The organism is Paenibacillus sp. S33, assembly GCF_053615415.1.
In genome coordinates this window covers 1,145,001-1,375,686 of the sequence record NZ_JBSIEZ010000001.1, presented here as the reverse complement: position 1 = coordinate 1,375,686, position 230,686 = coordinate 1,145,001, and the positions used below count along the sequence as shown (strand labels likewise).

General features: G+C 47.7%; 191 protein-coding genes, 14 tRNA genes, 2 rRNA genes, 4 pseudogenes, 2 riboswitches and 1 other annotated feature (2 of these 214 only partly in view). Of the genes and pseudogenes, 45 read left to right on the top strand and 166 right to left on the bottom strand.

The features are described 5' to 3' along the window. The 12 genes from ACWGXJ_RS06385 to ACWGXJ_RS06330 all read right to left on the bottom strand — a co-directional run. A protein-coding gene (locus tag ACWGXJ_RS06385; protein ID WP_452566419.1) for an LCP family glycopolymer transferase crosses the window boundary here: on the bottom strand, window positions 1–224 show its start. Its footprint begins 754 nt before the window's first position; 224 of the gene's 978 nt are visible here — the first part of the coding sequence; its start codon is at window positions 222–224; the stop codon falls past the left edge of the window. 14 nt (window positions 225–238) lie between these two features. Beyond that, window positions 239–1,579 (bottom strand): UDP-glucose dehydrogenase family protein, encoded by a 1,341-nt coding sequence (locus ACWGXJ_RS06380; protein ID WP_452566418.1) that lies wholly within the window; start codon window positions 1,577–1,579, stop codon window positions 239–241. 51 nt (window positions 1,580–1,630) lie between these two features. Beyond that, the gene (locus tag ACWGXJ_RS06375; RefSeq protein ID WP_452566417.1) at window positions 1,631–2,440 is read right to left on the bottom strand and encodes a WecB/TagA/CpsF family glycosyltransferase; all 810 of its coding nucleotides are present in this window, start codon (window positions 2,438–2,440) and stop codon (window positions 1,631–1,633) included. Then, window positions 2,418–3,659, bottom strand: a complete 1,242-nt coding sequence (locus ACWGXJ_RS06370) for a glycosyltransferase family 4 protein (RefSeq protein ID WP_452566416.1) — start codon at window positions 3,657–3,659, stop codon at window positions 2,418–2,420. The genes ACWGXJ_RS06375 and ACWGXJ_RS06370 overlap by 23 nt, the downstream gene beginning before the upstream one ends. Beyond that, a complete protein-coding gene (locus ACWGXJ_RS06365) occupies window positions 3,656–4,888 on the bottom strand; it encodes a glycosyltransferase family 4 protein (RefSeq protein ID WP_452567874.1) in 1,233 nt (410 codons plus the stop codon). The genes ACWGXJ_RS06370 and ACWGXJ_RS06365 overlap by 4 nt, the downstream gene beginning before the upstream one ends. Before the next feature lie 750 nt (window positions 4,889–5,638). After that, complete coding sequence (locus ACWGXJ_RS06360) at window positions 5,639–6,901, bottom strand: hypothetical protein (protein WP_061830266.1); 1,263 nt, start codon at window positions 6,899–6,901, stop codon at window positions 5,639–5,641. Continuing rightward, a complete protein-coding gene (locus ACWGXJ_RS06355) occupies window positions 6,888–8,231 on the bottom strand; it encodes a flippase (protein ID WP_254326541.1) in 1,344 nt (447 codons plus the stop codon). The genes ACWGXJ_RS06360 and ACWGXJ_RS06355 overlap by 14 nt, the downstream gene beginning before the upstream one ends. A 122-nt stretch (window positions 8,232–8,353) precedes the next feature. Then, on the bottom strand, window positions 8,354–9,343 hold the full coding sequence (gene gmd / locus ACWGXJ_RS06350) for a GDP-mannose 4,6-dehydratase (protein ID WP_452566415.1): 990 nt from the start codon (window positions 9,341–9,343) through the stop codon (window positions 8,354–8,356). 21 nt (window positions 9,344–9,364) lie between these two features. Further along, window positions 9,365–10,303, bottom strand: a complete 939-nt coding sequence (gene fcl, locus ACWGXJ_RS06345) for a GDP-L-fucose synthase (protein ID WP_061830269.1) — start codon at window positions 10,301–10,303, stop codon at window positions 9,365–9,367. Window positions 10,304–10,339: 36 nt separating this feature from the next. After that, window positions 10,340–11,038 carry a sugar transferase gene (locus ACWGXJ_RS06340; protein WP_039269544.1) on the bottom strand — a complete coding sequence of 233 codons (699 nt, stop codon included), beginning with the start codon at window positions 11,036–11,038 and terminating at the stop codon, window positions 10,340–10,342. An 85-nt stretch (window positions 11,039–11,123) separates the two neighbouring features. After that, window positions 11,124–11,810 (bottom strand): CpsD/CapB family tyrosine-protein kinase, encoded by a 687-nt coding sequence (locus ACWGXJ_RS06335; protein ID WP_061830270.1) that lies wholly within the window; start codon window positions 11,808–11,810, stop codon window positions 11,124–11,126. Beyond that, complete coding sequence (locus ACWGXJ_RS06330; protein ID WP_039269541.1) at window positions 11,791–12,540, bottom strand: YveK family protein; 750 nt, start codon at window positions 12,538–12,540, stop codon at window positions 11,791–11,793. Before ACWGXJ_RS06330 ends, ACWGXJ_RS06335 begins: the two co-directional genes overlap by 20 nt. 327 nt (window positions 12,541–12,867) lie before the next feature. Here ACWGXJ_RS06330 and ACWGXJ_RS06325 point away from each other — a divergent pair, with 327 nt between their 5' ends. Beyond that, window positions 12,868–13,236 (top strand): helix-turn-helix domain-containing protein, encoded by a 369-nt coding sequence (locus tag ACWGXJ_RS06325; RefSeq protein ID WP_025720479.1) that lies wholly within the window; start codon window positions 12,868–12,870, stop codon window positions 13,234–13,236. A 53-nt stretch (window positions 13,237–13,289) separates the two neighbouring features. Here ACWGXJ_RS06325 and ACWGXJ_RS06320 read toward each other — a convergent pair whose 3' ends face one another. The 24 genes from ACWGXJ_RS06320 to thpR all read right to left on the bottom strand — a co-directional run bounded on the left by ACWGXJ_RS06320 (window position 13,290) and on the right by thpR (window position 44,899). Then, the gene (locus tag ACWGXJ_RS06320) at window positions 13,290–13,472 is read right to left on the bottom strand and encodes a hypothetical protein (RefSeq protein ID WP_061830271.1); all 183 of its coding nucleotides are present in this window, start codon (window positions 13,470–13,472) and stop codon (window positions 13,290–13,292) included. 312 nt (window positions 13,473–13,784) lie between these two features. Further along, the gene (locus tag ACWGXJ_RS06315; RefSeq protein ID WP_061830272.1) at window positions 13,785–16,082 is read right to left on the bottom strand and encodes a PD-(D/E)XK nuclease family protein; all 2,298 of its coding nucleotides are present in this window, start codon (window positions 16,080–16,082) and stop codon (window positions 13,785–13,787) included. A gap of 48 nt (window positions 16,083–16,130) precedes the next feature. Then, window positions 16,131–17,705 (bottom strand): glycosyl hydrolase, encoded by a 1,575-nt coding sequence (locus ACWGXJ_RS06310; protein WP_452566414.1) that lies wholly within the window; start codon window positions 17,703–17,705, stop codon window positions 16,131–16,133. Window positions 17,706–17,718: 13 nt separating this feature from the next. Continuing rightward, window positions 17,719–17,799: riboswitch (cyclic di-GMP riboswitch) on the bottom strand. A 156-nt stretch (window positions 17,800–17,955) separates the two neighbouring features. Further along, window positions 17,956–19,332 (bottom strand): sugar phosphate nucleotidyltransferase, encoded by a 1,377-nt coding sequence (locus ACWGXJ_RS06305; protein WP_061830274.1) that lies wholly within the window; start codon window positions 19,330–19,332, stop codon window positions 17,956–17,958. Window positions 19,333–19,985: 653 nt separating this feature from the next. After that, the gene (locus ACWGXJ_RS06300) at window positions 19,986–21,314 is read right to left on the bottom strand and encodes a UDP-glucose dehydrogenase family protein (protein ID WP_061830275.1); all 1,329 of its coding nucleotides are present in this window, start codon (window positions 21,312–21,314) and stop codon (window positions 19,986–19,988) included. A gap of 5 nt (window positions 21,315–21,319) precedes the next feature. Beyond that, window positions 21,320–22,420, bottom strand: a complete 1,101-nt coding sequence (locus ACWGXJ_RS06295) for a glycosyltransferase (protein WP_023987424.1) — start codon at window positions 22,418–22,420, stop codon at window positions 21,320–21,322. 28 nt (window positions 22,421–22,448) lie between these two features. Next, window positions 22,449–23,597, bottom strand: a complete 1,149-nt coding sequence (locus tag ACWGXJ_RS06290) for a glycosyltransferase family 4 protein (RefSeq protein WP_023987423.1) — start codon at window positions 23,595–23,597, stop codon at window positions 22,449–22,451. Next, window positions 23,594–24,781 (bottom strand): glycosyltransferase family 4 protein, encoded by a 1,188-nt coding sequence (locus tag ACWGXJ_RS06285; protein ID WP_452566413.1) that lies wholly within the window; start codon window positions 24,779–24,781, stop codon window positions 23,594–23,596. Before ACWGXJ_RS06285 ends, ACWGXJ_RS06290 begins: the two co-directional genes overlap by 4 nt. Then, window positions 24,768–25,607, bottom strand: coding sequence for a glycosyltransferase family 2 protein (locus ACWGXJ_RS06280; protein ID WP_023987421.1), 840 nt, complete (start codon window positions 25,605–25,607; stop codon window positions 24,768–24,770). Before ACWGXJ_RS06280 ends, ACWGXJ_RS06285 begins: the two co-directional genes overlap by 14 nt. A gap of 22 nt (window positions 25,608–25,629) precedes the next feature. Next, window positions 25,630–27,009, bottom strand: coding sequence for a lipopolysaccharide biosynthesis protein (locus ACWGXJ_RS06275; RefSeq protein ID WP_069291326.1), 1,380 nt, complete (start codon window positions 27,007–27,009; stop codon window positions 25,630–25,632). A gap of 5 nt (window positions 27,010–27,014) precedes the next feature. Next, on the bottom strand, window positions 27,015–28,457 hold the full coding sequence (locus tag ACWGXJ_RS06270; protein WP_061830308.1) for an O-antigen ligase family protein: 1,443 nt from the start codon (window positions 28,455–28,457) through the stop codon (window positions 27,015–27,017). 5 nt (window positions 28,458–28,462) lie between these two features. Further along, window positions 28,463–29,233, bottom strand: a complete 771-nt coding sequence (locus ACWGXJ_RS06265; protein WP_028543109.1) for a WecB/TagA/CpsF family glycosyltransferase — start codon at window positions 29,231–29,233, stop codon at window positions 28,463–28,465. Between the two features lie 4 nt (window positions 29,234–29,237). Beyond that, window positions 29,238–30,575 carry an O-antigen ligase family protein gene (locus ACWGXJ_RS06260; RefSeq protein WP_452566412.1) on the bottom strand — a complete coding sequence of 446 codons (1,338 nt, stop codon included), beginning with the start codon at window positions 30,573–30,575 and terminating at the stop codon, window positions 29,238–29,240. A 10-nt stretch (window positions 30,576–30,585) separates the two neighbouring features. Then, on the bottom strand, window positions 30,586–31,521 hold the full coding sequence (locus ACWGXJ_RS06255; protein WP_061830280.1) for a glycosyltransferase: 936 nt from the start codon (window positions 31,519–31,521) through the stop codon (window positions 30,586–30,588). Continuing rightward, window positions 31,521–32,219 (bottom strand): sugar transferase, encoded by a 699-nt coding sequence (locus ACWGXJ_RS06250; RefSeq protein WP_013309152.1) that lies wholly within the window; start codon window positions 32,217–32,219, stop codon window positions 31,521–31,523. The genes ACWGXJ_RS06255 and ACWGXJ_RS06250 overlap by 1 nt, the downstream gene beginning before the upstream one ends. Before the next feature lie 16 nt (window positions 32,220–32,235). Beyond that, window positions 32,236–33,129, bottom strand: coding sequence for a UTP--glucose-1-phosphate uridylyltransferase GalU (gene galU / locus ACWGXJ_RS06245; protein WP_013309151.1), 894 nt, complete (start codon window positions 33,127–33,129; stop codon window positions 32,236–32,238). Between the two features lie 39 nt (window positions 33,130–33,168). Further along, window positions 33,169–33,807, bottom strand: coding sequence for a CpsD/CapB family tyrosine-protein kinase (locus ACWGXJ_RS06240; protein ID WP_013309150.1), 639 nt, complete (start codon window positions 33,805–33,807; stop codon window positions 33,169–33,171). After that, on the bottom strand, window positions 33,791–34,534 hold the full coding sequence (locus ACWGXJ_RS06235; RefSeq protein WP_023987416.1) for a YveK family protein: 744 nt from the start codon (window positions 34,532–34,534) through the stop codon (window positions 33,791–33,793). Before ACWGXJ_RS06235 ends, ACWGXJ_RS06240 begins: the two co-directional genes overlap by 17 nt. A gap of 274 nt (window positions 34,535–34,808) precedes the next feature. After that, complete coding sequence (locus tag ACWGXJ_RS06230; protein WP_069291324.1) at window positions 34,809–35,447, bottom strand: response regulator; 639 nt, start codon at window positions 35,445–35,447, stop codon at window positions 34,809–34,811. Window positions 35,448–35,563: 116 nt separating this feature from the next. After that, entirely contained in the window at window positions 35,564–37,201 is a 1,638-nt protein-coding gene (locus ACWGXJ_RS06225; protein WP_061830283.1) for a sensor histidine kinase, read from the bottom strand. A gap of 326 nt (window positions 37,202–37,527) precedes the next feature. Continuing rightward, window positions 37,528–42,126 carry a glutamate synthase large subunit gene (gene gltB, locus ACWGXJ_RS06220; RefSeq protein WP_452566411.1) on the bottom strand — a complete coding sequence of 1,533 codons (4,599 nt, stop codon included), beginning with the start codon at window positions 42,124–42,126 and terminating at the stop codon, window positions 37,528–37,530. Window positions 42,127–42,589: 463 nt separating this feature from the next. Further along, a complete protein-coding gene (locus ACWGXJ_RS06215) occupies window positions 42,590–43,273 on the bottom strand; it encodes a metal-dependent hydrolase (protein WP_029516186.1) in 684 nt (227 codons plus the stop codon). 135 nt (window positions 43,274–43,408) lie between these two features. Then, window positions 43,409–44,221 carry a cell wall hydrolase gene (locus ACWGXJ_RS06210; protein WP_209941246.1) on the bottom strand — a complete coding sequence of 271 codons (813 nt, stop codon included), beginning with the start codon at window positions 44,219–44,221 and terminating at the stop codon, window positions 43,409–43,411. A gap of 111 nt (window positions 44,222–44,332) precedes the next feature. After that, a complete protein-coding gene (thpR, locus tag ACWGXJ_RS06205) occupies window positions 44,333–44,899 on the bottom strand; it encodes an RNA 2',3'-cyclic phosphodiesterase (protein WP_250259106.1) in 567 nt (188 codons plus the stop codon). 227 nt (window positions 44,900–45,126) lie between these two features. Between thpR and ACWGXJ_RS06200 the strand changes: the two genes are divergently transcribed. Next, window positions 45,127–46,083: a D-2-hydroxyacid dehydrogenase gene (locus ACWGXJ_RS06200; RefSeq protein ID WP_452566410.1), complete on the top strand. Its 957-nt coding sequence runs from the start codon at window positions 45,127–45,129 to the stop codon at window positions 46,081–46,083. 4 nt (window positions 46,084–46,087) lie between these two features. On the opposite strand, the gene ACWGXJ_RS06195 is transcribed toward ACWGXJ_RS06200, so the two are convergent. The 27 genes from ACWGXJ_RS06195 to ACWGXJ_RS06065 all read right to left on the bottom strand — a co-directional run bounded on the left by ACWGXJ_RS06195 (window position 46,088) and on the right by ACWGXJ_RS06065 (window position 72,862). Next, on the bottom strand, window positions 46,088–47,074 hold the full coding sequence (locus ACWGXJ_RS06195; protein WP_452566409.1) for an RNA methyltransferase: 987 nt from the start codon (window positions 47,072–47,074) through the stop codon (window positions 46,088–46,090). Between the two features lie 13 nt (window positions 47,075–47,087). After that, entirely contained in the window at window positions 47,088–48,032 is a 945-nt protein-coding gene (locus tag ACWGXJ_RS06190) for an MsnO8 family LLM class oxidoreductase (protein ID WP_452567873.1), read from the bottom strand. Between the two features lie 69 nt (window positions 48,033–48,101). After that, entirely contained in the window at window positions 48,102–49,517 is a 1,416-nt protein-coding gene (locus ACWGXJ_RS06185; protein ID WP_061830290.1) for a deoxyguanosinetriphosphate triphosphohydrolase family protein, read from the bottom strand. 229 nt (window positions 49,518–49,746) lie between these two features. After that, window positions 49,747–50,658, bottom strand: coding sequence for a nickel transporter permease (nikC, locus tag ACWGXJ_RS06180; RefSeq protein ID WP_103048940.1), 912 nt, complete (start codon window positions 50,656–50,658; stop codon window positions 49,747–49,749). Between the two features lie 35 nt (window positions 50,659–50,693). Continuing rightward, window positions 50,694–51,698, bottom strand: coding sequence for an ABC transporter permease (locus ACWGXJ_RS06175; RefSeq protein ID WP_069291317.1), 1,005 nt, complete (start codon window positions 51,696–51,698; stop codon window positions 50,694–50,696). Window positions 51,699–51,727: 29 nt separating this feature from the next. Next, entirely contained in the window at window positions 51,728–53,383 is a 1,656-nt protein-coding gene (locus tag ACWGXJ_RS06170; protein ID WP_452566408.1) for an ABC transporter substrate-binding protein, read from the bottom strand. Window positions 53,384–54,209: 826 nt separating this feature from the next. After that, a complete protein-coding gene (locus tag ACWGXJ_RS06165) occupies window positions 54,210–55,175 on the bottom strand; it encodes a glycoside hydrolase family 25 protein (protein WP_452566407.1) in 966 nt (321 codons plus the stop codon). 157 nt (window positions 55,176–55,332) lie between these two features. Then, window positions 55,333–55,779 (bottom strand): phage holin family protein, encoded by a 447-nt coding sequence (locus ACWGXJ_RS06160; RefSeq protein WP_023987387.1) that lies wholly within the window; start codon window positions 55,777–55,779, stop codon window positions 55,333–55,335. Window positions 55,780–56,056: 277 nt separating this feature from the next. Then, the gene (locus ACWGXJ_RS06155) at window positions 56,057–57,601 is read right to left on the bottom strand and encodes a pyocin knob domain-containing protein (protein ID WP_452566406.1); all 1,545 of its coding nucleotides are present in this window, start codon (window positions 57,599–57,601) and stop codon (window positions 56,057–56,059) included. Further along, window positions 57,602–58,219, bottom strand: coding sequence for a putative phage tail protein (locus ACWGXJ_RS06150; protein WP_452566405.1), 618 nt, complete (start codon window positions 58,217–58,219; stop codon window positions 57,602–57,604). A 164-nt stretch (window positions 58,220–58,383) separates the two neighbouring features. Next, window positions 58,384–58,650, bottom strand: a complete 267-nt coding sequence (locus ACWGXJ_RS06145; RefSeq protein WP_452566404.1) for a hypothetical protein — start codon at window positions 58,648–58,650, stop codon at window positions 58,384–58,386. A gap of 69 nt (window positions 58,651–58,719) precedes the next feature. Further along, entirely contained in the window at window positions 58,720–59,328 is a 609-nt protein-coding gene (locus ACWGXJ_RS06140) for a hypothetical protein (RefSeq protein WP_452566403.1), read from the bottom strand. Between the two features lie 13 nt (window positions 59,329–59,341). Further along, window positions 59,342–61,951, bottom strand: a complete 2,610-nt coding sequence (locus tag ACWGXJ_RS06135; protein ID WP_452566402.1) for a hypothetical protein — start codon at window positions 61,949–61,951, stop codon at window positions 59,342–59,344. A gap of 1 nt (window position 61,952) precedes the next feature. Beyond that, window positions 61,953–62,627, bottom strand: coding sequence for a YmfQ family protein (locus ACWGXJ_RS06130; RefSeq protein WP_452566401.1), 675 nt, complete (start codon window positions 62,625–62,627; stop codon window positions 61,953–61,955). Next, window positions 62,620–63,771 (bottom strand): baseplate J/gp47 family protein, encoded by a 1,152-nt coding sequence (locus tag ACWGXJ_RS06125; RefSeq protein WP_452566400.1) that lies wholly within the window; start codon window positions 63,769–63,771, stop codon window positions 62,620–62,622. The genes ACWGXJ_RS06130 and ACWGXJ_RS06125 overlap by 8 nt, the downstream gene beginning before the upstream one ends. Beyond that, window positions 63,771–64,235 carry a DUF2634 domain-containing protein gene (locus ACWGXJ_RS06120; RefSeq protein ID WP_336077307.1) on the bottom strand — a complete coding sequence of 155 codons (465 nt, stop codon included), beginning with the start codon at window positions 64,233–64,235 and terminating at the stop codon, window positions 63,771–63,773. Before ACWGXJ_RS06120 ends, ACWGXJ_RS06125 begins: the two co-directional genes overlap by 1 nt. Next, window positions 64,228–64,635, bottom strand: coding sequence for a hypothetical protein (locus tag ACWGXJ_RS06115; RefSeq protein ID WP_254350949.1), 408 nt, complete (start codon window positions 64,633–64,635; stop codon window positions 64,228–64,230). The genes ACWGXJ_RS06120 and ACWGXJ_RS06115 overlap by 8 nt, the downstream gene beginning before the upstream one ends. Then, entirely contained in the window at window positions 64,628–65,605 is a 978-nt protein-coding gene (locus tag ACWGXJ_RS06110) for an XkdQ/YqbQ family protein (protein WP_322173334.1), read from the bottom strand. The genes ACWGXJ_RS06115 and ACWGXJ_RS06110 overlap by 8 nt, the downstream gene beginning before the upstream one ends. Continuing rightward, window positions 65,602–66,246, bottom strand: a complete 645-nt coding sequence (locus ACWGXJ_RS06105; protein ID WP_023987378.1) for a LysM peptidoglycan-binding domain-containing protein — start codon at window positions 66,244–66,246, stop codon at window positions 65,602–65,604. Before ACWGXJ_RS06105 ends, ACWGXJ_RS06110 begins: the two co-directional genes overlap by 4 nt. A gap of 16 nt (window positions 66,247–66,262) precedes the next feature. Beyond that, window positions 66,263–68,143: a transcriptional regulator gene (locus ACWGXJ_RS06100; protein WP_452566399.1), complete on the bottom strand. Its 1,881-nt coding sequence runs from the start codon at window positions 68,141–68,143 to the stop codon at window positions 66,263–66,265. 20 nt (window positions 68,144–68,163) lie between these two features. Further along, a complete protein-coding gene (locus tag ACWGXJ_RS06095) occupies window positions 68,164–68,292 on the bottom strand; it encodes a hypothetical protein (protein WP_322159446.1) in 129 nt (42 codons plus the stop codon). Window positions 68,293–68,315: 23 nt separating this feature from the next. Continuing rightward, complete coding sequence (locus tag ACWGXJ_RS06090; protein ID WP_007429164.1) at window positions 68,316–68,750, bottom strand: phage tail assembly chaperone; 435 nt, start codon at window positions 68,748–68,750, stop codon at window positions 68,316–68,318. Between the two features lie 76 nt (window positions 68,751–68,826). After that, window positions 68,827–69,234 carry a phage tail tube protein gene (locus ACWGXJ_RS06085; protein WP_007429163.1) on the bottom strand — a complete coding sequence of 136 codons (408 nt, stop codon included), beginning with the start codon at window positions 69,232–69,234 and terminating at the stop codon, window positions 68,827–68,829. A gap of 121 nt (window positions 69,235–69,355) precedes the next feature. Then, a complete protein-coding gene (locus tag ACWGXJ_RS06080; RefSeq protein WP_134903949.1) occupies window positions 69,356–70,822 on the bottom strand; it encodes a phage tail sheath family protein in 1,467 nt (488 codons plus the stop codon). 2 nt (window positions 70,823–70,824) lie between these two features. Next, a complete protein-coding gene (locus tag ACWGXJ_RS06075) occupies window positions 70,825–71,043 on the bottom strand; it encodes a hypothetical protein (protein ID WP_235307572.1) in 219 nt (72 codons plus the stop codon). A 10-nt stretch (window positions 71,044–71,053) separates the two neighbouring features. Then, the gene (locus ACWGXJ_RS06070) at window positions 71,054–72,022 is read right to left on the bottom strand and encodes a hypothetical protein (RefSeq protein WP_452566398.1); all 969 of its coding nucleotides are present in this window, start codon (window positions 72,020–72,022) and stop codon (window positions 71,054–71,056) included. 363 nt (window positions 72,023–72,385) lie between these two features. Then, entirely contained in the window at window positions 72,386–72,862 is a 477-nt protein-coding gene (locus ACWGXJ_RS06065) for an ArpU family phage packaging/lysis transcriptional regulator (RefSeq protein WP_013309118.1), read from the bottom strand. A gap of 333 nt (window positions 72,863–73,195) precedes the next feature. Here ACWGXJ_RS06065 and ACWGXJ_RS06060 point away from each other — a divergent pair, with 333 nt between their 5' ends. From ACWGXJ_RS06060 to ACWGXJ_RS06045, 4 genes are all read left to right on the top strand, one after another. Next, on the top strand, window positions 73,196–73,669 hold the full coding sequence (locus ACWGXJ_RS06060; protein WP_250267634.1) for a helix-turn-helix domain-containing protein: 474 nt from the start codon (window positions 73,196–73,198) through the stop codon (window positions 73,667–73,669). Window positions 73,670–73,680: 11 nt separating this feature from the next. After that, window positions 73,681–74,106, top strand: coding sequence for an ImmA/IrrE family metallo-endopeptidase (locus ACWGXJ_RS06055; RefSeq protein WP_250259133.1), 426 nt, complete (start codon window positions 73,681–73,683; stop codon window positions 74,104–74,106). A gap of 194 nt (window positions 74,107–74,300) precedes the next feature. Beyond that, a complete protein-coding gene (locus ACWGXJ_RS06050) occupies window positions 74,301–76,202 on the top strand; it encodes a 5'-nucleotidase C-terminal domain-containing protein (protein ID WP_452566397.1) in 1,902 nt (633 codons plus the stop codon). A 243-nt stretch (window positions 76,203–76,445) separates the two neighbouring features. Next, window positions 76,446–77,117 carry a 3'-5' exonuclease gene (locus ACWGXJ_RS06045; protein ID WP_061831175.1) on the top strand — a complete coding sequence of 224 codons (672 nt, stop codon included), beginning with the start codon at window positions 76,446–76,448 and terminating at the stop codon, window positions 77,115–77,117. A gap of 40 nt (window positions 77,118–77,157) precedes the next feature. On the opposite strand, the gene ACWGXJ_RS06040 is transcribed toward ACWGXJ_RS06045, so the two are convergent. The 3 genes from ACWGXJ_RS06040 to ACWGXJ_RS06030 all read right to left on the bottom strand — a co-directional run bounded on the left by ACWGXJ_RS06040 (window position 77,158) and on the right by ACWGXJ_RS06030 (window position 79,358). Beyond that, window positions 77,158–78,141, bottom strand: a complete 984-nt coding sequence (locus ACWGXJ_RS06040; protein WP_061831176.1) for a helix-turn-helix transcriptional regulator — start codon at window positions 78,139–78,141, stop codon at window positions 77,158–77,160. Window positions 78,142–78,212: 71 nt separating this feature from the next. Then, window positions 78,213–78,980: a hypothetical protein gene (locus ACWGXJ_RS06035; RefSeq protein ID WP_452566396.1), complete on the bottom strand. Its 768-nt coding sequence runs from the start codon at window positions 78,978–78,980 to the stop codon at window positions 78,213–78,215. A 222-nt stretch (window positions 78,981–79,202) separates the two neighbouring features. Further along, the gene (locus ACWGXJ_RS06030) at window positions 79,203–79,358 is read right to left on the bottom strand and encodes a hypothetical protein (RefSeq protein WP_322173349.1); all 156 of its coding nucleotides are present in this window, start codon (window positions 79,356–79,358) and stop codon (window positions 79,203–79,205) included. Window positions 79,359–79,672: 314 nt separating this feature from the next. On the opposite strand from ACWGXJ_RS06030, the gene ACWGXJ_RS06025 reads away from it, so the two are divergent. From ACWGXJ_RS06025 to queF, 6 genes are all read left to right on the top strand, one after another. Next, entirely contained in the window at window positions 79,673–80,113 is a 441-nt protein-coding gene (locus ACWGXJ_RS06025; RefSeq protein WP_023987365.1) for a hypothetical protein, read from the top strand. Window positions 80,114–80,138: 25 nt separating this feature from the next. Continuing rightward, window positions 80,139–80,843, top strand: coding sequence for an AIM24 family protein (locus ACWGXJ_RS06020; protein WP_013309110.1), 705 nt, complete (start codon window positions 80,139–80,141; stop codon window positions 80,841–80,843). Window positions 80,844–80,922: 79 nt separating this feature from the next. Then, a riboswitch (PreQ1 riboswitch) is annotated at window positions 80,923–80,966 on the top strand. A 134-nt stretch (window positions 80,967–81,100) separates the two neighbouring features. Further along, a complete protein-coding gene (gene queC / locus ACWGXJ_RS06015) occupies window positions 81,101–81,784 on the top strand; it encodes a 7-cyano-7-deazaguanine synthase QueC (protein WP_254326568.1) in 684 nt (227 codons plus the stop codon). Continuing rightward, window positions 81,777–82,268: a 6-carboxytetrahydropterin synthase QueD gene (gene queD / locus ACWGXJ_RS06010; protein WP_452566395.1), complete on the top strand. Its 492-nt coding sequence runs from the start codon at window positions 81,777–81,779 to the stop codon at window positions 82,266–82,268. The genes queC and queD overlap by 8 nt, the downstream gene beginning before the upstream one ends. Continuing rightward, entirely contained in the window at window positions 82,261–83,124 is an 864-nt protein-coding gene (gene queE, locus ACWGXJ_RS06005) for a 7-carboxy-7-deazaguanine synthase QueE (RefSeq protein ID WP_452566394.1), read from the top strand. The genes queD and queE overlap by 8 nt, the downstream gene beginning before the upstream one ends. 420 nt (window positions 83,125–83,544) lie before the next feature. Continuing rightward, window positions 83,545–84,042 carry a preQ(1) synthase gene (gene queF, locus ACWGXJ_RS06000; RefSeq protein WP_013309106.1) on the top strand — a complete coding sequence of 166 codons (498 nt, stop codon included), beginning with the start codon at window positions 83,545–83,547 and terminating at the stop codon, window positions 84,040–84,042. A 125-nt stretch (window positions 84,043–84,167) separates the two neighbouring features. Here the strand turns inward: queF and ACWGXJ_RS05995 are convergent, their stop codons facing one another. Together ACWGXJ_RS05995 and ACWGXJ_RS05990 are read right to left on the bottom strand one after the other, a co-directional pair. Beyond that, the gene (locus ACWGXJ_RS05995; protein ID WP_452567872.1) at window positions 84,168–85,937 is read right to left on the bottom strand and encodes a phosphatase PAP2 family protein; all 1,770 of its coding nucleotides are present in this window, start codon (window positions 85,935–85,937) and stop codon (window positions 84,168–84,170) included. Between the two features lie 210 nt (window positions 85,938–86,147). Further along, a complete protein-coding gene (locus ACWGXJ_RS05990; RefSeq protein ID WP_452566393.1) occupies window positions 86,148–88,139 on the bottom strand; it encodes a stalk domain-containing protein in 1,992 nt (663 codons plus the stop codon). Window positions 88,140–88,496: 357 nt separating this feature from the next. Between ACWGXJ_RS05990 and ACWGXJ_RS05985 the strand changes: the two genes are divergently transcribed. Continuing rightward, window positions 88,497–89,765 carry an MFS transporter gene (locus tag ACWGXJ_RS05985; protein WP_452566392.1) on the top strand — a complete coding sequence of 423 codons (1,269 nt, stop codon included), beginning with the start codon at window positions 88,497–88,499 and terminating at the stop codon, window positions 89,763–89,765. A gap of 50 nt (window positions 89,766–89,815) precedes the next feature. Here ACWGXJ_RS05985 and ACWGXJ_RS05980 read toward each other — a convergent pair whose 3' ends face one another. Next, entirely contained in the window at window positions 89,816–90,742 is a 927-nt protein-coding gene (locus ACWGXJ_RS05980) for an EcsC family protein (protein ID WP_452566391.1), read from the bottom strand. Between the two features lie 133 nt (window positions 90,743–90,875). On the opposite strand from ACWGXJ_RS05980, the gene ACWGXJ_RS05975 reads away from it, so the two are divergent. Next, window positions 90,876–91,388, top strand: coding sequence for a GNAT family N-acetyltransferase (locus tag ACWGXJ_RS05975; RefSeq protein WP_452567871.1), 513 nt, complete (start codon window positions 90,876–90,878; stop codon window positions 91,386–91,388). Between the two features lie 65 nt (window positions 91,389–91,453). Here the strand turns inward: ACWGXJ_RS05975 and ACWGXJ_RS05970 are convergent, their stop codons facing one another. Continuing rightward, window positions 91,454–91,879, bottom strand: a complete 426-nt coding sequence (locus ACWGXJ_RS05970; protein ID WP_025720601.1) for an Lrp/AsnC family transcriptional regulator — start codon at window positions 91,877–91,879, stop codon at window positions 91,454–91,456. 158 nt (window positions 91,880–92,037) lie between these two features. Here ACWGXJ_RS05970 and ACWGXJ_RS05965 point away from each other — a divergent pair, with 158 nt between their 5' ends. Both ACWGXJ_RS05965 and ACWGXJ_RS05960 read left to right on the top strand, forming a co-directional pair. After that, complete coding sequence (locus ACWGXJ_RS05965) at window positions 92,038–92,790, top strand: MBL fold metallo-hydrolase (protein ID WP_452566390.1); 753 nt, start codon at window positions 92,038–92,040, stop codon at window positions 92,788–92,790. Between the two features lie 76 nt (window positions 92,791–92,866). After that, a complete protein-coding gene (locus ACWGXJ_RS05960; RefSeq protein WP_452566389.1) occupies window positions 92,867–93,766 on the top strand; it encodes an SDR family oxidoreductase in 900 nt (299 codons plus the stop codon). A 97-nt stretch (window positions 93,767–93,863) separates the two neighbouring features. Here the strand turns inward: ACWGXJ_RS05960 and mmsB are convergent, their stop codons facing one another. The 5 genes from mmsB to ACWGXJ_RS05935 all read right to left on the bottom strand — a co-directional run bounded on the left by mmsB (window position 93,864) and on the right by ACWGXJ_RS05935 (window position 99,013). After that, window positions 93,864–95,027, bottom strand: coding sequence for a multiple monosaccharide ABC transporter permease (gene mmsB, locus ACWGXJ_RS05955; RefSeq protein WP_023987351.1), 1,164 nt, complete (start codon window positions 95,025–95,027; stop codon window positions 93,864–93,866). Continuing rightward, window positions 95,011–96,561, bottom strand: coding sequence for a multiple monosaccharide ABC transporter ATP-binding protein (mmsA, locus tag ACWGXJ_RS05950; protein WP_322173364.1), 1,551 nt, complete (start codon window positions 96,559–96,561; stop codon window positions 95,011–95,013). Before mmsA ends, mmsB begins: the two co-directional genes overlap by 17 nt. 32 nt (window positions 96,562–96,593) lie before the next feature. Next, window positions 96,594–97,679, bottom strand: a complete 1,086-nt coding sequence (chvE, locus tag ACWGXJ_RS05945; protein WP_452566388.1) for a multiple monosaccharide ABC transporter substrate-binding protein — start codon at window positions 97,677–97,679, stop codon at window positions 96,594–96,596. A 384-nt stretch (window positions 97,680–98,063) separates the two neighbouring features. Next, entirely contained in the window at window positions 98,064–98,396 is a 333-nt protein-coding gene (locus ACWGXJ_RS05940) for a nucleoside triphosphate pyrophosphohydrolase (RefSeq protein WP_452566387.1), read from the bottom strand. A gap of 74 nt (window positions 98,397–98,470) precedes the next feature. Beyond that, on the bottom strand, window positions 98,471–99,013 hold the full coding sequence (locus ACWGXJ_RS05935) for a hypothetical protein (protein WP_452566386.1): 543 nt from the start codon (window positions 99,011–99,013) through the stop codon (window positions 98,471–98,473). Between the two features lie 451 nt (window positions 99,014–99,464). Between ACWGXJ_RS05935 and ACWGXJ_RS05930 the strand changes: the two genes are divergently transcribed. Continuing rightward, window positions 99,465–99,812, top strand: coding sequence for a helix-turn-helix domain-containing protein (locus ACWGXJ_RS05930; RefSeq protein WP_023987345.1), 348 nt, complete (start codon window positions 99,465–99,467; stop codon window positions 99,810–99,812). Window positions 99,813–99,853: 41 nt separating this feature from the next. Here the strand turns inward: ACWGXJ_RS05930 and hcp are convergent, their stop codons facing one another. The 4 genes from hcp to ACWGXJ_RS05910 all read right to left on the bottom strand — a co-directional run bounded on the left by hcp (window position 99,854) and on the right by ACWGXJ_RS05910 (window position 105,553). Beyond that, window positions 99,854–101,146, bottom strand: coding sequence for a hydroxylamine reductase (gene hcp / locus ACWGXJ_RS05925; RefSeq protein ID WP_061831199.1), 1,293 nt, complete (start codon window positions 101,144–101,146; stop codon window positions 99,854–99,856). 145 nt (window positions 101,147–101,291) lie between these two features. Next, window positions 101,292–102,593: a response regulator gene (locus ACWGXJ_RS05920; protein ID WP_254350929.1), complete on the bottom strand. Its 1,302-nt coding sequence runs from the start codon at window positions 102,591–102,593 to the stop codon at window positions 101,292–101,294. Next, complete coding sequence (locus ACWGXJ_RS05915) at window positions 102,544–104,565, bottom strand: cache domain-containing sensor histidine kinase (RefSeq protein WP_254326581.1); 2,022 nt, start codon at window positions 104,563–104,565, stop codon at window positions 102,544–102,546. The genes ACWGXJ_RS05920 and ACWGXJ_RS05915 overlap by 50 nt, the downstream gene beginning before the upstream one ends. Beyond that, a complete protein-coding gene (locus tag ACWGXJ_RS05910; RefSeq protein WP_254350928.1) occupies window positions 104,546–105,553 on the bottom strand; it encodes a substrate-binding domain-containing protein in 1,008 nt (335 codons plus the stop codon). Before ACWGXJ_RS05910 ends, ACWGXJ_RS05915 begins: the two co-directional genes overlap by 20 nt. A gap of 218 nt (window positions 105,554–105,771) precedes the next feature. Here ACWGXJ_RS05910 and ACWGXJ_RS05905 point away from each other — a divergent pair, with 218 nt between their 5' ends. Further along, window positions 105,772–106,998, top strand: coding sequence for an acyltransferase (locus ACWGXJ_RS05905; protein ID WP_452566385.1), 1,227 nt, complete (start codon window positions 105,772–105,774; stop codon window positions 106,996–106,998). A 263-nt stretch (window positions 106,999–107,261) separates the two neighbouring features. Here ACWGXJ_RS05905 and ACWGXJ_RS05900 read toward each other — a convergent pair whose 3' ends face one another. Further along, the gene (locus ACWGXJ_RS05900; RefSeq protein ID WP_025723187.1) at window positions 107,262–107,447 is read right to left on the bottom strand and encodes an aspartyl-phosphate phosphatase Spo0E family protein; all 186 of its coding nucleotides are present in this window, start codon (window positions 107,445–107,447) and stop codon (window positions 107,262–107,264) included. A gap of 224 nt (window positions 107,448–107,671) precedes the next feature. Beyond that, window positions 107,672–109,054, bottom strand: coding sequence for a helix-turn-helix domain-containing protein (locus tag ACWGXJ_RS05895; protein ID WP_452566384.1), 1,383 nt, complete (start codon window positions 109,052–109,054; stop codon window positions 107,672–107,674). 198 nt (window positions 109,055–109,252) lie between these two features. Here ACWGXJ_RS05895 and ACWGXJ_RS05890 point away from each other — a divergent pair. The 3 genes and pseudogenes from ACWGXJ_RS05890 (at window position 109,253) to ACWGXJ_RS05880 (ending at window position 110,968) form a co-directional block, all read left to right on the top strand. Continuing rightward, window positions 109,253–109,702: pseudogene (locus ACWGXJ_RS05890) on the top strand (AbrB/MazE/SpoVT family DNA-binding domain-containing protein). Between the two features lie 171 nt (window positions 109,703–109,873). Continuing rightward, window positions 109,874–110,380: a DJ-1/PfpI family protein gene (locus ACWGXJ_RS05885; protein WP_061831206.1), complete on the top strand. Its 507-nt coding sequence runs from the start codon at window positions 109,874–109,876 to the stop codon at window positions 110,378–110,380. A gap of 93 nt (window positions 110,381–110,473) precedes the next feature. Further along, window positions 110,474–110,968 (top strand): hypothetical protein, encoded by a 495-nt coding sequence (locus ACWGXJ_RS05880; protein WP_250259171.1) that lies wholly within the window; start codon window positions 110,474–110,476, stop codon window positions 110,966–110,968. Between the two features lie 85 nt (window positions 110,969–111,053). On the opposite strand, the gene ACWGXJ_RS05875 is transcribed toward ACWGXJ_RS05880, so the two are convergent. Then, window positions 111,054–111,512, bottom strand: coding sequence for a hypothetical protein (locus ACWGXJ_RS05875; RefSeq protein ID WP_250259173.1), 459 nt, complete (start codon window positions 111,510–111,512; stop codon window positions 111,054–111,056). A 358-nt stretch (window positions 111,513–111,870) separates the two neighbouring features. Here ACWGXJ_RS05875 and ACWGXJ_RS05870 point away from each other — a divergent pair, with 358 nt between their 5' ends. The 4 genes from ACWGXJ_RS05870 to ACWGXJ_RS05855 all read left to right on the top strand — a co-directional run bounded on the left by ACWGXJ_RS05870 (window position 111,871) and on the right by ACWGXJ_RS05855 (window position 114,723). Beyond that, window positions 111,871–112,002, top strand: a complete 132-nt coding sequence (locus ACWGXJ_RS05870; RefSeq protein WP_323873378.1) for a hypothetical protein — start codon at window positions 111,871–111,873, stop codon at window positions 112,000–112,002. A 222-nt stretch (window positions 112,003–112,224) separates the two neighbouring features. After that, complete coding sequence (locus ACWGXJ_RS05865) at window positions 112,225–113,298, top strand: polysaccharide deacetylase family protein (protein WP_336077277.1); 1,074 nt, start codon at window positions 112,225–112,227, stop codon at window positions 113,296–113,298. Window positions 113,299–113,475: 177 nt separating this feature from the next. Continuing rightward, window positions 113,476–114,411, top strand: coding sequence for a hypothetical protein (locus ACWGXJ_RS05860; protein ID WP_322173509.1), 936 nt, complete (start codon window positions 113,476–113,478; stop codon window positions 114,409–114,411). Window positions 114,412–114,486: 75 nt separating this feature from the next. Continuing rightward, window positions 114,487–114,723: an NHLP leader peptide family RiPP precursor gene (locus ACWGXJ_RS05855; RefSeq protein ID WP_013309068.1), complete on the top strand. Its 237-nt coding sequence runs from the start codon at window positions 114,487–114,489 to the stop codon at window positions 114,721–114,723. A gap of 99 nt (window positions 114,724–114,822) precedes the next feature. Here ACWGXJ_RS05855 and ACWGXJ_RS05850 read toward each other — a convergent pair whose 3' ends face one another. Both ACWGXJ_RS05850 and ACWGXJ_RS05845 read right to left on the bottom strand, forming a co-directional pair. Then, entirely contained in the window at window positions 114,823–116,712 is a 1,890-nt protein-coding gene (locus ACWGXJ_RS05850; protein WP_250267613.1) for a sensor histidine kinase, read from the bottom strand. A gap of 132 nt (window positions 116,713–116,844) precedes the next feature. Further along, window positions 116,845–117,132 (bottom strand): hypothetical protein, encoded by a 288-nt coding sequence (locus ACWGXJ_RS05845; RefSeq protein WP_023987328.1) that lies wholly within the window; start codon window positions 117,130–117,132, stop codon window positions 116,845–116,847. A gap of 183 nt (window positions 117,133–117,315) precedes the next feature. On the opposite strand from ACWGXJ_RS05845, the gene ACWGXJ_RS05840 reads away from it, so the two are divergent. Continuing rightward, the gene (locus ACWGXJ_RS05840) at window positions 117,316–117,576 is read left to right on the top strand and encodes a hypothetical protein (protein ID WP_061831212.1); all 261 of its coding nucleotides are present in this window, start codon (window positions 117,316–117,318) and stop codon (window positions 117,574–117,576) included. Window positions 117,577–117,936: 360 nt separating this feature from the next. Here the strand turns inward: ACWGXJ_RS05840 and ACWGXJ_RS05835 are convergent. The 3 genes and pseudogenes from ACWGXJ_RS05835 to ACWGXJ_RS05825 all read right to left on the bottom strand — a co-directional run bounded on the left by ACWGXJ_RS05835 (window position 117,937) and on the right by ACWGXJ_RS05825 (window position 120,181). Further along, window positions 117,937–118,608, bottom strand: a pseudogene (locus ACWGXJ_RS05835) (GNAT family N-acetyltransferase). 24 nt (window positions 118,609–118,632) lie between these two features. Beyond that, window positions 118,633–119,304 (bottom strand): GNAT family N-acetyltransferase, encoded by a 672-nt coding sequence (locus ACWGXJ_RS05830; RefSeq protein ID WP_061831215.1) that lies wholly within the window; start codon window positions 119,302–119,304, stop codon window positions 118,633–118,635. Between the two features lie 16 nt (window positions 119,305–119,320). Continuing rightward, a complete protein-coding gene (locus tag ACWGXJ_RS05825) occupies window positions 119,321–120,181 on the bottom strand; it encodes a carbon-nitrogen hydrolase family protein (RefSeq protein ID WP_061831216.1) in 861 nt (286 codons plus the stop codon). A 162-nt stretch (window positions 120,182–120,343) separates the two neighbouring features. Beyond that, window positions 120,344–120,615 (top strand) — a binding site (T-box leader). Between the two features lie 88 nt (window positions 120,616–120,703). On the opposite strand from ACWGXJ_RS05825, the gene ACWGXJ_RS05820 reads away from it, so the two are divergent. Next, entirely contained in the window at window positions 120,704–121,786 is a 1,083-nt protein-coding gene (locus ACWGXJ_RS05820) for a bifunctional 3-deoxy-7-phosphoheptulonate synthase/chorismate mutase (RefSeq protein ID WP_013309063.1), read from the top strand. A 236-nt stretch (window positions 121,787–122,022) separates the two neighbouring features. Then, complete coding sequence (locus ACWGXJ_RS05815) at window positions 122,023–123,645, top strand: nucleoside hydrolase-like domain-containing protein (RefSeq protein WP_452566383.1); 1,623 nt, start codon at window positions 122,023–122,025, stop codon at window positions 123,643–123,645. An 85-nt stretch (window positions 123,646–123,730) separates the two neighbouring features. Here the strand turns inward: ACWGXJ_RS05815 and ACWGXJ_RS05810 are convergent, their stop codons facing one another. Then, window positions 123,731–124,591 carry a TrmB family transcriptional regulator gene (locus tag ACWGXJ_RS05810; protein ID WP_452566382.1) on the bottom strand — a complete coding sequence of 287 codons (861 nt, stop codon included), beginning with the start codon at window positions 124,589–124,591 and terminating at the stop codon, window positions 123,731–123,733. Window positions 124,592–124,745: 154 nt separating this feature from the next. Between ACWGXJ_RS05810 and ACWGXJ_RS05805 the strand changes: the two genes are divergently transcribed. After that, the gene (locus ACWGXJ_RS05805) at window positions 124,746–125,648 is read left to right on the top strand and encodes a DMT family transporter (protein ID WP_165176562.1); all 903 of its coding nucleotides are present in this window, start codon (window positions 124,746–124,748) and stop codon (window positions 125,646–125,648) included. Window positions 125,649–125,764: 116 nt separating this feature from the next. Here ACWGXJ_RS05805 and ACWGXJ_RS05800 read toward each other — a convergent pair whose 3' ends face one another. Next, complete coding sequence (locus ACWGXJ_RS05800) at window positions 125,765–125,944, bottom strand: aspartyl-phosphate phosphatase Spo0E family protein (protein ID WP_061831220.1); 180 nt, start codon at window positions 125,942–125,944, stop codon at window positions 125,765–125,767. A 150-nt stretch (window positions 125,945–126,094) separates the two neighbouring features. Then, window positions 126,095–127,327: an MFS transporter gene (locus ACWGXJ_RS05795; protein WP_061831221.1), complete on the bottom strand. Its 1,233-nt coding sequence runs from the start codon at window positions 127,325–127,327 to the stop codon at window positions 126,095–126,097. Window positions 127,328–127,457: 130 nt separating this feature from the next. Between ACWGXJ_RS05795 and ACWGXJ_RS05790 the strand changes: the two genes are divergently transcribed. Both ACWGXJ_RS05790 and ACWGXJ_RS05785 read left to right on the top strand, forming a co-directional pair. Then, window positions 127,458–127,715 (top strand): YqkE family protein, encoded by a 258-nt coding sequence (locus ACWGXJ_RS05790; RefSeq protein ID WP_023987317.1) that lies wholly within the window; start codon window positions 127,458–127,460, stop codon window positions 127,713–127,715. Window positions 127,716–128,046: 331 nt separating this feature from the next. Continuing rightward, complete coding sequence (locus tag ACWGXJ_RS05785; protein WP_069291265.1) at window positions 128,047–128,724, top strand: peptidylprolyl isomerase; 678 nt, start codon at window positions 128,047–128,049, stop codon at window positions 128,722–128,724. A 184-nt stretch (window positions 128,725–128,908) separates the two neighbouring features. Here the strand turns inward: ACWGXJ_RS05785 and ACWGXJ_RS05780 are convergent, their stop codons facing one another. Further along, on the bottom strand, window positions 128,909–129,580 hold the full coding sequence (locus tag ACWGXJ_RS05780) for an MgtC/SapB family protein (protein WP_452566381.1): 672 nt from the start codon (window positions 129,578–129,580) through the stop codon (window positions 128,909–128,911). Between the two features lie 118 nt (window positions 129,581–129,698). Then, the gene (locus ACWGXJ_RS05775) at window positions 129,699–131,072 is read right to left on the bottom strand and encodes an N-acyl-D-glucosamine 2-epimerase (protein ID WP_452567870.1); all 1,374 of its coding nucleotides are present in this window, start codon (window positions 131,070–131,072) and stop codon (window positions 129,699–129,701) included. 259 nt (window positions 131,073–131,331) lie between these two features. Here ACWGXJ_RS05775 and ACWGXJ_RS05770 point away from each other — a divergent pair, with 259 nt between their 5' ends. After that, complete coding sequence (locus ACWGXJ_RS05770) at window positions 131,332–132,123, top strand: SDR family oxidoreductase (RefSeq protein WP_452566380.1); 792 nt, start codon at window positions 131,332–131,334, stop codon at window positions 132,121–132,123. Window positions 132,124–132,260: 137 nt separating this feature from the next. Here the strand turns inward: ACWGXJ_RS05770 and ACWGXJ_RS05765 are convergent, their stop codons facing one another. Next, window positions 132,261–133,043 carry a YwaF family protein gene (locus tag ACWGXJ_RS05765; RefSeq protein ID WP_235307511.1) on the bottom strand — a complete coding sequence of 261 codons (783 nt, stop codon included), beginning with the start codon at window positions 133,041–133,043 and terminating at the stop codon, window positions 132,261–132,263. Between the two features lie 140 nt (window positions 133,044–133,183). On the opposite strand from ACWGXJ_RS05765, the gene ACWGXJ_RS05760 reads away from it, so the two are divergent. Next, on the top strand, window positions 133,184–133,396 hold the full coding sequence (locus ACWGXJ_RS05760) for a hypothetical protein (protein WP_025723740.1): 213 nt from the start codon (window positions 133,184–133,186) through the stop codon (window positions 133,394–133,396). 93 nt (window positions 133,397–133,489) lie between these two features. Here the strand turns inward: ACWGXJ_RS05760 and ACWGXJ_RS05755 are convergent, their stop codons facing one another. From ACWGXJ_RS05755 to ACWGXJ_RS05725, 7 genes are all read right to left on the bottom strand, one after another. Beyond that, window positions 133,490–134,761, bottom strand: coding sequence for a methyl-accepting chemotaxis protein (locus tag ACWGXJ_RS05755; protein ID WP_452566379.1), 1,272 nt, complete (start codon window positions 134,759–134,761; stop codon window positions 133,490–133,492). Window positions 134,762–135,023: 262 nt separating this feature from the next. Continuing rightward, complete coding sequence (locus tag ACWGXJ_RS05750; RefSeq protein ID WP_442434462.1) at window positions 135,024–136,364, bottom strand: CNNM domain-containing protein; 1,341 nt, start codon at window positions 136,362–136,364, stop codon at window positions 135,024–135,026. A 141-nt stretch (window positions 136,365–136,505) separates the two neighbouring features. Further along, a complete protein-coding gene (locus tag ACWGXJ_RS05745) occupies window positions 136,506–137,165 on the bottom strand; it encodes an SGNH/GDSL hydrolase family protein (protein ID WP_254329382.1) in 660 nt (219 codons plus the stop codon). Between the two features lie 167 nt (window positions 137,166–137,332). Next, complete coding sequence (locus ACWGXJ_RS05740; RefSeq protein WP_209950039.1) at window positions 137,333–138,250, bottom strand: PD-(D/E)XK nuclease family protein; 918 nt, start codon at window positions 138,248–138,250, stop codon at window positions 137,333–137,335. A gap of 116 nt (window positions 138,251–138,366) precedes the next feature. Continuing rightward, the gene (locus ACWGXJ_RS05735; RefSeq protein WP_452566378.1) at window positions 138,367–139,677 is read right to left on the bottom strand and encodes a galactokinase; all 1,311 of its coding nucleotides are present in this window, start codon (window positions 139,675–139,677) and stop codon (window positions 138,367–138,369) included. Window positions 139,678–139,866: 189 nt separating this feature from the next. Beyond that, entirely contained in the window at window positions 139,867–141,390 is a 1,524-nt protein-coding gene (locus ACWGXJ_RS05730; RefSeq protein WP_452566377.1) for a copper amine oxidase N-terminal domain-containing protein, read from the bottom strand. A gap of 101 nt (window positions 141,391–141,491) precedes the next feature. After that, entirely contained in the window at window positions 141,492–143,156 is a 1,665-nt protein-coding gene (locus tag ACWGXJ_RS05725) for a PucR family transcriptional regulator (protein WP_322159414.1), read from the bottom strand. Window positions 143,157–143,400: 244 nt separating this feature from the next. On the opposite strand from ACWGXJ_RS05725, the gene ald reads away from it, so the two are divergent. Then, window positions 143,401–144,531: an alanine dehydrogenase gene (ald, locus tag ACWGXJ_RS05720; RefSeq protein WP_250259207.1), complete on the top strand. Its 1,131-nt coding sequence runs from the start codon at window positions 143,401–143,403 to the stop codon at window positions 144,529–144,531. Between the two features lie 86 nt (window positions 144,532–144,617). On the opposite strand, the gene ACWGXJ_RS05715 is transcribed toward ald, so the two are convergent. The 11 genes from ACWGXJ_RS05715 to melA (ACWGXJ_RS05665) all read right to left on the bottom strand — a co-directional run bounded on the left by ACWGXJ_RS05715 (window position 144,618) and on the right by melA (ACWGXJ_RS05665) (window position 161,038). Then, window positions 144,618–145,154: a mismatch-specific DNA-glycosylase gene (locus tag ACWGXJ_RS05715; protein WP_452566376.1), complete on the bottom strand. Its 537-nt coding sequence runs from the start codon at window positions 145,152–145,154 to the stop codon at window positions 144,618–144,620. Between the two features lie 14 nt (window positions 145,155–145,168). Then, window positions 145,169–146,032: an aldo/keto reductase gene (locus ACWGXJ_RS05710; protein ID WP_452566375.1), complete on the bottom strand. Its 864-nt coding sequence runs from the start codon at window positions 146,030–146,032 to the stop codon at window positions 145,169–145,171. Window positions 146,033–146,045: 13 nt separating this feature from the next. Then, a complete protein-coding gene (locus ACWGXJ_RS05705; RefSeq protein WP_452566374.1) occupies window positions 146,046–147,287 on the bottom strand; it encodes a WD40/YVTN/BNR-like repeat-containing protein in 1,242 nt (413 codons plus the stop codon). A 149-nt stretch (window positions 147,288–147,436) separates the two neighbouring features. After that, window positions 147,437–148,891, bottom strand: coding sequence for a PstS family phosphate ABC transporter substrate-binding protein (locus tag ACWGXJ_RS05700; RefSeq protein WP_452566373.1), 1,455 nt, complete (start codon window positions 148,889–148,891; stop codon window positions 147,437–147,439). 473 nt (window positions 148,892–149,364) lie between these two features. Then, window positions 149,365–151,461 carry a multidrug ABC transporter permease gene (locus ACWGXJ_RS05695; RefSeq protein ID WP_452566372.1) on the bottom strand — a complete coding sequence of 699 codons (2,097 nt, stop codon included), beginning with the start codon at window positions 151,459–151,461 and terminating at the stop codon, window positions 149,365–149,367. Then, window positions 151,436–152,338: an ABC transporter ATP-binding protein gene (locus ACWGXJ_RS05690; RefSeq protein WP_061831055.1), complete on the bottom strand. Its 903-nt coding sequence runs from the start codon at window positions 152,336–152,338 to the stop codon at window positions 151,436–151,438. Before ACWGXJ_RS05690 ends, ACWGXJ_RS05695 begins: the two co-directional genes overlap by 26 nt. Next, on the bottom strand, window positions 152,331–152,720 hold the full coding sequence (locus tag ACWGXJ_RS05685) for a GntR family transcriptional regulator (protein WP_254350903.1): 390 nt from the start codon (window positions 152,718–152,720) through the stop codon (window positions 152,331–152,333). The genes ACWGXJ_RS05690 and ACWGXJ_RS05685 overlap by 8 nt, the downstream gene beginning before the upstream one ends. A 161-nt stretch (window positions 152,721–152,881) precedes the next feature. Further along, window positions 152,882–155,557 carry a PAS domain S-box protein gene (locus tag ACWGXJ_RS05680; protein WP_452566371.1) on the bottom strand — a complete coding sequence of 892 codons (2,676 nt, stop codon included), beginning with the start codon at window positions 155,555–155,557 and terminating at the stop codon, window positions 152,882–152,884. A gap of 165 nt (window positions 155,558–155,722) precedes the next feature. Further along, window positions 155,723–156,658 (bottom strand): nucleoside hydrolase, encoded by a 936-nt coding sequence (locus tag ACWGXJ_RS05675; RefSeq protein WP_028543206.1) that lies wholly within the window; start codon window positions 156,656–156,658, stop codon window positions 155,723–155,725. A gap of 173 nt (window positions 156,659–156,831) precedes the next feature. Then, window positions 156,832–158,994, bottom strand: coding sequence for a glycoside hydrolase family 6 protein (locus ACWGXJ_RS05670; protein ID WP_452566370.1), 2,163 nt, complete (start codon window positions 158,992–158,994; stop codon window positions 156,832–156,834). A 544-nt stretch (window positions 158,995–159,538) separates the two neighbouring features. After that, window positions 159,539–161,038, bottom strand: coding sequence for an alpha-glucosidase/alpha-galactosidase (gene melA, locus ACWGXJ_RS05665; protein ID WP_336077464.1), 1,500 nt, complete (start codon window positions 161,036–161,038; stop codon window positions 159,539–159,541). 218 nt (window positions 161,039–161,256) lie between these two features. On the opposite strand from melA (ACWGXJ_RS05665), the gene ACWGXJ_RS05660 reads away from it, so the two are divergent. The 4 genes from ACWGXJ_RS05660 to ACWGXJ_RS05645 all read left to right on the top strand — a co-directional run bounded on the left by ACWGXJ_RS05660 (window position 161,257) and on the right by ACWGXJ_RS05645 (window position 166,639). Continuing rightward, window positions 161,257–162,255 carry a sugar-binding protein gene (locus ACWGXJ_RS05660; RefSeq protein ID WP_452566369.1) on the top strand — a complete coding sequence of 333 codons (999 nt, stop codon included), beginning with the start codon at window positions 161,257–161,259 and terminating at the stop codon, window positions 162,253–162,255. Beyond that, window positions 162,252–163,700, top strand: coding sequence for a sensor histidine kinase (locus tag ACWGXJ_RS05655; protein ID WP_446674178.1), 1,449 nt, complete (start codon window positions 162,252–162,254; stop codon window positions 163,698–163,700). Before ACWGXJ_RS05660 ends, ACWGXJ_RS05655 begins: the two co-directional genes overlap by 4 nt. Further along, entirely contained in the window at window positions 163,675–165,012 is a 1,338-nt protein-coding gene (locus tag ACWGXJ_RS05650; protein ID WP_452566368.1) for an AraC family transcriptional regulator, read from the top strand. The genes ACWGXJ_RS05655 and ACWGXJ_RS05650 overlap by 26 nt, the downstream gene beginning before the upstream one ends. 226 nt (window positions 165,013–165,238) lie before the next feature. Then, the gene (locus tag ACWGXJ_RS05645; RefSeq protein ID WP_452566367.1) at window positions 165,239–166,639 is read left to right on the top strand and encodes a sugar porter family MFS transporter; all 1,401 of its coding nucleotides are present in this window, start codon (window positions 165,239–165,241) and stop codon (window positions 166,637–166,639) included. Between the two features lie 69 nt (window positions 166,640–166,708). On the opposite strand, the gene ACWGXJ_RS05640 is transcribed toward ACWGXJ_RS05645, so the two are convergent. The 35 genes from ACWGXJ_RS05640 to ACWGXJ_RS05470 form a co-directional block, all read right to left on the bottom strand. Next, on the bottom strand, window positions 166,709–167,620 hold the full coding sequence (locus tag ACWGXJ_RS05640) for a helix-turn-helix domain-containing protein (protein WP_452566366.1): 912 nt from the start codon (window positions 167,618–167,620) through the stop codon (window positions 166,709–166,711). Between the two features lie 148 nt (window positions 167,621–167,768). Further along, window positions 167,769–168,428 (bottom strand): TetR/AcrR family transcriptional regulator, encoded by a 660-nt coding sequence (locus tag ACWGXJ_RS05635; RefSeq protein ID WP_348624539.1) that lies wholly within the window; start codon window positions 168,426–168,428, stop codon window positions 167,769–167,771. Next, window positions 168,421–169,620, bottom strand: a complete 1,200-nt coding sequence (locus ACWGXJ_RS05630; RefSeq protein WP_069291243.1) for an MFS transporter — start codon at window positions 169,618–169,620, stop codon at window positions 168,421–168,423. The genes ACWGXJ_RS05635 and ACWGXJ_RS05630 overlap by 8 nt, the downstream gene beginning before the upstream one ends. Window positions 169,621–169,696: 76 nt before the next feature. Then, on the bottom strand, window positions 169,697–170,353 hold the full coding sequence (locus ACWGXJ_RS05625) for a DJ-1/PfpI family protein (protein WP_250259225.1): 657 nt from the start codon (window positions 170,351–170,353) through the stop codon (window positions 169,697–169,699). Between the two features lie 187 nt (window positions 170,354–170,540). Then, window positions 170,541–172,379: an ABC transporter ATP-binding protein gene (locus ACWGXJ_RS05620; RefSeq protein WP_452566365.1), complete on the bottom strand. Its 1,839-nt coding sequence runs from the start codon at window positions 172,377–172,379 to the stop codon at window positions 170,541–170,543. Further along, window positions 172,360–174,096, bottom strand: coding sequence for an ABC transporter ATP-binding protein (locus ACWGXJ_RS05615; RefSeq protein ID WP_081112485.1), 1,737 nt, complete (start codon window positions 174,094–174,096; stop codon window positions 172,360–172,362). Before ACWGXJ_RS05615 ends, ACWGXJ_RS05620 begins: the two co-directional genes overlap by 20 nt. Before the next feature lie 243 nt (window positions 174,097–174,339). Further along, on the bottom strand, window positions 174,340–175,476 hold the full coding sequence (locus ACWGXJ_RS05610; RefSeq protein ID WP_452566364.1) for a homocitrate synthase/isopropylmalate synthase family protein: 1,137 nt from the start codon (window positions 175,474–175,476) through the stop codon (window positions 174,340–174,342). Continuing rightward, the gene (locus tag ACWGXJ_RS05605) at window positions 175,454–176,218 is read right to left on the bottom strand and encodes a HesA/MoeB/ThiF family protein (RefSeq protein WP_452566363.1); all 765 of its coding nucleotides are present in this window, start codon (window positions 176,216–176,218) and stop codon (window positions 175,454–175,456) included. The genes ACWGXJ_RS05610 and ACWGXJ_RS05605 overlap by 23 nt, the downstream gene beginning before the upstream one ends. A gap of 104 nt (window positions 176,219–176,322) precedes the next feature. After that, window positions 176,323–176,712, bottom strand: a complete 390-nt coding sequence (locus tag ACWGXJ_RS05600) for a NifB/NifX family molybdenum-iron cluster-binding protein (RefSeq protein WP_452566362.1) — start codon at window positions 176,710–176,712, stop codon at window positions 176,323–176,325. Further along, on the bottom strand, window positions 176,709–178,016 hold the full coding sequence (gene nifN, locus ACWGXJ_RS05595; protein WP_452566361.1) for a nitrogenase iron-molybdenum cofactor biosynthesis protein NifN: 1,308 nt from the start codon (window positions 178,014–178,016) through the stop codon (window positions 176,709–176,711). Before nifN ends, ACWGXJ_RS05600 begins: the two co-directional genes overlap by 4 nt. After that, window positions 178,006–179,367, bottom strand: coding sequence for a nitrogenase iron-molybdenum cofactor biosynthesis protein NifE (gene nifE / locus ACWGXJ_RS05590; protein WP_452566360.1), 1,362 nt, complete (start codon window positions 179,365–179,367; stop codon window positions 178,006–178,008). The genes nifN and nifE overlap by 11 nt, the downstream gene beginning before the upstream one ends. A gap of 79 nt (window positions 179,368–179,446) precedes the next feature. After that, window positions 179,447–180,976: a nitrogenase molybdenum-iron protein subunit beta gene (nifK, locus tag ACWGXJ_RS05585; RefSeq protein WP_250267580.1), complete on the bottom strand. Its 1,530-nt coding sequence runs from the start codon at window positions 180,974–180,976 to the stop codon at window positions 179,447–179,449. Continuing rightward, complete coding sequence (gene nifD / locus ACWGXJ_RS05580) at window positions 180,973–182,421, bottom strand: nitrogenase molybdenum-iron protein alpha chain (protein WP_322173454.1); 1,449 nt, start codon at window positions 182,419–182,421, stop codon at window positions 180,973–180,975. Before nifD ends, nifK begins: the two co-directional genes overlap by 4 nt. A gap of 87 nt (window positions 182,422–182,508) precedes the next feature. After that, on the bottom strand, window positions 182,509–183,375 hold the full coding sequence (gene nifH, locus ACWGXJ_RS05575) for a nitrogenase iron protein (RefSeq protein WP_023987270.1): 867 nt from the start codon (window positions 183,373–183,375) through the stop codon (window positions 182,509–182,511). Between the two features lie 6 nt (window positions 183,376–183,381). Then, window positions 183,382–184,881, bottom strand: coding sequence for a nitrogenase cofactor biosynthesis protein NifB (gene nifB / locus ACWGXJ_RS05570; RefSeq protein WP_452566359.1), 1,500 nt, complete (start codon window positions 184,879–184,881; stop codon window positions 183,382–183,384). A gap of 305 nt (window positions 184,882–185,186) precedes the next feature. Then, window positions 185,187–187,634 (bottom strand): rhamnogalacturonan lyase, encoded by a 2,448-nt coding sequence (locus tag ACWGXJ_RS05565; protein ID WP_452566358.1) that lies wholly within the window; start codon window positions 187,632–187,634, stop codon window positions 185,187–185,189. A gap of 355 nt (window positions 187,635–187,989) precedes the next feature. Continuing rightward, complete coding sequence (locus ACWGXJ_RS05560; RefSeq protein ID WP_452566357.1) at window positions 187,990–191,283, bottom strand: DUF5704 domain-containing protein; 3,294 nt, start codon at window positions 191,281–191,283, stop codon at window positions 187,990–187,992. Window positions 191,284–191,287: 4 nt separating this feature from the next. Then, on the bottom strand, window positions 191,288–192,232 hold the full coding sequence (locus ACWGXJ_RS05555) for a copper amine oxidase N-terminal domain-containing protein (protein ID WP_452566356.1): 945 nt from the start codon (window positions 192,230–192,232) through the stop codon (window positions 191,288–191,290). 438 nt (window positions 192,233–192,670) lie between these two features. Then, window positions 192,671–194,971 (bottom strand): beta-L-arabinofuranosidase domain-containing protein, encoded by a 2,301-nt coding sequence (locus ACWGXJ_RS05550; protein WP_452567869.1) that lies wholly within the window; start codon window positions 194,969–194,971, stop codon window positions 192,671–192,673. An 85-nt stretch (window positions 194,972–195,056) separates the two neighbouring features. Then, window positions 195,057–196,280, bottom strand: a complete 1,224-nt coding sequence (locus ACWGXJ_RS05545) for an NAD(P)/FAD-dependent oxidoreductase (RefSeq protein ID WP_452566355.1) — start codon at window positions 196,278–196,280, stop codon at window positions 195,057–195,059. Beyond that, the gene (locus ACWGXJ_RS05540; protein WP_250267573.1) at window positions 196,277–196,612 is read right to left on the bottom strand and encodes a (2Fe-2S)-binding protein; all 336 of its coding nucleotides are present in this window, start codon (window positions 196,610–196,612) and stop codon (window positions 196,277–196,279) included. Before ACWGXJ_RS05540 ends, ACWGXJ_RS05545 begins: the two co-directional genes overlap by 4 nt. Then, entirely contained in the window at window positions 196,609–196,923 is a 315-nt protein-coding gene (locus tag ACWGXJ_RS05535; RefSeq protein ID WP_452566354.1) for a (2Fe-2S)-binding protein, read from the bottom strand. Before ACWGXJ_RS05535 ends, ACWGXJ_RS05540 begins: the two co-directional genes overlap by 4 nt. After that, complete coding sequence (locus tag ACWGXJ_RS05530; protein ID WP_452566353.1) at window positions 196,916–198,352, bottom strand: aldehyde dehydrogenase family protein; 1,437 nt, start codon at window positions 198,350–198,352, stop codon at window positions 196,916–196,918. The genes ACWGXJ_RS05535 and ACWGXJ_RS05530 overlap by 8 nt, the downstream gene beginning before the upstream one ends. 15 nt (window positions 198,353–198,367) lie before the next feature. Then, window positions 198,368–199,255: a dihydrodipicolinate synthase family protein gene (locus tag ACWGXJ_RS05525; RefSeq protein ID WP_235307458.1), complete on the bottom strand. Its 888-nt coding sequence runs from the start codon at window positions 199,253–199,255 to the stop codon at window positions 198,368–198,370. A 63-nt stretch (window positions 199,256–199,318) separates the two neighbouring features. Then, window positions 199,319–200,320 (bottom strand): proline racemase family protein, encoded by a 1,002-nt coding sequence (locus ACWGXJ_RS05520; protein ID WP_452566352.1) that lies wholly within the window; start codon window positions 200,318–200,320, stop codon window positions 199,319–199,321. Continuing rightward, entirely contained in the window at window positions 200,317–201,525 is a 1,209-nt protein-coding gene (locus ACWGXJ_RS05515) for an NAD(P)/FAD-dependent oxidoreductase (protein WP_452566351.1), read from the bottom strand. The genes ACWGXJ_RS05520 and ACWGXJ_RS05515 overlap by 4 nt, the downstream gene beginning before the upstream one ends. Before the next feature lie 47 nt (window positions 201,526–201,572). After that, window positions 201,573–203,096, bottom strand: coding sequence for an Ig domain-containing protein (locus ACWGXJ_RS05510; RefSeq protein ID WP_452566350.1), 1,524 nt, complete (start codon window positions 203,094–203,096; stop codon window positions 201,573–201,575). Between the two features lie 67 nt (window positions 203,097–203,163). After that, window positions 203,164–204,273 carry a M24 family metallopeptidase gene (locus ACWGXJ_RS05505; protein ID WP_452566349.1) on the bottom strand — a complete coding sequence of 370 codons (1,110 nt, stop codon included), beginning with the start codon at window positions 204,271–204,273 and terminating at the stop codon, window positions 203,164–203,166. Between the two features lie 161 nt (window positions 204,274–204,434). Further along, window positions 204,435–205,361 carry a carbohydrate ABC transporter permease gene (locus ACWGXJ_RS05500; RefSeq protein WP_250259252.1) on the bottom strand — a complete coding sequence of 309 codons (927 nt, stop codon included), beginning with the start codon at window positions 205,359–205,361 and terminating at the stop codon, window positions 204,435–204,437. After that, window positions 205,358–206,263 carry a carbohydrate ABC transporter permease gene (locus ACWGXJ_RS05495; RefSeq protein WP_235307454.1) on the bottom strand — a complete coding sequence of 302 codons (906 nt, stop codon included), beginning with the start codon at window positions 206,261–206,263 and terminating at the stop codon, window positions 205,358–205,360. Before ACWGXJ_RS05495 ends, ACWGXJ_RS05500 begins: the two co-directional genes overlap by 4 nt. 33 nt (window positions 206,264–206,296) lie before the next feature. Further along, entirely contained in the window at window positions 206,297–207,652 is a 1,356-nt protein-coding gene (locus tag ACWGXJ_RS05490; protein ID WP_348621695.1) for an ABC transporter substrate-binding protein, read from the bottom strand. A gap of 123 nt (window positions 207,653–207,775) precedes the next feature. Further along, window positions 207,776–209,368 (bottom strand): response regulator, encoded by a 1,593-nt coding sequence (locus tag ACWGXJ_RS05485; RefSeq protein ID WP_452566348.1) that lies wholly within the window; start codon window positions 209,366–209,368, stop codon window positions 207,776–207,778. A 16-nt stretch (window positions 209,369–209,384) separates the two neighbouring features. Continuing rightward, on the bottom strand, window positions 209,385–211,211 hold the full coding sequence (locus ACWGXJ_RS05480) for a cache domain-containing sensor histidine kinase (protein WP_452566347.1): 1,827 nt from the start codon (window positions 211,209–211,211) through the stop codon (window positions 209,385–209,387). Window positions 211,212–211,224: 13 nt separating this feature from the next. Beyond that, on the bottom strand, window positions 211,225–212,523 hold the full coding sequence (melA, locus tag ACWGXJ_RS05475) for an alpha-glucosidase/alpha-galactosidase (RefSeq protein ID WP_250259257.1): 1,299 nt from the start codon (window positions 212,521–212,523) through the stop codon (window positions 211,225–211,227). Window positions 212,524–212,658: 135 nt separating this feature from the next. Further along, window positions 212,659–216,687, bottom strand: a complete 4,029-nt coding sequence (locus ACWGXJ_RS05470) for a DUF5695 domain-containing protein (protein ID WP_452566346.1) — start codon at window positions 216,685–216,687, stop codon at window positions 212,659–212,661. Window positions 216,688–216,884: 197 nt separating this feature from the next. Between ACWGXJ_RS05470 and ACWGXJ_RS05465 the strand changes: the two are divergent. Further along, window positions 216,885–217,151: pseudogene (locus tag ACWGXJ_RS05465) on the top strand (GNAT family N-acetyltransferase); the annotation flags it as partial. A gap of 259 nt (window positions 217,152–217,410) precedes the next feature. Continuing rightward, window positions 217,411–218,262, top strand: coding sequence for an aldo/keto reductase (locus ACWGXJ_RS05460; RefSeq protein ID WP_452566345.1), 852 nt, complete (start codon window positions 217,411–217,413; stop codon window positions 218,260–218,262). Window positions 218,263–218,507: 245 nt separating this feature from the next. Here ACWGXJ_RS05460 and ACWGXJ_RS05455 read toward each other — a convergent pair whose 3' ends face one another. Together ACWGXJ_RS05455 and ACWGXJ_RS05450 are read right to left on the bottom strand one after the other, a co-directional pair. Next, a complete protein-coding gene (locus tag ACWGXJ_RS05455) occupies window positions 218,508–219,851 on the bottom strand; it encodes a collagen-like protein (protein WP_452566344.1) in 1,344 nt (447 codons plus the stop codon). 407 nt (window positions 219,852–220,258) lie between these two features. Next, window positions 220,259–220,915 carry a TetR/AcrR family transcriptional regulator gene (locus ACWGXJ_RS05450; RefSeq protein ID WP_452566343.1) on the bottom strand — a complete coding sequence of 219 codons (657 nt, stop codon included), beginning with the start codon at window positions 220,913–220,915 and terminating at the stop codon, window positions 220,259–220,261. Between the two features lie 167 nt (window positions 220,916–221,082). On the opposite strand from ACWGXJ_RS05450, the gene ACWGXJ_RS05445 reads away from it, so the two are divergent. Beyond that, the gene (locus ACWGXJ_RS05445) at window positions 221,083–221,835 is read left to right on the top strand and encodes an SDR family oxidoreductase (protein ID WP_452566342.1); all 753 of its coding nucleotides are present in this window, start codon (window positions 221,083–221,085) and stop codon (window positions 221,833–221,835) included. 46 nt (window positions 221,836–221,881) lie between these two features. Beyond that, the gene (locus ACWGXJ_RS05440; RefSeq protein WP_414126383.1) at window positions 221,882–222,712 is read left to right on the top strand and encodes an SDR family oxidoreductase; all 831 of its coding nucleotides are present in this window, start codon (window positions 221,882–221,884) and stop codon (window positions 222,710–222,712) included. Window positions 222,713–223,165: 453 nt separating this feature from the next. Here ACWGXJ_RS05440 and ACWGXJ_RS05435 read toward each other — a convergent pair whose 3' ends face one another. Then, window positions 223,166–223,630: a phage tail protein gene (locus tag ACWGXJ_RS05435; protein WP_452566341.1), complete on the bottom strand. Its 465-nt coding sequence runs from the start codon at window positions 223,628–223,630 to the stop codon at window positions 223,166–223,168. A 432-nt stretch (window positions 223,631–224,062) separates the two neighbouring features. On the opposite strand from ACWGXJ_RS05435, the gene ACWGXJ_RS05430 reads away from it, so the two are divergent. From ACWGXJ_RS05430 to ACWGXJ_RS05420, 3 genes and pseudogenes are all read left to right on the top strand, one after another. Further along, window positions 224,063–224,521, top strand: a complete 459-nt coding sequence (locus ACWGXJ_RS05430) for a hypothetical protein (RefSeq protein WP_069291226.1) — start codon at window positions 224,063–224,065, stop codon at window positions 224,519–224,521. A 38-nt stretch (window positions 224,522–224,559) separates the two neighbouring features. After that, window positions 224,560–224,791: pseudogene (locus ACWGXJ_RS05425) on the top strand (IS110 family transposase); the annotation flags it as partial. A 292-nt stretch (window positions 224,792–225,083) separates the two neighbouring features. Beyond that, the gene (locus ACWGXJ_RS05420; RefSeq protein ID WP_196765492.1) at window positions 225,084–225,260 is read left to right on the top strand and encodes a hypothetical protein; all 177 of its coding nucleotides are present in this window, start codon (window positions 225,084–225,086) and stop codon (window positions 225,258–225,260) included. 195 nt (window positions 225,261–225,455) lie between these two features. Here ACWGXJ_RS05420 and ACWGXJ_RS05415 read toward each other — a convergent pair whose 3' ends face one another. The 17 genes from ACWGXJ_RS05415 to ACWGXJ_RS05335 all read right to left on the bottom strand — a co-directional run. Beyond that, on the bottom strand, window positions 225,456–225,719 hold the full coding sequence (locus ACWGXJ_RS05415; RefSeq protein WP_231109524.1) for a hypothetical protein: 264 nt from the start codon (window positions 225,717–225,719) through the stop codon (window positions 225,456–225,458). Window positions 225,720–226,476: 757 nt separating this feature from the next. Then, window positions 226,477–226,556, bottom strand: a tRNA-Leu gene (locus ACWGXJ_RS05410). A 12-nt stretch (window positions 226,557–226,568) separates the two neighbouring features. Further along, a tRNA-Arg gene (locus ACWGXJ_RS05405) sits at window positions 226,569–226,645 on the bottom strand. A 7-nt stretch (window positions 226,646–226,652) separates the two neighbouring features. Continuing rightward, a tRNA-Gly gene (locus tag ACWGXJ_RS05400) sits at window positions 226,653–226,727 on the bottom strand. A gap of 10 nt (window positions 226,728–226,737) precedes the next feature. Next, window positions 226,738–226,818 (bottom strand) — tRNA-Leu (locus ACWGXJ_RS05395). Window positions 226,819–226,829: 11 nt separating this feature from the next. Further along, window positions 226,830–226,905: transfer RNA gene (locus tag ACWGXJ_RS05390), tRNA-Lys, on the bottom strand. A 7-nt stretch (window positions 226,906–226,912) separates the two neighbouring features. Then, window positions 226,913–226,998, bottom strand: a tRNA-Tyr gene (locus ACWGXJ_RS05385). Window positions 226,999–227,002: 4 nt separating this feature from the next. After that, a tRNA-Thr gene (locus ACWGXJ_RS05380) sits at window positions 227,003–227,078 on the bottom strand. A 13-nt stretch (window positions 227,079–227,091) separates the two neighbouring features. Further along, window positions 227,092–227,168 (bottom strand) — tRNA-Asp (locus ACWGXJ_RS05375). Window positions 227,169–227,195: 27 nt separating this feature from the next. Beyond that, window positions 227,196–227,269 (bottom strand) — tRNA-Met (locus tag ACWGXJ_RS05370). A gap of 26 nt (window positions 227,270–227,295) precedes the next feature. Beyond that, window positions 227,296–227,371: transfer RNA gene (locus tag ACWGXJ_RS05365), tRNA-Val, on the bottom strand. A gap of 9 nt (window positions 227,372–227,380) precedes the next feature. After that, a tRNA-Glu gene (locus ACWGXJ_RS05360) sits at window positions 227,381–227,452 on the bottom strand. Window positions 227,453–227,472: 20 nt separating this feature from the next. Continuing rightward, a tRNA-Ser gene (locus tag ACWGXJ_RS05355) sits at window positions 227,473–227,564 on the bottom strand. Between the two features lie 3 nt (window positions 227,565–227,567). Next, window positions 227,568–227,643, bottom strand: a tRNA-Asn gene (locus ACWGXJ_RS05350). A 4-nt stretch (window positions 227,644–227,647) separates the two neighbouring features. Then, window positions 227,648–227,723: transfer RNA gene (locus ACWGXJ_RS05345), tRNA-Ala, on the bottom strand. A gap of 70 nt (window positions 227,724–227,793) precedes the next feature. Further along, window positions 227,794–227,910: ribosomal RNA gene (gene rrf / locus ACWGXJ_RS05340) — 5S ribosomal RNA — on the bottom strand. Window positions 227,911–227,989: 79 nt separating this feature from the next. Further along, window positions 227,990–230,686, bottom strand: a 23S ribosomal RNA gene (locus tag ACWGXJ_RS05335); it runs 232 nt beyond the window's last position.

Below are 230,686 nucleotides of genomic sequence, written 5' to 3'. Positions count from 1 at the left end.
ATGGCTGCCGGATTGGGTGTACTTGATCCCGTGTCTGTACCTACAGATCGCCCTGCTCCGCCCGTTGCAAGGGTAGAAACCGCCCCAGGCTGCACGATGCTGCGCGGATGATACATCGCATTCGCCGCTGTTTTAAAGGAATGATACACATAAGCGGTGTAGGCAGTAGCCCCTACGACCAATAACGCCGCAGCCCCCAATGTCACCTTCAGCCATCGTTTCATACGCAGCCTCCCCTTTACGGATTCACTACAGACTGATGACGATCTACATCCAGATTGTTCATCTGTGGCCTGCCGACAGAATAGTATGCAAAGGCGGATTGTCTGATCTGCTCTTCGCTGTACACATTGCGTCCGTCAATCATAATTGGATACTTCATAAGCTCATTCAGCTCACCCAACCCGATATCACCAAACTCTTCCCATTCCGTCAATAGACACAGTGCGTCACATCCCTCTGCCGCTTCTCGTGCGCTATCTGCCCACGTTACTTCCGAGCTGTCCAGCAGTCTGCGGAAGTTAGCGGTAGCGATCGGGTCATACGCACGAATTTGCGCCCCTGCCTCCAGCAGCGACTGCATGATATCCAGCGCCGGGGCATCTCTTACGTCATCTGTATTCGGTTTAAAGGCCAGTCCCCATATACCAATCGTAGCTCCCTCCAGATCACCCAGCGCCTCTTTCAGTTTACGAATCACGTTAAAACGTTGCCCCTGATTCACTTCCACCACAGATTTCAGCAGCTTGAATTCATAGTCCACGTTACCTGCAATTTGGATCAGAGCTTGTGTATCCTTGGGAAAACAGGAACCCCCATAGCCGATACCAGCAGACAAAAAGGAGGAACCGATCCGCTGATCCAGTCCCATACCGTGTGCCACGCGTGTAACGTCTGCGCCCACCTTTTCGCAAATATTTGCAATCTCATTAATAAACGAAATTTTGGTCGCCAAAAAAGCATTCGACGCGTACTTGATCATCTCCGCCGAACGGATATCCGTGGTTACGATATTTGTCGTCAACGGCTCGTGCAGTGTAGTCAGCACAGCGGACACATGCGGATCGGAAGCTCCGATGATAATTCGATCTGGCTGTAGGGTGTCTATGACTGCTGAACCTTCACGTAAAAATTCAGGAACCGAAGCCACACCAAACGGATAGTTTGTGCGGCTCGCAATCCAATTTTGAATACGTTCGTTCGTTCCGACAGGCACCGTGCTTTTGGTGACAATTATTTTGTAGCCATTCATGGCGTCTGCCACCTCGCAGGCGGCTTCTTCAATATAGGACAGGTTCGCTTCTCCGCCTGGCAGCGAAGGCGTGCCGACCGCCAAAATAACAATTTCGGCTGCTTCCACCGAAGCAGCCGTATCTGTTGTAAAGCTTAGTCGGCCTTGTTCTACATTATCTTTAATTAGAGCCTTTAATCCCGGTTCATAAATCGGCACCCCACCTGCACGCAGCTGATGAATTTTATCCTCATTCTGATCTACACAGACGACGGTATTTCCGAGTGCGGCAAAACAGACCCCCGACACCAGCCCGACATACCCTGCACCAATTACACATAACTTCAAAGCAACTCCCCCTTTTACATGCTGTCTCATTGCAACCTGCTTTTACCGACTTCACTTCTCTATATCTCTTCCTGCAAGCCGATTATGATAAAGCGTAAGCCGTTTGTTTTGCCGATAAGATTTTAGAAAACGGTATACATACATCGGATTGTTATAGGCATACCTCTTCCATAATCGCTTCGGTTCACAGATCAGACGGTACAGCCACTCCAGCCCCAGCTTTTGTATCGCTAGTGGCGGTCTACGAACCTTTCCAGTGATATAGTCAAAGGCCGCCCCTACTCCAATCATCACGCCATGAATGCGGGCTTTGTTTCGATGCATCCATATTTCCTGCTTCGGACAGCCTAAGCTGACGAATATGATATGCGCGCCGGACGCATTGATTTCATCAATGATCCGCTCCTCCTCATCTGGGTGAAGCTCACGAAAGGGTGGTGAAAAGCTGCCCGCGATGCGGATTCCAGGGTAATCCTGTTCTACTCTTTCTTTTAAGCTATCCAGCGTATCCGGCGTACTGCCGTAAAAATATATACTTACCTTCGTCTGTGGCGCACGTTCGCACAACTTGAGCATCAGACTGGGACCATCTACCCGATCCTGACGCTCAAATCCGTACAGCTTAAGCGCCCATACCAACGGCATACCGTCCGGAGTACACAAATCGGCTTGAGTGAGCGCTTCGTGGAACTCAGAATGATTCCCGGCTGTGACAATGGAATGCGTGTTGCAAATACAAACATAGCCGTCCTTTCGTTCGACTGCCCATTGTTCCAGCATGTGTACCGTCTCCTGAAACGTAAGTGCTGCAATATCTGCATCCGCAATCCTTCCGACTCTATATTGGGGCAGCTGCTTCATAATCACGCTCCTCCATCGCCTCGCTATATATCGCCATCAGCTGCTTCACATTCACTTCTTCCGTATAGCGTGCATCGTAGTTTTCCGACACCTTCTGTCTCATAGCTGCATAGTTTTCATAAGCGACTGCACAGCGAATCACAGTCTTTATATTTTCCAAATCATCATGTTGAAAATGGAAACCCGTCACCCCGTCCTCCACGACTTCCTCCAGTGCACCGAGCCGGCTGCATAATACCGGAGTTCCAACAGAAAAAGACTCTACAATGGTCATGGGAAATCCTTCATACCAAATGGAAGGCACCATGACATACATGGCCCGGCTCATGCAATCCAGTACCGTGTCTCCATCCTGCTTACCGAGAAACCGAACATCTTCCTGCGGATAAGCAGCGGTCAATTCAGCCTTTTCCGGACCATCCCCAATGATGACCAGTCTCAGTCCCCCCCGATCTTCCAACTGTGACCAAGCTTGCAGCAGATTGCGAACCCCTTTTTCAGCTGAAATCCGCCCCACGAACAATAAATAACGATCATTCGGGTCATATTGGGTTTTCACTGTTTTATGATGGACAAAATTCGGCTTTACCGCGATACGATCCAGTGGAATACCGCTTTCGGCAAATTTGTCCCGTGCAAATTCCGTCAGCGCAATATAGCGACTTACCTTGTGCTGCCATGTGCCGATCAGATCGTTGAACTTAATCATCGCCGCTACCGGAATCGTCTGAAGCTGTGAACCTCGATAGCATCCATGACGGATGGAATGCAGCAGCGTGCCGTGCAGACATTTTTCACAAACCTTATTCCCTCGCATAAAGGTTGCCGCCGGACAAATCAGCCTGTAATTATGCAGTGTCTGGACAACCGGAATCCCCAGCCGTTCACAAGCATGATAGACCGAAGGGGATATAACCGGGAAAAAATTATGCACATGTACCACATCCGGCTTCACCTGTAAAAGCAGCTTCTTGATTCTTTTAAATTCCGGCAGGGACCATGCCGCCTCTACCGCCAGCTTTGCCATGTTCGCTAGCCCTCTGCTTTGAATGCTGTCGTTGTGCACATAGTAATGCTCTGTCTCTATTCCTCTGGAACGCAGCATAGCTGATTCTTGCTCGACAACCTTGTCTTCTCCCCCGCTTTGCTGATAAAAGTTATGGATGATCAGCACCTTGCTCACAGAAGGGCTCATCTGTCTGCTGGCCTGTTGGCTCACGTGGTTGCCCCTCTTTCCTGCGTTGATTGCATAGCGTGGTTCGAACTTGTAGGTTTGATCCCTTGATGGCTTACTATTTCATCCGCAATGCGATCCCACGACATACGCTCGACCGTAAGGAAGGCCTTCTCCGCCATACTTCGTCTCAGCTCAGCATTATCCAGCAAATCGCCTATTCGACCAGACCATTCCTCTTCTGAAAAGCTTCTCAGCATCACTCCGCTCACTCCGTCCTCAATCAAGGTAACCGAGCCCCCGTTTACCGAAGAGATAATCGGGACGCGAAACAGCATGCTTTCCAGCAGCACCATACCGAAAATATCGTATTGGGTCGGAAACAGCATCACATCCGCCGCTCCGTAAACCTGCCACAGATGACGTTGCTCCACTCTTGAAAAATGAATAATACTGTCCATTATTCCCAGTTCATGAGCATATGTCCAATAGCGGTCTGTGTCCGCCTTCCGTCCATCCCCGACCATTAACAAAAGGCAGCTAGGATACTTTTGGAGTACCCTTTTGAACGTAGTCAGCATAAAACGTATATTTCTCCGTTCCTCCAATACACCAACATACAGTAGCACCGGACGATCTCCGATTCGACGCAGCTCATTCGCGACCTCACGGTTTTCCTCACGTTCTCCGCTTATGTCTTCACTGTTGTTACTGGTGCCACTATCGAATGCTCTCTCTACTTTACTGCGATCCAGTCCGACCCCAATCGTAACCACGTTGTCAAAACCTTTATTCTCCAAATAGCGCTTGGCAAGATCGGATTTGACATAGGTATGGCGTAGAGATTTTGCTACCTTCGGCAGCAGCATAATATCGTATAGTTTGCGGATCAGCGCGTGCGTGTTATCTCGGTATGGGCCGTGATACAACGCCAGCTTATCAGGACATTTGCGAGAAAGCAGATAGGTCATGATCTGGTTGTATTCTGTAGTAATGACCAGACCATAGGCATCCAGAAAAGAATCTTTGAGAACATCTCTGTAGATGCTGTTGCTTAAGAACTTAAACCCGTGGAGCCAGATAATACGCAAGGTGCATCCTTCGTGACGGTAGACCTGTTCCAGATGGGTTTCTTTACGATCGTTGTAGTAAACAATATCGCAATCATAGCCTTTTCGAACGAGTGCTTTGCCCAAACCGACTTCCTGTAAATTGTATGAGTCCCCGTTCACTTTGCTGGCAAAATTGCGGAGATACAATATTTTTTGAATCATCATCAGGGCTCCTGCCATTTCATATTGGGTGAGTTATGGAGCATGGAGGGTTCAGAGAACGCTGCGCGTTCCATTTGATCTTCCGATCGCTGTTGCAGTGGGATTCCTGGATATATAAAACATTCCGAGGTAAGAATCCCACTGCAAAGGCGAACGCTAGCGCTTCTTCAGATTCAAATGGACGGCTCCGCTACTGACCGCCGGGTCCATAAAGTCACCCCATTTCAAAAAAGGAATGCTGGGCATGAAGTGCCCCCCGCTGCGCGGATACGCGAGCACGGATGCATGCAGAGCGTTGACTTCGTCAAACGCTTGTGAACTTGGCACGGTTATGGCACGCTCACAAGCAAGCATGCCTATACTACCGCTAGGCTGACCACAAGATCTTAACGATGACTAGATTGTCGCCTGCTAAAAGATTGCTATCCACCAAACGCTGTCACCTTGACAGAGAACTGTGCTGAGTGTGCCCTATACGGGCATGCATGCCCGGCGTTCGCGGCGATAGGGCGAAGCTATCGCCAGGCGGCTCTTACCTTCCCCACTCTAGGGGCTGGGGGAAATTATTTTTGGCGGCGGTGGGTAGCGGAGGGTAAGGATTTGAATCTGGAGAAGCGTCAGCGTTCGCCTTTGACGTGGGATTCCGCCCTCTGTAGGGCTTTATTCAAACAAAGGAATCCCACGTCAACAGCGATCGGAAGATCAAATCCGTCCCGAAGCGGACTTCCATCCACAATAGTCGCTCCAGGATCAAACCCGCCCCGAAGCGGCCTTTCCCCTCCAACTTGAATGTTCACGCTGCCTTTCCTCCGTCATCTGCATATTAAAATGATCTGCCCCTTTGAGCTGGGCAGCTGCCATATCTGCCACTAGAGTCACACTCGATTCCATCGGCACAAAGCGGTATTTGTAGGCTGTAAGCCGATGATCCGTTTCGTGAAATAAAATATCCTGAGCGTAATTCCCCCATCGGTCCTTGGGCATCAAATCAATGGTCATGCTGGCATGCGCAGAGGGCAGCAGCATATTAGAGCCGTGGATACCGATTACTAATTGGCTGGCTGCGTATACCTCGCAGACCCGCAGCTCACTTTCTCGATCGAAGCGTGTGACACGCTCATCAGAAATCCATGCCGGGAAGCTCCCGGTACGCCCAAGTCCAGCGACTGTAAAACGATGATCTGGGAAGCTTTCTTTTAGCCTGCGGAACAGCCGTATGATTTTACTGCGCTGATGATAAATTAGTGGTTTTAGCCCACGTTTGAGCTGCGGAAATTTCTGTACCGCTCTTGCGATATGATGGCTGCCGCTCCACAAGCGATCTTCCCTCCATACGAAGGTAATGCGCGGCTCCGACTCACGCCCCTCGTCATAGCGGGAGACACCTGTAAACTGCTCAATATCAAACTGATTGGGATGTGAATATGCCGGGCTGACATACACCTCATCAAAACGCATCAGTTCCTCAATCATCCGATGATGTAGTACAGGATAAAAGTTACGTGCCCTGCTGAATGGCACATCAACCGTCCAAATTTCAGACACATATGCTGGCACCATCCACTCCAGCGACTTTTGCACAATAACGATAATTCCCAGGTCCGGGGATTGCTCGTATTCGCGTTGCACATTGAGCAGCTTGAGCAACGCATGACCATACAAATAATCCATAGTGTTGACGATGATTACACGTGTAGAAGCTTTCATTTTATGCACGGTCATGCCGACTGCTAAGTCATAGGAAGGATTCATCAACGATTGCCGCAAAGGCTCTCCGAGCCATTTTCTCGACTTCGCATCACCAGTCAGAATATAGTCAGGCATTTCTACACGATAAGGTGAATACGTGGCATGACCGACCCTCATGTCCTCGAGATATTCGCGTCCGCACCCCTCACACGCAGTACTGACACATACATGGATTCCCTGCCACAGCACCTCTCCACCACGTACCTTACCTCCACAATGCGGGCACTGTTCCTCATGCCGAACAAACGGTTTAATGGGTATCATGATTGTTCTCTCCAACTTTCGGTACTGTAATTTGAACACGCCAAAAGGTCAGGATGGACTTCATCATCCAACCCAAATTAGATTTAACTTCCTTAAACAGCAAATCTAATAGAAATACAGATATCGTAAAGGACAAGATCGTCGCCACTAACGACCCTCGGACACCAAGCAAAGGGATTAGCGCGTAATTGAAAGCGATATTCGTAACCGCCCCTACCACCGAGGTCAGCAGCGTGTATCTAAACAAATTTTCATTGGTAATAAACAAGCTTTTAGCAACACTGAAGTTGGTGAAAAACAGACGAATCGCAAACAGAGACAACAGCGAACCTGCTTCGGTAAATTCTCTCCCATACAGCACAACCACTACCCATTGGGATAGAAAAAATAAAGGTACCGAGGTCACAAGAAAGCATATAAACATCAGCCGATACACCTTGGACAATGTCTGTCTGTATTCGTCGCTTCCTTTCTGCTTTGAACGCGTCACCACCGGAGCATAAGCCGTCGTCAGAACGACCGGAATGAAGCCCAGCACTTCGATGAGTCGGAGTGCAACGGAGTATTGCCCGACCGCAGCGTTCCCCAGCAGTTCACCGATAATGACTTGATCGATCCGTGCCTGTACATATACAGCGGAGGATGACAATATAAGTGGCCAGCTGTGATTCATGATTCGCCGAGCTGTGGTTAAGCGGAACGTCCATCGGTTCACACGTCTTCCTTCCTTATGGAAGAAATACAGCAGCAGCAGGCTTCCCAACAGAAACTCTCCATGAGCACACAACGCCACCAACCATATCGGAACACCGGACAACAAAAGAATGATTTTGATGATGGAGCCGAGAACAAAAGCGGTATTCTTGGCAACGACCGTGTATTTGGACAGCATCTGCGCACGAAACCAGTAGTCGATGATATCAAACAATTGAAATATCGAGGCCGTAGCCAGAATCAGATTGATCAACCGCACTGAACTATCTTCCGGTCTGAGCAGTGAAATGAAGGAATAGGACAGTACAATGGCTATCAGAGTACCTACCAATTTCAGCAGAACCGCCGTCCCCAATAGCTCATGCTCATCCTTGGGGTCTTTGACAAGATCGCGTACTAATATAGAATCAAAGCCAAGGGTCGTGAAAATCAGAAACATCCCGAAAAAGGATTCCGCATAATTCCACTTTCCCAGTTCCTCTGGTCCCAACACTCTCGCCATGATGATGCTGACTGCCAGGCCAAACACCATGCGAATCATTTTGTCACCGAACAGCCAGGATGTATTCACCAGCAAACTTCTGCGCGGTTTGGCGCGTTTTTTGACTAATGTCATAGGTTTTACTCCATCTTAAAAAATGACCTTTCGCACAGCCTTATAACCTGCTGTTCTGTCAATGCAGCTGCAATCATGTACAGCGAAGAGACCCCCGCCCAGGCGGGTGGCCTCTCCATCTCTTACACGACGACAGAAGCTTCGACTGCAGCCTGCCTTTTTACCCGCTCCAAGTCTGTATCCACCATCATATGAATGAGCTGCTCGAAGCCTACTTCCAATCGCCAGCCCAGCCTTTCTTTCGCCTTGGCACAATCGCCGAGCAATAAATCTACCTCTGCCGGACGGACAAATTGAGGATCGATCACGACGTAATCCTCATAATTTAAACCTACATGGGAAAAGGCAATTTGCAGCAGTTCACGTACAGAATGCATTTCTCCTGTGGAAATGACGTAATCATCCGGTTGATCCTGCTGAAGCATCAGCCACATGGCCTTTACATAATCGCCTGCAAAACCCCAGTCTCGCAGTGAATCCAAATTTCCCATGCGCAGCTCCTGCTGCAACCCTAGCTTGATACGAGCTACCGCATCCGACACCTTACGCGTTACAAATTCCAGTCCTCGGCGTGGCGATTCGTGATTGAACAGAATGCCAGAGCAAGCAAACATATCAAAGCTTTCGCGATAGTTCACTGTAATCCAATGGCCGTACACTTTGGCGACACCGTAGGGACTGCGTGGGTAAAACGGAGTCGTTTCTGTCTGGGGTGTCTCCAGCACCTTACCGAACATCTCGCTGCTTGACGCCTGATAAAAGCGCGCTTCCGGTTTGGCAATTCGAACCGCCTCCAGCATATTGGTGACAGATAGCGCTGTAATCTGCCCTGTAGCCAACGGCTGCGGCCACGAGGCCGCTACAAAGGATTGAGCAGCCAAGTTGTAGACCTCATCTGGGTCGGACTGACGGACGGCTTCGATCAATGAAGCCAGATCGGTCATATCACCGGAAAGCCATTGGATGTCATTCTGGATATGCGCTACATTTTCAAAGTTCGGTGTGCTGGTTCGTCTGCGCACCCCGTACACCTCATAATCCTTGGACAGCAGCAACTCAGCCAGATAGGACCCGTCTTGTCCGGTAATCCCTGTGATCAGCGCTTTTTTCATTCCAATTCCCCCACCGTTTTTTTATTGTTCAACCAGATCCAGGCCTTGAAATGCCTGATACACAGACCTTAATCCCTCTTCTAGTGAAATACGCGCCGACCAGCCCAGCCCGGAAATTCGGGATACATCTACCAACTTACGCGGCGTTCCATCAGGAGCGGAGGTGTTAAAGGTAATTTCTCCCTCATAGCCAACTACATTCTTCACTCGTTCAGCCAGCTCACGAATGGAGATATCCTCACCTACGCCGATATTTACAATTTCATTTCCCTCATAATTGTTCATCAGGAACAGACAGGCTTCAGCCAGATCATCAGAATGAAGAAATTCTCGGCGCGGCGTACCAGATCCCCATACTTCTACAGTCGGAGATTGATTCAGCTTGGCTTCATGAAACTTGCGGATGAGCGCAGGTAGCACATGAGAGGTCTGGAGATCAAAATTGTCGCCCGGACCGTATAAATTCGTCGGCATCACAGAAATAAACCGGGTTCCATACTGACGGTTGTAAGACTGACACATTTTAATCCCGGCAATTTTAGCAATCGCATAGGCCTCATTAGTAGGCTCCAGTTCACCCGTAAGCAGATATTCTTCTCGCAACGGCTGCGGAGCAAATTTAGGATAGATACAGGTAGAGCCGAGGAATAACAGCTTGCCTACATTCGCCCGGTACGCTGCATCAATCACATTCGTTTGTATAAGCAGATTGTCACGGATAAAATCAGCCGGATATTCGCTATTCGCCAAAATCCCACCAACCTTGGCCGCTGCCAGAAATACATAATCCACAGGCTCTGTTTCAAAAAAATGATCTACTGCCTCTTTATTGCGTAGATCCAGCTCACGGCTTGTGCGAGTAATAATATGACGGTAACCCGCATTCTGAAGCGCTCGGACAATAGCGGAACCCACCAGTCCGTTATGCCCTGCTACATATATGTTGGAATGAAGATCCATACTTATCCCCTACCTTCTTCGTGAAAATGAAAGACTTTAATACGCATCCTTGGAGCCTAGCAGCACACGAAATGTTTTCAGCATAATGATCATATCTGTGCGGAAACTGCGTCTGGATATGTACTCCAAATCCAGTTCTACCATCTGGTTAAAGCTTAGATGATTACGACCGCTGATCTGCCATAGACCGGTGCAGCCTGGTGTAACCGTCAGACGCAGCTTATCCCTCACTGTGTAATTATGGACTTCTCTTGGCAACGGGGGTCTGGGCCCTACCAGACTCATCTGCCCACGCAGTACATTGAACAGTTGTGGCAGCTCGTCGATGCTCGTTCTGCGAAGAAAGCGACCCACACGGGTAATTCGGGGATCGTCCCGCATTTTGAACATCGCACCCTCAATTTCATTTTCCACCAGCAGTGCAGACAATCTCGCCTCGGCATCAGACACCATGGAACGAAATTTGATCATGCGAAACGGACGCTCATTTTTCCCAATACGTACTTGATAAAATAACGCACTGCCTTTTGGGTCCTCCAGCTTAATCAGCAAAATGACAAGCAGAAATACCGGACATAACACGATGATTCCAATGAAAGACAATATAATATCCATGCTTCGCTTCACGAACGGGTATACGTTCCATCCTTGCCGCCGTTCAAGCCCATGAGCGACCGAATATACATCCACTGACGCGCCCAGCACTTCGGCCTCGTTCGAGCGGGAAGAAGACACGTCTCATCACCTCGCTCCTTATTGATAATTATCATTTATACATTGTTAAAAGAATTTTATATACTCTCATTTTCCTCCTTTTTATTCATGTCAGATTGCGTTCCTCCATACCTCTCTCGGCGCGGGTATTCGAACGCTTCACATTATTAAGTACGACACCCAGAATGCGCGCCTTTACTCTTTCCAAATTCGCTTTTGCTTTCTTGACGACATCCTTTTTGACCTTCCCTGCCTGCACCACCAGAATGACTCCGTCACACATAGCGCTTATAATTAAGCCATCCGGAAAGGACAGCAACGGCGGCGTATCCATTAAGATCACGTCATAATGTTCTTTTAGCTCAACTAGCAGAGCATTCATTCTACGGGAACTGAGCATCTCGGACGGATTTGGCGGGTTCGGCCCGGCTGTAATTGCATGCAGATGGTCAATCCCGGTTTCCTGAACCACATCCTGCCATGCCTGTTGATTGGCAAGCACCCGTGTCAGCCCTGTATGATTACGCAAACCAAACATATGGTGCAAAGAGGAACGACGCAGATCCATGTCCATAATCAGCACCTTTTTCCCCTCTTGCGCATAGGTTACAGCCAAATTGCTAATCGTGACCGTTCTGCCTTCACCCGCCTGAGCGGACGCCACCATCATAACCTCAATCGGCTCGTCTATAGAAGAAAACTGGATGTTAGTACGAAGCATGCGGTACTCCTCCGAAACGGAAGACTGAGCATGTAGGGATGTAACGAGCTGATTATTGATTAATCGCGGCATATTGCCCTTCACCTACCTGTTTAGGAGTTGTAGTGGAGCTGTCAGAGCGTTTATCTTCTTTTTTCATTTTCGTAATCAGGGATAGGGTAGGCAGACCGAGTTCTTTTTCAATATCCTCTTCATTCTTAAATGTATCATCCAGTACCTCCAGCAAAAATGCCAAGCCGATTCCCAACAATAAAGAGGTGACAAAAGCAATAAATATCTGTATAGCGGGATTACTGTTCACGGGAACTGCTGGATCATTCAGACTGGCTTCGCTTAGGATGGTGACATTGTCCATTTTCATGATAGAGGGAATTTGCCGTTTGAATACTTTGGCTACCGCATTGACGGTTTTCACAGCCTTCGTATACGATAAATCGCGGATTGTTACATCCATGACCTGTGAATCACCTGCGGTGTTCACTCTTAATTTTTGCGCCAAAGCTGACGGAGTGACCTTAAGGTCGGGGAAGCTGGCGACCACCTGATCCATAATCGCCGAGGAGATCATAATTTGCTTATAGGAGTTCGTTAAGGCTATATTCGTTTGAACTACACTGTAATCAACGACACCTGCACGATCCGGTCGTGGCGTCTGGTTGATAATGAGCTTTGCGGTAGCTTCATAAATCTGCGGGGTAAAATATACATTTTTTATGCCCACTACAGTACATACCAGCAGTACGATGCTACCAATCAACCACATTCTTTTACGGATCAAACGGATGTACTCTTTCAACTGCACAAGACCAGTCCTCCCTGATTGACTTGTTTTCGATGCAATAACGCTTGTACTGATCCTCTGCATAACGGGGAAAAGAACGATGCATGACCCTCTAATCTATAGTAAAATGTTGTATAATAGCGCATAGAAGGTCTAGCCAGCGAATAAGCACAAAATGCTCAATAATCGGTGGCCTCTTAGGGTATATAAACGAAGACATAAGTGAAAACTATGAAATAAAGATACGTTATGTAACTTACATAACTAATTTATGATACAAAACGTATCTTGTCAAGCGTAAAATTGCTTTTTTACCTTTCTTAACCTTGCCTTCAGGAGGAAAAACAGATGAATTATGGCACCCGCATCGCTGAATTACGAGAACATAAGGGATTAAAACAAGAGGAACTAGCGCAATCCCTCGGAATTACGCGGGCAGCTCTTTCTCACTATGAAAAAAATAGGCGCAAGCCAGATTTTGAGATCCTGACCAAGCTCGCTGATATTTTCGGGGTAACGATTGACTACTTGGTGGGACGTACGAGCCATCCGGCAGCGATATTGGATTCAGATGTGAGGGAATTTGTGGACCAGCTTGAACTGTCCGACGAGGATATTCTGCAACGTTTCAACCTGACCATTGACGGACGCACCTTGTCTGAGGAAGAAGCCAAACGTTTTATTGCATTTGTCCGAATGGAACGAATGATGGAATAAAGAAAGCGGCCGACTGCTTCACGTCTCGCTCAAGTAGGACCAGCCGGTGGAATTTACACGCGCTTGTCCTTCCGGTATGTGGTTCCATCAGCGTCGTTTTCTAGCCATTCTGGCATCGTGAACCCACATTGAAGCAAAATGTCCCGGATGTCCAAGTCGATAGCGGCTTTGTCTACTTTCCGTACGTTGTTTTGAAAAAGAGGGTTGTTCACCCCTAATTCTGTCTCCTTGTTCATTCAGCACTAACCTCGCTTTATTATTCTTGGTCACCGGAAAGAGATTTCCCACAAAACCATGTATGTATAGTCATGAACAAAACTATTATATATGAATACATACCTGCAATGTTGTCGTCTTATGACGAGAATATAAAAGGATTTTCTTATTTTTTTCTTCATTATACGTAAAGTATTGGCAAATCAGAACGATTTTCCAACAAAAAAGAACCTGTCAGGTCCTATTTTCTCCTGATAGGTTCTTTTTTGTTTTCTTTCGAAATGATGTTAGGTATTCGTTAACTCAGGTCCTATATACATTCCGATCTGTTATTAAGCGACCTCGGCTGCCTGGGAAACCTGAGTGCCTCCGGTCGCCCGGACTTTGTAGACATAGTGGCCTCCAGCTTTTACTGTGCGGTCTGTATACGTGTTTCCCGCTACTTGCGAGGCAATCACCTGATAGGCCCCGTCGGTCCCGTCAGCACGCAGCACATCATAGGAAGATACGCCTTCTGCCTGAAGCCAATTAATCTTTACCGCCCCATCCTGAACAGAGGCAGCCTTCACCCCTGTTGGGGCTGAAGCTGCGGTCTGATCTGTACTTTTTAATTCCAAAATATATTGTACCGCTTCGCCAGGACCCAGCTTTTCTTCAAAATCAAGAGCAGGAGAAGCCTTGAGCCCTGATATGGAACGCTGTGCCTGACTGTAAGTAGAACCCGCTCCAAAACGTTCACCCGTGTACAAACCGGCTTTCGGCATCGTTACCCGTACACGAACGGTCTGCGGGGTAGCTTCGAAATTCACTAGATTCACCAGCAATTTGTCTGAAGTAGCGCCGCTACCTGCCAGCGGTTTAAGCTTGGACGTATCCACCGCACGAACATAGACCATCTTGTCCTTGGTATCCTCTGGATTCAGCACTGTATAAGTCAGAGGTTGTCCATGGGTGGCATAGGCTAAGCTCAAGCGTCTCATGATCTTAACACGGGTGTCCTGTCCTTGCCCGAACGGATAAATTTCTGTGTTGGCCGGGTTATGACTTTGCAGATCGAAGCCTGTTTTAAACAGCGTATAATCTTTATAAAAAGCAGCGTGCTGGATAAACATATCGGCAAACCCAATTTGCGAACGCATAATCCGGTCGAATGCAGCTGCTTGTGGCTGACTAGCCCCGTAATCTGGATTGTCTCGATGCGTATCATTGGTACCGAACTCTGTGTTCAGCATCTTTTTCGCCAGTCCATTGCTCGAACCGCCGAAGGTTTTCAAATTTTGGACGAAGCTGCCCCCGCCCTCTTCATTATACGATTCACCATAGGCGTGTCCATTGGTCAGGTCAGTGACTTCCTCCAGCTGTTTACGTTGCGCCGGGTCTCGTTCCCATCCATCTGGGTCACCGCATTTTTGCGTACCACTGGTTTGATTTTTGCACGCTTTGGTTGAGTACGTTGGCCAGTAGGCCCAGCCCGGTGCTACGGTTTTGAGATGCGGTGCCAATTGCTTGCCTTCTGTATTCAACCACTTGGCCACAGCCAGGTTTACCGCCTTGGAGCGATTAAATAATCCAGGTTCGTTATCTACTTCATAATATTGAAGATAAGAACCGTATTTTTTTACATAATCGCGCAACTTTTGCTTGGCCGTCTCTGGCAGAGAACCATCTTTTTGCAGCTTAATATCACCTGTATATAAATACAAAGCAGACGATTGCATATTATACTGCTTTAACGTTTGATAGTAATCATCCACGTCTGTACATGCCTTGCCCACATTACTGGCACAGGTGACCCTCATGACGTTGCCACTATAAGCAATGCCCAGCCACTTGAGAACGTATGGTAAATGCTTAACTGCACCCTGATCATAATAAAATTCTTTATTGTTCACATTTGTTCCGGTCAGTATATATTTACCGTGTACCGGTTCGACCGCAGGTGAAGCTAACGTCTCCAAGCTCAAGTCATCCCAAGTCCACCACACATTTTTATCTTCTGCAGAGGAGCAGTATAGGCAGCGCGCTGTCTTTAGCTTGAGTACGTTAACACCGCTTTGCAATTGCTCTTTGGGTATATATAACTCGTAGTTGTTTTTGAAATTATAAGCACTCCCAGTACCGGATACCCCGGCAATCTGAATAATACCGGACAACTGATGATTTGAAAATACAGCCATTTGCGGGACTGCTTTGCCCGCATCCAAAATCCGAACACGGAATATCATACCATTGGGAGGTATCTGATTCAGCTTATACTGAAGTGTCAGTTCAGGGTTCGTGGACGCATTCAAACCGGGAGGAATATCTCCACTGCTGAGCAATACCGGAACTGTTGTACTCTCTTCTGCTACCGACAACGCTGACAGTGCTCCTTTAGCAGACGATTCGGTAGTGGCAGCTGCTGTAGAAATGTCGATATTATCCCTACCGACCACACCTTTGAATTCCGCTGAAGAGTCATCCCTCTGACCCAGCTTCCATACTGGACTGGCAGCCGCTACTTTATCCGTCTGCAATTCTGCGCTTCTTGAAGGCGTGTATATAAACCAAGCAATCATCGCTATAGCTACGACCGCTAATAGTCCAGATAAAACGACTGTATACCTATGGGATAACCATTTTTTTATCATATGATCCACCCTCTCTCCTCAAATTTTTGGACCGGGAAAGAGTATCAATCAAGGAAGAAACAAAGCGTTTCCGGGAATCACCGCTTTCGCTTCATGCTGACTTTCCCACATTAGACGTGCCATCGCGTCGCCCATTTCATCATAGTATTCTACTTTTACATCTACCATTTTGCCTGCTTCCAAAGTAATACTGCCTTTACGCTCCGTCCAGCTTTGTTTGAACCAGCTGTCAATCACCAACTTGCCGTCTACCCATACGCGAATACCATCATCGGATATCGTTGTGAACGTATAGGTCTCGCTATATTGTGGTTTGATTTTACCCGTCCAGCGAACCGAGAACTGATCGGCATTCACCTTTGGATCAGCTGCATTGGCGCGCCAGTTGTAGTCCAGCTTGCTATCTGTACGGACCAAAGCAGGACTTCCATTCAAATTCATATTGTTAAAATATTCGCCCTGCAACCCGTTCACATATACCACATCAGGAACGGAAGGAGGAGTCGGAGCCGGGATAGGCTCACTTTGTCCCTCGTCCGGTAAGGTCGGTATATCTGCCCCAGGTGGTTGAATCGTTTCCAATCCATTCTTCACATCATCCCGCGTCAAACTCCTCGAATCATTCATATAATCCTGAATTTGATTTGTTGTGTTATTCTCAGTCAGCATCTTGCCCCAAGTCATGGAATATACCCATTTAGGCTGAGCCTGCAACACCTCAGAACTAGGCATCTCACCGTGCTCTCCAATGGCAATCGGCTTATTCCGTGCCAATCCAAGCAAGCCTTCGTAATGACTTTGCTTAAAATCATTGTTGTAAATGTCTACTGCCAAGATGTCCACTTTGTCATCCCCCGGGTATTTCGGGGTATACGGGACGGTATACGAATTGGGCGCATTCGGACTCCATACCCACAGCAGATTGTTCAATTGATGTGTGTTTGTAAAACGGTCGTACATGATATTCCATAGCTGATTGAAATTAGTTTTGTTTCCCCACCAGAACCAGTCACCATTCATTTCGTGGTAAGGTCTCCACAAAACCGGAACCCCTGCATCACGAAGCTGCTTTAACGAAACAGCGACCTTATCCAGATCGGCAATGAGGAGGTTATACTGCGTAGTACCTGGGGTCACGTATTTGTTGAACTCTGTCTGACTTACTTTCGCCTGTACATTGGCCCAAGTCAGTGGCCTACCCGGTAGCGCTTCATGAAAAGTCATCGTCACAATACCACCGGATCTGCTCCAACGGATAGCACTATCGACGACATTTTTACGTTGTGCTGCTTCCGTAGCGTCAGATTGACCAGAGATAGCTCCCATCTCATAGCCGTGTACACCAACATATGCCTGACTGATTTTTTGGACCTTGTTACTTAATTCATCCGGACTTTCCAAATAATCATGCTGACCGGTGACTATTTTTTCCCCTGAGATGTTGAGTAAATAATTGTATAGTTCACGGGCCTGAATAGAAGCGTCCGAATTAACAGGTTGTAATGAAGCGGCATTCGCCACAGACAGAGAATCACCAAAACCGACGGGCAACAATGAAAAAAGCATAACAACGGGGAGTACATGACGTATCAGTCGATACAGAGGAATAAAATTGAATCTCACTTTCGCTCTTCCTTTCGGTAGCCAGGCTGCCATCCTTGTAGAAGGCCCTTTAGCTTTGCGTACCTGCCTTTCGACAGGGCTGCGTTTATCGTTGGAAGGAGTTTGGATTCCTTCTTACCCTAAGTATCGACTTTCTTTTACCAAAATTTAATAGGTCATGTTCATGAATTTACAGGTTTTCGCCCAATTTCGACAGTTTGAGCTATGAATTTTCATGAATTCGTCTTTTTTTTCGTTTTTACGAAAACAATTATGAGATAAATTGGTGACGGGAAATTTCATTCCAATCCATACAAAAGCGGACAATATCCTCTTCAACCAATTCAGAACCAGTCTGCACCTCAATAAAATCCACATCGGTCACAGCCAAAATGCTATGCTTCGTTCCTTCAGGAATGCGAACTACATCACCAGCTTTTACTTTGTGCAGCTTCTCATTCAAAATAATTTCCGCTTCACCGCTAATAATGGTCCAAATTTCACTCCGTTTGAAATGAAGCTGATAGCTGATATTTTTGCCTTTCCGTACGCGGATTCGTTTGGTCAATACCTCGTTACCCTCGTCATACTTGACATAATCCACAACCCGATACTGCCCCCAACGACGTTCTTCATACATTGGACGCTGATCATGAGCCTTGAGCACTTCCTTAATGCGAGGACTTTCAGCCTTATTGGTCACAAGAATACCATCCGGGCTAGCGGCTACAATCAGATCATTCGTTCCAATGATCGCCACAGGAATGTCTAACTCGTTAATAAGACTCGTATTGACGCAATCCTCCGTTACTACACCTCTGCCCACTTGTTGATTAGACATTTCTTCTGTGAGCGTATTCCATGTGCCCAAATCCTTCCAGAAACCATCATACGGAAGAACTACGATATCCTTTTCCTTCTCGACTACTTCATAGTCAAAGCTGATTTTTTCCAGGGATGCGTATTGCTTTTGCATTTCTTCATAATTCAGCGGCAAACCCTTGGATGCCAAGATATCCAGCAAATAACTTAATTTGAATGCAAAAACCCCGCAGTTCCATAGAGCATTGCGTTCAATCAGACGCTCCGCCTGCTCCCGGTCGGGTTTCTCTTGAAAATGGCTCACTTCGCGGTAGCCAGTGCTACCTTGGGTGGCATCGTTTTTCGGAATAATGTAACCATATTTCTCTGAAGGATAGGAAGGGACAACCCCGATTAAAGCAAGCTTGCCTTCACTCTCCTGGAGTGTATGTTCCAGCTGGGCTACGGAAGCGAAGAAAGCATCCTCAACATAAGGATCTACAGGCAAAATAGCTACAATTTCATCAGGGGAAACACCAGCAATGGAATATAGATAAGTCGCTGTCAGCGCAATCGCAGGAAAGGTGTCTCTGCGTTCCGGCTCAACAATGATGCGCGTATTCGGCCCGACCTGACTCTGGATCATTTCGACCTGTGCTCTCCCTGTCGCAATAAACGAGGATTCTGATAATCCGTTGTCTCCCAATTGTCTCCATACCCGCTGTACCATGGATTCCGAAATCCCCTCCGGGCTCTCCAGTACCTTCAAAAATTGTTTGGAACGGGAATCGTTGGACAAAGGCCATAATCTTTTACCGGAACCACCAGACAAAAGTACGAGCTTCATAACTCTCCACTTCCTCTCTATATTGGTTGGATGATCGTTCTGAATGATGAGTAGCCCGCTACGGACTGAATTTGATCTTACGATCGCTGTTGCCGTGGGATTCTTTGGATTGTGTAAGACATTTATATGTAAGAATCCCAAGTCAAAGGCGAACGCTCCGCTTCTCCAGATTCAAATCCATCCCTGCGCTACTCAAAAATGCATCATGCCGATCATACCTTGTGGTGCAAAAGGCACGACCGGACATTATTAAGTCCGGTCAGCCTGTAAGACGTTCGAGAACTCAAAGCTTGCCCGCTGTGCTTGCAAGCTTCAAGATTTCGTAACGCCTTGCCCAGATTGCCTTCGGCAACCGCAATGGCGTACTTGATCGGAAGGAGCGGCTTCAACCGCGCCGCTCCTTCCGATCTGCCCTTCTACTCCCCCCATAAGGTGGGAGATTAAAAACCGTGACTCCACGGCGAAAAGCAGCGGAGCGGTCCATTTGAATCTGGAGAAGCGCTAGCGTTCGCCTTTGCAGTGGGATTCTTACCTTGGAATGTTCTATATAATCCAGAGAATCCCACTGCAACAGCGATCGGAAGATCAAATGGAACGCGCAGCGTCTCCAACCCTGCCACAGCCACTTTTTAATCGGTCACTTCGGTCACTTATTAAACTTCCACTTTATCCCGATTCCACCCACTCATCCGCGGACGACCCACGGAGTAGTATTCCAGCCCGGAGCCTTGGATCTGTTCCTCAGCGAATACGTTACGACCGTCAATGAGAACCGGCTTGCGCAAAATGGAGGCCAGTTGTACGAGATCGACTTTTTTGAACTCTTCCCAATCGGTCAACAGGCACACAGCGTCGCTACCTTCAGCGGCTTGCTGTGGGGATGAGCACCACATAATATTCGGGTGATCCACACGCTCCTTGAATTTATCCATCGCAATGGGATCATACAGTTTGACAATAGCGCCTGCCTGAATGAGCGTTTCTACGATTTCCAGTGCTGGAGCTTCGCGGATGTCATCTGTATTTGGCTTGAAGGCGAGGCCCCAAATGCCAATGGACACACCGTTCAGTTGACCCAGCGATTCGCGCAGCTTGGATACAATCATAAAGCGCTGGTCGGTATTCACCTCGACCACCGATTTCAATAACTTAAATTCATAGTCTACATTACCTGCAATTTGGATAAGCGCATTTGTGTCTTTTGGAAAGCAAGAGCCACCATACCCGATCCCTGCTTGTAGGAAAGAGGAGCCAATCCGTTTGTCCATCCCCATACCGTCAGCCACACAGGTTACATCGGCGCCAACCTTTTCGCAAATATTAGCGATTTCGTTAATGAACGAAATTTTAGTTGCCAGAAACGCATTGGACGCGTATTTGATCATTTCAGCACTACGGATATCCGTCACATAGATTTTATCCGTGAACACCTGATGCAGAGTGACCATGGTTTCACGCAGTCCTGTATTGTCCAAACCAATAATGATGCGATCCGGATAAAGCGTATCATTGATGGCTGAGCCTTCTCTCAGGAACTCCGGCGCGGAGACGATATCGAAAGACAAACTCGTGTGACGAGCCAACACGTCCTTAATCTTTTCGTTCGTTCCGACAGGTACAGTACTCTTGGTCATAATAATCTTATACCCGTTCATGGCTTTCCCAACATCAGCGGCCGCCTGTTCAATGTACGACAAATTCGCCTCACCGTTAGCCAGAGAAGGTGTACCTACCGCCAAAATTACGATATCCGAGCGGCGTACCGCATCGGCCAAATCCGAGGTGAACTCCAACCGGCCCGCTTCCAGATTCAACGCGATCAATTCCTCAATACCCGGTTCATAAATCGGAGATTCTGCCCGGTTCAACATGTCGATTTTGTGCTGCTCCAGATCGACACAAATCACCTCATTACCTTTTTGCGCAAAACATACACCCGAGACGAGTCCAACGTATCCAGTACCGATTACAGCCAGCTTCATTCCGTTCATCCTCCTTTTAGAAAGTTCACATAGGCTTGTTCTACATACTTTTTTAATTGATCCTTGAAGTTTTCTTCATCAAATTTGCGGGCATGGGTAATGATATCGTCCACATTCCACGCATGTTGCTCAACCTTTTCGACGGCCTCCAGCACATCCTCTACTTGATGCTTGCGGAAAAATACGCCGTTCACATGAGGAACAATCGTATCCAGCGCTCCCCCACCCTGAAAAGCGATGACAGGCCGTCCGGCCGCATTCGCCTCCAAAGGCGTAATACCGAAGTCCTCTTCACCCGGAAAAACGAGCGCTCGGCATTCTGCCATCAGCTTGTTAACCTCTTCATCCTCAAGCCTGCCGAGGAACTCAATGTTCGGGGCAGCCATACCTTCGAGTCGTTTACGGTCCGGCCCTTCACCCACAATGCGCAGCTTGAGACCGTTACGTTTGAATGCTTCGATCGCGAGATCGATGCGCTTGTAGGACACCAATCGGGATACGATTAGGTAATAGTCACCGATGTTTGTAGCGCGTTTAAAACGGGATGTATTAATAGGTGGGAAAATCACATCCGAATCCCTTTGGTAATAGTGCAAAATTCTTCGTTTAACAACCGAAGAGTTGGCGACAAACTGGTCTACGTTGCGAGAAGTTTTGGCATCCCATGTTTTCAACCGGTTCATGTACAGCTTGAGCATGTTTTTGAGCAGGTTGGATTTGGACTGCCGGGCCATATATGTATCGTAATCCCAGGCAAACCGCATCGGTGTGTGACAATAACAAATGTGAAACGTATGTTTGGGTACCTGGATGCTTTTCATAAATGCACTGCTGGAGCTTAAAACAATGTCGAAATCCCTAAAATCAAAATCACGGATAGCAATGGGATACAGCGGCAGCACTCCTTTGAAGTTGTCCTTCACTCCTGGGACTTTTTGTAGCCAAGTGGCTCTAATATCCGCATCCTTCAAGTTACGCGACAGGCGGTCGTCGCTGAACACCGTTGTGAAGATAGGAGCCTCCGGATACATATCGTGGAATACCTCTACTACCCTTTCCGCTCCGCCCATTTGGATTAAGTAATCGTGCGCTATCGCTATTTTCATCTGAATCATCCTTTAACGCGAATGTCGGTCAGACTCCTGCCAACAAACCCTTATAGTAATGAACTATATCCTTAACTGTGTTCTCGATGACAAAATGCTTCTTGACCCGTTCCATCCCTCTCTCACCCATCTGCTGACGTTCTTGTGGATGCTCCAACATCCAGCGGATGGCTTCTTCCAGCTTAGCCGGATCACCCGGTTCAATAAGCAGCCCGGTTTCATGGGGTACCACCGTTTCCTTGGGTCCACCCTCATTGGAAGCAATCACGGGGAGACCCGCAGCCATGCCTTCAATTATGACCTGACCGAATGGTTCTGGTGTAATAGAGGTATGAATCAGCAAATCACAACGCTGCATCAGGCCTTGAATGTCATCGACGTGTCCCAGCAGATTGACGTTAGCCAACCCGTATTCGCGCATCGTGGACTCTAATCGTTGCTTGTATTCCTCTTCTCCGAACAACGCATCTCCAGCCAGCCAGAATTTCACGCGCTGATCCGGTAAAAAGGAGCGTGCTGCTTCCAGTAAAATATGCTGTCCCTTCCATTCCGCCAATCTGCCGACCAATACGACGTTAAACGAGTCATCACCACGTACATGGGCAGCCGTGTCACGTGCTGTAATTGCTTTGGCAAAAGCAGAATAAACGACAAGCGTCTTTTTGTCCGGGGGTAACTCCAACGCACTCAGCGTGGACTTGGAATTAGCAATCACTCCGTTGGGCAAAAAGCGGGACATCAGCCGAATCCCTTTGGCCACAATCGGCTTCAGATACGGCGGACCGATGTGGTCACGGATATGCCAGATCAAGGGCAGCTTCGCCGATTTGGCGGCTACTGTACCATACAGTGCAGACTTGAGCGAGTTCGTGTGAACGCACACGACCTTTTCCTCACGCAGCAAGGGCGCAAGTTTTCTACCGTAAGCCAGCAAACGAAAAGCTGCTGCAGGCGCACCTAGATTCACGGCATTCCGTCCCCGATTGCGAATCGAATCGTCCAATGGAACGATGCGCACATCAATATCACGCTGCCGAAGCCGATCTGCCAAATCGCCCTCCTCTGCCAAAATAACGAGCGGGTCGATATGTTCCCCGATATTCGTCAGTATGTTGTACAAAGCGACTTCGCCGCCGCTCCATCTTGCCGTATGGTCAATATAAGCTACTCTCATCATTTCGCCGCCGCCTTTCTATCAAGGACCTGTCGGAACACCTCTTCCACCTGCTCCGCTACATGTCCCCATGTATATCTGCTCAGGACATGGTCCCGGCATTCCCTTGCATTCGGTAGAAGTTCACGATGATCCAGCACACGCAGCAACCCTTCAGCAATGGCTTCACTATCCGTTCCCTTGAACAAAAGCTCGGGACGGAATCCTCTTAAAATCTCCTTGTTGCCACCCACAGGAGTCGCCAGCACCGGCAGTCCCGAGGCCATCGCCTCCACTGTGATCAGACCGAAACCTTCCAGTGCCTGTGTGGGTACAACGAACAAATTCGATGCTTGGTGGTACAGTGGAAGCTCCTCATCCGACACATAACCGAGCAGCCTTACATGGTTATGAAGATTGTATTCCGCCACCTTGGAAGCCAATTCCTCCATCAAGGGGCCCTTTCCTCCAATCAGCAACACATGATCAGGATGACGCTCGGTTACTCGTCGCCATGCTTCGAGTAGCTGTAGCAGTCCCATTCGATTAACAAGACGACGAACGGTTAGCACAATCGTCGCGTTTTGCGGCAAATTCAGGCGCTTCCGCACCGCTTCTTGATCCTCTGCCGGGTGGAACCTTTCTACATTCGCCGCACCAGGAATAATATGAATTTTGCTGAGTGGAACCTTATAGTGCTCATGCAAAATATCCCGAAAAGTTTCGCTGAGCACTATAAATTTATCCGCCAATCCGTAGGCTTTCATTTCAATGGATTTGGCCAACGTCGTTTTTAACAAATGCTTGAGGCCCTGTCCTTCAATCTTCATTTCCTCCGTCCACGGTCCGTGAAAGGTGGTAACTACCGGGATTCCTCTTTTTTTCGCCTCCAGCGCCGGTCCGACACCATAGGGAGCAAAATGGGAATACAGTACATCCGTCGGTTGCTTGTCGAACAGCTCTGCTGTATATTTTTGCATTAGCTCTCGACGCTTCCACATGGATTGCTGCTTGCTGCCAATCGAATGAATCCGAATACGGTCGGGCGCCTGCGGCTGCTCGTCACTACAGATTAGAGCATCCAGCGTATTGCGCTCTAACGTAAGCTGCTCACAGATGGATTTGAAATATGTGTTGAGGCCTCCTGGCTGCAAGGACGGCCAGCTCAGCCCCGTTGCCGCAATACGAAATCCGTTATTGTACGACATAGCTGGTTTCTCCTTTCTGCTCGGTATGTCCGTCATCCACGATTTCTATCTTTTTTCTCCGCTTGGTTAGCTCATAATGCTTGAAGCAGACGAGAAACTCATACATCACCCAGAATACTGCTACGGCAAAACCTGCCAATCCTTTGCGGTATAAGCCTTGGACAAAATACTTCTGCACAAAGCGGGCAGGAGGCCGCCACAACAGTCTGGTAATCCGAAAGGATCTTCCTTTGTTAAATGCCGTCTCTGCTTCCAGATCTGTATATTTGTTAAAACGGGTCATATGATCACTGATGCTGCGGAAGCCGTAGTGCCATAACACGCCCTCCAGATTGACAATCTGGGAAGAGGCTACATCCGGCATTTCATGAACAAGACTATTCGTAATGCCATAAATACGCCGATTGTACAAACGAACCAGGTATTCACCTTTGTTCATCCATTTGCCGAGAAAATCTCCAATCCGGAATACGGAATATGCTTTGGCCGGATCGTGGAGCGTTTCCTTTACTTTCAACAAGTCTCCAAGCAACTCTGCATCCACTACTTCGTCCGTATCAATCAGGAATATCCAATCAAATTCCGCTTTTTCAACACCAAACATGCGCTGCTTGGCATAACCGGGCCACGGGTTAGAAAACACCCGACAGCCCAAGGATTCAGCTACCTGAATCGTATTGTCCTTGCTCCCTCCGTCAATGACGACGATATCGTCCGCAAAGGGCTTGCAGGATTTAATGGCGGCTGTGATTCGAGTGCCATCATCCTGAGCGATAATAACTACGGATATCCGGTTGTCCGCGGGAACGCTAGACATGTGGTTCATTAGCGGGTGCCTCCTTCTTTATCTAACCGTTAACTGGCTTTTTCCGGATGTAGTGCGACATCGTTGATCGGAGCCATTGAAAATCTTGTTTGGAAATAAGCAGTCTTGGAATTTTCATTTTTAGAACGAATTTAACATTACATAAAATGAAAATGAACCGTAGAATCCCCGAAGACAGCATTGCTATCCCTGCACCCGTCAATCCATATCTCGGCACGAGTATGGACAGCAATGGAATGACGAGCGCCAATCCGACACCCTGTAGAATGGTAACCAGTTTGGGCTTACCCAACGCCATAAATTGTTGTGCCAGCACCATGGTCCCTCCACTGATAGCAACCTCAAGCACCAAGAACCGGAATACCGTGAGCGCTTGTTTAAACTCTTGACCATATAACAATGTAAATACGAACGGAGCAATCAGCATCAGCATCACCGCAGCCAAAAAGGTTGCCGTTGATGTCACTCGAAATGCCCGAAATGTTATGGCCACCGCCTCTTCCTTATTCAGACCAGAGGCTTTGGGAAACAGCACGACAATGATCGAGGTAGAAAATACATTCACCATCCTGGCCAAGCTGACCGCTACTGCATATAAACCGAGATCAGCGGGTCTGAGCAGACCCGCAATCAAAATCTGATCAATATAAGTGGAAACCTGCCCCATGAGATCATTTCCGTATGAACCCATACCGTAGGTAAAGAGATTTTTAAATTGCGTCCAGCTGTTCTTTACCTTTGGTTTGTACAGCCGAATCATTCGTATCGTGACACCGATATAAATCGGCAAGCCTGGCAGTAAATAGGCCAATGCCGAGGTGTACGGATTCATATTTCCGGTTAAGATCAGAATCGCCAGACCCAGCAGTGTACTCAGCGGTACCAGATACCGGAATAAATTGTACTGCTTATATTCCGAGCGAACTTGAAGCAATGCATTATTGATCTGTGAAATCGCTATGAGCGGACACATCATCATGGAGCACTGCGCGAAAAGTATGACCGATGAAGAAAAAGAGCGCAGCCAATAAGGAATTAGAAAAACTCCGACGAGTGTCGCCAAGCCCCCGAACATGGTAGCCAGCAGCAAGGCCAGACCATACAGCTTGCCCGTTTCCTCCGGTTTCCTTTTCGCATTGTAAATCAATGCAGACGGGACACCGAAGCTCATGCAGAAGGCGAGAAATTGGGACCAGTTCACCATCGCTGTCTGTTCCCCGCGTCCAGTAGGACCCAGGAATCGTGCCGTTAGCACACCAGTCAGCATATTCACGACGAGAATCAGCATACTGAATATCATCGTTTTTACTGCTGCAGAGCTGTTATCCTTGCTTTTGGCAAACCGAATCACTGTGGACCATAGTGTCCGGACAGGTGCGGATAATGCTTGTAAGTTTTGCACAGCCTTTACCTTCTTTCCGCGATGACATCTTTTGCCCATAGTCCTATTCCGATCATCATCCAGATCAGATAGCCGCGCATACCGGGGAAACCATTATCTGATATGAGACTGGCTACAGCTCCGGCCCACGTAGCCAACGCCAGTCTGATATAAGGCTGACTGGCATCTCGTTCGGCAATACGGGCGAGAAGGCGCTTGATGATAACGAACAGACCACCGAAGAAAAAGAATGCCCCGAAAATACCGAAGGTGAGGAAAATGGCGATATATCCATTATCCATAATCCCAAGTTCGCCGAGATCGCCGCCGTTATCAAGCTTCGTTCCGATTCCTACACTCCCGATTCCCTGCCCGACCGGATTGCCAGCAATCGCCGGAAGCATCGTATGCAGTAAATCCAAACGTTCATTGTACGAATGATCCTGCTGAATATCCGTCAGCGTCTGCATGCGAGCCACCAAACCTTCTGCCCCTGGAAGTTTTGGAACAATGATGTAGAGAAGAAGGCCAACTATAGCTAGTTGAAACAAGGTTTTCCACTTTCCCTTGGAAGATGAACTGAGAATGTAAGCCAGCAACATGACGAAGGCAATTAGCCAGGCTGAACGTACCAGCGTGATTAAAAGACAAACGACCGTCAGCAGGATTCCGATCCATCCCAAAGTGCCGCGCCAACGTTTTTCCATTAGCATGGGTACAAGTGCCATCGCCAGGAAAATAGCGCAGGGACCGGGCGAGTTCATGGAAGAAAATACTCTGATTTGAAGTGGTTCTGGAACACCAATGGAATTCATTTCTACATGATTCATCCAAAATGCATCCCACGGAGGCACCGTCAAGTACTGGATAATGCCGTAAATTGCCACAAGAACAGCAATGTTGGCATATGAATACAGCAGTCGGTCCAGCTCCTTCGCCTTCATGGGCTTAATCGCAAGATAAGGCAACAGGATCAAAGGAACCACATAATTGGCTAAATCATAAGCAAAAACAATACCATTTTTGAATAATCCGACCACACTTCCGTAGGCCAATTCTATGCCGAAAAATACAGCAATTCGGGTCAAGGGTTTTTCCGCCTGATGAATGCCTCGCAACACAGGAATAATCAACATACTGCTTACCAGCAGCGGTGCCACGCTCAACAAGGAAACCGAGTGATACGTTCCCTCCATCCAATCCGCAATGCGGCGGATTTCCGGGCCTACTGCCCACACTGCCAGTGTGTAAGGAATCAGTAGCCGCGATTGCAGGATCGCCAGCAGGAAAGCCGGAAAAACGAGCGCCAGCAATATAGCTCCCTGCTGGCTCATGGTGGGATTCATCTTGGCGCTGACAAATCCGATGGCGAGTGGCAGCATACAAGCCAGCAATCCCATGCCGATCATGCTGATTCCACGCCGATTTCCTAGCCAAACGGAAATCTGCTGATCTGCCAACCGACTCATGTTTCTCACCCCTGACCTCCCTTCATCCGCTTCCGCTTGAACATCTCCTTAAACAGCAGAACGAGAAATTGGGAATCTTCAATCAAATATCTTTTCCACAATCGTTTAGGCTCCTGAGACAACCTCCAGAACCATTCAAATCCCGTCTTCTGCATCAGCTCCGGTGCTCTTTTCACATTTCCCGACAGGAAATCAAAGGTCGCTCCCACCCCAATCGAAATCGGAGCACGGTAAGTCTCATAATATCTGTAGATCCATTTTTCCTGTTTAGGTGCGCCTACACCTACAAAAACGATGTCCGGGCGAGCCTCTTGAAGCAGTTGGATAATGTGCCTATTCTCCTCCTCGTTTTTCTCAAAGCCATAAGAAGGAGAGTAACAGCCCACCACATTCATGTTCGGATAAGATTCCTGGAGATTGAGCATAGCCTTCTCAGGAATACCGTCAGCTGCACCCAGAAAAAATAAACGATAGCCTCGATCCTCAAAAGCCTCTCCCAGCCGAGTGAACAAATCTGATCCTGACACCTTTTGTTTGAGGGGTTTTTTCAGTAACTTGGACGCCCATATGATAGGCATCCCATCGGCCACTACAGCTCCGGCATCCGAATACACCTTGCGGAATTCATCATCCTTGCGAAGCTTGATCACATGATCGACATTACAGGTCAAAATGTAGGAATGACGCTGATGTTCAATAGAAGTATCTATAAATTCGAGTAGATCATTAAAATCGTAATTATCAAAGTTGACATCGAACATGTTCACTCTGCTCATCGTATCACTTCTCTTTGCGAAAATCGGTTTGAGTAGATGTCTGGTATAACGCGTTCAAATACCAGCAAAATGGAATAATCATCTGAACCGTCGACAACGTATTATCTGAAAACGAGTAGATCAGAAAGCCTGCAACTAAGCTTGCAAAATAAGGTTTGATAGACTTGGCAAGCGACCGGTAAATGAGCGCGAACACGATCAGCAATGAAAGCATTAATAGCCCGCAACCGATATATCCCGTGTCAAAATAAAAGCGTATATACTCGTTATGCGGTACAACAAAGCCATTGAATAATGTCCCGTCGTTCGCGACCGTTACCGCGCCAAGACCTCTCCCTGACCAAGGGTAATCATGTACTCTGTTCAAAAAATATTCCCATGCCTCCGAGCGTCCCGATAGGTCAATGCCTGTATCGGTCTCCCGTTCGAAGGAGCGTTTTTTTAAATTGTTCCATTGCAGGGCCACCGCCCCCAGAGCAACCAAAAACGATCCGGCCAGCGGTAGCAAATAATTGACTTTCCCCTTGAGGTACTGACGGGCAATATCAAACAGATACACAGCAAACATTAATAACAATGCCAGAATCGGTCCACGTGTACCGGTGGCGATCAGAATCAGAAAGTTCAGTGCCAACACAGTGTAATAAAAAGCGGCTTGCTTGGGTCTACGCTTGACCTCAATCAGAGAGACGGCAATTCCGAGAAAGGAGAGCATTGCCAGATGCGGCGGTATATTCGCTCCTTGTACTCTGACTGCGCCCGTAAATTCTACATCCGTAAACGAATGCAGCCCTAGAACCTGCAAACCCAGTCCAATGACCACACTAATAATGGGCAACAAACTGATCAGTCGGATATGCTTTTCTGCCACATCCTTTTTCCACTGGATCAGTAAAAAAAAGAAAGGGAGTGATAAACCGACGAACGCCTTGACGGCAATCGAGGTCGTTAACAAAGGCAGCCATGCTGAAAATCCAAATGTGATCCCCAGCATGATCACCAATGCCCAGACCGGATAGCTGAACTTGAGACGTATGCCATACACGAGCATACACGGCACCAGCAGAGCCAAAATGCCCAATTTGTACAATGACAAAATCTCAATACCGAACACGCCACCCTGATACAGAGAATCGACTGAGACTGCTGTACTTAGCAAAACAGCGTAGCTGATGCGCTCCGGATGATGTATGGAAACAGCCAGCAAGAGCAGTAAACATACCGCCGCAATACTGACCACCGGCTGATAGGTAGCCGCAATTCCTACAGCAAGAGCGCCCAGTAGAAAAATAAAAACATGCTGTATGGTGTTTATTCTAGTAGTCCAAGGATAGTTACTCATGTTCCATCTTTCACCCCGCAGCTGACTCGCTTTTCCGGTTGCGCAGTGTATCCAGCGTCCCACGGATACTTTCAAGCCTGCACCGGTTCAACAGCTTCCTGCCCTCACTACGCGCCAGCAGGGAATCCACAGTGATGTATAACACTTTGGCTGCCGTCTTCGCCATCAGCATCGCGTTGCCGCGCAGACCTACGGCCTGAGCCGCGTTAGACATGCCCTGACAATAGTAGCGGTTCATGATCCATTCTTTCGTTAACCGTGAAGCAGGCACAAAATGTTCCACAGACATGTGTGGATGATACATAATCGTCCCACCATTTTTACGGATTTGCTCGAATACCCACGATTCTTCACCAGATAGAAGGATATCTCCCTTTCTGCCTAGATGAAGCGGGAACATAACGGCGGCAAAAGCCGTTTTGCGCATCGCCATATTCGCTCCAAATGGATTCAGTCCCGACGGATATTCACGAACGGCTTTGCCCAGATCAATAATCGTGTAAGGCAGTTCAAGCGGGCCTGTCAGCCAACCCGGTCGTTCCGTCTCAAACATAGGGTCAATTTTCCCACCCATAGCCGTCAGCTCAGGATTGTTCCCGAATGCTGACATAATCGTTTGCAACCATGTAACACACGGAATTGCATCATCATCGAGAAAAGCAATGACTTCCGCTCTTGATAACGTAATGCCTGCATTACGAGCAGCAGACAGTCCTTGTTCGCGCTCATAATGATATCGGAGATGGATATTCTGACCATGGGCGACGGTGAACCTTTTGATCGTCGCTGCTGTATGATCAGTGGATCGGTTATCGACCACAATGATCTCAGCCAGTGCAAGGTCTTCCAACTCCAGCAGGGACATTAACGTTTTCTCCAGCAGGTCCGCCCGGTTATAGGTGCAAATAACGACGGACACTGCGGGACATCGCTTGAATGCATCCATCAGTAAGCATCCTTGGAGAACAGCATTTTAACGCCTGTTTTCATGATGATTTTCAAATCGAGCCACGTATTGCGAACATGAATATACTTCAAATCCATTTGCACCATTTCTTCGAAGCCTACACTGTTACGTGCGCTCACCTGCCAGTAACCCGTACATCCCGGTGTTACAATCAGGCGTTGCTTATCATAATCGGAATATTGCTCGACCTCGCTGGGCAACGGCGGACGCGGACCGACTAAAGTCATGTCGCCGACCAACACGTTCCACAGCTGCGGAATCTCATCAATACTCGTCTTGCGCAGAAAACTGCCAATTTTCGTGATCCGAGGATCGTTTTTAATTTTGAACATGGCGCCGCTCACTTCATTCAGCTCCATCAAGTCCTTTTTCAGTTCCTCAGCATTGGACACCATTGAACGGAATTTATACATATCGAATAACTTCTCATTCTTGCCCACCCGAGTTTGCTTGAAAAACACGCTTCCCTTTGGGTCTTCGAGCTTAATCAAAACGCCTACCACTACAAAAAGCGGAAGCAAGACGATCAAGCCCACGAACGACAGCAGCATATCAAGGAGGCGTTTTGTGACCAGGTAGGACGTTTTATCCTGAATTTGTGTATTTCCGTATGGCATGTAAAACGCTTTACCTGACATGACAGCCTCGCCGTCCTCCGGTAAATTTTCCATGCTCATGCTGACGTACCCCCTCTCAACCTGCCGTGGTTGCTTTCTCGGTCTTTTTCAACCATTCATTCATGGCCTCCATAACCGGATACTTCAAATCATCGCTGGCAAGTGCAAATTCAAGTGTGGTTAGAATATATCCAAGACGTTCACCTACGTCATAACGTGTGCCTTCAAAATCATAGGCGTACACACGCTCACTCTGATTCAGCTTTTGGATCGCATCCGTCAACTGAATTTCGCCGCCAGCTCCTTTTTCTTGAAGATCAAGATATTTGAAAATTTTCGGCGAGAACACGTAGCGACCCATAATAGCCAAATCGGATGGCGCTGTGCCTGGAGCCGGTTTTTCTATAAAATTATTCACTCGGTACAAGCGTCCGTCCTGCTGATCCGGTTCAATGATGCCGTACCGGTTCGTAAATTCCTGTGGTACCCGCTGCACACCGATAACCGAATTTTGAGTTTCCTCATACTGATCCATCAGCTGGCGCAGGCAAGGCTTTTGACCTGTTACGATATCATCGCCCAGCAGCACACCAAACGGCTCGTCCCCGATAAAGCGTCTTGCGCACCATACCGCATGTCCGAGACCTTTGGGTTCTTTTTGGCGAATGTAGTGAATTTCCACTCCCGAAGAACGCTGTACTTCCTCCAGAAGCTTCAGCTTACCGTCCTCGAGCAGTTTGGATTCCAGCTCAAATGCGTTGTCAAAGTGGTCCTCAATGGCACGTTTGCCTTTACCCGTAACGATAATAATGTCCTCAATACCAGAAGCAATCGCTTCTTCCACGATATATTGAATCGTAGGCTTATTGATAATTGGAAGCATTTCCTTAGGCATCGCTTTTGTGGCAGGGAGGAAGCGCGTACCTAACCCTGCTGCTGGAATAATGGCCTTTTTCACTCTTTTCGTCATCGCACTCATTCTCCTTGCTTCATCGAATTTTGGTGTTGCTTACTTCACCTGATTCATCACAATTCCAACCAGCGTCGCACTGGCCTGCTCCATGAGTTGCTTTGTTTTACGTAGATCTTCCCGTTTGGTACGACCATGTCTAGCGACGAGAATCACACCATCCGTTAAGCCTGCAATCAGGCGAGCATCCGTATAATTCAGCGCCGGAGCCGAATCGAGTAAAATGATGTCATATTCACGTTTGAGCTCTTCCAATAGCTCAGCCATACGTTCGCTACCGAGCAGATCTGCTGCGTTGTACAGGGTGTCTCCACCGGGAACAACCGATAGCTCCAGGCCACCATGTCTAACGATAGACTTGGAAGAAGCCCCACCGCGCAAATAAGCCGATAGACCTCCGGTATTCTCCATTCCGAATATCTCGTGCAGCGCTGGTTTATGCAGATTGCAATCCACCAGAGCCACCTTCTTGCCTTCTTGTGCAAAGGAAACTCCGATGTTGGCGAGCAGTGTTGTTTTACCCGCTCCGCTTTCCGGCGAGGTCAACAATAGAACCGTGCCACGGTCCTTTTGCCCAATCACCTGCTGCCGGATGTATGTACGGAGGGATCGAAATGATTCCGAGATATACGATGATGGATTACTTTCTGTAATCAACATGTCATTCAATCGCAGCATATTTACGCTCCCCTACCCGTTCTTTGGAATTTCCGGCTGCTCCATCGACGTCCTTCTTGCGAATGACTGGAATCGATGCAATTACCGGAATACCGATGTCCGCGTCCGCTTCTTTCTCCGAGCGCAGCGTACCGTTAATGCTTTCTAGGAACACAATCGTGCCCAATGCAATCATCAGCGATACGAGAAAACTAATCGCAATATTCATGAGCGGGTTCCCATTAATCGGGTCAGGATTGGCCTGAGGGTCCGCTTCATTTAAAATTTTCACATTATTTAATTCCATCAATCCCGGAACTGTCTGTACGAATTTCTGGGTTACCGCGTTTACAACCGCTGCGGCCTGTGGATAGCTCCCTGCCTCAAACGTCAAACCGATAACCTGACTTTTATCCGAGGATTTAATCTGCAGTTTCTCTGCCAACTTCTGCTGCGTCAAACCGAACTCGGGATGAGCCGCTACAACAGCGTCCATAATTTTAGGTGAAGTGAGAATTTGCTTGTAGCTTTCCACCAAATTAAGACTTGTGTTGACGTCGTTCAGATTGTTGCTCCCCTGCTTGGCGGAAATATGATTAACCAGCAGTTGGCTTGAAGCGGAATAGACTGGCTTCACGACATTGTCGCTCACAAAGTATGTTGTTACACATGAGAGAATGACAAAAATTGCGATCAGCCACAATCTTCTTTTGATCAGGACTAGATAATCCAAAATGGTTTTCTCCACAAAAATCCTCCCTCCTACACAATTTCTCTTCTTATTTTAAGTATGATCTAATTGTAACAATCCGTTGTCTGAACGACATGGAACCGAATGGCACTTTCTCCCTCACTACGGGGGGAGGGGAATGTATACTTTCGGATACGGCATGGTATACTTTTGTACCATGCTTTGTCGATTATGGAAAAAGAAATCGAAAAAAGCCTCAAAATCACAAAGCTTGGTGATTTTGAGGCTTTTCTTTCTACTCGCATATGAAAGTGCAGCGTAGCTTATAGAGTCAGCGCATCATTGTTGGCTCGTACTTCGCCAGACCGATGGCATTGGCATACAATGCTGCCTGCGTACGATCCGCTAGCCGCAGCTTGGCCAAGATCTGACTGACATGCTTTTTGACTGTGAACTCACTGATAAATAACCGGGATGCAATTTCACGATTGCAAGCTCCTTGTCCCAGCTCGACCAGCACTTCCTTTTCCTTTGGCGTCAGGTCGTCGGTCAGATTGCCCGCATCTTCACGCAGCTTGTTTTCGAGAATAGCCGGATCATAATATTTGCGTCCTTTGTTGACAAGATGAATCGCGTAAATTAGTTCCTCAGGCAATGCTTCCTTAAGCACATAACCGTCCACGGAAGCTTCCTCTGCTTTTAGAAAATCTTCACGTGTTGCGGAAGAAGTCAGCAAAATAAATTTGCTTCTGAAACCGCGTCCGCGCGCTATCTTGATAATATCCAGCCCCGATTCATCAGCTAGTTTCAAATCCAGCAGCACCAGATCCGGATCCGTTTCCTCGATCACCACAAGTGCTTCCTGTTGATTCTGGGCCTCTCCCGCAAACTGAACATTGGGCTGCATGGATATAACCGCGGCGAGTCCTTTCCGTACTAAAGGATGATCATCGACAATGACAATTTTCATGATTCGGCCTCCTGTCTACAGTTCAGGATTTGCATAATCCCTATGTATCCGATTGTTACCGCAGATTTTGTATTGCAGAATGTTCACACATTTTATTCGAGGATTTTGCAAAATCCTCATTCATAAGCATTTACCGGAATGGACAATCGGATCTGTGTTCCCTCTCCGATTCGACTTGAAATATCAAATTCGCCTCCCATCGATTGAGCTAAATATTCCATATTCATCATGCCCAGGCCCCCGCCTGCACTGACCGCCTCACCTCCTGCTACCATTCTCGCCGTCTCAAACCCTACTCCGTCGTCATGAATAGACAGTCTAATCACTTGGGGCGTCAATTTTAACTTCACATCAATTCGCTTGGCCAATCCATGACGGATTGCGTTCCCCGCCGCTTCGGAAATGATGCGGAATAAAGCCTTTTGGTACAAATACGGAAGTGAATAATGATCACCATGAATGTCAAAATCAATTTGTACATGGTTCAGCTTGGAGAGTGTATGCAGATGACTTTTCACCGTCCCTAACCAAGTTGAGCCTCCGCTTTTTTTCGAACTTAAACTATGAATCGCCCCTTTCAGCTCTCTAACCGCTTGGTTGGCTGATTGCTGAATTAGATCAATTTGCTCCTCCACCTGCTCCTTTGGCTGATGACACCAGGTCTGCCGGAGAGAATGCGTTGCGTACACAATACCAAAAAGACTTTGAGAAACATTGTCATGCATTTCATTTGCAATCCGGTTCTGCTCATTCGTCACAATCAGCTGGTTTTCAATACGCTCCAGCTCATAGCGCTCCAAGAACACAGCGCTCAGCTCAGCCAAGAATATCAGTTGTTGCACGAGCCAGCGTCTTCCTGTCAGACTTTGATCCGGGCCCAGCTTGAGGCCAATCGTCGCTACAAAACGGGTCGTCATCGGTACGGTAATCATGAGGAAATCGCCCCATTCTGGCAGATGTCTAAAAAATGGTTCACGCTCTTCCCTGAATTCCTCCCGATAATTCCCCAGCTCCTCGAATAGCTGCTCCTCCTCCTCTACCGTCCAGCCTGTCTGGCTGCTTTCCGGTGCATCCTCCTCCTGACTATCCAGCCAGAAAAATGCACGGCTCTGCTTGGTTAGCTTGACCGTATAGTCCGAGATGACCTGACCGAGATTTAAAGCCTCATTGTGGCTGGTCGTCTCCATGATGTGGTAAATCGACTTGATATGATCCATCGTCTCATTGGCTTGTTCTTTAGCCACCTTCAGTTCGTCCTTCATGACGCCGATAACCTGCATTGCCATCGTAGTTGCGATCAGTACCAGAAACAAATTGATGTTCTGCAATATAAGATCCCACAAAAAATATTGACCTGGTGTAAAAAAGATATAACAAAATGTAAGCACCAAGCCGATATAAGAAAGGAGGAGTGTCCAACTGTATCTCATAGACAGATGAGCACAAGCCACCAGCATGGGGGTAATCACATACCATTTGAACGGGCTATCCATCCCTCCGGTTGGGAACAACAACAAAATGATCCCTGCTGTCTCTAGTGCAATGCTACATTTCAATACCATATCATGAAGTCTGTATTTACGGTAAATCCAAGTAAATGCTGTAACGGATAAAAATAGAAAACCAATCAGTAATAGCTTCTGCCACACGATTAATCTAGATGATTCGAACAGAAAAACAAGTGACGTTAAAGATAGTGATACATAACGGTATAAAAAAATCATTTGGTCTTCTGCTGACTTCCTCAACTTCATCCTGTCACCCTATTCTGTGTTTTGAAGGGACGATGGGCATATTAGGTTTGTTTGTGTTTGTGTACTCTAAAAAAATCATAACCAATCCAAAAATAAATAACAAGACATAAACTCTTACGTAAACGGTTACATTCCAAAAAATTTGGTACTTTTTATAACATATTTACCGTTTCAGGAAAACATTTTGGGGGTAATGTCAGAATTTATGACGTTTGTCAAGGAAATAAATCACATTTTTGTAACCTAAAAAAGACTTGCTGGTACCACCGTGATTATAACAGCGGTATTCAGCGAGTCCTTTTTTAGTAAGTTTGGTAGTCTACATTTTAGCCCCCGGCACGCGCCAATTCACGCATATTGGCTTCAAATGCTGCCAACAGAGCTTCATCTCCGCTCAAACCAGTTGCCTCTTCTTTTTGGATCTGTTCAACCATACGCTTGTAATCCTTTGGAATCACTCGTACAAACTGCTGAATCGCAGTCTGCCAATCATCCAAAATACGTTGTCCCGCTTCACTACCCGTGTAAGTGACATGGCGTTGAATCAAGCCGCGCAAATCCGCTGCTTCTGCAGGATCTTCCACACCTTCCAGCAACACCATTTCCAGATTACAACGGCTCAGGAACGTCCCCTCAGGGTCATAGACATAGGCAATACCTCCGGACATTCCGGCTCCAAAATTCCGTCCGGTTCCACCCAATACAGCTACACGTCCGCCCGTCATATATTCGCAACCATGATCACCAACGCCCTCAACTACAATACGTGCGCCGGAGTTCCGAACGGCAAAGCGCTCGCCTGCGATTCCGCTAATGTAAGCTTCACCGCTGGTCGCTCCATACAAAGCTGTATTTCCGATAATAATGTTCTCTTCTGCCTTAAAGGTCGCTTTGTGAGACTTTTTCACAATAACCTTACCGCCAGATAGCCCTTTACCAACATAGTCATTGCTATCGCCTTCCACGCTCAGCGTGATGCCTTTCGGAATAAATGCCCCGAAGCTCTGACCTGCCGATCCAATAAAGTTAAAGCGAATTGTATCCTCAGGCAGACCCGCCGCTCCATACTTACGGGTGACCTCGCTGCCCAGAATCGTTCCTACCGCCCGATTCACGTTTGTAATAGGTAAGGTACCCTCAACAGGCGTTCCGTTCTCCAGCGCTTCCGCAGCCATCGATACGAGCTGTTGCATGTCGAGTGTTTCTTCCAGACCGTGATTTTGGCGTTGTACACGGTAACGTACACTACCTTCTTCCAACTCAGGAACATGCAACAGCAAGCTCAGGTCTACGCCCTTCTTCTTCCAGTGCGAATCGGCGTTCACGGTATCCAGACAATCCGTACGTCCAATCATTTCCTGAATCGTACGGAAGCCCAATTCCGCCATAATTTCACGGACATCTTCTGCGATGAAACGCATAAAATTCACCACATGGGCAGGATCGCCCATATAATTTTTGCGTAGCTCCGGATTCTGCGTAGCCACACCAACCGGACATGTATCCATTTGGCATACCCGCATCATAATACAGCCCAACGCTACGAGCGGCGCTGTAGAGAAGCCGTATTCTTCCGCGCCCAACAGGGCAGCTACTACCAAATCGCGGCCAGACAGCATCTTGCCGTCTGTCTCCAATACTACGCGGTCGCGCAGGTTGTTTAGCATTAGCGTCTGATGCGTCTCCGCCAGGCCCAGCTCCCAGGGCATACCCGCATGGCGGATGGAGCCTTGCGGGGAAGCGCCTGTACCACCGTCGTAACCGCTGACCAGAATAATGTCAGCACGGCCTTTTGCTACTCCTGTAGCAATCGTGCCTACGCCTACTTCTGACACCAGTTTCACGTTAATGTCAGCACGCGGATTGGCGTTTTTGAGATCATAGATGAGCTCTGCCAAATCCTCGATAGAATAAATATCGTGATGCGGCGGTGGTGAAATCAAACCTACTCCAGGCGTAGAACCACGTACCTCAGCGACCCAAGGGTATACCTTACGTCCTGGCAGTTGTCCACCTTCGCCCGGCTTAGCGCCTTGCGCCATTTTGATCTGAATTTCGTCGGCATTCACCAAGTAATTCGATGTTACACCGAATCGGCCCGACGCTACCTGCTTAATCGAACTGCGGCGAGAATCGCCATTGGCATCCGGTATGAAACGTGCAGGGTTCTCCCCACCTTCACCCGTATTGCTCTTGCCCCCGATCCGATTCATCGCAATCGCCATATCTTCATGCGCTTCCTGACTGATCGAGCCAAAGGACATGGCTCCTGTCTTGAAGCGACGCATAATGGATGCAGCGGATTCCACTTCATCCAACGGCACAGGCTCACCAGCAGGCTTCAATTGAAGCATGGAGCGAATCGTCAAATACTGTTCAGATTCACCCTGTACCAGCTTGGCGTACTTCTTGTAAAGCTCGTAGTCTCCCGAGCGTACCGACTGCTGGAGCAAATGCACCGTTTGCGGGTTAAACAAATGCTCTTCCCCATCGTTACGCCATTGATAGTCGCCGCCCGAATCCAGTACTTTGTCGTTGCCGTCCTTGTCAGTGAAAGCACGGTTATGATGAACCAGCGCTTCCGTAGTCACTTCCTCCAGACCAATACCGCCAATGCGGGAAGGTGTCCAGGTGAAATAACGGTCAACAAAATCCTGCTTCAGACCTACAGCCTCAAAAATTTGTGCTCCACGGTACGACTGAATCGTGGAAATACCCATTTTGGACAATATTTTAACGACACCCTTCGTTGCCGCTTTAATATAATTTTTAACTGCCTTTTCGTGCGAGATGCCGCGCAACAAGCCCTGCTGAATCATGACATCCAGCGTTTCAAAAGCCAGATACGGATTAACCGCGCTCACACCGTAGCCAAGCAGCACCGCATAATGGTGAATATCCCTTGGCTCCCCGGACTCCAGCAAAATGCTCACACGTGTGCGTGTACCCTGCTTAATCAGATGGTGATGCAGGCTGGAAACAGCTAGCAACGCCGGAATGGCCGCATTTTCCGCATCCACTCCACGGTCGGACAAAATCAGGATGTTATGACCTTTGTCAATGACACGGTCAGCCGCCTCAAACAATCCTTCCAGCGCCTTGCGTAAGCCCTCAGCGCCTTCCTTCGCTTCAAAGAAGATCGGAATTGTCATCGATTTGAAGCCAGGACGGTGTACGTGGCGAATTTTAGCAAACTCCTCATTCGACAACACCGGCGAATCCAAACGAATCTGACGACAGCTTTCCGGTTCTGGATGCAGTAAATTGCGCTCTGGTCCAATCGTAGTTGCGGTTGACGTTACAATCTCTTCACGAATGGCGTCAATCGGCGGGTTCGTGACTTGAGCAAACATTTGTTTAAAGTAATTGTACAAACGTTGCGGACGATCAGACAGCACCGCCAATGGTGCATCGTACCCCATTGAACCAATCGGTTCTGCACCTGTAAGTGCCATCGGCTCCAGAATTTTGCGCAGTTCTTCAAACGTATATCCAAAAGCGAGCTGAAGCTGATTTACATTTTCATGTTTTGGCTCCGGCTGTTCCAGTGCTTCCGGCAGCTCATCCAGATCAACCAAGTGCTCATCCAGCCATTGCTGATAAGGTTCCTCGGAAGCAATACGTTCCTTTAACTCTTCGTCAGAAACGATACGGCCTTCTTGAGTATCAACCAGCAGCATACGACCTGGACGGAGACGATCCTTATAGAGCACATTTTCAGGAGCAATATCCAATACGCCCGCCTCTGAAGACAGTGCGATCAGATCGTCCTTGGTCACATAGTAACGTGCAGGACGCAGACCGTTGCGGTCGAGAATGGCTCCGATTTGGATACCGTCTGTAAACGCCATCGCAGCCGGTCCGTCCCACGGCTCCATCATAGTGCTGTGATATTCATAAAATGCCCGTTTCTTCGGGTCCATGGTTTCATGCTTGTTCCAAGGTTCCGGCACCATCATCATGGCTACATGAGGAAGGGAACGTCCGCTCAGATACAGAAACTCCAGTGTATTATCAAACATGGCTGTATCTGAGCCATCTGGGTTAATGACTGGTTTTACCTTCTTGATATCTCCGCCAAACGCTTCGCTTTCAAACTGCGCCTGGCGAGCATGCATCCAGTTCACGTTGCCGCGCATAGTATTAATTTCGCCGTTGTGAATCATAAAACGATAAGGATGCGCACGGTCCCAGCTCGGGAACGTATTCGTGCTAAAACGGGAATGGACCAGCGCGATCGCCGATGTCACCCGCTCATCCTGCAAATCCAAATAAAATTTTCCTACCTGCTCGGTTGTGAGCATTCCTTTGTATACAACCTTGCGACATGACAAACTTGGAATATAGAACGACTCGCCGTTCTCATCCTCTTGGTTATAGCGAATAGCAAGCTCTGCACGTTTGCGAATGACATACAGTTTCCGTTCGAAGTCCAGCTCTTCCTTCAAATCGCTACTGCGACCGATGAATACCTGACGCACGCCTGGTTTAGCTGCTTTTGCCGATTTACCCAGCATTTCGTCATAAGTTGGAACATCGCGAAAACCCAAACAATTTTGACCTTCGTCCACGATGATATCTCTTAGCTTCTGCTCATGCACTTCACGAACTTTTGGATCATTGGATACAAAAAGCATACCCACGCCATAATGTCCGGCCTTTGGCAATTTAAAGCCCAATCGCTCCGCTTCCTCTTGAAAAAACAGATGAGGGACCTGAATCATAATCCCTGCTCCGTCACCGGAGTTTGGTTCACTTCCCTGACCGCCCCGATGCTCCATATTCACGAGCATGGTCAAAGCCTGACTTACAATATCGTGCGATGGTTTTCCCTTGATGTGGGCAACAAAGCCCATGCCGCAGGCGTCTTTTTCGAATTGGGGATCATATAGTCCCTGTTTGGGTGGTAAACCTGTCTGTCTCATGGAACGCAACCTTTCTGTTATAAAGTCATGCTGGCCTGAAATACAGGCGGCCGAATAGAAGACAGTGGCGACAAGAGGTAACTCAAAGAACAACTACGAGGAATGGGGGACAAAACATGTGACGTATTCAAGGCGGTACGGTCCGCCGAATGCGTATGTTTTTCAATAATTATGCAATGGCTTGACTTGAAAAATACGTCGATTCCACTGATGAATCTAATTAGTTCTATCATTTTATCATTGACCTATCATGTTAGCAATTCAAAGTTTTTATGATTGTGATAATAAATCTTTTACATTACAGCTTCAACGTGTCAATGCAAAAATATCTCATTTTTATGTATAAATATTCACTTTTAAAAAACAGCCTTTCCTATTCCTCTAAGGAACAGAAAAGGCTGACAAAGGAGATTTGATGAGTTTATAGACCATCAAGTATATTCCCGTAAATCAGATATCCGTATTAAAATTCGAGACTTTCGCCGGGCTTCAATGCTTTCCCTTCAATACCTTCTTTGTGCAGACGATCACAGAAGCCGTCTCCGTCCTGCTCAATACCCGGGAATGTATTGTAATGCACCGGTATTACGCGGCTTGCACGCAGCCACTTTGCTGCCAGCAGTGCATCCTCCGGTCCCATGGTATAACCATCTCCGATGGGCAATACCGCAGCATCGATGGAGTTAGTTTCGCCAATGAGACGCATATCGCCAAACAGGCCAGTATCCCCTGCATGGAAAAAGGTTTGGCCTCCCATGGTCAATAAGATCCCCGCCGGCTCTCCCATGTAAATGGTTTGCCCGTCCACCGTCAAAGATGAGCTGTGGAATGCAAGCGTGAATTTCACATGGAAACCGTCAAAGTGGTGACCTCCACCCAGATTCATACCGTGAGCTTTGGCCCCCAAGGATGAACAATATTCGGCCAGTTCCGCGACCGCGATTACTGGACAATCATTGCGCTTGGCAATTTCAACAGCATCTCCAAAATGATCGGCATGACCGTGTGTCAACAACACGGCATCCACCTGAATATCCTCGGCCTGTACGGTTGCTTTAGGATTTCCCGTCAAAAAAGGATCAATAATAATCCGTTTCCCCTCTGCCTCTACCAGTACAACTGAATGTCCATAATATGTGATTTTCATATCATCTACGCCTCCTTTGTCACTTTCATTATTTTGGTTACTTTCCTTTACCCATTATACCTCTTTTGCATACTGGCTTCACCTGTACCCTAAAATTCGTTCACAAAGCTGAACCCTATTGTTTAGAAAGGGCTGTTATTTGTAGAAAGTATGATGACCGATAGTTTTCACCTTCGTACGCGAATGATGAACCGTAAGGTCCTGGGCCAACGTAAGCGACAGGAAAAAACAGGTGTTATCAGGCACGGCTTTATGGCCGTTCAAAGCAGCAGTAACCGCACGGATGCTGTCCTGGTTGGGCTGAACACGACGAAGACGCCCGTTCGCGACCGGACTAAATTGCGCTTTTTGATAAATCACTGCCTGAATCGTATCGGGAAATGGGGCTGACCGCAGCCGGTTTAAGACAACGTTGGCAACTGCCACTTTGCCTTCGTACGGTTCGCCTTCTGCTTCTGCCATCACTATTTTTTGCAGCAGGAGCAGTTCTTTAGCGGAGACAGGATAGCTCCAGGTAGACAACGCCTTGTCATCCTGCGTGAGCATTTTTGTCTTCGTAAAGTAGATGGTTGTAGGAGGGGTTAGGATTGCGGACTTGCTATGCTGGACCTCAGGCTTTTTCTTGCCTGTAGCAACGTTATTCCGAGCTTGTTCCGCCTGCTTCATCTGGGAAGCGGGTAACGGAGTCGGCATGATTTCTTTCCAGCTTGACTGCCCATGAGCAGCGACAAAGATGGGGCTTGTCCTGTTTGACCCGTTATGGGTCCCCATCCTGTCGCCATATGTAGGAGACGAAGAGTTCCCTGACCAGCTCAGAGATTGCATAGGTGCATTTTTATGATTTTTCTGTGTTTGCTGAACCTCAGCGTAGAGGCCTATCCCCAATATACAAACAAGCAGCACACTCAATAGAGGTGCAAACCAACGATGTTCTTTAACGATTTCCATAATGTTCCTCCCGTTAACTATAAGCACATTCCTCAGATATGTAACCTAAAATGCGCTTTTTGAATAACGCTGAAACACTATATCACTAAATTCGCTGATAGATCAAGGCTTTCACCTCATTAATGGGAATGTTTGAATTATTTGGTACATTGGTTTTTGACCCATTCGGGTTGCATATAAAACAAATTCTCCCACTTCCCATGGCTCGCTGCATCGGTCATTTGGCTGCCAAATAGACGGTGGAATAGGCTGTTCTCCTGTGTACGAACGTGCTAGGGTGATATGAGGTCGATAAGGTCGTTCCTCGGGTTTAAAACCCAGCGGTTCGGTAGCCTGGACTATGGACTGGTACAGTTGATCCAGTGAATCACGCTGCCCGGTCACTCCCCTCCACAGTACACGCGGAAATTCTTCACGGCCAAAAAAACCTGCTTCTCCAATGCCGAGTGTGAACGGGTCATGCTCAGCTGCAGCTTGAACTAAAACCTGCTCAAGTTTCGGTATAACCGAGGTCTCCACATCACCCAAAAACTGAAGTGTCACGTGGTAATCTCTGAAATCACTCCATTTGCGAAAAGTCAGGTCTTTTAAATCCTGCTCCACCCAATAATGTAGCTTCTTCTTATGCTCATTTGGGAGAGCAATAGCTGTAAAAAGTCTTTGCGATTCATTTTTCATCAACCTATACCTCCTTTCCTAATGGATATTTGTGGATATCTCAAAAAGTAGCTGTTTGGATTGTCCCTGATCAGGGTAAAGCCATTTGTTGTTATATATAGTGACACTGCGAGCTCGTTTTTACCCTCCTTATGCAATTTTTTCGGCAATCTGTTATTCTTGAAAGGATGGTTCGCCAGAATATATTGGAAACTCCAAGGAATCAAAAATCGAGGAGGCTATGAACTATGGGAAACATTTTAAGCTTACATCAACTTACGGAAGAGCAAAAAAAACAAGTTCGTGCAACGGCTCCGGGCTACGAGTTGATTATTGGCAAAGCCCAGGAATTGGAGTCTAAACAAATCCGGGAGGCCGAGGTTATTCTAGGCTGGTCCAAGCATATTGCCGAAGAGGCATTACATCAAGACAGCAAGCTGAAGTGGATACAAACCTGGTCGGCCGGGATTGATAAGCTACCGCTTACCGAATTGGAGAAGCGTAACATTTTACTAACGAATACAAGTGGTGTGCATGCAATTCCAATTACAGAGCAGATCTTTGGAATGCTGCTATCGCATACACGTTATTTACAGCAAGCAGCTCTCTTACAACGTCAGAAAACATGGCAGCCACCGAAAGGCCAACTGACGGAATTACGTGGTAAAACGCTGTTGATTACAGGCGTTGGCGAAATTGGCCGTGAAACAGCGCGGATTGCAGAAGCCTTTGGCATGCGGGTGATCGGAGTCCGCCGTTCTGGCAAGGAAGCTCCCCATGTAGAGCACATGTATACTAACGAACAACTACACGAAGCATTGGGAGCAGCGGATATCGTGGTAAATATATTGCCATTCACCGAGGAAACCCATCACTTCTTTGACGAAAAAGCATTTGCAGCTATGCGTAAGGGTGCCTTCTTCATTAATGTAGGTCGCGGTGGCACCGTTCATACGGATGCGCTTGTACGCTCTTTGGAACAAAAGCATATTGCCTTTGCCGGACTGGATGTATTCGAGGAAGAACCGCTACCTGCTTCACATCCGCTATGGAGTCTGGACCATGTCTTGATCACACCGCATATTGCAGGCGATACGGACAAATATGCCGAACGGGCGGTGGATATTTTTCTTACTAATTTGAATGCCTATGCCGCTGATCAGGAGTTACCGCTGAATGTGGTTAACTACAAAACTCAGTATTAATACACTACTTACAGATCCAGATTTCCCGACTCATACCTGTCTTATGTATGCGGCATTGCTCCGTAAGGGTCCAGCCTGACTCGGATAACAATGTTTCCATCGGCTCCGTGCTCACGACCACTGCCCGCGCGGCCAAGCGTCTCAGACTGCGCAGCATCTTCTTTTGTTCATCAGCCGGGAGCACGGAGCACAGGTTATAGGGCATATCCAATATGGCCGCATCGTATGTGCCTTCGAGCATATTCATATCCCCGAGCTTCACTAGATCTTCTTCATATCCAAAATGACGCAAATTCACTCGTGCCCCACGCACCGCCAACGGGTTGATATCACAACCGCGAATATCCTTCCCCATACTCAATGCCTCAATCATTACATTGCCCATACCACAACACGGGTCTAGCAGTTTCAATGAGCCTGACTCTCCCTTTGCTGCTGTTAGATCAGTTGCTGCCAAATTCACAAGTGCCCTAGCTACCAGAACGGGTAGTCCAGTAGAATAATTTTGCGGCTTCTGACGACGCTCCTGCCACGATCTGTCGCTATACTGACACATGCCCAGTAGCCACCGTTCTCCTATCCGAATAACACCAAGGGTGATATCCGGTGTCTTCATTTGCGCCTGGCCATGAATGCGTGCACCCATTCGGCGTTCGATCCCGCGCCGCTCGTCATAGTCGGCCTCATGGTCACCTTCTTTAAGGCACAACACCTTGAAAGTCTTTCCTTCCTCAAGTTGTAACATAGAGGCTGCTTCGCATAGCTCTTCCAGTGTTCCCGCATCTGTCATTACATCCAGCCGAAGATGAATAAACGGGCTGGTCCCCGGTTCCAGCCGCCGATGGGACAACAGGATGGAATCCTGCACGGGCGGCTGACCGAACAAGCATTTCAATTCCAAAAGACACAACTCACGCTCTGTTTCATGACACGCATAGGTATATATGTAGCTTGGTTTCATTTCTTCGATATTCGTTTTCTGTTTATTCATGTCATATCTCTTTTCATTTGGAATCAAGGCTAGAATTTACGGCCTCCGCTATTAGACGGTAGGAGTGAAGCCGCTGCTCATAATCTGGAATCGGTGTGACCAACAGAAACTCATCATTATCATATTTAATCTGCAAGCCGTATAACCGTTCGGCAATATCCGACGGCGTTCCCACTAGCCAGCTGGCTCGCATTGCCGGATCGCCCAATGAAATCTGAGCAGCCCATTGCTGCGCCAGTTCATTCGTCAAGGCACATACTGCTCCTACAGCCACCATGGTACGTGGCTTGTCCATCCGGTTGGATGGCTGAAAGCTGGAGCGGTAAATGCTTAGCATTTCTTCCGTTTGCTGTTCACTCATAAACTGACCGAATACATAGCCTGTTGAATACTGGGCGGCATATTCGGCACTTTTTCGGTTTGTACCTAGCATCCACACTGCTGGCGGCTGTTCAGGCATCGGCCGGGCAAACACAGGCACCTGTTCATATTCGTAAGTACCTTCCAGCAAAGCCAATAGAGCTTCCATCGTCTGTGGCAGCTCCGTCACATGTTGAAGAAAATTACCGCTCAGTGCCATCGAAGCATGAGGTCCCCCACCAGGTGCTCTCCCCAAGCCCAATTCGACTCTGCCAGGATATAGAGCGGCCAGTAGATGAAACCATTCCGCGACCTTGACTGGACTATAATGCGGGAGCAAAATAGCACCCGCACCCAGTTTAATTGTCTTCGTCACCGCCCCGATATGCGACAGCAGCACTTCCGGGCTGGAGGAAGCCAGCCCCTCCATATCATGGTGCTCCGAGGTCCAGTAGCGTGTATATCCCCATGTTTCTGCCTGGCTCGCTAGTTCACCAGCTCGTCGAACCGCCTGCTCCGGGCGGTTACCGGGCAGCAACGGCACCATATCGAGCACACCGAGATTCAACCTTTTTATAGATAAAGGCCGAGATTGCATAGACACATTCCTCCCTCCTGCTATCCTTTACAAACCAGTTCCTTCTACTATATAGGGGAAATTTAAAGGTCAATCCAGATCATAAATGGAACCCACCTTCAGACCGTATAACTCATTATAGATTTTTTCAGCAAAAGCATCGGTCATACCTGCAATATAGTCTATGACCATATGCTCCCATGTCCAGATCGGTTTCGCCTTGGCTTGGTCGCGCTCATAGCGCTGGAGCCAGTCGCTTGGAATAATAGATTTCGACGTTTCTGGGTCCAGAAACGCCAGCCACAGCCGTCTGAGCATCCACTCACTCCGTTTTTGCAGTCGCTGTACGCGCAGATCGCGGATCATCGTAACCCAAGCAAAGCTTTTCAACACACTCACAGTGCGCAGCATATCCAAATCTTCGCTTCCATCCCGCACGAAGGTTACCTTTTTCCAATTTCCATCATCAATTACACCCAAGCTGCTGACAAACAGGCTGACCCAGTATGCCTTCACTTCACGGCGAGTACGGGAATAATCGTGTTCACACATCGGCATCTTGCCATTCCACACCTTCAAAAATTCGCTCAGCACAGCCGCTACCTTCTGCTCAATCTGAGCCAGTTGCCAGCCTTGCCAGAAGCTATCCTCCAACGTGGTGATTTTCTCCGTAATCAGACGAATTAAATACGGATCATATAAGAAATGCTCGTGCACTTCGATTTTCCCAGCCTTAATCCCATCCTCCAGATCATGCGCAGAATAAGCGATATCGTCGCACAGGTCCATAAGCTGGGCTTCTAGCGTCTTTTTACCATCAGGGATACCCCAATCCTCGCGGATAGAACGTATGTATTCCCACTCATGCAGGTACAACCCTTTTTTGTTCAGAATCCCCGGGTATGGGTATTTGTTGATCCCCAGTAACACAGCGTCCGACAAATTCAAACCATCCACGTTCTCACGCTTCTCCAAAAACATAATCAGTCGGAAATTGTGCGCGTTCCCTTCAAAATGCTCATAAATTTGTCGCTCACGCGCATAGGCCTCCTGTCCACGCTTGGACTCCGGTGTGAAGCCTCCGGCAGAGGATATCTTTTCTACCTTTGTTTCAATCAGTTGATCCAAAATCCCGTCCAGCACCTCTTCTCCCTTGTGTCCGAACGGTGGATGCCCAAAGTCATGTGCAATAGAAGCACATTCTACCACCTCAGGGTCAATGATCAGTCCTGCGTTATCTGCCTGTTCCAGCTCTACTTCGGGATGGCGGCGCAGCAAGCTTCGTGATGCTTCACGCGCAATTTGCGCTACCTCCAAAGAATGCGTCAGTCGTGTGCGGTAATAATCGCCCGTGCCTGCGCCAAACACCTGTGATTTACCCTGCAATCGCCGGAAAGTCGGTGAATGGATCAAACGGGAGTAGTCCCGTTCATATGCGGCCCGTGAAGCGTCGCTTCGTGTCTGTTCCGCAAATTGCCGATGCTCTCTCTTGTCCTGCCATGTCATAAAGCCCACTCCCTACGTACTCAATTGGAGTGATTATACATTTTTTTCGCGCCTCAGGAAAGCTCACATGAATTTCAGCTGTAAAAGTAACTTTTAGCGCCACTGCGCAGTCGGATGGTGCTTTCTACTCCAATACAAAAAATGTCATATAAAAAAGGTGTTCTCCAGCCATTTGCTTCAGGCCAAAGAACACCTCTTACTCAACTTTATATACCTCATCACTTTTGCTCTAACGCTTTGCCCTCGGGTCCAATACATCCCGCAGGCCGTCTCCCATCAGGTTAAAGCCCAATACGGTCAGCATGATAGATATCCCCGGAAAGATAACTGTCCACGGCGCATTCTGGATATATTGCCGCGAATCGGACAACATTTTACCCCACTCTGGCTCAGGAGGCTGTGCACCCAAGCCCAGAAATCCAAGCGCTGCCGCTTCAATGATGGCCGTTCCGATCCCCAACGTTCCCTGTACGATGATTGGTGTCAGGCTGTTAGGCAAAATATAGCGGAGGATGATTCGTGTATTATTGGCTCCAAGCGCTCTAGCAGAAGTGATATACTCCTCCGTTTTGACACTTAGCACCTTAGAGCGAACTAACCGTCCATACGTTGGCACATTGACAATGGCAATGGCGTACAACGCATTTTCCAATGAAGGCCCTAAAATGGCCACAATAGCAATGGCCAGCAAAATCCCCGGAAATGCCAGTAAAATGTCGAATAGCCGCGAAATGGCCATATCTGCCCATTTTCCGTAAAATCCTGCGATTAAACCTAAGGCTGTTCCTACAATCATTGAACCAATAACAGACAAGAAACCGACCCACAACGAGATTCTGGCTCCATACAGCGTGCGAGTCAGTAAATCTCGACCGAGATCATCCGTACCGAACCAATGCTCCGCAGAAGGAGGCTGCAAACGGCTCACCAAATTTTGCTCTTTATAGTCAAAAGGTGCAATCCACGGCGCGATCAAAGCAATGATGACAAAGAAGATAATAATGCTCAGGCCGACGAACGCCATTTTATTGTGACGGAAAGCCCTCCATGCGTCTCTCCAAGGGCCAGTCACGACAGGCAAATGCGCCAATGTGCTGCGTGTCGTCGGTATGTTGTTGGGTTCCATTGAAAATTGTGACATCGGACAAGCTCCCCCTTGAACAATTGACGACTTGATTACTGATAACGGATACGCCGGTCGAGCACCGCGTACAGCAAATCGACAATCAGATTAATGATGACGAACAGGAACGCTATGATCAGAATTCCGCTTTGAATAACCGGATAGTCACGCGAGCTGATCGCTTCAAAAATGTACCGTCCGATGCCGGGCCAGGCAAAAATGGTTTCTGTCAGTACCGCGCCTCCCAGTAGTGATCCAGTCTGAAGACCGATGACAGTAAGTACGGGGATCGCAGCATTTTTAAGCGCATGTTTGTACACGACTTGAAAAGATGCCAGCCCCTTCGCCCGAGCCGTACGGATATAGTCCGCATCCATAACCTCCAGCATGCTGGAACGAGTAATGCGCGCAATGACCGCCATTGGAATCGTTCCAAGTGCGATACTGGGCAGGATCAAATGCTTGATGACGGTCCACACCTGATCCATACGCCCACCTATGAACGCATCAATCACGGCTAAATGTGTCACAGCTTCCACCGGATCACGGGAATTCATGCGTCCGATGGAAGGAAGCCAATGCAGTTTATTCGCAAAGATCCACTGCTCCATCAAGCCCAGCCAAAAAATCGGCATCGATACTCCGACCAGTGCAATGACCATGCTGACATAGTCAAACCAGGAATTTCGCTTCCAGGCACTCACGATGCCGGCATTCATTCCGACTACAACGGCAAAAAACATGCTTGCTACTGTCAACTCCAGTGTAGCCGCCAGATAAGGGACCATTTCCCGGGCAATCGGCTGCTTGGTGCGAATGGAATCGCCCAAGTCCCCTTGTGCCAGCTCACCTAAATAGGTCCCATATTGCTGTAACCACGGCTTATTCAGCCCCAATTGCTCACGTAGCGCCTGCTTGGACTGTTCCGTAGCCTTATCTCCCAGTATAGTTTCCGCCGGATCTCCCGGAATGGCATGAATAATGGAAAAAACGATGAGCGTCATGCCCAGTAATACAGGAATCAATATAGCCAGTCTTTTCACAATATATGAGTTCATATCCTATTCACCGCCTACTTGCGTTTGGGCTATTCAAAATAAATATTTCCGTACGCTTCCATACCTGCCGGAGAAGGTACAAAACCCTTGAGGTTCGCTTTACCTGCCATCAGCGGGGTGCTATGAACCAATGGAATCCACGGGGCATCCTGTTTAATAATCACTTGTGCTTGTTTATACAGTTCCGCACGCTTGTCCTGATCGACCTCAACCTGCGCCTTCACCAATATTTTGTGGAGTTCCTCATTCACATAAAAACTACGGTTATTGCCTGGGATCGTATCCTTGTCCAGCAATGTGTAAAGGAAATTATCCGGGTCGCCATTGTCCCCGTTCCAACCCAGCATGTACAGATCATCCTTTTTCCCCGCCTTAACATCATCCAGATACGTAGCCCATTCCGGGGATTGAATGTTTACTTTGACGCCTATTTTTTCAAAGTCAGCTTGAATAGCCTCTGCCACCTTTTTGCCATCAGGCATATAAGGACGAGATACCGGCATTGCATAGAAGGTTAAAGGCTCGGGAAGCCCGTTAGGAAAGCCCGCTTCCGCCAGCAAAGATTTAGCCTTATCCAGATCATAGGCGTAGTCCTGAATACTATCGTTGTACCCCCATAACGTAGGTGGCATCGGATTGACCGCAGGCTTAGCCTGCCCTGCAAACAATGCATCAATAATAGCCTGCTTGTTCACTGCGTGATTCAGTGCCTGCCGCACCTTGGGATTATTGAATGTTTTTTTCTTTAAATTAAAGCCAATGTATGCCACATTAAAGGAGGGACGTTCAATTTTCACCAATTCGCTATTGCCGTCTAACTGCTTTGCATCATCCGGGTTCAAATCCTCCATCAGGTCAATTTCCCCGTTTTGCAGAGCATTAAATCGTGCGGTATTGTCGGGTATGGAGCGAACAATGATCTTAGCCAGCTTCGGCTGCCCCTCTTTCCAATAGTTTGGATTCTTCTCCAGCGTGATGGTATCGTTCCGTTTCCATTCCTTAAATACAAAAGGCCCCGTGCCGACCGGATTACTCTTGAAAGCAGCCTTTTTCTCCTGAATAGCCTTGGGACTTGAAATACTAAAGGATGGCATAGCGATATTTTGTAAGAATGGCGCCTGCGGCTTGTTTAGTGTAAACTGGACGCTGTTCGCATCTACCGCTTTAACCTCCTTAATCACCCTACTTCCTTCAGGACCGAACATAGAATCATAATAGTCAAACGAGTCACCTTCAAATTTGTATGGACTTTTCGGATCAGCCCAGCGGTCAAAGTTAAACACAACCGCTTCTGCGTTAAAGTCACTTCCGTCATGGAATTTCACACCCTGACGCAGCTTGAACGTATAGACCAGTCCATCCGGTGATACTTCCCAGCTCTCTGCAAGCCCCGGTTGGATCTCCGTTGTATTTTCCTTATATTCCAGCAGTGTGTCGAACACTTGCATTCCGATTTTTAGCGACTCGCTTTCAGTCACAATGGCAGGATCTAGCGCCACGGAATCTCCGCCGCGTCCATAAATGAGCGTGTCCTGCACGCCCTCTCCTGCTCCGCTTGGTGTTTTCCCTGCCTCTGGCTTTGCTCCTTCACCTGATCCCCCACAACCGGAAAGCGCCAAAACAGCTCCTAGCGCAAGCACCAGCAGAACGGTCCAGATTTTGTGTTTTGCATACTTTTTGCTCATGCAGCAAACCCCTTTCACACCTTATATATTGTTAATTCGTTGATACCGGATGAATGCCAATTCCTTTAGATTGACATGACAAGCTTGTCCTCAAGCTGTGGTCCCAAATTCCGAGTTCATCAAATAGGTGTAGTAGGACAGAAGTGTTCATAATCTAGTGGTGTAAGAGATGCTGTAGGGTAATGAATAGATGTGATGTAATAAATAGAAAGAGGAGTATGTCAGGTCGTGGTGAAAGTGTGATATATACTCACAAACAGTGAATATTATGCTCAAACAAAGTTGATTATTGGATACTTTACTATAAAATCTGGAAGCAGACAAGGGGGTTTTTCATACATTACCATATGTTTTTATACATCATGTCAATTAATATTACAAACCAATTTACACAATCATATCAAATAAATACTCCTGCTTGGGGTCTTCAACCTCCAAGCAGGAGCAGATCTTACCTCAAAAATGTATTCAGCACCAAACTACAGTCACGGCTTGGGCTCCTTTTACGATAGAGAAATGATCGCCAGGCACTTTATGCGTGAACATACAATTCCCATCCTTTATATCCTAATTCCCAGGTATGTTATGAAATAAACAAACAGACAGGGGCCTTTACAGCTCGATCGGGCTGGTAGACATGCTGCATTTTCACCCAATGATTCACACTTTTAAAGCGTTCGAGTTCAGCTTATGTAGAAATCATGAAGAACATTACTTTACAATAAGTGCAGGCGGTTGCCTTTGAACCGCCTGTCAATTTACGTTTCAGGTGTATGGCTTGGTTCACATGAAAATAATCCCTTCCGGGCATAAGATTTGCAAAAGATCATTTATTTTTTTTAAACACACCCAGACGGTTCAGTACGACCAGTAAGCGATAAAAATCGTAACTGCTTGGCAGTTTCGCATCCACAATCGGGCTTGCCGGATTAAATGCAACAGCGGCAGCCATCGCTTCCTTCGCCCAGGTCGGTACAGGCATAGCCTGACGTCCCTCCAATTCAGCTACCCGCTGATCCACCTTTTTAATATAAGCGCTTTGTTCATTCAACGTCTGCTTGAGCACATCTTTGCTGTTTTCAAGAGCGGCGATCTGCTGCTGCAGGGCCTGAAATGCCGCTTTTTCCTCTGCTGTCATTGGCTCATCCCCCTCTACTCCTGCAAATGCTTGGCGTAGCTCGGCCTCTGTTCCGGCGTATACATTCAGGTCAACCGGCCCTTGAATTCCATCAACCCGTCCACTATCGCTGTATTGCCAAAAGTCCCAGTTCTTCCATGCTGTGGTGTCGCCGGGCACCCGTGTACTATAACGTGCAATCCACAGCTTATAACTACCCAATGGCGCTTTGAAATGGGCAGCAAAAGCATTCCCTGTATATACCATCGGCTTACGGCCGCTTACCCGTTCAAATTCTGTTACAAATGCCAACGCAACCTCATGAATCGCGGCCGAGCTAAGCCCTCCCGGATTATTTTCGTAATCCATTACCGCTGGCAAGTCCAGCGCTTTCGCACCACTCACCTGATCCAGCACCTCGGCGAAATGCCTGGCTTCCGCTTTTGCTGCGTTTACACTGGTTGCATCTACAAAATGGTAAGCTCCCAGCAGAATCCCGGCTGCCTTGATCCCTTTTGCATTCGTGATAAATGTCGGATCGACGTAACGCTGTCCTTGACTCGCTTTAATAAATGCAAACAATTTACCATCGGCTCGTACACGCTTCCAATCAATTGTTCCCTGATATCGGGACACGTCAATGCCTTCGGCAGCGTTAGGGCTGCGATTCTGCATAAGGCGTTCCCTCCTTATCATTCATAATGTTGTAGCTCACTTTGTCTCTGTTATCCATATGCTTGGACCATCCATACGGTCTGGGCTTTTCCACTTTTACACCGAAAAAAGGGCAAAAAGGTAGTCTGCCTATTTTGTAGTGGCCACCGGTGGCACTTTATGAAGCTTTATTTTCTTTGTCGGAAGGGTCGGTTGGCTTTATTTTTTCTCCACTCGACTTGGACTCAAAAATAGCTACTGCATTCCGCAAAATATCCGGCATCGGCACTCCCATTCTGCCCACATTTTCAATAATGGACAACAGCTCGTTCGCTAAATAAAAGAAAACGACGGCATCCCGGAAGTAATGTGCATCCCCGAGAATACCGTCGATTAGATGAGCTACCGTAATGAGCAAAAACACGGTAACCTTGCGAAAAATACCGTAATACCCCTGGCGGCTTTTGAGCTCCCCATTAATCCAGGCCGCTGCCCATCCGGTGAAAAAGTCGATCACGACCATCCACCACAGCAACGTCAACATTGTGGTCCACCCCCCAAAAAAATAACCGATCAAGGTCCCCGTGGAAAGCCCCAGCCAAATCTGATCGATCTTTTCATGCATGTTTGTTCCCCCTTTTGAACCTAGGTGTAAAATGAATGTTCCCTTGAGGTAATCAAGGGAACAAAAAGACACACTCCGTTGTGAGGCGTATCTGTTATAATTACATTTTTTCAGTTGCTAATTTTTCAAATTTATGGATGCTGAAATGCATTCCCAACATATCGAAAGCTTAATCATCACTATGGATGCCACTAGCTGGCAACTCATTGATGGCATATTTAAATATACATTTTAGAATAAAAAATCCTATTTTAGGATAGTTGGTAATCCTTTAAACCTACATATACAGTAGATTACCTTTTAACGCTGAGCCATAAACCGTTGGAGTATCTGGATTCCTACTATCAACTGATCCCATAATAGCGCCTGGTAATAAATAAAATTCTTTATTAATATTAAAGTTTCCAGGTACTCCGAAAACCGACACTCTAGGCTCATACCAAACTATAGTAATCTCCCTTGCCCTTGCATCAAATGTCCATAATCTTATTGCTGTTCTAAGTTCATCTTCAGCACCTCCTTTAGCAATTGTTAAGATATCGAATGTAATTCCGTTAGAATCCATCATTCTTATCACTGGGGTTCCCCCATCAAAAGCTCCCGATTTTCTTCGTATAAACTCATATGAGCCTGTCGTATCCGTAGCTGTAAATGAAATCATAGTTGTGTTTGCCGGGAAGGTAAACCATCTCGGACCGTAATACACACTACCTGCTTCTTGCTTTCTATTCGCTATTTCATACGACTGGTTTATACTGGATTTGACCGGGGATATATTTTTTATTGCATCTACAATTTGCCCCCAGTCCATTGCGGTGGATGCACTTCCTCTTTTGGCGTTAATGCTATCCACCACGGACTGTTTCGCATTAGCGCCAGATTGCTTTACCGTTTGTATCGCTTGTTTTAAACTTTCAAAATTACCGTCTGTGTTTTTAAATTGAAAATCGCCACCTACCAGTCGGGCTGGCACTTGCGAATTTGAGTATAAGTCAATTTGCCCATCAGCAACCCAATCAAAGCCTGTATCGTTATCTCCAATAGGAACTTTCAAGTTAGATGTAGCGCCAAAATTCGTATTTTGAGCAATCCAAACTTGTCCTGTTGTAACTACACGCCCAGCTTCTAAAGTTAACTCTCCTTCCCCTACTTGCTTCGTCCCATTAGATGCGATAATACGTGAGTCAAAATCCACATCATTACCGCTAGTGTGAAAGTCAATAAAAGCAGGACCTGCTGTAGTTGCACCCTTACGCATCTCCAAATAGGAAGAATTATTGTACATTATTTCTTTCCATGGACCCCAACTATTCTCGTAAGAGTAGAAGGTACGAGTGAAGAGCCTTTGGTTGTTTGGAGGAAACGTGGAGAAAAATTGAATAGCTCCCGCGGCAGGACTAACCTTTAAATAAAAAGTTTCTTTTACCGGAATATTGCCCATTGTGGACGCATCGGCACTGATCCGGCAATAATATTCTCCCTCCGACTTATAATTGTTTAAATCCACATTTGGCGGAATCAGCGTAGCCTTCTTTAAACTACTATTCACAGCGTCCATCACTGATTTTATCGCCTTCGACGTAGCAGCTAATTGCTCTGACGAACTATCCGTAGCATTGCTCAACTGCACTACACCTTTATTAGTAGTGGTCGCATCTGGAATTTCCGGGTCCAGATGTGCAACTTCCTCCTTCAATGCCCCGACTGCACCATCAATTTTATCCCAGTTATCGTTTAGCATAGACTGAATGTTGAAGGTTTCGTTACCATCAATAACAGGGTCCTTTTTGAGTAGTTTCAAATAGTCTGTATTACTAGCCACTTATTGAACACCTCCTGCAAATTTAGATAATAAGGTCTGTTCCATTTCCTTCAAAATTGTCTTTTCGTGAATATCTTTGATCAATAAATATTTAAATTTATATTCCACGGACAGGTGAGCTGGCTTAATATCCTCGATTGCTTTTTTTAGGTCCTCTAGATTAGGAGGAATACCTATGGTATCTACTAATTTGACCGTAAATCCCCATTCGGAGGGTTGAAAAGTAACATCAACCTTGCCTCCGTCATACGCTTCGGCTACATTTTTAACAAGTCTGCCAGAGAATTCTCCACTTCCACGGAGCTTTGATTCAACCACGGAACGTCGCTGCTCCAGCGGCTTTTCCAGATCATTGGAAATACCTAGCTCCATCTCCCAGCGTTCCAATGCCCAAGTGGCACTACGAACAAAAAACTGGGCTAAAGTATCATCCAGCGCGAGATATAGATCATCCAATTCGCTCCCCTTCGCGTCCATATCGGCTTGCATTACACGGGAGGCTTCGTAGTAGGCTGGTAGGTAGGAGAATAGCTCCTGTCCACGTGAACTGAATATTTGATTTTTGATATCACCCGTTATTCCGTGGATAACAGATTCATTTTTCCCATTATTACCCATATACGTTCACCACCCCCGACTCTGCCGCCTAATCGAACTGGTCCCTCACAAGAAAGTTGCTCTGGCTGTTTATTTTTAGCGTAGAGAAACCTATCATAAATCAGATCCATTCTTTCATGCATGCTCGTTCCTCCTTTTGGGTCAGGCTATTTTTGCTCTGTTCCCTATACTGTTTTTTTGCGAAAAATAGAGCTATACCATTTAACCTTTTCTTCCTGTTTATTGGAAGCATCTACAGATAACGCATCTCCTCCATTACTCAGTACCATATCAGAGCGATTGGATACAATCATGTTCATCACTTTTTCACGTTGCTTTTCATCAAAAGCATAACTTCCAATAATGGTTGCTATATCACCCTCTCCCCGATCATGGCGGGTAATACAAGCATGAGTACAAATACGCAATTGAGCCTCAGTTAAAGCTGTCATAGTTATGACTTCACCTCTTTTAAATAATTTCTTGCTGCTGTATATAGTAATATCAGTTAGTACACGTCATTATTCTGTATTACCAAGCATGAACTGAGTCAGTGCTACTTCGAGATCTGCTATACGCTGCTTTAATTGATCTGTCTCACTTGGCTGTTGCTCTGCTTTTTGTGTAAGTTCCTTAATTGCTTCCTCACTCAATCCTTCACTCCAGAACGTCGTTGGGTCTCTTCGTTCTGGAGCTGTGAATGTCTGAGCAAAATACACAGGTTCATCCCCGCGTTCGTTTTCCGGCTTGTTTTGCCATTCATCATGCAGCTTCTGAAACGTTGCATGAGCCTCCTTGCTAAGTTGCTCGTATGCGTTTTGTGCTTCTAACAGCTTTTGATTATATTCCGCTTCATAGGTCAGCCATTCTTGGATATCAAAACGAGGATGGTATAGACCAGGTGATACTGGAATTCCTACTGTATACCCAGTAAGGATTCTTTCTGAATTGGTTGCATCTATGATACTAGGGCTACTGTCAGTAAGCTGATAAGTGTCTGGCTGCTGATTTGTATCAGATAGCGTAGGTGAAGATGGAGTATAAAAAGGGACGACACCCGAAAAGGCATCGTCCACCAGTTCGTCCTCCAGATAGAGGCCGTTTTTATTTACTTTAGGTACTAATTTCATGTGTTCCCCTCCTTTATTGCTCGGCTAGATAACTTATTTGGTATAATGATAGGTTCACGCCAGAAACTGCATCCACTGACACTGTGCCATCCAGATTAACGACAATAGCGGATGTTTTAAGGTTGGTTCCCGCCAAACTAGAATCGTAGCAAATGAATAAACTACGTTGTGATGGCCTGTATCCTGGCGGCAACTTAAAAATAGCCGTCGCCTGGGCCGTCGCCCCACCGTTTAACCATCCCCTCATGTGGACAACACCTGAACTATCTTTATAATATCCCGCTTCGTATGGGATTCCACTTCCACCAATGATACTACTCCACCCATTAAGCAACGTAGGCGTAAGCCATGCAGGATTATCTTTGTCAGCCTTCTTATTCTCCAGCACAGACACCCGCGCCGTGTTGTGTTGTACACTGTCCACCAAGTCTGACAGCAGCGTCTTTTCGTTGGCTGCGTATGAACCTGTGAACGGTACAACTGGTGATGTTTCAAGTGTGGTGTATGTTGTGCTGTAGGATGCTGTTTGGTCGAACCTGGAATTAGCCATATACGCCTGGGCAAGTCCGTATGTGCTCTTGTCAGCATCGGCATGAGTAATTGTTCCCCAACTATTGTTCTTACCGTTTTTATAAACAGCGATAATTTTATTGGGTCTTTCACGAAGTTTGCCAAGTCCACCTAAAGCGCCATTAATCCAGTATTGGTTACTGGAAATTGCGGGTTTAGATTCCTCCCGTACGATCAGTCCCGTACCTACTTCGACCTGATTGTCACCCTCGGTAAAGGTTAGCTGCCCCTCAGAAACGATAGGCTCCACGGTAGGCGTTGCAATCTGATATACAAGTTGGTACGGTGTGTACCCTGCGTACGATGTTTGTGGAACGGATTGTGTGAAAGCAGGTGACCCGACGCGCTGCACCCAATACTTAGTACCTGTACCTGACCACGTTGCCGTGGTGGAGGCTTGAGCGTTAGCTGGCGTTATGGTGTTAGCATCATATGCCTTGTATCCATAGAAATAGGCTTTAACGTCATCCTGTGTTGGCGTGTAACCATCAGCCCATCCACTATCCGCCACAGGGACAGAAACGTAAATAGACCCATCAATGGATGTTTCTGTTGCATCGGCCCCCAACGTAGACCATTGCCCTCCCGTCTTAGCTGTATTTAATATTTTCCCATCATACTTAACGGATTTTTCAGAATAGCTAATCCACGTCGGAAACTGATTCGGGGCAGTATAGACAACTTTGAAACCTGGGAATGATTGACCAGGCGAACTAGCATTCCAGTTAACGCCGCCATCTAATGTAACCCCGTGCCATTTCTTAGACTTGAAGTATTGACCGTCACGCTCAAACACTGTATCAGCATTAGCCCCTGTAACTGGATCGGCGTACAGGTCTGTTTGCAACGCTAACATTGAGTCTTCACGCGGTTTGAATGGTTTGGCTGTGTTGCCAATGTTAAGCATAGGGTTTTCATGGGTGAATGACCCCGCAGCAGCATAACGTAATCTAACCGAAAGGAATTTTGTTTGCGCAGTTGTTGTAAAGGTTTTAGTGCCTACCGCAATTACGCCCGTCATAACTTCTCCAGTTGGGTCAGAATTGTTATCGTCCCTACGCTCAATATATTGTAACCCGTCTCCTATACTAGAAATTGTATAGGTGGTGTTCGGCAGAACAGGAACAACAACCCTCAACGGCGATATGACATCAGGAACGGTCCGTGTAGCTGTAGCTTTGTAGGGACCTTGTAAAGCGACTATACCCGTGGTGTTAACCGACCATTCGTAAAAGCTCGGCAAAAGGTTTTCCCCGTACATAATCGCATACGGATTACGTACAGGCATTACGCTGTCCACATATGGATATTTGGTAGCTACCTGTCCAGCGGTCATGCTATCTAGGGCAGCATATTCTGAAGCGTTAACCTCATAAAGGCGAATAGCGTCTGCATAAAAAGCTTGACCCGTTGCTGTTGAAATCGATGAAACTTCCAAGTTTATCGCAGTATCGTTTGCCGGTGCACATTTTGTATAGATCGTTACAAATTGACTCTTATCTATGGATTGCTTGAGCGCCTTATTACCACCCGTAGAAAAGTTTACATAAATATTGTTTGAAGCATTGATGTTTTTAACATCAGCCAGGGCGATATAGTATCTTCCGCCAGTAAGCTTTAACCCGCTACTGTACACGTTATACACGCCGGTGGCGTTCTTTGCAGTGATCTTGATTGATCCCATGCCCTGCGCCTTATTAGATGTATCAACTGCAAGATCGGCTTCCCAACCTAAAAGGCTACCGATTTGGTCACCTGAGCCTACGCGCCCCAACAAATTCACCAACATACGTCCGCTCAGGCCCGTCAACGAAAATGGGGCAGCCTTTTCCGCATGAACCATCTGTACACCGGGTTCGAGAGTCACCGCCTTACGCTCCGTCGTATCCAGACGCTTCTTGATCTCATTCACACCATTATTCACATCACCTGCGAAATCGTCTACAGAACGCCAGTTTTGATCCAAGTACTTATCCAGATCAAAATACGTGGTTTTGGGCGATGTGCGGTCAATTTGATTTAAGCCAAGATTTGGTGTTTTTTCGCTTGCCATGTTATGCGCCACCTCCTAAATATCTATCCTGTGTTGTATGTTCATTTTCATAGAGGGTCATAGACTCAACTTCAGCAATGGTCAGGTAGCGTAATTTGTACTCCACCGCCATATGAGCGGGCTTGATCTCCTCAATGGCTGCTTTAAGATCCTCCACGTTGGGCGGAATCCCGATGGTATCCATAAATTTGACGGTAAATCCCCATTCGGCGGGATGAAAGATAACATCTACCGTGCCTCCGTCGTACGCTTCAGCTACATTTTTGACAAGCCGGCCGGAAAAGGTTCCTGCCCCTCGCAGCTTCGATTCCACCACAGCACGCCGTTGGTCCAATGGCTTCGCCAGGTCGGTTTCGATCCCCAGCTCCATTTCCCAGCGTTCCAACCCCCACGTGGCGGTACGTACGAAAAACTGTCCCACCGTTGCATCCATCGCAAGATACAAGGCGTCCAGTTCGCTTCCTTTAGCATCCATATCGGAACGCATCACACGTGAGGTTTCATAATAGGCAGGCAAATAGGAAAGTAGCTCGCGTCCCCGCTCGCTGCTCATTTGGCCCACTGTATTTCCCGCTATAGTTACCCGATTAACAAAAGTGTCACTATGGTTTGCACGTTTTCCCTGGTCTGGGTTATTCAATAAATCTTCAAAGCTGTTCGTTCCATTGTTACTCACTGACGCTCACCGTCCCCAGCACTGCCACCTGACCTGATCCAATCTCAATATTCTGATTGCTCTGTCCATTGATTTTCAGTTCAGAGAAATCAATAATAATTGGAATGTCGAGCAAAACAGCAGAAATCCGGGTATACCGTACCAACGGGTCTTCCTTGTAAAAAGCAAGCTGCTTCAAATACGTCCGCACACCGCTCTCAATCAGCTTTTTGATTTCATCCAATGTGGACGGCTTCTCTTTGGTACGCTGTACCTTGACTGAGATGTTAATCTCCACTTCTGCCGCTGGCATGATCGTCACCACAGGACCCGCTGGTGCCAGCCCTTCTCCTTGCCCATCCTGCGTCGGATCAATATACTTCTGCACTGCGGCAACGATATCCGGGCTGGCTGCTCGTTTGTCCGTATCCAGTACATATAACCCTACTGTTCCCGGCCCTTTCCAGAGCGGAACAACTTCCACGCCACCAACACCAGCAATCTCATTCGCCCACTGGGTATACTGCGCCTTGTTGCCGCTTGTGCCCTGGTTCCGCACCTTGGCATAAAAACGCTCCAGCAACAGCTGATCGCTCTCAACGTCTGTGCCGCTTTTTGTTTCCTCGGTATTGATCACAGAGGCCACCCCGCTAACCGGGGTGGCCATCACTTGGATGACACCCGCAGGCACATTGCCGCTACGCCCGGGATTGACCGCCCGAATAGCCGCCTCCCCGGCACCTTGTTCATCCAGCGTGACCGATGCCGTGGTCGCATATTCAATGGAAGCTTCCCCGGATACATCATCTGCCGGGGTCGCCACCAACGTTCCCGCCGGAACGGTCGTTCCCGCTGTGCCCTTGAACGTGACCATACCTGAGGCAGCAACCGCTTCTCGCCGTGTCACCCCATGCTCTGCTGTCCGCAAATCCAACTCCGGCGAGCGAAAATCCGGATTATCGCTGGCTGCGGTGCTGGCAAAGCCACGTCGCAGCAGCTCCTGCGCCCAGATTGCGGCTTCGGATAGCATAAAAGCCACTGGCGCCTGCGCATCCCAAATAAAAGAGCCCTCGGACTTATCCATGTCCGAAGGCACTTTTTCCAACATCCGATTTAAAATTCCCTCTTCCGTCTGGTCTACCAAATATTCCGGCAAGTCTGCCATTAGATCACCACACTTTCCACAATTTCCGTTTCATCTCGCACGTTCGTAATCTGGCAGCTAAAATGGCACGCCTCACCTTCCCAGCGAAACGTGAATTGATCCACAGTAGCCGTACGTGCATCTGCTAGTAACGCCTCCGTGACCATGCGTTTAATTTCACTTTCCTGCACACCGTGCCCATAGCTGCTGCCAATCAGCTCCTCCAGCTCGCTACCATAGTCAGGTGAATAGATCACATGCCGATAGCGAGGAGTGCGAATCGCTTTTTCACACCATTGTACCCAGGCTTCTTTCTCGCCTGTAGTCACGATTTTACGGCTAGGGCTCATAACAAACTCTCCAGCTTCAAAATCAAACCGCCAGCTTCGCCCAAATACTGCGCGGTTATCCTCCAGTACATCCGGGTCGGTCATATCCATGTCTGTCCAGATCATATCATCTGTTTCGGGAAATAAATTAGCCACGTCCACTCACCACCTTGCACACAACAACTACATCGTTACCGCTATTCACCCGAACCGCAAGTACACGATCTCCGGGCTTAAGACCTTCGTTCAAACGTAGATTCACATCCTCCAGCTCGTCTTCCCCGATATAAAAGGAAGTTTTCAGCTCTTTGCCTTCCCAATTTTCCGATTCCACTGCGGTTGAGGTGCCTTTATACATATGACGTGGTACAGACAGCAGCCCCGGTAGCTCGGCGACCAAATAATCCTGAAGCTCATGTTTAAAATCGTCCAGCTTGAGTCCCGTGGAGGTGATCGTTCCTAGTACCGCGCCTACCCCACTCAGTGCTTGCTTGGTATGCTTATGAAATGAAGATTGCAGCGCAGTAGCCAAATGCCCATAGGGGTCCTTATTCAAGGTAAAACCTCCTTTTCACATCATCATACGTTCCGAGCTCCAGCGACATACTGCCGGGGTTACCTAATTCCCTGCTCACCGAAATGACCAATAACTTTATGGAGCCTAACATTACCGCGTCTCCTGCTCGGATCGTGTTCATATCCGGTGCATTTACTGATATCGTTTGCTGTATGCCTCTCAGCTTACTTTTGGCCAACTCACGTGCTGCTGCACCAGACTTGACTTCGTCATCCTGCACGATCACCTGAAGTGTCCCATATTTGGCAATGTCCTTCTCCTCAAGCGCCATCACCTTGGACGGTACCTCATTGCCTGATTCACTGGCAGCCGTAGCCAGTACCTTCACTCTCGTGGCCGCACCTTCCAGCGTACGGGATTGAGTTGTATCCGTGACTCTCTCCAGAGCATACACATCTTTGTTCGTTCCCAGCTCGTACAGCTCCAAGCCGGAAGAAATCATCCGTGGATGATACAGCTTTCCCCCCGCCTTTGCCGTTTCGCGCAGATCTCCCAGCATCATAGAATAGATGGACTGTGTGCGGTATACGGCGCGTCCTAGCGTTTTTTTCGTATCTGGCAATGAAGCGATTTTCAGCTTCCAGTCCCTAGCATACTTCTGAAAACGCTGAGTAGCCGTCTGCTTAGCAGGGAGTAAATATTCATCCTCGGACTTGTCCAAATATACCGTACGGTCATACAACGTCAGCGTCATACGTTTGAGCCCGTTGTTAGAGGTTTCTACTTCCCAGATCACTGCTGGGGACAACAAGGGAACATAATCTTTTTTACCATAAGGAATTCCGCTAACCCGAATAGACATCCCAGGGGAAATGGCGGGCATATCCGGCGTAACGACCAGATTGACCGTGCCCTGATAGGCGATTTGCTCCAGCGAATCCCTCAAATTAATGTTCTCCACAAGCGGCGACAAATCATATTTATCCTGTAAAATGACTTTATAGCTCATGACAGCACCAGCTTTTGCCCCGGTTTAATTGCATTCGGATTTTGTCCAATGACCTTTTTATTAAGCTGATAAATACGACTCCATTGGGAGCTATCCCCCAACTCCAGCTTGGCAATTTTGGACAAGGAATCCCCGGACTTAACCGTATATGTTTTTTTCTTTTCTTTCATATCTGTGCGGGGCTTTTTGTTGACCGCAGCCGCCTTACTTCCTGTGACGCCAGCTTTTTTGGCAACTTTCATATCACTCCAGGTCCGCAGTGACAGATCAAAATTCACATCCCCATACTCGCCGCCGCGAAAGATCGAATTATGAGATGCCACAATTACTGGCACATTCACGGCTGTCTCCGTAATAATAAAACGTAGCGGGTTCTTAGATAACAAAAAGCCATTTAACGTGTTCATGGCCTCCTGCGGATCAGGGATATCTTCATATGTGCAATACGCTGGATTGTATTCTTTCGGAAAAAAAGAAGAGAAGGAGATTTCCTTCACCTTCTCCCCTTGTGGGAAGTCAAACTCCCCATAGGATAAAATTGTCGTTGTATCAAATCCTTTTTGCCGTGAGATCGTCACTTCCTCAGGATTTACTGGAAACTGAAATTTTTTTCCCTTACCATCCGTCAAACTAAATTCCATACTATTCACCTCCTATTCACGCTAACGTCCTCGCTGTCTTGTTGTTATCCATAGCTTGACGGAATCCTGCTACAAAGCGTTTGCCTACTTCTGAAGCCAAAGCATCAAAATTAACACGTTCACCAACAGCCACCTGAATTGCACCTGTCGGCATATTCACTTGCATGTTTGATTTATTTCTATTTGTGTTCTTTACTGAATGAACAGCTACCGTTCTGTGTCTATCATTTGCACGATATGTTCTAGAACTTGCAACTAAATTCCGAGAATATTTATTCGGTGTACTTTTTTTAGCAGCAGTTTTCTCTGTACTCTGTAAAAGTTCCCAGTTCAATTTTTCTGGAGAATCCAAGATCATTTGAAGGAAATCGCTTGTTTTTGTTGTTGCCTTTTTAATTGTGTCCTTAAAAGGATCAGCGTTTTTCTGAACAAAGTTATTGAATTTATTAGAGAATTTTTTAGTCCCCTCACTTATGTCATAAACTTTCCTCTTAATTCCTTCACTGAGACCCGGAATATTATTTTTCAAATAATCTCCTGCACCATTAATCTTATTTTTAAGAGGTTCTCTCACGTTATTCAGTATTTTATTAGAAGCAGGTACCTTTCTTGATATTTTCTCGGTCAAGTTGTCAACTCCCCCCATCAGATTCCCCGTCTGATTACCGATGAAGCTTTCGAGTTGTTTGCTCCAATGATCAATTGTTGTAGGAGTAGCAGCCTTTATGTTATTCACTTTTATAGCTACTTCATTATTAAAACCAATCATACCTTGTTTGAAGTCTTGTGTAGTCTGATCGATACCTGCCTTTAAAGATTTTGTCCAGCCTTTAAGATGCGTTTTGGCATACCAAACTTTCTCCATTCCTTTCTCCCCTAACGGCTCAAACAATTTTTCACCTATTTCTCCAAATATATAACCAAGGACAGGAGCTAACACAACTCCGGCATAGGGAACTTTTGAACCGAGTTGCATACCAAAGGATTTCCCTAAAATATTTCCGGTTTTTCCTGCAACTAATTTCCCAATCAGTTTATATTTTTCTTCTCCCTTAGCATTAAGAATTTCACTTATATCAAAACCAATATCAGCAAAGCCAATAGCTTTTCCTCCATATTTCGCTGCACCTTTTAATCCTGTTTTTAGCCAAGAAGGAGCACTGGAAAACATAGAAGCTGCTTGTGTATATAGAGAGGACGATTTTATTGTATTTAGAATACTATCAATGCTATTCTTGGCGTTCCGCAACTTTAAGGGCATTGAAGCTATTTGTGATGCAGTAATAGCCTTATAAGCCTTAGATACTTTTGCAATCATCTCTAAAAAATCTTTAGGTTTACTAAAAAACTTAAAGAAATTCATAAGATCCATAACAGGTTTTATTAAAACAATCTTCTGTTTTTCATTATTTTTACTCGCTGCACTTTGAGAGATTTGAGATTTACCAAGAACGCTGGATATCATAGATCCTAAAGGCAAACCAGAAGTTGCATAATTGTTAGATCCATCCTTGTTCTGCATTTTTTGTTGGGTAATAATTTTGTTTTGCTGCTTGATCAAAGAATGGTTAAATCCGTTAGATTTACCAAGCTTGCCGCAAGTTGTTGATTTACATTTCGAGCAATCCTTGGAACATGAACATTTAACAGCAATCTTAATTCCAGATAAATTTTGGGTCAGGCGATTTATTTTATATAAACGTGAAGTTAAATTACTCAACGCATTAGAAAGTCGCTTAACTGACTCCGTAGTTTGGTCAATAACTACCTTTTGTCTTTGAAAACTACTAAACCCAAAATTCCTTGTCCGCTTCTGGATACTCTCAAAGTATCGATCCATAGATTTTAATTCTTTATTAACTCTACTTAAACTTCTTATATCCAAAATATCATCCACACCTACACCTCCTTTAACTACTACATATTATCTGCTAAAGCATCTAGCTCTTCTTCGGCAAACGCCAGCAGCAGCATACGCTCGCCGCGGGGAAGCTCCCAAAAATCTCCGGGGCGTAGGTGGTGCCGAACCCACAAGTGGTACAGCATCGTCGTCATTCCCCCGGAGCTGATTAGTTTTTTAGGTCGGCAATCTCAACGCCAAAACCGGACAGTTCCAGCACCTTATCCCCTACTGCATCCAGTTCACCCGCCAGCAGCATACGGCGGACAGACTGTTCGCCACCGGACAGCTTCAAGCGGCTTGTAATCCGGGGATCGCCCCAACCGTTAAGGGACAAGCCTTTCACTTCCAGCTTGCCGGTAGCTTCCGAAATCAACAAGGCGTTGAACGTTTCAGTATCTACCTTCTCATCCACTGCACCCTTCACGGTTCGGCGAATCGTGCAGCGCTCACGAATGCTGTCCACCTTGCTGGAGGTCAGGCCGTGCAGCACAATTTTCATATCAAGGCGCTTGATACGAACCGTTTCCTCCGGTAGTTTTTCAGCGGCCTCAAACAGACTGTCCAAAATTTGTTCTTCTGTCATATTCTCATTCAAGCTCATAAGTCATTCTCCCTTATTGTTTATTTGTATTTGGGGAACGGAACGCCTCACAGCATCCCATCCCCCGTTTTCCAATTTAGTTTGCTACAATCGGATCTAGCAGCTCATAGCCTTCAAAGGTGAAGGTCGTTTCTTCCTGTACTTCTTCACCTGCTGTCCAGTTGGCCAGTTGGATTTTGTCAGGAGTGCAACGAATAAGACGAATACTTTCATGTCCGAAGGCTTCTGGATCATCCAATTTTGTAATAATCTCAAAACGGTTAAAACCGCGACGAATCATATCGGATGTGACCTTGTAGCCACTCATCGTTCCCGTTCCCTTTTTGATACCGCGCTTGTGCACCTTCCACTCGTTGCCCACGAGATTCAGCTCGCGTTTTTCCATCTCCACGCTGGCTTCCAGCTTATTGATATTCGTCTGCCACACCCCGTCTACATGCGCCTGACCATACGTACCTAAAATGACTCTTGAAGCATCCAACATTTCTTTTTCCTCCTCAAAATAATCCATAATATAGTTCGGGATTTCATAGAATCCTCGTTGTTAACAAGCTACTTTATTTCTGCTGATCGCCTTGAATTGCTTATACACGTAAAATGCTTATTTATTGCACGTAAAATGTGCCGAACAGCTGCTCCATCACGTCGGTGAGCTTCACGTTCCATTGCAGGAACACTTGATCCGGCTCCGGTTTGATGACTGGTGCATCGCCGTAGTAAGCCGGGTCGAGAATGACATCGTAGCCGTCTGCTTCGATGACGTTGCTCAGCGACAGCTGTGCCAGGTATTCTTTGATTGCACCGATAAGCGCCAGACGACCTTCCACCGTGTTGTTGATTTTGCCAATGTATGTCTCTTCGGCTGCACGCTGCAAGTCAGCGTTAATAGCGTCCATAACGCGGATGGAACGGATTTTCTTCCATGCGTTGTTTTGTCCGGCAGACGGGTTTACCAAGCTGTTAATCCCACGCAGCGCTTTGACCTGACGTCCGTCGAAGAACAGCAGGAAGACACCATTACGGACAGCCTGCTCCTGCTCGGAACGTGTCCAGCGGCGGGTTACATCCTCAAAAGGCGTAACCGCATATGTTGCCGATTGATTCAGACGTTGACCTGCGATCAGTCCGGCTACATAAGCAGCCGTTTGGGCAGAACTGTAGTCCGTACCTGCCAGACGTACGCCTGTACCGACGTTCACGATGCCTTCATGGTTCAGTGCCAGGGAACGTGCAGAGGCCACGCTGACGGCTGTTTTGGACACATCATCTGCCGCAGAACCGCCGAATACAGCGATTACGCCTTTACCTTCGTTGCGAACACGCTTGATCCAGGCCGCGAAGCTTTGCAGCAATGCCAGATCAGCTGCATAATCCAGGGCCAAGACATTAAATTCCTGTCCTTCAAGCGCCTCCTGCATCGCGATGTAATCGGCATTAACCAGCTTGCTATTGCCGCTGTTGCCGCCAGTGAGGTGTACGCCGCTGACATCCACCGGAATGCCGCCGTCGCCGACAACCTCAGCCTTCACCCATACGTTTTCGCTGTTCTCGTTCATGGCCTTGGCAATGGAGGCAGCCGTACCGTCACTGCCTTTGTACGTACCGAGCAGCTTGGTTCCTTCATAAAGGCGCACCTCACGTGCTTGCTCATCACCCAAAGTTGGCTGTACAGTTACAGCAAAACCATTACCACGGCTACCTGTATACAAAGCCTTCAGGCGCAGCACATCCGCTGGGGTCTCACCGCCGCTTTTCAGCGTCACAGATGCTTCAGCAGCTGTATCATCTGCCAAACGGTAGGCTAACAGCTTTTTCGGACCGCCCAGCAAAGCCAGATACAGCGTCGAATACGCGGTCGCCCCGTCCAGACTGTCACCTGAAAAGATTTGGCTGATTGCCGTTTCACTGCCGATCTCTACAAACTCACGTACAGGGCCCCAATTCGCCTTAACGGGTACAACGACTGTACCACGCGACCCACCTTGAATCGCTGAAGCTGCTGCTGCCTGAAAATTCATATACAAACCCGGTAATACCGGTTTATTCGTGTTTTCCCATGTTCCGCCTGCCATAATTAGTCCACCTTCGCTTTCATAAATTGTTCGATTTTAGTTTGTGCTTCTGCTACTGTAAACAGCTTGTCCTGTGTGCCAAAAAAGGCGCCTGCCAGCACTTCTTCTTTCACGGAAAACAATTGTTCTGCGTGCTCCTTTAGCTCCTCCAGCGTATAGCGGGGGCCACTTGCTTCCTGCCCGGAATGTACCGGGGCCTTCTCATGGTTTTCCAAGGTCACTCGGACCACCTCATTTCAAAATAGGATGAATTTCCACTCTGCGAATCAACGCCGCTTCCTCAGCTGGGCGCATACGCCGCTGTACCAGCATCAGCCGAAGCTGACCATCTAAAATGGCATCCGCCTGCAAATCGGCTGAAGCTTCAGCTGTAGACATATAACGGCCCTTGTCCTGATCCAGAGGAAGTTGGATTTGAGCGGCAAAGCCCTCGATCAATGCGGAAGCTGCGCGGTTTTCTTCAGTGGTGTCCGGGGCGGTAATATGCCCGATGAACCGTTTGCGCAGCTCATACATGGAGGCTCCCGCCATCCTAGTTTCACAGCCGCTCATTCGCCATAGTACCGCTTGCCGCGCTGGCTGTGCGGGCCATGCGTCGGCGTATACCGACCACGTTTCGCCCAGTTGCTTCTGCGTCCAGCGGACCAGCGCGGCCAGCCATTCATCCGGCTGTGCAGCACCACTTGCTGGAGCGGCCGAACCGCCTTCCGTTTCAGGCACATACACGCCAAAACGCAGCGTTCTATAGGCCTTCCCCGTAACAGTGTCCAGCTTTTCTGCATCCCGCACGCCCAAATAGTGCGCGGTAAAAGCCGACGTGTCCTCACCTTCGCCTGTCACCGATTCCCGGTGCAGTCCGGCAATCAGGGCATTTGCCCATACATCAGCCTGCGCCAGTCCGGCTTGTCCTGCGTACAGCTTGATGCGAATAACCTGCCGATAGCCGGCCCAGGAAGACTTCCAGATCTCCTCGCCCAGCGCCATAACAGCATACGGCTCCTCTGCCGTCTGCGACGGTGGCTGAACATCGTATACACGCCCTTGCAGCGCTGGAATAATTTCAATGAGCTTTTGCTTAAAGGCTTGTCTCATCCTGCGGCATGCCACCTTTGCGTACCCTGCGTTCGCATGTTGTGGCTGTTCAGCCAGGCTTTTTTCCACTTCCGTGTTCTCAGCCGGCGTAGCCTTGTACTCATGCATTGCAGCATCCCTTGCTTAGGCAACACGACTCCTCCTTTCTATTCAACGAATTCATCGGGAACCGACAGAGACAATCACCGCATGAAAAAACCGGCCCTAATGGCCGGCTAACGTTTGACTGTGTGTGTCTTCGGTATGTCCTCTTGTCTTGATTCCCGATGATATAATCTTACACCCTAATAACGAATGCGTTGCCGGGGAAATGGACGATAAAAGCAGAGACTAGGGATGAAGTTGGGAGGTTTTTTGAGAACGTGTGTTCCCGTCATGAAAAAAGGCCTTGATCCCTGTTATTACAGGAAATCAAAGCCTTTTAGGAAACGATTTTAAAATAGAAATGAGAACAAGTGGATAATTATTACATTATCCCAGTTTTCGATCCGCGCCCTTCTGCAAGCCTGCCAGATTCAAAACTCCTTGGTCCGCCAGCGCAAGCGCCATTTTGTAAAAAGCACGCGTGCGAAGCTTCGTATACGTATCCTTGCTGACCGGAGGGTCCAGTACGTAATTGTAAACCTTGTAATCAAACACATCGTCATCCTTTAAATAACGTTCACGGATGAGCAGTTGTTCGCGTTCATTCAAGCGACTCACTACCGCATCCACCATTTCGCAGTAGGCCAAGCGGGCGGCAGGAGCATCTACATTATATACGGCTGTCCGAGCCGTTGGATCGCTTGTCACATTCGTTGGTCCGTTCGGGCGATCCGTATAGCCAGCAGTAATAAAGCTCTCCCGATCCATAAAAGTAATCGTTTTATAAATTCGGTATTTCTCAAACACACCCTCCAATGCATTCTGCGTTTTGCGACGGTCCAATTCGGGTAAGTTATTTCTCATGTAAAGCATCACTCCTTATCTTATGCCTTTTGACAATGATGTATTTTTAAATGAGGATTTTGCACTTCGAAGCGACTGGAATCGAATTTTGCAAAAATCCTGAAATAGAAAAACGCTCGTGTTTACAATTTGTTCCCCTTTTGTTCGTATCTTGAGTATAACATAACATTATTTAGGATAGGTATCCATCGTCAAAAAAAGCAGTATACCTCCAAAAACAGGATATTCGCTTCATTTTTCTATGCCTTTTGGCATATTACGTGCTTTTACTATTTACCTAATGGTATAATAAAACTAATATCTATGATTCTCTTGCAGAAAGGAGCCCCCATTGTGGAACAGCCAGCATTCGGAACTTACTTAAAGCAGCAGCGTGAGCACAAACAATGGAGCATCAACCAGTTGGCAGATGCTGCTGGTATTAGCAATTCACAAATTTCCCGCATTGAAAATGGACTGCGCGGAATACCCAAACCCTCCACTCTCCGCAAAATAGCGGACGCGCTTAGCGTATCCTATACCGAAATGATGAAGGCCGCCGGATATTGGGGAGACGATGATTCAATGGAGCAAAGTCCACATGAACTTTATCCTTCTACTGTGCCGGAATGGGCAACCTCTAAAGACCGCCGGGATTTTAAAAAAATGCTGGAGGAAGACGACGAATTAATGTTCGATGGCATTCCGCTGGATGAAAAAGACCGCCAACGGATCAAAGACGTGCTGACAGGTCTGTTCTGGGAAGCCAAGCAGATGAACAAACATAAAAAGCCCAAAGAGCCCCGAACGGGCAAAGATCAGGGATAGCAGGTGAGCGTATGAACGAACTCATTCACAAACTTGTCCGAAAATACCGTACCAACTGCCCCTTCGATATTGCGAAAGCCCTGGGCATCCATATCCGATACTGCGATCTAGGCCCCACAACCAAAGGGCTGTATTACCACAAGCTGCGCAGAAGATTTATCGTTATCCACAATGGCCTCACACCCGAATGGGAACGGTTCGTCTGTGCGCATGAATTGGGACATGACCGACTGCATAAAGGCATTAGCCGCTTTTTTATGGAGGAGCATTCCTACTTTTCCCCAGGAAAATTTGAACAGCAGGCCAATCGGTTTGCCGTGCTTTTGCTGAGTGAAGGAAAACCGCCACTAGCTGACGAAACGTTGGATCACTATTTACCCCGTATCGGGCTGCCCAAAGAGACTGCCCTTTTTTTTGATCATAAAACAGAACATTAGTTCTCATTCTGTGAGCTGCTGTTGATTACTTCCTCTATAATATAGGTAACTAGACGATGGATTTAACAACCGATATATCAAAAAATTTTAATGCTTTAATATAAAATAGAAGTTATTTTTACAATCATCTGATAAAATGTGGTCGTAAGCGGTTTCTCTAATTCATTCATTTTATGGGAGGTTGAAGGAACAACATGAACTCATGGAAAAAACTCTCGTCAATCCTGACGACTGTCGCGCTTTTACTTGGGTGTCTCGGTACAGCAGCAGCAGACCCAGCAACCAATGTGGGAACAGCGGGAACGGCAACGGCTCCAGTCAGCGGTAAACACATCACCATCTTACATACGAACGATACCCATGCCCACGTGGTCGCGAACGACAAGGAAATGGGATTCGCCAAGCTGGCGGGTATCATTGATCAGTACCGGGCTTCCAATCCCAATACACTGCTGCTGGATGACGGGGATACCGTTCACGGAACGACCTTCGCTACTTTGGTTAAAGGTGAAAGTATTGTGAAAGTGATTAACAAGCTGCGCTATGATGCTATGGTTCCGGGTAACCACGAGTTTAATTATGGTTGGAAGCATCTTGTTGAGCTAAGTAAGGAAATTCAGTTCCCTGTGCTCAGCGCCAATATTAAACAAACCGACGGAACACGTTTGTTCGAACCCTATGTTATTAAAGAAGTGGACGGCGTTAAAATCGGTATTATCGGTCTGACTACGCCAGAAACGGCATATAAGACGAATCCCAAAAATGTTGAGGGTATTCAATTCACCGATCCTGCGGCTGAGGCCAAAGCGGCTGTTAATGAAATCCGCAGCAAAGTAGATGTCGTTGTTGTTCTTGGTCATCTGGGGCAGGATGCGTCTAGTAAGGACACCAGCCTCAAGGTTGTTAAGGAAGTGCCTGGCATTGATATTTTCATCGATGGACACAGCCATACCGTACTGGAAAAAGGCTTGGTTAGTGACAATGGTACATTGATCGCTAGCGCAGGTGAATACACCAAGTATTTGGGTGTTGTGGACTTATGGGTCGACGGCGGTAAGGTTACGCAAAAGCAAGCCAAGCTGATTGATTCGACTCAAGCAGTCGATGTTCAGCCCAACGCTGAGATTGCTGCATTGATCGCCTCCATTCAAAAGGACCAGGAACCTATTCTTAAAGAGGTTGTAACGCAAACGAGTGTGGATTTGGAAGGAGCACGCGAAAAGGTACGTGCAAGTGAAACCAATCTCGGTGACTTGCTCACCGATGCTATGCGTGACGTTTCGGGAGCAGACGTGGCTTTAACGAATGGTGGCGGCATCCGGGCTTCCATCAAGACGGGGACGGTAACCAAGGGAGACATCATCACTGTACTGCCCTTCGGCAACCAGATCGTTACCCTGAAAGTGAAGGGCTCTGACATTCAGGGCGCACTGGAAAATGGTACAGCCTCCTATCCAGAGCCAAGCGGAGGTTTCCCACAGGTATCAGGTATCACGTTCAAAATAGACACATCAGCAGCCAAAGGCAGCCGTGTTCATTCCATCCTGATCGGCGGAAAAACACTTGATCCTGAGGCAACATACACACTGGCCACCAATGATTTTACTGCCGTAGGTGGTGACCAATATACGATGTTCGCTAAATATCCACAAGCAGGTATGTTCGGCTCGCTTGATGAGGCGTTAATCCGCTATATGCAAAAGGTCGGCTCCGCTAGCCTGCAAGTACAAGCGGACGGTCGCATTCAAGAAGCCAAGGCTGACGGTAAAACTTCTGTCCCTGCCACACAAGCTGCGCCGTCTGCCTCAACCGCAACACCTGCACCTGTGCAGGAAAAGCCGCAACCCGTTCCTACACCGGCTGCGAAACCAGCACCCGCAAAACCGGCGCCGGCAAAGTCTCAAACAGCCAAGCCACAGCAGACATCAAATTCTGCACAAGTTACAAATAACCATGTATATGTTGTGAAATCCGGGGATACGCTGTATGACATTTCCCGCAAACATGGTACCACCTGGCAACAGCTTCAGCAGTTGAATAAGTTGAAGAATCCTCACCGCATTTATCCGGGACAAAAGTTAGACCTCCCGGCCTAATTCAATAGCTAGCAAAAGCAGCATCCGGAATCCTAGTGGTTTCGGATGCTGCTGTATGTCAGGCGTTTTTAGATATGCGATAGTCCAAGCTCATTTGGACATCGCATATTTTTTTTAAAAGCAAACCTTTTAACCGCTGACAAGTTGTGAACCGAGAGGTATGATGGAGAAGAGTCATTCGGGCAGAGAACATTCGTCCCGATACCCATCGGGATCAGTTATATGTGTGAAAGGAGTCCTGAAATGCAATACATTATTTACGATCTTGAATTTACTGTTAGCCGCAACGCCAGATATTCCTCCGAAATCATTGATATTGGTGCCGTCAAAGTTGTTCAGGGAGACGATGGCCTATACGTTGCGGATACGTTTCACAGTTTTGTAAGACCCTCGAATCGGCCTGTACTCTCTACAGATACCGTTCAGTTCACAGGTATTACTCAACGAGATATTGATGCCGCTCCACTATTTCCTGAAGCTGTGAAGGAATTCATAGCCTGGCTCGGTACGGATTCTCCTTATTATTTATGCGCATGGGGCCCGGATGACCGTCAGAAGCTGGTATCCCATTGTCGTACCCATCATGTAGATCTCGGATGGATTCATAATACAAATGATATACAGAAGCAGATTTCTCGTCTGTTTGGATCCAATGGAAAGTACCGTCAGTTGAGCTTGTCTCAGGCGCTGGAATTGTGCAACATTGACTTTGACGGTCAACAACACCGGGCACTGGATGATGCCGTGAACACTGCTCAGGTTTTCATGTACCATTTTGATCGTATTACATTAGTTCATAATGCTGCTGACGATGAGGAAAGCCGTGGATCGAAGCTCGTCTACTCCTCACCAGAAGAAGAACAGGAGCAGTACAGTCCTTTTGGCAATCTCGCCAACCTGTTTAAGGACCGTTAAGCGGATAGCTCCCCGGCCCGTTCCGGGGGATCTCCCCCTGTTATTCTTGATTTCCTGCCTTTTTATCGAAATAGAATGTCCCCCAGGTCCGCAGCATTTCTTGCATTCGTTTGCGGTACCGTAAAGGCTCCAGGATCTCGGCCTCAGCTCCATAGGAAGTGAGCCAATCCAAAAATTCACGGTCATGATTGACCGTCACCTCAAACAACAAACTTCCATCTGGCAAATCCCTAAGAAAAGGCTTGATGAACAGCTCCTCTTCTTTGACCCGATATACAGACTCGGCAGAAAAACGTACCACAAACCGGATATTCTGATTTCCTTTGGTCACCGACCAGGTCCCTTTAAAAAACATTTCCATTTCAGTTGTATTTTTTTGAAACGTATACGGCAAAATTCTCATGTTCCGAAATCGACTGATCCGAAAGGTTCTCATCGCGGATTGCTTGTGACAAAAACCAAGCATATAGAATCGCCGATCCTGCGGAACCAAACAATAAGGATCCACCTGAACGAGTGATACATCTTCATTTTGAGGTGAGCTGTATTCCGCTTCAATCGTCTGCTGCGTAAGACTCGCTAAAACAATCAGCCTGAGCAGATAGGGCTGGTTTTCCCGATCAAGTGTCGAGCCGAGCCGGACAATATTTTTCATTTCCTGCGCGAAGCTCGTCTGGTCCATCTTTTTTTTCTGACTAGAGGCCATCACTTTCTCATAAGCACTTTCAAAAGCTGGCGGTAAAAGAGGCTTTACCGTTTCCATAATCTCTCCCAGCTTAGTAAAAGCCTCTGCCTCTTCTTCCGTCCAATTCAAAGGATACAAAGCAAAATTGCTAATAAAAATGTACCCCTTGCCATGCCCCATATTCGTAATCGGTATATGCATAGCGCTTAGCGCCTCCATATCTCGGTATATGGTACGTTCTGATGTTTCACAACGTTCGGCAAGCTCTCTTGCCAATATCCCTGGATTTGCCTGAACAATAGTAATAATCCGCATTAAACGTATCAACCGATCAGTCAAGGAAGTCTCTCCTTTACAAAAAGATAGTAAATTAGACTCACTATATTACACAAATAAACTAGCATAATTGCCTATCTCAAAGTATCATTTTCAGTAAAACGAACATTTTCTAGCGATATCGCCTTATTAAAAAAGACTTTAGAACTATACGCTGTGAATGATACAAAAGTACCACTCCATTTATTACGTATAGCCAGAAGCAACTCGGCTTCCTGCAGGTAGTCCATATCATCGCTTCTTGCTGCACGTATAAGTAATTCATCTGCTTGTCTGGTAAGGATGAACGCCCCTTGCTCATATTCCCCTTTCTCGTACATACGCAATGCCTTTTTTACAATAGGGGACGTCTCATTCAGTTTTATGTATTTTTCCACCTTCGGGTTGGATGGAATGCTCAGCAGACCAAGATGATGCGTAAAATGAATGTAGAGCTGGTCTGTCCGGATCAGCGTTCGCTTTTCCTGCGATTGCTTGCGCCAGCTCCACTCCATCATTCCAATCGTATGTCTTCCGGACGAGTGAGCCGGTATAGAAAACGTCAAAATAGCCTGTCTATATTTTCCCCGCCTTACATCACCACAGTGAACAAACATGCTATCTCCGTTTTCCGAGCGTTTAAAACCGAGCCTTACCCCTTCAGCTTTTAATAAACTTACCCCGTTTTCTGGAATGAACTGGAGTTGAAGGTCACATCCCGCTGCTTTCGGTATTAGATTTCCTTTTCTTTTGCGTATAGCTCCATAGCCCCATTCTATCAGTAGATTTACTTGTTTGGACCCATTCGCAGATATAGACTCTTTGTCCCAAGTGTACGTTACATTGAGCATTGACTTCACCACTGGTAAATTCCCCCTAAAAGAACATGTAACTCTAAATTAACAGTGTTATCTGACACTATATTGTCAGGGAACGTATGTTTGATTGTGAAAATTATACATGGGAATCTTTATGAAGGGGGACCTAGTTTGGTAAATAACATTTTAAACCATTTGAATTACATAAATGCGCAAAAAAGCCCGGCGTATGCCGGGCCATATTATAGTCTACTTCTATATTTAAACTTATGAGATTGTAGTTTCTGTTAAAGAAACATTCGTTTTTGTGCAAATATCAGATATAGGAGCAAAAGTAGTGCTATCTACGACGAGTTCCTTTGATAACGGCTTTCCATTTACAGTGATTTTTAAAGTTTTATAGTTTTGTTCTCTCTCATTCATCTTGCAAAATCTCCTTTTATATCAATTTTTAATATATTTCAGTTCATATATTCAACTTAAACCCCTGATCAGGTGCGGATCGTTCTTTACTCGTATGCTGGGAAAAATGCCGGAATGTTGCCGCTTCCTTGATATACCCGTTTTAAGGTACACTTAAACTAATATATCGACTTTTTTTGAGGACATTTTCTTCATATTTATCGTCCGTTTATTCTAAAATCTGCATCCGAATCGTTATATTATACGTAACCATGTCATATGGGTAATGATCTATATCATCTAACATCTTGGTTTATCAAAAGGGGGAACATCTCTTGGCACGACCAACTTGTCGTTTTGCTTTGTACCGCCGCATTGTCTGCGCTGCTATAGCACTTTTGTTTATTTTTGGGATAACTCGTGTACCCGAAGTACATGCTGCTTATTGGGATGATGTGTACCAAGGCTTCGAGCAATTTTCGCGGTTGCCCGGTGATGTGTATCAGCTCAAGGAAAGCTACCGACAAACACAGGAGGATCTGGAGAAGGCCCGTAACAGCTTAGAAGCCTATCAAGAGCAAAACGCCCAATTACTGGAGCAAAACCGCAAGCTGACTGACACTGTCACAGAATTAAAAAATCTTCAAACCCAGCGCGATCAGGCTTCACACCGAAATAAAATGCTCATCATCACAGCTATAATTCTGCTGGCCGGTTATTTTATCGGTATCCGACTGTTGCGTTACGGGATGCGTCGACGTTCGGGAAGATACTAACTGCCTGAAAGGATGAAAGGTCTGAATGGACATACAAGCAGGACAACACCATGATGAAAGCGTCGGTTCGGTCGTAACGCTCGATCTGGCGGAAGGAGAAAAGCTGCACGTTCTGCATCCGCAGCAAATCATCGCATACCGCGGACCCAGCTCAGGCCGTAGTGATAAACTAATGAACATTAAGGGCATGTATCGCAAACACAAACTGATTCAGGCCGATTTCACAGGAGCTTGTCGCCTAATTGCCGCACTTCCACCTGGCTTTAGTCTAAAAATGATTAAGCTTGAAGGAAGCGATGATCTGTTATACGATTTTCGCAACCTGTTCTGGTACAGCTCCGGTATTCAAATGCGTACCAAGCTGCTAAGCATGAAAAACATGTTGTTTAGCCGCGATGTTATAAAAATGAAATTTGACGGTGTGGGTCAAATCGGTCTTTTGACACAGGGATTGGTATGTCAAGAACAGCTTCATCCGACAGAGCCGATATATGTGGATGCGAGCAGCGTCATTGCCTATCCCGAAAACGCCAAACTGGAGTTGACCGTGTACGGCAACCATCTGGCCAGTCAGCATATGAACTATCATTTTAAAATGACCGGACAGGGTACCGTACTATTCCATGCCGGGGAACATCATCGGCGGCTCCAACAGGATATGAACGACGATGGCGTGATCAAGCGCTTTTTACGGGAAGTCATTCCATTTGGTGGAGTGTTTATCAAATAGCCTTGCCATGCTATAATGACAATGCTAAAGCCGTCTGTCCTCGTGGCAGATACTAATGAAGAAAATCCATGCGTCATGCATGGGAGAGGTTCGCGAACTCCCTCTATAAAAAACTAACGATGCTTTGTCCTCCGCAAGAAAAATGAATTCGCGGGGCAAGGCCTGTTTTTTGTTGAAGTCGGTTCAAGAACTCTCCTTCTTCCAAGTGACAAGACTCCGTGTCTTGCACCATTCCAAGAAGATCGAGAGGTTTTTTTATGTTTGCAAACGAAAAAGCAGTCGTCGTATTCAGCGGCGGCCAAGACAGCACAACCTGTTTATTTTGGGCAAAAAAACATTTTGCTGAAGTAGAAACCGTGACGTTCGATTACGGTCAACGCCACAAGCAGGAAATCGAAGTAGCCGCTGGAATCGCCCGTGAACTAGGTGTTCCACAAACGGTACTGGATATGAGCCTGCTTAATCAACTAGCCCCTAATGCCCTCACACGCACCGACATTGACATTACACAACAGGAAGGCGAACTGCCTAGCACCTTTGTAGACGGTCGCAACCTTCTGTTCCTGAGCTTCGCGGGAGTTCTCGCCAAGCAAAAAGGAGCGCGCCACTTGATTACAGGCGTTTGTGAGACGGATTTCAGCGGCTATCCCGATTGCCGGGATTCTTTTATCAAATCGCTGAACGTCACACTGAACCTTTCGATGGACTATCCCTTTGTGATTCATACCCCGCTCATGTGGCTGAACAAGGCCGAAACCTGGCATATGGCCGATGAGCTGAAAGCTTTTGAATTTGTAAGAACACGTACACTAACGTGCTATAACGGCGTCATTGGCGACGGCTGTGGCGAATGCCCTGCTTGCAAACTTCGCCGTGCTGGACTCGAGCAATATCTCGCGATGCGCGGAGCTTCCTCCCAAGGAGTTGAAGGTCATGCGTGAGCCAGGTACCTTTCGCATTGTCGACAAGCTCCAGCAGTTCGGGACAGACATTAATCACTCTCAGCTGCGTTATCACCGCAAACGTGTATTGGTCAGCAAACAATTTACATTCGATGCAGCACATCATTTGCACTGCTACGAAGGCAAATGCAAAAATCTGCACGGTCATACCTATATCGTCGTTTTTGGCATAAGCGGTATACCGGGCGAAACGGGTCTAACGCTGGATTTTGGTGACATCAAAACGATCTGGAAAGAGCGGATTGAGCCTTTTCTGGACCATCGTTACTTGAATGAGACGCTTCCTCCAATGAATACAACGGCGGAAAATATGGTCGTCTGGATCTTTGAACAAATGGAGTCAGCCTTGACCTCGGATGCATACTGCAACCGTGTCGAAGGTGGACGTACCGAGTTTGTACGGTTGTTCGAGACACCTACCAGCTACGCCGAGTTCCGACGGGAGTGGATGCTCGATGAGTAATACCTTGACTACTCACCAACCCATGATAGCCTCCCACGGGACCCAAATAGCCCCTATTCCCGTACTGGAGGTGTTTGGTCCCACCGTTCAGGGCGAAGGGATGGTCATTGGTCGTAAAACAATGTTTGTTCGTACCGCAGGCTGCGATTACCATTGCTCGTGGTGTGACTCCGCCTTTACCTGGGACGGCAGCGCCAAGGATCAAATCCGTCGTCTGAGTGCCACAGACATTTGGCAGGAGCTGAAGGCCATCGGTGGCGAACGGTTTTCGCATGTGACCCTTTCTGGAGGCAATCCTGCCCTGCTACCGCAGCTTGGGGAGCTAATCACCCTGCTACGCAGCCAAGGCATTGCCACCGCTGTCGAAACACAAGGCTCCCGCTGGCAGGAATGGCTGTACGATATCGATGAGGTAACCCTATCCCCGAAGCCACCCAGCTCGGGTATGACGACCAACTGGAGCGTGCTGGATGATATCGTCGCCCGTCTGTCAAACCGGAAGATGGCTGGCGAGTCCCGAGCTACGTCCAACGTCCCAACCGCAACAGGCTTGAAGGAACCCGCTAATGATTCTGCGCGGCTCTATACCGGAGCTTGCAGCTTGAAGGTCGTCATCTTCGATGACACCGATCTTGCCTACGCCCGCACCGTTCACGAGCGCTATCCACACGTACCGCTGTTCCTCCAGACGGGTAATCCAGATGTGAACACGGAGAACACCGGACAAATTGCGGAGTCCCTTCTCCATCGTTATGAATGGCTTATCGACCGTGTCATGGACGATTCCCGACTAAACGACGTAAGAGTACTCCCACAGCTCCACACCCTCGTATGGGGCAACAAACGCGGCGTATAACACTTATATGTAATATATTCCGTATGAGCTGTATGTGATACACAAGTTACGCCAAATTAGTCGAAGTACATCCTCGACATCCAAAAGAGAAACCCTCGTCCGTGAGGGCGGGGGTTCTCGCAAAATAACGCTCCTTTCATATAGGAGCGAGCATTATTCACTTCTGCCCCAACCAATATGTAAACGGGTAGGGACTTTATGGTGTTGACGGCGGTCGGCAGCGAAGCGGAGGAATTGAAGCTGGAGAAGCGATAGCGTTCGCCTTTGAAATGGGATTCTAACCTATATCTTTCGTCTTATCAGAAAGAATCCCATTTCAACAGCGATCGGAAGATCAAATCCTTCGCGGAGCGACCTCCCCACCACCATAACTCCCTATCTCTTTTCCAAACCAAACTTACTTTAAGGAGCCTCATCCATATGACCGGAAGAACACCCGAAGAAATGACCGACGTTACCCTACTTGGCAATCAAGGCACACAATACACTTTTGCCTATGATCCCGCCATTCTCGAAAGCTTTGATAATAAACATCCGTATCGGGATTATTTTGTAAAGTTCAATTGCCCGGAGTTCACCAGCCTGTGCCCGATTACAGGACAGCCTGATTTTGCAACCATCTACATCAGCTACATCCCTGATATTAAAATGGTAGAAAGCAAATCCCTTAAGCTGTACCTGTTCAGCTTCCGTAACCACGGCGATTTCCATGAAGACTGCGTCAATATCATCATGAATGACTTGATTAAGCTGATGGACCCTCGCTACATTGAAGTATGGGGCAAATTCACGCCACGCGGTGGCATCTCTATCGACCCGTATACCAACTACGGCAAGCCAGGAACGAAGTATGAACAGATAGCGGAGCACCGCATGATGAACCATGATATGTACCCGGAAAAGATCGATAACCGTTAAGCTAATACTCCCTATCCTTAAACAATAAAGTGCACCCCTAGAATACACGTTGGGATAACCTTCTGGTTTATCCCCATGTATTTTAAAGGTGCACTTCAATTGTTATATAGCGAGCTAATTATGTTTTACTTAGTGACTTTCAACTGAGCACTGTCAGCTGTATAGATAACCTTCACTTTATAATTGCTTGGTAAACCTACCGTTTCAATCGAAGAAAATGCTCCATTCCGTTTAGCATAAGTTAAGATCGTAGCACCATTAGCCGGTACATATTTGTTAGAAAAATTCAGACGTAATTTTCCGTTGAGTATAGCTGTTCCCCTCGTTTTGAGTACATCATTTTTACTGCGCAGGTTAAGCTCAAGTGTTCCCTTGGCAGATTGTCTGTAATTTCCGCCAATAATCAGCTTTCCAGAAGCATTTTTAAGAAGAGTTCCCCCGTTATTCGTAATTCCACCACTTCCGAAAGCCGTTTCCGAAGTTCCCTCCAAAGTACCTTGGTCGATCTGTGTACCGCCGGAATACGTATTGTTACCCATTAGCTTCAACGTACCTGTTCCCTTTTTAGTCAGCTTTCCAACACCAGAGATATTATTGCGCCAGCGATCCAATGCATTGAAACCGCCTTTGGAAGCGTCCATATTCACCGTCACATTATTGGCGAAAGCACCGTAGCCATCCGCAGCGGAAAACAAGTTCAATCGTCCCCATCCCTCAGCATCATCAAGTACAGGATAGCCGGAAGGAATCCCCGTGGTAGCCAAAACCCAACGACGTTGTGTGCTATCCAGGTAAGGCAAGCGTGTCTCCAATAGTACCTCAGCTCCCTTAGGCACTGTCATTGGCGTCGTAGTTGGATTAACCTGACTGAATCCGTATGTTAATCGTTGATTATAATTTTTTTTGTTTGTGGCATAATTGCTGAACCGATCTGGAGCTGTACCTTTTTGAGATAGCAGTTGTTTACGAGCATCCTGATAAGCGGCTTTCTTCAAGCTGCTATTGGCTGGATCAGACAGGATAGCAGCCGCCATCGCCGTTGCCATGACACGCCCTCCCATAACATCAAGCGGTGAATGCATACCAGCAACAACACGGTTATTGCCCAGCTCCGAAGCTCGCGTCAGCAGTTCTTGATAACGCTCCGGCACGGCGTAGGCCATAGCAATAGAACTGAGATACGCAGCATTGGTATGACCGCTAGGAAAGCCGCCATCGCTAGTAGCATCAGCTTTGAGAGCGGGAATAAGGCTCGGAACAACTACTGAGTTATCGCTCCAGCGAAATGGGCGAGGGTAGCTAAAATAAGACTTAGCTGGGTTCGTCGTAGAATATTCCCCGCGCAAGGTATTTACCAGATTTACGATGTTGCCGAGATTGGAGCTTGTACTCCCAGCATTCGTTCCCTCATCTTCGTATTTCTTAGTCAGAGCATCTGCCGGAATGTCGTTGATCGTTGTCGTGGCACCTGCATTCTTTCGATATACATCAGTGAGCGAACCCAGACCGTCGATCACACTGTAGCTCTGGTTTCTGCGATCATCCAAATAAGCTGCATCAGCCTCACTAGAAGTGCGACGGGCAGCTATATCAATCACTTTTTGAATATTGGCGTCCAGCACGCTGCTGTTTTGCTTGGTACCTGTATCCCAAGTAGCACCGGGAGTCCAAAGCTTATTAAATTCGGAGAGCAATCCGAGAGTCGGATTAGAGCTTTCCGTCTTATTTGCAGAACTATTATTTTTATAATGATCTACGAAGTATCCCCATGACGGTTCTGTTGGAGTTACCGTTGTTGGTAGGGTTGCCGCACTCGCATAACTTCCACCCAGGGAACCTAGAAGTAATGGTAAAGATAGTAATGCAACTGATAGTGGTTTCCTTAGCGATTTCATTCTCAAATCAGATCCTCTCTTCTCTTGTGCTCTTTATGCTTTCTCTACGGAGCTATTATCTATATAACAAGATGTATGACATAAAGAATCATATCTTAAGTTTGTTAAATCAAGAGCTTAGTTTTGTTAAATGAAAAAAAGGCATCCCAAGAGCCGTATATACGACTCTGGAGACACCTCGTTCAAACCGTTATAGAAAAACCAGCTACCCTACAGCCATACTTCTATGACTTTGCCATTCACGAAAGCTACCGCCTTGAAATAAAGACTACGGTTGCCGTATACCCAGGCTTCGACTTGAGTTCCGTTTGAAGCAGCCCCCTTTTCTTTGACTGTTGGGTTTCCCCATGCGAACTGCACCTGCGTCGTATTCATGCCCAAGCTTATCTCATTATTTTTAATCTTGTTCCAGATGGCTTGCGACCATTGGTATTTCTTGTACGGATCGTAAGTCAGAAATTGATCGGAATCAGACAGCATTTGTGGAATGCGTGAAGCTCCGATGATGGAAAACGTGTCATAAGTTTCGCCATTGGCCCCCTGGAAAATAACTTCGTAAGATTTAACACCATTCGGGTCCGTGCTGACTTTGATATCTTTAACTGTTACCTTGCCAAATCGCTCTCCAGCGCTATAGAAGTTATTGACCCAATAGGTTTTGCCAATTAATTTGGACAGACTGCCCAGATCAATGGCTCTGATAATTTTTGCCGTTTCCGGCGTCTCAATGACCAGCTTGGTAGCGCCCACAGATAATTCTCCTTGCTGGCGGTCACGATTCCATTTGAATCCGCCCAACTTCAGATCGGTCAGTAATGTTCCCGGGAATACAACCTGTCCGTTAACCGTTTGAACCTTGCCCTTCAGTGCAACAGGTTTACCATTCACCATTGCGGTGGAACTCCCTTTTTGGAGTACGATATTGTTTTTACCCAGCTTGATCGTAAAGGTCTGGTTCACCACGGTAACAGATCCACCCAGCGTCTTGAACACAGACTGCACAGGCAAATACACATTACCGTTCAGTATAGCCGCCCCGGTCAAGGTTTGATCGGACGAAACCTTTAGTGTAAAAGAAGATGGTATTCCTTCGGTCCGCAGAGCTACGGATGTGCTTCCAATGCCCCTTACTTTGAGTGTACCGGAACCATTCTGCTGTAGCTCGGCAACCTGCGGTTTCTCCACTTCAATCTCACTAGCTTCGGGATGACGTGTTAGTCGATAACCGTTCGAATACGTCTCTTGTACATTTAATTGAATCGTATCGCCGATGGCAGCCTCTTTAGAGGTCGTCAACAAGGACATACCCGTTAATGTAGGCAAGCTCAGCGCAGTCGTGATTCCGTCCTTATAGCCAACCCAAGAGCCATCCTTTAATTGTGCAAAAAGCTCGTCAGGCGAATCAACCAACCGTGCAACATTAGATAACCCGCTAAGCTGCACAGCTGGATATTTCTTCATTCGGTCATAGCTCCATACAGTCCCGTCATGATGTACAGTAATCAAGACATGTGTACCTTTTTTCCATAAAATCGAAGCAATATCACTTCCCACTTCGCGCGGTGGTTCATTGGTCAGCATATCCAGCATCGTGACATGGCCATCTTCCTTAAGCACTGCAGCATACGCCGTACTCATTTTGATATCAAGCGCACCATCTACATGACCTATCTTGCGGGGCTTAGATTCTGCGTACCCTGTGGAATACCATACATCACCGGATCGAGTAAGAACCGTAAAGTAGGTACTTACCTTATCACCGTCTATAGCATCCGATATTCCCTCAACCTGTTCTCTTCCCCAGGAGATCGTCCCATCGGTTTTAATAGCCAAACCCTCACCTGTAATTTCTTTAACTCCTGAGGATTGAGCCGTCACTTTTGGGTCGGAGTTATCATCCCAGATGGCTACCTTCCCGTCCTCAGTCCAGCCATAATAACCTTGGCTCTCGTTTTTGCTGCCTGTAATGCCTTTCAAATTCAATTTCTCAATAACCGGGCCATCTATACTCTTTCTCCATAAAGAACCGTCATCCAGTATGTAGTTATTCCGGTCGATCACGTCTATAATTTTAGCGTTTTTCCAAGTGTTGTTCGTCGTTACATTTGCCGCTACTGCTGTTTCTCCATTGTTTAACGCAGTTCCCACCACCGCTCCACATACCAAAGATACTGCCAGCAAAATCTTCATTGCTTTTCTCATCGTGGTTCCCCTTTTCTATCTATATTTCAATATCAATATTTTGCATAACTTCATTCCCAACGCTCAAAAATACATTATATAGACGAACTAGATCACTTCGATCTCAATATTGCTGATTTGAAAAGCGCTCTTGGGACTTATGCAAAATACTCACATATATATCGGTTTTGAGGATGGTAAATGTTTGAATTCGGATATGTCATTTTAGAAATTCTAACTAAATGGAGCAATGAAGAGTATCCAGCAGGATGGGCAAGCAGTAATGAGTAAAGGTGGCCTTTATCCCACTTTCAGCCATTTGCTGCAAACGGATCGCTTCCTATATCTTAAAATATACATACATATTCGGAGGATGCCATGACTAGTAAATCTGCTACAAAAAATGAAACGGGCCGATCGCTCCCCCTCCCGGGTCCACAAGTGAAAGGCACCGTTTTTGCGATACTGATTGCGATCAGTTTCGTCCATCTGTTCAATGACTCGATTCAATCGGTCATTCCAGCGATCTTTCCGATCTTAAAGGAATCTATGAGCCTGAACTACACGCAAATCGGCTGGATTTCATTCGCGATCAATTTTACAGCTTCAATCATGCAGCCTGTGATTGGCTTGTTTTCAGACAAACGGCCTACGCCCGCTATCCTTCCCATCGGCATGGGCTTTACGCTGACTGGCATGCTGTTGCTCGCCTATGCTGCCGATTATAAAGCGGTGCTGATCGCAGTCATTTTTGTGGGTCTGGGCTCGGCTGCCTTTCACCCTGAAGGCTCGCGCGTATCCCATATGGCGGCCGGGCCGCGTCGGGGATTGGCACAATCCATTTTTCAAGTTGGCGGCAATGCGGGCCAATCGCTGGCGCCGATGCTCACGAGCTGGATTTTTATTCCCTTAGGACAATTTGGCGCGATCTGGTTCACAGGTATTGCGGCAGCGGGAATTGTGGTGCAATCGTTCATCGCCCGCTGGTACGGTAACGTCCTACGTACAGAAGGCATTGCACGCAAAAAAGCGGTGGCACGCCGCATGAAGCCCGAAGTGCGTAACCGCGTTATGTTTGCCATGATTGTCCTCATTCTACTGGTATTCGTCCGTTCGTGGTACTCGACCTCGGTCGGAAGCTACTATTCGTTTTACCTGATGGAAGTATTTAAAATGCCATTGGCTGATGCACAGCTTTACATTTTCCTGTTCCTCGGGGCTGGAGCGCTGGGCACCTTCTTTGGCGGTCCGCTCGCGGACCGTTTTGGTAAACGCAACATGATTTTTCTGTCCATGGTATTAGCTGCACCACTCGCACTGGCACTACCTTATGCCAACCAATTCTGGACGGCAATCCTGCTGGCAATTATCGGATTTATTATGCTGTCTAGCTTTTCGGTCACAGTCGTATATGCACAGATGCTCGTGCCCGGCAAAATCGGGACCGTGTCCGGTCTCATTACGGGCCTCGCTTTTGGCCTTGGGGGTGTGGGAGCACTCGTGCTCGGCAACTGGATCGACAAGGTAGGCATCACTCACATCATGTTCCTGTGCGGCTTTTTGCCACTGCTCGGCATCTTAACCTTCCTGCTTCCTACAGATAAAACCCTGAACCGTTGGGCGGAAGAAAATGGAGCCGAAGTGTAACAGGCAAACGTGTGGCGGCCATTTTGGCCGCTGCACACCTTTATACCCAACTAACGTAACTCCTCACTCTCTACTTCTGCCAAACGCATTAAAATCCGACGCTTCCGATACAGCATTTTCCCTGCTTCAGCTACGTCACTAATAGCGCTTCGGTTCGCAATGGAGCCAAACAAAATACCCGCAATCGGGACCATTTGAAGCAGCTTTTTCCATCCAAACTGGTCACGATAAGTGTTAATGACCTCTCTCCATCCCTGCATCTGGGAAAAAACCTGTGCCTGACGTGAAGGATCATCGAACAAAGCCAGCTCCTCTAAAACAGCCTTTTTACCCACAATATCAGATGAAGCAAATTGCATACATTTAATAATAAAAATGCGTTCCTGCTTATCATGGGGATTAAAGCCATAACACAAGGCTATTTCCTGAAGCACTTTGAGTGACAAGCCGAGCAAAAGAGGAATATCCGCCGCAATCGTAAACACACCGCCAATTCCCGTTGTTGCTCCCTGAGCGGTAGCAAAGGTAATACGAGCCGACGTCATATCGTCAGCAGTCCGATCCATGATTGTTAGCGGGAGCTCAGCCGCCTGCTTCAACTCCCACCTAGGTTCGGCACTATGTTCCGAATCAGCGTTTTCCCCGGCACGAGGCAGGTCCTGCGTATCCGACACGGAATCTGCGCCATTTTGCTGAATTACATGTTCATGGGCCGTCTTTTTCAGCCTGTTCAGAACCGTTTCTTCCTTCACCAAATATTTGCCGCCGTTCTGAATGAAACTACCCATCTCATTAAGCACTTGCTCTAGCTTGTCTTTAATGATTTTGGGCGTCAGCCGATCCAGCAGCATAAAAGGCCATCTACCGATTTTTTCCCAGAAAAAAATGTCCTTCTGTTCCTTTTCCCATTTTTCAATATTCTTCAGCTCATGACGCAATACATCCTGGCTTTCCCGATATTCTGTAAGCTGCTTCATAACCGTAGACGTCTCCTTTTGACTATGCTAGTTTATGTATGGGTAATACGTAAGTAAGGCGAGTTCAGGTTTCTTTTTTTAGCAAACTAGATGATAAAGAAAGTTAAAAATCCATACAGATCGGAGTGTAATGATGAATAATCCCACATTCGCCTCACAGTCTTCTTCAACTGCTAATGTAGAGCTTGTCCCTTACCATTGTGAACATGATGCCATTTTACATACCTTCTACTTGCCTGAGGAGCAGAAGCAGTTTACTGGAATGCCGGATGAAATGCTGACACAGGCCAAGGAAGATCCGCACCGCCATCCTGTCGTGATTACGGCTACTAGAAGACCCGTTGGATTTTTCATTTTATACGATGGAGATGAATTAGCGGACTATACGAATACTTCTGAGGCACTGCTGCTGCGCGCGTTCTCTATTCATTACGCAGATCAGGGACAAGGATTCGCTAAGAAAGGGCTGCTTCTACTACCACAGTTCATCGCCAGACACTTCCCACATATTCGTGAGATTGTACTGTGCGTCAATGCCCGTAATCTATCTGCCCAAAGTCTGTATCGCAAATGCGGCTTTATCGATGAAGGCAACACTAAAATGGGACAACACGGATTGCAGCATATTTTTAAAATGAGCCTATAACGTTGACCTCATAGCCCTCGCCCAAATAAAAAAGCTTTCGGCACAAACGCCGAAAGCTTTTATCGTTAAATCTCACCAATGGAAAAACTCAATTTGTAATTACCAAACTTCGTAAGCTCATCCAGCATGGTATTTAACTCTGCCTGTGATGACATGCGCAAGCGCATCCAATAACAGCCTTCCCCACTCACTCGATGGATTTCGACAATATAGGGATGCTCCCGTGCAAAAGCCTGGAAAGCACTGTGAGTTGTTCCTGAATTCAAAAAAACCGTAATAAAGGCATGAATCGTCTGTCCAATTTTCTCAGGGTTCCAGCGCAGCGTATAGCCCTCGATAATGCCCGCATCCTGCATTTTTCGAACACGCGCTCCTACTGCTTGGCCCGTCAAGTGAACAAGCTGACCGATCTCCTTGTGCGATAAAGAGCTGTCTTCAATTAAATGATGAAGAATGCGCAGATCGGTGTCATCAGGTACGAATAGTTCCATAGTTATTTTTCCTTTCATGATGAAACGATAATGCTGGTTTTCCTTTCAGCAGGCCGTAGCCTGTAGCTCCTTGCGTCAGATATGATTGTAACAGAAACAAAGAACCACCGAAAATACACTCGGTCCAAAAACATTCACTACCAAAGGAGCTTCCATAGATGAACATCACACTAATCCGCAACGCAACCTTATGGATCGAATACGCTGGAGTAAAATTTCTGATTGATCCGATGTTGAGTGATGCTGGCGCAAATCCGTCGGTTCCCAATACGGAAAATGCCCGCCGTAATCCGCTGGTTCCCTTGCCGCCGCAATGGCAGGCACTCGGACAGCCTGATGTTGTGATCGTCACACATTTGCATCCCGATCATTGGGACCCGGCAGCAGTACGCTGGTTGGACAAACAACTTCCCGTCTTCTGCCAGCCCGGAAATGAAGAACAAATTACTGCTGACGGTTTTACACAGGTTACTCCGATTTCGGTGGCTGGCTCCGTGGGAGAAATTGAGATCATCCGTACTACCGGGCATCACGGCACCGGAGAAATCGGGGAACAGATGGGACCCGTATCCGGCTTTGTGTTTCAGGCACCAGGTGAACCTGTCGTCTATTTGGCCGGGGATACGATCTGGTGCAGTGAAGTCGCGGAGACACTGGATAAATACCGCCCTGACTGGACGATCGTGAACGCTGGAGGAGCTCGATTTACGGTGGGTGATCCCATTATTATGAATGCCCAGGATGTAACGGCTGTTGCGCAGCATGCCTCTTACACACAAATCGTGGCTGTCCATATGGAAGCAATCAACCATTGTTTACTAACTCGCTCCGAGCTTACGGAACACATCAACCGTGAAGGTTTGGAGGGACGTGTCCATATTCCAGCAGATGGAGCGACGATTTCGGCATAAGGCGATAATCCCGAGTCACCGCTTGCGCCCATTTTGAATATATTGGATTTCAAAACGCCTAAAGAAGGGATTATCAATGAATTGGCAATATCCTTATTATGGTACAGAAACCCAATGTAAAGAAGTTCCGATAGCTTTTCCTCCCCAGTATCAGTATAGACAGCCGGGGTTGGAATACCTGATGGTTCCACGCCCTATTTATGATAATCCAAAGTATATCGGCACCGGAAAGCTTCTGGATCGGGTGGCTATTATTAGCGGCGGAGACAGCGGTATTGGTCGTGCGGTTGCTGTGGCTTTTGCCAAAGAAGGGGCCGATGTGGTCATTGCCTATCTCGATGAGCATCGAGATGCTATGGAAACCCGTGATGTCATTCATAAGCTCGGCAGACGTTGTTTGTTAATTCCAGGCGATCTAAGGCTAAAAAGCAACTGCTGTCTGGTTGTTCAAAAAACGATGGAAACCTTCGGTCGGATTGACATTCTGATTAACAACCTGGGTGTTCAGTTTGTGCGCGAATCGTATCTGGATATCAGCGAACAGCAGCTTCGTGATACGTTTGATACGAATATTATTTCCTTCTTCCATATGACTACAGAAGCCTTGCCGTATATGCGGGCTGGGGCCAGCATCGTCAATACGGCATCGGTTACAGCCTATGTTGGTCAAAAAAATCTGATCGACTATTCAGCTACCAAAGGAGCCATTGTCAGCTTCACCCGCGCTCTGGCTAATAATCTGGTCGATCAGTGCATCCGCGTGAACGCCATTGCTCCCGGCCCGATCTGGACTCCGCTGAATGCCGTGACACAGTCGCCCGAAGCGATCCGCACCTTTGGCACCAATACGCCGATGAAGCGTGCCGGGCAGCCTTATGAATTGGCCCCCGCCTATGTGCTGCTGGCTTCGGATGATGGTTCCTACATTACAGGGCAAACGCTGCATGTCAATGGCGGACAAATGGTGACGGATTAGTTGCGTTGGCTGACAAGACCTAACAAACAAGACACCTCCAACATCCACATTTTAAGTGGGACTGGAGGTGTCTTGTTTTACGATATCGAATCTGAGCTTAAGCCGATCTTTTGTTTTTGTTGTAAATATCGAAGGCAACTGCCAGCAGAAGTACTAAGCCCTTGATGCCTTGCTGCCAGTCAATACCCAGACCAATCAGAGACATACCGTTATTCAGTACGCCCATGACCAAACCGCCGATAATGGCTCCAAAAACGGTTCCGATCCCGCCGGATGCCGAAGCACCGCCGATAAAGCAAGCCGCGATGGCATCCAGCTCAAAGTTCGTACCTGCTCTCGGCGTAGCCGCGTTCAGACGTGCAGCAAAGATCAGACCGGAAATGGCGGCCAGCACGCCCATATTGACGAATACCCAGAACGTTACTTTTTTCGTTTTGACACCGGACAGACCCGCTGCCTTTTCATTTCCACCCAACGCATACACATGACGGCCCATAATCGTGCGGTTCATGACGAAGGAGTATACAACGATCAGTATGAACAGCAGCACGAGAATGTTAGGTATCCCCGCGTAGCTCGCGAGCATGAAGGTGAACAAATTGATGACAGCAGCTACCACAATCAACTTGAGTACAAATAACGTTTGTGACGGAACCTCAAATCCATATTTAAGCTGAGAACGGCGTTCGCGAAGTTCGTTCACGATAAACCATACCGTGAGTGCAATACCGACAATGATGGATACCAGGTTATAACCGGTAGATGAAAAATCCGGCAGGAAGCCTGAACTGATTTTCTGGAATCCCCCCGGAAATGGAGAGATCGATTGGCCTTCGAGCACGATCATGGTCAATCCGCGAAAGAGCAGCATTCCCGCCAATGTAACGATAAATGCCGGAATCCGTACATAAGCGACCCAGAACCCTTGCCATGCGCCGATTAACGCCCCGACCAGCAAAGATGCAATCACAGCGATCCATGCTGGAAGCTGCCAGTCGACCATCATTATGGCGGCAACCGCACCGACAAAAGCGGCTATGGAGCCGACGGACAAATCTATATGCCCAGTGATGATAACCAGCACCATCCCGATGGCCAGCACGAGAATGTAGCTGTTTTGCAGAATCAGATTGGTAATATTAATCGGCTTCAACAGCAGGCCGCCCGTCAGCACCTCGAACAAAATCATAATGACGACCAGCGCAATCATCATGCCATATTGGCGAATGTTATTTTTAAATAGTTTAGTTATGGTTTCCATGCTTCACGCCTCCTGACTTGGTCATATATCTCATCAACGTTTCCTGCGACGCGTCCTCACGGCTAACCTCTCCAGTGATCCGCCCAGCATTCATGACATAAATCCGGTCACACAAGCCTAGTACCTCTGGCAGCTCGGACGAAATGACCAGCACTCCCTTGCCTTCAGCGGCAAGTCGATGAATAATCGTGTAAATTTCATATTTGGCGCCCACATCAATGCCGCGTGTCGGTTCATCCAGAATCAGAATATCCGGCCCGGCAAAAATCCATTTGCTCAGCACCACCTTCTGCTGATTGCCGCCACTCAGATTACCCGTTTTCTGTAAAATGCTCGGCGCTTTGATGTTCATGCTTTTTTTCATTTCCTCTGCAACGACGACTTCCTCCTGCTCATTGACGACAGCGCCCTTCGTCAGCTTGTTCAGGCCGGTCAACGAAATATTACGCTTGATATCATCCATTAGAATGAGGCCATACTCCTTGCGATCCTCCGTTACATAGGCAAAGCCGTTGTTGATCGCGTCCGTAACCGTGTTGTTCTGGATCGGCTTGCCGTCTTTAATCAGCTGACCGGAAATGTTGCGTCCGTACGACTTGCCAAAAATGCTCATCGCCAGCTCGGTCCGTCCCGCCCCCATCAGCCCGGCAATACCGACAATTTCACCGCAACGAATGTTCAAATTCACCTGATCCAGCACCTTGCGGTCTGCATGATGCTCGTGATACACCGTCCAATCCTTCACTTCCAAAACGACTTTGCCAATCTCGGCATGACGCTCTGGATAACGGCTGGTCAGATCACGTCCAACCATCCCGCTAATGATCCGATCCTCCGTGACCTCATCCTTTTTCATATCCAGTGTCTCAATCGTCTTCCCATCCCGCAAAATCGTAATTGAATCCGACACCTTTGCGACTTCATTCAGCTTGTGGGAGATGAGAATGCAGGAAATGCCCTGCTTTTTAAATTCCAGCATCAAATTAAGCAGATTTTCACTATCATCCTCATTCAACGCTGCTGTCGGTTCATCGAGAATAAGCAGCTTCACCTTTTTAGAGAGCGCTTTCGCAATTTCGACCAGTTGTTGCTTCCCGACCCCGATGTTCGTAACTAATGTATTGGGATTCTCACTCAAACCGACCTTGGACAGCAGATCGCGTGTACCCACAAAAGTCTCTTTCCAATCAATCACACCGCCACTGGCGCGTTCGTTGCCCAGATAAATATTTTCAGCAATCGAGAGATACGGAATCAGCGCCAGCTCCTGATGGATAATGACAATGCCCAATTCCTCGCTCTGCTTGATATCCTTGAACTCACACGTTTTGCCCTGGAAAACAATATCCCCTTCATAGGTTCCATGCGGATATACACCGCTTAGTACCTTCATCAGCGTCGATTTGCCCGCACCGTTCTCACCGCACAGGGAATGGATTTCGCCTTCCTTGACCTTGAGATTTACATTTTCCAATGCCTTCACGCCGGGAAAGGTTTTGGTAATTCCCTTCATTTCCAAAATGATTCCAGTCATGGGATACGCTCCTTTCGGTTGGATTCTTACTCTTATTTCAGTCCGATTTGCTCTTTGGTGTAATAGTGACTGCCGACAATATCCTTTTCCACATTCGTCCGATCCACCGAGATTGGATCAAGCAAGTAGGCAGGAATGACCTTTTTACCGTTGTTATAGGATTTAACATCATTCACTTCCGCTTGCTTGCCCTGTAAAATGCTGTTGGCCATCACGACCGTTTGCTCAGCCAGCTTGCGGGTATCCTTAAATATAGTTTGGGTCTGCTCTCCAGCCACAATGGATTTGATCGAAGCCAGCTCCGCATCCTGTCCGGTAATGATCGGCAGCGGCTTGTTCGCTGTTCCGTATCCGACCCCTTTGAGGGATGAAATGATACCGATGCTAATGCCATCATACGGGGAGAGTACCGCATCCAGATTGGCCCCTGAATAGTAGGCACTCAGCAGATTGTCCATCCGCGACTGGGCCAATGCTCCATCCCACCGCAGTGTAGCGATCTGCGCCATCGTCATCTGCTTGCTGCGCACGACCAGTTTGCCGGAATCAATATAAGGTTTCAGTACGGACATCGCACCATTAAAGAAGAAATAGGCGTTATTATCATCCGGTGAACCACCGAACAGCTCGATATTGAAAGGTCCTCTACCTTCCTTGAGTCCCAACTTTTTCTCAATATACGCTGCCTGTAGCACGCCCACCTTAAAGTTATCGAAGGTCGCATAATACGTCAGATAAGGTGTGTTGCGAATCAGACGGTCGTAAGAAATGACCTGAATGCCTCGGTCGTGTGCCTTCTGAATTACATCCGTCAGCGTGTTTCCGTCGACCGAAGCGATCACCATAACATTGACGCCCTTGGTGATCATATTTTCGATTTGGGAGATTTGGTTTTCCACCACGTCCTCGGCGTACTGTAAATCCGTTTTATAGCCTTGCTCCTGAAACAACCGGACCATATTCTCTCCGTCCCCTACCCAACGCTCGGACGATTTGGTCGGCATGGAAATGCCCACATAGCCTTTTTCCTTGCTACCCGTTCCACTCTCCGCCAAATTACAGGCCGAAAGCATCAGGGCCAAAACCAGAAGCCATACGACAACAGCTCCTTTTTTCATATGAAGTTCCCCTTTCCTCATGTGATGCAGGTCATTTGAAGGTAAGTGCTGATTAGAGTTGAAATTAGATAGCGCTTACATAAGTGAGGCAACGAGTACCTCTCCTTTTTTTATGTGCAAACACATGGTATCATTCCAGGCCGGGAAAGGTCTTTGCTGGTTTTGAACTTTTTTTATAAAATTTTAACCTTTGTGTGAGAGGCAGAAGTTGGAGGAGATAAAATGAAACTCATTGACTAAGTAATATGGCTTGTAAATAAATTAAAACAACTTCCACTTTATAATTTTTCGCTATACGGGACGCTTAAAAACAGAAAAAAAAGGGTAGCTCCAGTTTACCAAGCTGCCCTTTTGAATGTGCATATCATTGAAATATTTTCACAGTTAACTCTTACCTTCATCTACATCAATTAAAAACACCCGCTCCTGGAATCCGCCTCGTGTCTCGGCTTTGTCTGCCCGCAGCTTGTCCAGCTCCGCTGCATTCGCCCCATGTACTTCTGCCAGCGCTCGGATGACTTCCAGCATATCCGCCAGCTCTTCCAGCGCATCCTGATCTTTGTCCGCTTCAAAATATTCCTCAGCCTCTTCACGAAGCTTGGTTCGCAGTTCCTGCTTGTATTCCTCTGGGTCCAAAATGCGTGTCCGACATTCCTTACCTTGAGACATAACGATATGCGGAATCCGATCCCGCACCAGTTTGTTGTATGTAGGCATGAAATAACACCCTTTCTGTTTATAGAACTTTAAGCCTTACCCAACATCTTCCTTTTCGTCATTATTTCGTTGGCTCAAAAAGCATCGGGGATTATTGATAAAAGATCTAACGATTCATTAAATGGATTTTCTTTATAAATAGATGGATACCGCTTAGACGGATCAGCTACGATCCGCTGTGACAGAGACTCTAGAATAGAGTCCGTTTTATAAAGCAACTTGTCTACTTCCCCCAGCTTCATCGGCTCTTTAGATACATCATCTTCTCCCGAAACCAGATAATGTACCGTACCGATAAACAGCACCATATCTAAATTGGGCTCAGCCTCTGTGTGAATTAAAGGGAACAGGTCAGTCACGGATAAACGAATATACAATGGTATGATTTGGTTTCGATGAACATAAATGGCCTTAGCCATCGAAAACAGCGCTCGATCACAAAGAATGAGGCAGTTGTGAAACTGATGATGGTCGCGCATCATCTGTGCGAGCTTGATCTGGTATTCGGCAAGTTTTTGAAAATCCATCATGCAATTGAATATGTAGGTGTCGCTGTACTTAGGCAGTTTGAAATCGGAATCACTATGTAGTTGGGGACTTAAGGAGTAATGTTTCAAGGGGAATCAACTCCTGAATTAAAATTTCATAAACGAGGATTTTGCAAAAATCCCATAAGCGACTTCCAATGAACAAGATATAGATCGAAATGGTTTAGTTCGTCTATATCTTTGCACTTCGGAGCGACTGGTATCGAATTTTGCAAAATCCTGAAACAATGTGAGCAACATAGCACAATTATGTAACCATCAAGATGTATAATTTTCTAGCTACCGGACAAGCTTCCTAATAAATATTACTATATAGTAGTTTTTAATTCAATTTACTTACTAACACTTATTAATTAGATGTAACTCTTTCTCTACACTTCTAACTAGAGGATTTTGCAAAATCCAACAAGCGACTTCCAATAATAATATATAGGTCGTGATGATCTAGTTCGTCTATATATTGCACTTTGGAGCGATTGAAATCGATTTTGTAGAACCCTTACTATAGAGAGGTGTATTCATGTCAGAACTTTTGGAATTAGTCGGTACACGTATTCGAGATATTCGAAAGTCTAAAGGGCTTTCCCAAGAAGCTTTAGCCGAAAAAGCAGGATTCAATTCGAGTTATATTGGTTTCATTGAGCGTGCGGAGAGAAATATATCTTTGAAAAATCTGGAGAAAATAGCGAAGGCATTGAACGTGGGCGTCTATCAGTTGCTTACATATGTAAAGGACAATGATGAGCTTACCGAAGAAGATTCGAGTATAAAAACCATTTTGACTCTCCTAAGAACTCGTGAATCCAAAGATACTGAGCTGGCATTAAAGATTCTTACAGACATCTTTATAAGAATCGATGAACGATGAAACAAAAAAGGAACTGCGCTTTGCAGTTCCCCACCAATCCCTTACGACAACGCCAACATCGCTTTCATATCTTCCTCTGCTGTTGTAATCAGCTTCAAGCCAAACATCTCCACCAGCACATCCAGTACACCAGAAGAAATAAACTCAGGCGGCTTCGGTCCAATGCGAATATCCTGGATGCCAAGGCTGAACAAGCCCAGCAGGATGGCAACCGCTTTTTGCTCAAACCAGGACAGTACAATGCTGACAGGCAGCTCGTTCACCGTACAACCGAAAGCATCCGCTAATGCCAGAGCGATTTTCACAGTAGAACCCGAATTGTTGCATTGCCCCAAATCAATATAACGCGGAATGCCGGTATCTCCAACGGTGCCATAATCCACGTCATTAAAGCGGAATTTACCACAGGAAGTGGTCAGAATGACCGTATCATTCGGCAAGGATGTAGCTAGCTCGCGGTAATAGTTGCCGCCTTTGCCCGGTGCGTCGCAGCCTGCAATGACAAAGAAACGGCGGATATGCCCGTCTTTAACCGCCTGAATAATCTCAGGAGCCAGCCCGATAACCGTCTCATGATGATATCCTGTCGTAAGCACCTGCTCCGAATCTACATCTGCGGCTGGCAGGGCTAATGCACGCTCGATCAAGGGTGAAAAGTCGTCGTCCATGATCTTGGCTACTCCCTCCAGCCCGGCTACTTCATAAGAGAAGAAGCGGTCTGCATACGTACCTTTAATCGGCATAACACAGTTCGTCGTGGCGAGAATCGCACCCGGGAACTCCTCGAACAGTCTACGCTGATCGTACCAGGCTTTACCGATATTCCCTTTGAGATGTGCATATTTCTTCAATGCCGGATAACCGTGGGCAGGCAGCATTTCTGAGTGGGTATAGATGTTGATGCCTTTACCCTCCGTCTGCCGCAACAATTCCTCCAGCGCATACAAATTATGTCCAGTCACGACGATACATTGGCCTTCGATTTTATTCTGACTGACGGTAATCGGCTGCGGAATACCAAAACGATCCGTATGCGCACGATCCAGCACATCCATGATCCGTACAGCCGCATTTCCGACCTTCATCGCCATTTCCAAATGCTCTTGTACATTAAAGTTAGAATTGGTTAAGGTCATATATAACGCTTCGTGCGTGATCCGATCCACCTCAGGATCGCTATATCCCAACTGACGAGCATGTGTCGCATAGGCAGCGATCCCTTTTAATGCAAAAATCATCGTATCCTGCAAGCTCGCTACCGTCTCATCCTTCCCGCACACCCCAACTACTTTACACCCGCCACTCGGCGTCTGTTCACACTGATAACAAAACATATCGTTTTCCTCCAAATATTGATAGATATTTGTTCGTTATCCCCAGCGTAACAAACCCCTGAATGCGTAGGTGTGATTACACACACATTTTTTCTTACAGTTTATTATTAGACAGTGTGGGACTCATCCCCCATTTCAATCCTTCCTACTCCACCGTGTTTTCTTGAATTCCCCCGCCTTTACGGTACTGCACAGGGGACACGCCCATAGTCTTTTTAAAAGCGGTGCTAAAATAGTGCTGACTGTCGTAACCCGTACGTTCTGCTATATCATAGATAGACAACGTCGTGGAATCCAACAGCTGCACTGCTTTACGGATACGGGCACGCGTGACGAGGGTCACGAAGCTGTCGTTGAGCTCCTTTTTGAGCACGCGGCTGAGATATACGGCGGATACTTGTAGCCGCGAAGCAAGGGCTTCCAGCGTTAATTTCCGATCGGCGTAACCTTCCTGAATGAGCTGCCGGGCCCGACGTACGATGGGAGACAGCTGCGATTCGCCATACACTCGATCTCGACTCACCCGGTACGCGTCAATTGCACCTTCTAGTCCACCCGCGTTGGACTCCACATGCGTATGAACCGCTATATTCAGGTAACGTCCAATCGCCTGCTCCATGGAAGCGCCTATCGTCTCGGGTGCCTCCTGCCACAGGCATATGCCGATCAGTCCATTCGCATCGCGGAACAACACATGCGGTCGGTCCTCCAGCAGTTCGCCAATAATATTTTCAGCGGCAAAAAGAAACAACTGGCGGTCATTCTCACGCATAATCGTCTGCCGTGCCTCTGCCGCAGGCCACCGTACCACACCGATCTGAGCAGGCGGCCGCGATGGAAGCCGTAAAAACGCCAACTGCTCCATGATGTCTTTTCCCGTGTGTTGCCCTTCCATCCATTCCAGGCAAAAACGCTGGCGCAGCAGCGGAATATTCCGTTCAATCTGTCCGGCGGCTTGTTCTACATAGGCGGCACGCTTGTGCTCTTCGTCCATTCGCTGACGAAGCCGCAACAGTGCAGCATGAAGCTGATCCGCATTTACCGGCTTCAAAATATAATCCTCTACGCCAAGTCGGACAGCCTCCTGCGCATAAGCAAATTCATCATGCCCGGAAATGATCAGACAGCGGCATTCCGGATGATCTTCCCGCAGCCGCCGAATCAGTTCAATGCCGTCCATGAACGGCATATTCATATCAACCAGCACGATGTCGATATGAAGCTGACCCACCAGCTCCAGCGCTTCTTCTCCGTCCTCCGCCTCTGCTGCCACCTCCATGCCTAGTGCCGCCCAATCTATGCAATCTCGTATCCCCTCACGAATGATCGGCTCATCATCTGCGATCAATACTTGGTAACGTTTTGCTGGGCCTATGGTCACTTCTGTTATGGCCTGGTCAATCAGACTCGCCGTTATCGAGTTGTGTGTGGCCTTTGATTTCGTCATCCTGACCCTCTCCTTTTTCATAAGGCTTCTTCAGTTGCGCCATATCCAGCAGCAACGGATGAGTAATCGTCACGCAGGTACCTGTCCCTTCTTTGCTCTCCAGTACAATTCCATATTCCTCGCCAAAAGATAACCGGATACGCGCTTGTACATTCAGCATGCCATAGCTTCTGCCATGGGTACTAACTCCCTTTTGCTTCTGCTTTACTTCCATCGCCTCCAGGGGTATTTCCAGCCATTCACGCAATTCACGCAGACGGTCCGCCGTCATTCCTGCGCCATCGTCACGTACCGTCAGCAGCAGCTTGTCATCCTCAGCTTTAGCTTCTATCCAAATCGTGCCTGGACCACGTCTGGCCTTGATGCCGTGATAAATCGCGTTTTCCACTACAGGCTGAAGCATTAACTTCAACACGAACAGATCCTTTAGCTCGTCAGGTAGATTCAATTCCCAGCGAAGTCGGTCACGATAGCGGGTTTGCTGGATTTGCATATAGCTAGATATATGCTCAATCTCGGAGCGCAGTGGAATAAAGTCATCCCCCTTGCTCAGCCCGAGACGGAACAATCTCGATAGCGCTCCCACCATATCGGACACGTCGTCTGCTCCATTTTTTCGGGCCATCCAATGAATCGTATCTAGCGTATTGTATAGAAAATGGGGCTTAATATGCTCCTGAAGGCTGCGCAGCTCGGCATCCCGTTTTTGCCGTTCCCTCAGTTCGCTAAGTGACATGAGACGGCGAATTTGCTCCAGCATTCGGTTAAAGCTCCGCCCCAGCATTCCAACTTCATCCCCACGGTCACTCCATTGGCGAACTGTAAGATCCCCTGTCTCTGCCGTCCGCATATAGGACATCAGCCGGAAAATCGGCTGCGCAATGGAACTCGACAATCGCAAGGATGCCGTTAAGCCAAATAGACATACAATGAAAACAAAACAGATGACATAGAACTGAATTTGCCGCACTTCCAGTGTAGATTCGCGTGCCGGGAATACCCCCACTGTTCTCCAGCCCGTGAATTCGGAAGCCCTGAACATGAACAGCAATTCCCTGCCCCCAGCTTCACGGGTAAACATCCCGCTGTCACCTGCCCCGAACCATTGCGGCGGGATACGCTCAATCAAAGGCATATCCGGCCTGTACACGCTGCGCCCCTCAGCATCTGTCACCATTAAATACCCGCTTTTGCCCAGGGTTACATCTCTGGCAGCCTGCGATACAGCCCGCAGCTTGAGGTCAATCATAATCGCGCCTAGCACGCGTCCGGTTTCCGGATCTGTAACCGAGCGAACGACGGAGACAATTTCACTGTCCTTGTACTGGACATGAGTGGTCACATTACGGTGACTCGGCTGTCCTAGCACAGTGAATATGCCTGCATGCTGCGCCGCCTGTTGGTACCAGCCTTCTTCCGTCAGGCTACGCGTGCTTCGAGCGTACATTTCGTTGCTGATATAGTCGCCTTTTTCGTTCACGATCAGAATCCCTGCAATTTCAGGATATAACGTGGTATAGCCCTGCAAAAATTGCTTCATTTTATACAGCGTATCCTGCTCCTGTACAGAACTTAATGCCTGCTTGGAAGTGAGAGTCTGGTTTTCCGGCGTTACGATACTCGCATGACCCGCGTGGCCGTCAGCCAGCGTCTTCCCTTTCCAGAACTCCCCGATATCGGGGTTAAAAGCAATCAGATACGTCATGTTTTGCAAATTTTCCATTTTGGTATCCAGCGCTTCGTTCACCTTGCCAATCAACTGCATCGTATGATCTTCCACCTGCCGCTCAATAATCCGTTCCACCGTCCAATTGACCAGTAGACCTAATCCCAGCGAAGGCACAATGCCAAACAACAAGAACAGCAGCATGAGCTGATAACGTAAAGGCATATTGCGCAAGCGTAACCGCGGTATCGTTTGGCGCACCCCTAATTGGATACGCTCCCAAAATTTATTTCGCATAATAATCATCTACATTTGCCCGGGTGACTACGGAAATCCCAGTATCTACCCGCACGGGCAACGGAGTGTTGTCTCCAGAGGAAGAAGGGGCAGGAATCGTTAAACGATGATGCAGATGGAACAAATATTGAAGCGACCAATAACCCATATTCCATGTTCCCTGGGCAATCGTTGCCGAGATTGTCCCACCACGAATCATATCCAGTGTCGCTTTATTCGTATCAAAAGAAATGATTTTCAGCGGATGGCTGTTTTTTTGACTCAGTACCGCTTCACCCACACCTGTTCCTCCCGTTGCATCGGTCACAAAAATGCCCGCCAGTTTCGGATAAGCTTTCATCAGCCTTTGCGACTCATCCCGGGAGACCATCGCGTCTGCGCGGCCATCTGCGACTTCCACCACCTTCATCGCAGGATACTGCCGTTGAATGGTATCGCGAAAGCCACGCGAGCGTTCCTCATGATTTTGCTGTCCAGGCAGCGTCAGAACAGCGACCTGACCTTCTCGTCCCAACAGCTCTGCCATTTTATCCGCAGCGGTCACGCCCGCCTTATAATTATCCGTGCCCAAAAAGGAATACGCCCGGCTCCCCGGCGCTTCGGCATCAAACAATACCACAGGAATGCCCGCATCCAGCGCCTTATTAATCACCGGAATCAGGGAGTGAGGATCAATCGCTGATATGGCAATCCCTGCGGGTTTACGAGCAATCGCCTGCTCAATAACAGTTGTCTGCTCCTGCGCATCATAACGGGTAGCTCCCCGATACTCCACAGTCACCCCCAAAGCATCACCCGCATCCTCGAAGCCCTTGAGCCCGCTTTTCCAATACTCCAAACCGGACTGGAACGTAATCATTATATAGGTCTCTCCGATACTGCCTCGCAGCCCTTTATCCTCCCAAGTGCCATTCAACGGGCCAGATTGTTCATACCTGAACACATAGAGAGCAAAGGCCGCAATCAACAGCATATATACCAGCAGCGTTTTTTTCATCCTTCCTCTCCTCTTCCTGTGTGTATCCTTAAGTTATAAATTCACTTTAATTTATTCTGGTTTTACTTAGATTGTAAACGCAATCATATTAAATTGGAACTACTTCACTCTTCTTACTTTCAGGTGGCGTTAATCCTGCACTAATGTTTCTACGTTACAATACCTACAATTGTGCTAGGAAAAACATGTGCATATCTTGCGGAAAAGGAGTGATATGGATGAGCAAGCCGCGTATCGCGGAGTGGACAGAACTACGGGGCCTTGCCTACCTCGCTGTCGTGCTTCAGCATTGCATTGGCGAATATATTTATCGCAGCGACATCCAACAGCCAGATTCTGTTATGCTCGCGATGCTGTATCATTTGACACGTTTTGGCACACCGACGTTCGTTTTCCTGTCTGCGGCGCTGCTTTTTTATAACGGCAACAAACCGATTGGCTATCCTCGCTATATTGGCAGGCGGTTTCGAGATATTTATGTTCCTTTCCTTTGCTGGACTGTTATTTATTGGGTGTGTACTCAAAACTGGTCAACGGCGCAGTGGGGATATATTTACTTTTATAAAGGTATGTTCGAGGAAATGATCATCCCCGTCAGCGGATATCATCTATGGTTTGTAGTGATGATCTTTCAGTTTTATATTTTGTTTCCTTTATTTTCAAAAGCAACCGGGAAGGTTCAAGCGTTTCTACGTCGTTACAGCACGAAAAGACGCAAACAGCTTGTTTTGGCTATTATGCTGATTGCCGCTACGGCTTATGCTTTGCTGTTACAATGGTCCTACTATGACATGTCTGCATGGAGCACTGGGTTGCCGTCCTTTTGGCAGACTCTGCTGGATTATCGCACCTATAACTTTGTCATGTACTTTTTCTATTTTATGCTGGGCGCAGTATGTGCTTACATGACAGACACCTGGCGTGGACTGGCCAAGCAGACGTTGCCGTGGAATGTATTTGTGTTTATTGGTTTGTTCATGCTCATGGGTCACACGATGCTGATCCAATCGGGCGATACGATCAATCTTAATATTTCCACCTATTTGAAGCCAAGTACCTTTGTGCTCATTGTCTCGCAGCTGCTTTTATTGTACGGACTGCTGCTCCATTTGCAAAAAGACCAGCGATCCGAGCCGTTTCGCCGTATGTTGAACTGGATCGGGCGTTATTCTTTTGGAGGATATCTGGCCCATGCGCTCGTGCTGGCCTTCATATCCTACTACACCCGCTCGCTTGCACTGGGCGATCATCATTTTACAGCTACGCTCATTACGTTTATCGTCGTGGCAAGTGTTTCTCTGGGCATCAGCTGGCTCTTTGCCCATCTGCCCGGCGGCAACTGGATTGTTGGCTCCAAAGGCAGACAGCGATTGAACTGGCACTCGTTTCGTTTCCAGTTCCTTTCCTCCAAACGCGCTTCCAAAAGCACGCAGGAGCTTGGCTAATCTTATGCGTCTGTTTTTCAGCATGGGGTTATGATTCCAATGAACTTTGGCAGGGCTCGCTTATTGAGCTCTGCTTTTCTGTGCCTTAGTATGCCGTCCCCTCAAAAAGATGATTAACATTTTATGACATGAATATGTATTTTATTTTAAAATAAGTCATTATATAGAATAATAAACGTTACGCGGGAGAAGTCATAGTTTTGCATAACAAAGAAGGGAGAGGATGGACTGAACATAATATCGTCGTTGTTAATGATCTAGCCCTAAACATAGTGAGGTAGCTTCTTGGTCTGAAACATACGGTTGTACTGATTAATCAGTTCATCCAAAAGCATAGACTGCTCAAGTACACAAGCATGTCCGAAGCCATACTCTTCGTAAAGATCATGCAAATGTTGTCTGGCGTGTTCCATCTGTTGAATTAACGTTACCGTTTCATACCTGTTCATCCTGCATACCTCCTAATGAATCTCATTTTAAGGAGGGATGTACAAATACGTCATGATCTTTTTTGAACTAAAAAATTACAAAATAATACAAAAAAAATAGACCAGCGATAAGCTGGCCCATAAAAAAATAAAATTGTTTAAGCTGTACCAACATGTCCTTGAACTTGGATTGTGTTAGAGCTTGGGATTCCAGTTGGAACTGGTAGTGCAAATACAAGTAGAAATTAGTCGCTACAAATTGCAAATCCGTCTTTTCGATCATTTCTTTCCCACATGTTGTACCGAGCTAGTATTTCAGGTTCGGCATATGCTCTAAAACGCTCAAACAAACCAACGCAATTAGCAATAAGAAGTGCATGTTTAAGAGTAACAGCTTTTTCAAAAGCATCTATTAAACATTTGAAACCATATGAATATCTACCTTTATTCAGGTTATACTTGGCTAACTTGTACCAGAACCTTACGTATTCTTCTGGTAAAACCTGTTGTGTATACATGTCAGAAGACAACGGTTCCTGATAAGCTGCAATTTGGGATTCAAAACGCTGAAGGATATGGTCTACATCTACATTGTACCGATTAGCAACTTCAAGAACGTTTAGTAGCTCGGCAAAAATCTCATTTTCGGCAGCCATATGTTCTACGTAATCGGGGAGAACACTAATATCCCCGGACATAAGCCTGTTGACGTAAGTATTAATTTTCGCCCATTGCTGATATTGTTTCTTCCAATAAAGTGAATCAGGGTCCTTCTCCTTTACCCAACTTAGATCGGCATAACCTCGGATATGTTCTAATGCCTGTTTATGATCTCCTTTTGCATCGCAAGCATTAGCACACAGCAATTCGGAGTAAACTATGTATACAAACAGTGGCCTGCTTAGCTTTTTTCGTGGCTCTGTTCCTTTTCGCTTAGAGTTATGAACCAAATTATATTGGATCTTTCCCATTTGACCCATTTGATTTGCAAATTCATACACCTTGTCCCACATACTTAATGATCTGTACACGTTCGCCAAATCTTTTAATGCATCTAATTGCTCTATCTCGTCTAAACGATCCACAAAAGGGGCAAATTCAATGGCAGCTTGAAGATTTATAGCTCTATCTTGTCCAATATTGATTTGGAACAAACGATACTGGCAGATCGCCAATCGCTCTGAATGCTGCTGCTTCTCACTTTCAGCCACTTTTTTGTAAAGGTAAGCCGCTGCTTCATTGTAACCGTCTTTGTATACATTTTCGGCAACTTCAAAGAGCGATGGCGGATAATTAGGGTTATCCAATAACAGAGTTACAACTCGCTGCAAGCAGTCCAGTCGTCCTAGCTCAATACATCGGTATAAGAAAGGGCTAATTTTTTTCCAGTTGAGCGGAGATTCTTCAATACATTCTTCAATATAACGTTCGTAGAAATAATCCGGTGGTAAATTCATTCCCGCAGTAATGCTATCCAGTTGGTGAACAGAAATAGATCGGTTACCGGTCACAATGCTACTAACTGTACCTACATTCAAATCAATCGTGTGACCAAACTTGGTCATCGTTAAGCCTTTTCGTTTCAAATAGGTTTGAATTTCTGCCTGTATCGTAGGTGTGATTTCCATGGATAAACCACCCTTTCAGCATTTTCATAAAATTTCAATTTCAATAAACAATATAGTTTGGAAACTAATAGTATAATTATTGATTTTCCTTCATGATAATACCATCTTTTGGAACAAACATAAATGCTTTTACTTTATTGATTTTTATATTTTTATTAGGAGATCATTGGATGTTGGACAATGGAAGGAGAAGATCACTTGAAAAATACAGGTATGACACGTCCATTGGATACGTTAGGTCGAATTGTTATTCCTAAAGAGATGCGAACCTCTATGGGTATTCAAGCTGGTGAGTCCTTAGAATTTTATTTAGATTGTGAAACAGGTTTATTGAGTATGCGGAAGTATATTGGAGTCTGCTGTCACTTATGCTATTCGATTCAGGATTTAAGCTATTTCAGGGATTCATTTTTATGTAAAAAATGCATAAACGATCTGAAGGGAAATATAGGTGTGAGTCCATTACCTGTTCCTGTCGTAAAGAAATCTGCGTACAAAGAAAAAAGTAACCATCGGTCGTCTTCATAACAATTAGTTGAAAATCTAAGAAAACTCTTGCGCGAGCATCCAACAGCCAAGCAAGGCGAATATGCTGAATGGCTCGGCGTATCCCAAGGCCGTATTTCCCAGCTTAAAAAGCTGTTATAGGTATCGCTCAACTCTTATTCTAGCAAAGCTAAATAACCAGTCGCTGGTAGATTTCAAGGCGACTGGTTATTTAAACTTCCAAGCCTATATTTGCTGTAAATTATGGAATTAAACCTATCAAAGTGGTATATTGACTCAAAGCTAAAAACTAATGTTGAAGTAGGTGTATAAATGAAATCACATGTTTTAATTTATGATGGTTATGTGAGTTTTGAAATTATGTTAGCAACCTATTTTATGAAAACCAAAGGGGACATTGTTACGATTGGTGTAACCAAAGACCCAGTGATTTCCTATGAGGATTTTAAAGTTACGCCTTCGGTAGCCCTTGATGAAGTGTCTGCGGAGGATATTCAACTCCTAATTATACCTGGTGGAGATAACACTCCATTAAAGACGAACAAGCAACTTTTAGCTTTAATCAATACACTGAATAATGATAATAAAGTGATAGCGACCATTTGTTCTGCCACTGAACTTCTGGAGATAGCAGGTGTCTCCTATAAAAATCCTGTGAATCATCCAACGGGTCTGGAGATATACAAGAATATCATTACGGCTAAACCAAATAAGTATGTGGACTTTGCAATTGAAATAGGCAAGGTGATGGACATTTATACGGATGATGAAGATTTAAAAGAAACCATTGATTTTTTTAAGCTCTTTAAAGATAGTTGACTCTTCTGCTCCCCCCACAACAATCACTTTATGTATGGTGATATTTAGGATACTATAGTGAGGGAATTAGCATACATAAGAGGGGTAATTAAAATGAATGACAAATTAAAGGGGCTATTAGTGGGCTTAACCATTGGTATGATGATTACTGGTGCAACCGCAATGGCTGCATCTGGAACAAGCGTAAATGCTGTTGTGAAAAAGTTTGATGTATTTTTAGAGGGTACAAAAAAGAACACTGCCGATGGCTTGATTTACAACGGAAACACGTATATCTCTGTTAAGGATATTGGGATTGCAGAAAGCAGACAAATCAGCCTCATTAATAATAAACTGTATTTAGGTAAACAGCAAAAGATGATTACAGAAAATCAAGCACTCAATATTCTTTCTGATAAAATAAAAAAGGATGCTGTTAAATATAATTTAAACTTAATGGTTGAAGGTTTGGAAGGAACTAAATATTGTATAAGAGTTTACGAAGATTTCCCTGATCACATTGCAACTTATGGATTCTATTATGTAGATAAATACACCAGTAAAGTAACTAAATATGACATAGCACAAGATAAGGAATTAGAAATTTAAGGATGGGTTTCCACCATCCTTTTTTTATTGTCAAACGATCTACTCCTCGACTTATTCAAGAGCAGATATACCACGGTATCCCCGACTAACGCTTCAATTGAGCTTCACTCGAAGCTCCGGACTTACGATCGAATGTAATCGGGCCTTTACGGTTCACAAGCCGTTTCAGATCCACGGTCATTTCATTCTTCAATTTATCAATGAGCTGGTCTTCTTGGATGCCTTTGCTTTTAGCAACCTCGGCCAATGACTTCCCTTGTCCCAGTTCTTTCTCTAATTGGACAGGAGTGATGCCCAGCAGCTTGGCTACTTTCTCGTTGAGATGGTGATTCAAGCCGCCAGGCCGTTTGCCGTGTCTATGTCTGTGAACATGCCCATGCCCGTGGTCGTCCTGTGGTTCAGCATTCCATTGGCGGGCTGCCCCTTGGATAAAGTCGTTGGGAGTGATCGGTTCCGTCCCGGAAGCTCCAGCTGCACCCGCAGTGCCATACATCATCACTCCTCCATACAGAATAGCAGCGGTCAATTTCCATTGTTTTTTCATGTTGCAGACCCTTCTTTCATCCTTTTTAAAATAATATTTTCTTTTCCCGCTATTTTTATTCATATTTTCGCCTGTTAAGTAACCATAAGACGGGAAAAAGAAATTATGAACATTGCTATCACAATTACACCCAACCTTCGATCTACACGCGCTCCTTGGGAACCCTATCCTGTAGAGTGAGCAAGAATGAATAACTATACTTTCTACAATATAACTTGAAATTTTTCAAGTTATATATTAAGGAAAATATGATAAAATCAAACTGTAAACGTTTACAATTTGATTTTTGGAAAGACATGTTGCATCAAGCTACTACAGAATGCACTGCATCATAGTGAGGCTACAGGAGGAAAGTCCAATGAAACAAAAAAATAAGGTTATTTTTATGGACATCCAAACGCACGAGCAAAACCATATCGGTCAGCGAGCACTTCAAAAAGAAGACATGGACAAGATGTATGAAGCTTCACTTACTGTAGAGGGATACTAAAGCAGTCGGAGTGCCAATGTAACTAGTAATACAATTACGATTGGCGGCAATAATGGCACCAGAAACCAAGAGATCGAGCTCGTTGTAACAGCCGATGACGGGACATGGGATGCTTATATTGACTATTTGGAGATCGACTAAAATTTCAATTCTAGTAAAGAGTTGAATCGGTTCGGAGTATCGGAACATCCATACTATATTAAAATAGCTAGGAGGTAGCCCATGTTTATAGCTAAAGCAGGAAAATGGACGGCGATTATGTCAATCACCTTGTCTTTATTCACAGGCTCGCTGGTGATCTCGAGCAACCAGGCGCTTGCGGCTGATTGCTCGAGCGGTTATGTAGCGTTAACCTTCGACGATGGTCCCAATCCCTCTAACACCAAAGCGCTGCTTAGTGCTCTGAAGCAAAACGGTTTACGCGCGACGCTCTTTAATCTTGGACAAAACGCGCAGAATAATCCTTCGCTTGTACGTGACCAGCAAGCAGCAGGCATGTGGATCGGTAACCATTCATGGTCACATCCGCATATGACACAACTGAGCACATCGCAGATGTCATCGGAAATTACACGCACGCAGCAAACGATACAGTCCATTACTGGCACGGCACCAAAGTTGTTCCGTCCTCCGTATGGCGAGACCAACGCAACCCTCAAATCCATTGAGACCCAAAACGGTCTTACCGAAGTATTGTGGAACGTTGACTCCCAAGACTGGAACGGCGCCTCCACCGCACAGATCGTAGCTGCTGCGGGCAAACTTAAAAACGGCGATGTGATCCTGATGCATGATCAGTACCAGACTACACTCCAAGCTATTCCACAAATTGCACAGAACCTCAAAAACCGTAACCTTTGCTCTGGTATGATCTCACCAAGCAATGGCCGGGCGGTAGCGCCTGATGGCGGAAACGGCGAAACGCCGCCAAACAAAGGCACAAAAGTGGAAGCAGAAAATATGACCAAAGGCGGTCAGTATACTTCAAATATCAGCTCGCCGTTCAACGGAGTGGCTTTATACTCCAACAATGATTCAGTGAAATTCACACAGAATTTTACCAGCGGCACCCATAGTTTTTCACTCCGTGGTGCTTCAAATAATTCCAACATGGCCAAAGTTGACTTGAAAATTGGTGGACAAACGAAGGGTACCTTCTACTACGGCGGGAGCAGTCCTGCGGTCTATACTTTAAACAATGTCAGCCATGGAACCGGAAATCAAGAGATTGAGCTTGTTGTAACAGCCGATGATGGGACATGGGATGCTTATATTGACTATTTAGAGATCATCTAATTTTAAAAAAACAAAATCCCGGCGGGATCTTCCCAGCCGGGATTTTTGTCGATATCCTTTTTACAACATTCTCAATGTAAAAATAACAAAATCTTGAAAATTGCAATCTGTTGTATAATGGCCGGTAACAACTAGAAATCGCTATAAAAATATTCATAAGAGATGCAGGTGATGGCGATGGAATGGTATTTTGCATACAAAGACGAATTGGAAAAAGTATTTCGTCAAGCGGAGGAACGGACGTCCACGTTTCCAGCTCCCTTTCAGCAAGAGGGTTTGGACTTTCTGGCGCGTTTTAATCCGTTGCGGGAAGACAGCACGCGTAATTACATATGCTATTTGCTTCCATTTTGGCTGCAAGAACTCACCGGACTCCCCCCCGAAACATGCCACAAGCTGTCACTTGGCAACGTGTTTATCATGGCTCACTATTTAATTCAGGATGATGTGATGGACACAGCAGCAGACAACCGTAAAATGCAACTCGCCTTAAGCCAGCTCTTCTATACCGAGTGTATAAGCGTATATCGGGACCTTTTTCCGGCAACCTCTCCTTTTTGGTCATATGCCCGAACGTATGTTGATGAATGGGCCGTTAGTGTGATATCCGAAGGAACAGAGGACTATTTTCAAGGAGAAAGAAATAAGGTCGCGCTGAAAGCAAGTCCATTAAAAATGGCCGGAACGGGTGCTTTACTGCTCGCAGGCCGTGCTGATCTGATCCAGACTATTACAAATATGACGGACTTGGCGCTACTCGTGCTTCAAATGTCGGATGATTGGGCGGATTGGTCAGAAGATTTGGTCGAACATAGCTATAACTGTCTTTTGTCCCATATCAGTGCCGAGCAGAAGACAGCTTACTGTGAAGGATTGGGACCCCAACAGATTCAGGAAGCGATTTATGTACGCGGTGTGCTCGCCAGCTATGTGAGCATTGCCGATCAAGCAGTCCAACAGTTAGAGACCCTGGAGCCTTCTATCCACGGCCTAAGTAGCTTTGCACATTCTATCGCAGCAGAACTGGGCGAAGTGGCGGCGGAAATTGAAGGCGGACGCTCGCATTTGAGAAGAGGCGGACTTGACTACTGGCTCTCCAAAAATATGAAATAATGCTAGATTTTTCTGAGTCTTTCGTGGTATACTGACTAGGTAAATATAACCAATTGAATGAGAGGGTGATTTTTGATGGCTACTGAAGTTCTTCAAACACAAGTCATTCAAAAAGCTTGGGAGGATGCCAGTTTCAGAGAGAAACTGATGACAGATCCCAAATCTGCAATTCGTGATGTGTTAGGAGTCGTGATCCCCGATCATATCCAAATCAAAACATTAGAGGAAACGCCTGATCAGTTTTTTCTGGTAATTCCTCCAGACCCCTCCGGCGTGCTCGCTGCATCCCAGAAACCTCGCTCGATGTGGTAAATTAGTTGTTCATGCTTATTTAATCTATATTCCTTAATCTCATGTGGGTGGGCTCAGCAAGCTTCCCTCCGTTTTCTCCGAATGCAAAAAAGCCGGATATTATCCGGCTACGGGGAAGCGGATGGTCGCTTCTGTTCCCACCCCTTTTGCACTTGTAAAAGTTATTTTGCCATTCATCGTTTCAATAATCCGAAAAGTCACCATCATCCCCAAACCCGTGCCTTTTGTCTTATTCGAGAAATAAGGCTCACCTAGTCTGGATAAAGTCTGAGCATCCATCCCTTCACCATTATCCCGAATATGAATGACAGCTTCTCCGTTGTCCACATAAGCCCATATATGAATATGACCCTGATCTCGCAGCGCTTCAATGCTGTTTTTGATGATATTGATGAACGCCTGCTTGAACTTGGAGGAATTCCCGCGTACTTTGATTTCCTGGGGAATATCCAGTGAAATTTTTCCACCTTGCAAATTAGCCATTGGACTGATGATTCCTTCAATATGTTTGAATTCGTTCAATATGGTCAACGTTTTGGTTTGGTCAAATTCTGGCTTGGCAAAAGTCAGAAAATCAGTAATAATCGCGGAAGCTCGATCCAGCTCCTCCAGAGCGATATGTAGATAGTCTTTATTTTTACCATCCTCCTGCTTGCTCATCAACTGAAGAAATCCACGTGTAACCTGAAGGGGATTACGTACCTCATGAGCTACAGATGCAGCCAGATCGCTAATAATCTCCATTTTCTCCGAGCGTTGAAGCTCATTATTGAACATCTCCAGTTCCCTGGAGTACCGAACCACCTGCTTGTGCTTTTCTGCCAGCCTTCTGCCCAATATCGCGATCAACGCCAGTACAAAACCGAACACGCCCCATTTCCACAAAAACATATTGTAGTGTCCGTCCAGAATGAAGAACCAGCTCAGTTCCCCGATAGAGATGACTGCAAAAAATGCAAAGCCTGTCGATAAAATGATCGCTTCGTGATCACCCTTAAGTGCCATGCGAACCGAAGCAAATACCAGCAGTATCAATAAGGCGACGAGTAATATACCCAAGATGACTACACTAAAAAAATAATATATATCGTTCAACCGCTCCTGTGCTCCTAAATTCACAATCATCATGGTAAAGCAGAACAAAGAGTATGCGGTTAACAACTTTCTGAATTTGCGAATCAGTATAATCGAATTGATATTTTGTTCAAAAAAGAAGGCTAATGAAGGCAGCAGAATAAATAGTGCCACATCAAAAAGTTGTAAGTACAGCTTGCCATAGCCGCGATAGAATGTATACAAGAATGGTGAATACGTTACGATCATCAGACCAATAGACAATACTATTGCACTTAGGGACAGCCACATGGCCATACTCGGACGGAACAGGAAAAATGAGCAGATCAGTAATACCAGGGCGATAAAGATAAACGTACTGCCCAGTACAATATCTAAAACATCCATTCTGACCAAGGTCCCCAACAAATCACGATAATCACCGGTCATCACATTGCCGATAATGCCCAGTCTATTCTTACTGCTTTCCGTCCATATGTATAATGTTTTACCGCTGTCTTCCGGCTTCAGCGGAATCAGAATACGATTATTCTCATAATTGTACCCACGGTAGGATTCGTAAAAATTGGTCCCATCTTTATACAGCGTAATATGCCTGCCATAAATATTTTCAAAAAGCACCGCTGGCGTTTCATCATTTAGCGAAGGTAACTTCATACGAATCCAAGCAGAGCCTATATTACCGGGCTGCCTAAGCAGTTGTGTATCATCTTCAATATGCATCCAGGCCTTGCTGGAATCCTTTACCTCATCTAAAGAGCCATCCTCGTTTACCGCTCCCCATCTCATATCCCAGGAGGGTATTTTATAATCCCTTTCCGGGGTCATTTTGGCCGCATAGGCGGAGTAGCCCAGCGACAACAACAACACAATGACCGCTAGCAGGGTGGCGACAGCTTTGGGCACATGCCTCATATTAAGCACCTCAAAGTTACATAGTAGGATTTACAAGTTTGTATACGTTTTAACATTTTTTACGTCCTGAAATTATATTATTCTATACGATGATGTGCATACCTTCTTCATTAGTAGGGTATCATGTTCTTTTTACTCATTTTTTGTAAAATCTTCATATTGATTAATGATCATTTCCTGTTCGCGCCGCTCCTTCTGCTCTCTAAGCCCCAACCATGGTTCACAATCTTCATCCTCATAGATCGTCCAAATATCGGAAAATAAATAATCGCGTATTTCTACTATTTTTCCGGCCTGTCCGCCATCTGTCCAGTATAAGCCTTCCGGGCGCCGAATGAGGGTACGGGAAAATCCCGGGGTAGATGCCTTTTGACCTACTCGGATACGACTAATCATCGGACCAAACATGTACCATTCCAATTCATATCCCTCCCTATCCTCTTTATCATATCACAGCAGTTACCAAAAAAACGCTAATTGAGAATGGGCATATCCCTATTCGCATGATTTTAACTTCCTACAGACACACTAACTCAAGGTTTAGCCGTTCTACTGTTTGGGTAAGGTCGGAATAAGCAACAAAAAGCAAAGGAGCTGAGCAACATGGCCAATCGTGATGATCGAGTTAATGAGCTACATGACAATGATTTTGAGCCTTCTCTGCAAAATGCAGAAACCAACTGGGAGAATCTAACCGAGGGCCCAGATACTCCTCTCGAAGACGTCCCAGATGCCGATGAACTGACACCGAACAGTCCTGTTGACCCTTCTGCTCCTGCCGAATTCCTGCATGGTACCGATTTGCTGAATGGTACCGATGGGGACGAAGAAGAGCAACTGGACAGCGACGATATGCTGGATTAAACACTTCATTTTATCGGGTGAAAGAAAACGGTTACCCATTCTGCTATGCGGGTAATGAAGTGTATAACCGAAAGGAGTTGACTGATCTCCTATGTATAAAGATCCGATGTCTCAAGCCGATATGGAGTATAAGCGCTACAAAGCCTTGAATCCCGTGGAAGAGGATGACCGCAGGTCTGCGGACAAGACAACTACAGATGAAATCTCGGCCGAAGATAACCCACGAGGAGTCGCATCTGCGAAGCCCGAACCCAGGGATCAAGATAAATGAAAGGACAGATAAAGAATGCAAAAAGGGTGCTACCCAAGCCACACAAATGATACACATGGCTTGAGTGCACCCTTTTGAACTTCACATGTTTACAATGGCAGCAATGCTACTGTCGATTTGGCTTCCAATCCATCTATCATTTCGTTCCAGACAGCAGGCTTGTTCGGCAATACTGTATAGTAACGACGTAGGAAAGCTGCCACCAATTTGGCGCTCACTTCTTCCATGCTATCATCCTAAGGCATAAAGCCTAAATTCAGCCCTTCTACTGCTACACCATCGTTATTCCAGGACGGATGTACGTAGTACAGATCCAAACGCTTATAGCCCAGATGAGATAGCACCTCACGTCGCACGTACGGGTCCATTGGCTTGACACCACCAAAGGGATGCTCGTTGCCACGGTAAGGGTCATAGATTTCAGCAAACATCCCCTGCAACTGCTGTCCGCTGGCCTGAGCAAGCGCGTGCAAGTCATTCTGGCGTCGTGTCCAAAGAAAACGGCCAATGCCCAGTCCCGATTGTCCGATGATCGTAAAATCTGTCATAGCTACATTAAAGTCCTCATAATAACGATACTCTGTTGCACCAACTACCTTATCATCCTGTACCGCAACAAAGACACGAATACCCGGGTCTTCCAGCGGTTCCTTCCACAGACTGTACTCTAGCACTTCCTCTGGTGGAAATACTCTCTGCATTAGCTGATGCATGCTCGCAAACAAGGGGTCTTCAATATGAGTAATGCGATGATATTCCATAGGATAGGACACGCTCCTCTACAATTAGTGATGGGTATGAAACGGATTTCGCCATTCCATGAGGGCAGCATAATTACGCGATTGTTCATCATCCAAATAATTCGGCAGGATACAAACGGGCACCCGTCCGCAACGAAGCAGAAAAGTTAATACCGGGTCCTTCAGCTCACCAGACACTACGGCATCCACATACGCTTCTGCGCTCAATTGGTCGGCATGATGCTGATAACCAGGCATACGCCCCGCGCCCAGCAAACGATCCAGTCTCCGTTCAATCACAAGATGATATAAGGAAAAAATCAGCCATTTGCCCAGACCCAATCTGCGGTAAGCAGGACGTACCGCCAAATCAATCACATACAGCGCCTTGCCGTCCTCACAGTGCGTACGAATATAACCGTCATCCGCTACTTCATCCCATGTATGCTGGGGATGTTCGGGGTTATAATGCATCAGTAGGCTGGTTACCGAACCCGCCAGTTCCCCCTCAATTTCCACACACAGCGCTCCATCTGCAAAATGCTCTGTCTGGCTGGCAATCTGCTCCCGGCTCCATAACAGCTCCTGCGGATAAGGTGGGGGGAAGCTCTCCTGCTGAATACGCAGCAACCCCTCATAATCGGCTGTAGAATAATTACGAATCACCGCCCGTAGCGGTCGATCGCCGTCAAAGATGAACCATTCTTTGCGATACATGGCTTATTTCCTTTCATTAGCTCCAGTCTGTGTATAAATCTGTTCTACGGTCACGCCAGGTTGTAACCGAGCCCCGCTCGCGCACATCGTACAACAGCTGCAAATCGAGATCTGCTGTCACAATCATATCGTTGTTCAGTTCACCCTCCACCATAATGCCGCGTGGCGGAAAAGGAATGTCATTGGGTGTAATGACTGCGGCTTGTCCATAATTGGCACGCATAAAATCAACCGTAGACAAAGCGCCGACAGTCCCCGTTAAAACGACATACACCTGATTTTCAACCGCTCTGGCGTGGCTTGTATACCGTACCCGGTAAAATCCGTGACGATCGTCCGTACAGGAAGGACAGAAAATAATATCTGCTCCCTTGGTCTTCGCCATGCGAACGATTTCAGGAAATTCAATATCATAGCAGGTCAGCATCGCTATGGTGCCCTTGGACGTCTCAAACACATTCAGCCCCTCACCGGGAGCCATATTCCATTCATGCACCTCTGTCGGTGTAATGTGAATTTTGTCCTGAGTGGCCACACGCCCGTCCGGGTAAAACAAATGTGCCGTATTATATAAACGTTCGTTTCTCCTAACTACATGAGTGCCACCGATAATATGCATCCCGGTTCGACGTGCGAACGAAGTGAATAATTCAAGGTACCGGTCCGTAAAATCCGGCAGGTCGTTGATCGTCAGAGCTTTGCCTTCACTGTCACCAATCGACATAAGCTGGGTCGTAAAAAACTCGGGAAACAGAACAAATTCCGCGCCAAATTCCTCCGCTGTTTTGATATAATGCTCCGATTGCAGGGCAAATTGCTCGAATGAGTCAATCGTATGCAGGTGATATTGAACCGCCGATACTCTGATTTTGCTCATAATTCCTCCTCGGACATCACGTCTTTTAGATTGCAAGGGGGTCCCGTTGCTGTTCACATTATAACCGATTCAAAACGGTGCGAAAACTTGAACCTGATAATCAGGGCTTGCCTTCTGCACCTACTTTGTTTAAAATAAGGTCAAATCTTTTGAATACCATGAACAAAGACATCGACGGAGACAAGTAGACGTTTAACGGATTCCCACAGAAAGGTACGAATTGCTGAGAGCGTACCGCAATCCCGCGTTGAAATTCACTCCCGAGTCGAGCCTTGAACCGACAGAAGGATTCATTCCTTTGTCCGCAGTAGAGGTTTCCGGAAGCCCCCGTTACGGGCATCAAGATCAGAAGTTACTGCCGTCGACTGAACGACGTTGACGATTCGTATGTATACTTCTGTAATTAGGGTGGTACCACGGCATTCGTCCCTTGCGGCGAATGCCTTTTTGTGTTATTTTCTGCAAAAAAAAGTCCATGGGCTAACAGAAAAAACAAATTTAAATTCGGGAAGGGTGTACTGTATGTCTACAAATGAAAATTCTTTGGAGCTGTTGCGGGAACAGCTCGATGCTACAAATTTGCAATTGCTGGAGTTGCTGTCCCAACGCGCTGAACTGGCGGGACAACTTGGAAAATTGAAGGAAGCTCAAGGGGTACCTGACTTTGATCCGGTACGCGAGCAACAAATGCTGGACAAGCTGATCGCGGCTAACCGTGGACCATTTGACGATGCTACGATTCGCCAGCTGTTCAAAAATATTTTCAAGGCTTCTTTGAACTATCAAAAAGAAGAACACAAAAAACATCTGATCGTCAGCCGCAAAAATCAACCGGATAGTACAGTTATTAAGGTTAAAGATACGCTGGTGGGCGGCAAAGCCTCCATTATGGTCGCAGGTCCCTGCTCGGTGGAAAGCTACCAGCAAACTCGTGAAGTAGGTGCGGCTCTCAAGGAAGCCGGTGTGCCGATTCTACGTGGTGGTGCGTTCAAACCACGTACATCCCCGTATGATTTCCAAGGACTGGGCGTGGAAGGACTGCAAATTCTCAAACGTGTAGGCGACGAGTTCGGGCTGGCTACAATCAGTGAAATCGTCGATCCAAGACATTTGGAGGAAGCGATCCAATACATCGATATTATCCAAATTGGTGCGCGCAACATGCACAACTTTGAATTGCTCAAAGCTGCGGGTGAAACCAGAACTCCGGTTCTGCTCAAGCGCGGACTGGCTGCCACAATGGAAGAGTTCCTTCATGCTGCTGAATACATCGTTTCCCGTGGTAACACGCAAGTCATGCTGATTGAACGCGGTATTCGTACGTACGAAAAATGGACGCGTAACACGCTGGATATTTCCGCTGTTCCGATTTTGAAAAAGGAAAGCCATCTGCCTGTATTGGTAGACGTGACTCACTCTACAGGACGTAAGGACATCCTGGCCCCTTGCGCCAAAGCTGCCCTAGCTGCTGGAGCTGACGGTATCATGGTGGAAGTTCACCCGAACCCGGCAGTCGCTTTGTCTGATGCTCAGCAACAGCTGAACATTCCTGAGTTCCACAACTTCCTGTCTGAAGTCAAAGAATCCGGTTTATTCAAAGCGTAAAACTAATTTTATGCCGGCATTCATAAACCGCTTTCATTTCCTCAGATAATGATGTAAAATTGGATCAGGATTGTGACTGATCATGCAGGCAAAACCTAAATGTATATATGCTCGACTTTTGTTGAGACATATATATGTTTAGGTTTTTTTTATGCCTAATTCTTGAATAAAAAGAATACCTACATGGTTATAATCCACAAAAAACATCATAGGAACGTTCAGAGAGGGGAACAGAAATGAGAGAAAGAAAAGGGTTAAGCATTTTTCTATTAACCATGATATGTATTCTGATCATCAGTGGTTGCAGTGGTAAGGCGCCCGCCATTGTGAAAGATGAAAGCGCTGCTCCAACAGAAAAACAAACGGAAAATAAAGTAGAAAATAAAACTACCAAGGCCAGAACGGTGATCACTACCGATGGAGAAGTAGATGATATGAACTCTGTCATTCGCTTCCTTCTTTATTCCAATGAAATGGATTTGTCCGGGATTGTACTGACTAGCTCTGTATATCATTATGCAGGTGATGAAAAAGCTGGTATCAAGCCATTTAGATGGACCGGAACCCAATGGGTAACGGATATGATTGATGCCTACGGAGAGATTTATCCCAACTTAATTAAACATGCCGAGGGATATCCAAAGCCTGAATATATCAAGAGCGTTACCAAAATAGGTAACATTTCAAATAAAGGTGAAATGGACAAAGAAACGGAAGGCTCCAATTTCCTTAAAGCGCTTTTCCTGGACAATGACAAAAGAGATTTATACGTACAAACTTGGGGTGGAACCAATACCACGGCCAGAGCTTTAAAGTCCATTGAAGACGAATATAGAAATACAGATCAATGGGAAACGATTCGAAAAAAAGTAAGTGATAAACTCGTACTGTACATCATTCTGGACCAGGACGATAGCTACAATAATTACATCGCTAAAAATTGGCCTGACATCAGAATTATTAATGATCAATCTAACTTCTGGCATTTCGCTTATGCTTGGAAAATGCACACAGAAGAAGTAAACAGCAAGTTGCACGGGGAATGGAATTTCAAAAATATTAAAGAGGGTCATGGCAAGTTGCTCAATATGTATGCCTTGATGGGCGATGGCAATATCATCAAAGGCGAGTTGGATGAAGAACAAAGAGGCAGTGAAGCCTACTTAAAGAAAAATCCACAATACGACAAGTATGACTTTATTTCTGAAGGTGATTCTCCATCCTTCTTCTATTTAATTGATAACGAATTGCGGAGTATGGAAAACCCAACCTATGGTGGTTGGGGAGGTCGTTTCGGTGTCGTTAACGATAAACTATTTAGAAATACCGTGTTAGATTATGATGTGCATACGAAAAAATTTGAAGCAGAATATTCTCTGATGCGTTGGTTTGATGATATTCAAAATGACTTTGCTGCTCGTGCAGATTGGGCTATTGCATCCGACTACAAAGATGCCAACCATAATCCAACATTGGCCATTAAAGAAGGAATAGACCTAACGGCAAGTCCAGGGGAGAAAATAACCCTGCATGCAGAAGGTGCAGATCCCGACGGTGATCAATTGACTTACAAATGGTGGAGATATTTTGAAGCCGACACGTATGAAGATTCTAAAGTCCAACCCGCTCAAGTTAAACCTGAAATGCTGGGTGATATGCAGCTCGGACTTCATCGAGAAGTAGCTAAAGGCGAGAAAGTAAACACGATTGACTTGCAAGGAAGTGACACAAATACAGCAAGTTTCACAGTTCCTGCAGATGCTAAGTCTGGAAATACGATTCATATCATCGCAGAGGTACAGGACAATGGTAAACATCCTTTAAAGCATTATCAACGTGTGATTATAACCGTAAAATAATAGAACACAACATCAATAAAATTAGGCTCATGGAATAACACTCCATGGGCCTGTTTATTTTTGCACATCGAACCTAGGACAATCTCTATACACGTTTAATGCTTTTTTCAGTCAAAGGAATATAATATCCTTTGCCATTCGGACCCATAGCAAATTTATTGCGAAGATGAATTAGATTAGGGCCGAATTTCTCCTCTAATTGTTCACGGAACTCATATAGGATTTCCATGATATAAATATCATGAATAATCACTTCAGTAATCGGCATCACCAGCCCCGGATGCAACGTCCATGCAGCGCGGCTGTCATCACCAAGTGAAAGTATGCCAGCTACGACCTCCCGGTCGTCTACGCTAAGTACAATCCACCGACCACCAATTTCAGACGTAATCTCCTCACTCATATCATGGCGGTAAACAGTAGCGAAATCAAAGTTAAGCTCCCCATACGCTACAATGATCACTTCAATTCCTTGTTGAGCGACTTGCTCTAAGGCATCTCGGAACACCTCGGCATCCTCTTTCCAAATTTCCAATAAAATTCGGTGTTTTGCTCCCTTTACCCCTTCATTTATGCGATTGATAATGGCTTCATACCCCGAAATATTCCAAATATTCTCTCTATTCTGAAATGATGCTGTGTACTGCTCCAAACTCTCTTGCGCCACATTGAAAATTTGCTCTGCTTTGCGTTTTCTCTGGGCAATCAATTCATGTGGCGGAAGCGGCACATACAGAGGCGTATTTTCTTGACTGACCATGACATCCCCACGGTTAACCATTCCAGACAAAACCTCGTAAATTTTGGATCTCGGTACCCCGGAATTCAATGAAACGGCGTATCCCGAAAGTGGAGAGCTTTCCAATAAGGTCACATAAGCCTTGGCTTCATATTCACTAAAATTCAAATCTCGTAGAATTTCTAATATATTTGGTTTTGGTTTCATGACGTCTTCTCCTCAATTCGTGTTCATCCTTACTATATCACTTCCCCTTGACAAAAACTGATATACACACTATCTTTTTAGTAACGTTTTTATAGTAGTCACTATAGTAGCAACTATTATATTTCACAGGGAATTACTTCAGGGAGGATTTAACTTGAACAAAGTCATAGCTCATCACAGCGAAAGCAACCGCATTTACTACGGTTCTACGATTCTGGCCCTATTGATCTGGAGTACATCGTTTATTGCCACCAAAGCAGCCTACACGACGTTCCCCCCTCTTACCTTGGGTCTATCCAGATTTATTATAGCTTCCGTTGTGCTAGGTATCGTTTTGCTGATTAAAAAGGAACATGTCAAAGTAAAGCCAAAAGATTTGGCTACGATTTCGTTTAGTGGTGTTTTGGGGATCACTCTCTACTTTTCAATGGAGAATATAGGGGTTAGCCTGACTACCGCTTCCAACGCAGCATTAATTGTTGCATCATATCCCGCAATTACGTCGCTGCTTGAACTTATTTTGTATAAAGTGAAAATATCCAAATATAAAATTTGCGGCATAGCACTGGCCATGATCGGGGTATATTTGTTGACTTCAGTTGGCGAAAGTTCGGATAGTAAGAATCAACTAATCGGAAATTTAATATTAATCGGGACGGGTTTTGCGTGGGCGTTTTACACTTTCATGACGCGCAAGGTTGTGGACAAATATCCGCCTGTGACGTTATCTTTTTATCAAACTGTTGCAGGGAGTATCTTTTTCATACCGTTGGCTCTATTAGAAAAGGATCGTTGGCAGGTTCCGACAACCGGATCGTTTATGTTGTTAGTATATCTGGGTGTATTCTGCTCCGTTATCGCATTTTTGCTCTACAATTACGGATTAATCAAGCTGTCACCGAGTAGTTCCGTTTCTCTGATGAATTTGGTTCCGATATTTGGAGTCTTATTTTCTGTGTTGCTTTTGCAAGAAACAATTACATGGCGCCAAATCATTGGCGGTTTGGTCGTTATTATCGGTGTTTTACTGAGTGCACATCAAACAAATCGTACCTAAAATGAAAGATTGCACACTAGTTATAAAAGTTAAGACAAGCATCGTTGTTATAAGTATCAGCGCTACAATATAAGGGCGAGTGACCTCACCAAAAGTTTCTCGCCCATCGGTTCCATTTATGCAGTTGGCTTTTTTTCTTTTATATAAAAAAGGTGGTTATATTGATTGATGAGGTTATCCATAATTACAGACTGTCTGAGCACACTGGCATGATTAAAACCATGTTTTGCTTGCAAAATATACAGCTTTTGACGAGCTTTCTCAAGCTGTTGACACAAAATGTCGTCTCTTATCATAATATATCCCTCCTTGTCATATTATCAGTGTAGAGGGTTATGAATAAGTATACTAAAAGTAAAGGTTTGGGATAATTATCTAATAACACAAAAAAAGACCTGCTCTATGAGCTCTAAGGTTGTCCTCTTCGACAATCCTGTGTGATTCGCTTATCCGGCAGAATGAATATCCTGATCCGTGACGTTCTTCTTGGCTGAAACCGGGAACACGTTTTTCCCCTTCACCCCTAGCAACAACGCTGCAAGCAGCAGTATGCCACCGTTTAACACGAAGATCCAGCGGATCGGCATCCAGCTGCCAAGCATGCCGCCAATCAACGGCCCTGCCATTGTCGCGAGTTGAGTGGCTGATTGGCTCAAGCTAAAGGCTCGTCCGCGAAACTCCGGCTTGGTGACCTCCACAGTCATCGCGTTGATAGCAGGCATGACGGACGCATAAAACAATCCATATCCAAACCGAAGCGCACCAAAACCAACAAAGTTGGTTATAAAAAATTGTAAGATATTCCCGATTCCCGAACCGATCAGCCCAATCAGCAGCACGTGTGCAAATCCGGTCCGTCCTCCAATCCGTCCCCATCGGGGAGCCATCAGCACCGCCGCGATGCCTACGGCTGAGAATACAATCCCGGAACTTAAAGACGCCTGGCTACGGTCAACTCCCATTTCAAGCACATATACCGTAATTAACGGTTCCAATATCATGACGGAAAAGGTACTTAATCCCGCCAGAATAAGCAAAAAGCACAAAGGCCGATTAGCAATAGCCTCCTTGATATCATCACGAACATGCGAGCGGGTACTGGTTCCCTTGAAGCTGTCCTCTCTAGCGCCAAAGGTCGCAATTAACGCAGATACCAGTACAAGAGCCGCTGAGAAAAAAAAGGCATTCCGATTGCCATAATAATGGCTCACCACACCGCCAATTAACGGACCTATAATGCTGCCTGTCGCCCCAGCGGTCGCCATAATACCGAGTGCATAGCCGGTTTTCTCCTCAGGCGAACCTGTTCCGACCAGCGCAATCGCAGCAGGAATAAACCCGGATAGTAGGCCTTGAAACAACCGTACTCCTACGAACACATATGGATCTGTCACCAAAGCACATATCAGGTACAACACCGCCAGGCTAAAGCCTGAACGAATCAGCATCGGCTTACGTCCATACTTATCCGCAAGTGAACCCCAAAATGGGGCAATCAGCGCGCTGGCTAAAAAAGTGACTCCAAAGGCAATCCCCGACCACAGTTCCAGATGATCATTTACACCCATTTCCGTATTCAGAAATATAGGTAAAAACGGAATAGACACGGAATAGGCCATGCTGCAAAACAATACTCCAATCCACAAAATGACCAGATTTCGCTTCCAATATAGATGCATGATGCCACACGTCCCTTCTGCTCATTCCATTATTACCCTCTAAATTAGAAAAGTCTACCGCCCCCTCATCCTTCAATCGTGGAACAACCGTGAAGAAGCTGATATAATCGAATGGAATGGAGTTGATGACATGGCTAAGAAGAGAAATTCGTCTTCCCCTGCTCCTGCGGCTCAGGACAAACCTGCTACGTTAAAGGATCTGTTGAGTCAGGATGTGCTGAATAAACTTAAGGCTCAAGCCAATGAAGCCCAAGCCGAACAGGACAAGCGTAAAGAAGACGAACGGCAGCGTGCCGTCGAAGCAAAAAAAGCTGAACAGAAGAAGCTGGATAACAACTTTGAGCATCTGCTGAATAACAGCAATTTGGACTGGCACAAATACAAATAAGCCAAAACCATAACGGTTTTGGCCTATCTTTACGCTTTATGTTATAGCCAGTCACGAATATGTTGTACTGAGTACAGCACCCCTACCCAAACCGGCAGACTGAACGCCATACCCCATATGAGACCTTTCGCCAGCTTTTTGTCTACCTCCATCATGATCCTGCCCCTTTCCTTGGGAATAGCAGCAGTATGGGTCAAGAATACGGCTTTCAAACCCGTATTTCCTTATCCCCAGCAAAAAAGGTATGATAGAAAATGGAAAAGTGTTCTGCGCTGCCCCCAAACTTTAAAATTAGGATGTTACATCATCCAACCTTTCAGGAGGAATATCAATGAACCGAAAAACGATACGCCCATGGTACACGCTGTGCCTACTGGCCATCATGCTCGTGCTGGTTGCTGGATGCGGTACAAAAGCGGCCGATGTGGAAGCTGCCAGCCGGACAAGCACTACAACTCCTGCTGCGACTAAAGACAAGAACAAGGCTGTTTCCCATCCGATTGTCACGATTGTCATGAATGATGGCAAGAAAATTAAGCTTGAGCTGTATCCGGAAGTAGCACCGAACACGGTTAACAATTTCATTTCTTTGGTGCAAAAGGGAGCCTATAACGGTACCATTTTCCACCGTGTTATCCCAGGCTTTATGATTCAGGGTGGTGATCCGCAAGGTAACGGTACAGGTGGCCCCGGCTACAGTATCAAAGGCGAATTCAAGAGCAATGGTGTTAACAATACACTCAAACATACACGTGGCGTATTATCCATGGCCCGCTCAGCGGATCTGGATTCGGCCGGATCGCAATTTTTCATCATGGTTGCCGATGCGGACTACCTCGACGGTCAATATGCCGCTTTCGGTAAAGTAACGTCCGGGTTGGATGTGGTCGATGCTATCGTCAACTCCAAACGGGATAGCAATGACAAACCGATCCAACCGGCTACGATGAAAAAAGTCACTGTGGATACGCTGGGTAAAAAATATCCAGCTCCAGTCAAAGTAAAGTAATATCTGGATGATAACAACGGCCCTGTGCATATGCATGGGGTCTTTGTTTGGCTACTGCCTCTGTGATGTAGTAAGAGTATATACACAAAAGGAAGCGTTTTCAATCATTATTTCTAAAGTTTTTTTTCGTTATAAAAGCCGTCAGCGTTCGACAAAAAAGCTACTGTATGAGCAGTAAATTCGTCTAATTGGACTTGGTCTCGACTGAACGAATACCTTCCATCTCTTGAAGCAGTGACAGCAGTTCCTCCACTCCCTCTGACCGGGACAGCTTTAAGAGCATATGAATAACCAACTGCTCATTGTTATTGATGCGCTCGACGTGAAAGCTGTGAATCGTCAGCTTCTTGTGCTTCAGCAGTTCTTTGATCCGATTCAGTACGCCCGGCTCATTGTCGACCTGAACAACTACTTGTTGCGTGGACGGGGTAGCCATCTGATAAAAACGGCTATGGAGCAAGGACTGAGCCGCTAAAATAAACAACGTTACACCTGCACCAAGTCCATACATCCCTGCACCTACGGCAATACCGATTCCGGCGGTAGTCCAGATGCCTGCGGCAGTGGTCAGTCCTTTAATTCTATTTTTTTGTGTAAAAATCATCCCTGCGCCGATAAAGCCCACTCCACTTATAACCTGCGCTGCTATTCTGGAGGGGTCCAGCGACAGGTTAGACCAGACGGCTTGATCCTGAAAACCATATTTGGATACCACCATCATGAGCGCTGCGCCAATACCGACAATGAAATGCGTGCGAATGCCCGCTTCCTTCATCCGACTTTTGCGCTCATAGCCGATTAACGCGCCACATAATCCTGCAAACATAACCCGAATCAGATAATCCCAATCCCACATACTTTTTTCACTCCACTATAGTTTATGTTTTGAAAGATGTTGCCTCAAAGTATACAATTCAAAAATGCTACGGCAAATGAGCCATTTATACAGCTGTTATTTTGTTATTACCCAAATTTTAAGGAACCCTCACTTCATCCTCTGGCAGATTGCGGTGTGCCTTCCTTCCCTTGAGCAGCCATAGCTGCGGTGTATCCTGCACACCATCAAGGCGCAAGCTGAACGCCCCCGCTGGTAAATTGCGTACACGCAGCAATAGACGGTTTCCGTCTGCTACGGCATCCACAAGCTCCAGCAGCGTTAGTGAATCGTTCCTTAGGTGGCGGCTCAGGTCGCATGTTGTACCTGCTCTGTCCTCCCGGCTCCAAATACGCAGCTCATCTACAGACGGCGTGGCAATTCGCTTGCTGAAAGAAATAACCACCTCATCTTCGGCTGAACGTTCCGCCCTTAGCGGTTTGGGCGGCTCATCGTACATGTAACCACCCAAATGGTATTCATAGGCGGTCCAGGCGTCGTAGTCGCCCTCCAGGGCGGTAGCCCCGAACCGCCGCGTCCACTCGCGGTCTCGAACCATCCGCGCGAGCGAACCGATATCCGCCTGTACCCCGAGGGGCAGGCTCGGATAAGCGGCGCGAATCGACTGCGCGATGCGGGCGTAGCCGCGAATATACTGTGGCGGCAGACGGCGGCGCATCCAGTCCGGCCAATGGGTCTGGAGTACGTGCATATCCGGGGCGACGCACCCGATCATGGCTACCGCGTCCAGACCCTGCCATTCCCGCAGCTGGCCGGGAACATCGCCGCGCCCGCTCACAGCAAGCGACCATGTCGCCACGCAGATGTCCGGCCGGACATCACGCACACCGCCTGCGCCGTTCACCAGCTCGCTGATCAGGCCGTTCACGGCGTCCACGCGCAGGTCGACCCACTGCGCGTACAGGTTCGGAACCTTCCGGTAGTAATTCCGCGCATGCTTGTCGCGGAAATCCGGAATGTTCTCACCGCTGCGCTCGCGAAAGGTACGCTGTGCATGCGGCCCAATATCCCCGTACACTCCACTGCGCAGCCCGTTCCATTCGGGGAAATAAGGCTCCGCCACCTCGAACCCGTCGAACGGAATGTCGGTGACGAGCCGGGCAGCGGCGTTCTTTTTCCATTCCACATACTCCTGGGCAAAATGCGAAAGCCGCTGAAATCCGTCGTTCGGTTCGCGCAGGAGCTTCATGCGCCATTCTTTCCACTCCGGCGGCAGCTGGGACACGCCAAAAGAACCGTTGCCTAGCACCATTGCCCACACCGCTATGCCTCTGCGTTGAAAAGCAGCAACAAGCGCTCCATCCACTTCATTTTCACGTACGACAAAATAATGAACGGTCTGGTAGCCCGCAAGGGCGATCTCATCTGCTATACTGTCCCGCGAACGGTTGGCGTAATAGGGAAACAACGGATCGATTTGAATACTGGGGCCGCTTAGTGCCCACGGTTTCATTTTTCCGGTCAGTGCTATAGCGTCTGTCGATTCGGGTCGGTCATTTGCGTTATAGCTCAATTCGATCCACCTCCGTCACTCGGTCTTCTCCATACTTGTTCCTGCTATATATTTTTGCTACAAGTTCCTGCTGGTTCGCCTATGTTACCATATTTCGCAAATGGGGTGAAATCCAGCTGTGACTGTTTCACCCTCAACGTCCAGAGGTATGGAATAACGAGTCAGGTTTAGTTTATGAACGGAATGGGAGGAATAGTCAATGGCAGAGCAGAGATTGCAAGGAAAGATAGCAGTGGTCAGTGGTGGAGGTTCAGGAATTGGCAAGGCGACCGCGATCCGTTTTGCAGAACAAGGCGCCAAGGTGGTCATGCTGGATCGGACACCCAAGCATGCAGAGGAGACCAAAGCAATCATCGAGCAGGCTGGCGGCGAGGCGCTTGTACTGGAATGTGATATATCCAAGCCGGATATGATTCAGCAGGGGTTCGCTAAAGTCGTGGAAACGTACGGAAAGCTGGACATCGTCTTCGCCAACGCAGGCATTAACGGAACCATGGCCCCCATTGAAACGCTGGAGCTGGAGGAATGGGACCGCACGATGAACATTAATCTTCGTGGCACCTTTGCTACCGTTAAATATGCCGTCCCTTACCTGAAAAAACGCGGTGGCAGCATTATCATTACCAGCTCCATCAACGGTAATCGAACCTTTTCGGGTATTGGATTCTCAGCCTACGCCTCCACCAAGGCAGCTCAGGTTGCTTTTATGAAAATGGCAGCGCTGGAGCTGGCACGTTACAAAATTCGGGTCAACGCGATATGCCCGGGAGCTATCGACACGCAAATTGACGATAACACGTACCCTTCGGAAGACTTGAAGAAGGTACAAATTCCAGTCGAATTTCCGAAGGGCGGAGAGCATCCGCTAGAGGATGCCCCTGGTGAGCCAGAGCAGGTTGCCAATCTGGTCCTGTTTCTCGCCTCAGACGAGTCATCTCATGTATCGGGTACGGAAATTTATGTAGACGGAGCAGAATCACTACTGCGTTAAGTATTAGAATGGGGAACGTTATACCCATTCGTACAACTGTTTAGGCTTCTTAGCAGCCTTATCCCTAGTCATATACTTGTGGAAAAGGCTGCTTTTATATGGCTTTACAACGCCTCTACAACCTCTCTATGTCGTCTCTATGACGACCTGTCAGCACTATGCACAGCTCCTTTACGTGAGCGGACATACAGCCTGCCTCCCGGAAGCACCTCGAACAACAGCATCAGAAGAGAAAAGAACAGGAGCGCAATGGCCTCTTCTGCCACAATATACAGAGGATATGGCCCTAAAAAATCTAATATCGACGGTGTTGACGGCTTTCCGGCCAGAAACATGTAGTTAGCTCCGAGAGCATCGTCTACGATCCACACCTTCAGCGCCAGGCCATTCAGAAAAAGCATCACTCCTCCCACACTCTTCCACGTCGGTCGGAGTCCTTCTATCCAGGTCATATACAAGGCTGCCAGAATAATAGCACTATGAGCTATGAAAAAATGGATAAAACGATAATGCGGAAATGCGTATGCCAAATTAGGCGTGAGTACGGCTTGAAGCGCCCCTCCAATTCCGGCAAAAAGGATGATCGGATATAACCAGCGGCTTCGAAAAATGAGCATCAGGATAGATAGCAGCAGTGTCACACTGCACAGTTCTAATGGCAATGAGGTCTGGATATCCCAAATATGCTGCATCACATACCAAATATTCAGAGTCACCTCTGACAGAATGAGGACTGTAATTAACAACCAGCGAATTCCCTCGCTTATAGGCTTGTTCGACCGAATCCATCCCCGAGTCAGCCACAGCATCAAAGCGCATACAATGAGTCCCAATATAGCCAACCCATGTGACGGAGTAAAAGCCTCGAACCCTTCTGGCGCGTTGGCATCGAACCAAGGCCCTGACCACGACCTATCCATAGCTAGCCCCCTTTGATCTCTTTCTCTCTCCGTTGCATTCTATTTTATACCCAATAGCCGGTTATGTTCTAGCCGTGTTTCTTGCTTGTTCCATACCTTACCTTTATGATAAAAGATATTATATTCAAAGGAGAACCCTCATGGCCATTAATCGCCGTTTAATTACAGATCAGGATTTCAGCGAGGCACTGGAACGTCATCTGCGTGTCCGGGTATTTCAGGATGACCAATTGATTGGCTCTGGCGGAATCATAATCCGTTTTGACGATCAAACCATTGTCGTGCAATCCAGCGTCAGTGATCTGGCTTACCACCCCAGAAAACAATGTGAGTTTTTTGAAATTAAAAAATAGCCACTACACACCGGGGAACCATTTTGCTGCGTTTTCCGGTGTATAGCGGCTATATTTTGTTTGTATATATCATGCCTCACATGATGGTTTCTGTTATAGTTGCATTCCACGTGTTTTCATCATGAGTTTATTCGTAAGCACTTTCAAATCCTCGGAAGAAGACGAAATTTCCTGCATAATTGCTGTCTCCTCATGAGCAGCCTTATAAATTTTATGAGCTCCTTCAGAGAAGGCCCCTGACATTTGCTGAATACGATGGATCTGCTCAAAGGTTTGATCTACCCGATTCGTCTGCTCCGTCACGGCTTCTTCCATTAATCGGATGCTCTCGACAAATTCACGTACAATAGCGTTCAAACGGTTCAGCGTCTGATCCACAGAGCTTGTCCGTTCCGCCTCAGCACTGACCAATGACGTTTGCTGATGCATCAACTGCACTGTCTCTACGATTTGTGACTGGACACGGCTAACGATGGCATTTATTTGCTGCACAGACTCCGTACTTTGGGCGGCAAGTGCGCGAATTTGGTGAGCCACTACCGCAAACCCGTTCCCTTCTTCTCCCGCACGCGCCGCTTCTATGGAAGCATTCAACGCCAGCAGATGGGTCTGTTCGGCAATATCCTTCACGGTGCTTGTAATCGCTTCAATTTGGGAAGCTTCTCTTTCCAGTCGTGCAATTACCTGCTGCGAACGACCATGTGATGCTGTCAGCTCTCCCATTCCATCCATCAGGGATGAAAATACAGTCTGCGTCGAATCTACTGAATGCTCCATATGGCCTGACAGTTCCAGCATATGCCCCGATTTGCTACGCATCATTTTAAAATCGCCCAGCATTCGGTCTGCTGTTTTAATAGATTGGGCAGATGCTTGCTTTTGCTGCTCCACGCCATTCAAAATATCTTCTACCACCGAAGACATGGACTCAATTTGTGTGGTAGCCTGCACAATAGCCAAGCTCAGATTTTCCGCACTTTGCGAAGTTGTTCTGGTGCTGTACGAGATCTCATTGAACATATCTTTAATGTTCAGCATCATATGCCGAAATGCATCATACAGAACTTTGATTTCATCCTCCGAACGACGTTCAGGAATTACAACAGACAGATTCCCCGCCGAAGCTTCCTCTGCCGCCTTTGCCAACCTAACAATTGGCCGTGTGAGTAATTTTGAGATCAACCAGCCCAAAATGCCACTCCACAGGACACCCAATAACAGAATGATCGAAGTGTACACCCATTCTTGTGTACCTTGAGCCAGCCAGTCCTTGAGTACAAAAATAAAAAAAGCGCTTGTTCCATAGGTTATTGCAGAAATTGAGACAAATGCAGTAACCATTTTCGTACCTAGTGACATCTTCATGTACTGTAGCCCACCCCAAAAAACTCAAATTTGATTCCATTTTACCATAAAATTGCTACATTTCTAGTAGAATTTTTCACAGACAGATATATTTATGAGCATAAAGATACAGAGTCTTAAGTCCCCTATCCTAATTACAAAAAACAATATGTTACCAGGTAGCAGCTTGCATCTTAAAACGGACGAATCGCGCTATCACAAGCTTTACAGGCTATTCGTCACATCTTAAGCGAGCTGTTACCGACAAAGTCAATTTCCATTATTAAAAATCATTGTCATTTTTCTGTTCAACGACTGCTTTCTTAATCGCTTCAATTGTGTCTATTTGGTGACTGTTTTTTTCCAGTACGGTAAACTCCCATACACCGATGGTCAGCTTTTCTCCTTGCTGGATATCAAAACGCTCTGAAAGCATCCATCCGCCAATCGTATATACGTCCCCGGCCTCAATATCCGTCTCCAAGCGCCGATTGACCTCATGAATGAGCGCCTGTGATTTGAGTATGTAACGATGATCATCTGTTTTTGTAATGAGTGGAGTTAACGCTGCGGGGGTTTCGGTGTCGGTATAGGAAGGAATGTCTCCAACAATTTCCTCCATAATGTCCTCCAGTGTGACAAGTCCAGATGTTCCACCATATTCGTCCACCAGCACCGCTACTGGAATGCGTCGTTTTTGCATCTGAATCAGCAGATCCCGAGCCTGAACCGTCTCGATAACCTGAAGCACCGGGTGAATATAAGAAGCCATCGTCGTATTCCCTGTGCTGTGCCCACGTGCCAAATCATGCAGGGCTTCCTTGACGCGAATCATTCCGATAATACGATCCCGGTCTCCATGTTCAGCTACAGGTAGAAAATTATAAACTTTATCCTCGATCAGCTCCATGAACTCGGCCACTGTTGCCTGGTGGGAGATGGAACGGATATGGATGCGCGGTACCATAATTTCCTGCGCCGCACGGTCGTCAAAATCAAATACATTGTTCAGATACCGATATTCTGTCGGTGTAATTTCACCACTACGAAAGCCTTCAGATAACGCCAAACGAAGCTCAGCTTCACTGAGTGCTGCATCTTCTTCAGATACCTTTTTGAGCCCGAATAGACCCGTAATGACACGCGATGAACGACTGAGCACCCAATTCAGGGGATAGGTCATTTTATAAAATATCGTGATCGGACGGGCAAAAAACAATGCCATGGGTTCAGCAATCTGTATAGCGAATGTTTTCGGTACCAGCTCCCCAATGACCACCTCGAAATAGGTCAAGATCAAAAAAGCCAGCAAAAAGGAGAGCACTCCCGTCAGGCCTGCCGGAATATGAGCCAATACAAACAGGGGGTGTAGCAGATGTTCAACAGTTGATTCCCCTAGCCAGCCTAGCGCCATTGAGGTTAATGTGGTTCCGAGCTGACAAGCAGATAAATACTCGTCCAGCCGAGACAGAATGTTTTTAACGGCTTTCGCATTTTTGTTGCCTTCAGAGGCCAATTGATTGATGCGAGATACCCGCACACGAATAATGGAATACTCCGAGGCCACAAAAAACGCAGTTAATGCGATAAGTAATATAACCAGAATGATATTTATCGTTTCCATAGCCCTCTCTTGCTCCGTTTATGACGAAGCAAGAAGCACCCCCTTTGACATTCATTTTTGGATGGAACCATAACATAAGTAATGATGTCCATAATCGTGTATTACCCAAAAATGACAAGGAGTAGACTATGTATGACCCTGTTAGCGAATCGCCAGCGGACTCTTTTGCACGATATCTATCCATTGATCAGCTATCAACTGATGCCCAACTGCTGTCGGATGAACCCCATCATGCAGCCAATAGGAGGCGTCCGTCTGGGTAGCTGCTTCGTTCAACATGCTCTGGAGCGGCACAAATACGGCCCCAAATTCGTCCGCAAGCTGACGTACAATACGCTGATACCCCGTTATTTTTTCTTGCCAAATATCCCATCGCGCCTCGGTAGCTCCCGTTTTCAAAATAAACGGTTCACACAACACCAGCCCGATATCGGGCATCACTTCACGCGTTTCTTCCAGAAGGTGGCGATAGGCTCGTTCAAATCGGTCCGTCACCCCGGACGGCTCCTGCTCGACGATCCGCCAGGCATCGTTCACTCCGATTAGAATACTGAGCAGGTCTGGCTTCAGGCTAAACATGTCCTCATTCCAGCGTGCATACAAATCCGAAACTCGATCCCCCGAAATTCCCCGGTTCACAAATTCTGGCTGCGTAGTAGTCAAACGGCTCCCCAATGCACCTGCGATCAGATACACATAGCTCTGACCCAGCCAATGGTTCGCGTCCTCATTTCGTCCCCTTCCTCCGTCTGTTATAGAATCTCCCTGAAAAAGAATACGTGCATGTTCTGTACTCGTCATCTTCCTAACTTCCCCCTTCACATTTTCCAATAATACCCTTATCATACCTCGCATCTTCTAAATTATAAAGCGGTTTCAAAATATAGAAGAATTATAGATTTGCCATATAGCCGGATTCACTAGCTTAATTAGGGTAGGAATCCGGGGGCAAAGGCGATCGAGTCATTTCACACCGCTCGGTACTTACACACCTCACGAAAATTACAGCCTCCGCACGCTCTGCGTGAAGGCATCGGAGTGAAGAAAGACTCGGGCTTGGGGCGATTATAGTAATCGTCATCGAGACAGGACTTCATTTCATCGATGTATCGTCCGACATTACCAACCACCTTGTCGATATCCTCTTGCGCGGGACGATATACCTCATGCTCTCCTGTCATCAAATACTCCACACGTACCTCAATCTTCTCCAAAGGAAGCTGATAGTGCTCCTGCACATAGGAAGCATACAAAAAAAGTTGGTCGGAAAAATCGCCTTCCTTGCCTGTTTTCCAATCCACGATGACCATGTCTCCATTGTCTCTACGATAGAGCAAATCCATTTTGACATACACTTTCGTCTCATGAAGGAGCATCGTATCCCACTTCTCCACTTCTACAATTCGGGCCTTTCCCTGTTGCAGTTCACGCCAAACCGCAGTACGGTACAAATTGTGTATCACCGCGTGCTGTCGCTCCTTAATAAGGGCGATCCGTTCTGGAAGCACCTCGTCGTCGTAATAAACCTCCGCCAGCATGACGCGATTTTTCGGATCTTGTAACCATAGCTCACGGTGTAGCGATTCCTTGTAGCTGTTATTCAACATGTTCTTCATAGCTGTTTCGAGGTATGCTGTGCGCGGGATAGCCCCTTTTTCCATCCATCCACGTATGACTGATTCGCACATTTGATGCGTAATATTCCCGAATAAAATATATAAGTTGCTCAGTTGCTTGAGCCGATACAACGTAACTTGCTCTTCAGTGCCCTGCGCCGAATTCCAGCCATTATGCGAGCCGTAATAATGATAATAGTATTTGCGTAAGCATTCATCGAACGTTTGAGCCCTCGATTGCGAATAGGACCAGGACGGGTATATAGCCATGACAGGCCCTCCTTCATTAAAACTATCATCTCTTTATTATAACGCAAACCCAAGCTGTATCGGCGATAAAAAGGACGAAGACTTTAACCCATGGGTTAAAGTCTTCTACTGACTGACTAGTTTGTAGACTCGCAATGAGTCCGTTCAACATTTATCAAATCACTAACATTAACAGCACCGTCCTCACGGACGTTGACAACAAGTACCGGAGTTCCCAGCATGCCGCTGATCCACTCCTTATAATCATCCACATGATCATTCGGAAGAATCGCCAAGATGACACCAGCAAAGCCACCACCATGTACTCTGCATGCGCTGTTATCTATTGACTTTAAATACATTTCTGTTAAAGCCAGTGCAACCGATACGTCTTGTTCCCGCGCAATCCCACTTCTATATACGTTTTGGAGCCATTTCCATGAGGAATTACCAGATTCGGTAACGAGCCTCAGGAAATCAGTAAAGCGCCCCTCCTCCAGTGATTTCACCTGTTCATCCACGCGTCTATTTTCTTCAAAAAAATGCAACGCCCGCAGTACTGCACGGTCTCCTGCTTTTTCCCTGACCATTTTAAGGTTGGCATATAGATCCTCCGGCAATAAGTCACGGCAAACCGATGCGTCTAAAGACTGAGCCACTGCAAACATTTCGTTGGGCACCGCCGCATAATCGTCCGTTAAATCAGCATGATTTCCACCTGTATTTACAATAACGAGGGAATATCCGTTTTGTTCAAAATTCCAATGAACAGGATTTATAATCGGTTCCTTGGGATTTTCAAAGTCAATGGAAATCAAGCCGCCATACGCACAAGCCATCTGATCGAGCAGCCCCGACGGCTTGTTCCAATAGCCATTTTCCGCATACTGACCAATTTTGGATTTAGCAACAGCATCTAACGCTCCCTCGTTATAAAAATGATTTAATATCGTACATATCAACATTTCAAAAGAAGCGGAAGAACTTAAACCTGAAGCAGAGAACACATTGCTTGATATATAAGCTTGGAATCCTCCAATACGGTATCCGAATTCAAGTAGACCAGCGGCAATGCCACGGATCAGCAGCATCGTACTGTCATCCTCCGGTTTTGGCGACAAGTCGGTTAAATCGATGACGTACTTCGTCTTGTAGCCTTCAGAAAAGAATGTAATTACAGACTCCTCCACTTTAGAAGCTGCAGCGATGGTATCGAGTGTAATACTGCCTGCCAGCACCTTCCCGTGATTGTGGTCTGTATGATTTCCACCAATTTCGCAACGCCCCGGAGCACTAAACAGTTCAATATCCCCTACACCAAAATGCTCCCGATACGCCTGTATAAGGTATTCATATCGAGTCGTTTGCTCAGAGATTTGCTGTTGACCGTACATTCGGGCAAGCACCATTTGTCCCTCTCTGGAATTCAATAGTTCCATATCCTTCATCGTATATCCCCCTAATTGTATGTGTTTTCCTATGCTGGAATGATACTATCATTATCTCAATTTTCCCTGTATGAAAGTATGGCACTTTTAAAATTTGTAAGCGCTTATTTTAATCGCTTTACTGAGCATTTTACCAATATAACAAAAAAAGAACCAGCCCCTAATTGGGCCGGTTCCTTGAATTTCTTTTTAGTCGCGTTTCAGTACATATTCCCCATCATTATTACGAGTTACTGTGGCGCCAAGCGCCTCGGCAACTGATTTGAAAGGAACATACAATGTACCATATTCATCCGTATATGGAGCTTGTGGCAGCGTCAATGTGCTTCCTTCCAATACAGCCTGTTTGGAGCCACTTTTCAGCTTAATCGTCTTACCTGTAATATCATCAATTACAGTAGTCTGTTTGGCAGCTGCATCCCATTTTAACTCGGAGCTCAGTTCGCTCGTCAGTTCACGCAATGGAATAAAGGCAGTGCCACCACGATTCTCCAAGACGTAGTAATCGTCTTTAGGATCGAAAGTTGTTTCTACTTTTGTAATTTCCAAATCATTTTTTAAAATGTTGTAGATCGGAGAATTCGCTTCAAAATTGCGCAGCGTCGCTCCCGGAGTTAATTCAGCTTGTTTATTCAAGTCAATAACACCGTTAGAAATATCCACTTTATCAGCCGTCACACTACCATTGACGTTCCAGGATTGAGTTTCGGTCAGAATTGTGAAGGACTTCACCGGAAGACCGTCCACATCTGGCAAAGCAACCGTCAGGTCTGTCGCCGCTTTACGAACATTTCCTTTTTCATCAAAATACATGTCGCTTTTCAGAACCGTGTTAGCACTCAGGACCGTTTTGATTTCAGGGGACTGTGCATACATGGTGCTAACGCCTACATCATACTGATCAACGGCCAGATCCAAATACTTTTTAACTTCGGTATAAGCCTCATTGACCATTTTTTCTTTGTTAGCACTCAGTTCCGCTGTTACTTTATCACTACCTTCAATATTCATGCCGGAAGCAATTGTTTTAGTCATATCAATGGCTTGCCCGATCAGCTCTTTCAAGCCTGCTTCGTCCTTAGCCAGATTCGCCAGGAACGGTTTTACCAATGTTACCAGCTCATCACCACGAAGTTCAGCATGCAGATGGGTCAGTTTCACTTTGTCTTTCTCACCGTATACTTCCTCGGTTACAGACGTTGCAGAAATGGTAGAAGGGTTAGGCGCATGCTTGAGCATAAGTGCAGCGGCTGTTTTCGTCAGTTCTCTCACGTCTTTGGAATATACATATGGATCAAATCCAGCAGGCAGACCGCTCAAACTCTCTTGCGAGTTCAAAGATATGTAATAAGGTTTTTTGGCACCTTCCAGTTGAATAGCCAAACCTTGGCGGCCTAAAGCAAGTTCAAACGGCAAATTATACTTATCGATGTGCAATGTACCTTTGGCAGAAGCAAGTTCCTCCGATTGTACTTTGGCTTCATCCACAGTGACGGAAATCGAATTAATCAAATCTACGATTTCCTTATCTCCTTGCGTGATTCCTTCTTTTGGAGTCAATTTAAGAGAGATTTTCTCCGTTGTCTGCTGGGATTTCACATCAAGTGTTCCCAATAAACTTTTACTTACATCAAATCCACCTACTGCCTGGCAACCTGTCAAAGCTACCATTAACAGAATAAGAGGGACGGCGATCCATTTTTTTATACTCATATTAATCCCCTTTCAAGATATTTCCGTAATCTCTTCTATTATCTCAGTGTTAACACGCATTGTAAATGAGGAGAATGGAAAATAGAACTAGTTATTTAGAATCAATTTTCAGCCTGAAGCATCCGGTAAGCCAGTAGTGCCATTTCCAGGCAACGACGTTTGTCAGGGTCTGCCAGATTTCCCTCTATGATTTCATTAATTTTATCCAGCCGATTATAAAGGGTCTGTCTGTGAATGTACAAAATTCCGGCGGTATCACGCTTGGAGCCATGGGATTGAAAATAGGCATCCAGTGTATCCAAAAGCTGCATATGGTGCTCACGATCATGCGCAATCAGCTCGCCCAAATGGTCCTCTACGAACTCTTGTAGAAATGGAATGCGGGGCACCGCCTTCAACAACTGATAGATTCCGATGCTGTCGTAAAACAACCGATCCTTCATAACTGGGACGCTTCGTGCCACTTCAATGACCTCATATGCCTCTTCAAAACTGCGATCCGTCCCCGTCATGCGATGCCTTACCTTACCAAAGCCTGCATGAATGCGCACCTTATCAAGCTGTCCTGCGGCATAGTTCTGAATATATTGAACAGTATGGGCAAGCACTTTTTTCATTTGAGCTGCGGAACGCAGTGTTAATTCCTCCTTGGCACAAAGGATGTAGCATTGACTTCCCTTCATCATCAGCAGGTTGTGCAACGTTTCTTTTTTCAACAATGAACGAAGCAGCACTAGCACATCCTGATTGATGGATTCCTTGCGTACCTGACTGGCATCCTTGTCCTGATGTTCTACCTCAATGACCCCTGCCCAAAATAAATACTGCCCCTTCGATAACAATCGCAGGCCCATCCGGGTCTGAGCCTGTTCTTCACTGGGAAGCTGTCCGCTCAGCACATCCTGAATCAATTCATTTTGATTACGCAGCAATCGGTCTTCAAGAAACTGTGTTCTCAGCACCAATGTAGCGGCTGCCTTGGCAGTGTAATCGAGTAGCAGCGACATTTCTTCCGTCGGCATTTCACTATGCAGTACCAAACCTACTGCGGAAAACACCTGACCGAAGCATACAACGGGCTGAAACAAGACGGCAGTGGATTCATTCAGGTGAAACAGCAGATGCCCCTCCCGATCGGCGGTCATACTAGATTCCACTTCATTGGCATAAAAATCTGCAATACGGTCCGCTAGATCCGGCTGGACGGAAGGTACGAATCGATTGGTTTCAATGGAAGACATGTAGATGACCTGCCGGGCTGCATAGTCATGAAGCACACGCAAGAGGGCGTTCATATCAGTGCTGCGCAGGGTTTCCTGCTGAAGCTGACGTGAAAATCGCTCCAGATCTTTTAGAAGTTCATGATGTCGGTTAATAAGTAGGGAATGAATATCTTGTGTAATTTCAACAAAACGTACTGGCTGCTCAAATACGATGACCGGGAAGTGATGTCGTTCCGCCAACTCCAGAATTTCAGAGGGGATTTCATGAATGCTCGTGCCCAGCTCCACACACAATCCTGCGGCTTCCGAGCGGATCAGTTGCTCCATATACTCGGCACGCTCTTCCCCCTTCCGGGTGAGCCACAGGCCGGTCGTCAAAATCAAGTCATGACGGCTCACAAACGGAGAAACATTTGTGATTTCTAGCACATGGACCCAACCCACAAGGCGATGTACGCCCTGTTCCCCCGCCGCCAGCTTCGCCCGCCGGAAAACAGGACGTTCCAGCACATCCGCAATGGTAAATGTTTTTTTACCGTTCATCGGCATTCTCCTTATGCTTATGTCTTTATGTCATTTTATATGACATATATTCATCAAAAAGTCGAGCCTTTAAGTCAGATAATCCGACAAAATGTATGATGTCAAGGAGCTTCACCCCTTGTAAACTGTACCTAATCTAACATGAATTGCATTTATCGGCTTGAGTCCATGTAACTAATCGGCAGGCTGCACAAAAATGATAGTGTGATTTTCTTAACAATTATTTTTAGGAGAGGTGAATGAAATGAAAATTGGGGTTCCGAAAGAGATTAAAAACAATGAAAATCGTGTCGCTCTAACGCCAGCAGGTGCAGCTCAAATGATTCAACACGGACATCATGTGTTTGTGGAAAGCCATGCAGGTGTTGAAAGCGGCTTTACAGACGGAGATTATGCCACTGCGGGTGCGACCCTTGTGCAGCAGGCTGCGGATGTGTGGGCCCAGGCGGATCTGATTATCAAGGTAAAGGAGCCCCTCCCCTCAGAATACGGGTATTTTCGACCAGGATTGATTTTATTCACCTATCTACATTTGGCTGCCGAGCCAGCACTGGCCCGCGCTTTAACAGACAACGGCGTAACCGCCATTTCCTATGAGACGCTAGATGTTGAAGGCAGCCTCCCGCTGCTTACTCCGATGAGTGAGGTTGCCGGTCGAATGGCTGTACAAATTGGAGCACAACTGCTGGAAAAACCAAAGGGTGGCAAAGGCATTCTGCTGGCAGGTGTGCCGGGGGTGAAACGCGGTAAAGTGACCATTATTGGCGGAGGGGTGGTCGGGACCAATGCTGCCAAGGTCGCCATCGGTCTTGGGGCAGATGTGACACTGATCGACCTGAGCCTGCAAAGACTGCGCCAACTGGACGATATTTTTGGCAATCAGCTCCATACGCTGGTGTCCACCCCGTCCAACATTGCTGAAGCCGTGGCGCAAAGTGATTTGCTGATCGGTGCTGTCCTGATCACTGGTGCCAAAGCTCCGCGGCTCGTAACGGAAGCCATGGTACAGACGATGCAGCCCGGCTCTGTGATTGTGGATGTGGCCATCGACCAGGGCGGCATAGTCGAGACGATTGACCACATCACGACACACGATCAGCCTACCTATGTGAAGCATGGCGTCATTCACTATGCGGTAGCAAACATGCCGGGCGCGGTACCGCAAACCTCGACGCTCGCTCTGACGAACGCAACGCTCCCCTTTGCTCTCCAGCTCGCAGATTTGGGTGTGCAGGAGGCGCTTCGCAGAAGCAAGCCACTGCTTAGCGGCACCAATGTCCTGAACGGACATATTACCTATGAAGCGGTCGCACGTGATCTGGGATATCCTTATGTTCCCGTAGAACAGGCATGGCAGGCAAAAGCCTTACAATAAGCTCAAAGAACCACACGCTCTTCCCAGCAGGGACTGAAGCGTGTGGTTCTTTTTGTGCTAGCTGTATTCACCGTGCTTACTGGATTTCAGACGATTTCTGACGAAAGGAACGTTTGGAGATGGCGATAAATATCTGTGATTTCTTCCAGCGACATGCGCACCAGTCCGCTAGACGAAGGTGCCACAAATTCATGCATCTCGGGAATGAGCGGTTCAGGCTGAAATCCCCAATTTACTTTGGATTTTTTACTGTATTCGGTGTACACGCCTTTGCCGACAAAGCAAGCAACCTTCGGGCGGTATTCCTTTAGCTTCTCGTATAGCTTCAGACGTCCTTCGGCGTATTCCTCGCGTACAATATCCTCTACTCCCCTCGTGGGACGGGAAACAATGTTCGTAAAGCCGAAGTCCAGCTTCAGCAGCTCCCGATCTTCCGATGGATCGTACAAGCGAGGTGTTAAGCCTGCTCCCTCCAGTATGCGCCAAAATCGGTTGCGCGGATTCGCATAATGATGTCCTACCTCGCCTGATTTCAAGCTGGGATTAAAGCCGATAAATACAACGGATAATCCATAATCCAGATGATCATCTACCTCATGCAGTTCTGTCTCTCGCTCTGTCATGGGCTCCTCCTTCCTCAAACCATATCCAGCGGCTGCTTCCGCGTTGGCGGAGGAAAGGCTTCGTCTATTTGTTGAAGTTGTTCAGGAGTGAGCCGAATATTTGCTGCCGCTGCATTTTCTCGTATATGCGATTCCTGCACCGCCTTCGGAATTGCCCAGACATCACCGTCCCGTATGACCCACGCGAGCGCAATTTGGGATGGAGTTACCCCGTGGCTGGCAGCAATGTCTACCATAACAGGATGCTCCAACAGCCCTCGTCGCAGGCGGCCACCTTGGGCAATCGGGCAATAGGCCATCACAGGCACTCCATGCGTACGGCTCCAAGGTAGCAGATCATATTCGATGCCCCGCGAAGCTGCGTGATACAGCACTTGGTTGACAGCGCAGGCTTCGCCTCCACTTAGGCTCCATAGCTCCTCCATGTCGGACTTGTCCAGATTGGACACTCCCCAGCTGCGGATTTTGCCCTGCTCACGCAGTTTTTCCATACCTTGTATCGTCTCTTCCAGCGGAATATTCCCACGCCAATGCAACAAATACATGTCCACGTACTCCGTTCCCATTCGGGTTAGGCTCGCTTCGCACGCTTGAGCCAGTCCTTGGCGGTCCGCATGATGAGGATACGCCTTGCTAACAAGATAGACATCATCCCGGCGGCCCCGAATGGCCTCTCCGACGATCTCTTCTGCGCTGCCCTCCGCATACATTTCAGCCGTGTCCACCAGCGTCATGCCCAGCTCCAAGCCAAGTTGAAGCGCGCGCACTTCTTCCTGGCGGAGTGATGCTTTTTCACCCATATGCCACGTGCCCTGCCCGATTAGCGGCACTTCACGACCGTCAGTCCAGGTAATCACACTTTTCTTATGTTGACTCATATGCATTCCCTCCTTAGGAGCCTGATGCCACAGGCTTGTCAAATACATGGCTCTGTGTCCAATGCTGTCCACCATCCGAGGTGGTATACATGACTGGGGCCTGCTCTGAATCCGAGAAAATAGCCCAGCCTTCCTTGGCATTTGCCATCCCGATTTGCTGTCCGCCATAACCGTCAAAGCCTTGCTTGCCATTGTTCCACGTCTTGCCGCCGTCAGTCGTCCAGCCGATGGTATTGGGCTTGTCGCACGGTGCGCAGTAACCGCCCATCCATGCGGTATTGCTATTAACCGCATAGAGCATACCTGGTGCAGCCCCTTCATTTTTGGGAACCTGGTTGTCTTGCTGGCTAATACCTGGTGCCGGACCGCCGCCAGCGGTGGTATTCGCCAGCACAGCACGCCAGCTTTGTCCACTATCGGCAGTATGCCAAAGCGAATACGACGTCTGATTCATCCCCGTATCGCCAACCAGCTCGATCCATGCGTTGCCACGTTCTACCGAACGAATAATAGCTCCATTTAGAGGCGCCTCCGTTGTCCGTGACATGACAGTAGTCCACTTTTGTCCCCCGTTAACCGTGTGTAAAATCTGAAACGAACGGTCTGTGTCCTGCGTAACTGCCCAGCCGTTTTGCTGATCATGGTAATATGGCTGTCCTACCAAGTGGCCAGGCACGGGGAGCGAAGACCAGCTTTGCCCGCCATCCTTCGTATATTGGTTGCCACTGAACCCTTCCTTGGATGATACAAAGTGTAAAAAGCCCGCTTGCCCTTGCTCAGGTACAGTCCCGACAACCTCCCAATGTTTGCCGCCATCGCGAGTGGCCAGCAGCGATCCGCTGTCTGCCATAACAGCCCAAGCCTGCTGCCCGTTCAAGGCAAAAATTTGCTGAACCGTACCTTGACCCTGATATTGCACATTCCACGTCGATCCGACTGAACCGGATGCAACCGCGTCCGTTCGGGCAATCCACCCATTTCCGCCGATCCAGCCGGATTGGCCGTCGATCAAACGCAGCGCGGTAATATTGTCCATGCGGACCTTCGCTATCGTAGTGTCTGTGGTTGCTTGTCCTCCTGTTTTCGGTGTATCTACAGTCGCTCCCGAGCCATTCGCTTGTGCCGAGGCGGCACCCTTTTGCTCATTTTGAGCCGTTTGTCCTGTTTGCGAACTTGTTTGTGAGCCTGTTTCACACCCCGCTGTCACTATGGCTACGGCGAGTAAAAGCACCCAGACCGATGTTTTTTTCTTCATTTTCGTTCATCCCCTTATGTTGGTGATATACATGGCTGTGCGGGTATTGTATTCACAGCCATGTATATTCTATGTATTACCCTGCTGTCTTCGTTTCACTCTTAAGGTGAATATACGGAATGGACTGAATGCAAACCAGTGTTACAGGATTACGAGTTTACAGGAACAAAGCCGCCTTTTTCAATGGCCCGGGTTCCTGCTTCGCTTTGCAGCCATTCGAGTAATCGTTGCATCGAAGGGCTTGGTTTCTCGCCTTCCCGTGTGACCACAAACAGTTGAGCTGTGAATGGATATTGTTTCGAGCGAATGTGCTCTTTGTTCGGCTTCACTCCATCAATAGATAAAAATTTGACCTCTTGACGATTATGCATCACATTTGCAAAATAATAAAATGAATATCCGAGCGCGTTGTGATCCTTGTTAAAATCAGCAACTGCATTAATCATTTCACCCATTATACCAATTCGGAGTTCCCGAGGAGGTTCAGCCATGTCATGACCTTTCATCACTTTCTTTTGCATATATGTTTGACTTCCTGAATTCTCCTCCCGCTGATAAGCAACGATCGGCTGATGCTTTCCCCCTACTTCACTCCAGTTACGAATAGATCCTTCATATATGCTGCGTACCTGCTCCGAAGAAAGTCCGTTAACTGGATTGCCTTTATGAACGAGAAAAATAAAAGCATCCCACCCAATGGGTGTAAGCTTCATTTGAATTCCCCGACTTTTTGCCAGGCGTAATTCCTCATCGGAAGGACCGGCCACCAGGATCAGATCCGCCTTCTTTTCGATCAAATTGACATAAGCCTGATGTGTTGTGTTGAATCTCAGTTCGTGAGCCGCACGAACCTTGTTCATTCCGGTCAATTCATGCAGCATATCCTGCGCGAATGGAATGGCCGCTGTAGCTCCATCTACTACCGGGAAATCCCTTTCCGCAATGTACGGACGTTGAGGAAGCATGATCGTAATCACCAGCACAATAATGAGCGCAGCAGATATTGCAGCTACAACCCATTGCCATCTATGGTCCACCTTTCCTTGCTTGTCGGTCACCGCAGGATAACGATCTACCCCAACCCCGACTACCATGCCAGCTATGGGTAGCAGTGCGGTCAGCAAAAACCAGATTCCGCTACGCTGTGTATATAACCCCAATACCTCTAGTACAGGTTCTGCCCAAGCGTGATAAAGTGAAAACAGCTCCCATGCTCCTCCAGACACTTCGGCAAGTTGTCCACCAGACCCTTGTATGCCTACAATCCACAACCACAGCCCACATAATAATGATAATAGCCCGGTCAGCATCAGCGAAAGCTTGCCCATGCTAGACATACGTGCACTCAAGGCACCATAAGCTGCAAAAATGAGACCGATAATCCATGCATATAGAAGTAGTATTACAAACACAGTTGTATCTGTGACACCTTCATGCCTCAGCAGAAGCTGCACTTGGGGTGCCACAACCATACTCCAAACTACATTAAACATGACTGAAAACAATCCAAACATAAACGTACCGCCCAGCCATGGCCAAAACCATGCTATCCGCACAGACTCATCCTTTTCCGGCTTGGTTATAACTCTCTTTGGATCAGACATGTACATCCCCCTATATCTAATGAATGAAATGAGACTGTAAACCATTGCTTCTTCATTGTACAATTATGGTAAAGATTAGTATACGAGAGGAGGATAAATATGTCCTTATCTGATCATCCGAATGAGGAGGCGGCACTCAAGCTGCGTATGGCAAAAAAGACCTCCCCACGGGAAAGGCCTTTTTGGTATCGAATCTTCTTTATATCGCTCTGGCATGGATCAAAAAACGGTGCTGCTTCACGTCCCAGTACCCATCACGTTGGATATCCAAATACAGACCATACAGCTGTTCTATATATTTCTCTGGCTGAAAGTCTGCAATCTGCCATTCAATGGCTTTTAAAAATAGTAGACAAGTGCAAAATACGTCGTACCTCCGTTGGCGAAAATGACTCATGCTTATTCAGCACAAGATCGAACCCGGCATCGCCAAACGGAGGGAAGTTGTCATCCTGTATAGCCATATCGTGGGCTTAAGGAATTGCTGGTAAAGCCTTTGCAAGCTCCGGTGTCATATCGTTCGGAGTAAAATAGTAATAGCGTGTATGGGGATCTGAACTAAATAAAGGTTTGATCTTGACCTGAACCAGGTAAGTGCCTTTCGTCATATTTGGAGTATAGCTATTAGATCTACGCTTTTCCAGTACAGTGCTCCACAGCTTCGGGTCTTCAATCGTTATTGCTTTATGCTTCTGTTGGATGCTTTTAAATAGCTTATAGTCTTCAATATACTGATTGGGTTGATAAGGTTCAAGCTCTTCAGTAATAATAGGAACAGCCCGTATCGAAAAAATATCCTTGGCATCAATGATCACCTTATCCGCATACCCCTTTTGCTCTAGCCAACCTGTAAGCTTGTGATAGGAAGCCGGCCAATCAAATGAAAATTCACGAGTCCAGCTCGGTTCGTTATTGGTAAAGGATGACTCTTTGTTTGTAATAGAAACACTCCCTAGGGGATATCGATGTGATTGCATTTCGCTATAACTCATATTTAATACTTCTTCTCTGAGTATATCTTCAAATTCACGTGCTTCTTTGGGATTGGTTAAAACCACTCGTCTTTCATTATCATCTACGGATTGGATATTAATCGTCTCTGCTTTTCCTTGCAGCTTATCCAACTTGTACCTCACCATTTTGTAAGGCTCTGCTTCCATCACTTTAGTCAGTTCTGTCCGGAAGGGCTTCTCCGGGAATGTATAGCGGCGAGTCATGGTGGAACCATCATCCAAACGGTAGACTATGACTGCCGATTCGACGGCCAGGTTTTTGGACAACGTTTTCTCGCCAGCTGCATGTGCACGTACAAGTTCACGATGTAAATTTAGCACAGAGGCGATATAAGCCCTGTCTTGGGAGTAATAAGCTTCTGTTTGTGCATCTCCCCCTAGAGGCTCCTCTTGCCCCACATAAACCTTTTCTACGGAGTGAGCTGTTGGAATCCGTCCCTCATAACCCAACCAACCTGAAATCGGGATATATAGTACCAGCCCCATGATCACACCGTAAACAACCATTTCCACCAAAGCACGAACACGCACAATTTGCCATGTCTTGCGGATGACCATCTCTACAACGATGTAGCCTAAAATAGCTCCAAGTGTATAGCCAAAAATCGACCAATTTACTCCTCTTGTACCTGGATTATAAAAATAATCACCTAGTACTAGCATGGCGCATAGTATAACCCCTGCCTTGAACAAAGGCTGTAAGAAAGGAAATGCTATGGCCTGAGTCGCCTTTTCGACCAAGCGTTTACGATACAAACCATAACTCAAGGCGACAAACAGCAGAGAGATACCTAAATAGGCAAGTAGCTCTATGTAGGAAAAGGCGCGCTGCGGCAAGTTCTCCACAATGCGTACAAACGGCGATAAGTTTTCCCAAACATTATTATTACTACGAAACTCCGAACCGTTAATATATTGGACAACGGTTTCTCGTACCCGCACATAACCGTATAAATTACGTTCCAGAAAACGCCCCATCATCATGAATAGAAACTGAGGCAATAGCAGCAAAACATACACTACTACGGCCTGTAGCAACGATTGTCCCACACAAGTCCCTACAAACACGGTAAAGGTAAACAGGAAAATCGTAAGGACGGATACGACCAGAGCCCACGATCCAATATCATTGATATGGAAAATATAAGGCAGTTCGATTGACGTGTTAACCCAAGCAGTTACTCCCGCAGTCAGCCACACAGGTACAAGTAAAAGAATAAGACCGCTAATGAAATGTGCCGTTAATAGATGCTCTCTACGCAAAGGTAGGCTATGATACAAATCGGATGGCCCCTGTCGCTGAACAAAACGAAGCAGCATCACGCCTGCCAGCACCGGTACGGTCATTAAAATCAATTTTTGCAATTCATTACCCGAGTTTGTGCTATCGAACAAGCTTTTTAAAACCACTTGCGGTTGTTCATCACCAATGCTCACAAACAATGGCAGCGGTACTGTAAACAGCAATCCCGCCAAGTATAATAGACCGATCCAGCCATGCTGTGTCAAGCATTGGCGAATTACGCCGCCGCTACAGAAGAATCGGTTGGATGTCATAACCTGCGTCCTCCATTTCATAAATGAAAATTTCCTCAAGCGTCAGCGGCAACAAATCGAATACATGCGGCTCATACGCTTCAATTGTCTCTGCAATCCGCTCTCGCTCACCCCGGATAATAAGCAGCAGAACACTGCCCCTCCGCTCCTTATGTACGACCGAAAGTTGGCCACAGACAGCTTCCTCATGCATGCTGTCCCGAAAAGCAACCTGCACCTTATGCGTATCAGATTTGAGGTCGTCGACCTCTTTTTCCAACAGCATCCGTCCTTGGTGCATAATGCCCACATGATCACACATGTCTTCAATCTCACGCAAATTATGAGATGAAATTACGACGGTCATCTCACGTGCAGCGGTTTCTTGGAACAAGAGATTTTTGATCATTCTGCGCATCACGGGGTCCAGACCATCAATGGGTTCATCCAAAACCAGCAGCTCAGGCATACAGCTCAAGGCAAGCAAAAAAGCGGCTTGACGCTTCATCCCTTTGGAAAATCGGTGAAGTTTGCGCTTCGGGTCCAGCTTAAAAATACCTGTTAGCTGTGTGTAGCGTTCTTCACTCCAACTTGGATAAATAGAGCGGTAAAACCGGGCCATCTGACGAATTGTCGCTTGTGGGAAGAAATAGGGAGCATCCGGCAAAAACAGAATGTGCTGCTTGACTTCAGGCTGCTCATATACCGGCTGTCCACCGATTAACACCTTGCCAACATCGGGTCGGTAAATCCCGGCAATAATTTTGAGCAAGGTCGTTTTCCCAGCTCCGTTCGAGCCCAGCAGTCCAAAAATGGAGCCCTTCTTTACCGTAAGGGCTAGCTGATCAACAGCTTTTTCTTCTGTAAATGTCTTTGTGACTTCCCTTAATTCAATCAAGGGACATCCCCCTTTCCTTTGTTTGTGTAGCTTCCACGTATATGCCGTCCACTTCCTGCTGTGTAAAACCGAAATGGACAGCTTCGATCATTTGTTTTAACAATGCCGCCCGAATCTCATCTCGCTTGATTTGTTGCGGCTGCTGCTGGGTAGGCGTGACAAAGCTGCCTTTGCCTTGAACGGAATAGATATAGCCTTCACGTTCCAGCTCACGATACGCCTTCTGAATCGTATTCGGATTCACCGTAAGTTGAGCGGACAATGCCCTTACAGAAGGCAATTGCTCATCCGGCTGAAGCGATCCGTACACGATCATTTCCTTTACCCTGTCCATAAGCTGTTCGTAGATCGGCTTGCGGCTGCGGATATCCAGCTCGAACATGGACTTCCTCCTTCCAACACTGGCTCAATTTCAATTTATATAGGTTAACTGTTCTAACTGTACTATTAACGATAGTACAGTTAGAACAGTTTGTCAATCTTTTCTTTGGACATTTCTTACAAAAATAGCCGTGATGCATCATGCATCACGGCTATCTCTCATTACCCTTCCTTTGACTCATAAGGTTCATCACGGCTTATATTCGCAAGTGTTGAACCTTCCGGCAACTTAAGATTCAGCTGGAACCGGAACGTCGCTCCTCTGGCCTCATCGCTATCCACACCAATGGAACCCCCCATCAGCTTAACCAAGTTTTTACAGATGGACAATCCCAGTCCTGTCCCTCCATATTTTCGGTTCAGTGCCGGATGAAGTTGGGAAAAAGGCTGAAACAATAGATGCTGGCGGTCTGCTGGAATACCGATTCCAGTATCCGTTACACTGAACTCAATCAGGCATCTATTTTTACGACGGCTGTAAGCCTTTCTCTCCACAAAGATATTTACACGCCCTCGCTCCGTAAATTTGATCGCATTGCTCACTAAATTCACCAGCACCTGTCGAATACGCACATGATCACCGACCAGCATTCCCGGCATTTCCTGATCCACATGCCATTCCAGCTCAATGCCTTTTTCCATAGCCTGCGTCATGAATAGGTCAGCCACACTGCCGACCACATCATCTAGCACAAAGGACTCGTGCAGCAAAGACATTTTGCCAGCTTCGATTTTGCTCAAATCCAGTATCTCGTTCAATATCTGCATTAAAGCACCGCTGCTGCTAGTAATAATGTCTATATAGCTACGCTGCTCCTCATCCAATTCAGTATCTGCCAGTAACCCTGCCATGCCTATAATGCCGTTCATCGGTGTACGGAGCTCATGACTCATCACAGAGAGAAACTCTGACTTGGCCCGATCGGCGCGTTCGGCAGACTCCTTGGCCCGAATGATCTCCTTTTCATTCGTCCTGTCTACAAAAACCATCACAGCTCCTTTTCGCTCGCCATTATCCATCAAAGGACTGATTCGATAGGAGGCCAGAAAGCTGGACCCGTCTTTTTTCCAAAATACAGCTTCCTCAGCCTGATAAGAGGCTCCGCTTCGAATCGCTTGAAGAATAGAGGACTGTTCGTCTGGAAAATGACTACCAATTTCGTCAGCATGGCGGATCATATCTATGCATGCGCCATTCAGCGGATTGGCCGAACCTACACCGAACATCTCGACAGCTGCCGGGTTCATAAAGCGGACATGTCCTTCGTTACTTAAACCCACAATTCCTTCGGATACGGCATTCAAAATAAGCGAATGCTCATTACTAAGTTTTTCAATTTGAGCAATGTAACTTTTGAGAGGGGTAACATTTTCTATAATCCCGTAGCAGCCTACAATTTCCTCTTGCACGAAAATCGGGATATTCGTCATCTTAATGAATAGACGCTCCCCCTCCTTATGTATGAATTCCGATTCATAGGTTTGCGTCTCACCCTGCTTGGCCAGTTCCATATGACGTTTGATTTTGTCCTGTTCCTCAGAGGAAGCCATGATAAGTATGTCAGCCCCAAGCAGCTCATCCTTCGTATAACCCGTAAGCTCCACCAAGCTCGGATTCACACTCAAGATATGACCTTCCATATTCACGGCGCATATCCCAAGTGGATTATGCTGAAACAGTGACCTATAACGGTTTTCACTTTCGCGCAGACGCTGCTCCATTTCCCGGTGCTCTGTAACATCCTGGATCATACCAACCACTTGAACGGGCTTGCCTGCATGCTCGTCCATTTCAGCTTCCCAGATTGAACGCAGTACCTTTTGTTCCCCATTGGGCAATACAATCCGGTAAAAGGTTTCTTCGTGAACTCCCTTTAATATAACGTTGGTGATAATCTGTTTCATGCGCTCTGTATCTTCTGGATGAACAGCCGCCATGAGCGCGTCAATACTTGTTTCAACCGGCTTGACAAGATAACCAAAAATGCTACGAAATTCCTTGGAGAAATGCATAACATTGTTGACCAGATCCCAGTCCCATGAGCCGAACATCGCCAACTGCTGAGCTTTTGCCAAATTCTCCTCGCTCTTCTGGCGCTCTGTGATGTTGCGTCCGATGGACAGTACTCGCTTGATCCTGCCCTGTTCATCCCGAATAATGCGGTACGATACTTCCAGCCACAAATAGTGCCCATCCTTATGACGAACACGCCGCTTCATAATGCCTGTTTCCTTGAAGAGTCCATGTACACGCATATAATCGGCATCTTCAACATGGTAGAATTGGAGCCGCTTTTTGCCTAGCATTTCCTGCTTTGTATAGCCTAGGAGTTTTTCCACCGAAGGAGAAATATATTGGAGTATGCCGTCCGCCGTGCTATATGAGATAACATCCGGCGTATTTTCGGTAATCAGCATGTACAAATCCTCATTATCCGAGAGCACCTGCTCCATATCTTTTTTCTCCGTGATATCCATTGCATACGCAATCAAATAAGATTGTTCGGTAGCCTCATCATCAAATATGGTTAATTCCAGCGATAGCCAGACGGATGTTCCCCGTTTATGTTTCAAACGCAGCTCTGTCTTATAGACTTGATCTGTAGCCTTAAGCCAACCTGCGTAAGCCTCCCTTAACCCTTGCTGATCCTGAGCCTCTTTATATAAGAGATGGTAATATCGGATATCTAGTAATTCCTCCTGCTCATATCCGACCATTTTGCAAAAGGCGGGATTGACGTACAGGCACTTCCCCTCCCTCGACAAAATCACGATTCCTGTCGGGGCATGATTATACATATGTTCCAGCAAAGGCAGTCGTCGAGCAGCAGAAAACACAATGAATCTCCTCCTTTGTGGTCCGGCAGTTTTTCTAACTATACCTATTCTAACATGATATGGAATTTTTATAACGGTGAGTCCGCCTCTAGATGAATGCCCTTAAAACATGTATGCACAAAAGATTGCCGATGCAGGTTCATCGGCAATCTTCGAATTATTTTTTTATACCACCCGGCTAAGAAAATGACGCAAAAATCGCTCCGCATCGACTTTAAGTGCCACGTCAACCGTAGTCAGTGCTTGAGCTTCGTTCTCATTTTGCACCTCACGGGTGCGGCCAACCTCGGCGGAATCGCCCACCTCAACGGCAATGTGCATTGGACGCGTCTCCACAAAGCTGGAATCTATCGCTAATCCTACAGCCAGTGGATCATGCAAAGCACAGCCTGCAATACCAGGTCTGAAGTTGCGATAAGCTTCCATATAAAAGTCTGTCATATCTGCCATAAACGCACCCAGCTCGGTCCCTTGCTCACGCCATTTGTCCACATCCTGCTGTGGAAGCAGTGTTTGCATCGTGACGTCCAGCCCAACGAGCGTAAGCGGAAAGCCCGCTCCCAGCACATAGGCTGCGGCTTCTGGATCGGCGTAAATATTCGCTTCAGCCGTCGGAGTTACATTCCCTTTCACTGTGACCGCGCCGCCCATGATGATCAGGCGGTCAAGCAATTGGGGCAATTCGGGACAGCGATCCAATGCAATCGCAAGATTGGTCAGTGGTCCCACAGCTACCAGAGTAAGTTTGCCTTCATAGCGACGAGCCTGTCCGATTATAAAATCAGCGGCATCCCCAGACGCAGCCTGACGGGAGGGTGCTCCTTTCAACTGATTGCCAATACCGTCTTCGCCGTGAATATGCCGGGAATAAGGTTTGAACAGCTCCCGAGCATACGGCTTGTGAGCGCCAGACACGACCGGAGCCTCTACCCCCAGTTTTTCCAGCAGAATCAGTGAGTTACGTGTTGCCTCCTCCACCGAGATATTACCAAAGGTGGTTGTAATACCGAGTAGCTCCAATTCCGGCGAATGGACCGCGTACGCAATAGCAAGCGCGTCGTCAATGCCAGTATCTACATCTAAGATTAACTTTTTGCTCATGATGACCCTCCACAGTAGAACAGCATTCTTTTTTTCATTATACACAATTTCAATGCTTATTCCCTTGGTCATCAAATTCTTTATTCGAAGACGTAAAAAAGGCTACGACAGTTATGCCGTAACCTTCTTTTAATACTTTTCAATCATTCAAGGGCACATGTTCTGACCAAATCCTAAGGCTCGATTCCCCACACCAGCTTATCATTGTGGAACAACGTTGCTTTGTTCCATTCTGCATAAGAGGTTTTGGTTGGATCGAAGGAGTAATCATTGGATTCGTCCAGGTTGGACCAGTCGCTATTGTTCATGCGGATCTGAATATCACCTGTTTGCGCTCCGGCAGCAAGCGTACCGGCAGCAGGACTGAAACCAATTTCAATATAGTTGTCTTTAATGGTGCGCAGCACGTTATCATTACCTACTTGCGCATAGTCTACTGCAGATTGCAGCTCCTGGCTGCCATCTTTCGTGAAATAGTAACGAATTTTTAGCTCACTCAGCTTCACAGGTGTTGTTCCTTTATTTTTCAAGTTGAAGAAAGGCTTGACTGCGTTATTCGCTGGATCAGTGTCCCCGGCCCGATACATTACAACCAGATCACCCGCTGGTTCTGTAGGATCTGTAGGGTCTGTTGGATCAGTCGGTGTACCTTTAGGTTCAGCACTTACCGCTGCGGAATCCTTACTTGTTCCTTTCGCATTCGTAGCACTTACAACATAGAAGTAAGTTGTTCCGTTCGTTAGTCCCTTATCCGTGAACTCTCTTTCCGTTACAAGAGGCGCAACGGCTGTAAAAGGACCTGCTTCGCTAGTGGCACGTTTGACCGTGTAGCTATCGGCACCAGTAGACGCATTCCAAGTCAGCGTTACTTGAGCATTACCCACAACAGCCTTTAAGCCTGACGGTACAGCTGGAGCTGTAGGCGCTGGGTCCACACCACCAGTGGAAGGCACGATAGCAGGGTACGCATTTTGTACCAGCATTACAAATTGATCATGGAACCATGCTCCTGAAATAGGTGCATTCGGTAAAGCATCTGTTAATGTGCCATCCTTAGTTGTATAGGTAGGATCACACATACGGTCAAAGCCTTTACCCTCATCGTTCGGAATGAGTGAGCTGGAACCATCGGAATCACCCGGAGGTTTCGCCCAGACATAGGCATCGATATGGCCAGCTGGAGCCGTTTGTGGCGGCGTTCCCATACCTGCTCCACTGTTATTACACCAGTTACCACGGTGTGAGCGTTTGTCTACACGGCCTGAGTTTACATAGGAGTTAATATCATTGCCGACTGCGGAAGTCGGACGGTTAGGTCCTCCCCATCCATTACGGCCTGTATCAATTAACATACCGAGTGAGCTCGGCCAGCCTGCGCTGACAAAATCTCTATGCAATGCCTCTGCGAAATCCGATTCATCGAAATTAGGATTCCATTCGTAGTACTTGGACGATTTGATCGGCTGTCCACCGATATTCAGATTTGGATCAGGCAAATTAGGTTCTGTCAGCGGTGAAGTGTTGGCTGTATTCGTGATAAAGCCATCTACACTGGCCAGGCCTTTGCTAGTATCTTTGAAAATGGTTGTAAACAGGGATACCGTTGCTGAACGGTTGTTATCCCAACCTAACCAACCAGAGTGACCGATATCTACGTATTTGTACACATTCGGAATCTCGTTCAGCTTATTCATTGTGTACTTCACGCCAGCTTCATAGATTCCTGTAGACTTGGCTTGTGCACATTTCGGATCATCCAGATTAGTTACCAGATTTGGCAAACTGTCTGGTTCAATGATCGCTACGATACGAATATCCTTATATTTGGGATTTGCAAAAATAGCAGCTATTTTGTCAATATAATCCTTTTTATAGGTTTCCAGACCTGCCTGGGTCAGCGGCAATTCACCATTGGAAGCCAAGGCGTGACAATCCCGTCCGGGCAGATCATACACAATAAATTCCGCCGTAATCGGTGTGCTGCCTTTCTTTTGCGCCAATACTTGGTCCAAATGCGCTTCCAGGCCAAGCTTGCCTCCACCGCCGTTAATAGCAGCGATACGATCAAGCCATACGGCTGTCGGGAATGTTTTGACCGTTTGCATTTTTGCTTTCAGATTGGCATCCGTAATTTTGGCAATCGATGTGTCGACACTAGCCGCATAATCAGGGCTAATATATTTTGTCGCCCCTTGGTAAGGATTGTCCACATGGGATTCTGCATGTATTTTATCCGTAAATCCTGCACCTGGTAGAAAGCTGCTTGCGACGAGTGATAGCGCAAAAGCATACTTCATGCTTTTACGAAGCACTTGCTTTGTTTTCAATTGCTTCACCTATCTTTCCGTGGATTTTGTTGAATCTTCCTATGTCGGCACCTGATTGTTACATGATTAAATGCGAGTTACGCCTACTCTCTCCAAAAAAAAGCGGCGTTCATAGTTGCGAAAGGTAAGCGCTTTCTATTTGTCCATGCGCTCACATTTTCCCCTTTTTGTCACCTCCTATGTTAGATTATAGTGAGCTGGAAATCTGCTGTAAATTGAATAAATTAAGGACTACATTATTAATTAGGCATATGAATTGCCACTCTAACGGTTCGTTGTGGCACCCTTTTTCTGAAACTGGTTCCTTCATTTGTTGAACATCCCTGCTATGACAAGCTCTCAGGAGATTTAGGATCGACAGCAAAAGAGCGAATTCATAAAAAGTAAGACCGCATTCTTTAATTTCCGTCAGCTCAAATCGACAATGATAAACTCCAGAACGCCAACTATGCCAAATCGTTATATCTATCGACAGCAAAAGGGTGTTTTCAGGCCCTCATGACCATGAAAACACCCTTTAATTGTTGTGAAGACAATCTTTGCTCTTGTTGTTCTACACTTTTTCGCGATCCTTGCCTTTGTCGGATTGCCCTGCATTTTTATTGGCGGCATCCCGATCCAGCTGCATTTCTTCAACCGTCTTCACCTTAAGTCGTGCTGCTCCCTCATAAGGTCGGGTTGGAATCAGATCGCCTGCAGCCAGACGTTGACGCGCCTCGGCAATCGCTGCTCCGTATTGCGGCAGCCATGCTTCCTGCGCCACCAGCATTTCATCAACCATCTGCCAAATTTCTTTCGGATTACACACCGCGCCCACTAGCGGATCCATCATAAACGCTTGCCGCAGCAGCTTATCATCTCCGTGTACAGCCGCTTCGACAGCCAAACGCTGGACGGAAATACTTACATTGCAGACGGCAGCAAGACCAAGCGGTAGGTCTCCTACATGTGGCATGGAGATACCATTCCGATCCACGTATCCAGGCGCTTCAATAATCGCGTCGTCTGGCAAATTGGAAATCACACCGTTATTTACGACATTAAAATGCCCCCGGTATACACGTCCGGTTTCCAGACCTTCGATAATGTATGAACCATGCTCTTCACCGCGATTTTCCGCCTTGTACTCCAATGGGTCTTCTTTCATCCAGTTAGGGAAATCTGTTTCAAACCAATTACGTCCTTCTGTACATACACGCAGATAGCCGCCTGTTTCTCCGTTGATCCAGCTGCCTAGATCAATCCAGTCCATAATTTCATTCGGACGCTTCCGGTACCAAGGTACATATTCACTGAGATGACCATTCGACTCTGTGCTGTAATAGCCAAAACGACGAAGCATGTCGATGCGTACCTTTTCGGTGCGGCTATATTCGGGATGTTTTTCAAAAGCCTCCAGCAGTCCGGCTGTCAGATCCTTGCCTTCATGTGACGCCTGAATGTACCACGTCTGGTGATTGATTCCGGCACACACAATGTCCACATCCTGCTTCTCCAGACCATACACCTCGGCAATTTGGTGATGCCCATGCTGGACGCCGTGACATAGACCGATTGTACGTACACCACTGTACTTATTGCAGGCCCACGTCACCATCGCCATGGGGTTCGAGTAGTTCAGCAGCAATACATCCGGTGCACTTAGCTCGCGGATATCCTTGCAAATCTCCAGCATTTCAGCAATGCCGCGCTGACCGTACATAATGCCTCCTGCACACAGGGTATCTCCCACGCATTGATCCACGCCATATTTCAGCGGAATATCCACATCGGTTGCAAAGCCCTCTAGCCCGCCAACCCGGATCGTACAAATGACGTATTTGGCGCCCTTTAAAGCTACTCTTCGGTCCGTAGAGGACTGTATTTGTATCGATAAACCGTTCTCCCGAATATCCCGTTGGCACAGCTCAGTGACCATATCCAAATTGTGCTGACTGATGTCCGTAAAAGCCACTTCAATATCATTAAATTCCGGCACCGTTAACAGATCTCGTAAAATTCCACGGGTAAAACCGATGCTTCCTGCTCCAATAAACGCTACTTTAAATGACACGGCATTCAACCTCCGGTAATTAGAATGGGTATATACCGTCATTGTAGCAATAGGTCCGTAGAAAGCGTTATCAAAATCATGACCAGTTTCGTATTTAGGTGTCAAAAATCCTAACTTTCGCATCAATAAATGCTGCTTGCCGTTGACGATAGCTGCCTACGCTTCTTTTGTTGCTGTATAATGAGTTAAGTCTCTAAATATTTACAAAGGAGCAATACATGTCAAACCGTAAATGGACATTTATCCTTATCCCCGTCTTTCTGCTATTTGCCTGGCTGCTCTTTCAGTTCACTCTGTCTTCTTTTCAGATTCACCAATTTGCAGAGTTATTGAAGACGATTTCTCCAAAAGACGGGGTTTCCGATACAAAAGTCGTACTGATATCACAGGAGTTGGATAATTATTACTGGCGGTCAATCGAACAAGGAGCCCGAAAGGAAGCGGAACAGTACGGTATGCGGCTCGATTATATCGGGCCGGACCGCATTAATCCGTCTGAGCAGGTCAAACTGCTGGATAAAGCGATCGCCAGTAAGGCGGATGCAATTCTGGTTCAAGGGATAAATGATCCAGAGTATCGCCGATTAATCGACAAAGCAGCCGGACTTGGCATCCCCGTCATCACGATCGATACGGATGAACCAGGCTCCCGTAGACTAGCTTACGTGGGAACGGATAACGAAGGAGCAGGAAAACGGATGGGCGCGCTGTTAGCGAAAGCCTCTGGAGAGCGTGGCGACATCGGAGTTATGATCAGTAGCGAGCGTGTAGAGAATCAGCGACTCAGGCTTGCTGGATTTCGTTCCGTGATCGGTCGCTATCCCAAGCTCCGCATTGTGGAGATTCGCTCCTCAAATATTTCACGGCTTCAGGCAGCACAGCAAGCTCAGAACATGCTCACCCGGTATCCTCAGATCCGCTACATGGTCGGATTCAGTGCGCTGGACGGCCTTGGCATTCTGGAAGCCTCGGAGCGGCGCGGCGCGCGGAGTTTGCAGATTTTCGCTTTTGACGATATGGCCGAGACGTTGGAAGCCATCAGAGATTGCAAAATTGAACTGACCATTGTTCAACAGCCAGAGGAAATGGGGGCTAAGGCCATAAAATTGTTGAATGATTATCTAAAGGGGAATGCCCCTCAGGAATTAACATACACCAGGATATATGAGATGCATGCGGACACTCCCGACAACATGACCGGAGATGACAGACGATGACGATCAGAACGAAGCTGCTTCTGTTCATCCCTCTTCTAGTTGTGTTCGCCAATATCATCGCTTATTTTGTATTCCAAAGCGGAAAGGTCGTACAACAGAGCTACGATGAAATGCTTGGCCGAATTCTCCTCATTGAGCAAACCTCCGAATCGGCGGAGAGCAACTTAAAGCTCCTATATGCCTATCTGCTTAATCCAAGAGGCGATAAGGCTGTGCAGGGTCCGACAGAATACCAATTAATGCAGTTGAAAGCCAGAATTCAGGAAGTCTCCGACTCGACCGACCCTTCTTTCGCCGAAGAGGACTACATGAATCTGTTGGCCACATTTCTTGAACAGAAACAAGCCGCAGTTCTGGATGCAAAGGCACAAGAACCTCAATCGGCTTTTGAACATTATATTGAAGCGGAAAAAACCGTCAGCTATATTCATGAGGAGGGTCAGCAACTGATCGATGCTGAACTGGCTTATTACCGGCCAATCATTGAGAACATCCGGAACAAGAATGAGCGAATGAACGGATGGGGAGTGGCGTTGTTCGGCATGAACGCGCTGATGGGGGTTTTGCTTGCAATCTGGGTCTCGCGCAGCATTACTGGCCCTGTCGGCAGACTTGTCGGACTGGCGAAACGAATCGCCACAGGTGATCTGAATATTAGGCCCCAACCGCGACGGGATGACGAGCTAGGCGTACTGTCGGACGCCATTTCGCAAATGTCCACCGATTTGAGCATCCTTATCGAGAAGGATAAACAGAGCCTGGAAATGCGGCGGCTTGTGAAGGAACTGGAGCTTCTGGCTCTGCAAAATCAAATTAACCCACACTTTTTATTTAATACCTTAAATGTGCTCTCCAAGCTGGCGATCCTGGAAGGGGCGGAGAAAACCAGCGACCTGATCGTTTCGCTGTCCAATCTGCTACGGTACAGCCTGCAGAAGCTGGACAAACCCGTAACTCTCCAGGAGGAACTGGATCATATCCGCGAATACGTAACCATCCAGCAGGCGCGCTTCAGGGACAGAATTCGCTTTGATCTTCACTTTGACGCTTCCGTACTTCAGCAGCAAATTCCGGCCCTGACGATCCAGCCATTTATTGAAAACGCTTTTCTTCATGGTGTGGAAGATATGGAAAGCGGAGCCATTATCGTATTAACGCTGTCGAGAGCGAACGAAGATGTACAAATTGAAATTTCGGACAACGGAAAGGGCATGACGGAGGAAACCCGACTGTCCGTACTCCGTCTTAAAGGCGAAGCCGAAAGCGGCAGTTCAACAGGACTTGGAATGCAAAATGTGTTTAGGCGGCTGCAGTTGTTTTACGGAAAGGAAGAAGAAATGGTTGAAATCAATAGCAATATCGGACGAGGTACTACCATAACCATACGAATTCCAGTCAAGAAGGAGAGTGAGCGGACTGATGTATCGGTTGTTGATCGCGGATGACGAGGCTTTGGAGAGGGAAGGACTGGAATTGACGGTGGAACGGGCGATGCCGGGGATATTCCGGTTTATTCATGCTGGCAACGGCCGCATGGCGATTGAATGCGCGGAAGAGCACCGTCCCCATATTGCCATTCTGGATATCAATATGCCCGGAATTGACGGGCTTGAAGCGCTTCGTGAATTAAAGGAGCGGCTTTCCGATACCCGATTCGTGCTCGTCACTGCCTACGATTATTTTGCCTATGCCCAGAAGGCGCTCTCTTTGGGCGTAAAAGAATATATTTTGAAGCCGGCGAAGCGAGAACTCATCATCGGCACTTTGAAACGACTGATTGAAGAAATTGAGTGCGAGAAGCGGGCACGTACGGAAGAATTGGAGCTTAGGCATAAAATCTCACAGTTAATGCCGCTCGCAGAAAATGAGCTGGCTTTAATGCTTATGGTCGACCAGACCGTGGATTCGAGCGCTTCCCAGCTATCAGAATGGCTGGACTTTCCTCTTGATCAGGGAAGCGCCATCATTGCCGCCTTTGACGGATATACGGACGAGCAAGATAAAAAGAAAATTTACGACCATTTCCGAAGCTATGTAAAAACGCATGGCCCGAATGCCATTGTAAGCTCTTTGATCGACCATCATGTAGCCACTTTTTTACGCAAGCCGCCTGTCACCAGCGAAAACGACTGGCGCCAGTTGGTTAAACACCTCGTTCAGCAGCTTTCCGAGCTTGCCCAGCAGCAACTTGGTATAAAGACAGCCATTGGAATCGGATCGCTGCATAGCGGCGAGGAAGGACTTCGCAAGTCCTATTTCGAAGCCGTTTTTGCCTCCACCCTACGCAAACGGGATGGAGGTTACTGCCACTTTGACGAACTGAAGTCATCAGAGGCTGGAAACGCTTCTTTGCTTGCCATCAAAGCGGAGAATGGAATGTTTCAGCAGACGTACGTCATGTCAGCACTGCAACGGATACGCGAACAGCGAGAGGTTCAAACACTGACTATGCTGGGTAGGGCGAAAATGTATATCGAGGAACGGTTCAACGATGATCTTTCGCTGGAAGAAGTAGCTGATTTTGTCCATTTGAATCCTCACTACTTCAGCAAAATTTTCAAACAGGAATACGGAGAAACATTTATCGACTTCGTAACCCGGCTGCGGATTGATAAAGCCATCTCTCTGATTAAGGCCGGTAACCTTACTCTTAAGGAAATCAGCTTTGAAGTGGGTTACAAGGACCCGAACTATTTTAGCCGTGTCTTTAAAAAGATAACGGGCGTTCCTCCCACTGAGTTTAAAGGCCAAAAATAGTGAGATTCATCCATGCCGACTATCGGCATGGATTTTTTTAAGCTCGAATGACAAGGTAATGCTAGGTTCAGCCCCTCTATCTCCGATTCGGGAACCGAAGCCAAAATCGTGCATGAAAAGGTCCGTTTATTGAAGACGATAACTGGCCTTTCTTTTATAAGCGCATGTTATACTTCTCCTCGAAGAACGGAATGAGGTTCCAGAGATCTGGAGGGGAGATGATCATATGGCAGTAATCATCAATAATGAAAGCGCTCAACAGAAAGCGCTTCAATCAGAAAAGCCCAATATGCTTTTTGTGACGTTGGTATCCATCGTAGCTGCGCTCGGAGGCATCCTGTTCGGTTTTGATATCGCGGTTGTTTCGGGAGCAGTCGAATTCCTACAGCAGCGTTTTTCGCTGAGCGAATTTCAGGTTGGTTGGGCCGTGTCAAGTCTGATTGTCGGGAGTGTCACCGGAGCGGCTCTCTCCGGCTACATGAGTGAAAAGATCGGCAGAAAGAAAGTATTGCTGGCCGCCGGATTTTTATTCGTCGTCGGCTCGATTTGCTCTGCGCTTCAAGACTCGTTCACCGGGTATGTTATCTTTCGCATGATCGGCGGCATTGGCATAGGAATCACTTCCACCGTTTGTCCGGTGTACAACGCGGAGATCGCTCCCGCCAAATACCGAGGCCGTTTGGTTGCTTTAAATCAGTTGGCGATCGTAACAGGGATTTTCCTGGTTTATTTTCAGAATTCGTGGATCGTCAGCATGGGGGATGAAGCCTGGGGTGTCTCAACAGCCTGGCGCTGGATGTTCGGAGTGGGAGCCGTTCCCGGACTGATCTTTATGCTCTTGATGCTCTTCATACCCGAAAGCCCGCGATGGCTTATTAAACAAAATCGGCCTTATGAAGCGCTACCGATATTGCTGAAAATTCACGGTGAAGAAGCCGCTAAGCAGGAAGTGCTTGATATCAAAGAATCATTCAAAAATGAGAACGACTCATTGAAGCAGTTGTTTGCTCCCGGTATTCGGGTCGCTCTCTTTATCGGTGTTATGCTCGCCATTATGCAGCATATTACCGGCATTAATGCCATCTTGTATTACGCGCCGGTTATCTTTAAAGGAATGGGACTCGGTACGGACGCTTCTTTGACCCAAACCATTTGGATCGGGTTGATCAATGTGTTGTTCACCATCGTATCCGTATGGCTGATCGACAAAGCGGGACGAAAAGTCCTGCTGATCATCGGCACCTCATTGATGACCTGCTGTTTGGTCATTATTGGAGCCGCATTCAAAATGGGTTTGACCACCGGACCGCTCGTACTCATCATGATATTGATCTACGTGGCCTCCTATGCTATATCGCTTGGGCCGATCGTATGGGTCATGATCTCAGAGATCTTTCCGAACCGCATTCGCGGCAAGGCGGTAGCCATCGCTTCGATGGCATTGTGGGCCGGCGATTATCTAGTATCGCAGGCATTCCCTCCTCTGCTGAGTTCAGCCGGCCCGTCCAATACCTTCTGGTTATTCGGAGCCATCTCGTTGTTCGTCGTAGTCTTTATATGGCGCAAGGTTCCCGAAACCAAAGGGAGATCACTTGAACAGATGGAAAATATGTGGCTTGGGAAATGACCCAACTTTAGCCACGCCCTCTGAGTCATACCGACCTTAAATCGGCAATGGTTCAGAGGCTTCTTATTATCAGCTCCCATCCTCCTCCGCATAGTTCCTCACATTGCGCTCCACAGTTGAGCGGTATTCTACAGGGGTTTGGCCTGTGTGCTTTTTGAACAACATATGAAAATACTGCCTGCTGGCCACGCCTACATAATCGGCAATTTCTTGAATGGGAATGTCCGTTTGCTGAAGAAGCATACGGGCCTTGTCCATTCGCAGCATCGTTAAATACGCGGTGAGCGTTAGCCCAGTATGTTTTTTGAAAATACGGTGCAAATAACCTGGGTGCAGATTCACGGCTGCCGCCATGTCCTTAACCACAATATCTCGGTCATAGTTTAGATGGATAAATTCAATGCATCGTTTGATGTACATATCCGTTTGCTGCGTGTTGCTGCGCTCTGCCTCTTCCCGTAGACGTGCAATTCGTACTAGCAATTGCATAAAAAGCATCTCGGCCATTGCACCCGGCTGTTCTTTTCGTTGGTCCAGCTCCAGCACGAGACTTTTCAGCGCATAATATACCTCTTCCGGGTCCGATAGTACCAAATACGGGAACGGACGTGACATGAGCGTCGTGACCTCCTGCTCCTCTGCTGCCATTTGTCGGATAGACGGTCCTACTCTCACTCCCTCCGAAAAACCAAACTCTACATTTAGCATCCGGCACGGTTGTTCTCCTTCCACCACCAGTCGATGCGGTACACCTGCGTCTAGCATAATAAACTCGCCTTTACGCAGCGTGATGCTTTCTTCCACATTCTCTCCTGTTTGTACATCTACCCTGCAAAAGCCGGAAATCATGTACATAATTTCGGTAGAATGATGATCGTGGTAAGACATGGTATAGTCATGCCATTGCTTGTAATAGTAAGCAAAAAAACGGGGAATATAATCCCCGTCACGCAGCCGTGGCTCAAACAGACTTCCGTTCATCCCCGCACCTCCACAAAATAGATAAGGCTAACACAGCAACGTATCTGCAACCGCTCTATTTTCACAGTTTAACAGACTGAGCCATGTACTTCTATTTCACTCCATCGGACGATCTGGAATCCTTTGGATTACGGTAGGGGACTCCTGCCTAAAAGGTTGGGGATTTATCACTTTCTGGACTTAAATACTGAATCAACATTCCCACAAATCGGTTAGCAATTTGTATATCCTCAAGTTCGTTGTTCCAATCGTCCTTGGACGTCAGACTCATTTTCTGAAGTATACCCATCATAGACGTGAAGATAAAATGAGCGGTCTTTAAGGGTTCCGTATCAGACTTCAATGATCCATCTTGGAATCCAGCTTCCAGAGCATCCATCAGGAAATGTCGTTCCTTTCCCCTGCTAACAAAATTTTTGTACTGTTCTTTGAGTTCTTGATTTGAATCATAAGCTTCGTAATGCAGATCGAATAGAAGAATAAACTTAATGTATTCTGGATGTTGCCAAGCGTAATCAATCCATGCATCAAGCATCGAAGTAAGCATCTCCTTCCCGCTCATTTCGGCTGAAGGTGCCCTTCTCACAAATTCGGTCATGCTCTCCAGGATTTCCATCTGAACCTCAAAGATCAGTTCGTTCATGGACTGAAAGTGCTTATAGAATGTGACCCGGCTTACACCAGCCACGTTGCATACATCCTTAATATTAACTTTGAGAAAGCTTTGCTTCATAAAAAGTTCCTTCGCAGCAGCAATGAGCTCTTCCCGATTTTTGTTTTTCAAATTCTGGTGCCAGTTCTCAGTCATTAGCAACCATCCGTTTCTCATTTTTTGGTTTTTGTAAGGTTAAGAAAAGGGCAGATGCAAGAATAAGGGCACCAAAAATATAAGGAATATGAATGTGCTTGTCAAACAACAAACCCGCTAAAATAGGCCCCAATATATTGCCTAGGCTGGTATACGTCGTATTCAATCCGGCGGCATATCCTTGACGATCACCAGCTGAGTTCGCGATCATTGTACTTACGGTTGGCCTTAGGAAGGCATTAAAAGCAAAAAACAGTGCCGATACCGCCAGCAAATAACCTAAATTGATCTTAAGTAACATTAACAATAAAGCGATGGCTGTCATGATCAAAGAGAGACGTATTAGCCTCATCTCTCCAAGTCTCTTGATGAGATAATCGAGCAGCCAAATCTGCACAACGATGCCTATAATTGCACCAACCGTAATGATCATTGAGATTTTAGTGGCATCAAAACCGTATTTTCGTTCTACAAAAAGAGCATACACTGTTTCGTAATTCATCAAACCTAATGTCATGACCAGAATGAGGAGGAGATAACGAAAATAGGATGTCCGAAATGAATTTAGGATTTGGCTGCGAATTGGCTCCCGGCGGCCCCATTGGCTAGCGGGTTTTCGTTTTTCCTTGGGTAATGTCTCTGGCATACACAAGCTAAGCAGCGTAGCTACAAGTCCAAGTCCACCAGCAAAAAAATAGGGCACCCTGATGCCAAACTCAGCGATCATACCGCCTAAACCCGGACCAAGCACCATACCCAAATTCATGGAGGCGCCCAAGTATCCCATTCCTTTAGCTCGGGTTTCAGAAGTGGTAATATCAGCGACGTAGGCCATATTGGAAGGAACCATTAGTCCAATACCTATCCCCCCGATAAATCGGGCAATATATAGAAGAGGCAATGTCGTAGAAACAGCAAACATGAGATCCGAGATGACGGTTAAAAACAGCCCCGTTATGATCATGGATTTTCGTCCCCATCTATCCGAAAGCTGCCCACCTAGGGGCGAAAAAATAAACTGAGCTGCTCCAAAAGCGGCAATAAGATACCCCGCAGCAGCTCCTGCCGCATTAAATTGTTTCAAATATTCAGGCAGAATGGGAATCACCATACCTTGACCCAATAAAGCAATAAACAAATTCAGCATCAGAATGAAAAGTGGAAATGTAGCAGACTTAGGTAAGCTGCTCATGTTTGTAACCCCCTCCAACCATTTACACTATGTAACCCTTTACTATGTGTAAAATAAAAATACAAACCTATTAAGCCTAGCTATTGGGCTCCTGTTTTGCAAACTCCTGTAACATGCCTCTTATTTGTTCTACCAATTTAGCAGGAGCTTTCTTGGGTGAACCCGTGTCAAACGGAGGCTGAGGATCGTATTCCAAAATCAGCTGGACTCCTTTACTCATGTCTTCTCCCAATTCCCAAGCTATTAACTGGAGTGCCATATCAATACCAGAGGAGACACCGGCTGCTGTAACCATTTTGCCCTGACGAACCACTCTCTCATCTGTTGGAATGGCTCCAAGAGATTGGAGCAGGTCTAAGGAACCCCAATGACTGGTGGCTACGGTTCCATTTAACAAGCCTGCTGCGCTCAAAATCAAAGAGCCGTTACAAACCGACGTGGTCCATTTCGTAGTTTCATGTATTTGGCGAATCCAATTCAACGTTTCTTCATCATTCATTGGGGTTTTATAATTTGGCGGACTGCATCCAGGAACAACAAGAATATCAGCTGAATTAACTTCAGAAAAACTGTAATCGGCATGCAAATAACCCATATTTGAGTCCAGCTTGATTAACCCTTTTTGCTTAGCGACAAACTTCACTTCACATTTCAGTGTAGCAGCAAACACATCGTATGGACCTATTGCATCTAACGCTGTAATTCCATCGAAAAGCATGATTGCGATTTTCATGATGCTCTCTCCTTTGAAGTGGGATTTTATTCTTGCACACCTATACTAACATACATATACGGGGTATGGGTATATTCGATGATGTAAACCTTTAATAGTACGTACCTGTAAAAAGGCATACTTAAAAAGGGCCACCCCGGGGTAGCCCTTTTTAAGTATACCTGCAAAGCTGTTAATCGCGAGCCGCTTAAGAGCTTTGCTTTCTCAACTGACCATAATATAAATCACTGTAAAAGCCTTTGTGAGCCAGCAGTTCATCATGAGAACCCTGCTCCTCCAGACGGCCATCCTTCAAGACCAGAATCCGGTCAGCCTGACGAATGGTATTCAGCCGATGCGCGATGACGAAACTTGTTCGACCCTGCATAAGCCGCTCCAGTCCTTCTTGTATCTTCATCTCTGTAATGGTGTCAATGCTGCTGGTTGCCTCGTCGAGTACAAGGATAGAAGGGTTGGCCAAAATAGCACGGGCAATAGCCAGCAGCTGTTTTTGCCCTTGACTGATGCCGCTGCCGTTCACTTCCAGCACCTTGTCGTATCCGTCCTTCATCCGAATGATAAAGGAATGGGCGTTGGCCAGTTTCGATGCTTGTTCAACCTCCTCATCGGTGGCGTCCAGTCTGCCGAAGCGGATATTTTCACGAATCGTCCCCTGAAACAGGAAGGAGTCCTGTAGCACAAATGCCATGCGGGAACGCAAGCTTTCACGCCGGATGGTAATAATGTCGCGCCCGTCCAGTGTAATCGTTCCCTTGTCGGGGCTATAGAATCTGGAAAGGAGCTGGATCAGTGTCGTTTTCCCTGCCCCGGTCGGGCCGACTAGTGCGATCATTTCACCAGGTTTGGCCTCAAAGGAAATACCTTCCAGCGTAGCGCTTCCCTCATCATAACCGAAGGAAACATCCGTAAACCGCACCGCCCCCTCTACATGCCCTACTTCCACTGCCCCGCGTTCATCCTTGGACTCTTCATCTTCATCCAATATTTCAAATACACGCTCAGCTCCGGCAATGGCAGACAGCAGGGTGTTCCACTGGTTAGCCAAATCGTTCAGCGGTCTGGTGAACTGGCGGGCATATTCTACGAATACAATAATTGTACCTATAGTAATGGAGCCGCGAATGGCCAAAATCCCACCGATCCCCGCTACAATAGCAAAGCTGAGATTATTCAGTCCGTTCATCAGCTTCGGTATGAAGCCTGAAATCGTTTGGGCCCAGAAACCCGACAGCCGAATACGGTCATTACGCTCGCCAAAACCATAGATGACTCTCTTTTCCTGCGAAAATGCTTTAATAATCTGCTGCCCGGACAGCGTTTCTTCGATGTATCCGTTCAGTTCGCCCACATTCTTCTGGCGTTCCTTATATAAGGGCCCGGTACGACGTGTGATCCAGCGCATCCCGGCAGCCATTAACGGCACCACGATAAAAGTCAGCAGGGTCATCAGCGGGCTTAACCACAGCATCACCGTGAGTGTACCGATTAGCGTCAATATGCTCGAAAAAATCTGAATCGCGGAGCTGTTCAGCGTAGAACTGACATTTTCGATATCATTGGTCAAACGGCTCATGATCTCTCCCTGCTGACGTTTGCCGTAGAAAGGAATCGGTAGTCGATGCAAATGTGAAAACAGATCGAAACGCATGCGGTACACCGTCTCTTGGGCAATCTCGATCATCCAGATATTTTGCAGCCAGGAGGTCAGCGAGTTGAGCAGATATACAGCTCCTAATCCGATAAGAAAATAAATCCACGTGCGTCCACCCGGACCTTCGAGAAAATCATCCACCGCTACGCCGACCAGATATGGACCCAGCAGAGCTAGCCCGGAGCTGAGCAGGACTATGAACAGTACCAGCATCAGTTTGGCCTTACGGCGAGCCAGATAAGCCCATATCCGTCCTAAGGTGCCAAACCAGTTCTTCGCTTTGGCCTTGTGGCGTCCTTCAGCTCCCGCTGGATTTCGCAGCACACCAGACGGCGGTGTAGGCTGACGGAACGGTTCAATGAGTTCCTTGAACATGCGACTCCTCCTTTCCATATTGTGATTCATAGATACGCCGATACAGATCCGAACTATCCATGAGATGCTCATGGCTTCCACTTGCCATCAGGCGACCCTCATCCAGCAGTAAAATCTGATTTGCCGATGCGGTCGAGCTGATCTTCTGCGTAATGAGAAATGTCGTGCAGGACAGACCATCGAGTGCATTCAGTAGTGCTGCTTCTGTCCCTACATCCAGCGCACTTGTGCTGTCGTCCAAAATCAGCACTGCCGGCTGGCGCACCAGTGCGCGGGCAATCGAAAGCCGCTGTTTCTGTCCGCCAGACAGATTGACGCCACGCTGCCCGAGCATCGTGTCATAGCCTTGCGGCAAGCGTTCAATCATATGATGGATTTGCGCCATGCGTGCGGCTTCCTGAATTTGCTCCAGGCTGGCATTCTCCAGCCCCCAAGCAATATTATCCCGAATCGAGCCGGTGAATAGCAGTACCTCCTGAGGGACATAGCCAATCGCCTCTCGTAATATGGACGCATCCAGTTCACGAGCGTCCTTTCCGTCAAAGCGCACATGACCTTCATCTTCTTCATACAGACGTGTAATCAACTGCACAAGTGAGGATTTTCCCGAGCCAGTGGCCCCCATAATAGCTATCCGCTCGCCCGGTCGCGCCCTAAAAGAGATATCCTTTAGTACAGCCAAATCACTGCCCGGATAATGAAAGCTCACCCGGTCCATTTCCACTTGTCCCTTAATCCGTGTATGATGTGTTGAAACAGACTCCATCTCTGACCCATCTTCATTAGATGTGTCCAATATCTCTCGAATCCGCCCGGTAGATGCAGTAGCTCGGGAAAATACAACAACGATACCCGACAAGGCAGACAAGGCTCCTATCGTCCGCAGTGAATAATTGACGACTGCGACCACCTGTCCTACACTGGCATCCCCAGTGGAAATTTGGCCGCGTCCGAACCAAAGTACTGCAATAATCCCTGCATTCATCGTAAACAAAATGAACGGCATCGTCGTTTCTGTCCAGCGGAGAGCGGATACCGTCCCTTTCATCAATTCGCCTCCGTAATGGGCAAAACGTTCGATTTCATGCCGCATCCGCACAAAAACCCGGATGAGTCGGATGCCTGTCAGATTCTCCTGAATCACTCCGTTAACGTCATCCAGGCGACGCTGGACACCCTTAAATAAAGTGACCGTTCGCCGCATCATCACCAGCACAAACACGAACAGCACCGGGGCCATAACCGCCAATAGCAGCCCAAGCCTGAAATGTACAACCAGTGCCATCACAATACTGCCGATGACTACAAGCGGAACCCGTGTCATAAACCGCAGGCTCATAAACACCGTATCCTGTACTTGCGTGACATCCCCGGTCAGACGCGTAATCAGCGACGAAGTGGCAAAACGTTTAAACACAGGATACGAAAAAGATTGCACTTTACGGTACAACTTTTCCCGCAAATCATAGCCGAAGCCCTGACTTGCATGTGAAGCAAAAAAAGAGCTGGATATCCCCGCCATAAAAGCGATAACGGCACTCCCCACCAGTACACTGCCCCATAACCAGACGACGGACAAATCCTGCTGTCGGATGCCCTCATCAATGATTTTAGAGATCAAATATGGCTGCGATAGCTCTACCGTCAATTCCAGCAACATCATCACGAGCGCTGCGATGGCTGGAACCCGATATTTTTTTAGAAAAGAAAACATCATTCCCACAAGCATTCCTCCAATTGCCCATAGCCGTCCTTCCAGATCAGCGTGTCATGGTTATAAGATTCGAACCTGTCTGCTGTAAAACCATATATACGCACTTTATACAGCACTATATTTTATTATACCCTTCTGAACGGCTTCGTTTAACCAGCAAATTGGAGACTCGGGTTGTGAAATTAAAAGATATACAAGAAAGCGTTCCAGTCACGGTCACACTTACCGGACGGGAACGCCTTTTCGTTATTTCGGCAGCTCTGCCGGATAATACTGCAGCCAGCGCCTTAAATCCGCGCTATGGATGACACGCTTGGGATCTTCACCGACTAGGCGAAGTCGCTCCAGCACAAACTTGATTTCACCGGAGCCCGCCTCGATTCCTTCCTGCTCCAGCATATATTGAACTGCACTTCTGCCCGAATGCTTGCCGAGTACGAACGAATGGTCAGTGCCCAGCTCGGTTGGATCAAGGGTCTGATAGGCGGCACGCTCCTTTAGCAGACCGTTGATATGTATGCCGGATTCATGGGCGAATACCATGTCTCCCACAATTGGCTTGCCTTCAGGAATGATTCGGTTGGAGGCTTTGGACACCAGTGCAGCCAGCGGGTTCAGCAGTTCGGGACGGACGCTGCAGGTTCCTTGATATAGGTCCCTCCACGACATCACCACTTCCTCCAGCGCCGTATTACCTGCCCTTTCCCCGAGGCCCGACACTGTGGTACTGGCCCAGACAGCTCCCGCCTGCAAAGCTGCCAAAGTATTGGCAAGCGCTAGACCATAATCATTATGACAGTGAATCTCAAGCTCCACATCCTGCGGCACGCGCGATACAAGCCTGTCTATACGGGCAGCTATCGCAGCGGGATGGTGAACAGACAGCGTGTCGGCATATCTGAAGCGCCGGATACCATCCCTATAGAGCTGATTCGCCAACTGCTCAAGGAACAGGTCATCTGCCCTTGAAGCATCCTCAAAGCCTACGGAAACAGTCAATCCTTTACACTGACCGTAATCGACAGACTTGCGGATCAGCTCTGTCACCTGCTCAGGATTCATACCCAGCTTGGACTTCATCTGCACCGTCGACACGGGAACCGAAATATGGGCCCAGCCGACGCCTGTCGATTCAGCTGCATCAATATCCGTGAACACCGCGCGATTCCAGGTCATTAGTTTCATCTGAAGTCCGAGAGCAGCAATCCTGGCAATAGACCTGCACTCCGCCTTTCCCATTGCCGGAATTCCGATCTCAGCCTGCTCCACCCCCGCCGAGTCCAGCATGATGGCAATTTCAGTTTTCTCCTCGGCCGAAAAGGCAACGCCCGGAGCCTGTTCTCCGTCACGAAGAGTCGTATCACAAATATGCAACTGACTCATCTATATCCCCTCCCGTTCCGCAGCAAGGACAACACGGGTTGCGTTTGACTGCTATGGTGCAGCTGCTCATATCCAGCACATTCATACGGTACATACGGTCAGTGAACAGATTGCCCGCATCTGTAATCCATTTGACCGCCTCCAGCGCAGCCATACAGCCAATCAAACCCGATGTGGCTCCCAGAACCGGGAATCCCAGAGGCTCCCAGGGCTGTCCGCCTTCCGGGTAGAGACATTCCATGCATGCCGTCCTACCGGGATCAATGGTCATCAATGATACTTCATAGGCGTACATGGCCGCTTCTATCATCGGTCTGCCATGTCGAACACATAGTCTGTTCAGCGCATATCTTTCCGGAAAGTCATACCGTGCATCAATCACGATATCCGCCGCTTCTACCCATGGTCGAGAGGATTCTTCCGTGATTCTGTGGGCGTGGCCCTCAAGTTGGGTCTCTGGGTTAATACGATGCAAATGCTGCAATGCCGTCTCCATCCGTTCCTCCCCGATTCGTCCGCTGTCCATCAGCACCTGCCGGTTCATATCAGGTAGATGGATTACGCCCTCATGGGCCAATATCAGCTTTCCCACTCCGGCAGCGGCCAGGTACATGGCCGCTGTCCCTCCCAATCCTCCGATGCCTGCGACCATAACAGTAGCTTGCTTTAGCTTGTTCTGACCTTCCACTCTCAGCAGCTTCAACTGGCGTCCGTATCTACTGTCTTCCAGCAGCTGTACCATTCGTCCACCCCCTCCATGTGCGGCTACCCCCTTTTAGATATTCGTTCCACAAGATCTTGACACCATATCTGGTTGTTCTTCGGTTGTTCTTCCTTACTGAAGGCTCATGATCCGGCTTTGCCGCTGCCCTCCTCAGCGTGCAGGATTTTGGCAAGCCACATGGGCGGATTGCGAGCCAGCATATTCTGGAGACGCTGAACCTGCTCCTCAATGGTGCTACCGAAGGCCACCTTCACAGGCATAATGGTCCGTTTGGTCACCTGTGCGGCGGCCGAAGCGCCAATCTGTACTAGGAAGATCAAGGCACAATCCTCGATCAGGACAATGCGGCTGGCGATCTTACCCGCTTCGTTCTCATCGCTTCCCTGGGCTATCCGCCGATGCTCCAGGAACTGGACGCCTGAGTGCCGGATTTCGAATACAGTGAACATAGGACTCTGCCCAAAATGAGCATTCACAAGCACACCGTCTTCTGTCGCAAATGCAACCTTCATCCTCTCCTCCCCCTCTCGGCAAGCAATACATTGCCTACTTTGTTCACCCACTCCATGGTTCCACGGTATCCGACGCTTACGGATGTGTGGGCGCCCAGCTCGTCATACACCGGCAAGCCTGCCGGCACGAATGAGGCGCCAGCCCGTGCCGCTCCCTTTCTTCCATGCGAATTGCTGATCCACAAATCAACGCCCTGCGCGCTCTCCTCTGCATCATCCAGATCACCGATCCAGACTTCCCGTTCTGTCTTTTGCAGTGCAGGCGTGCTGCAGGGTGTAATTAGCCGCTTCAGTTCCACTCCCATCTCCTCCAGCCAGGCTGCGGTCGACAGCATATGATCCGGTTCTAGCGCCACTACAGCGGAAGCGCCGGAATAATAGAAATGGGCATCCAGCATGCTGTCCAACAGATTTTCACGCTGCCAGCGGAAGCGAACAGGGGCTGGCTCGCGGCTGATTTTCTGCAGAAAATGTATGAACGCATCGCTCGCGGCCAAGCCAGACAGACCCGTGAACAAGTGGTAGGGAATGCCTGCGGCATGAGTCAGCCTGCGCGCCGGACGCTCCATGCTCGCGCCAATGGCAATGGTGCAGGAAGACTCCAGCATCTGGCAGGCTGAATCCAGCGGAGTCCCCCCTCTCGTCAAAGGGGAAAAACCTGTCAGCAGGTGACCGGACAAGGAAGTGGAGATATCGGGGAGTGTGATAACCTCCAGGCCGAAGGAAGCGATAATATCCTTGATTTCCATGACATCTCCGGCAGTCAGATAAGAAGCCGGCAGCAGATTGACCTGCGTCCGGCGCTGTTTTTTGGGGGACTTGCCTCCGGCTAACCCGAGTACGGCATCCATTAGCGACTCTACTGTACTGCTGTAGCCCGTCTCCAAAGAGCCGTGAAAATCAGGCAGCGATACAGAAAACAGCAGACTATCCTTCAATGCCCGTTCTCGCTTGAACGCCTTTACCCTAGACTGAAAATCAACGCCTGCCACCTCGGTGAGGGCCGTGCTGATAACGCCGATGACATCTGGATGGTGTTTGGACCAGATATGATCCAGCGCCTCCTCCAGATTCCGGTCTGCATCAAATATAACGTCCATCTCTTGCAGCGCAGAGGTCTGAACGGCAATCGGCTCTCGAAAATGGCGAGTCAGCAGTGCCTTGGAGAAGGCCGAGCAGCCCTGAGCGCCGTGCAGCAAAGGCATTGAGCGATACATCCCCTGCAGAGCTAGCACGCCGCCCAAAGGCTGTCCTACCTTGAGCGGGTTGACACTGACAGGCTTCGTGGCGGATTTAATCGGCAAATTTCGTCTCCTCCTCCCATGGAGCCAATTTGGCGGTCAGTTCCCATACCGGATGCTGTAGCGTATGCACAAGCTGTTTCGCCAGAGATAACAGCCCGTCATAGCCCGCATAGGCTTTGTGCCGTTCTTGATTGATGTCCACAAAAGGAATTTGTTCCTTAAGCGCCATATACATGTTCCGGCCCCCGGCAATGACCATGTCTGCCTTGCGGCTCCGTACGGTCTTGAGAATCTGCTGGGCGCCGCCTTCCGGGATGTATTCCGCATCATCTCCGATACGGTCAGCAATCCGAGATACATCCTCGGCAGTGCTTTTGTTCGTGCCTACACCAACCACCTTAATGCCCAGCTCCTGCAAAGCCGTAATGACAGACCAGCTCTTTACACCCCCGGTATAGAGCACTGCCCGCTTTCCTTTCAGCTGCTTGCGGTAGGGTTCCAGCTCCAGCGATAGCCTCATTTCCTCCCGTGCGGCCAGCTTATCCACCCGTCGCTCCACATCACGATCTCCGGTCAGGTAAGCCATCTGTCGCAAGGAATAACTCGTCTCCTTTGCTCCATAAAATGAACCTTCAAAATAAGGAATGCCGTATTTACGCTCCATTTGGACTGCCAGACCCAGCAAAGCCCGGCTGCATACGACCATATTGGCCTTGGCACGATGCGCCCATCCCACCTCACGGAACCGACCGTCTCCGGTAATTCGGGACAGGATACTCATTCCCGCCTGCTGCATCAGCCGCTCGATATGCCACATCTCGCCGGCGATATTGTATTCCCCAATGAGATTGATATCATGGGAGGTTGTCTGTTCCGGCTCGGTGCTGCCGATAATATGCTGGAACAGCACGTCTCCGGCCAGCCGGGTCCCGAGATTCTTGCTGCCCACAAATCCCGGGCTGTTCACCGGAATGATCGGCGTTCCCAGCTGCTCTGATTCAGCCTTGCAAACTCCCTCGATATCTTCACCCGTGAGGGCTGTGACGCATGTGGTATAGACGAATACAGCGGGAGGAGCAAAGCGGCTGACAATGTAGCGGATCGATTCATGCAGCTTTTGTTCACTACCAAAAATGATGTCCTGTTCTCCAAGATCAGTAGTGAAGCCATACGCCGACAGCTCCGGGCCGCTGGACAGGCTGCCTCTGCTCTCCCAGCTATTGCCGAGACACGCAATCGGCCCGTGCACCAGATGAGCCGCATCTGCAATGGGGATCAGTGTAATCTGGGCCCCGTCAAAGGAGCAGCCACCCGAAGCCTCCCCCGGCACAGGCCGGGGACAGGGCGTGCTTTTGGGAATTTTTTTGCCGCAGGATACCTCCAGCCTTCCGTTAGACACAGCCGGCTCCATCCGCAAACCCCCTTATTTCAGATAGAATCCATTGAAATCACAAGCCAAGCTGTCAACTTCCATCTACGCGATACAGCAATTAGCGCACTAGATCAAAGCTATGATCCGGAGCCTGCTCCTCCATGACATCCAGTACGGTATTCACGAATTGGGTAAGCAGATTCAGCGCACCCTGGTAGCCGATAATCGGATAACGATGCAGATGATGCCTGTCGAAGATCGGAAAGCCCACACGGAGCAATGGAATTTTCGCTTCTTTCGCCGCGAACTTCAGGTGGGAGCTACCAATAGCCAGGTCTACTGGGTCCTGGAACAGCAACGAACGCATATGCCACAAATCCTGACCGGAATGAACCGTGGCTTCTGCACCGTAAGGGCTGGACTTCAGCAGAAGCTCTGCTTCCTTCTCAAATTTCCGGTCCCCATTGGAGCAAACAATATGCACCGGCTCCATGCCCAGCTCCAGACAAAAGCCAATCAGGCCGATGAGCATATCCGGGTCTCCCGCCATAGCTACTCGTTTGCCGTGCAGATAAGCATGCGAATCCATCATGGCATCCACAATTCGGGCGCGCTCCTGCTTCAACGCCTCGGGAATTTCTCTTCCAGACAAGCGGCTAATCTCCTCAAGCAACCGATCTGTAGCCCGGATGCCCAGCGGTGTGGAAATGGAGGACACCTGCTGCCCCCAGGTTTGCTTCATATAACCTAATGTTTTACGAAGAGAGTACTGCTGGATCGCCAACGTGCCGGCAGCATCTGCGGCCTTGGGCACATCCTCAAGCGGCGTTCCCCCGTAATAGTAGCTGTACTCTCCAGTAGCCCCTGAATCAAAATTACTGCTGTGGTCACCCAGAATGGTATACGTAGCGCCGAACATCCCCAGCATGCGCCGCATTTCCGCAAAATTGCCTGTATACCCGTCAAACCCGAGCAGTACATTCAGCTTCAATTCATGACCAGGCTGCGGCGTCCGGCCTGACTTGTTATACAGCGTCTCCAGCACAGAGCGCAGCATGGCGTCATAGCCTGTAATATGTGAACCGGAGAAGCTGGGGGTATTGGCAAAAGGAACCGGCATATCCTCGGGAAGGGCTCCCTCCTGACGGGCATTGGCCAGGAAGGCAGACAGATCATCCCCGATCACCTCTGCCATACATGTCGTGCATACCGCAATCATCTCCGGCTGATACAAGGCAATGCAGTTCTCTATACCGTCAATGAGGTTGCGCATGCCGCCGAATACGGCGGCATCCTCGGTCATCGAGGTGGAGACGGCAGGAACAGGCTCTTTGAAGTGGCGGGCAAGATGGCTGCGGAAATAAGCCGTACAGCCCTGTGAGCCATGAATGAACGGGAGCGTTTTTTCGAAGCCCAGCGCAGCCATGACCGCTCCCAGCGGCTGACAAGCCTTGGCCGGGTTCACAACTACGGCTGTACGAGCGAAATTCTTATCCTTGTATTCCTTGGTCTTGGTATACTCCAGGGTGGCGGTAACCTCCTCTGGCGAGCAAGGGGCCTCAAAAGCCCGTTTCTCCTCACGCTGGCGCACATATTTATCCTGCCGAAACAACTGATTGTGATCGACAATGTTGAGACGCTCGCTCATACCGACACCTCCGCAGTCTGCCGAGATGGCAGCAGGCTCCATACTGGACTGTTTATGGTCATATCCATATCACGCGCAAAAATCTTAAAGCCGTCAAAACCATGATAAGGCCCGCTGTAATCCCAAGAGTGCATTTGACGGAAGGGAATGCCCATTTTGTGATACACGTATTTCTCCTTGACTCCGGCGCCCATTAAGTCAATATTCAGCCGCTGGGCCAATTCTTCCAGTTCATATGCCGTTGGATCATCGTACAAAACAGTGCCTTCCTTTACATCGGGAAACGTCTTTTCGTAATCATCCTTATGGGCAAATTCATAGCCTGTAGCCACAATTTCCATACCCAGATCCTCATAGGCACCGATGGTATGCCTTGCCCGCAGCCCGCCAATCAGAAGCATCACCTTTTTGCCTTCCAGACGTGGGCGGTATTTACGGATAACCGCCTCCATCTGCGGCATATATTGGGCGATGACCTGCTCACATTTTTCCTGAATCGTCTCGTCAAAGCGGGCAGCAATCGCTCTGAGGCTCTCTATCGTCTTGGTCGGGCCGAAGAAGTTATATTCCATCCAGGGAATTCCGTATTCCTGCTCCATCGTTGTGCACATATAATTCATGGAACGATGACAATGGATCAGATTGAGCTTGGATTTATGGGCAATTCCCAGCTCATTGATCGTACCGTCACCCGACCACTGCGCTATGACCCGCAGTCCCATTTCCTCCAGCAAAATGCGCGAGGCCCAGGCATCACCGCCGATATTGTAGTCCCCAATAATGGAGACATCATAAGGCCCGCACTCCTTTAGCTCCCGGCGCCCCATCAGAAAATCGCGGATAGCATCATTAGCAATGTGATGCCCCAGAGACTGACTCACTCCGCGAAAACCCTCACAGCGTACAGGAATGACCGGAATGCCCAGCTCCTCTGTCATCTTTTTGGCCACAGCCCCGATATCATCACCAATCAGTCCGACCGGACATTCAGATTGTACGGAGATGCCTTTAGCCAGCGGGAACATCTCCTTAATTTCCCTGCAGATCACCTCCAGCTTCTTATCTCCCCCGAACACGATATCCTTTTCCTGAAAATTACTTGTAATCTGCATAGCGGTAAAATTATCGATGCCCAATACCCCATTCGCATAATTACGTCGGGTACCCCAACTGTATTGCCCGCAGCCGATGGGACCATGGCTAATGTGCACCATGTCTTTAATCGGGCCCCATACCACACCCTTGGAGCCTGCAAAAGCACATCCCCTTGCTGTCATAACGCCGGGCCGTGATTTCATGTTGGACTTGATGGAACAGGTTCCGCAGTTCACAAGCTCCTCATCCGCGATCTCAAAATGCTTGGTCCGGTCCTTCTTGGCCTTCTCGGGATATATCTCCAGTATCTCCTCTACGATCTGCTTTCCCTTATCCACAATACTGCTCATTTGGCCTATTCCTCCCTCCTGCGAGCTGTGCGTTCAGCTCCCCCACCATCACACGATGATTCCGTCATTAAGCCTTCTGGCTACAGCCTACTGCCCAGACGCCTCAGCTTTGTTAATTGCGGTTTCTTCATCCTCAATAATGCCGAATTCCATCAATAGATCCTCCAGATCTTCCATGGAAATAGGAGTAGGAACCGTCAGCATATCGTTATTCAAAATCTTACCTGCCAGCTCTTCATACTCCGCAGCCTGCTTATGTTCCGGGTTATATTGGGTAACAGTCATACGGCGCAGCTCAGCATGCTGCACAACATTGTCACGCGGCAAAAAGTGGATCATCTGCGTATTCAGTCTTCTTGCAAGCTCTGTAATCAATTCCGCTTCCAGGTCCGTATTCCGGCTGTTGCAGATTAATCCGCCCAAACGCACCCCGCCGCTGTTAGCATACTTCAATATCCCGCGCGCAATATTGTTGGCAGCGTACATAGCCATCATTTCGCCTGAGCATACAATGTAGATTTCCTGCGCCTTCTTCTCCCGGATCGGCATGGCGAAGCCCCCGCACACGACGTCCCCCAGTACATCGTAGGAAACAAAATCCAGCCCTTCGTAGGCTCCCTCTTCCTCCAGAAAATTAATGGCTGTGATGATGCCGCGTCCTGCACAGCCGACACCAGGCTCTGGCCCGCCACATTCCACGTTCAGAATGTCACCGAAGCCCTTCTGTACAACATCCTCCAGCTCCAAATCCTCTACCGTGCCCCTTTCAGCAGCCAGATGTAGCACGGTCTGTTGGGCCTTCGTATTCAAAATAAGACGGGTGGAGTCTGCCTTGGGATCACAGCCTACGATCATAATTTTTTGTTTGAATTTGGTCGCGAGTTGAGCCAGTGTATTCTGCGAGGTTGTCGATTTGCCGATACCGCCTTTACCGTAAAACGCAATTTGTCTCATATTTTCTCAGCCTCCAAAATGTTCAATGGGTAAATCCGAATGATTGCCCTTAACTCCCTTATTGCGCTTACTTCCCTTATTGCTTTGCACAGGATACATATAACGCAGAAATTTTACATATTCCAGAACGGATTCCTCAATATCCCCGCCGCATACAATAGGCAGCACGCCAGCTTCCTGCAATGCGTCTTTGGGGGCTTCGCCTATGCCGGACGACAGCAGCAATGCACAGTCATGCACCATGGAAAGGATCTCCTTCATCGTCTCGACCTTGTCTCCATTGCAATCGGCTTTCCCATGGCAGTAGGATTGCACCTTACGAATGCCTATGAAATTTACGATAGTCCCGTCGCTTTCATAGATCATGAATTCCTTGGCACGACCGAAATGCTGATTCACCTTCCCTCCGCCACGACTGGCCACAGCGATTAGGACTGGCTTTGAGGTAAAGCTTGCTTCAGGCTTATCCTCCGATAACGGGCAGCTACATCCAACCCCGGTTGACGTTTTTTTGTGGTGCGATTGTCCCTCCTTGCGTTCCATTCTCACTCTCACCTTCTCATCCAGTTCTTTCTGAAATTGTGCCCTTGCCTCTTCATCCATGGGAGGAGCAGCCGCAATGTTCTCCCATGTAAAATCCTGATTGCGATCCTCGCCCAGCAGTCCAATCGCATCCGCCCTGCACTGACGGCAATGGCGCATAATGACAGCTCCCGCCTCAGCACATTGCTCCTGTAGCTGCCGGACCAGACGGGGACGGGGGGCCCGCATCCCTTCCTGCTCATACTGACTGCCGGGTGCGATGATGAGCGGCATAATGTTGTGCAGTACCGCGCCGTGCTCCTTGACCACCCTGGCTACCTCTGGCAGATGGGCATCATTGACTTCGGGAATCAGCACCGAGTTTACCTTGCACAATACGCCTCTCGAAGCCAGCATCTTCAAGCCTGCCAGCTGGCGATCAATCAACAGCCGCGCGGCCTCCTCTCCTGCATAGCGTTTTCCTTCATCGTAGACCCATCCATAAATGCGGCTCCCCACCACTGGATCTACAGCATTAATCGTGATCGTGACATGCGAAATACCCAACTCTACAATCCTGTCGATATGCCTGATCAAGGTAAGGCCATTCGTGCTGAGACAGAATATGACATCCTTAACTGTCTCACGGACCCGGCGGAAGGTATCGAAAGTTGCCTCCGCATTGGCCAGCGGATCTCCAGGTCCCGCAATGCCGACAACGGACAGTTGCATCAGCTGTGCCGCTACGCCATAGGTCTTGCTCGCCGCCTGCTCCGGCGTGAGCAGTTCACTAACAACGCCGGGACGGCTTTCATTGACGCAATCGAATTTGCGGTTGCAATAATGGCACTGAATATTGCATGCCGGGGCTACTGGAAGATGAATGCGCGCAAAATAGCGATGTGCCTCTTCGTTATAACAGGGATGTCGTCTGAGGGTGTCCAATGCTAAGGGGGTTTCCGAGAGATCAGCTAAAGAGTCCATTCATTCCCTCCTCTCCACGTTATATTCCCTTACACAATTCTCTGTTTTTGTCTGGAATATAATTACATCTTAGAGAAAGGGACAAATACAGTCAATTCGCTTCTCCATGAAATCCCTGACATTTATCCTCATTTCACATATGTGTCAAATTTTACGTCAAGTAATATATCATATACTTTACATGTGCGCGGTTACATTTCATATTCTCAATAACATCAAGACGTAAAAAAAGAGAGTCCGTAAATACGGCTCTCCTTTTAAGACAAGAAATTTCATTATATATTTTGGGAAATAGTCTCCGCTTATCATTCCTTCACATCTATTTCCGTCCCATCGACTTTCGTTCCATCGACTTCTTTTTCATCTACCTCTGCTGCCTCTACTTCATCCGCTTCGTCACTGCTCTCTTCCTCTATTAAGGCTTTTGGCGTGTAGAGCTTGGGAATCGGCACGTTTGCCCAATCCATATCGGATGCAAAATAAAAGCTCGTGTAGGACGGCTGGTTATACCCAGTATTTTGACGCGCCACATCCGCGCGATACTGCGGATCATGCATCAACGTGTACAATTTATGCGTCGTAGGTTCTGTGCTCAGATAGATACGGATTGCTGAGCTATCCGCTGTACGGACGAGCATTTCCTCGCGCCAATCACCGAAAATGTCGGCTACCAGCGATGGCGTTCCTTTCGTATAGTTGTTCGTTTTGGTTCCAGTGGCGGTCAACAATGTACCTCGTTTCCAATCCTCAATGGTTGGGGTTACATCAATTGCGCCGTTTACGATTTGTGTGGTCATATCAGCTGCCCATTTGATACTCATATTGGTACCCGGCATCTTTGTATCCAGCTGTTTACCCGCTGCGGTCCACAGGCCGATGGCCCAGGTCTCCAGACCTCGCTGATCCGGGTCGATGTCACCGACCATTCCCCGACCTGTATCCTTGCCGGAATATGCGCCGTAAATGATTTCACCTGTTTTGGCATCCCGCAAAGAATAGCCATATGGAGCGTAAGTGCCACCTTCATGTACCATAAAGATTTCTTTGCCGGGGCGATCCGGGTCAATATCGGTTACATGCAGCGCATCGCCGTGTCCCAATCTGGCGGTTTGACCCGGAGTTGCGCTTTCAGGAGGCATGACATCAAATGAGCTGTACAACAGGCTGCCATCATGGTCAATCGTGGCAGAACCGTATACGATTTCGTCCTTGCCGTCACTGTCCACATCCACCATGCTCAAAGAATGCGCTCCTTGTGTGGTCAAGGTGCCAAATTTCGGGTCCGTTCCATCACGCCCATGCGGACTATCGTTAAATGGATTGGTCATCGGTGCCCAGCCACTGTCCACCATCCAATGTTTTTGGAGATGGCGACCATCCCATGTGTAGGTAGCCAAGGTGGAACGCGTATAATAGCCGCGTGCAAATACAGCGTACGGCTTGCGCCCGTCCAGGTAAGCCACACCTGCCAGGAAGCGGTCTACACGGTTGGCGGGTTCAATCCGGGCCATAGCATAGTCACCCCACATGAGGCCATCGTCATGACGCTCCGGCTCATAGCGGATGGTATCCAGCTCAGCTCCCGTTTTCCCCTTGAAAATCGTCAAATACTCCGGTCCATCGACAATGAAGCCCTCGAACTCTCTCAGCTTGTTTTTGTCGCTCCGTGATAGTGCATATACATCCATAAAGTAGTCTGTCAGGCTTTCCGCATCCTTTCGGGATAGCGGATAACTGTACTTCGGAGCGATGCCAAAGCATTCCTCCAGCGTAGCAGGCCATTGTCCCTTGACCACTTCTTCATGCTTCGTCCAGTTCATGAACATGTTCACCACATGCTCATAATAATCCGAGCGACTCAAACGGTAATCGTCCTCATGTGTAATCCCTGCTTTGCGATCCTCGCGTGGCAGAGTAATATACTTTTCTTTTTTCGGCTTGCCTTTCTTATCAAAAGAAATCATTTTGGTCCCTGGAGCCGTTTTGAACATCAGCTCGGCTTTACCATCGCCGTCAAAATCGTACACCATCATCTGGGTATAATGTGCACCTGATCGAATATTCACGCCCAAGTCGATCCGATACAACAGCTTGCCTTCGGCCGTATACGCATCGACATACGTATTTCCGGTATACCCCTTCTGAGATACATCCTTGGAGTTCGACGGGTCCCATTTTACAAAAAATTCATATTGCCCGTCTCCATCCACATCCCCCACACTCATATCGTTGGCCGAATAAGTATAGGATTCACCTGCGGGTGTTACGCCATCGGCAGGCTTTTGGAGAGGAAGTTCATAGTAACCCTGTTGCCATGGCTTCACTTTGGCGCTACGATCCTTTTCTTTGCCTTTTACGACTGAAGCTACTCTGTACACCGCATTTCCGGTTCCTTCCTTATCCACATAGTTGGTGCTGTCGCTCACCGTCGCGATCTTCTTACCGTCACGGTATACGTTAAAGTCTGCTCCTGTCAGCCCCGTTGAACCGTAACCGTTCACTTCTTGAGCCAATAACCGCCAGCTTAAAAATACCCCCTCCTGCGTCACCGCAGCTACCAGTCCGCGATCCAGCTTTTCCAGCTGAATGCTGCCGCTACGGTTCTGTTCTACTGCAATTGCTGATTCCGCCTGCAGTGTGGGTTCGGATAAGTCTTCCGCAGCCACTCCTCCAGTCGTCCCCGTCATCGCCAGCATCGCTGCCAACGCGGCGGTCAAGCTTCCCTTTCGCCACACGCCTTTCCCTCGAGCCATTCAGGTCGTCCTCCTCAATTGTATTGTGATGACAAGCTAATACCTGAAATGATTGCGCTTACATAAATTAAATTTCCTTACTATTATAGTTTTGCCGTTCCCCCAAACGCGTTTAAATATCCGAGGATTTCTCTACACAAATCCGTGTTGTTTACTCATTCCAAATAAAACAGTCCTCACCAAGCATGTATGAAAACGGCATGTTAAGGGCTGAACACCGCCAAACTCCCCATGAAGGCAGGGGACTGCAAAAACACAAAAGGAAATATAAAAAACGGACAGTGGATTGTTCCCATTGTCCGTTTTCGTATGTTCGCGCTAGCTATGGATTAGGATTCGTCCTGGTTACTACAAGCTAGTGAGGGACAAATGAACTGAAATCGTCCCTGCTTGACTGATCCGCATGATAAAATACTACATCCCCGTCCTGTAAATGAAAGATATGCCCGTACGGGTCTTTTATCTCTCTGCGGTAACCCTCCAGTTGCCACTGGTTCAACAGCGGGCCATTTATATACTGTAAATGTGGATGCTCAGCGTCCCCCTGACGCAGTGACTCCACATTAAAGCGGACGACGATAAAGCCCGTTTTCTTGAATATATCTGTATGCTCGTTTAGCTCCTGACGGCGACTGACCTCGCGCAAATTCGTGCCTTTGGTGACTGCGTAAACATCAGCAGGCAAGCTATATTCACCATACCAGCGCTGAATCGACGCATTAGCGCGGTCCACGTTGACCCCATCTGGCAGGTCTGTCTTTGGACCAATCAAGGTACGCACAGCCGCAGGCAGCACCAGCCAGTCGTAGCGTCCAATCCAGGTCTTGCTGCGTGCAATACGCTGGGCATACAGAGAAACATAGCGTTCCAGTGTCAACTGGCTTTGTTGTGCTTCACTCAGCTCATGCTTGTATTGGTAGGCTGCCGCGTCCTGCATTTCCTCCATCGGCACATTGCGTAGCCGTTCATTCAAAATAACATAGCGCTTTTCCCGGTCCTCCGCCGATCCCAAACGGATAAATTTTCGACTGCCGGAATGTGTATACAGATCTACCTCTTCCCGCTGTCGCCCATCTTTGCTCACCCAATAGAACGATGGCGTGATGCGAATACCGTCCTTGGCGCTAAACATATTGCCTTTGGTTTTGAGGTCAAACTTGAAATGATAACCTGTCTTGACCGCCACATTTGCATAACCTTCATATGGGTGACTACCGGGGCGAACGGGCAAGGTGAATGGCTCCGGGTTCCCTCTAGGCAACCCGTCAATATTGCCAAGCCCCGTCCAATAGGACAGACCGCTATGCGCTGGACTTCCTTTTCGCTGCCGAAATACCCGCTCCCAATGGTAATCGGCAATATCCGTGATATGAAAATCGTACATCCGTCCGATGACCTCAATATTCACCACATCATTGGCAACATGATGGGCTATATCCATGTTGGCATGGCGCTGTTCGGTGAACCCGTCCGGTGCATTTTCGGCAATGGTACGGAACTCTACTGTATAGTTGCCTTCATCCACCCATACGGGCAAATAAAAGTCTGTGTCGAGCTGCAGCACCGGAATGTCGATCCAGGTACCTCGTGGATAAAATATTGTCTTTCCTTTGTCGTACACATCGAACGGAAATCTCACCTGCTTGGTTCGTACATATTTGGCATACTCCCGATCACCATAGCCAGGAATGTTCAAATGCGGACCTGCTGTCGAGATCGTCACCCGGAAAGGGCGCTCCAAAATAAGCGCGGATCGTCCCTTCGTAGGTTGGGTTTTCTGATTATGAGCAGCATCGTCCGACACACTAGACAGATTCACTACGGGAGTGTGGACAGTCACTGTATTGATTCCCTGTATCGGGAACGTTTTATCCGCACCTCCATTGTTATTTCCCTTGAGAATAGCGTAAGTGATGTCACCGCTGCTGGGCGTATTGGACTTATTTATCTTATGCTTATCAATCACATGATTCGGACTGTACAGCACATCCGGCCCAATCGCTCCGGAAGAGGGTATAACGCCTGGCTTAGGGCCATTCACCTTGACGCGCTCCGGATTCATAATGATTTTATTTTCAAAGGTCAGAGTATCGTTCTCCACTTCGATTTCCTTTACCGCCCCCTCTGCCTTGGATTTCAGTGCACTGCGGTCATCAGGCACACTTGGCTTGCTGCTGCCACCGTTTTTGCTACGGCTGCCGCCATCCACTGTCCCGGGTGCAGGGGGCGGATAAAAATTGCCCTGAGTCGCTGCAACATAGGAAGGGGGTGTATAGGATTGCGGACGCAGGGTGATTGTTTCATTAGGTAACGCATAATTTCGGAGCGTAGCCTCCTTGATGCCATACACCTCCAAATTGTCTATCGCCCAATATGAATACGGACGAACAATTTGGTAAGTGTAGGTTCGCTTCACCGTCTCACTCCGCCGAGATTTTTTCTTAGGCCGCCAGGTCAATCGATATTCTCGTTTTACGTTAACCGTATATGTACACTGGCCTGTCATGTTCACAAACTTATGTTGAAAAAGGTATCTCTTCGCTTGCACATGACCGTATAGGCTTTCAGATGTAGGAATACCTTTGGATACGTCAAATTGTTCACTACCACGCTGGTCTGCTTTGATAACGGCAGATACTGTCGGGTCTAGCTCGGCAGTTTCCAAGCGCAGACCTGGAACGGGGCGGGAGCAGACAACACCTTTTGTTGGTTGTTCATTATCTTGGCAATCTGGGGGTGCTCCCTCTTGGCTTTCTCCAGGCTTCGGACAGCCCTGAGTTTCTTTGTAATACAAATAAGCGGTAAACTGCTCAAAAGAACCGTCATAGGTAAAACCAGGTACAATTCCCGGCAATATATCTCCACTTGGCGGTTTACCTGTCGTGCTTTTCTTATAACCCACATACTCATATTTCGGGTTGGTTGGCGGGGTAAAATCATACAGTTGATCAGCTTTCAGTTCATCTTCTATTGGCGAAAATACGTTGTTAAGTGATTTCCCATCAGTGGTAAAATGCTTGACGATTAGACCACTTTCCAGTTCGATTTTGAACAGGATGGGTTGGTAGATGCGCCAGGCTTTGACCTCTTTGGCACAGTTCGGACAGCTCTCTTCCTTGATATCTTTGGCTTGAACTTGCGCATTCAGCCTTATATTTACCGTTATCGGAATAATAGTAGTATCCGTCCCAATCCCCTGCTTCTGGAAGGGGCGAATATCTTTCTCTTCTGTGCCTTTACTCATGTGATCAGAAAAGTCCTCATAGAGATCGGATCTAGACTTTGTAAAATACTTTATATAATCAGGATTTTTTTGGTTATCTGGTAATGTTAAGTTATACAGGTGCGCATCAACACTCTTAATTTTACGACCTGGAAAATTAAATTTGTAGGTGAACTTGGCTTCACCCTGCATGTCCTTGTCGGGCTGCTTACCACCATCAGTGACCCAGGTCCCAGCGGTATTCTTCCACATGTCGAAATACATCATGCCGACAAAGTATCGATCATTCCTATCGGCAAAATAGGATAGCGGTGTGATTTCCGTATCGGCTGCCGCCTTGTCGATGGGAAAAGAAAAAGGCGGGAGCTGCAACAAAAGCAGTACCCCCACCAGCAATACGGCCAGAATGCGTTGTGTCTTCTTCATGTGCTTAATTACCTTTCCATGGGTTGACCATAATCGGAATATAGCCATCTCCTTGCAAGCGGAAAGCGATGTACTCAATGTCTTGTAGTTTGAAGGATTTATAATTTTTCACACCATAAAATTCTTCATCACTGTATGAATAGATTTTGTAATAAACCATTTTTGTTCCATCTCCGTTATCTTTCGTCATATCATCCATTACAGAACGAAGACGTGCATCCTTGTTCTTAGTCAGATAAAAAATGCCTCCCGCTGTAGACTTTGTTTTCACTCTCATGCTCAGGTAAGGCACACCCTCTGGGGACGTGTACGGCTCAACTGAATAAATATCACGAAGCAGTTTGATAGGTAGATCAGACTGCTTAAAAATCAATACCTTGTCATATGGCTTACCAAGAACATCGTTCAAAAGGGCAGGTATAGTTCCAATGATTTTTTTATATGGTTCAATGCTGACTTTTTGGAGTCCTTTATCCTCCAGCGCAGCAATTTCCTTCTTCCCAATCCAGACCCAGCGGCTGACCTTATCCCACTCTACCGTTTGCCCCAGACCCTCACTTACCAACCGCAGCGGCACAAAAGTACGATTCTGCTTCAAAATAATCTTTGTCTCATACGTTTTGGTCTGTCCATCCACGATAGCGGTATTTTGACCCACTGTCATGTTAACGGCATGTGCATCATTTTTAATCGACACAGCCAATTGGCCGCCTGTTTTCTCCCAGCCTACCTTAGCCCCTAGCGCTTCGGATACAAAACGAATCGGAACCATCACATAATCGTTACTATCCTGAAAAGGTTTGGCATCTGGAAACTGTATTTTTTTCGCGTTTAACAAGACTTCAATGGGTTTGGTGCTGCTTGCCGCCTCCGTCGTTGGAATCGTACTTGTCGCGCCCCATAGCAACGTGACTGCGGTCAAACTCAACATCCATTTTTTCATACTCATCTCTCTATCCCCTTTGTCAGCTTAAACTTTAAACTATGTATATCATCTCTAATCTCATAAACTTATCGCATCCCCACTTTCGGAAAATACTGGATACAACTTATATATTATAGGGTTTCCCTATTACAAAATCTATAAGAAAAACTTCTAATACAAAGCATTCCAAACAAATAGACTCTATTGAGCACCCCCTCCCCCCTAAATCATAGAACTGACTCTTTAAAAAAGTTATATTTCCGCAAAATATCAACAAAAAAGGGCTGCCTCTCCCCTATGAAGGAAGAAACAGCCCGTGTGCTTCACGCGCAACAAAACTATGAATATATCAGATCATACCACCATATGGATTATTCCAGCATCATCCAATATTTCTTACATCATAAATCATACCGGACTAAAAATCAAACGTTACTTTTCTCTCACGAAACATTTCAAAGATCATTCATGTATACCTGGACTTCCAGCTTGATAGAGTTGCTCATACACGTCCTTGTTGACCATCCTCAGCCCAAACAATCTGCGAATACGCTGTCCCGGCTTGGCCTTGAAGGTCACCGTCGCTTGATCCTTCCCCTCCAGATATGCAGTCGGAATAGCGGCATTAACGTTGTAAAACTTATCAGCCTCATCAAAACCTTCACTAAAATGCTCAAGCAGATGACCGTTAATCAAAATATCAAAACCGCAGTTAGGCATTTCCAGCGTAGCTGTGTAGGTAATGACCAACAGCATCGGAGCAGATGGATCTGTATTTAAATCAAAAGAAAACCAGCCATCAATTCCCGCATTCCGGTAAGGTCGGTTATTCACATATCCGGTGCGAGTCGAAGCATCTCCCTGGAAGTTATGATCCCGCTCTGGCTGCATTTCTCCGGGTTGGGCAAAATCAATCGTGCACTGCTCCAGAATCGCCAGCTTTTCGCGTGCCGTTGTGTATTCCTGTTCCGCCTCCTGCCACGCTTCCTTCGCAAAAATGTCCCAGTATACGGAATACGTACGGTCATGCATTTTATACAGAGGAGACAATTCCACATCCCGGGGATGCCCTGCATTCAAGGTACGAAACGTATTCTTCTTGCCTTTCACGGGCTGTATCCAGGCATCTAGCTCCTCCGTTAGAGGAATGAATACGGGTGTGTACAGGAAATCCTTGGCTTTAGGATCTTCCAAGGGTCCCAAGTCGCCTGCCAGCACCAGCGGTCCATACATGACAGCCGCCCGACCCGGATTATCCGGCATCTGCTCCAGCCTCAGCGACATCGGAATCGTCACCTCTACAGCATCACCGTCAATCCATGTTCTGGCGATGGAGACAAAGCTGCCCGGTTCCGATACGACCGATTGTTCCTTGCCATTTACACGAATGGTAATTCCTTGTTCAGCCCAATATGGATAGCGGATGAGTAGCGTAAATGGAGCTGGTTGATCGCATTGAATCTCCAGCGTCGTATGATCCGTATCTGGATAGGAAGTGTTTTGTTTTAGCGTAACGCCTCTGTCCTTCCATTCCAGCGTGGAGGCAATGAACTGATTGACATACAGCTTATCGTGATCGTGAAAATAAATGCCGCTGCCGTAGCTCGCATGGTTTTCCATCCCTGTGCCGACACAGCACGTAAAATCATCAAATTGGCTTTCAAAATGCTTGTGCCCGCCCATCGCCAGTGACAGAAAATACGTTACGCCCCCGTGAACCGGGTCCTGCGAAGCCAAAATATGATTGAATAGACCTCGCTCATAAAAGTCCGCTTCCTTGGCGGAAGCATTCCATTGAAACAGATGATTGGTCAGCTTAAGCATGTTATAGGTATTGCACGTCTCCGTCGTATGAGGCCCGATGCGATCATTCAAGCCATCTGGCGCTCCAAAATATTCTCCAAAGCTATTCCCGCCAATAACATACGAATGATGATCCACCACCCGCTCCCAAAAAAACTCCACCGTCTCTCGGCGCTTCGTGTCATTCGTGAGCTCATATTCCTTGGCAAGCCCGATCAGCTTCGGAATTTGTGTATTGGCGTGAATGCCCTGCAAACAGTCTTCCTGCGAGCTAAGCGGGTCCAGCACCAGCTTGTGCCAGAAGCACTCAGCCAGCCACAAGTAGCGCTCTTCCCCGGTATCCGCATACAAATCGGCCAATACCTCATTCATGCCTCCATATTCGCAAAACATCATCTGCTGCATCTGCTCATCGCTCATCGGCTTCATAATTCCTTCGAGCCAGTCTGCCAGCTTACGCTCCACATCTAATGCCTTATTACAGCCTGTCAAATGGTACGCATCCCGCAGGCCAGCGAATAATTTGTGTAGTGTATACAAGGGGGCCCAGGCACCGTTCAGGTCAAAGCCCTTCGAGCGAATATTTCCAGCAGACACCTCTTCAAAAAGTTCCTTTCCCCCTGGAATACCGGATACATATCCGTCACCATGCGCCGCCTGACAAACGTCCAGTTCATCCGTAATGTAATGTGCGATTTCTTTAAAACGCTCATCGCCTGTTGAAGCATACATCATGGAGCAAGCGGACAAATAATGTCCCAGTGTATGACCGGAAATAGTCATCGCTTCCCAGCCTTCATATGGAGGCGCTTTGGGCGCAAGTCCGGCATATTCCCGAAAACGCGCCAGCAGGCGGTCTGGTTGAAGCTCCAACAGATAAGATCGGTTCAGCTCCATCGCCTGTTTGAAGGGACCTTCAAACAATACCACCTCGTTCAGTGCGAACGGCCTTGCTTTCATATGGGCTTTTGCTTTAAGAGTCACTTTCCGTTCCTCCTTTAAGGCGAATTTGGGATAAAAAACGCATATCAGACACAATGAGCCGTTACGCGCCACTGCCAGAGGTTTGCCCCCACTGCTGGTACAGCTGCGTTCTCGCCTCTGTAATGCCGGGATGAAACTGAATCAGCGCATGCTTCCGTGCAAAATGGACCTCACGGATCGCCTCCTGCACCCGCTGTTCTCCGCCTGCTCCGCCGAGTCCAGCGGCATGGAGCATAGAAGCGGCGGCTAATCGACCTTGGGCCATCGCGACCAGCCCGCTTTCGATGCCGGTAATATTGCCGGCAACATACAACCCTTTGAGCGAGGTTTCCATTCGCTCACCATGCAGTGGAACATGCCCGCCTAGCTCAGGGCTGTACACGAATTTGCACCCGGCTACCGCCGCCAGCTCAGCGAGCGGGTACAAGCCGCCGCTCAGCGCCACGAAGTCGGCGGGTTCGACGCGCTCGCTACCGGGAATAGGCGAGCCGTCCGGTTTAACGTGGACCAGGGTCACGGATTCGACCCGGTGCTGCCCGTTGACGGACAGCACCGCCGTCCGCAATCGGATCGGGATATCCCACAGACGGAAGCCTCTGTGGGGATAGCAGCACGCGATGAGTTTCTCCATCCGCATCGCAGCTGCCAGCTTGCCGCCGGCGCGCATCCAGGCGGCCGGGGCCAGCCCCGACAGCTGAAGCAGCAGCTTCGCGGAGGCTGTCGGATCTGCGGCTGCACCAGCCAACGGATTGGCGCACGGCAGTGTAATCGCCGTTACCCTTACCCCGGCAACGGATAGCTCGCGGGCAATCGCCATCGACAATACGTTCATGCCCACTATGATGCCGCGTTCTCCCGGCTTGACGTAATGAACGTTGGTCATTACCTGCGCAGCCCCGATGGACATTACTCCTGGCAATGTCCAGCCATCCAGCGGAACGGGAATTTCGGCAGCTCCAGTCGCCAGCAATACGTAATCCGCAGTGAACAATCCACAGGAAGTGGAAATTTCCCACGTTGTCGTATATTCCATGCCATGTACGGAAACGCCGCAGCGAATGTCCACCCCAAGCTCCACGCAACGGGTAATCAGCTCATCCGAAACGTGTTTTCCAACCCACCAGCCTTGACTGCCTTCCTCATGATATTGCCCGGGCATACGTCCACCCGGCTCTGTAAACTCATCCAGTACCGTGACTGGCAATCCTTGCTCAGCAGCCGATACCGCTGCGGACAATCCGGCGGGACCCGCACCAATGACGATGAGATGCGCCATTTCATTCATGTCACAATTCTCCCTGTGATTTCATTCGAAAGCTGCCGTCCGGTTTCCACCACCATACCTTCCTCCAGCTTGGTCAGGCAGGAACGGACGGCACCGAACGGATGAACCGTCAGGCGGCATTCGTTACAATGCCCAATGGCACAGTATACACCTCTGGCCGTACCGGATTCCTCATGCCTTCTCAGCAAACGGACACCGCTGGCCAGCAGTGCTGCTGCCAATGGCTCTCCAGCCAATCCCTGCATGGGACGACCGTCAAAAATAAAAGATACCTGCCGCCGTTCCGGCTTTGGTCCCAAAATAGGATGATTTACAATACGCATGCGGCTCATAAAGAACCTCTCTCTGCCAGCTGCCCAAACGTTATGGGACGCACGGGAGGCCTTTGGGATAACAGCTCCGCCTCCCGGCGGGCGGCAGGAACCTGATTGTAAAACCATGACTCCACCAATTGTCGGCATACCCTGCCCTGACATGCCCCCATCGTCACCCGTGTAGCCATTTTAAGCTGGCGCACGGTGTCCACGCCCATGCGGCAGGCCTGCTCCATCTGTGCGATACTCACTTCTTCACAGCGACATACGAGCAAATGACCTGATGCGCTCCCAACCGTCTCACTTCGTCCCGTCGCCCGTTTACTCATAGCTGATCGCACAGGTTTTAATCGCTGAATAAAAATCCAGCGCCGCCTGGCCCTGTTCCCGGGTATGTGAACTGGATTGCTTCAGACCGCCGAACGGAGCCTGGTATTCAACACCAGCCGTCTCCTGATTAACCCGGACCATACCGGCGTTCGCCTCATCCAGAAACCGGTGAGCCAGCCGTAAATCGCGGGTGAATAGAGAGGCACTTAATCCATAAATAGAATCATTGCACAGTCGAATCGCATCCTCAAAGTCGTCCGCCGGCACGACCCCCATCACAGGTCCAAAAATCTCCTCCTGAATCAAAGGATGAGACGAATTCAGTCCAGTCGCGACCAGTGGACGCACATAATACCCGTTCTCCGTCCCGGCGGTGGCTCCGCCTTCAGCCAAAATGTCGGCTTCCCGGCGGGCGAGTGATATATAGGACATGACCTTCTCATACTGACCTGCGGATGCCAGAGGTCCAAGATACGCACTGGGGTCCAGTGCAGGGGCGATCTGAATTTTTTCCACCGCTTGGCGTAAGGCTTCCGTGAACGTCTCATAGACAGACTGTTCCACAATCACCCGACTGGTGGCCGTACATTTTTGCCCGGCTGAACGGAAAGCTCCGCTGGCAATCATCGCCACCGCCTGTGCTACATCCGCGTCCTTCAGCACCACAGCGGCATTTTTACCGCCCATTTCGGTCTGGTACTTGATATTACGGCGTGCGCACCGTCCCGCAATGCCCAAACCTGTAGCAGTAGAACCCGTGAAGCTGACCGCGTCCAGTACCGGATGCTCCAGTAAGGCATCGCCAATGCGGTTACCTTGCCCAATGACTAAGTTCAGTACGCCGGGCGGAAGCTGCACCGCCTCGAATAGCTCGGCGACCCGTACTGCCGTTAATGAAGCATGTTCGGCAGGCTTCCAGATGACCGTGTTTCCGCACAAGAGTGCAGGGGCGATTTTCCATAGCGGAATAGCTACCGGAAAATTCCACGGCGTAATGACAGCCGTTACCCCCAGCGGAATACGCTTCGTGTATTGGAGCACTCCCGGCTCATTCGAAGGAATGACTGTACCGATGGAACGTACGCCCTCTGCCGCATAGTACCGGAGTAGATGGACACCTCGCATGACCTCTCCGCGCATCTCGGTAATCGGCTTGCCCATCTCACGGCTAGCCAGTTCAGCCAATTCAGGTAATGCTGCCTCTAGTAACCCGGCTGCTTTGAACAGATAAGCTCCCCGCGCTGCGGGACTTAGCGCGGCCCAGCCCGTCTGAGCCAGCCGAGCTGCATCCCCGGCCTGTGTAATATCGCCCGTCTCTGAAAAATGGACGACTCCCACCTCCTCCTTCAAGGCCGAAGGATTGTGAACCACCATTTCCTCGCCGGAAGGGCTCAGCCACTCACCGCCGATCCAATTTCGGCTCTCCATCGCCTTCACCTCCATTCAGGATGATACTTCGCTTGGACGAACCGCCACCTCAAATGCTTCGCGAATGCGGTCATAATCCGCCTGCGGCAGCGCAAGTCTGGGCGGACGTGTCGGACCGACCGGAAATCCAGCCAGTTCCATCATATATTTGATGGACTGTACTAATTGTGGGCTGGCATCATAGTGGAACAGCGGCAGTAGCCTGCGATACAACGCAGACGCTTCTGCCATATTTCCCGCCTGCGCAAGACGGAACAGCTCTACCCCTTCCTTGGGCAGCGCATTAGGCACCCCCGAAATCCAGCCTGTCGCGCCGAATAATGCCCCCTCCATCGCCAGATTATCTACTCCGACCATAACCTCCAGCTCTGTCTGGGCCAAAATAGCGTGAATACGCCGTACATCACCGGAAAATTCCTTGACTGCTACGATATTTTCAATACGCGACAAGTCCGCAAGAATATCTGGAGTCAAGTCAACCTTGTAATCATGGGGGTTGTTATACGCAATGATCGGCAGGCCCACCTCCGATAATGCTTCATAATGGGCCGTTACCTCGTGAGGCAGGGGATTGTAATTAATGGGCGGCAGTGCCATGACACCCGCTGCCCCGGCATCCTTCGCATGCTGAATCCAATGCACCGCCTGTTTGGTGGACGGAGCCGCCGAGCCGACAACAACCGGGACACGCCCTGCCGCAGCGTCAATTACGGTATGCACAACCTGCGACCGTTCCTCTGGGGACAAAGCCGCATATTCTCCCAGCGATCCCGTAGGAACCAGTCCGCTAATGCCGCTTGCAATCAGATGCTCGCACAGCTCGGTCAGACGCTTATGGTCTACCTCCAGCTCTGCCGTGAACGGTGTAACCAAGGCCACATATACACCTTCAAAACGTGCCATATGCTCACCAACCCTTTCCCATCTTTATTTTCATATTCAGCATTCGGGTTTGATGCAAAATGCTCACATCAGCAAAAAACCTTCTTTAAGCGGGTCCTCGGGGTCCAACACAAATTGATGATGTCCCGTCACCCAAGCCGAGCCTGTAATTTGTGGAATGACTGCCGGATAAGGACCTATCTGCGTCTCGCCCACGATTTCAGCCCGAAACATGGAACCTGTGATGCTTTCATGTACAAACGGCTCATGTAAGCCCAGTTTTCCCTTGGCGTGCAGCACCGCTACCTTGGCCGAGGTTCCTGTACCACAAGGGGAACGATCGATCCCTCCCGGTGGGATGACGACGACGTTGCGGCAATCGGCCTGTGGAGCCACAGGCTCCCCGTAAAATTCAATATGCGTCAATCCTTGAATAACCGGATTTTCAGGATATACTACCTCAACAACAGCATTCACTGCCTCCCGAATCTGCACTGCTGTTTGTACAATTTTTGCCCCATTGCTCTGCTCCAGTGCAAGACCGATGGAAGCCGCCTCTACAATGCCGTAAAAGTTGCCTCCATACGCAATATCCAGCGTGACTTGCCCGATACCCTCTACCTGGACCTTCACCTCACGGCGGTACACAAAAGAAGGGATGTTTGTGAATGTTACTTGTCGCACCTTGCCCGCATCCACATCCAGCCGCACTTGAACCGGGCCTGCCGGAGTGTCCAGCAATATAGACTTTTTATCCTCAGCAATCAGCCCGCCTTCCATCAGCGCTGTACATACTCCAATCGTATCGTGACCGCACATCGGTAAATAGCCGCCAGTCTCTATAAAGACCACCCCCATATCTGCACCTGGATGACAAGGTTCTGTTAAAATGCAGCCAGACATCACCTCATGCCCTCGCGGCTCGAACATCAGCAAACGGCGAAAATCATCATGATGTGCTGCCATATAAGTCATTTTTTCCAGCATCGTATGACCTACCAGCTTAGGCGCGCCGTGAATGACCGTTCGCGTCGGATTGCCTCCCGTATGGGTATCAATGGTAGTAATTCTGCCCGTTACACTCATCCGGTTACCTCCCCGTGAACCTCGTGGCTGGTAAAAGCCTCGCCAAATCGGTCATATCGCAACGGCTCCACCGGAATGCAAGTGGATTCACCGCGTACCATTTCAGTCACCAGCTTCCCCGTCACCGCCGCAAGACTAATGCCATCCCCCTCATGACCAGAAGCGATATACAGCCCCGGTACTTCGTCCACTGCCGATACAATTGGCAAATGATCAGGTGTCCATGGACGCAAGCCGGTATACGCCCGCATCAGCGGTATATTGGCTAAAGCAGGGAAAAAGCGAATGGCTCTGCGGGCGATTAAGCGAATCACTTGCTGATCGACACCTGTGTCCATACCGACAAACTGACGGCTGCTGCCGATCAGAATATTTTGGGATGCGGTTGGCTCGAATACTAGCGCTACACCGTATTTTTCATAAAGCTCATCCACACTCCGCTGACCGCCAAACTTGCTCATAAGATAGCCGAACTCCATTACCTTGCGGTTCCCAATGGAAGGCATTCGGGCAGACACCAGTATATGTCCTTTGCGCGGCATGATCGGAAGGTCCAAACCGAGTGAATGACCGATGCTGCGTGTCCACACACCTGCCGCCAATACCACTGCACCTGCATGGATAACACCATTGGGCGTCTTCACCCCGCGGACGTTCCCCCCTTCGTCCTTAAGGACAGATTGTATCGGTGTGCGGGGCAGTAGCCTCGCTCCCATCCGACGCGCGGCCCCGGCCAGTGCATACGTCATCAACACCGGATTCACGGTGGAATCTGTCGCACACTCCAGCCCGCCCGGCAAATCTTTCGCTAAATGCGGCCATTCCTCTCGCAAATCCTGCTGATCCAGCATGCGAAACTGGAGTCCTTCCTGCTGCTGACGGGTTACCCATTGCTCAGCCGCCTGCATCTCCTGATCGTTTTCACAGACCAGAATACTGCCAGGCGCACGATACTCGAACTCATCCTCCAGTTCCCTAGCCAGCTCTGCCACCAGCTCCTGCGATACCAACGACATTCGACTGTCAAACCCGGGCTCTTTATCGATTGCCAATATATTTCCATCACAACGGGACGAAGTGCCTCCAGCAATCTCCCCTCGCTCAGCCAGCACGACCTTCATACCGGTCTTAGCCGCATAATAAGCGATGGCTGTACCGATGATTCCACCGCCTACAATGACCAGATCCGCGGCATCCTGTTTCATTCGCTTCCCCTCCCTTCGACCGTTTTAATCTGTTTGAGAGGTATTCTTTACAGCTTAATCGTAAAGCTTTGTGTCACAGGCTTGCTCAGCTCATCATAATCCCGTAGCTGTACGGTAAACGTATACGTCTTGTTGCCTGCTCCACTGTCTGCTGTTCCGCTAATCGTTCCTGTAAAGCGGTCCAGTGTGAAGCCTGCGGGCAGTTGACCGCCTGTCACCGTCCAATCGTAAAACGGTACGCCTCCCTTGGCCTCCAGCTTGGCCGTGTACGCTTTGCCTTTGACGGATGCTGGCAATTCCTTCGTCATGATTTCTGGCGCGAGGAAAGGAGTCAGATCCTTACGCAGCGGCCAGCCTGCTTTTTCTGCTACCAGCAGCGAAAGCTTCGTGTTCATCCAGCGCCGGGTCGGGAACAGATGGCGCCAGCCTCCATTTTGACCGCTCAATCTGTCGACTTCTGCAAGCTCTCCAGAGAGATGATAGCTGTCGTCCAGCGCGGCTGGTCTGTGCTGATAAGCCATAATATCCGGGTCATTGCCCGCCGCTTCCTTCAGCGCTTTGACACCTGGGAATGTGTCGCTGAATACAATCGCATGACCGAATTCATGCATGATCAGCCCATGCACATCCGTCACTTTGGACAGATCGGATTGATACCATTCTTCATCGTCCACGGATGTGAATGGAATCGCATCATCATAGAAATCCAGAATCAAACTATAGGAACGGTTCAGGTTCCCCGGGACAGTCACACCGTTACGTGTATGATAATTGCCGTTCGTGGCTGGAAAGCCCGTAGAATAAGGCCCGTTCAACCCTCTCATAAACACCCACATGCCTTTGTAGGGCTTATCATTTGTCACCTGTATTTCATTTTGCCAATCGTCTCCTGGCAGATGGTTTACCTCCGCGTTGGCAGGAACCTCATCGAACGGCGCCAGATCAAAGAAATAGAACCAGTCCTTCACCGCCAGCTCTGCGGCTTTTTTGGTAGCTGCATCATTGAAATAAGGCCTGATCGTATCGAATCTGTAGTCAAAATGGAGCGGGACTGTGGGCTCTTTATTATCGTCCTGATCCAACACGCGAATTGGAATGGACTGAGTAGTCGTGTGACCATCATTTCCAGCAACGGACATAGACAGCGTATAGTTCTCTATTTCACCGTTTCCTCCAATCCGGTCAGGATGGATGGCTAGCCGAAAATCTTTTTCCTCCTGTGCATTGGCAAAAGTCAGCGTTTTGCTTGCACCTTGCGCCCACAACGTACTTGGCAGATCCATCATCAGCCGGGACGTGCCCTGCGCATTTAACGTAACCGTTAACGGAAAAGCGGCATCCGCTGGCGGCTTCACTTTAAGCTTTACATACGGGTTCGCCAGATATCCTTGCCAATCAACCAGATCTATACCATAATCGTTCACTGTCCGACTAAAGATGTCGATGACTTTTACATCCAACTCCGCCTCGGCATAAGCCTGTTGACCCGGAATAGCTGGTGTCAAAGCCACAATGAGAGAAGCCGCCAGCGCGGTCAGCCATATTTTGGTGCATCTTTTATACGTGTTCATTTCATCTCCTCCATCTCGTTTTTGGATGACTTGCAGACCAGATCAATTGAACTGGAAAGTTACTTTCTTACAATAAAAGCAGATCCTTGGGTGAGGAGGTCAGAACCTTGACACCGTCATCTGTGATCAGCACATCGTCCTCAATCCGAACCCCGCCGAAGCCTGGAATATAAATGCCCGGTTCCACAGTAAGGACATGACCTGGTACGAGCACAGATTTACTTTCGCGGGACAGCCGTACCTGCTCATGAATTTCGAGACCAAAGCCGTGACCCAGACCGTGACCAAACTGCTCCCCATAGCCGTAAGAGGCAATCACATCCCGCCCCAGACTGTCTCCCTCCCGACCGCTTATGCCGGGGCGAAGCCCTGCAATCGTCTTCATATTTGCTTCCAGCACAATGGCATACAATTTCTCATGTTGTTCTGAGGGCTGGCCTACGAATACGGTACGCGTGATATCGGATAGATAACCACGCACATTTGCGCCAAAATCCATTGTGACGAACTCGTTCTGACCAATTTCCTTGTCACTGGCCAGTCCGTGCGGCAGCGCCGAACGCTCGCCTGAAGCGACAATGAACGCAAAACCGCCTGATTCCGCGCCTGCGAGCCGGAGCTGATATTCCAGTTCCGCCGCAATCCTCCGCTCTGTAACCCCAGGCTGAATATAATTCAGCACCTCCGTGAAGGCAGCATCGGTAATACGCGCAGCTTCGCTAATGGTGCGAATCTCTTCTTCGTCCTTCACATCGCGCAGCCGTTCAATGACATCCTCCGTTTGTACGTACTCCAACGAGCCCAGCGCGGCTTGTAGCTGTCCCGACTGTTGAAGTGTGACATGTCGGCTCTCCAAACCCAGTCTGTGGACACCCAATTTACTTGTGAGATCAGCCACGGTGTGGAAGATTTGCGCCTCATGCCGAATCACTGAATATTCCACTGCCTGATCTGTTGCCTGCATCATATAGCGGAAATCCGTCACTAAAAAAGCCTCTTCCTGCGTAACAAGCGCGATTCCAGCCGAACCTGTAAATCCGGTCATATAACGTCGATTGGGTCCATGTGTGATAAGCAGTGCATCTATCTCTAGAGCCGGGAATTCCGAGCGTAACCGGGCCAGTCTGCCAGGAACACCCTGTAACAGTTTTGTCTTTTGACTCTCTTCCTCTTTCACTCGTACGCCTCCTTATTCCACATCTCTTTTCAGGGCATATGCCTTGGAACACACTCTCCACTTTGAACACATGTATGCTCTTCTCGCTGCCGCATTCCCGTAAGTCCTGCGCCCAATTCTCCGTCTCTTTTTCAAGCATATCAGCGCGTCCCAGCTTCCTTTTAGCCTTTAATCCCTGTCAATGTGATGCCTTCGATAAAATAGCGTTGTCCAATAAAAAATATCAGGACGATGGGAGCCAAAATCGTGCTGGAAGCCGCCATCAGGTAAGGCCAATTGGTATTGTTTAATCCCCGGAAAGTCGCCAGCCCCAGCGCTAACGTAAAATGCTTTTCGTCACTTAAGTAAATAATCGGGCCCAAAAAATCGTTCCACACATCAATAAATGTAAATATTCCGATCACAATTAATGCAGGCGAAGATAAAGGAATAATGACGCGCCATAGTACAGTCAGAGGCGTACCTCCGTCCATATAAGCCGCTTCGTCCAAATCGCGTGGAATCGTCAGCATGAATTGTCGCATCAAAAAGATGTTAAACGCCCCTCCACCGAACCATGCAGGAACAATCAGCGGCAGAAATGTATTCAGACCGCCCAGCTCACGCCACATCACGAAAGTGGGAATTAGCGTCACGGCGTAAGGCAGCATCATCGACCCGATCAGCAGGGAAAAAATCAGATTACGTCCAGGCCAGCGTAGGCGGGCAAAGGTAAACGCCGATACAATCGAGGTCAACATCACTCCTGCCAGCACACATACCTCAATCATGAACGTATTCATAAAATACCTGCCGAACGGTACTGAAGTGAGCGCTTCCGGGTAATTGCTCCATTGAAAAGGAGAGGGTATCCACTCTGGCGGGAACACGAAAATTTGCGATGTCCCCATCAGAGAGCTGCGAATGAGCCATGCAAATGGCAACAGCATTAAAACACTACCTATAATTAAAACGATATACAGTACAATACGGCTGATTGGGAATGGTTTGGAACGGGTGGCGGTAGCAGGACTTCGGGAGCGTTCAGGCTGTGGAAGCGGATGTTGTGGTGTTTCTGAAGGATTGACAGAAGAAGTGACCTGATTCATGAACGTTCCCCTCCTTCATAGTGAACCCACTTTTTGGATGTGGAGAAAATCAGAACCGTTAGCACCATGATGACGAAAAATAAGATCCAGGCCAGCGCTGAGGCGTAGCCGATTTTAGTCTCCGTAAAGGCCGTACGCCACAAGTAGAACACATAGAACAGGGTTGAATTGTTAGGTCCCCCGTTGGTCATAACATACGCCTGATTGAAGGCCTGAAAGGTGCTGATTAAAGACATGACCAGATTGAAAAAGATGGTCGGTGTCATCGAAGGAATGGTAATGTGAAAAAATTTATGCCACCTATTGCCGCCGTCTACCTCAGCTGCTTCATACAGATGGGTGGGAACCGACTGAAGTCCCGCCAAAAAGATAATGACCGTGTTCCCGATCCCCCAGGTGCTCATCATAATCAGCGAGGGTATTGCAGTGCTCTCGTCATAAATCCATTTGCTCCCTGGCAGTCCAACACCCTCCAGCAGCGAATTTAACAGACCAAAATCCGGGTTGAACATCCATAGCCACAGCATCGTGTTGGCAATACTCGGCACAATGGTAGGTAAATAATAAATCGTACGGAACACCGACAAACCCTTCACCTTTTGATTTAATAACAGCGCAATGATAAAAGCTGCCGCCAAGCCTAGAGGTACGCTGCCCAGTGCATAATATGTGGTCACGAACATGGATTGGGAAAAGGTAGCATCCTCGGTCAAAATGGTTCGATAATTGTCCAATCCGATAAAGGTCATCTGTCCGCCAATCGTCCAATCGGTTAAGCTGAATACGAACGAGGCCGCGATCGGTCCAATTGTAAATATCATTAATCCGAGGATGGCAGGAAGCGCGAATAGCAGACCCCAGTTTCGCTCCATGCGCATCATTCCTGATTTTGGTCGCTTCATGGGCTGTTCTCCTTTCGCAGCTGTCCCGCCGCATTATTCATCCGGGTATACTCCTTGAAGCAATGGCTGAATGATGGGCTCCAGTTCATCCAGCGCCTGCTGCGGCGTCTTCTTGTTCGTCCAGATCAGATCCAGCCCTGGGGTCAGCTTGGAACCAATATCAGGCCAGTTGCGAAGGGTCGAAGTGGACGGCTTGATCGCATAATCTCTGGCATACTCAATGCCAGCCTTTTGAAATTCCGGTGGATGTGCGGCATTATTGGTCCATGACTGGATAGCCTGCTCATCGGTATAATATTTTTCCTCGATAGGCATCCACAGACCGGACTTGAACAAATCCACCTTTTCGGGATTGTTATGGTACAAATAAAATTCGAGCGCTTCCTTCGGGTGCTTGGTGCTCTGGAAAATGACCGTGGCTCCCGCAACGATCATCGTTTTGGGCTCTTTTAGCTTCGGCAGAACGCCGATACTCCATTGCAGTTGCTTGTTGTTCGAAAAATCGAGCAGGGACCATGTCCCGTCCACCACCATGGCGACCTTTCTTGTCTGAAGCCGAATCGTATTGGACGGCATGTCCTGCTGCTGGATCAAATCAGGAGAAACATGTTCCTTGAAAACCAGATCCTGCAACTTCGAAAATACCTCCACTGACTCAGGGCTGTTCAGGGTGTACTTCTTGCCTGTTTTGTCAGTCAAACCTCCACCGTTGCTCGCTAAAAGCGGCCCCCAGGAGCTGCGGTCATTGCCGAAGGCAAAGCCGTATTGCACAATATTTTTCGGATCAAATCCACTGTCTCCCGGATGCTTGCCGTTCTGATCCTTGGTCAGCTTTTTGGCAATTTCCAGAAATTCATCCCATGTCCACGCTTTTTGAGGATCAGCCGGAGGGACGGGTACCCCTGCTTCTGTAAACAACTCCTTGTTGTAAAATAACTGCATCACTTCCAATGCGGTGTAATTTCCGATAGACTTGCCAGGTTCGCTGTAGAGATAGGAGGATTTGAGCTTGTTTTTTAATTCGGGATATTCGTCATAATAAGAGGATAAATCCAGGAGTCTGCCTTCACTTGCCCATTTCATTGTGAGGGAATCGCCCAGGTAGGCGATATCAGGAAGCTGATTGGCAGCCATTAACGTGTTAATTTTCGTCGTGTAGTCACCAGGGACATGCTCGCCCTTCACCCGGATGTTCGGGTGGGATGCATTAAAGCTTTGAATCATTTTTTCCATCGCCTGCTTCTCGTCATTGCTTCCCCAGTACATGAACTTGAGTTCGACCGCATTTGGATTAGCCGGTTCGCCAGCGTTACCACTGCAAGCCGTCAGCCCTGTCAACATCGCCGTCATCACGAGAGCCATCCATGTCCGTAACCTTCGTTTCAGCAAATCAACCGGCCCCTTCCTGAACTGGTTTCTCCTTACAAGCCTATTATGCGCCGAGAGCCCAGAGCCGACCACCCAACGACTCCAGACTCTCTTTGTTTTGGTATGATTTTTTTAACAGCGCGTTTACAAAAATGTTTTACGAAACTCCGTCGGGGTCAGTCCGGTATGCTTTTTAAAGGCAATACTAAAATAGTTCGTATCTGTGAATCCCACTACCTCCGCTACCTCCGCCACCTTGCGATTCGGGTCCAGCAGCAGTTCTCGGGCTCGCTCAAAGCGAACACGCGTCTGGTAGTCGGCGAAGCTTTCACCTGTAACCTGCTTGAAACGGGCACTCAAATACTTGGGGCTCATATTCATGTACTCTGCCAAACGGTTCAGCCCGCCATCCTCCTGAAGATGCTCGCGAATCCATTCCTTGGCCCGTTGGAATTTGCGTGGTATGCCCTTCTCGCGTGATTCTCGGACATGACGACCCACCCGAACAAAATAGCGCGATACATAATCAATCATCTCGGGCCCATGCCGTAATCGGGACAGCTCCAACAACGGGTCCTGCTCCTGCATGGACGTTTGTCCTACAGATGCATCACTCTGGACGATCCGCATGACGAACAGGACGAGCTGAGTGACGATCATTTTCACCTGCTTGACAGGCAAGCCCGCCAATTGTCCTGACCATTCCTGTAAAATCGCATGTACGGCAGCATCATTGCCAGCTCGAATTTCCGTAATCATCAGTAGTTCCTTCTCCAGTAATTGACTGCTGTTCGGCTCGGCCGTCTGAATGCTCTCATAGGGGATGATCTGGCTATAGCCCACCCACCCCCGATGCTCCGCCGCTTGCACAGCTTCCTCATACGCTTCGGGAAGTTGCTCCATCCGTTGTACGGGACGGCTAATCCCGATGGACACGCCCTGGCTCAATCGTTCCTGCACGGCCTGCCGAATCTGCTGTGCCGTCCGCTCCGCGGCCCTGCAAGATGCCGTCGCCAGCAGCACAACACGTCGATCGCGGGAAACCGCCGCACCATGCGCCTTCGCCCCGGCTGCTGCCGCAGCCTCCCCCGCCAGCCCGGCGAATACATGGCTGCTTTTATGCATGGAACCGTGTGGCTTGCTAGTGGCGGTTGCCTCCTGCTGCGACGACTCCTCCAGCTCGCAGCACAGTACGGTATAAGGCGGTCCACTCGTCTCGCCGAAAAATCCCAGTCCGTCCATCTCTCGAATGACCTCGGCTGCAGGACGCCGCTGCTGGAGCAAATCCAGCAGTAGATGCTCCCTGTACAATGGCTCCAATGAACGATGGCGGTGAATGGCATCCTCCTCGCTTCTTCGCCATTGCGCAATGCGATCCTCAGCCCGGCTCAAAGCCACTTCGAAATCCCCGCTGGTCACCGGCTTGAGCAAATAATCGACCGCTTGAAGCGAAACTGCCTGACGAATATATGTCATAGATTCGTACCCTGTTAGAAATAATAACGGGGTCCGCTGATCCTTTTCCCGAATGGTTTTTGCTACGTCCAGTCCACTCATATCCGGTAAATTAATATCCAGTAAAATCATGTCCGGTCGCTGCTCCGTATACAAACGTAATGCCGTTGCGCCGTCCTCCGCCACATCACTGACTTCCACTGAAAGGCCACTTTCCGCCACCATCAGCTTCAGTCCTTCCCGAATATGATATTCGTCGTCCACAATCAGCAGCCGGTACATGCCATCCTCCCCTTTCTTATTCGGTTCGAATGGGTGCCAGTAAAGTAACCGAGGTGTACTGACCCGGCTCGCTTGTCACGGACAGTCCATATTGCGGACCATAATGCCGAAGACGTTCATGCACATTGCGCAACCCAAAGCCAATAGCATTCCCCCGTTCCGCATCCAGCGACTTCCGGATATCGTTCAGACGCTCGGCTCCAATACCGCCCCCATCATCACTGACCGTCAAACGCAACATATCCCCTTCCCTTGTACCGGATAACATGATATAGCCACGGTCGGTGCGCCCTTTTAAGCCGTGGTAAATAGCATTTTCGACGAGTGGCTGGAGGATCAGTTTGGGTACATAAAATCCGCAAATATCCTCCTCGACCTCGCAAATCCACTCGAACGAATTCCTAAATCTGAACTGCTGCACCTTCACATAGGCGCTTACATGCTCGACTTCCTGTCCCAAACTGATTTGCTCTCGGCCATAACTTAGCGAAATGCGAAAACATTTACCAAAGGCACCGATTACCTCTGCCATATCCCGTTGCCCTTTCGCCAATGCCATTCCCTTCAGTGATTCTAGCGTGTTGTACAAAAAATGCGGATTAATCTGCGCCTGAAGCGCGCGAAACTCAGCCTGCTTACGCGACAGCAATGCTTCGTAGACCTGACCGTACAGTTCATGATTTTTTTGCATCATATGAAGAAAACGCTGCCCGATCTGCCCTACCTCATCCTTAGGATTAAAAACAACGGAATTAGGAGCTTCGAAAGCTTGGGCTGAGCCTGTAGCGCTCACACTCCCATCGACCGCCATCAATCGGCTCAATTGAAGCAGGGGGCGACGAATCGTGTCACTTAGCCGATAAGACAGCATCCAGCCCAGCATCAATGCAATCAAAAAAGTCCAGATGGTCCAGGCACCCATTTTTCGCGCATCCTCAAACAGCACAGACTGATCGACTTTTTGCAGCAGCGTCCATTGTCCTTCATTTAACGGGCCGTAAGAGATCATCGTCTGGCGGCCGTTCCATGCTCTCCAGTCCTTCGTAAGCACAGGCCTATCCACAGCCGATTTGGCAATCTGCCGCAATAGCGCTTGGTCCGCAACACCCTGCTCCGGCAATCGGTATACAGGCTCGCCCTCCTGATCCAGCACCCACATCTGGGTATTGCCGTCTGTTTCATGAAAAGCAAGCCCCCGAAACAGACTGGCCTTGTCGATTTCCAGCAGCAAAAATCCGAGGGGTGCATAATCTCCAGTCGTTTTTCGAAGCAGCTTCCCCACATAGATGCGATCCTCCGTCATCCCGCGTCCGGATTCAAACGGCGAATGAGCCATCCACATCATGGGCCGCTCGGCGAGTAGGCGGCGATAGTACACACGTGCTTCCTCTAATGTAGGAAGGCCGCCAAAACGGACCGAAACATTCCCTTGATAGAGAGAATGCTTGAGCCCGCCATTGGCGGCATATATGAGAGAGGACGTGATATACGGCTTGGTCTGGGTTTGCGTACGGACCACCATACTGAGTGTTTCATCGTTCCGTAAATATTCATAATCATCTTCCGGCTTGGCCTCCAGCGTAGACTGCACATCAGGATTGCTGAGAATGGAATTGGTCAGATCATTCAAATCGGAGAGCGTCGCATTGACGTAATTTTCACTCATTTGCCGGGACTGCATAGCCAGTGCCTCCGACTTCTCACCAAGGGAATGGGCCGCGATCCGGTAAAAGGTAAAGGTCAGTACCACCATCGGAATGACGGTGAGTACCAGCGTCAGTACAATGAATTTCCCACGGATTGTAGGAATCCCGGCGAACTTTTGACGACCACGGCCTCCCATTCATCTGCCTCCCTTACACATAGGCTGGGAGCCATGTCCCGTGGGCTGCAATCAGGTCATCACACAGAGAAACAATATCATCCATGGACAGCTCTGCGGACGTGTGCGGGTCCAGCATAGCGGCGTGATAAATGTGCTCCTTTTTCCCGGTGATTGCAGCTTCAATCGTTAACAGCTGGGTATTAATATTCGTCCGGTTCAGCGCAGCGCATTGGGGTGGCAAATCCCCGACAAAGGTTGGCGTAACCCCGTTACGATTCACCAGACAAGGTACCTCCACACAGGCTTCCTTCGGCAGATTGGTAATTAAGCCTGTGTTCATCACATTGCCGCCAATGGCAAAAGGCTGATTCGTTTCGATCGCCTCAAATATATAAGAGGCATACTCGTTTGACCGTTCATGACGCAGATCCTGATTGCCCAAAAGCTCCTCACGCATCGTTTCCCATCGTTCAATTTGACTCACACAGCGGCGCGGGTATTCATCCAAAGGAATATTGAAGCGCTCGATCAGCTCAGGGTATGCCCGTTTGATAAAATACGGATGATACTCCGCATTATGCTCGGACGATTCCGTAATGTAATAGCCGAATTTTAGCATCATTTCAAAGCGCACCATATCCTGATGCTTTTCCTGTTGCTTAGCGGCGGCTCGTTTTTTAATCTCGGGATACAAATCTACACCATCCTTGCTCACTTCGAGCAGCCACGCCATATGATTGATGCCTGCGATTTTTGCCTTTACACCTTCCTGCTCCAGCCCGAGGCTTTTAAACAGCTCCGGTATACACGCCTGCACGCTATGACACAGCCCTACCGTACGGACACCGCCATAAACGTTCATCACATTCGTTAGCACTGCCATCGGATTCGTGTAGTTGAGAAACCATGCATCCGGGCACACCTCGCGCACATCTGCCGCAAAATCGAGCATCACCGGAATTGTACGTAAATTGCGGAAAATACCGCCAATGCCGACCGTATCGGCAATCGTTTGGCGCAGGCCGTATTTTTTGGGAATTTCAAAATCCGTAATTGTACACGGATCATAGCCGCCTACCTGGATGGCGTTTACCACATAGGTCGCCCCACGCAGTGCTTCCTTGCGGTCAGTGTAGGAGCGAATCACACAGGTGCTTCCTGTTGTTTTTTTCAAATTGGATAAAATATTTTCCGAATCTTTCAGCCTTATGGGATCAATATCAAACAACGCCAGTTCAAAGCCCTGCAATGCAGGCGTCAACATACAATCGCCAAGCACATTTTTAGCAAATACCGTACTACCTGCACCCAGAAATGTAATCTTGCTCATACTTTTTCCCCCATTCACATTTTTGTTCGCAGCTTTGCACTCCAAATGCAAGGATACCCACCGCCACTCTCCCCTTTACAGGAGGAAAGTGACGATGGGAAAGGTTACTCATAACTATGCGTTGTTGCCTCCCATTCAGGATCCCCCCGCTGATTTAGCGGAGCTGATAGGCCGAGGCGGTAAGGCAGATGTTACCGAGGGTGTCGTAGTTGGCGGGGTTACTAAAGTCTCCGGGCTAACCGGTGTTACCGATGGAGCCGCAGCCCCTCCTGCCTCAATCACGGTTACCTTCGCAATTGCCTTCAATTCTGTCCCCTCTACTTTGCCCTTCAATTCAAACGAACCTGGAGCAGCATATTGTGCAGGGTCTATATCCTCCCATTCCACAGCCGCCCATTTGGTGGATCCTTCTCCATACGTAGCTTCCACTACGCTTGGCAGTTCCGGTTTTTCACCGACATGTGTCGTTACATTTACTTCTTTTAACGCGGTAATTTTCTCAGTTGCCGCCAGATTCTGTGCTGTACCGGAGGCCAGACCTGCCACCTCGGTTGCATTCAAAGCACGGCTGTAGATACGGAATTCATCCACCAGACCATTGAAGTACGGATCAGGGTACTGAGATTTGCCGATAAAATTATTTTTGGTCTGACCCAGACTGATAGGATTTAAGGTCAAGTTGGTATTGCGTCCCACTTCTTTTCCATCCACGTACAAAATACCTGTGGAACCCGAAAGCGTGACCGCAACATGCTTCCATACGCCTGTCGGCAGTACAGGGCCTTCAATCGTCTGCTCCTGTCCCTGCCCGTTGCCTTGGTTGGTAATGGCAAACAGCATGGTATTTCCTGCTTTAGGCGTCAGGAACATATATTCATTCGTCCCGGAGCCAAAGTCAAAAATCCGCACATAATCGCTCAGGGTGTTCGCTTTAACCCAACCGGATACGGTCAATTGCTGTGCCCGACTGACAATACCCGCCGGAAGCTGCACATAGCTGTCCTTGCCGTTCAGACTGACAGCATTGCCTGTTTTACCCGCAGCCCATGCAGCCGTCCCCTTCACGGCAGCATCATTACCGCTGTCTGATGAATCCGCAACTACAGAACCGCTTGTTTCATCAAACTTGTAAACTGCGAGCTGTTCAAGTAACGGAGCCGCCGGTTCAGCTACCACCGTTACTTTAGCCTCCGCTGACAACTGAGAATCGCTGGCTGTCAGCTTGAACACATACGTTCCCGGCTCGGAAACGTCCACCTTCGTGCGCAGCGATGTTTTGTTACTGAATGTGACCTTCGCATCCTGTGGTCCTTCAACCAAACTCCACTCGTTTGTCACCTTTCCTTGCGGAAGCCCATCATCCGTAGCCGTGCCTTTCAGAATGATCTGATCCGGCAGCTTTACCTTCGAATCTTTGCCGGCATCCACGACAGGTGCTTTGTTCGGATCAGGTGTGGTCGATGTCAGCTCTACCGTGTAAGAGGATGCTGTACCAATCTCCAATTTAAGCTTGTTGGAAGGCGCATACGCATTAAACTTCCCTTGTGATTGACCGCCTACTTTAACCAAATACGTTCCTTTTTTCAAACCGTCAAATGTAACGTACGTGGAATGGGCTTGGCCCGGTGTTTGATTTTTCAGTTGGAGCCATACGTAATCCTTGGATGTTGCCAGCTTGGCTTCTGTATATTGGTCCTTTTCCAGCTCGATATACAGCTTTTCCGTGATCAGATTGATGCGCTTGAACAGGCCGTCCAGCGGCTTGATCGTATACACGTTGCCGTTTTTGCTCACCTCTGCACCGTAGCCCGTCAATCCGAAAATAGGATCAATCGCGATATCAGCACTTAACGTTTTGAGTGCACCGAACAATCCGAGATCAGCCTCACCGCTCATGCCGCGCCAGCCGTTAAAGAGCGGAACATTTTTACCGCCGCCAGTGCCGTTCGTGCCGTTATTGCCTTTTTCCGCTTGATACGTCCATGCGACCGCCCCGATGTTCTCAGGGTCCGAGCTGATTTGCCCGGAGTTAATCGCTCCGACATTGGCAATTTTAGCTGCATAGGACAACCGTTGTTGTTCCTCACGGTGATTGTCCTCATGATGGCGAATCCAGTCATCCATCGCATATCCAGCAAGCGAAGTCGTGTACTGGAAGTTAAACCAGTTCTCCCCGGTAATCGTCACCGGATCGGTGTAGTAGTACCATACGGGCATATGACCGCGTGCCGCACGGGTTTTGGCATTGATTTTACTCATCATTTCCAGGGCTTTACTTTGCTCGCCCTCTGTATCTATATTCTGCTTGGCTAACGTATATACAGCCTCTTCCCCTGTATTGTCGTAGCTATATTCAGAACCGTAAGGATACTTTGTATTTTTAAAATTGTTATATTTGCGATCCATTTTTTCCTTGAGATCATTCGCTTCATCATCATAGCCTTCATCATGAAGTGCCTGAATAATATCCGGTGTGGTCAGTTCGCCCATCAAACCTGTTTCCCAGTTGTACGCGACTGGCCCTTCATACAATGCTTTGAAAATGTTATACGCCCGCAGCAAATAGGTTTCCTTTGGATGCTTGTAAGTGACAAGATCCGGGTATTCCTTGGCAATCTTGTACATGCTGAAATACGTGTTGTATACGTGCGGATAAGCATACCCTCGATAGGTCGGTGTATCGTTAGGCTCTGGCATCAAGAAATCATGAATTAAATAATCCTCATGATGTCCGTTCATCAGATTCGTCCAGATCGCCGTCTCCAAATAATCGTCTACTGCCCGCACCTCTTTGGCGACTGGAGACAGTGTGTTTTTCTCAGCCAGGAACTGTCCGTGGGTCAGACCCCAATCGTCTCCCCAGCCCCAGTAGCCGTTGAAAATGTTGCGTTTGGATTTGGTATGCATCATCCAATCGTCAAATACCTTGTCGCGCAAATCACCCGGTACATTCCATTGGGTTTTGTCGACCATAAATGTAGCATGCCGTTGCAGCGCGAGATCAATCGGCTCGATGGCATAGAATTGTAACACCGTTTTATTACCGTTGCCGTATTCTACCGTTATGAAGCTTGGACCCAGCTTAGTAAATTTCAGTTCATAAATGTGATGTCCTCCGGGCTTGCTATCTGTCTGCGGAATAACGGTTCCGTCTGGATAGGTTACTTTGCTGATCGCCTGCTTGGAGCGCAGGTCCACCTTCGCCTTTTGATTCGTAGGAACGATCATACCCGGTACGACTGTTGTATCCACCAAGTTTTCTTGGTACAACGTATCTTTCACATCATGCTCGTCCTTCACCGCTAGAAACTTGAAACCATAGTTTTTGCTTTGACCAGGATTCAGGATCAAGCTGGTGTTGGGCAAATACCCCCGATTGGTGGACTTGATGACATTGGAATGAATATAAAATACATTGAGTCCTTCCAGCCATTTGCCTTCGTTGGCCGGGTTCCAGGCCCATTTGCTGCCCGGATGCTCCTCATCCCGCCAGTGATCCTGATACTCAAAGCCCGCACCTGTTGAGGAGTCAGGAATCAGTAGCAATGAAGAACCAATGCCGCTGGGACGTCCAGCTGTAATATAGGAGCTGTTATTGCCGACAAAGGAATGCGTCACCACTCTAGTTTCGTAGATCGCATCACCGTTGGTCCACTGCTCATTAAAAGGCAGAGGCAAACCGAAATCGCCAATCTCCAGTTTTTTTCCACTTGTATTCTGCACCTGTATATTCCACAACACCGAACCATTCGACTCTGCCGAATACGTTTCAATGACTTTAAAATTGCGTATGCCTTCTGCGTTACTTGAATTCTCGTACGTGACCGTGACACGGTTGCCACTGGTCGTGATCTTACGTGCATCTGCCGACTTGTTCGTCCATGCCTTCGTCCAGCTGCCTCCATCCAGTCGGTACGTGAACATCAGCTCCCCCAGCCATTGGTGATCTGCGGTGTTCTGCTCAGGTGTCACCGTTGCGTTCATCACGTACTCTGTCGGGAAAGCATCTCCCTTGATACGGATGGATGAAATTTCGCCATGCTCGCCTGTCTGAATCGTCAGCTTGTCATTGGATAGTTCATGGGCCTCTGCCGTATGCGTCCCAAACAGCACAGACGCTGTGGTTAAAAACAAAAATGCCGCCAATATTCCCTTAAATTTCATCAACACGGCCTCCTTTTGGATCTTGGGGTCCTGATTTGCTTGCCAACCACCTGAAGTCTCTTCATTTCGCCGCAACCTCCTTGGAAATGTAAGCGCTACAACTCTATTGTACAAATCCTTGTCCATTGGTAAAATCAACATTTTCAACCGATTTATATAGGATTTCAACCTAATAGAGGGATACTGTTAGATCGGCAATCAACCAAGCTACGACAGATTTATCTGAATTAAGATTACAGAGGATGGAGAGACAGGAAATTTAGATAGAGAGCAAGGGAGGCATTTTTAGATATATCGGGGTTTGATCAGATTATACAAACGGACACCGTGAAATTGAGAAATTTATTTTGAGTTGCTGTAGTGGGGAATCGTTACGTTGGGTTTTCCAGATGCGAAGGTATTTATTTAATAGATTCGCTCCTAAGGTAGAATTTGGAGTCTGCGTATGTAAAGAATTTTGGGGATAGGGTATGGGGTATTTGCTGCTTAGTGATTATTTTCAGACATTTGATCCTCCCCGTGCCGTCATTCTTTAAAGTTCGATTATAGTCCATATTTATCTGTTAAATAGGTGGTAGTGAGAGGATTAGGCAAACATTTGGCACGAACGGGATAACGATCGCTTTGTCATCTGGTGCATAATAAAGATGTGAAGTGGGTGTCTGTTATGAATATGAATTGTAGTTGATTTACACATGATAATTAAAAATACTGGAGGATTATATGCAAAAAGTAACTTTGAACAATGGGGTTGAGATGCCTGTACTCGGTTTTGGTGTTTATCAGATCCAAGATGCAAATGAATGTGAACAAAGCGTTTATGACGCTATTATGGCAGGCTATCGGCTGATAGATACCGCTGCCTCTTATTTAAATGAAGAAGCAGTTGGCAGAGCGATCAAACGTAGTAGCGTGACAAGAGAGGAGTTATTTATCACTACGAAACTTTGGGTTCAGGATACGGGTTATGAGCGTACAAAAAAGGCATTTGAAAAATCACTGGATAGATTGCAATTGGATTATTTGGATTTGTATTTAATTCACCAGCCATATGGAGATGTGTTTGGTTCTTGGCGCGCTATGGAGGAATTGTACCGTGAAGGAAAGGTCCGTGCAATCGGCGTTAGTAACTTCCATGAGGATCGCCTGATCGATTTGATTATTCATAATGAAGTAATTCCTGCCGTGAATCAGGTTGAAACGCACCCATTCAACCAGCAAATCGAAAATGCAAAATTCATGAAAGAGAATAATGTTCAGATCGAATCCTGGGCGCCTTTTGCTGAAGGAAAAAATAACTTGTTCCAGAATGAAATATTGGTATCCATAGCTGAAAAGTATAATAAATCCGTTGCTCAGGTGGTTTTACGCTGGTTGACACAAAGAGAAGTTGTTGTGATTCCAAAGTCTGTTCGTAAAGAAAGAATTATCGAAAACTTCGATATCTTTGACTTTGAGTTAAGCCAAGAGGATATGGAGTCGATTACTATGTTAGATACAAAACAGAGCCTGTTCTTTTCTCATCGCGATCCTGACATGGTGAAATGGATCGGTAGCCGTAAACTCGATATCTAACCATCTTTCAAAAGATCACCCGTAGGTTTTGATTACGCCAAAAGAACCAACAATTAAAAGTATGGAGTAGATGCCCTAAGGATATCTACTCCTCTTTTTCGTTTGCGGCATCAATGTATTTATTAAGCTAATTTGCTCGTTAGTTGAGAAAACGACAGCCACTTTATCGTCTGCCGTCTCCTCGTGGTTATTGAACTATCGTTGATATTGGCATTATTATCGAAAAATACTGCATTTCTTTCCCTCTATGCAACCTGCGTAATAACAAGGTGCGCGGAAACTGGTCTTGTTCCTCCAGCTAATGGAGTGATCGTGAGTGCCGCCGCATTGCCAGCAGGGTTTCGCACTGTGAGTACTGAATTAATGACCGTTGTTTGCACAAGAGCCATTCCTACTATTTGAGAAGTACCTGTTGCACGCCCGACCACCGTATAAGCCAGATCAGCGCCGTTGAGTGTTAAAATGAGTTGACCCGGTTCGTTTACACCTACCTGAAACAAAACCTGATAAGTGCCAATTGTAGCCAAGTTAAAAGAGCTCGCATTTATACGGGTAATTGCAGTCCCACTGATTGGACCATCTTGCGGAAAACTTACGTCTGTATCGGGAGCAACAGTTGCTGCATTATCAGGAGGCATCAAGGCAAAGAAATCTGCAAAGCCTAATACTCCACCTGCCGGCCCTGCGGGTCCCGCTGGACCTGTTGCTCCTGCTGCTCCTACTGGTCCCGCTGGTCCTACCGGTCCTGCTGGTCCTACTGCTCCTGCTGGTCCTACTGCTCCTGCTGGTCCTGCTGGTCCTACTGCTCCTGCTGGTCCTGCTGGTCCTACTGCTCCTGCTGGTCCTGCTGGTCCTGCTGGTCCTGCTGGTCCTGCTGCTCCTGTTGGTCCTGCCAATCCAGCTGCACCAATTGCTCCTGCAATCCCTGCAAGTCCCTGTGGGCCAAGTGCTCCTGCAAGTCCTTCGGGGCCAAGTGCGCCTATCGCTCCTGCAATCCCTGCAAGTCCCTGGGGTCCAAGTGCTCCTGCAAGTCCTTCGGGGCCAAGTGCGCCAATTGCTCCTGCAATCCCTGCCAATCCTTGGGGGCCAAGTGCTCCTGCAAGTCCCTCGGGGCCAAGTGCGCCTATCGCTCCTGCAATCCCTGCCAATCCTTGGGGGCCAAGTGCTCCTGCAAGTCCTTCGGGACCAAGTGCGCCTATCGCTCCTGCGAGCCCTGCCAATCCTTGGGGGCCAAGTGCTCCTGCAAGTCCTTCGGGACCAAGTGCGCCTATCGCTCCTGCAATCCCTGCCAATCCTTGGGGGCCAAGTGCTCCTACAAGTCCTTGAGGTCCAGCTTCTGCAATTGCTCCCGCAAGTCCTTGAAGTAATTGCTGACCTTTAGGTGGAGGACACGGTACCCGCACTATTTTTTTAATAACTAGAAGACGTCGTTTCTTTTTTTTCCCTTTTGGATGGCAAACAATTGCGGTTTTCTTTTTGCACGATTTTTTTTTATCCAGAAAACTCAACAGTTTCTTTTTTCTTTTCTTTTGGATGGCAAACAATTGTGGTTTTCTTTTTGCACGTTTTTTTTTATCCGGACAACTCAACAACGACACCTCCCTATAAATATGGTTCAGTGTACGTGAGTTGTTTATTTTAGGCATGGACGAATAGCCGGTTATTCGCTAGACTAAAATCCATTTTTAGAATATTGGGTGTTTAGTAGGGTGATGTTATACCACAAACCACAACAATCTTTCAGTATAATTACATAATTTAAATCGTCCTTCACTGCGTCAACCAAAATCACATTTGGTTCTTTTTTTGTACCTCACAGTGGCAGTGTGCTCCCTGTTCTAAATTCAAGTATCGTTCCCATTAATTGAATCATTTCTGTGATAATACAACAGAGCGTTCGACTCCGTAATATTTTTCTCCTAGGCTCACTATCCTGAAACCAATCCTGCTCACCTCTTGATCCACCTTGTAGATTCTTCTGGTAAGCGCCTGGTCATCATCGGTCCATGATATTTGGAGCTGTTCGCGGGTTTTTGAGTGCAGGCAGTAGAATACCATCGATTAGCGCTGTGAAGAAAGGCTTGTCGAACGGTTTGCGCTGGATGAGTCCGCGAAAAGAAGCCATTGAAGTAATGACCTGGCAAGCCATCTCAATGTCCGCGTGAGCAGGAATTTCACCGCGGACGACGGCTCGGTTCATAAGCTCGCGGTTTACAACAACCCATGGCTCGAAAATCCCGGCTGTTCCTGCTTCGGCAAATTCCGGATGCTGCAAAAAGGAGCCTAGGCCCGCTAGGACTCGAAATTTGCGTTCTTCTTCCGCGATCGATTGCGGCTTCAAAAGCACGAGGAGATCTTCGCGCAAGGTTCCTGTATCAGGTAAGCTTTCGAGCTCAAGATGATTTCGATTCATCCATGCCAAGGCGTCTCGGACTAACTCCGCCTTGGAAGACCAGCGGCGGTAAACCGTCGCCTTCCCAGCCTTTGCGCGAGCCGCGACCATGTCCATTGTCATACCATCGAAACTCGTATCCGCGAGGATGGCGATTGCCGCCTCAAGGATTTTATCATCCCGCGTGTGATCTCGCTTGCGTCCCAATGTTTTCGCAGGCTTTTTTGCCACTACCTCAGTTAATTCGCCCCTCTCAGACATTTCCTTTTTTATTTTACTCATAAACTTAGCTCCTTTTAAAATATATATTCAGAAACTCATTAGTTCCGGAACTTTACAGTTTCGTTTTTGTGTGATTTAATATCATTATCCCACATCCAACGGGAAATATATAGATGGTGCCCCATACCAAAAAGGAGATTACGATCATGCAAGACAAACCCGTAGCCTTGATCACCGGTGCCAATAAAGGAATAGGTTTACAGATTGCGAAGGATCTAGCGGAACACGGTTTCACCGTGCTCGTTGGATCACGCAGCCTCGAGAATGGAGAAATTGCCTCCAAAAGCATCGGTTCGGATGCGTACGCTCTCCAGCTCGACGTTACCGATCAGGACTCCATTGTTGCTGCAGCAGAGCGTATTCGGAACGAATTTGGTCGTCTCGATGTACTTGTGAACAATGCGGGCATATCACACGCAGGTAAACCGGACGATCCGTTTCCGAGCAGTGGCGCGACGAGCGGTCTTTTGACCGTTGCTTCGCTCGAAGACATTCGTTCGGTTTATGAAACTAATGTTTTTGGTGTCATTGCAGTCACCCAGGCCATGTTGCCACTTTTACGTGAGGCTCCGGCAGCACGCATCGTCAACATGGGCAGCACCGGCGGCTCCCTTAGCTGGAACTCCATTCCGGAAAACTCACATCGTGCGATGTTTGGGGCCTATTCGGCATCAAAATCGGCTGTTCATGCGGTGACACTTGCCTTTGCCTTTGCGCTTGAATCGACAAACATCAAGGTCAATGCGGCCTGTCCAGGTTTTACATCGACTGCGCTCAATAATTTTGCTGGCACTCGTAGTGTTGAACAAGGGGCGCGTGAAGCGGTCCGGCTTGCGATGATTGGTGCGGACGGTCCAACAGGAACGTTCTCAGATGAGGATGGACCCATCGCGTGGTAATTATAATTTATACAACAATGGTTAGTAGCCTAAGGGGGATTTCATGATGCGTGTTTTCGTAACAGGAGCAACAGGTTACATCGGTTCCGCTGTCGTCCGTGAACTCATTGATGCGGGTCATCAGGTCGTCGGTCTTGTGCGCTCAGACAATAGCGCTGCGAAACTAAAAGAGGCCGGGGCCGAAGTGCACCGCGGTGACATTGACGATCTCGACAGCCTTCGTAGTGGCGCGGCTGCTGCGGATGGCATTATTCATCTGGCATTCAATCACGACTTCTCGAACTTCGCCAGGGCACTCACAGCAGATCTGCACGCCGTCGAAGCGATGGGGGCGGCGCTGGAAGGGTCCGGGAAGCCGTTCGTGATCACCACGCACGCCAATGGAGTGGCAGCAGAAAACGTAATGTTATTGCTGGCTGAGCGCGGAGTGCGGACATCGATCGTAGAGCTTTGTCCTTCGGTACACGGTGAGGGTGACACAGGATTTGTGCCGAGACTGATCAACATTGCCAAAACGAAGGGCTTCTCAGCCTATGTAGAAGAGGGGACCAACCGCTGGCCGGCTGTGCACCGCCTTGACGCCGCATATCTATACCGCCTTGCGTTAGAAAAGGCACCCGCCGGTTCACGACTAAATGGGGTCGCAGATGAAGGCGTGCCATTTCGCGACATCGCAAGTGTTATCGGTAAACACCTGAACGTGCCTGTAGTCAGCATTTCACGTGAAGAAGCAGACACCCACTTCGGCTTCCTCAGCACACTTGCAGCGCTCGATATCCCGAGATCAAGCGTTGCAACTCAGGAACTTCTGGGATGGCGGCCTGTGCAACCTGCACTGATCCACGACCTCGAACAGTCTCACTACTTCAACAACTGATTGGAGACGAGACCGAGAATCGATCATGGGCCGCTTAATAAAGCACTTGAGAAAAGCGAAGCAAGACATGGACTAACAACAACATGTATGAAATAGAAGTTTGGATATTAAAACAAGATCAACACGAGTGCATACCACACTAAGTGTTGTTATCTTCATTCGCAGCAAACTTTTCTGGCTAATCGTATTGTTAGGTCACTTCCCACAAGAAAATTTTTCATCTTCACTTATGGTATGGTTCACCGCGTTGGCTGAAGGGGCAAGTTTTCAAAAAAATAGTCTCCTTATTAGAGACTACCCACGATCTTCCTGTTTGTAATCATACGATAAGCGGTAGCTTTTCATCATTCTTTCAAAAAGGGCCATCCTTTTGCGGGATAGCCCTTTCTTTAATTTCACTTTTTTGCAAAGAGAATAAGGGGCTGGATTCCTCCATTTGCGCTTTTGCTTACTTTAATATTGTCCTTTAATTACAAAAAACGAACCCCGAATTGTTCCAGCTAGTTTAGACTTCTGCCTAGCAAACTTAAACTTCCCTTCTAGCTCCTTTGGTACCTCCATCCCCTCAGAAAGCTTAAAACCAACGGCCCGCTTCTTAGGGTCATCCACCGTATACATGACGTTGATTGCAAGACCATCCTCATAAAAAACGTAGGTAAATTGGATATTTTCCACTTGAAAACGCGACGTTTCTAAAGGTTTAGCCGCAAACGCAATATCACGTTCTTCTCTCAAAATTCGGTTCACATATTCAAGGCTCTCCTGGCTTTCGCTAGCTGGTACAACCGTAAACTCATGCTTGTATTTGTTCATAAAATAACGGGCTTCATTGGCACGTAAACCAGCAAGCGCTTCTGCTACAGGTGAAGACTCTAAACCAACCGTAGATACATTTTTAAAATCAACGAGATACGACATTTTCATTCCTCCTCTTCTCTTTTACGCCCTAACAGCTTCCGCATTTCACCAAAATCGATTTTATTTTTCAAGTTGTTGTAGAAACACACTTATAGCCAGACTTCAAAATAATTCTCAATTCTCTTATCTACCACATAGTATACCAAAATTGGTTCAAGAGAAGATTTTCAATGGCGAATTTGTTAGTTTGTTAAATAGTGTTCACATAGACTGGTATTCACAAACACCGCTTTAAATATTCGACCAGCGAGATAATACGATGCTGCCTATAGTTCCTCTAGGTCGGGAAATTAAGGACTCAAAGTATGTCCTAACAAAAAACTCTCGGCCTGTGCCCTGTACTCCATTAAGGAGGTTCAGATTCACAAGCCAAGACATTTGCATTCATGATGGTGGCCGTTAGTCTATGTTTGTTTGGGAAAGACCCTCTGCATGGAAGGGGGCGTACCCGCATATGTAAACCAAATAAGTACGATACCTATCTATCATGAAAATATAGAGGCACGGTTCAAGAATTATATCGTGCCTGTAATTGCGCTAAACTTTGTAACGGTTATACACGAGCGTCAAATGAAAAAAAACGCCGGCGACGACAAGTTGTTGCGGCAGATGATCGCGGCTATGGACGAAGGCTTTCGCGTGTTAGAGGCCTTACGGTATCCACTAACGCCGGCCGCGCAAGCTTCACTAATCCGCAAACGACCGGCGTTGATGCGCCTTTTTATAAAAATTTATCATAGGATGCCGATCCGCCGGCTGGTTGACGGATTCGTAGGGGAAATCGTAGCTTTGAGCCGCGTGTTTCACCTTTGGAAGGAACGGTCCCGGGTCCCTACACCCAACTGGGACGTGTTGGAAAAGCGTTTTGAAGCCAAGGTCAACCGTTCATAACTTTTACCCGAGGAGTAATCAACCGAAGATGATTCTATTTCTACAAAGAAGACTTTGATCATTATAAAACAAGGGGCGTTCAGTTGCTTGAATCTCCGAAACTTAACGCGACAGCATGACGCGTTTACCGGTCTATATATTCAAATTAAGCTGCAGTCCAAACCGCATTGGATCAGATGTCTCCTGAATACAAGGGTGTTTATCGGGGATCTTCATTCTGCGGTGTCGTTGAAAACCTTATTGGAGTTCCCCACCTCTGATGCCGTTCTGAAAGCCGGTGTGTCTGATAAAAAAATAGTATTAGACTGGATTGAATATAGAAATAGCGGTAGCCTTGGACTGAAAAAGGAGAAAGTCCTAGACTACCGCTGTTCTTTATTTAACTAACGTTCCTCGTTAGTTGAATAAGCACGCTTTCTTTTATTACACAATATCTTCGTACTGTTCAGTATTTCTATCATTCATCTTTTACTTTTATAATGAGAAGTGTTAGACTAATATAGGTTTTATATACTTATTACCGATTACTAAGATGTGTAATCAATGAAAGGATTTGATGAATGTGGAATCGACTAATTTCAAAGTTATACCTGAAAAACTTAAAGGTAGGACGATTGAAGATGTCGCCATCACTACTAATGCTGTGGTTATTAAATTTACTGATGGTACTTATTTAGATATCTATCTCGATGAGGCTGCACAAACATTAAAGACATCAACAAACAAGCTGGATAGTTAACTCAACACTTTACACTTAGCTATCATTTTCCCAGCTTCCTCCTTCACAGTTTGCGTCAAATGCGACATAAAACCTCCACTTATCTTGTTCAACTAAACTGCCCGTTAGCTCAATGAAAAAAAAGCAGCCCCTCATGAACTGCCCTACTGCTACTCACTTCAACAATAGGATGAGTTCATTCAAAGGCTACCTCATTTACCAAGTAATCCAACCACTCGTTCGTTTGTAACTGTGTAGGAGCTCGTATTCTTCACTACGCATCAGTCGTTTCATTTTTGTTCTATACAGACGATAATCATCTTTTCTTGCTATTTTACATTCTTTGTTGTAATGAACACTCTTGATTCCTTTACGGAAATCCTTAAGCTTCTCTTTTCTTGGATCTTTGGGCTTATTATTGATCTCCAGACTTTGCTGTTTCTCATCTTCCCAGAATTGAATCTCTTCCCGTGTAAACATCTTCATCCCCGTTGTGCCGGGTTAGATTTTGGCATTTGAAGCCATGACCTTAGACACAACTAATAGAAGAAGATCTTCGGATTGAACATTAGCTCACCTCTGATTTTATTCTCCCTTATTTTAACATATTTATAACTATCCTGCCCGTTAGTTTAATAAAAAGAGCAGACTTGAAGCGCCTGCTCAACATTGTGTGTTATTTAACTATCGTTCCTCGTTAGTTTTACGCCCTATCCATAGAAAGCCTCGTGTGTACCTGTCATATCTGGCATCGTGATATCCATGGTCACCAGGTCCAGTTGCTTCTCAGACGAAGATGACTCCGGTCAGTGCTTCGCTCAAAGCCCATTAACCGATATTAAGCAGATTGAAACTCTGGATCTGGAGCGGTTGCTTCTCTCGCCGATACCAGAGTTAGGTTGCGGGGCAATTTCTGATGAGATTTTCTGTCTGCATGCTGATATTGCCTTCAAGAACTGAACTACGAGCTGAAACTTAAGTATATGAAGAAGATCAGAAAATAAAAATTCTGGAAGTTGCCTGTGTATGTTAATAACGCAAAGGAACGGAGGAGATTGCCTTGAGGTTTCTACTGGTTGTCATGTCGATAGGAATTGTTTAAAAGTAAAAAAGGAGAGATGGCATAAAAATAAGCCATCTCTCCTTTTTCATTTATATAAAGCGGGTAATGGGAATCGGACCCACGCTACCAGCTTGGAAGGCTGAGTTTTACCATTGAGCTACATCCCGAAATAGATGCCGGTGAGAGGACTCGAACCTCCACGGTTTCCCTCACGATTTTGAGTCGCGCGCGTCTGCCAATTCCGCCACACCGGCTTATGAAGTTAATGGCGTCCCCTGAGAGATTCGAACTCCCGACCTTTTGATTCGTAGTCAAACGCTCTATCCAGCTGAGCTAAGGGGACTAATAAATGGAGCGGACGACGGGAATCGAACCCGCGACCCTCGCCTTGGCAAGGCGATGCTCTACCGCTGAGCCACGTCCGCAAAAACAAGATGCGCGTGGAGGGACTTGAACCCCCACGTCAAAGACGCTAGATCCTAAGTCTAGTGCGTCTGCCAATTCCGCCACACGCGCATGTAATACAATGGTGAGCCATGAAGGACTCGAACCTTCGACACCCTGATTAAAAGTCAGGTGCTCTACCAACTGAGCTAATGGCTCGTAAAACTGGTGGAGGATGATGGATTCGAACCACCGAACCCGTAAGGGAGCAGATTTACAGTCTGATGCGTTTGGCCACTTCGCTAATCCTCCAAAATGGTGCCGGCGAGAGGACTTGAACCCCCAACCTACTGATTACAAGTCAGTTGCTCTACCAGTTGAGCTACACCGGCATATTAAGTTAAATGGCGGAACCGACGGGATTCGAACCCGCGATCTCCTGCGTGACAGGCAGGCATGTTGGGCCTCTACACCACGGTTCCAGAGGCAACTCTCTTAGTTGAAAGTAATTGCGGAGGCAGGATTTGAACCTGCGACCTTCGGGTTATGAGCCCGACGAGCTACCGAACTGCTCCACCCCGCGACAGTAATAAATATTTACTTTTCAAATGGTGGAGGCTGAGGGGCTCGAACCCCCGACCCTCTGCTTGTAAGGCAGATGCTCTCCCAGCTGAGCTAAGCCTCCGAATTACTATGACCCGTAGGGGATTCGAACCCCTGTTACCTCCGTGAAAGGGAGGTGTCTTAACCCCTTGACCAACGGGCCATATATCTATTATTAAGAGCTGGCGGAGAGAGAGGGATTCGAACCCTCGAGACGCTTTTGGCGCCTACACGATTTCCAATCGTGCTCCTTCGGCCAACTCGGACACCTCTCCACATGGCTCCCCGAACAGGACTCGAACCTGTGACAACTCGATTAACAGTCGAGTGCTCTACCAACTGAGCTATCAGGGAATATTGGTGGAGCCAAGGGGGATCGAACCCCTGACCTCCTGCGTGCAAGGCAGGCGCTCTCCCAGCTGAGCTATAGCCCCATCTAAAAAATCAATTTTGTATGTATAATCAATAGCCTGATAGGCGAAAAAAAATCCCCATTATGGGGTTGCTTGGCGACGTCCTACTCTCCCAGGACCCTGCGATCCAAGTACCATCGGCGCTGGAGGGCTTAACGGTCGTGTTCGGGATGGGTACGTGTGGAACCCCTCCGCTATCGCCACCAAACATGAATTTGCTGTGCAAATTCTACATTCAAGGTTACACCCTGAAAACTGGATCCGAAACTCATTTGCGTTTTACTTTTTAGGATAAGCCCTCGACCGATTAGTATTGGTCAGCTCCATGCATTACTGCACTTCCACCCCCAACCTATCTACCTCGTCGTCTTCAAGGGGTCTTACTAATTGGGAAATCTCATCTTGAGGGGGGCTTCACGCTTAGATGCTTTCAGCGCTTATCCCTTCCGTACATAGCTACCCAGCGGTGCTCCTGGCGGAACAACTGGTACACCAGCGGTACGTCCATCCCGGTCCTCTCGTACTAAGGACAGCTCCTCTCAAATTTCCTACGCCCACGACAGATAGGGACCGAACTGTCTCACGACGTTCTGAACCCAGCTCGCGTACCGCTTTAATGGGCGAACAGCCCAACCCTTGGGACCTACTTCAGCCCCAGGATGCGATGAGCCGACATCGAGGTGCCAAACCTCCCCGTCGATGTGGACTCTTGGGGGAGATAAGCCTGTTATCCCCAGGGTAGCTTTTATCCGTTGAGCGATGGCCCTTCCATGCGGTACCACCGGATCACTAAGCCCGACTTTCGTCCCTGCTCGACTTGTAGGTCTCGCAGTCAAGCTCCCTTCTGCCTTTGCACTCTTCGAATGATTTCCAACCATTCTGAGGGAACCTTGGGGCGCCTCCGTTACTCTTTAGGAGGCGACCGCCCCAGTCAAACTGCCCACCTGACACTGTCCTCGCACCGGGTTACGGTACCAAGTTAGAACCTAGATACGATCAGGGTGGTATCCCAAGGATGCCTCCCTTCAAGCTGGCGCTCAAAGTTCTACGGCTCCCACCTATCCTGTACAGATCGTACCCAAATTCAATATCAAGCTGCAGTAAAGCTCCATGGGGTCTTTCCGTCTTGTCGCGGGTAACCTGCATCTTCACAGGTATTAAAATTTCACCGGATCTCTCGTTGAGACAGCGCCCAAGTCGTTACGCCATTCGTGCGGGTCAGAATTTACCTGACAAGGAATTTCGCTACCTTAGGACCGTTATAGTTACGGCCGCCGTTTACTGGGGCTTCGGTTCATAGCTTCGCCCGAAGGCTTACCACTCCCCTTAACCTTCCAGCACCGGGCAGGCGTCAGCCCGTATACTTCGCCTTGCGGCTTCGCACAGACCTGTGTTTTTGCTAAACAGTCGCTTGGGCCTTTTCACTGCGGCCCCCTCGGGCTATTCACCCTACCGAGGCACCCCTTCTCCCGAAGTTACGGGGTCATTTTGCCGAGTTCCTTAACGAGAGTTCTTCCGCGCGCCTTAGAATTCTCTTCTCGCCTACCTGTGTCGGTTTGCGGTACGGGCACCTTCTCCTGGCTAGAGGCTTTTCTTGGCAGTCTGAGATCATGACCTTCGCTACTACAATTTTCGCTCCCCATCACAGCCCAGCCTTAACGATGTGCGGATTTGCCTACACACCAGCCTCACTGCTTAGACGGACATCCATCAGTCCGCGTCACTACCCTACTGCGTCACCCCATCGCTCATAACGGATTACGGTGGTACAGGAATTTCGACCTGTTGTCCTTCGACTACGCCTATCGGCCTCGCCTTAGGTCCCGACTTACCCTGAGCGGACGAACCTTCCTCAGGAACCCTTAGGCTTTCGGCGGATCTGATTCTCACAGATCTTTTCGTTACTCATACCGGCATTCTCACTTGAATGCAGTCCAGCGCTCCTTACGGTACACCTTCAACCCGCATTCAACGCTCCCCTACCCCTGATGCAATGCATCAAGCCATAGCTTCGGTGGTGTGTTTAGCCCCGTTACATTTTCGGCGCAGAGTCACTCGACCAGTGAGCTATTACGCACTCTTTCAATGGTGGCTGCTTCTAAGCCAACATCCTGGTTGTCTGTGCAACTCCACATCCTTTCCCACTTAACACACACTTGGGGACCTTAGCTGATGGTCTGGGCTGTTTCCCTTTCGACAATGGATCTTAGCACTCACTGTCTGACTCCCGGAACTAAATCTATGGCATTCGGAGTTTGACTGAGCTTGGTAACCCTTGCGGGCCCCGCACCCAATCAGTGCTCTACCTCCACGATTCTTCTTTCCGAGGCTAGCCCTAAAGCTATTTCGGGGAGAACCAGCTATCTCCGGGTTCGATTGGAATTTCTCCGCTACCCCCACCTCATCCCCGCATTTTTCAACATGCGTGGGTTCGGGCCTCCAGTGCGTGTTACCGCACCTTCACCCTGGACAGGGGTAGATCACCCGGTTTCGGGTCTACGTCCACGTACTAAAGATCGCCCTATTCAGACTCGCTTTCGCTGCGGCTTCAGCTCTTCACCTTAACCTTGCACGGGAACGTAACTCGCCGGTTCATTCTACAAAAGGCACGCCATCACCCATCAATAGGGCTCTGACTTCTTGTAAGCACACGGTTTCAGGATCTATTTCACTCCCCTTCCGGGGTGCTTTTCACCTTTCCCTCACGGTACTGCTTCACTATCGGTCGCCAGGGAGTATTTAGCCTTGGCAGATGGTCCTGCCGGATTCATACGGGGTTTCACGTGCCCCGCACTACTCGGGATCCGTCTCGGAGGGAACGGGTTTTGAACTACAGGGCTTTTACCTTCTCTGGCGGGCCTTTCCAGACCTCTTCATCTAACCGGCTCCTTTGTAACTCCATGTGAGACGTCCCACAACCCCAAGGAGCAAGCTCCTTGGTTTGGGCTAATCCGCGTTCGCTCGCCGCTACTGACGGAATCACT

Bases quoted from the DNA above. Each gene is read 5' to 3' on its own strand.
- ACWGXJ_RS06375 (WP_452566417.1), bottom strand. From the start codon at position 2,440: ATGAAGCAGCTGCCCCAATATAGAGTCGGAAGGATTGCGGATGCAGAT.
- ACWGXJ_RS06365 (WP_452567874.1), bottom strand. From the start codon at position 4,888: ATGATTCAAAAAATATTGTATCTCCGCAATTTTGCCAGCAAAGTGAAC.
- ACWGXJ_RS06360 (WP_061830266.1), bottom strand. From the start codon at position 6,901: ATGATACCCATTAAACCGTTTGTTCGGCATGAGGAACAGTGCCCGCAT.
- ACWGXJ_RS06355 (WP_254326541.1), bottom strand. From the start codon at position 8,231: ATGACATTAGTCAAAAAACGCGCCAAACCGCGCAGAAGTTTGCTGGTG.
- gmd (WP_452566415.1), bottom strand. From the start codon at position 9,343: ATGAAAAAAGCGCTGATCACAGGGATTACCGGACAAGACGGGTCCTAT.
- fcl (WP_061830269.1), bottom strand. From the start codon at position 10,303: ATGGATCTTCATTCCAACATATATGTAGCAGGGCATAACGGACTGGTG.
- ACWGXJ_RS06335 (WP_061830270.1), bottom strand. From the start codon at position 11,810: ATGCCGCGATTAATCAATAATCAGCTCGTTACATCCCTACATGCTCAG.
- ACWGXJ_RS06325 (WP_025720479.1), top strand. From the start codon at position 12,868: ATGAATTATGGCACCCGCATCGCTGAATTACGAGAACATAAGGGATTA.
- ACWGXJ_RS06320 (WP_061830271.1), bottom strand. From the start codon at position 13,472: ATGAACAAGGAGACAGAATTAGGGGTGAACAACCCTCTTTTTCAAAAC.
- ACWGXJ_RS06315 (WP_061830272.1), bottom strand. From the start codon at position 16,082: ATGATAAAAAAATGGTTATCCCATAGGTATACAGTCGTTTTATCTGGA.
- ACWGXJ_RS06305 (WP_061830274.1), bottom strand. From the start codon at position 19,332: ATGAAGCTCGTACTTTTGTCTGGTGGTTCCGGTAAAAGATTATGGCCT.
- ACWGXJ_RS06300 (WP_061830275.1), bottom strand. From the start codon at position 21,314: ATGAAGCTGGCTGTAATCGGTACTGGATACGTTGGACTCGTCTCGGGT.
- ACWGXJ_RS06295 (WP_023987424.1), bottom strand. From the start codon at position 22,420: ATGAAAATAGCGATAGCGCACGATTACTTAATCCAAATGGGCGGAGCG.
- ACWGXJ_RS06290 (WP_023987423.1), bottom strand. From the start codon at position 23,597: ATGATGAGAGTAGCTTATATTGACCATACGGCAAGATGGAGCGGCGGC.
- ACWGXJ_RS06285 (WP_452566413.1), bottom strand. From the start codon at position 24,781: ATGTCGTACAATAACGGATTTCGTATTGCGGCAACGGGGCTGAGCTGG.
- ACWGXJ_RS06280 (WP_023987421.1), bottom strand. From the start codon at position 25,607: ATGAACCACATGTCTAGCGTTCCCGCGGACAACCGGATATCCGTAGTT.
- ACWGXJ_RS06270 (WP_061830308.1), bottom strand. From the start codon at position 28,457: ATGAGTCGGTTGGCAGATCAGCAGATTTCCGTTTGGCTAGGAAATCGG.
- ACWGXJ_RS06265 (WP_028543109.1), bottom strand. From the start codon at position 29,233: ATGAGCAGAGTGAACATGTTCGATGTCAACTTTGATAATTACGATTTT.
- ACWGXJ_RS06260 (WP_452566412.1), bottom strand. From the start codon at position 30,575: ATGAGTAACTATCCTTGGACTACTAGAATAAACACCATACAGCATGTT.
- ACWGXJ_RS06255 (WP_061830280.1), bottom strand. From the start codon at position 31,521: ATGGATGCATTCAAGCGATGTCCCGCAGTGTCCGTCGTTATTTGCACC.
- ACWGXJ_RS06250 (WP_013309152.1), bottom strand. From the start codon at position 32,219: ATGAGCATGGAAAATTTACCGGAGGACGGCGAGGCTGTCATGTCAGGT.
- galU (WP_013309151.1), bottom strand. From the start codon at position 33,129: ATGACGAAAAGAGTGAAAAAGGCCATTATTCCAGCAGCAGGGTTAGGT.
- ACWGXJ_RS06240 (WP_013309150.1), bottom strand. From the start codon at position 33,807: ATGCTGCGATTGAATGACATGTTGATTACAGAAAGTAATCCATCATCG.
- ACWGXJ_RS06230 (WP_069291324.1), bottom strand. From the start codon at position 35,447: ATGAAAATTGTCATTGTCGATGATCATCCTTTAGTACGGAAAGGACTC.
- ACWGXJ_RS06225 (WP_061830283.1), bottom strand. From the start codon at position 37,201: ATGAAGTTGAGGAAGTCAGCAGAAGACCAAATGATTTTTTTATACCGT.
- gltB (WP_452566411.1), bottom strand. From the start codon at position 42,126: ATGAGACAGACAGGTTTACCACCCAAACAGGGACTATATGATCCCCAA.
- ACWGXJ_RS06215 (WP_029516186.1), bottom strand. From the start codon at position 43,273: ATGAAAATCACATATTATGGACATTCAGTTGTACTGGTAGAGGCAGAG.
- ACWGXJ_RS06210 (WP_209941246.1), bottom strand. From the start codon at position 44,221: ATGGAAATCGTTAAAGAACATCGTTGGTTTGCACCTCTATTGAGTGTG.
- thpR (WP_250259106.1), bottom strand. From the start codon at position 44,899: ATGAAAAATGAATCGCAAAGACTTTTTACAGCTATTGCTCTCCCAAAT.
- ACWGXJ_RS06200 (WP_452566410.1), top strand. From the start codon at position 45,127: ATGGGAAACATTTTAAGCTTACATCAACTTACGGAAGAGCAAAAAAAA.
- ACWGXJ_RS06195 (WP_452566409.1), bottom strand. From the start codon at position 47,074: ATGAATAAACAGAAAACGAATATCGAAGAAATGAAACCAAGCTACATA.
- ACWGXJ_RS06190 (WP_452567873.1), bottom strand. From the start codon at position 48,032: ATGCAATCTCGGCCTTTATCTATAAAAAGGTTGAATCTCGGTGTGCTC.
- ACWGXJ_RS06185 (WP_061830290.1), bottom strand. From the start codon at position 49,517: ATGACATGGCAGGACAAGAGAGAGCATCGGCAATTTGCGGAACAGACA.
- nikC (WP_103048940.1), bottom strand. From the start codon at position 50,658: ATGTCACAATTTTCAATGGAACCCAACAACATACCGACGACACGCAGC.
- ACWGXJ_RS06175 (WP_069291317.1), bottom strand. From the start codon at position 51,698: ATGAACTCATATATTGTGAAAAGACTGGCTATATTGATTCCTGTATTA.
- ACWGXJ_RS06170 (WP_452566408.1), bottom strand. From the start codon at position 53,383: ATGAGCAAAAAGTATGCAAAACACAAAATCTGGACCGTTCTGCTGGTG.
- ACWGXJ_RS06165 (WP_452566407.1), bottom strand. From the start codon at position 55,175: ATGCAGAATCGCAGCCCTAACGCTGCCGAAGGCATTGACGTGTCCCGA.
- ACWGXJ_RS06160 (WP_023987387.1), bottom strand. From the start codon at position 55,779: ATGCATGAAAAGATCGATCAGATTTGGCTGGGGCTTTCCACGGGGACC.
- ACWGXJ_RS06150 (WP_452566405.1), bottom strand. From the start codon at position 58,219: ATGGGTAATAATGGGAAAAATGAATCTGTTATCCACGGAATAACGGGT.
- ACWGXJ_RS06145 (WP_452566404.1), bottom strand. From the start codon at position 58,650: ATGACAGCTTTAACTGAGGCTCAATTGCGTATTTGTACTCATGCTTGT.
- ACWGXJ_RS06140 (WP_452566403.1), bottom strand. From the start codon at position 59,328: ATGAAATTAGTACCTAAAGTAAATAAAAACGGCCTCTATCTGGAGGAC.
- ACWGXJ_RS06135 (WP_452566402.1), bottom strand. From the start codon at position 61,951: ATGGCAAGCGAAAAAACACCAAATCTTGGCTTAAATCAAATTGACCGC.
- ACWGXJ_RS06125 (WP_452566400.1), bottom strand. From the start codon at position 63,771: ATGGCAGACTTGCCGGAATATTTGGTAGACCAGACGGAAGAGGGAATT.
- ACWGXJ_RS06110 (WP_322173334.1), bottom strand. From the start codon at position 65,605: ATGAGCTATAAAGTCATTTTACAGGATAAATATGATTTGTCGCCGCTT.
- ACWGXJ_RS06105 (WP_023987378.1), bottom strand. From the start codon at position 66,246: ATGGAATTTAGTTTGACGGATGGTAAGGGAAAAAAATTTCAGTTTCCA.
- ACWGXJ_RS06095 (WP_322159446.1), bottom strand. From the start codon at position 68,292: ATGCTGTACCACTTGTGGGTTCGGCACCACCTACGCCCCGGAGATTTT.
- ACWGXJ_RS06090 (WP_007429164.1), bottom strand. From the start codon at position 68,750: ATGAGCTTGAATGAGAATATGACAGAAGAACAAATTTTGGACAGTCTG.
- ACWGXJ_RS06085 (WP_007429163.1), bottom strand. From the start codon at position 69,234: ATGTTGGATGCTTCAAGAGTCATTTTAGGTACGTATGGTCAGGCGCAT.
- ACWGXJ_RS06080 (WP_134903949.1), bottom strand. From the start codon at position 70,822: ATGGCAGGCGGAACATGGGAAAACACGAATAAACCGGTATTACCGGGT.
- ACWGXJ_RS06070 (WP_452566398.1), bottom strand. From the start codon at position 72,022: ATGCATGAGTACAAGGCTACGCCGGCTGAGAACACGGAAGTGGAAAAA.
- ACWGXJ_RS06065 (WP_013309118.1), bottom strand. From the start codon at position 72,862: ATGAGAAATAACTTACCCGAATTGGACCGTCGCAAAACGCAGAATGCA.
- ACWGXJ_RS06055 (WP_250259133.1), top strand. From the start codon at position 73,681: ATGAACGAACTCATTCACAAACTTGTCCGAAAATACCGTACCAACTGC.
- ACWGXJ_RS06050 (WP_452566397.1), top strand. From the start codon at position 74,301: ATGAACTCATGGAAAAAACTCTCGTCAATCCTGACGACTGTCGCGCTT.
- ACWGXJ_RS06045 (WP_061831175.1), top strand. From the start codon at position 76,446: ATGCAATACATTATTTACGATCTTGAATTTACTGTTAGCCGCAACGCC.
- ACWGXJ_RS06030 (WP_322173349.1), bottom strand. From the start codon at position 79,358: ATGAATGAGAGAGAACAAAACTATAAAACTTTAAAAATCACTGTAAAT.
- ACWGXJ_RS06020 (WP_013309110.1), top strand. From the start codon at position 80,139: ATGGACATACAAGCAGGACAACACCATGATGAAAGCGTCGGTTCGGTC.
- queC (WP_254326568.1), top strand. From the start codon at position 81,101: ATGTTTGCAAACGAAAAAGCAGTCGTCGTATTCAGCGGCGGCCAAGAC.
- queD (WP_452566395.1), top strand. From the start codon at position 81,777: ATGCGTGAGCCAGGTACCTTTCGCATTGTCGACAAGCTCCAGCAGTTC.
- queE (WP_452566394.1), top strand. From the start codon at position 82,261: ATGAGTAATACCTTGACTACTCACCAACCCATGATAGCCTCCCACGGG.
- queF (WP_013309106.1), top strand. From the start codon at position 83,545: ATGACCGGAAGAACACCCGAAGAAATGACCGACGTTACCCTACTTGGC.
- ACWGXJ_RS05995 (WP_452567872.1), bottom strand. From the start codon at position 85,937: ATGAAATCGCTAAGGAAACCACTATCAGTTGCATTACTATCTTTACCA.
- ACWGXJ_RS05990 (WP_452566393.1), bottom strand. From the start codon at position 88,139: ATGAGAAAAGCAATGAAGATTTTGCTGGCAGTATCTTTGGTATGTGGA.
- ACWGXJ_RS05985 (WP_452566392.1), top strand. From the start codon at position 88,497: ATGACTAGTAAATCTGCTACAAAAAATGAAACGGGCCGATCGCTCCCC.
- ACWGXJ_RS05980 (WP_452566391.1), bottom strand. From the start codon at position 90,742: ATGAAGCAGCTTACAGAATATCGGGAAAGCCAGGATGTATTGCGTCAT.
- ACWGXJ_RS05975 (WP_452567871.1), top strand. From the start codon at position 90,876: ATGAATAATCCCACATTCGCCTCACAGTCTTCTTCAACTGCTAATGTA.
- ACWGXJ_RS05970 (WP_025720601.1), bottom strand. From the start codon at position 91,879: ATGGAACTATTCGTACCTGATGACACCGATCTGCGCATTCTTCATCAT.
- ACWGXJ_RS05965 (WP_452566390.1), top strand. From the start codon at position 92,038: ATGAACATCACACTAATCCGCAACGCAACCTTATGGATCGAATACGCT.
- ACWGXJ_RS05960 (WP_452566389.1), top strand. From the start codon at position 92,867: ATGAATTGGCAATATCCTTATTATGGTACAGAAACCCAATGTAAAGAA.
- mmsB (WP_023987351.1), bottom strand. From the start codon at position 95,027: ATGGAAACCATAACTAAACTATTTAAAAATAACATTCGCCAATATGGC.
- mmsA (WP_322173364.1), bottom strand. From the start codon at position 96,561: ATGACTGGAATCATTTTGGAAATGAAGGGAATTACCAAAACCTTTCCC.
- chvE (WP_452566388.1), bottom strand. From the start codon at position 97,679: ATGAAAAAAGGAGCTGTTGTCGTATGGCTTCTGGTTTTGGCCCTGATG.
- ACWGXJ_RS05940 (WP_452566387.1), bottom strand. From the start codon at position 98,396: ATGCCTACATACAACAAACTGGTGCGGGATCGGATTCCGCATATCGTT.
- ACWGXJ_RS05930 (WP_023987345.1), top strand. From the start codon at position 99,465: ATGTCAGAACTTTTGGAATTAGTCGGTACACGTATTCGAGATATTCGA.
- hcp (WP_061831199.1), bottom strand. From the start codon at position 101,146: ATGTTTTGTTATCAGTGTGAACAGACGCCGAGTGGCGGGTGTAAAGTA.
- ACWGXJ_RS05920 (WP_254350929.1), bottom strand. From the start codon at position 102,593: ATGACGAAATCAAAGGCCACACACAACTCGATAACGGCGAGTCTGATT.
- ACWGXJ_RS05915 (WP_254326581.1), bottom strand. From the start codon at position 104,565: ATGATTATTATGCGAAATAAATTTTGGGAGCGTATCCAATTAGGGGTG.
- ACWGXJ_RS05910 (WP_254350928.1), bottom strand. From the start codon at position 105,553: ATGAAAAAAACGCTGCTGGTATATATGCTGTTGATTGCGGCCTTTGCT.
- ACWGXJ_RS05905 (WP_452566385.1), top strand. From the start codon at position 105,772: ATGAGCAAGCCGCGTATCGCGGAGTGGACAGAACTACGGGGCCTTGCC.
- ACWGXJ_RS05900 (WP_025723187.1), bottom strand. From the start codon at position 107,447: ATGAACAGGTATGAAACGGTAACGTTAATTCAACAGATGGAACACGCC.
- ACWGXJ_RS05895 (WP_452566384.1), bottom strand. From the start codon at position 109,054: ATGGAAATCACACCTACGATACAGGCAGAAATTCAAACCTATTTGAAA.
- ACWGXJ_RS05885 (WP_061831206.1), top strand. From the start codon at position 109,874: ATGAAATCACATGTTTTAATTTATGATGGTTATGTGAGTTTTGAAATT.
- ACWGXJ_RS05880 (WP_250259171.1), top strand. From the start codon at position 110,474: ATGAATGACAAATTAAAGGGGCTATTAGTGGGCTTAACCATTGGTATG.
- ACWGXJ_RS05875 (WP_250259173.1), bottom strand. From the start codon at position 111,512: ATGAAAAAACAATGGAAATTGACCGCTGCTATTCTGTATGGAGGAGTG.
- ACWGXJ_RS05870 (WP_323873378.1), top strand. From the start codon at position 111,871: ATGAAACAAAAAAATAAGGTTATTTTTATGGACATCCAAACGCACGAG.
- ACWGXJ_RS05865 (WP_336077277.1), top strand. From the start codon at position 112,225: ATGTTTATAGCTAAAGCAGGAAAATGGACGGCGATTATGTCAATCACC.
- ACWGXJ_RS05860 (WP_322173509.1), top strand. From the start codon at position 113,476: ATGGAATGGTATTTTGCATACAAAGACGAATTGGAAAAAGTATTTCGT.
- ACWGXJ_RS05855 (WP_013309068.1), top strand. From the start codon at position 114,487: ATGGCTACTGAAGTTCTTCAAACACAAGTCATTCAAAAAGCTTGGGAG.
- ACWGXJ_RS05850 (WP_250267613.1), bottom strand. From the start codon at position 116,712: ATGAGGCATGTGCCCAAAGCTGTCGCCACCCTGCTAGCGGTCATTGTG.
- ACWGXJ_RS05840 (WP_061831212.1), top strand. From the start codon at position 117,316: ATGGCCAATCGTGATGATCGAGTTAATGAGCTACATGACAATGATTTT.
- ACWGXJ_RS05830 (WP_061831215.1), bottom strand. From the start codon at position 119,304: ATGTATCGCAAAGAATGGTTCATCTTTGACGGCGATCGACCGCTACGG.
- ACWGXJ_RS05825 (WP_061831216.1), bottom strand. From the start codon at position 120,181: ATGAGCAAAATCAGAGTATCGGCGGTTCAATATCACCTGCATACGATT.
- ACWGXJ_RS05820 (WP_013309063.1), top strand. From the start codon at position 120,704: ATGTCTACAAATGAAAATTCTTTGGAGCTGTTGCGGGAACAGCTCGAT.
- ACWGXJ_RS05815 (WP_452566383.1), top strand. From the start codon at position 122,023: ATGAGAGAAAGAAAAGGGTTAAGCATTTTTCTATTAACCATGATATGT.
- ACWGXJ_RS05810 (WP_452566382.1), bottom strand. From the start codon at position 124,591: ATGAAACCAAAACCAAATATATTAGAAATTCTACGAGATTTGAATTTT.
- ACWGXJ_RS05800 (WP_061831220.1), bottom strand. From the start codon at position 125,944: ATGATAAGAGACGACATTTTGTGTCAACAGCTTGAGAAAGCTCGTCAA.
- ACWGXJ_RS05795 (WP_061831221.1), bottom strand. From the start codon at position 127,327: ATGCATCTATATTGGAAGCGAAATCTGGTCATTTTGTGGATTGGAGTA.
- ACWGXJ_RS05790 (WP_023987317.1), top strand. From the start codon at position 127,458: ATGGCTAAGAAGAGAAATTCGTCTTCCCCTGCTCCTGCGGCTCAGGAC.
- ACWGXJ_RS05785 (WP_069291265.1), top strand. From the start codon at position 128,047: ATGAACCGAAAAACGATACGCCCATGGTACACGCTGTGCCTACTGGCC.
- ACWGXJ_RS05780 (WP_452566381.1), bottom strand. From the start codon at position 129,580: ATGTGGGATTGGGATTATCTGATTCGGGTTATGTTTGCAGGATTATGT.
- ACWGXJ_RS05775 (WP_452567870.1), bottom strand. From the start codon at position 131,072: ATGAAACCGTGGGCACTAAGCGGCCCCAGTATTCAAATCGATCCGTTG.
- ACWGXJ_RS05770 (WP_452566380.1), top strand. From the start codon at position 131,332: ATGGCAGAGCAGAGATTGCAAGGAAAGATAGCAGTGGTCAGTGGTGGA.
- ACWGXJ_RS05765 (WP_235307511.1), bottom strand. From the start codon at position 133,043: ATGGATAGGTCGTGGTCAGGGCCTTGGTTCGATGCCAACGCGCCAGAA.
- ACWGXJ_RS05760 (WP_025723740.1), top strand. From the start codon at position 133,184: ATGGCCATTAATCGCCGTTTAATTACAGATCAGGATTTCAGCGAGGCA.
- ACWGXJ_RS05755 (WP_452566379.1), bottom strand. From the start codon at position 134,761: ATGAAGATGTCACTAGGTACGAAAATGGTTACTGCATTTGTCTCAATT.
- ACWGXJ_RS05750 (WP_442434462.1), bottom strand. From the start codon at position 136,364: ATGGAAACGATAAATATCATTCTGGTTATATTACTTATCGCATTAACT.
- ACWGXJ_RS05745 (WP_254329382.1), bottom strand. From the start codon at position 137,165: ATGACGAGTACAGAACATGCACGTATTCTTTTTCAGGGAGATTCTATA.
- ACWGXJ_RS05740 (WP_209950039.1), bottom strand. From the start codon at position 138,250: ATGGCTATATACCCGTCCTGGTCCTATTCGCAATCGAGGGCTCAAACG.
- ACWGXJ_RS05735 (WP_452566378.1), bottom strand. From the start codon at position 139,677: ATGAAGGATATGGAACTATTGAATTCCAGAGAGGGACAAATGGTGCTT.
- ACWGXJ_RS05730 (WP_452566377.1), bottom strand. From the start codon at position 141,390: ATGAGTATAAAAAAATGGATCGCCGTCCCTCTTATTCTGTTAATGGTA.
- ACWGXJ_RS05725 (WP_322159414.1), bottom strand. From the start codon at position 143,156: ATGAACGGTAAAAAAACATTTACCATTGCGGATGTGCTGGAACGTCCT.
- ald (WP_250259207.1), top strand. From the start codon at position 143,401: ATGAAAATTGGGGTTCCGAAAGAGATTAAAAACAATGAAAATCGTGTC.
- ACWGXJ_RS05715 (WP_452566376.1), bottom strand. From the start codon at position 145,154: ATGACAGAGCGAGAGACAGAACTGCATGAGGTAGATGATCATCTGGAT.
- ACWGXJ_RS05710 (WP_452566375.1), bottom strand. From the start codon at position 146,032: ATGAGTCAACATAAGAAAAGTGTGATTACCTGGACTGACGGTCGTGAA.
- ACWGXJ_RS05705 (WP_452566374.1), bottom strand. From the start codon at position 147,287: ATGAAGAAAAAAACATCGGTCTGGGTGCTTTTACTCGCCGTAGCCATA.
- ACWGXJ_RS05700 (WP_452566373.1), bottom strand. From the start codon at position 148,891: ATGTCTGATCCAAAGAGAGTTATAACCAAGCCGGAAAAGGATGAGTCT.
- ACWGXJ_RS05695 (WP_452566372.1), bottom strand. From the start codon at position 151,461: ATGACATCCAACCGATTCTTCTGTAGCGGCGGCGTAATTCGCCAATGC.
- ACWGXJ_RS05685 (WP_254350903.1), bottom strand. From the start codon at position 152,720: ATGTTCGAGCTGGATATCCGCAGCCGCAAGCCGATCTACGAACAGCTT.
- ACWGXJ_RS05675 (WP_028543206.1), bottom strand. From the start codon at position 156,658: ATGAGCAAAAAGTTAATCTTAGATGTAGATACTGGCATTGACGACGCG.
- ACWGXJ_RS05660 (WP_452566369.1), top strand. From the start codon at position 161,257: ATGTCAAACCGTAAATGGACATTTATCCTTATCCCCGTCTTTCTGCTA.
- ACWGXJ_RS05655 (WP_446674178.1), top strand. From the start codon at position 162,252: ATGACGATCAGAACGAAGCTGCTTCTGTTCATCCCTCTTCTAGTTGTG.
- ACWGXJ_RS05650 (WP_452566368.1), top strand. From the start codon at position 163,675: ATGTATCGGTTGTTGATCGCGGATGACGAGGCTTTGGAGAGGGAAGGA.
- ACWGXJ_RS05645 (WP_452566367.1), top strand. From the start codon at position 165,239: ATGGCAGTAATCATCAATAATGAAAGCGCTCAACAGAAAGCGCTTCAA.
- ACWGXJ_RS05640 (WP_452566366.1), bottom strand. From the start codon at position 167,620: ATGAACGGAAGTCTGTTTGAGCCACGGCTGCGTGACGGGGATTATATT.
- ACWGXJ_RS05635 (WP_348624539.1), bottom strand. From the start codon at position 168,428: ATGACTGAGAACTGGCACCAGAATTTGAAAAACAAAAATCGGGAAGAG.
- ACWGXJ_RS05630 (WP_069291243.1), bottom strand. From the start codon at position 169,620: ATGAGCAGCTTACCTAAGTCTGCTACATTTCCACTTTTCATTCTGATG.
- ACWGXJ_RS05625 (WP_250259225.1), bottom strand. From the start codon at position 170,353: ATGAAAATCGCAATCATGCTTTTCGATGGAATTACAGCGTTAGATGCA.
- ACWGXJ_RS05620 (WP_452566365.1), bottom strand. From the start codon at position 172,379: ATGTTCAAGGAACTCATTGAACCGTTCCGTCAGCCTACACCGCCGTCT.
- ACWGXJ_RS05615 (WP_081112485.1), bottom strand. From the start codon at position 174,096: ATGATGTTTTCTTTTCTAAAAAAATATCGGGTTCCAGCCATCGCAGCG.
- ACWGXJ_RS05610 (WP_452566364.1), bottom strand. From the start codon at position 175,476: ATGAGTCAGTTGCATATTTGTGATACGACTCTTCGTGACGGAGAACAG.
- ACWGXJ_RS05605 (WP_452566363.1), bottom strand. From the start codon at position 176,218: ATGGTACAGCTGCTGGAAGACAGTAGATACGGACGCCAGTTGAAGCTG.
- ACWGXJ_RS05600 (WP_452566362.1), bottom strand. From the start codon at position 176,712: ATGAAGGTTGCATTTGCGACAGAAGACGGTGTGCTTGTGAATGCTCAT.
- nifE (WP_452566360.1), bottom strand. From the start codon at position 179,367: ATGGAGCCGGCTGTGTCTAACGGAAGGCTGGAGGTATCCTGCGGCAAA.
- nifK (WP_250267580.1), bottom strand. From the start codon at position 180,976: ATGAGCGAGCGTCTCAACATTGTCGATCACAATCAGTTGTTTCGGCAG.
- nifD (WP_322173454.1), bottom strand. From the start codon at position 182,421: ATGAGCAGTATTGTGGATAAGGGAAAGCAGATCGTAGAGGAGATACTG.
- nifH (WP_023987270.1), bottom strand. From the start codon at position 183,375: ATGAGACAAATTGCGTTTTACGGTAAAGGCGGTATCGGCAAATCGACA.
- nifB (WP_452566359.1), bottom strand. From the start codon at position 184,881: ATGGACTCTTTAGCTGATCTCTCGGAAACCCCCTTAGCATTGGACACC.
- ACWGXJ_RS05565 (WP_452566358.1), bottom strand. From the start codon at position 187,634: ATGGCTCGAGGGAAAGGCGTGTGGCGAAAGGGAAGCTTGACCGCCGCG.
- ACWGXJ_RS05560 (WP_452566357.1), bottom strand. From the start codon at position 191,283: ATGAAGAAGACACAACGCATTCTGGCCGTATTGCTGGTGGGGGTACTG.
- ACWGXJ_RS05555 (WP_452566356.1), bottom strand. From the start codon at position 192,232: ATGAGTATGAAAAAATGGATGTTGAGTTTGACCGCAGTCACGTTGCTA.
- ACWGXJ_RS05550 (WP_452567869.1), bottom strand. From the start codon at position 194,971: ATGAAAGCAAGGCCGTTCGCACTGAACGAGGTGGTATTGTTTGAAGGT.
- ACWGXJ_RS05545 (WP_452566355.1), bottom strand. From the start codon at position 196,280: ATGAATGAAATGGCGCATCTCATCGTCATTGGTGCGGGTCCCGCCGGA.
- ACWGXJ_RS05540 (WP_250267573.1), bottom strand. From the start codon at position 196,612: ATGAGCCGCATGCGTATTGTAAATCATCCTATTTTGGGACCAAAGCCG.
- ACWGXJ_RS05535 (WP_452566354.1), bottom strand. From the start codon at position 196,923: ATGAGTAAACGGGCGACGGGACGAAGTGAGACGGTTGGGAGCGCATCA.
- ACWGXJ_RS05530 (WP_452566353.1), bottom strand. From the start codon at position 198,352: ATGGAGAGCCGAAATTGGATCGGCGGTGAGTGGCTGAGCCCTTCCGGC.
- ACWGXJ_RS05525 (WP_235307458.1), bottom strand. From the start codon at position 199,255: ATGGCACGTTTTGAAGGTGTATATGTGGCCTTGGTTACACCGTTCACG.
- ACWGXJ_RS05520 (WP_452566352.1), bottom strand. From the start codon at position 200,320: ATGAGTGTAACGGGCAGAATTACTACCATTGATACCCATACGGGAGGC.
- ACWGXJ_RS05515 (WP_452566351.1), bottom strand. From the start codon at position 201,525: ATGAAACAGGATGCCGCGGATCTGGTCATTGTAGGCGGTGGAATCATC.
- ACWGXJ_RS05510 (WP_452566350.1), bottom strand. From the start codon at position 203,096: ATGAACACGTATAAAAGATGCACCAAAATATGGCTGACCGCGCTGGCG.
- ACWGXJ_RS05500 (WP_250259252.1), bottom strand. From the start codon at position 205,361: ATGAATCAGGTCACTTCTTCTGTCAATCCTTCAGAAACACCACAACAT.
- ACWGXJ_RS05495 (WP_235307454.1), bottom strand. From the start codon at position 206,263: ATGAAGCGACCAAAATCAGGAATGATGCGCATGGAGCGAAACTGGGGT.
- ACWGXJ_RS05485 (WP_452566348.1), bottom strand. From the start codon at position 209,368: ATGTACCGGCTGCTGATTGTGGACGACGAATATCATATTCGGGAAGGA.
- ACWGXJ_RS05480 (WP_452566347.1), bottom strand. From the start codon at position 211,211: ATGGGAGGCCGTGGTCGTCAAAAGTTCGCCGGGATTCCTACAATCCGT.
- melA (WP_250259257.1), bottom strand. From the start codon at position 212,523: ATGAGCAAGATTACATTTCTGGGTGCAGGTAGTACGGTATTTGCTAAA.
- ACWGXJ_RS05470 (WP_452566346.1), bottom strand. From the start codon at position 216,687: ATGAAATTTAAGGGAATATTGGCGGCATTTTTGTTTTTAACCACAGCG.
- ACWGXJ_RS05460 (WP_452566345.1), top strand. From the start codon at position 217,411: ATGCAAAAAGTAACTTTGAACAATGGGGTTGAGATGCCTGTACTCGGT.
- ACWGXJ_RS05450 (WP_452566343.1), bottom strand. From the start codon at position 220,915: ATGTCTGAGAGGGGCGAATTAACTGAGGTAGTGGCAAAAAAGCCTGCG.
- ACWGXJ_RS05445 (WP_452566342.1), top strand. From the start codon at position 221,083: ATGCAAGACAAACCCGTAGCCTTGATCACCGGTGCCAATAAAGGAATA.
- ACWGXJ_RS05440 (WP_414126383.1), top strand. From the start codon at position 221,882: ATGCGTGTTTTCGTAACAGGAGCAACAGGTTACATCGGTTCCGCTGTC.
- ACWGXJ_RS05435 (WP_452566341.1), bottom strand. From the start codon at position 223,630: ATGTCGTATCTCGTTGATTTTAAAAATGTATCTACGGTTGGTTTAGAG.
- ACWGXJ_RS05430 (WP_069291226.1), top strand. From the start codon at position 224,063: ATGGAAGGGGGCGTACCCGCATATGTAAACCAAATAAGTACGATACCT.
- ACWGXJ_RS05415 (WP_231109524.1), bottom strand. From the start codon at position 225,719: ATGTTTACACGGGAAGAGATTCAATTCTGGGAAGATGAGAAACAGCAA.